Genomic DNA, 230,686 nt, shown 5'->3' with positions numbered 1-230,686 from the left:
TGTTCAACCAATTGATAGCGGCGCTTTGCTGTTTCGCTGTCGCGGCTAAGATTCGAAGCTAACTCAAGTCCAATAGCAGGTTCGGTTAGAACGGCTTTTTCTTGCCATTTAAGACGCTCTTTAGCTGGTGCTTTGCGTGCGAGCAATAGAGCGGCTAACGGATGACCTGCTTCATCCGCTTTTATCGCCCACTCTTTGCCTCTAGCCCGCTTATCTTTATCATATTCCTCAAAGTACAACCCTGCTAATTGGTACATTGCTTCGACATGCCCCTGACGTGCCGCACGCTTAAACCAAAGAACAGCAGAGTCGTTTGTTTTGCCGTTTTGATGCATCGCCATCTGAAATTGCGCTTCAGCGTCCCCTTGCCGCGCTGCCTGATAAATGGGCTTGAAATCAACAATAGGTTTTGCAGTTAAAGCTTCCGGTGTTGCTTTTGATTCAAGTGGCTCTGATGGAGGCATTTGTTGATAATGACTGACTAAAAAGCCCAGACAGAAAGCAATCAACACTCCCCCAACTAGCATACTGTACTTCATATTTTTCCTCGCAAGGCTTATATCGATTAGATCAAGTAAAAGTAGGCACCGTATTCTTCAATTCATAGTTCTAAGGGCTAAGATTGCCAAGAGCACCGTGCCTTCTGTTTCTGTTGTAATCAACTTCAATGTATTGGATTTGCATGATTTCACGGTTCATGACCAGCTCATATTGTATCGCTGCAACCTTTAATAAGTAGAAGAAGCTTTCGACACAGGCATTGTCCCAACAGTTCCCCTTTCGGCTCATGCTTTACGCCGCCGAAACAGGCCAAAAGTAACGAGGGCCAGGTCACGAATGCCAGTACGTTCATGGCTTTGTTATGTGATTTTATTCTTTGCATTCGATGTCATCCTCATCGAGGAAGTCAGCTTCATTTTGAATCACTCTTTCTGTGTATTCTTTGAAGCTCGGATAAACAACCTCTTCCTCTAGCCTATCTGGTATCGATGCCCAGGCAGCATCAATGATTCGATTTGTTCCGGTTTTCTCGTCTGGATTTACATCGAGTAGAATTACTCCACCGTCATGGTGTTCATATAGAACGACATAGTTAATAGGCAGTTGAGCGTGCTCTCTAGCCAACTTTGTATCTTCGATTGCTTCCTCGATATTACAAATACCCGTTCCGTGCCAGTAGCCGTAGGTCTTTAGTAGCCATCTAATATCTTTTGGCAGAGTTACAGCCAGCTCTATTTCTACTTGGTTTAAAGAAGCATCTGTTTCCAGGTGTCTTCCCCGAAACCATTTTTCGTTTTCCTTTACAAAATCTCGAAACTCGCTCATAGCTCACTTCACATAATGCCTGTATTTGCAGTTGGTATGGAGCGGAAAATCAGTCCGACAGCATGCGCTTGTTAGAGCTGCCAGCCCGCGCAAATACGCTGGACTAGCAAAGTCAGTCCGCCATTAAACTCTTGAATCACTTTTTATCTACCAAAACAAAAGTGCCGAATACATTTTTGACCTTGGTAGCCATTGGGTCAGTATCATCGCCCCACATGGGGAGACTCATAACCAATCGCCCATTCTTAGCATAATGAGCTAAGTTGGGGCTGGCTTTTATCATTTGTAGTTTCTCAGTTGCTGCAGCTTCTGTAGTACAAAATTCAACCACAACAGGCAGCGGATAGCCCGAAATTTCGTAGCCCGCAACCGAAAGTACTTCAGAATGGCGAAAGCCGTGCCGAATCGGATACGGCCGCACTTGGATTCCATTTCGATTGAAGTGCTCTGCGAGCGCAGTCGCATCGGAAGCTAGCGGGTCTATCGGCCGTAGAAATGATCTGTATATCCACTCACCTCCAAACGCCAGCAGTAAAGCTATAGCAATTAAAACAGTAAACCTCATACCCTTATCCTATTCCCAAATAATAGCGAGCTCTTAAACACCCAATTGACACTAGCTTCTGCGAATATCTGTACTTTGAATTGCTATGCCTAGACATGCACTGCCTCTCGAAGCAACTTTTCATTGGTACAATCTGGCCTGGTTTGATATTTTCCTGTGCCTGCTAATTCCTGTGCAACCGCTAACCTAACTTCATACATATTTCTTCGCCCATGAAGATAGGGGGTGGCTCAATTCTTTCCACTGTTGACCACATAGTGCAGTCATACTTATCAATTAATACTTTGTATAGGTCTTCGAACTGCTAAGGAATCAAACGCTGGGGATAACCCCAGCTAAATAGAAAACCACTTGCCAACCTTTACAGTAACTCTGATTCGTTTTCCAATAATAGCATGATGAAAAAACACTCTGTTAAGTGAAGTGTAGCAGTCACTTGTTAGGTATCGATTTTACAATATATGTTAAGAGCAATATGAGTGACGTAAAAAACAATAAATACCCTCCAATATGTATATCGACAGACACCGTACAGATATCGCCTCCAATAATTGCTAGTGGCTCGACGATAAAAGCTAAAGAGCAAGAACGCCCCCAATGCTAGCGATAAAACAAATCTTGCGAGCAGTGCCAAGTAACAAAGTGCAACCACTAATACAAAACAAAAAATGTAATAAATGTTTGTGCCCACCCCAAAAAAAGAGCTTCATAGCCTATCACTGGTTGGCTGCCATCACTGGTAGTAAATGCGATGCAACTAAGTGAAAGCGAATAGAACGACAATGCAACTAGCAATAATGTCCTCACTATCGTTGTGTTTAGTTTGTCGTCCATACCCTGAGATACCTAACGTCTGAATAACGGGCATTTACTCGGGCCCACTGATTGAAACACCTAAATCAAAGCGCTTCTATATAATTCTTGACGTGACTCACGCATTACTGCCCACGCGCGTCCTTGTTTGCTCCTGAGATTTACTTAGCCTGTTTGGTGGCTCCATTAGTTAATACCAAGCCAATGGTATTCATATGTAAATGGTAGTCATCAGGATGAATATCAAAACCAGAACCATTGTTCTTATTTAATGTCTGTAATCCTTGTACCCTCTCAACAACTTTATTGTCATCCAAGTGAGTCGAAGTGACTTGTACGCTAATGGCAGGCAGATAACCTTTACGTTCGTCAAATATGAAATTTGGAATTTGGTAGGAGGTGTCTTCAGTGTTGTCCCAATAAGCTTTGTGTCCATCGAACTTTGCACTGGTTTTAAAAACGTTGATAGTTAGAAGAGTGTCGGCATTAGTATGTTCGATTATCGAATCTTTGACTTTTAATTTGAACTCCCTGTACTGGCCATCGTCTCGCTCTCCGGTAATAGCGTCGTAAAACCCGCTGTAATTCGACTTCACGCCTTCAATTATCGACAATATCTCGCGATTCTTCACGGCAGTATAACCGTTAGCCTCCAGAACTTTGTAGACATGTGACTCTAGCTCTGAGCCAAAGTCTGCCATTAAGTTTAAATCTTTAGAAATTGTAAAGTTAAATACAGCGACCACCTTGGAATTCCCAAGTAACGGCTCATTAGTGTTAGTTGATTTAACTTCTGGTTCTGGAGTTAACCTACATGCTTGCATAAAAATAATACAGACCAAAACCAACAAGTATTTAAGACTATTTTTCATTGAGAATACCCTTAAATGCTTCATTGATAGAAAAACTCATAATGTTTTCATCTGTAAACAAGTCATTTATAGGAACGCTAACAAATTCATTTTCACCGTTTAGCTTTGAGGTCAGCTGAATACCACCTGCACCAGTATATAAGTGGGAAGCACTCATATCTTCAATAAAAACAATTAGTGAAAGTGCCGACGTTGTACCTGTAGTCGTCATCACAAGTGAACTAAGAAAATTTGTTACATCACTATTATTCAATTCATAGGGTTCAGTCTGACCGTCCCACTCAGCTCTGTAACCACCAAAATTAGCCTTCCTTTGCCTTATTTCATAGTACAATACACTTTCGATTCCGTGGTTAGATTTGAGTCTTGCTAATGTCTCTAACTCAATTTGAGTGCGCTTTGCTTGATCAACTTCTCCAGTAAATGTGTCAATGTAACCACCAAATTCATCAACCACTTCTTTTCTTGTAGTTAGATAAATATTTGAGTCATGTACTTTAATACCTTTTGAATTCAACAGCTTGGTGACGTTTTCTTTATAATATTCAGCAACTTCCGGTCTATTCACCAACTGATCAGGAATGACGATTTCCGTTAGTACTACGTTGCCGTATCTGTTCTGGTATTCAGCAGGGGTCACGCTTGCCTGATTGGTGCTTTTACAGGAAACCAAAGCAAATAGTGAGAGAATAAATATTAGCTTTTTCATATTCTAACCTGTTGTTATATCGCCCGTTTACGTCCATCTCTCAGCCATGCTTTTACTGATCACCTTTAATCAACATGTACCAAGGCTTGGACTATTTGTTAACAGTTTTAACATGGTTGTTATTGGACGCATATAGCCAAAACGTCGGATCAGAACAAGAACTCTATCGGCCCTTGTACGTTATTTGATATAGCTGACCGCAAAATCTACATTTGAGAACCTTAAGGCACTTTCCCTGGTTCTCTGTGCATCAGACTCGCCGGAACTTGTCGAAATGTGGGGATACTTGTCGCTTGAAGACGCTTTCCATAGGACAAGCAGTAACTAGTTAATTCTGCATTTGCTAAATATTCATGCCCGGACACATTTATGATGCCCGGTTGTAAATATTCAAAACTATGCTCGGCTTTAATCCTCAGATAAGGCGTGAATCTGTTGTTCAAATTCATCTGTGCCGCTGAACAGTGACTTGGTATAAAGCCAGTGTTTGTGATTTTCACCAAAATTCACCAGGCCTGTACGGTCTGACTTATCGGCAAAACTGATGGCATTCTGGTTAAAAGTCGCCAGGGGTTCCGACCAGTTAACAACGGGTTGGCTTTTGCGGTTGTCGTCCACAATACAGTAAACCCTTTGGTCAGTCGCGACCAAATAGCTTCGCTGTTTTGATGTTTTAAAGAAGTTCATCAACCTGGCGTTGGAGACCGGCTCTTGCTGGTAGTTTTTAGAGGTACGCACCGCGTCGGTAATCTGCTCAGAGGTCCTGAAACCCACATCAGCATCAAAGAATTTAGAATAGAACTTCATCATTTCTCTTCCTCCATGTTCTGCTCAGGTTCATCTTGGGTCTCTTCGAGGGCTTTCTCTCTCATGTATCTGGTGAATATCAGTGGCCACGCGAATCCGACGGTGACGGCTGCAGTAACACTGACTTCGAAGATTTTCGCCATCTGTCCAGCCCAGCCTATGATCAATGCGCCCAGTGACCAGGCCACAAGAAACACCAGGGTGGATTTGCCATGTTTCAGTTCGAGAAGTGATCTGCCACGCAGGAAATAAAAGGTAAGGTCAAGAATCACGGCTGCCGCTCCGACTATGGAGCAAGCTACAGCAAAAACCAGTACCGGGTTTTGATTGTTCTCTTTATCAACAATGGTCATCTCGAAGAAAATTAACTCTAATCCAGCAAGAAGGTTTTCCATAGTTTGCCTGTCCAGTTGGTTGGAGAGATTCGGGCTGTTACTGCCAGCCTCCCAAAACATTCGATGTAACGGGGTTAAGTTTTAATATGACGTGTTAAAGCTGACTGCAAAAGAGTCCGGGGGTATGTAAAACCCCCTTCCCCATGGGCTATTTATGTCACTCAGCTGAGTTAAAATCGGTATGCATTCATTCTTTCATCAAACTGCAGTCCCACAGTGTTTTCACCACGTTCACCATTCAGCACTGAGGTAAAGAAGTTCCTGACCACTGTATTGGTGTCCTCATAGAAGACACCATGAGTTCTGCCCACATTGGGGCCGTCAGTGAAGTCGAAATAACGAGCATTGGGTGAGTTGAGATTTCTGGCGGTACGGCCCAGTCTGTCTTTTTGGAAGTTGGCATCAGACCACTTGAGCACCCAGTCGTTTTCATTGATGGTGACGTAAACCCGCTTGCCCGCCTGGATTTGGTCAACCCACTGGGCATGATTTTCGTTGTCTACATCGGCCTGGCACAGCACGATATTATCAAAGACGCGGGTTTCATCTTCGTAGAGCGAGTTCTCAATATAATTTTTAAACAAGTAGTTACCCAGGCTGTAGGTGAGCATTGAGAACTTAACATTGCAGCGTCTGAGCTCATCTTTAATAAAGGGTGACTTGAGGTAGCTGCCCAGTTTCTCCAATGTCGCGTCCAGTGCGCCGACAGACACCATAGCGTTACGTTTTGCCTGACGGTACTCCTTGGTTTTAAAACCGCCCGGGTTTGAGGGCCAGGAGAATGCGATCACTTCGACGCCATGTTCCTGCTGCATCGCCAGTGCTTTTTCCAGATTCTTTTCAAAGCTCTGATTAAAACCATGAACGAAAAAGACGCAGTTTTTGTTCTCAGTTATCAGGGCGTCGCGAAATGCGTGGAACTCTCGTTTGGAAGGGATATTGTTGGCAGTAATTTTGGACGGCTCTTTTACCAGGGTGACTTGCCACTTGCCTGACACCTTATGTGCATGAGCCAATCTGACTTCATTCGGGCCTTTGCTGTTTACTTCATCTCCAAATGCTTCGTGGTCTCCAACACCGTTCACAAAGTTGGATCTGTTAATGTTTCGGTTCGTGACGATTAACATGAGATTCTCCCTGTACTGTTAGCACTCTGAATTGATTGCCATCAACTCAGATTCTTAATCCTTTACTGCTGTGCATCGTATTGTCTATCACACTTTGCCGCTGTATATAAAGCGACTTTCCATCACCATAAACCGGGCTAAAACTTTAGGGATTGTCGGCCTGCCTCAAACAGTTATTTTGATATGGTCCTTGCAAATCCAGTCATTGATTGGCTTTTGGTCTTCAGGCGCGCAAATCAAGAGGTATAAAAAGTGAGCTCTTTTACTTATTAAGGCGTAGAAGCAATAAACCGACTCACATTGAGGATTTTGGTATGCAGCAGCTTCACTTTGTACTGAAAGATCTTGAGCACGCCGAAGCAATTCAGCGTGATCTACTGGATAACGGTGTTGCCGAAAGGCAGCTTAAGTTCTTCTCAAGAGATAAGAACGCGTTGAGCCACCTTGAGGTCAATGCCGCAGATTTCTGGGATGAAAGGGATATGCCACACCTGATGATGCGTGGCGGCATGATCGCCCTGGGATTGTCAGTGCTGGCAATTCTGGCATTTAACCAGGTATTCCCGGGGATAAGTTTGATGCCCTTTATCCTGATGATGGTGTTTTTAACCATGTTTGGGATCTGGCTCGGGGGTCTGATTGGATTAAACAATGAAAATTATAAGCTGGCCGGCCATCACAAGGACCTGTTGGACGGCGAAGCAGTGTTGGTGATTAATGCCCGCCAGGAACAGCAAAAAGTTATCGAAAAAACCATGATGGTCTATAACTTAGATATAGACCACACGGATCGCACCGACTCCACCATCAATCCTTTGTCCGGCTGGAAACTGGTGCGTCACCCCGACGACTAGGAGGTTGTATGGCGCAAATCATCAAGCCTGATGAAAACAGCAAGGAAGAAGCAGTTCACCATGAGCCCTATGCGCGAACCATTCCCAGCAACAAGTTGGATGCATTCGCGCCACTGCACTGGTTAGCACTCGCCCTGAATGACTTTAGAAAGGCGCCTGTGTTGAGTCTGTCATATGGCGCCCTGTTCACCCTGATGGCATTTGGCATTTTCGGCGCAGTGTATCTGCATGGCAGCCATCTGGTGATATTGCCCACACTGGTGATATTCGTGCTGGCCGGGCCATTTCTGGCTACAGGCTTGTACGATATCAGTTGGGAGCTGGAAAAGGGACACTCACCCAGCCTTGGCCATGCCCTGCACGCTATGGGACGCAACAGTGTATCCAGTTGGGGCTTTGCGGTACTACTGGCGGTGATTATGATCTTCTGGACACGCGTTGCCGCCCTGCTCCATGCCCTGTACCCGGCGACTCAGGGCGCACATCTTGAGGAGTATCTGCCATTTCTGGCACTGGGCAGTCTGTTCGGTACTGTGTTTGCCATGGCAGTGTTTGGTATTTCTGCGTTCTCCCTGCCCTTGGTCATTGAGCGTAAGGTGGACATGATGACGGCGATCTTCTCTTCGGTGCATGCGGTGCACTCAAATCCTGTCCCCATGATCCTGTGGGCCGGCATTATTCTGATGGGTGTTCTGGTTGGCTTTGCCACTGCAGGTATCGGCCTGATGATCACCATGCCTGTTATCGCCTACGCGACCTGGCATGGATACATTGCCACCATACATACCAAGCATAAGCGACATTATGAGTAATCATCAGAGGCGAATTTCCTAATCAAACCAACGGTGCTATTCTTGGCACCGTTTTTTATTGCCCTTTGGATAACATGTCTAATTTCTCTGTCAGCAAAGACCCCAGATTCTGGCTGTTTACCGGCCTTGGAATCTTGTGCCTGTTCCATTTTATCTCTTCTCCTGTGGCACTTATTCTGGGTTTCACCCTGGCGTCTTTGGGGCTGATTCCGGCCAACATTGATTTGGGGAGCCTCACCAAAAAGCTGTTGTCCTGGTCGATTGTGGGCCTGGGGTTTGGTATTCATCTGGATCAGGCTATTGAGGTGAGCAAACAGAGTCTGCCCCTTGTGGTCGGGTCTATTGTGTTCACTTTGCTGCTGGCGGTCGTCCTGACCCGCATGATGAAGCTGGATCTGAAAACCGGTTATTTGATTGGCGCCGGAACTTCGATTTGTGGTGGCAGTGCCATCGCTGCGGTATCGCCGGCGATTAATGCCAAAAGCGACCAAATGGCGGTCGCTCTGGCATGTGTATTCGTGCTGAACTCTATCGCCCTGTTTATTTTCCCGGTACTTGGCCATTCACTGGACTTAAGTCAGCATGACTTTGGATTGTGGAGCGCCATCGCCATTCACGACACATCATCCGTGGTGGGAGCAGCGTCAAGTTATGGCGATGAGGCGCTGTTGGTGGCGACCACCACTAAATTGGCTCGCGCACTCTGGATTGTGCCTGTGGCGCTGATCTCCGCACTGGCGTTTGGTGGTAATAAGAAGTCCCTTTCCGTTCCGGCATTCATCATCTACTACTGTGTTGCCATAGGTATCGCTTACCTGCTTCCCCAGTTTGAGAACGTATATGAAGTGTTGTTTGCTGTATCGAAGCGGACTCTGGTGGTGTGCCTGTTTCTGATTGGTGCGGGGATTACCATTAAAAAGATGCGTGCGGCGGGTCATAAGCCTATGCTGCTGGCCATCACCCTCTGGCTGGCGATAGGTACGTCATCACTGGCTTATATCAAACTTCTGGGGTGACCTCAGACTCAGCTTTCTGACTGCAAGACCCGCTTGTCTCTTCAGCCCGGCCATCTGATTGCCTTGCTTTCCATACCAGTGAAAGCAAGGCGATAAAGGCGCAAAGCTCAATCAAGGCTCTTACTACACCTTCAGCCAACACTGAGCCCGCCAGTGCGATGATGGCAATAATCACTATTCCGACTTTAGTGCCTTTAGATAGGCCCATCTCTTGCTCCTGCAGCCCCTTTATTAGCAGGCATTATTGGCAAGTCCCTGAGTCAGGTAAAATATTGCTTTTATCTAAGTCATAACAGATTGGATTCAGTCCAGCAGCTGCATTGAGTCCAATACGCCCTGACCACTGTGAACTCCGCCTTCTCCCTCATGGGCTGGCTTACTGCGAATAAGGTAACCGGCGTAACCATCAAGATCGGTCGCAGGATTACCATTAAACATCACGCTGAACAGGCCGATTTCACTGACCAGTTCGTCCACCAGGTGAGCCTTTGAATCCCTTATCACCAGCGCCCTTCGTGTTTCCGGCGTCAGTTTTTGCATGACAGCCCAGGCCGCATGATCGGCTTGAGGCAAGGTGTGAAGCTTACCGATAATGTCACTGCCAAAAATACAGTGACCACCGCCCTCACCCTGATTTTTCAGCACCCAGTTATTGATGTCCTCATTCTCAATAAAGTGCTTGATGGATGCCGGTGAAACCTGTCGCATCTCTGCCAACACACTCTTTATCTGAGTTGCTTCCTCAACAGTGAGACCAAAGCTGGCGTACTCTTCCGGCGTCATATTGGTCAGGATCAGCTGCATCGCCTTACTGGTCGCCAGTTGTTGGCCTATGGTGGCATTGACAGCGACGGCGTGTTTCTCGATAAACAGACGGGTCTGACACAGGGTGTGACAGCAGATGGCGTCACGCCGGGACAGTGAAAAATAGTCTGAGTACTGATACCCGGCCCGCAGATAAACCAGATCAATCGCGCCTTCGCCCTCAAGCATTAATCTGTGGTTGTCGCCTGTGTAGAGCTGATCTGCCAACTGATCGAACGTCCGCCTGATGGTTCTTACACCAGCACTCTGGATTTCCTGAGCCAGCAAGTGCTGATCGTAGACATTGTCTTCATTATCCTGCACTACCATCAGAAAGGTCGGCTTACCTTCGCCGCCATGGATTCGATTAACCTCAATGGCAGCGTTGGCCATCGCCCTGGCCAGCAGATGCATCCCCCGGTTTTCAACCAGCTGATGTTTGTTCAGATCAGGAACCAGTCCGGGCCATTGTTGCTGAACAAAACGGTGGAGCTCTGCCACCCGTTGACCAAATGGCGCCATGCCAGCTGCAATGCCATTAAATTCAATCACCTTTGGACCGAAAACCTGATCCTGCATAAAGTCAGTACGCATCACCAATAAGGGTATGCGGCGAACCTCTCCTGGATTGGCGTGGAGCTGTTGATGCATTTCCAGCAAGCGTCCAAAAAATGGGTCTGCGCTTGCGGCCGGACCAAGGGAGTGCTGCAGGAAATGATGGTTTTCCGACACCCTGTCTATCACTCTTGAGATAAGGGGGATCACTCTGGTGAGTCGTTCCAGCTCCTCCTGACTAATGGGCAGAGGACTCAAACTGAAAGGCGCATGGCGGGCTGTACCGTCACTTTTTCTGAAAGCCTGGCCATGCATAATCGCCCATTCGGTGAGTTGCTGAACGGCATCCGTGTCCAGTGATGAAGGAAAAGGTGTGTGCATTATCGAATTCCGTAAATTATTGCAGTCAATCGTCTTGATCTAATGACGCGACACTATCCAAAAAGACGCACTTATTGTTATACATTGAGTTTTTTTGATGGAATTTCAAGCGTTATGCAGGATATTAACGCCGTGAACGTATTGTTTTACGCCGTTCCAAATAAAAAAAGGCCGCACTGGTGCGGCCTTTAGCATTGGTTAGAGACTATTCGTAATCTGAAGCGTAAGTCTCTTCATAGGTGTGAGAGTAAAGCTCAAACAGGTTGCCAAAAGGATCTTCCAGATACACCATCTTGGCAGGTTTAGAATCATCTTCCGGATGGTAACGCATGATATCCATCCGAACCTTGCCACCGAACTGCTCCACCTTTTCTATCACACTGTGGAAGTCGTCAGTTTGCAGGCAGAAGTGGAAAATGCCCAGACGGGTGAAGTCCACTACATGGCGCTGCTGACGCTCTTTCATTTCAAACAGTTCAACCCCTATGCCGTCTGAGGTGACCAGGTGAGCGATATTAAATCCTTTAAAGCCTTCGCCGAACACAGCGATACACATTCTGCCGATAGCGGTTTCCCTCTCTTCAATCACCTTGGTGTTGCCCATTACAACTTTCAGGCCAAGGGCATTGGTGTAAAACTCAACAGCCTTGTCCATATCGCCAACCATAATACCTACGTGATTCATTTTCATAGTATTTCTCCCGCATCATCAAATGCGAATCAGGTGTTAAGTTAAGATGGGAGAATTATAGAAACCGACATCAATCAATTGAAATTATCAATTCTTATTGATGACATAACATAGATTTATCGTAAGCGCTTGTACGATGTCTGCAGTGCGAGCATTCAGGATTGACCAAGGCAGGTGGAAGCCAGATAGGAAGAACTGAGCTGCATTACATCAGTAAAAACGCCGGAAAGTTGGGTACTGGCGTATCAAGGAATATGGCGAAGGCTTCTGGAATCAATCTGATGATATGAGTTGTAAGGCACAACCCCTTACTGAATCGGCAAACTCCAGATAGCAAAAAGGCCTGCTGTTTCCAGCAGGCCTTCTCTAAATATGGCGGAGAGATAGGGATTTGAACCCTAGAAGGGCTATTAACCCTTGCCGGTTTTCAAGACCGGTGCATTCGACCACTCTGCCATCTCTCCGAACGAGGCGAATATTAGCCTTCACCCACCTTGCTGTAAAGCACTATTTTAAAGCTTTTATTCAAGTGCTTAACTTATAGTCACTTCTGGGCGTTTTCGTCGCAGAACATCGCAGCCCGGGCATTGTCCGGCATCACCATGCGCTGTTTGGCTGATTGCAGCCGGTAACCGATAGCAACACCCACGGCGCAGGTCAGAATACCCCAGCCAATAGCCTTGTCACCGCTGGCGGCAAACATTGCTACCAGGCTTGATGCACCGAAGGACATACTGATCTGCAGGAAGTTCTGCACACCAGCTGCTTTTGCTGCATCGTTGGAAAACTGCTGCAGTGCATTGTTCACCACGATTGGATAAATCGCACCATTGGCCGCGGCAGATACTGAGAAGATCAGCAGCAGCGGGAAGATGGTAGCGACATCAATCAGCAGAGTCACTGTCACAATACCGGCAACACACAACGCAAACAGTACCAGCAGAGCTTGCAGTGCCTTCTCGTTACCCACTTTCTTAATCAGAATCTTGCCGGCATAACCGCCCACAATGAACATGATGGTCTGTGGAATAAAGCTCAGCCCAATCTCAGCCGCTGCGTAACCATTTTGCTCCATCACGATCGGCCAAACGGTCAGGTAAGAGAAGAACGCACCACTACAGGCACCAAAGATAATCACGTTACCCAGGAAACGGGTATTTTTGATGATATCCATAAAGCCTGCTTTTTTGGCAACTTCTGTGGTTTCACTCTTGGCCTTCGGCGCAGGCACCAGCACAGCTGTCAGCATGATAATCAGTATGCCCACACCAGTCAGTGCCAGGAAGATAGCTCTCCAGCCCAGATGTTCCTGAACAAACGCACCAATGATGGGAGCCAATGCAGGAGACAGTGCCACCAGAGGCATAATGTTGCTGAAGATACCCTGAGCTTCTTCTGAGTTGTACTGCTCTACTACCAAAGCCTGCCAAATCACCCCGGCGGCACAGGCACCCAGAGCCTGGAAGAATCGCGCAGTGTTCAGCATCATGATGCTGTCACTGTTGGCAATCACCAGAGTCGCGGCACAGAACAACGCCATACCCGCAAACAAAGCGTTGCGGTGACCGATACGGTTTACCAATGGGCCGTACACCAATTGACCACAGGCCAGACCGGCCAGGAAGGTGGTCAGAGACATGGCCACTTCAGATGGAGAGCTGCCAAAACTGCTTTCAATAGCTTTGAAAGCTGGTAGATACATATCTGTAGCAATAAAACCCAGCATGCTGAGTAGAGAAAGATAGAATAAAAACAGGAAGTACCTGCCAGTAGATGCGTTGTTCATAATCAAATCAGCATAATCTTAAAAAAGGCGTCGCATTCTACGATCTTGATTTATTGGGTTGAAGCAATTATTTTTGAACCATGCTTTCAAAATAAATCATAGCAATTAAAGAGGCCTCCTATGCTCTCGGAACAGGCGTTGGAACTGATAGATATCGTTGCCCGGGATGGCAGTTTTACCGCCGCCGCCCACAGACTGCATAAAGTCCCTTCAGCAGTCAGTTATGCCGTTAAACAAATAGAGGAAGAGCTGGGAGTTGCCCTGTTTCTGCGGCATCACCGCAGCGTGTCGTTGACGCCTGCCGGTGAGCATTTCGTTCGTCATGCCAGATCTATTCTGGGACACATGGATGGCCTGAAGCGCGATACTCAGAGAATTGCCAATGGCTGGCAACCCACTCTCTCTATCGCGCTGGACAATATTGTCAGAGCGGATCGCATCAGTGTATTGATTGCAGACTTCTACAGACAGTTTCAGGATGTAGAGCTGATTGTCCGTATTGAAGTGTTTAACGGCGTATGGGAAGCCCTGGCGACAGGACGCAGCGATATTGCCGTTGGCGCGACCACAGCTGTTCCCGTGGGTGGTTTCTATCAATATAAAGAGATGGGAGAGATTGAATGGTCATTTCTGGTGAGCAAGAATCACCCGCTGGCCGATATCGACCGACCTTTGACCGACGATGAACTCCGCCCTTTCCCCTCTATTTGTCTGGAAGACACCTCAAGGGAGATCCCAAAGCGCATGACCTGGTTGCTGGATAATCAGCGTCGTCTTGTTGTGCCTGACTGGATCCGCGCCATCAATTGTTTCCGCGAAGGACTGGGTATTGGTTATATGCCCAGACATCTGGCAGCACCTTTTATTCAAACTGGTATGCTAAAAGAGAAGCAGCTGGAAAACAGTTTACGCCCAAGCAGTTGCTGCCTGGCGTGGAATCCCGCAAAGATGTCACCCGCTCTAACCTGGGTGCTGGATTATCTGGGTGACAGCGACAAGCTGCATAAAGAGTGGCTTGCGTGACCATAACAGCTCATATTTGCGTATGATAATTTGTTAACAAACCGGCCTGTGTCACTTGTCATCGTTGACTTTTGTGCTCAGGCTTGGGTTAATATCCTTTATTCATGGAATACGCGACAACTTCAACACAAGGTGTTGAGTTAAACCGGATTTAACTATTGATGCATTGGAGTCATCTATGAAGCAAGAATCGACGTACAGCAGTCAGTTGTCGACCCTCGAGGTCAACAAGATGCTGAAAAACACCTATATGCTATTGGCAATGACACTGGCCTTTTCGGCTGTTTGTGCCGCCGTGGGCATGGCCTTTGGTATTGGCCGTTTCGCGTCGCTGGGGCTGTCTATCGGTAGCTTGGTTTTGTTATTTGTAACTCTGCGCAAAGCCGATACCTCTGCAGGTCTGTTCTGGGTATTTGCCTTTACCGGTATGCAGGGCGCATCTCTGGGTTATATTCTTAACCACTACGTGGGCATGGCCAACGGTCCTCAGTTGATTATGCAGGCACTGGGCCTGACTTCGGTGATCTTTGTCGCACTGTCTATGTATGCGCTGACCACCAAGAAAGACTTCTCCTTTATGGGGGGCTTCTTATTCGCCGGTCTGATCGTAGTGATGGTAGCTGGCCTTATTAACATCTTCGTTGGCAGCAGCGTTGTGTTTATGGCGCTGAATGCAGCAATTGCCCTGCTTATGACTGCACTGATCCTGTACGATACAAGCAGAATTGTTAATGGTGGTGAAACCAACTATATCCGCGCTACTGTGTCGTTATATCTGGACTTCATCAACCTGTTTATCGCCCTGCTGAACCTGCTGGGTATGAGCAACGACGACTAATCCAATTTGGATTTAATTAAGGTAAAATGGCCCTTTACGGGCCATTTTTTGTTATATGAGCAAATTTATTATTCAGGTAAATGGCAGCGTGTATGGCGACAACGCCGGTGTACATGCGCTTAAATTTACCCAATCGGCACTGGCCGCAGGCCATGAAGTGGTTCGGGTGTTCTTCTATCAGGAAGGCGTTAGCCACTCCAACACTTTGCTGAGCCCCGCAAGCGATGAGTTTAATCTGCATCAGGCCTGGTGCGACTTGGCTAACCAACACAGCATTGAACTGGTGAACTGTGTGTCAGCAGCGCTACGTCGCGGCATATTGTCTGAGCAAGACGCTAAAGAGCAACAAGCTGAACATTGGAATACGTCAGCCCCCTTTATCAATGGTGGTCTGGGTGAGTTGGTTACCGGCATTGAACAGGCTGACCGCCTGATCTGTTTTTAAGAGGCTCCTGTGAAGCATATTTGTATTGTTTTCCGTCGTCCTCCCCATGGTACTCCCCATGGCAGAGAGGCGCTGGATTTGGCTATGTTAAGCGCCAGCTTTGAACAGCAGGTCACTTTGATATTCACTGATGAAGGCGTATTGAATCTGGTCAGTGACCAGGCGCCCGAGCTGATTGGTGCCAGAAATTACATATCCACCTTTAAGGCACTGCCGTTTTACGATATTGAAGATGTACTGGTTTGTGGTGAATCCCTGAAAGAGTTTGGCCTGAAACGCTCAGTACTGAATATTGAAGCTGAAGTGGTGCTGGCCGATGATATTGCCCAGCGTTTGCTGGAAGCGGATGAGGTTTTGGTATTCTGATGATCTTACACCATATTCAAACGTCTCCCGGTAACGACAATGGCCTGCATACTGCCCTGAGATATGCAGGCAAAGCGGACAGCTTTTTGTTGTCCGGTAACGGGGTTAATGCCGTACTGAAACGTCAGTGGTCCATGGCCCTGTCACCTTTTAAAGTGTATTTGCTGAAAGATGACGTCGAAGCCCGCGGTTTGCAGATGCAAACAAGTGGATACCCATTGGTCAGCTATGACGAGTTTGTCGCACTGACACTCAGTCACAATAAAGTCATTACCTGGTAGGACGAATATAACGTGAACCACATCGAATTTAACGGTGCTCAGATTGGTACAGACGCTCAGGGTTACCTGCTTAACGTATCAGACTGGTCTCCTGAACTGGCACCGGTTATTGCCGCCGGTGAAGAGATTGAACTGACCGAAGCCCACTGGGAAGTAATTAACTTCGTACGCAACTTCTATCTTGAGTTCAACACCAGCCCGGCTATCCGGGTACTGGTTAAAGCCATAGGTCAGGCAATGGGGCCGGATAAAGGCAACTCCAAGTATCTTTATACTCTGTTCCCGGTTGGCCCGGCGAAACAGGCCACCAAAATTGCTGGTCTGCCGAAACCCGCCAAGTGTATCTGATGCCTTACCCATAAACTGAAAAAGCCCCGAACTCGGGGCTTTTTGCTATTTGAAGCTTGGGTTATGAGGCGTTTTCCAGCATTTCAGCTTCATGGTCGATGCCAAGAATCAGTTTATCCATCAAGGGGATCATGCGTTCAATTTCTGGCTTGGTGATAGTGTCATTGGCACCCAGCTCCAAGGCCTTGGCACGGTTTGAGTCACTCATCAGGGAGGAGAACATCACGATAGGAATAGACTTGTATGCCGAGGAATCACGCAGGCGCTTGACCAGGTGCATACCGTCCATTTGCGGCATCTCTACATCCGATACTATACCGTTGACATAGTCACCAATCTTGCCGCCATGCTCTTCAACTGCGCGCTCGAAGTCTACCAACTTGTTAAGCGCCTCTGCACCGTCTTTAGCGGTGATCACAGTGTAACCACCGGCAATCAAGGTGCTCTCAATCATCTTACGAATAAACGCAGAGTCATCGACCACAAGGACAGTATTGGCATCACGCTTCTTGACGATCTCTTCTGTCATTGGAACATGTTTGTCATGGGTAAGGTCATACTTATCCATGCTGAGTTCCGGGTTAATGTCAGAGATAATCTTTTCGAAGTCGAGGATCATAATGATATGACCTTCATTACGAACAACCGCTACTACACAGTCCTGGCTGCCCGCTTCAAGGAATTGGCTTGGTGATTCAACCTGCTCCCAGGAAACACGGTGAATACGCTGAACATGATCAACCAGGAAACCGTTAATCATCTTGTTGAAGTCGGTCACAATGACCACCTTCTCATCCAGGTCGTCTTTGGTGGGCACACTCAGCCAACTGCCCAGATCAACCATGGGGATCAATTTATCCCTGAGAGAAAATACCCCGACCAAATTGTCGTGAGCTTTAGGGTAATCCGAGGTCTCCGGAACCCGAATTACTTCTCTCACCTTGGCTACGTTGATGCCGTAGTAACAGACTTTTACCTGCCCGTTCGGTAACTTGCGGTGCAGGTGGAATTCGATGATTTCAAGTTCATTGGTTCCGCTCTCCAGCAGAATTCCATTGTCTTTAGATGGACTCATAATCAGCTCTCGAATGTATCAGTGAAAAGAGAAATCCCGTTAACGCTTTAACAAGTATAGAAAGAGATTTGAGAACTATCGGAAAAACTTATAAATAATCGAATTTTTTTATTTGCTATCAAACTCAAAGGCATAAAAAAGCCGGATTAGTATCCGGCTTATGCATTACATATTGGGATAATTGGGACCACCGCCCCCTTCGGGAACCACCCAGCGTATATTCTGGGAAGGGTCTTTAATATCGCAGGTTTTGCAGTGCAGGCAGTTTTGAGCATTGATTTGTAACTGTTTATCGCCCTGCTCATTGTCCACCACTTCATATACACCAGCGGGACAATAACGCTGCGCAGGCTCACCAAAGATGGGAAGATTGGTTCGCATGGGAATAGCGGCATCTTTTAGCTGCAGATGACAGGGCTGATCTTCCTCATGGTTGGTATTGGACAGGAAAACAGACGCGTTCCTGTCAAAACTCAGCACACCATCGGGCCTGGGGTATTGCCTCTCTTTGCACATGGATGCAGGTTTAAGCCTGTCATGGTCAGCCAGCTTGTCCCTGAGCACGACACCACTTTTACCCTTGAGCCAATTCTGCTCCACATAGTTAAAGCTACCGCCAAGCAATGGGCCAAGTTTATGCAGCGCGGGGGCAAAGTTACGGGTGCGCTTCAGCTCGTCATACAGCCAGCTTTGCTGAAACCTCACGCCAAAGTCAGTCAAGCTGTCAGTGCGGCCATCGTCAATCGCCTTAAATACGCTCTCCGCTGCCAGCATGCCTGACTTCATCGAGGTGTGAGTTCCTTTAATCTTGGCGACATTCAGGGTTCCGGCATCGCACCCAATCAAGAGTCCTCCCGGGAATCCCATGTCGGGTAGCGCATTAAAGCCACCTTTGGCTATGGCGCGGGCACCATAAGAGAGACGTTTACCACCTTGCAGATGAGACGCAATATCCGGGTGTGTTTTAAAACGCTGGAACTCTTCATAGGGGCTCAGATGTGGATTGGCATAGTTAAGATCCACAATCAAACCCACTACGACCTGATTGTTATCACCATGATAGAGAAAAAATCCGCCACCGGCTTCATTATCCAGCGGCCAGCCAAAGCCATGTACGACAAGCCCTGGTTGATGCTGCTCAGGCGGCACTTCCCACAGCTCTTTGAGACCCAATCCATAGTGTTGGGCATCAGCCTCCTTGCTGAGCTCAAATCGTTCGAGTAACTCTTTACCCAAATGACCCCGACAACCTTCACTAAATAGTGTGTATTTGGCATGAAGCTCCATGCCCGGCATATAACTGTCTTTAGGCTTGCCGGCTTTATCAAGCCCCATATCGCCGGTGGCTATGCCTTTAACCGCACCATCCTGGTGATAAAGCACTTCGCTGGCCGCAAACCCGGGAAATATCTCTACCCCCAAAGCTTCGGCCTGCTCACCGAGCCAGCGGCACAGCTGACCCAGACTGGCGATATAGTTACCCTGGTTGTGCATGGGCTTTGGAATGGCAAAATCAGGCAGTCGCATACTTTTTTGTTGATCCCGCAACATCAGCAGGCGGTCTTCACTGACACTGCAGTTCAGCGGTGCCCCCAGCTGCTGCCAGTCAGGGAACAGCTCATTCAGGCTTTTGGGCTCAATAATGGCGCCAGAAAGAATATGGGCGCCCACCTCCGAGCCCTTTTCCACCACACAGACGCTGAGTTCTTTACCCGCTTCCTGTGACAATTGCTTTAAGCGGCAAGCGGCAGACAACCCAGCCGGGCCTGCACCCACAATGACCACATCAAATTCCATTGATTCACGCATACCTGCTCCTACTTGCCCTTAAATGTCGGCGTACGCTTTTCGAAGAAGGCACTGACCCCTTCTTGAAAGTCTTCGCTGTTAAAGCAGAATTGCTGGAACTGGGCTTCCTGGCGGATCACATCATGCAGGCTGTCTCTTTGAGCCTGGTTCAGCAGCTGTTTTAGATACTTCTGGGATAGAGGTGCACCATCAGCCAGCTTACGGGCCCACTGCTGGGCATAGTCCATCAGGTTGTCGTCTTCCACCTTGCGGTTCGCCAGGCCAAAGTTGATGCAGGATTCGGCGGTCAGCATGTCCGCTTCAACGCAGATTTCGAATGCTTTCTTGTATCCGAGCTGATTTACCAGATGCCAACTGGCTCCGCCATCAGGAACCAGAGCAATGGCCGCAAATGCCTGAAACAGACACGCTGACTCTGCCATCACCATAAGGTCACAGGTTAATGCCAGGGCTCCACCGATACCCGCCGCGGCTCCGTTGACTGCAGCCAGGTAAATCTTATCTGAGTGGGTGATACGGGACAGAAAGGGTTTGTACTCGTTTAGGATCTGCGCCTCAATGCCATGGCGGGCACTGGTGAGTTCCTTAAGGTCAGCTCCTGCAGAGAAGCAGGAACCTGCACCGGACAGCACCACCACCCGGATATTGTCATCGGCGTCGACCAGATCGATCGCCTGATGAAGCTCTCTGCGCATCTGCTGGTTAAAAGCATTCAGGCTTTTGGGTCGATTCAGCTGGATATTGCAGACTTTGTCCTGCACCGAAAACGTGATGGTTTCAAATTCACCGGCAATCTCAGCCTGGGAAGGATTTCGCATCATATTCATAAAGCCTCCCTGCTACTGAGCCACTTCGAACAGACCGGCAGCGCCCATACCGCCACCAATACACATGGCAACTACCAGGTATTTAACGCCGCGACGTTTGGCCTCCATCAGACCGTGGGCCACCATACGAGTGCCTGACATACCAAAAGGATGGCCTATGGAGATAGCACCACCATTAACATTCAGCCTGTCGTTGGGGATTTCCAACTTGTCGCGGCAGTAAAGCACCTGGCTGGCGAACGCTTCGTTGATCTCCCACAGGCCAATATCATCAACCGTAAGATCAAACTGATTAAGCAGTTTTGGAATAGCAAATACAGGCCCAATTCCCATCTCTTCCGGGCCACATCCGGCGACCGCGATCCCTTTATAGATACCCAGAGGTGTCAACCCAAGACGCTCTGCCTCATCGTCACTCATCAACAAAGTCGCTGCCGCGCCATCTGAAAACTGGGATGCATTACCCGCAGTAACGTGTTTGCCTTCCTGAATATGGGTGCCGTCTTTCCAGACAGTTTTCAGAGCCTGCAAACTCTCCATTGTGGTGTCGGCGCGATTACACTCATCCTTATCTGCGGTAACCTGGATATGACCCGCAGGTTTACGGTCAGCATCAAAAGTCAGCTTATTGGCCGTCAGTGGAATAATTTCATCGTTAAACAGCCCAGCCTGCTGCGCCGCCGCTGTGCGTTGCTGGCTTTGCAGTGCATATTGATCCTGCGCTTCACGGGATATGTTATAGCGCTCTGCCACTATTTCAGCGGTTTCAATCATCTGAATATAGGCATCAGGTACAACCGCCTGAACCGCTTCAGAACGGGCGCGATAGGTATTCTTATGCTTGGTTTGAGTGAGGGAAAGAGACTCAACGCCACCGGCAATAGCAACTTTCATTTCACCGGCAATAATGTTTTTGGCGGCAATCCCTATGGTCATCAGACCTGATGCACACATGCGATCCACTGCCATGCCGGGCACTGAATTTGGCAGGCCACCTGTGTAGGCGCACAAACGGCCAATGTTATAGCCCTGGGTGCCCTGCTGTACCGCGGCGCCCATAATCACATCTTCCACACTGGCTGGATCTATACCGGCTCTTTCAACGACAGCCTTTACTACTGCGCCGCCAAGTACAGGCGCTTCGGTATCATTGAAGCTACCACGAAAAGATTTGGTCAGCGCGGTGCGCGCTGCAGAAACGATTACTGCCTGGGTCATGCTGCTCTCCCCATTAATGATGTCTGGTTGGAATTATTGTTTGAATGAGTAACGGCTAATGGTGTCTACAACACAGGCCGGGCGATCACTGCCCTCTATCTCAACTGTCACCCGGATAGTGGCCTGCACCGCTGCGCCCTTGGCTTCTACTGACACGATTTGCCCCCTGCCTCTAATGGCGCTGCCCACAGGCACTGCAGCAGGAAAACGTACCTTGTCACAGCCGTAGTTAACCCCCATGGCCAGATTGCTGACCTCGATCAGATCCGGCAGGAACAAATTGACCATAGACAGCGTCAGGTAACCGTGGGCGATACAAGCGCCGAACGGGCCCTCAGCAGCTCTGACAGGGTCCACATGAATCCATTGATGATCCCCGGTGGCTTCTGCAAACAGATCGATGCGCTCCTGGCTGATCTGCAGCCAGTCTGTTCTTCCCAGCTCCAAGCTCTCAGATGCCAGCAGTTGCTCTGCGCTTTCTATCTTGATATTGGCCATAGCAATCCCCTTGTTAAGCGCGTTGAGAGCTGACAGGTACCACTTCGCCTGTCATATAGGAGGCGTAATCGCTGGCAAGAAACATCATCACGTTGGCGACCTCCCACACTTCAGCGGCCCGGCCGAAGGCTTCTTTTGATGAGAGTTGCTTCAGCAGCTCTTCGGATGAGGCTTTTTTAAGAAATTCATGGAGGGCGATGGAAGGCGAAACTGCATTAATACGCACGCCATACTCGGCGGCTTCCAGTGCGCTGCATCGGGTCAGTGCCATTACACCTGCCTTGGCCGCAGCATAATGAGCTTGCTCTTTCTGGGCACGCCAGCCCAGTACGGAAGCGTTATTGACTATCACGCCCCTGCCGCGATTTTGCATATGAGGCAGCATGGCCCTGGTCATACGGAAAGTGCCGGTCAGTGTAATATCCAGCACCCGGCTCCACTCTGTATCTGTCATATCAACAACAGCTTTTTGACCACCCAGACCTGCGTTATTTATCAGTACATCGACGCCACCCAACGCTGATTCGGCGGCTGAAATCAGGCTTTGAACCTGCTCTTCGTTGCTGACGTCGCACAGCTGACCATATACCTGACTCAGCCCGGTTTCCGCTTTTAACTTTTCGATAGCTGCTTCAAGTCTGCCGGGATGAATGTCTGAAATCATCAGGGCACGACACCCCTCTTCTGCAGCGCGTTTGGCTGCAGAGAATCCAATACCGGCCCCGGCTGCTGCGGTGATCAGTACAGATTTGCCCTTCAGCAATCCATGGCCTTCCACATATTGAGGAACCTGCGTCATATCTACCCCTGTCTGTTCGTCACGTTTATCAGCAGCGGCCTGTGGCCGCTTTTGTCTGACTCTGTGGTTATTCAGTCACGAAGGGGAATTGGGCTCATCGTCAAAGCGGACGATGGAACAGAAGCCGGTGATGAAAATCAGGGAATAGAGTAAATGTTCAAAAAACAACCTAGTCAAAACAGACGATTCGGCTGATTAAGGAATCCCAAATTATCGTCCCTGAACAATAACTACACAATCTTCGCAGTGCTTAAGGAGTTAGATACCCAAGTGATTGGATATCGATAAGCTGAAGGCCAAAGGAGGAAAACATGAGGAACAGTCATCTGTTAACTCACCTGCTTGCGGGAGCGCTGGTTACTGCCAGCGGGAGCGCACTTGCTAAAGTTTCACAGGACGAAGCAGCAAAACTGGGGAATGAACTGACCTGTACCGGCGCGATTGCGTCAGCCAATGCCGATGGCAGCATCCCGGCATACTCAGGTAAATGGCTGGGTAAGCCAGATCATATTAAATACGATATGCATGTGGGTGCTCACCCAATCGATCCTTATCCGCAAGATAAGCCTAAATTCACCATCGACGGCAAAAACTACAAGCAATACGCCGATAAACTGACTCCGGGTCAGGTCGCCATGTTTGAGCGTTATCCGGAAACCTTCAAAATGCCCGTCTACGAAGGTCGCCGTGATTTCCGCTATCCGGATGTTATCTGCGACACCATGAAGAAAAACGCCGTCACTGCAGAGCTGATTGACGATGGTTTTGGCTTCACCGGCTACAAAGGTGCTGTGCCTTTCCCTATCCCGGACCTGACACAGCCAATGCAGATCCTCGCCAACCATAACTTCCCATACCGCGCCTTTACCTATGAAACTCTGCGTGACATTGCGGATGTGAGCTCAGATGGCGATATCTCATGGGGACGCGCCAATGGTAAGGGTCTTAACCTGCCAAATCACCCAGACTATGTGGGCCAACCTGTCGGCGGCATCATGGCCTACAGCTTTACCTCTACTCTGCTGCCAACCCGTAACAAGGGCAGCGCCACGGTATCGACTGAGCCGATGAACTTTGCTCAGGACAAGCGTCTGGCCTGGAACTATAACCCGGGTACACGCCGGGTACGTCAGTTACCTGAATATGGCTTCGATACCCCACTGGCCGGTACTTCAGGCAAGCTTACGCTTGACTCTGACCGTCTGATGAACGGTTCTCCAGAGCGTTATGAGTGGAAAGCATACGAGCGCAAGGAGATTTATATTCCTGCCAATGCCTACAAGGTCCACGGTAAAGACGTAACCTACGACGAGCTGCTGACCATCAACCATGCCAACCCCGAATTGATGCGCTATGAACTGCGTCGTGTTTGGGTGCTTGAAGGGACTTTGAAAGAAGAGTATCGCCACAAATATGGCCGTCGCACCATGTATCTGGATGAAGACAGCTGGCACGCTATCATCTCTGACTTCTACGACACCCGTGATCAGCTGGTACAGCACGCTTACATCAACTACTACTACGCCTTTGATGCAGACAGTTATGAGGCTGGCAGCAGCTTCTACCACGACCTGACCACAGGCAGCTATGTTGGTTATAACCTGTTCCAGGAGCGTGAAGTGGGCCCGGTTCTTAACAAGAATGACATGGAAACCCACCACTTTACCCCGGCGGCGTTGCGTCGTATGAGTCACTAAAGGAGCAGGCCTGTGAAAAAATTTAATAAGAACTTGCTCTCTGCCGCTTTGTTGTCTGCCATGGTCGCACCAAACGCCTTCGCCGGCGAAACTATAGCGCTTGGCGAAGATGTCACTCTGGATTGGAAAGGCACACTGACCTACTCAGCAGGTATGCGTCTTGAGGATCAGGACCCGGCCCTGAACAGTTCTGGCAACAGAAATTTTGATAATAACGATTTAATCGGTAACGGTCTGTATCTGCTGCTTGAAGGTCACCTGCGCTGGGAAAACTATGGTCTGGTATTCTCGGGCTCCACCTTCTATGACGATGTTTATCAGGATGACAAGTTCAGTGATGCGGCACAGAAGTACCATGGTGGTTACACCCGCCTGCTGGACCTTTATGCCTATACCAATTTTGCCTTTGGTGAAGCGGGTTATGCAGATTTCCGTGTGGGTCGTCATGTGGTCGCCTGGGGTGAAGGTCTGTTCTTCCCCAGTATCTCACTGGCTCAGGGCCCTTCGGACGGCATCAAGTCAGCAGTTCCCGGCACTGAAGTGAAAGATATTCTGCTGCCGGAAGACCAGGTCTCCATGCAGTTGGAAGTGACCCCGGATCTGTCATTCCTGGCCCACTGGCAGTTCAACTGGCAGGAAACCATAGTACCTGAGCCTGGCTCCTTCCTTAGCACCTCTGAAGCCGTGGGTAACGGCGCCTACTGTTTGGTGATTATGCCTGACGGTTCATGTGCCTATGGCCCGAGAGCAGCAGATGTGCTGCCGGATGAGTCGGGTCAATGGGGTGCGGGTGTACGCTACCGGGTTACAGATGTATCTGAGATAGGTTTCTACTATCTGAATTATGCAGACCGTATCCCTATGGTGGATATCGATGTCACCAAGAACTACATTCCGGCGATTGATTTTGCGCTGGGTGAATACAATGTGGTCTATTTCGACGATATCGACCTGTACGGTACCACCTTCTCCACCAACGTAGGTATGGCTTCAATTGCCTCTGAGATCACCTACAAGGATGGCGCTCCGGTACTGGTTAACAGTATGGTCGGTCCTTTGGCGACCCGGGGTGAAATACTTCAGAGTAACCTGAACGCCATTGTTAACTTTGGCCGCAGCTGGCTGGCTGACTCTGTGAACCTGACGGTGGAAGGCGCTTACACTGACATTATGGATGTAGAAGCCCGTTCCCCCACTGGTCTGCCTATGGTGCCGCCGAGCGATACCCTGTACTACACAGGTCATGGTTTTGCTGCGGCGGCGTCTTTGAATCTTTCCTATCCGGGTCTGACTCAGAACTGGGATCTGAGCGTGCCAATTGGCTATTCGCATCAGATTTCAGGCAGAACCATCACAGGTGGCAGTGGCGGTGAAGGTGACTATCGTGCCCGTATCGGCGCAACCTTTACCCATCACAGAACCGGTGTACAGCTGACACTGCAATACGTGGGTTACTTTGGTGATCCGGCTGAAGCCGCGGCTGAGAACGATCCGGTCAAGGAGCGCAGCCTGGCTGACCGCGACAACATCGCCTTTACCGCCAAGTGGGCATTCTAATTCGCTGAGCTCCTTACTTAATGGTAAAACGATAGACACTAAAGGCTCCCTCGGGAGCCTTTCTTTTTATGGAAGTAAATTAAGTCAGCGTTTTCGCCACCAGGTATTCAGCGGCAGTGGCGCTTGAATCTCCATACGTTGTCCTACCTCAGGACTGACCATGATCACGCCACGGTCATTACTAATGGATAACGCTTGCTCCAACGGCTCCTGCCAGTTATGCATGGCCAAATCAAAGGTACTGTTGTGAATAGGCAACATCACTTTACCTTTGAGATCCTGATGAGCCTGAACACTTTGTGCCGGGAACATATGGATATTGGACCAGAGTTCGTTGTATGCACCGGTTTCGATAAAGGTCAGGTCAAACGGCCCGTACCTGTCTCCAATGGTTTTAAAGCCGTCGAAGTAACCGGAATCACCGCTGAAAAACACTTTGGTGTGCTGACTGCGGATAACCCAGCTACCCCAAAGCGTGGTATTTCCGTCAAACAGACCACGACCGGAGAAGTGCTGAGTAGGCGTAAACACATATTCCACTCCGGCTACCGTTACCGAGTCCCACCAGGCAAATTCAGTGATCTTTTCGCTGGGTACGCCCCAATCGACCAGACGTTTACCAATTCTGAGCGGCACCAAAAAACGGGTGGTTTTAGCAGCCAGCTTCTTGACTGCGCGCTTATCAAGATGATCATAGTGATCATGGCTTATCACTACAGTATCAACCTGAGGCAACTCAGCAATACTGATAGGTGTGTTGTGAAAACGCTTTGGTCCGGCAAACTGCACAGGCGACGCCCTGTCAGAGAATACAGGATCGGTGAGAATCAACTCGCCATTTATCTTCAGCAGCAGGCTGGAATGGCCCAGGCGATACACTACATCCTGAGTTTCTTCTTCCAACGCCTGTTTGCTTATGCTGTGTACGGGCAACTCGAAGTCAGGTTTTGGACTGTCACGGTCAAGTCGCCAATAGGCTTTCAGTATCTCCACAATATTGGTGGACTGACGGAATTCTGGATCCTGGTTAACAAATTTCCCGCCCTGCTGGTCGTCCATCAGATGTTGTACACCCAGTATGCTGCTCATAATCAATACTCCTGCCAGAAGAATTTTTACTGTTTTACCCATGGGGTAACTCCTGTCGCTGAAAGTCAGTCGGCAAGTCGATGTTGATCTCCTGTACAGCATTTGGAATAAATCAGGAACCAACGCAAAGTAAACTAGTCGGTGTAGTTTACATCTAAAGAGTGAAAAGTAAACTACTTAGTGTAAAATGAATTGTTATACGACCTTGTTGAACCCTGGATATCTGAGCTAAGCCAATGACATCAGTACCGAAAAGCAGAAGTGAAATAAAACGACAAGCTATCCTTGAAGCAGCACGGGAAGCCTTCCATGAAGATGGTGTTCATCAGACCAGCATGGATAAACTGGCGGCCAGGGCCAAAGTATCCAAGCGTACTGTCTATAACCATTTTGCCTCCAAGGAGGCGCTGGTGATGGAGTTACTTTCCTGTTTGTGGAAGTCGGCAGTGTCAGAAGATGTACTGCTGCAATTGGCCCCCCTGCCCCAACAGGAACAACTGGCTAATTTGCTGTTTCAGGAGATCCGGGTATTTTCTGAGCCCCAATATCTGGATATGGCCAAAGTGGCATTTGGGCATTTTCTGTTCCGGCCTGAGGCATTGCAGGAACAACTGGCGACCATGAACAAAAAAGAGACGGCTCTTTATTTTTGGCTGGTCGAACAGGAAAACCAGGGCAAGCTAGCCATTAAGGACACAGAAAAAGCCCTTGGCCAACTACACAACCTGATCAAAGGCGGGGCTTTCTGGCCTCAGGTGATAGGCGCCTGTCAGCCACTGTCAGCAGAAGAGGGTTTCGAACTGGCAAGGGAAACAGCCGCCATGTTTATCAGTCACTATGGTAAGCAGTAGCCCTAGGGAGCCTTTAAAGTGACATGTCTATTACAGGCGTCGAATCCCCAGCAACTTACTGGCAGGATAACGGCCAACATTGACCTCGTCGCTTTGATTGCCCCCCAACATCAGTACATCATTGCCATCAAATCCCGCGAAAAAACCTACATGTCCCGGCGCCTTGATAACATCAGGCCCTGGCTGTGCGCCCTTCCCCCTTTTCAGGATAACGACATCAAAGCCCACTTCAGCTTCATCTGCCGGAATGGGAATGCCAACTTTGAGCCAGCTTCTGGCCCTCAGGCTTTTTGAACGGGGGAGTCTTAGCAGCCAGGCTATATAATTGGTAAAAGCACTGCACCAGGGGACTTCATCATTCTCTGGCCATGAGTTGTCCAACTTAAGCATCGCCATAATTTGCGGGTTGTCGTCAAAGCCCTCAATCTCTTTGATGCCGGTGAAACGGGTTGCCAGATCGAATGCGGTGAGTTGAATACTGTCCATCATCTCTCTCCTTAAAAAGTTGAGTGTAAAAACAGCTTCAATTACTCAAGCTAGAGCGGCGAGCTCACCTGTTCAATGCCTCTAAGGTGTATTTCTATGGCGACATATGACCATCTCACACTCATCTGTGCTTCAGGCATAAAAAAATCTCCCCGAGGGGAGATTTTTTAACTGAGCAGGGCCGCTAGCCGATATAGGGTGGACGCCTGTGCTGCCAGGGTGCCACCTGCTCCAGTTGAGCAGCCAATGCAAACAGCAGCGCTTCGTTACCGTATGACGCCCCAAACTGCACGCCAATTGGTAAGCCCTCAGCATTCCAATTCATTGGAACAGACATTGCGGGCAGGCCTGTCATATTGAACATGGCTGTGATTGGTGAGGCTTTGATCACATTGCCGACAAAGCTATCGTAGGATTGATACAGGCTGAGCTCCCCAATCTTTGGTGGTGGCGCAGCAGTTACCGGTGCCAGAATCAGATCAAATGTATCGTAGAATCGGTCAAAGCTTCGACCTGCCCTGTCATAGGCGTTGCGAGCAGCAAATACCTGCTGCGCAGTAAAGCCTTTGGCGTTCTCCATAAAACCCCAAACGATTGGAGAAAACTCATCTTCCCTCGCCTTACGCCCCAGTTTTACTTCTTGAGCCTGCACAGCCTGAAGCACACCGGATGAAGTGGTAACGCCCATGCCTTTGTACATATCTTCAATGGGAAGCTCAGGCGACGCCAGTTCAACACTGTGACCCAGACTTTCAAGTACCTTGATGGTATTGTCCACAGCCTTGATACAGTCACTGTGCACCGGCAGGCCGAACGGATGGTGTTTCATCACTGCGATGCGCAAACCCTTTGGCGGGGTTTGAATCGCCTTTAAAAATTCACCATTGACCTGTTGAACCCGGGTGCCATGCTCAGGTCCCTGGGTCAACTCCATCAACAGCGCTGAATCACGTACGCTGCGGCTGACTACATTGTGTACTGACAGTCCCATCCAGCCTTCAAGAATGTCAGGCCCCGTGGGAATGCGCCCACGACTTGGCTTCATGCCAAAGATGCCACAGTGGGATGCAGGAATACGGATAGACCCGCCACCATCACTGGCATGAGCTGCAGGTAGAATTCGCGCCGCAACGGCAGCGGCACTGCCGCCACTCGAGCCACCGGTAGAGCAACTTGTATCCCAGGGGTTCAGTGTGTCGCCGTGAAGTTTGGACTCTGTGGTCGCCGTCTGGCCAAACTCTGGGCTTGTCAGCTTGGCCATAATATTGAGCCCGGCAGCTTTATACCTTTGGGTCAGGGTCGAATCATACTCAGCCACATCATCCTTAAACAGGAGGCTGCCGTTGGTGGTGACAGTACCCTCAACCTTGATACCAAGATCTTTAAGGGCGAACGGAATGCCATGCAGAGGCGCCTTGTTAAAAGCGGCATCACGCTCCTGCTGCGCAGCATGACTTTGCTGTTTTGCCTGCTCACGGGCCGCTTCCAGGTGGCTGACAGCTAACAGATTCAGATCCTTATAGGCCTCAAATCGGGCAGCTGCAGCATCAAACAGTTCCAGTGGGGTCACATCGCCCTTGTGAACCAGCTGTGCCATTGCTGTCATATCCAGATTGTCATACTCAGGTATGGGCAGTTTGGTGTTGATACCTGCATTGGCACTGGCTGAAACGCCGGAAAGGGCCACACCTGACATAGCAGCAGCCCCTAGTGCGCCGCCAGCTTTTAACAGATCTCGACGGCGGTTATCTACGCTATTCGCCGACCTTGGGTGGTTACTTGTTTTGTTTGTTGTCATATCAGCTCCCCCAAACTTTTTGTGCCGGCTGGGCTTTGCCAATCAGAGAGTCCAGCACTTCGCCGATCTCATTAACTTGCCAGCGCTGGCCTTTGTCGGCGGTTTCGCCTGTGCGCCAACCATCACACAGAGACAAACGTCCTCCCTGACTTTCAATTACCTGGCCGGTTATATGGGAAGAGTCGGATGAGCCCAACCACACCACCAGAGGCGCAACATTGTCAGCAGACCAGAGGTCGAAGCTGCCATCTTCAGGTTTTTTCACCACATCCGGCATGGCGCCTTCTGTCATTGAAGTTCTTGCGGCAGGTGCAAGTGCGTTGGCGGTCACGCCATAACGTTTGAGCTCAGCAGCCTGCACCAGGGTCAGGGATGCTACGCCACCTTTGGCAGCAGAATAGTTTGATTGACCGATTGAGCCCTGCAAACCAGCTCCTGAACTTGTGTTGATAATACGGGCATCAACGGGATTGCCGGCCTTGGCCAGATCACGCCAGCGACGCCCCAGAATATTGGCCAGACAAAAATGACCTTTGAGGTGGACCTGCATCACCTTGTCCCAGTCCTCTTCGCTCAAGCTGATAAACATACGATCTGCAAGCACCCCGGCATTGTTCACCAGCACATGGACCTCATCAAAAGCTGCAAGCGCCTCGTCAACGATCCTTTGAGCTGTCTCAATGCGGGTAATATCATGGATAGAGGCGATCGCCTTGCCACCTGAGGTGACGATCTCATCGACAACGGCAGCGGCGGCATCGGCGCGGATATCATTAACCACCACATTTGCCCCTTCAGCGGCAAAGCCCAGCGCATAAGCCTTACCCAGGCCACCACCGGCCCCGGTAATGATGACGGTACGTCCCTTACAAATTCCCATCCTGTTCTCCTTAAGTTCAGCCTGATGGCCGACTTGTCCCTGTTCCGTTTATCCCACGGACTTGTTGTATTCCGAGCCCTTAACTGGCCACAGTGTTATTGCTTGGCGCCTGGGGTTTCAAACGCTCGATGATAGTCACATTGGCAACGCCACCGCCTTCACACATGGTTTGCAAACCAAAACGTCCGTCTCTGCGCTCAAGCTCGTGGAGCATACCGGTCATCAGTCTCGCACCAGTGGCACCAAGCGGGTGACCCAAGGCAATCGCCCCCCCATTAACGTTGACCTTCTCATGAGGGCAATCAAGCTCTTTCATCCATGCCATGGCGACAGATGCAAACGCTTCATTTACCTCAAACAAATCAATATCTTCTATTGATAAACCCGCTTTTTCAAGGGCGCGTTTTGTGGCGGGGATAGGTGCAGTAAGGTGCCATATGGGATCGTCACCCAATACACTGATATGGTGAATTCGCGCCCTTGGGGTCAGGCCATACTTTTTAAGGGCCGTTTCGGATACCACCAAAATCGCAGCTGATGCATCACAGGTCTGGCTGGATACAGCCGCTGTAATGCCAGGATATGCATCGCCAACCGGCTCCAGCTCAGCCATTTTGGCAAGTGAAGTATTTCGCGGCGTCTCATCCTGCTTAAGACCCTGGGTCTCAATAATCTCCTGATTGAACAGTCCGGACTCAATAGCATTAAGTGCCCTTTTATGACTCTCAAGTGCGAAAACTTCCATCTCACCACGGCTGATATTCCAATGGTCAGCAATGCGCTGGGCAGCATAGAACTGGTCAACAGGTGCATCGCCAAAACGCTTGTTCCATCCCTCACTCTGGGCGAACGGCGTAGTAAAACCCAAAGGCTGCCCTGCCAGCATGGCCGATGAGATCGGGATTTGGGTCATGGTCTGAACACCACCGACAGCAATTACATTCTGAGTACCACTCATTACGGCCTGCGCCGCAAAATGCAGGGCCTGCTGGGAAGAGCCACACTGCCTGTCTACCGTGGTGCCTGGTACTGAAAACGGCAACCCCGCCGCCAACCAACTGGTACGGGCAATATTGCCGGCCTGGGAACCAATGGTATCCACGCAGCCAAAGATCACATCATCGTACTGGTCGGCGGGGATCGGGTTACGCTCAACCAGAGCTTTTAGTACATGTGCCCCCAGATCAATGGCATGGATCTGGGACAGGCTGCCCTTGCGTCGTCCGGTGGGCGTTCGCAGCGCATCAACGATATATGCTTGGCTCATATCTGCCTCCCAAAGGTGGACTCTGGCCCGGCGGATTGATTGTCCGCGGCAACACGACTGAACAGATTGTCGTTGACCCGGGCCTGGTGAAAACTTCTGTCACCCCAACTTGGGATCAGGGCCCAGCTGCGCTTCATAAACATCTGCAGATCCACTTCCCAGGTGTAACCCATAGCACCATGTACCTGTATTCCATGACGGGCCGCCAAAGCGGCTGCATCAATACAGGCCAGCTTGGCCTGAGATACATACAGCTCTGCATCCGGAGTTTGGTTCTGCAAGGCCCATGCTGCCCGGTAGAGAACCGGACGGGCGAACTCTATTTTGGCTGCCACATCCGCAAGATGATGCTTAACTGCCTGAAAGCTGCCGATGGCACGACCGAACTGCTTGCGCTGGGCAACATAGTCAACGGACAGATCCAACATGCGCTGTGCCAATCCAAGCAATTGTCCCGCAACTGACAGTGCGCCTCGGTTGAGGGTTTCCGCCAGCAGTACTTCGGCATCATCGCCGCTGACGACCAGGCTATCATCCGTTGGCTGCCAGCTTATTCGGGCAAGGCGACGGGAGGAATCTATACTCGAGTGTGGAGTCACGTCGACCAAAGCACGCTCGATAGCATGTAACTCAATGTCACCATTTTGATTGGTGTGGTGGACCAACAGCAGGTCTGCAGACTGAGCATCGGCAACCAGACTGTTGCAGCCGTGGCCTACCGCAATACGCAGCTCACCGGCAGCAACCTGCTCCAGCCACGCATCTCGCTTTTCTCCGACAGGCAAGGCACTTAATAAACCGGTCGCCACATATGCGGTGTCAGCCATAGAATCGGGAATGCCGTAGTAACCTAACTCCTGCGTCATCAGAGACCAGGCGACATCACCAAGACCCAGACCGCCGGCCTCTTCAGGCACAGAAAGAGCTGTCAGTCCCTGCTCTGCGATCTTACTTCTCAGTTCAGGACTGCGGCCTGAATCGGTTTCCCAGATCTCCCTCAGGGTTTCAGGAGCGGCTTCTGTCATCAAAAAACGGCTTATCGCTTCGCGAAATGCCAATTCATCTTCTGTGAAAGTAAAGTCCATAATCACCTCACCCTTTTGGCAGGCCCAGCATACGCTCGGCTACAATATTGCGTTGAATTTCGTTGGCTCCGGCATAGATTGGTCCAGCCTGAGCAAACAGGAAGCCCTCAAGCCAGTTGGTTGACGCGCAGTCTGTCAGCTCACCCTGTGCCCCCAGAATATCCATAGCTATCTGGTGCATATTCAGATCCAGCTCAGACCAGAAAATCTTGTTGATACTGGATTCAGCACCAATCTTCTCTCCTCTGGATAGACGACCGACTGTGTAATAAGCGGACAAGGCATAAGCCTGAGCATCAGACCAGGCCTGGGCCACTTTGGTTGCTATGGCGGGATCAGCATCTGCTGCACGGCGATTGGCCAGATACAGCTGCACCAACTTGCGGGCCGTCTGCTGGAACCGGGCGGGAGAGCGGAGTAACAAGCCACGCTCAAACCCCGCAGTCGCCATAGCGACCTTCCACCCCTGTCCCTCATCCCCTATGCGGTTTTCAACAGGCACACGAACATTGTCGAAAAAGATTTCAGCAAAGGCCTGTTTGCCATTGAGTGCTTTAATGGGACGTATGGTGACTCCCGGTGCATCCAGCGGCACCATCAGATATGACAGGCCGTGGTGCCGGGAAGATTCTGCGTCTGTGCGGAACAGGCCGAAGCACCAGTCTGCGAAGATGGCTCTGGTCGACCAGGTTTTTTGGCCATTGATCACGTACTCATCACCATCACGAATCGCTTTTGAGCTGATCGCGGCCATATCTGAACCCGCATTGGGCTCAGACCAGGCCTGTGCCCACATATCATCGCTGGCAGCCATTCGTGGCAGGAACTTCTCTTTTTGTGCCTGGGTGCCAAACTCCATCAGGGTCGGGCCAAGCAACAGCTGTCCATTTTGATTGACCCGCATTGGCGCGCCGGCACCATAATATTCCTCTTCAAAGATCAGCCATTCGATAAGGTCGCAGCCGCGGCCTCCAAGTTCAGTGGGCCACATCACCATGGACAGACGCGCATCAAAGAGTTTGCGCTCCCACTCCCTGTGCTGTTCAAAGCCCGCTTTGGTGTCATAACTGGCGAGCGGCTCGGCGGGTAGATTCTCCTTCAGCCACTGGCGAACTTCGGCGCGAAACGCCTGCTGTTTTTCGGTATATGTCAGTTCCATATGCTCTTATGTCCTCCTGACCAAGCCTTAATCAAAACCTGGCGTCGCGTTTTTCCACGAAAGCCCGGCGGGTTTCTGCCGAGTCCGGTGACGTATAGGCTTGCAATGTAAAGCCCTGTTCCCAGCGGTATTTGTCCTCCAGGTTGCCATCTTCAATGCCGTTTAAGGCTTCTTTGGCGATACGGATCATGGCCGGACTTTTTGCTGCAATTTTTGACGCAATAGCCAGCGCGGTGTCTCTGAGCTCAGCTTTGGGTACAATGCGCTCAATAAAGCCATATCGTTCGGCATCCGGCGCAGAAATTGCGTCACCGGTGAAAAACAGGTAACGAACTTTTTGTACCGGGAACAGACGTTGTAAATGCGCCCCGCCCCCCATAGCACCTCTGTCCACCTCTGGCAGAGCAAAGCTGGCACATTCAGACGCCACCACGATATCAGCAGCACCTGTGATGCCTATGCCACCGCCCAACACATATCCATGTACCGCGACAACGACAGGTACAGGACTTCTGTGAACCGCTTTAAACGTTGCGTAATTACCGGCATTGACGGCAACGATTCGCTCCGGATGTTTGTCCAACTCCTTGATATCCACCCCGGCGCAGAAACCGCGACCTTCTGCCCGGAGAACTATCACCCGAACATTCTCGTCAGCCCCCAGCCTGTCGATTTCATCTGCAAGTGCGAACCACTCATAACTGTCGAGCGCATTCACCGGGGGCTTGGCAATCACAAGTTCGGCAATACCGTTATCCAGCGAGGTGCTGAATGCGCTGGCTCCTTTATTGGTCTGCGTCATATCAGCACGCCTCCTGTTGTTTTGTGTTTTCGTTATTATTGAGGCTGACTGCACGCTGAGTCTGTTTTGACGCCAGGTTGTTAAGGCAATCAGTGGCTTGGTCGGCGATTCCCTGGATCAATTCTGCGGCGGTTTTCAACTCTCCTATGGCCGCTGCGACCTGACCGCTGGGCAAAATACCCGCGTCAGGCTGACCTTCCACCATAGAGCGCTGCAGCAACACTGGTTGATTGGCCGACATCACTACCTGAGAAACCGCTGAGGGGTCTTCTTTGAACGCTTTGAAGAACACACTGAACATATGACCCAGGGTCATACCGGTTTCCTGTTTCCACTTCCAGGCACTGGCAAGCGCAATCCGCAAGCGCCCAAAGGGAGAGGCTTTTTCAAGACGTTGGATATAGGTGTTATCAATCATGCGATGGCGCATGCCATCTACCGCCAGGGTGACGCGAACTGACTGAGGGTCATTGACACTCACATAACGCGCAAGAGTATCTTCCGGAGTGGGGGAGTCTTTGGTCATCAAAAAAGCGGTGCCCATAGCAATGCCTGATGCTCCTGCGGCCAATGCAGACGCAAGACCTCGTCCGGTCGAAAAACCTCCGGCGGCGATGACAGGGACATCTACTGCGTCCAACACCTGAGGCAACAGAATTGATGACGGCACTGAACCAGTGTGACCACCACCCTCTGCCCCCTGAATGGTGATCATATCTGCACCCAGTTGAACCGCCTTTATCGCATGTTTAACCGCCCCCACAGTCGGAATACAAAGCACATTGGCGGCTTTAAGCCTGGCGATGGTTTCCTTATCCGGTCCCCGGCCATAGCTGACGGCTTTGAGCCGATATTTAATAGCCAGCTCCACGCACTTCATGGCGTTTTCCTGGAACATATGAAAGTTGAGTCCAAAGTTACTGCCGCCGGTGGCGTCTAGTACTTTTTGGATTTCGCCTTCCAGTTTGTCCGCATCGATAGTTGCGCCGGCAAGAAAGCCAAACCCCCCGCCCTGTGTGGTTGCTATCACCAGATTGGCATCAGACACCCAGCCCATGGCTGTCTGGATAATGGGATAGCGACAGCCCAGCCGCTCAGTCAGCGGGGTTTTCCAGGGGAATGTTGGCGCCACAATCTGTGTCATGATGCCTCCCGGGCACTGGCCCCATTCGACTTACCTTTCGGCTCGTGTCCGGCCACCTGCATTTTATTGGCATTGGCCATGGCTTTTGCATCAAAGCCACCCAGCTTGTCACCTGAAACAGACTCGTTGTGTACATGGGCAAAGTGGTGCAGACCAAATACCATGTCCATGGTGCTGCGTTTGCCCATCAGATCTTCAGCGTTATTGATTGCCTGCTTGGTCAGCTGCAGGCCCAGGCGAGGCATGGCCGCGATTTTAGCCGCCATGGTATGGGTAGTTTCCAGCAGCGCTTCCCGCGGGACCACCCTGTTTACCATGCCCATTTCATAGGCTCTGGCGGCAGGCATACGCTCACCAAGAAACAGAAACTCCTTTGCGATTCGGGGGTTGAGTTCATGAACGTGGGCGAAATACTCTACGCCAGGGATCCCCATACGAACCACGGGATCCTGAAAGAAGCTGTCGTCACTGCAGACAATCAAATCACATACCCAGGCCAGCATCAGACCACCCGCCACACAAGCTCCCTGCACCATGGCAATAGTGGGTTTTGGCATTTCCCGCCAGCGACGGCACATCCCCAGATAAACTTCCTGCTCCCGGGCATAAAGGAACTCGCCGCCGGGTTTGTTGGTATGGTCATACCAAAGACTGGTGCGCTCGAAACTCTTATCCACATCACGACCCGGGGTACCGATGTCATGGCCTGCGGAGAAGTGCTTACCTTCACCCGCCAGTATGATCACTTTAACCTCATCGTCATCACAGGCCAGGCGAAACGCCTTATCCAGTGCATAGGTCATCTGAGAGTTTTGGGCGTTGTTATATTCAGGCCTGGACATGCTAACTACAGCAACTCCTTCCCTGACTCTGTACTTCACCACCTCATCAATGACCAATTCGCTTGAGTGCTCAGCGCTTTGCTGCACAAATCCCTCACTCATACTGCCTCCTTTGCCTGCACCCTCGCATTGGCAGAGCGATCTCCCGGCGGATTGTCCTTAAGTTGTTTGGCGCGAATATTGTGGGGATCAAGTTGAGCGATAATCGCCAGCTGTTCTGCGGTTGGCGCAGGAGTAACTGCGACAGTATCGGGAATACTCAGCTCAAATCCGGTGTTTTCTTTTACCTGCTCCAGAGTAACCCCGGGGTGTAAGCTCAGAAGACGCAAACTGTGATTTGGCCCCTTCCAATCCATCACACACAGGTCTGTGATCACCAGACGAATGTCGATATCGTCCAGGCTGTATCCCTTAGGCAGACGTTCAGGGTTATAGCCAATGGAGGCCACCATGTCGCATTCACCCTCAACAAAGACACGCTTGTTATGGCTGGGAACAAAGAATGAGTTGCCATGACTGATCGAATTCCCCGGAAAGCCCCTGACCCCAAGCATCTGCACCTTGGGTTTGTGATAATCGCTGCCCAGGGCTGAGATATTGGCCTGTCCATATTTATCGATCTGGGTTGGACCTACCATGGCATGACGCTTGCCACTCCAAACGTTGTCGAATATGCGGGAAAACCCCATCCAGGTTTCGTTGGCCTGAACAAAATCATCCCCGCGGTTTCCTATTGGATTGGGCTCTGACAACAAATAGGCTTCTGAATCCGTCATCATAAGATCAGAGTTAAAGGTTTTCATCGCCAGGCTGGCTGCCAGTCTTGGGATAACACCTATTCCGGTTGCCAATACCTCGCCATCTTCACGAAAGGCTTCGGCAGCGGCACAGATCATCAGCTCTGCCAGGCTGTACTGAGTGACTGCTTGGGTCATGGTTGCTCCTTGAGATCAGTAAACCGGCAAAGCCAGCTGTTGAATGGCATCCAGTCCGCCGACTTTTTGCTGATATTCAGACTCTGAAGTTCCCTGAACATATTTGTCCAAGTAAGCGGCAAATCCGCCTTCACGGGCGAAGGAGTTGTACTCTTTGAAATGAGCGGTATCGAACCCATAAAGAGGTGCACAGGAAGTAGGATGGGCACCGCCGGGTACACAGGCCACGCCGGTTGTCAGGCTACGCTCCCAAAACACATTACGAGCCTCAGTGGCCGTCAGGGAGCTGTTGTCAGTCAGCTCATCGCAGGTTACATAGGTATGCTTTGCCGCGCGGGCAAACCAGTCATCCATATAATGGTCAGGGCCGCTAATCTGGCATACGCCGCGGCTATCAGCACGATCTACATGGATCAGGGCTGCGTCCAGTTTGAGTGCAGGCATAGCCACCCACTCTTTGTTGTCATAAGGACTGTCCACCAGCTTGAGTTCCTGATTGACTTTGACCACGTCTGTCCCAAGACCAATTTGGGTTGGAATAAAAGGACAACCCCAGGCTGCAGCCCTCAGGCCGAGTAGCATCATACCTTCATCAATTTCCATCACCTCCAGCTCACCGGATTGACGTGCCTGACGAAAGAAAGGCTCCAGGGGAATAAAATCGAGAGAAACAAATGCAAAGATCACCTTTTTGACCTTGCCTGCTGCGCACAGCATGCCCACATCTGCGCCGCCGTAAGCAACCACAGTGAGATCTTCCAGATCTGATTTAAGGATCTCCCGGATCAGGGCCATCGGTTTGCGACGAGGGCCCCAGCCGCCAATCCCTATGGTCATGCCGTTCTCGAGGCGACTCACCATCTCCCGGGTAATCATCAGCTTATTCATTACCCGCCTCCCCGCCTTCTGAAGGTTGACCGACAGAGAAGTCATGTCCCCAGATGCTGACTTTGGTGAATTCAAAAGCGCTGTGTTTGTCCCAGTCCATCTGCAGACCACCACAACCATATTCAAGGTCGAATCCAGAGGGAGTCTTCATGTAAAAGGAGGTCATTTTGTCATTCAGATGCTGACCCAGGGTGGCGGACAGAGGTACCTTGTGAGCGATACGACGGTCATGGGCACGACCTACTTCAGTCATATTCTCCACTTCCACCATCACGTGGACGCAGCCACTGGGAACCGGAAACTCACATATAGCTAAACTGTGATGACGGGGATTGGCACAATGCATAAAGTGAATGCGAACATTAGGTGCATCCGGTGCAGGCTTAAAGTTGTAGATATCTGACAGGCCAAATCCCATCACTTCGGTCAGAAACTCATAGGTTTCATCAAAGTTAGGCGCAGGCAATACCGTATGACCCAGGCCCATCTCATCTGTCAGAAATTTAGGCACGCCCTGAGGTGAAGTAAAAGGCTCACAATCAGACAGGAATCCCCAATAGATTTCATGACAATTGCCCGCGGGATCCCTGAATATCGCGAGTTGCTGCGCTCCTCGCTGAGCACACTGGTCCTGATCTGCAAGCTCATAGCTCACACCGTGCGCAGCAAGGGTTTTCAGTGCGTCATCGAAGGCAGCTTTAGACGCCAGCTCCCAGCCGGAAGACAGATAGCGCTTATCCGGGCCTTCAACCACCAGCATACGAAAAGGTCTGTCATCCATCTTGATGTACAGACCACCATTCGGTGCGTTCCGGGTCTCCATCCCCAGTACATCTTCTGCATAGGCTTTCCACTCTGAAAGCTTGTCGGTCTGAGCTACGTAATAGCCCAAAGCACGAATATCCATAATCCCGTCCTCCGGTTTTTCTGATTGAGTCGATTATGGAAATCGGGCGCAATTGGCTCATCGTCCGTTGAGACTAACGCTGGTGGCACTATGAAAAGACAGGGATTCAATCTGAAAAGGTCGGCGCTGAGACCGGCGAAAGGGATTGCGGGAAGGAGTGACAGGCCTCACGCCTGTGTAGCTTAAATAACGCGAATAAAACAGAGCCCGGCTGACTGCGGGCCCTGCTAATCATATTTGTTACTCACCTGGAATTATTGGGTCAACCGGCGGGTCAATCTCGCAAAACTGGCTGGGGTCACATATTCCGCCATCAAATGCCCGCCCACCGGACACCGATTCAATTAAGACGTCTTCAATCAAAGTCAATTTGTCTCTGCCCTCAGCGTCCTTGCTTTCCATGCCAGTGGTGTCATTTGCTTGAGCTGTTGGCTGATTGTGATTGCTGTTCATCTGGAGCTCCTTATTTTAAATTCAAGTCCTTCTGATTGCCGTTTACACCTGGCAAAGAATGGACAATATTCAATGGCGTTTTGCCATGCTGTTGGCATCCATTTTTACCAAATCGACTTGAGATAAAAGGAAGCTGTCGGGACGAAGTAAGGCAAAGCCCGGGGCGTTTAGCGGGATACTTTTCAAATACATTCCCGATTATTCAGTGAGTTACCGCCCCAAAAAAAGTTCATCCAAATAGGATAAACACAAGTCTCAAGCGCTTTGCGAGGTTAAAATTCACCCAGCTACAGCGCCAGTAAAACCCTTTTGGCAGCTTGTATTGTTTTTGTAAACATTTGCAACACATGCTGCTAGTCTAGAGCTCTGGAGTAAACTAATTGGATGGAGCCGATTTGTCAGTGACAGCAAAATCTACCTTTACTTTTTTCGTCGCCCTCTTACTCTTTTTTCCTGTCATAGTGACCGCACAGGAGAACTCCTGTCAGCCGGACAAAAATGCCGCGACAAATCAGGGGGAATTAATACTCTCCTGTGAACGTTTAGTCGAAGACTCCAAGATCGATGACACCGACTACGTCGCTAATGTGATGGCACTATCCAAGCTCTACCAGAGATCCGGTGATCTTAACTCAGCTGAAACCGTCTTGACTAAACTGCTTGAGGTAACCGGCGGTACCGGAAGTGAAAACGAGGTTAGAAACCTTCGCCAGATCGGGATTATCTATTTTAGGTGGCGTAATTATGAAGAAGCATTTAACCAATTCGAAACAGCAATAAAAATCTCGCTTAAACTGCAAAACGAAACTTTAATTGCACTGGGTTACAACGACCTTGCTAATATCTATAAAGTTTATGGGGATCTTGATACCAGTGTACAGCTACTGCTAAAGAGCTATGACATTCATGTATCCGAGGGCAACAAAACTGGACAGGCAAGCGTGCTTAACAATCTGGGCGCTGTTTACAGTGACAAAGGCGACTATGAAGAAGCGATTGTCTCCTATCGCAGAGCCTATTCACTGTTGAACAACATGGACCAACCTATCAGAGCAGCCTCCACCCTTTCCAGCCTTGGCGTCACCTTTGACCTGAATGGTGATAAACAAAAAGCGGTGGCGCTTTTGACTCAGGCGGCCAGCATTTTCGATGCGCAAAGAGCCTACCGTTATCTAGGTTATACCTATCTGCTTTTGGCTGAGATAGAGATAAAAGCAGAAGACCCCAAACAGGCTCAACACTGGGTAGATCAAGCCATACTCGCGACAAACCTGGTACACAGTTCTCAAAAAAGCCCTCAGCTTGGTTTTGTTCAGGGACTGATATGGGCCAAGCAGGGTAACTATTCAGCGGCTATATCTGCATTCGAGCAGGCCAGTTCAGAGATAGAGAGCAATAAAGAGTACAAATTGCAGCAACGGCTTTATACCGCTATGGCTGAGGTAAGTGAGAAAACCAATGACTATCAGGCATCCAGCCTTTATTGGAAAAAATATGCCGAAACTCTGAACTCTCAGCTGACGTTGAAAGACGCAATTGGCACCAGCAGACTGCAAACTGTAATCAGCTTCACCCCTCCGTCGAAATCTGAGCCGGACTATAGTCGTATCGCAATCTATGCCGGTGCCGGAGTGCTGTTATTGAGCCTGATGTTTTTCGCGACCAAGTTAATCAAACATCGCCGCCATCAAGCCATGTTGACCTCCCGGGCGCGACCAGATTCAAGTATTGATGCCAATCAACCAGCTCAAATTGAACACATTGGTTCTAATGGTATTGCCGAGAATAAAGCAGACAATGCCAGCAGCGACGTACAGGAGCAAAAGCAACCCAAGTCCACTGCCTCTTATGACAAGGAAGCTGTATTTAAAGCCACAGACGAACAGGCAAACGAGTATTCAGAAGATCAGGTATTGCAGGTAAGGACTCAATTGGTGGACCTGATGCATCAATCATTGCAAATGTGGGAGGAAACCACTCAGACAGGTAAGCTTGAACTGGCCCAGCAAAGTAAGATTTGGAGTGTAGGCATCGATGATGGCCGCCTTAGAGCCAGAGCCATGGAACGTTACTTCAGCCTGAATACCCTACCGCAAAAACCCAGATGGCGTTCAGTAGTCAGAACCTGTAATTTTGTGCTGCAAAAATGTCAGGGAAAAAGTCTCTTCAGAGAGGAGCTGGAAGCCAACCTCAAAGACTTTCAGGATAAAATGAAAAAGACCTCGCTGGTGAGTAGCAAGGTCTCTGTAGTGGACAGTGATATTTGTCGACATGATTAATTAAACTGCTCCACAGATACAACGCCCTGGCTCGCAAAGCATGGGGATGCAATCTTCATCATCAACGATGGCGTTTGCGCCTCCTGTCACTCTTTCGAGCAGGGTCTCGTCAATCAGCTCCTGTTTACTCAAGTGCTCTTTTTCTGACTTACTCATTTTCACGCTCCTATAGCTATAATAGCCTAGTCTTTATTTCATATCTATGCAGTCACACCATTGGCGGCCTGTTCGCCTGTTGGCGCCCGACGATTCTTGTAATCGTCCTTACTGATCTCCATACAACGCCCTTTACCAAAGCGGATAATCCGGTCAGCAGACATAATGGTTTGAGGTCTGTGTGCGATCATCACACGGGTAATGTTCAGGGATTTGATCGCCTGATTCACCTTCTGCTCAGTGGCTAAGTCCAGGTTGGAAGTCGCCTCATCCAGAAATAGGATGCTTGGCTTTTTATAAAGTGCCCGGGCGAGCAGCAGTCTCTGGATTTGACCACCTGACAGACTGGAGCCCATATCTCCGATCAGGGAACGGTATCCCATAGGCAGGTTAAGAATATCCTGGTGGACACCGGCAAGCTTCGCGCACTCTTCCGCCCAGAGTTCATCGGGTTGTTCACTGAAAAAGCTGATGTTTTCCAGGATGCTACCCGACAGCAGGTGGTCGTTTTGCATTACACTGGCTACCTGGCTGCGGTAATTGACCAGCCCCATTTTACGAACATCCAAGCCATCTACCATCACTTTGCCCGAGGAGGGACTTAACAGGCCCAGCATCACTTTCATCAGCGTACTTTTGCCACATCCCGACGGGCCCACAATGGCAACAGACTCACCTTGCTGTACAGAGAGGTTGACTGATCTGAGAATATCCGGTGATTCATCTGAATAGGCGAATCTGATATCGGCCAGTTCCAGAGAACCCGATATCTGGCGGGTTTCATCCCGTTCACCCAGATCCTGCTCAGTCTCGGTAAGGGTAATATCCCCCAGGCGCTCCAGATGCAAAGAGCACATACGGAACTCGATATACTTATCAATGAGGTTACCCGTCTTCTGTTCGAACTGAGTCTTATAGGAGATAAACGCCAGCAGCATACCCACAGTCATCAGGGTATCCATTACCATGGTGGCCCCAAGGTAAATAACCAGAATGTTCTCCAGCCCGAAGATCAACATATTGCTCCAACGGAACAGTACCCGCCAGCGCTCAACCTTAATCCCTGCGTTGGCGGTATCTACATTATGGTTATTGAACAAATTCAGGCGGTCGCTTTCACGGGTGAACAGCTTGATACTTTGGATGCCACGTACTGACTCCATAAAGTTGCTGTCTTTTCTGGCAGTGGTAATGATCTGCTCACGGCTGACATCTCTCAGCGTTTTAAATGAGATGGTTCTCAGGCCCAGATAAAGCACAGATGCCAACATGACCAGCAACATGAGCTCAACGCTGTAGAGATACATCATAACCAACAGGCCTATGATGATAAGACCGTCAACCAGGCCCTCAATCAAAGTCGTGGTCAGCAGGTTTTTCAGTGACTCCAGCGAACGGAACCGGGAAACCACATCGCCTATATGCCGCTTCTCAAAATAGTCCATGGGGAGCTTAAACAGATGACGCACCAGATTGGCATTCATCTGCAAGGAAAGTTGATTCCCAAGCAACATAATCAGCAGTGAACGTAAGGCGGTGGCCAGGGTTTGCATCAGCAGTATTGCGCCAAAACCCAGTGCCAATACCATCAAGAGATTTTCATCGTCATTGATCAGCACCTCGTCCACGGTCAGCTGCATAAACACAGGCATCGCCAGGATAAAGACCTGCAGCAGCATGGAGTAAGTGAAGATGGTCACCAGGGATTGTTTCCAGCCATCAAGATTTGACCACAGACTGCTGAAACTGGCTTTGGGTTCCTGCTTTTCCTGCTCAAACCTGGCTGTTGGCATCAGTTCCAATGCCACACCGGTAAACTTGCTGTTCACCTCTTCCATGGAGACCTTACGCTCTCCCAGTGCCGGATCATGAATGCAGATGCCATTTTTACCAACGGACTTGAGCACCACGAAGTGATCCATATTCCAATGCAGTATGCATGGTGTTTGCAGTTGCTCCAGGCCATCGAGTTCGCATTTAATGGCCCTGTGGGAAAAACCCAGCTTGTCAGCCAGCAGCGTCAGGCCCTTAAGGGTAGCGCCCGCCACTGACAGTTTATGTAACTGACGCAGCTGATACAGACCGACATTGTGGCCATGGTAAGCAGAAATCATCGCCATACAGGCAAGGCCACATTCAGCAGCCTCGGTTTGCTGGATGACAGGCAGTTTGCTGCCACCGGTAAAATTAATCCTGTCTATTAAGGCTTGCATATCAAGAGTCCCTTAAACTGTAGATGGGATCCAAAATCCATTGCATCAAGCTTCGCTTTTCAAGCTTGATACTGGCTTCCAACTCCATCCCGGCTTCCAATGGAATATCGTCACCTTTTGCATTGATGCTCTGTGATTCAATCGCCACAGTCACCTTATAAACCGCGCCCTCAAGCTTGATACTGGTTTCCAACTCTTCCGGCAGCGAGATCACTTTTGAAACATTAACCACCTGCCCTCCCTGAATCCCAAAATGCTGATAGGGAAAGGCGCTGTAACGCATGGCAACTGTCTGACCTGACTGAATAAAACCTATGGCGTCAGCAGGCACATAGAGCTCAGCCTGTAGTTGTGACCCCTGAGGGATAAGCGTGGCCAACACGTTGCCTTTGCGGATGAACTCACCTGTATGGGTATATTGGCCACCAATAACGCCTGATGAGGGGGCGTAAATCTGATAATCGATATTGGCGGAGATGTCGGCGATTCTCTGGCGATTCTCAATCAAGGCGCGCTCAAGCCGATTTTCCTTCTCACCAAATTCATCGGGTTTCAGCTGCAACTGAACCTGGAGCTCATCAAGGGACGCCACACTGCTGCTGCGTTTCATCCTTAACTCGCTTAAGCGGGTTTTCAAAGACAGATGCGCTTCCATCAGGTTATCAATTTGAACCTGATTGACATGGCCAGCCTTTAACAGCTTCTGGTTTCTCGCTATTCCCTGTTGAGACAGCTCCAGCCGTTCCCCATAAATGCCCAGCTGCTCATCGAGATGAGCGATTTCTTGCTGACGTGCCTTTACCTTGCCCTTAAGCAGCGCCATTTCATCATCAAAGGCATTCCGTGCCAATTCCAGATCACGTTCCATAGAGGTTTGTAATGACTTTTGTCGCTCCAGCAAACTGGCATCCAGGTCTTTATCGGTAGAACTGTGGCGGGTGGTAGATATCACATACAAAAGGTCGCCTTTATCAACCAACTGCCCCTGTTCAAAGACTTGCTGAGCTACCCGTCCCTCTTTAATGGCGGTCACTTTCACCAGACCTTTATCTACTGTAATAACCCCAAACACCCTCGCATGTCGGCCATACTCACCCGTAAATAACAACACCAGTGCAAACAGCACAATGCCAGCCAGAATCATGGCGTACCATCGATATTCTCTGGGCTGGCGTAACAGGACTTTACCCATGGTATTGGATGAGCTGGCTGCCATTGCCTCTTCTCTGAACAGAGAATTTTCCGGTCTTTTATCTGACATTCTTTACCTCCGCAGCCAGTCAGCTATCACGCAACTTTAGCAACAGCGGCTTCGAGCTGAGCCTGCTTGTCATCCACCCTTTGTTGTTCTGCTTCCAGCGCCATTTCAGCCAACGAGTGAGGCGTGTAAAGACCGGGATAGGTTTTGTACCAGCGGATAAAAGCGTCTCTTCCCAAATGGTCGTAGACGAATTCATATTGCCAGCGCTTTTTGTCCATCAGCGCTTCTCTTCGCTCCTTCAAAGAGAGCTCTTCCATGCTGGCCTTTTCCTCCGCGATTTTTGGTTTGGTATTGGGAGAGTGATGCATATAGGTACCGAAATAGCGTTCGCAAAACTGGGTATAGTCACGGGTGAAAAGCATAAAGTTGTGCCACATCTCATCGATTACCACTAAAGCGGTATCAATGACTAAAGGTTTATCAATACCTTCAGCGCGCACTTTGCAGGCCATCCAGAGCCAGAGTTTGACATCAGTAAATATCTGCTGGGCTTGCTCTTCTGTCACACCATAGATTTTAATGAATCTGTCGATCACATCCTGGTTCTGATACTTTAAGATCTCTTGTTTATCTGGGGCTTTCATATTGCTGACTCCTTGCGATTAGTGGTGAGAAGTGCGGGCCCCGAACCCGCTGGTTAGTTTGCTGACGTTGCCGGATATAGCGATTGGGGGATGAAACCTTGCCATACACCTTTTACGCCTTAGGTCCAGTGACTCCGGGGCTGCACTCTTTCATATCCGACCAATTAGTCGAAGAAACATGGCCAATCACAGATATCGATTGAGCAAAGGTCAATTTCACATAGTTCGCGGTCCATCGCTCCACCTGACACGCTGTCCAACAGGGTTTCTTCAATCAGTTCTACTTTGTCTTGAGTTTTCATAGTGAAATCCTTTATCTAATTAGGTTTAAATTATGTTTTCCGAACTCCGACTATTAGTCGAAGAAACAAGGCCAGTCACAGATATCGATTGAACAAAGGTCGATTTCACATAGCTCGCGATCCATTGCACCACCTGATACGCTGTCCAACAGGGTTTCTTCAATCAGTTCTACTTTGTCTTGAGTGTTCATAGTGAATTCCTCATATATCTAATCGTGTAAAGTAAAGTGTTAAGTTTTATCGTTTCAATTCAGCGTTGGGGTTTCCCCGTTCGGCTGAGTTCATTTAGCGAGATCTGACTGATGATTCACAGGAGGTTTCAGGGGTAAACGGCGGAACAAGGAGGGTTGATGAAGCGGGAAGCTTTCTAGGTATCACATTGTAATATAATGTTTATTTTTTAATTCATCCCCAAAGCGCCCCGCCAAAATCATTATAAATTTGGGGTTCTAATCTGAGATTTGACCTTAATTTAAAAACGGATTGGAGCGTTTTTCCCGCTTGAACAAGTTATCAAAGGTCAGAATTTGATGACCGCAGGGAGAATAAAGTTTAGATAAGCGAAATGGTGAGGGTAAATTCAGGGAAAAGTAGCTAAAAACAGGTATCAGGAGGATAGAAAAACATCTCTTCTGTTAACTCTTCTATCATTTTTTAAAGCCGGGAGACTAATGCCTTGGTTCTGGAAACAACGGCTCCTGATGCCTTCGGGAGCTCAGGACTGGAGCGCACAATAATTGGGTCCACCAGTGGTGTCGGGATTTAACAGCTGAAACTTAAAGCTTTCCGAGAGCTGATACTCACTGAGGGCTTTAGTGACACCTGGCTGTGTTAACGCATTGGCCACCAGCAACAACAAACTGTCCAGAGGAACGCCCTCCCGATACTGCTTCTGAAAGACTGTGCCAAGCTCGGCACCAGCCTGCCAATATTCAGCTCCCTGTTTGTCACTCCAGGCATAAGCAGGCCATGCCGCAATCTCTTCAAGATCTGCTCCATCAATCTCGTCGTCAAACAATAGTGAAATTTCTACAGTGCCATGCCAGGGAAATATCCCTATATCAACAACAGCCAAGGATCGTCCTGTAAAATCTTTCGATATATAGGTGAGGCGTTCAGCCAATACACTGGCAATAGCTTCTCTGGTCAAGGATGTCATAACACTTCCCTATTGATGATAACGACAAGAGTTATGGCCGTAACTTTATATTGAGTTGCCCTTCAGTAACAGAAATATGCTCTACACCATCGGCAAATGTCGTCCAGAATCCGCCGCTGCCAAACTCATTCACCAGATTCACCCTTTTGATATTGCCCAGCCAGGCGTTGGGAATGGGAACCCCCATAACACTGACACCAACCAAAGCAACAACAGGTCGTCGGTCGGCATCTAATCGGATATCCAGCCCTGCGCTGACCCTGACTATCTGTCCCGGCATAACAGGGAAATCCTCAGGCACAGGGATCAGGATTTTCGCGCTGGCCAGATCCTGAGAGAAATCTACGGCGACTCTTTGGGCAAAATCAGGGCTGCGAGCGATCATGGCATTCACCTCTTTCTCACTGAAACTGACCAATCTGTCGGCTGGTGATTCGCTGTATGGCTCAGGAGCAAGGTCACTTCCCCGTTGCGGGGCCGGGGAACGCTCTGCTTGAGTGCCATTTGTCTCATCATTTACAGCGTATTTTGTATTACCCCGCTGTACGGCATTTTGCGAATCATTTCGAGTTTCAGTTTCCCATCCCAATGCAGCCAGCTTATTATCCAGCGTTTTGGCTTCCTGCTGATTAAGTTCGACCGGTGTGAAAGGCGAAGGAAAGATATAAGTTTTGATGATATAGAAGCTGGTTGCAGTGGTGATCAATATTACCGCCAACACGATAAGCATCACCTGTACGCCGCTGAAGCCCTGTTGTTTGGTGTAATTTCCGCTAAGTTGCAACTTTTTCATCTGCTCTCCTTTGGATAAGACATTGAAACTCTCCCGATCACAGTGGTTTCAAATTACCGGGCAAGTTTGTCGGGCTCAAGATGAACATCGGCTTAACATCCAAAAGCGATCATAAAAAAGCCGGCATGCGATAGCAGCCGGCAAGGAAGGTTGGAGATTAAAGCAGCACCTGTATTCATCAGTCAGTTGCCTGCTGGCTGTTGCCTGCATAAGTAAGACAGACATAAAACAGAAGGCTTACTGAGTCGGAAGTAACGACCAGGTGCTATTTGGTATCCTGGGTGTCCAGCCCGGGATTTTTGTGAGGGAATCTACTCACGCTCAGGTTTTAAACGTTAATCAGGGCGTTAAATACCTGCTCCCTCATAAAGCTCAGCGGTAGAAGATCACCAGATCGTTAATGACCGAGGGGCGTTCCTGACCCACCACATGGATATTCACCTCCAGCGTAAGTTGCATCCCCTTGGGCGTCGCATCTACCGCTTTAACTTTCGCCCTGGCATGGATCTGACTGCCAGCCGGCACTGGTGCCGGAAAGCGCAAACGGTTCGAGCCGTAATTCACCATGGTTTTAAAACCTACAACCTCAAACGGCAGTGCGAATTGCATACGGGATTGCAATACCTGGACTAAAGAGCCATGAGCGATTGTAGTACCAAACGGACTTTCTTTAGCGGCTTTGTCAGGGTCCGTATGGATCCAATAGTTATCACCGGACAAGTCGGCAAAGGCATTGATCAAAGCCTGGTCAACTGTGATCGCTTCACTCCAGTCGGTGAACTCATTATTGGCGAGGGCCGACATCGCCGCCAGATTAGATATAGGTACCTGGATCTGACCTTTGGCATTGCGATTCAGGCTCTCAAATGGGTTGTTATAGGGGATCATATCCAGAGCTTTGTGCTCTGCCGTAAAACGAAGCAGAGTATTGCCCCTGGCATCCACTTTATGAAACACAGGTTTAAGCTTCATTCCCACCCGAATCTCACTTTCATCCAGCCCGGTCAGCGTGGTGTTTACTCTTACCCCCTCTTTCAGCTCCACTACCGCCAGTGCCTGAGGCATTTCATCCGCCAATTCCGGTAAGGTCGGGACTCTTGTCAGCGTATAAGTGTATAGGGTCGCTTCTCCGGATACCGGCTTCCAACTGAGCTTGTCGCTCATACAATGGGTACAGTGATTTCTGGGATAAAACACAAAGCCCCGGCAGTCTTCACACTGCTGAATAAGCAGCTCTCCTTCGTTCAGGGCCTGCCAAAAGGGTTGAGAAATCGACGTCGCCACTGGCATAGGTTTAACACTCATAAGTTAGCCTCCCTGCAAAATCAAAGCGCCCTGCTCACTCATCACGCCGCCTGTTCCACTGACAAAAATCTGGTCCGCTCTGGCAAGCTGACGCTCTCCGCCACGACCAGCGATTTGTTCGAAGGCCTCAATCACCTGAGACATGCCTCCTGCCGATGCGGACTGGCCAAAGCTCAATTGACCTCCATGGGTGTTGAGTGGGAAATCGCCTTTATAGGTCAGGTTGTGTTCTCGAATGAAGCGCATACCCTCCCCCTTTGGGCAGAATCCTGCATCCTCAAGGGATAAAAGCACAGTAATTGTGTAACAGTCATAAAGCTGGGCGGCATCCATATCTTCTGGCCTTACTCCAGCCATGGCAAACGCCTTTGACGCTGCTTGTGCCAGCGGAGTTACCGTCATCTCGTTGGCATAGGAGGGTGATTTGTAAGACAGACGCTCACCAAAGCCTGTGACAAACGCCGGTCGATTTTTGGCTTTTGCCGCCTTCTCTTTTGATGTGACAATCACAGCAGCGCCACCGGCGACAGGCATCACAATCTCCAGGATATGAAGAGGATCGGCCACCATTTTGGATGCCAGTACCTGTTCAACAGTCAATTCACTGCCACGGAATATGGCATCCTGATGTCCCTGAGCATTGAAGCGCTGGTCAACGGCAATTTTAGCCATCGCCTCTGGATCATATCCGTATTTGGCGGCATAGCGCTGAGCGATCATGGCATAACCCGTGTTCTGTCCGAGGTGGCCATAAGGTAGATCAAATTCGGCTTCCGGTGCACCAAAGGCAGTTGAGTGACCGCCATAACGCATAGCCTGGGCCATCCACATTGGGTCATCATTGGGCCCAAAAGGTGCCATGCGTGCGGGAATGACACAGAGCACGGCTTCGCACAGTCCCATTTCAACTGCTGCAGCCGCACGCCAGATCATCCCGACAGAGGTACAACCGCCCAGATCCACCACTTCGGCAAAATTGAGTTCTATCCCCAGATACTCCGCAGCCATAGCAGGTACAAAGATAGAAGCCTCGTGAAACTGGGGGCCATGGATAACCAGACCGTCCAGTTCTTTAATACTCATTCCCGCATCCCGCAGTGCCAATCTGGCCAAATCCGCGACCTGCTCCAGATGAAACATCTGAGGCGCGCTTTGGTATTTTTCAGGCTTGTACTGCGCCGCGCCAACAATGGCGGCATTCCCTGTCAATCCCATTGATTACTCCTTATTGCTTCCGTCAAACGGCGGGAAGCCGGTGTCACGCAGTACACTCTCAGACCAGAGCTGATAGGTACCTGCTTTGTCGTTTCGAATATATAAAGGCTCGTTAACGGCCCTGGGGTCATAACCCTGCTTTTGCAAATCAACTTTGCGCAGCTTGAAGGTGGAGGTCATATCGGCGGCTTCGCTGACGCGCACAAACTGAGGTGCGGCGTAACGGGGCAGACGCTGTTCGGTGAGTTCATACAGCGCCTGTGGGTCAAAACGCTCGCCCGCCTGCATTACGATGGCAGCCATACCGGCACGGCCCTCATGCTCTGGTACCTGCACGCCATATATGTTGATGGTTTCTGCGCCCTTGAAGTCATCCAGTGCAGCGGCAACTTCCTGGGTCGACACGTTCTCGCTTTTCCAACGGAAGGTATCCCCTATACGGTCCACAAAGTAAAAGTAGCCGTCATGGTCAAACTTCAGCAGGTCTCCCGAACGCCAGTACTCATCTCCTTCAACGAACACGTTGCGGAGTATTTTTTGCTCAGTAGCGTCCTTTGAGGTGTAACCTTCAAAACGGCCACCACCAAACTCAGGGTGATTGATGATCATTCCCAATCCCTCACCCACCTCACCTGGCTTACAGGCAATATAGTTACCCTGGTCGTCGAGAAGATGACTTTCGGTTTCCATGTCAAACCGTACCAGGCGAAAATTGGTCTTATTCCAGTCAGGTACCCGACCGCAGGAGCCGATATAGTTATCCAGGTTAATCAGGTTGGTGTTGGCCTCGGTAGACCCCCAGCCTTCATAAACCTCCATGTCACCAAATTTATCCAGCCAGCGACGCCATGATTCAGCTGTCAGGCCAGCGCCCAGCATGCAACGTAACTTATGGTCGCGGTTACCTTTGCTGTCATTGACCGCATCGTCATAATTGAGCAGGTAACGGCAGATCTCGCCTATGTACTGCACCACAGAAATATTGTGGGTCTGCACATCCTTCCAGAACTCACGCACACTGAACTTACGACGCACGGCGATGGCGCTGCCACCTGCCAGGGCCGTGGAGGTCACTGACGTTGCCGCCGCGCCATGGTACAAAGGCAGGCAGCAATAAAAGACATCTTCAGCACCGGCATTCACTGTCACCTGCATCACATCCCCTGATGTCAACCAGCGCAGATGGCTGTAGATAGCGGCCTTTGGCAGGCCAGTAGTGCCCGAGGTGAAGATCAACAGTGTTGGAGTTTCTGCGGTGATATCCCTGCGATGCTCACGAGGAAACTCTCGCTCATCCATATTCCTGAGGATGGCAGTGAAACGATCAGAGAAGCATGTGGTATCACAACATGCTGGCTTCTCTTTATCTTCCAGGATGTACAGTGGTACATCGGCAAGCTCGGGATGCTCACTTAAGGTCTGTACAAACAGCTCTGCACACTCTTCCCCCAGAATCACAGCTTTGGCTTCAGTGCTTTTAATGGCATGCACCAGAGGGACGCCATTAATTTGAGAGTTGATAAAAGCAACTACAACACCCAATTTGGTCAATCCAAACCAGGTGGCAAAAAATTCAGGACGGTTTTCCAGCGCTATAGCACATACGTCACCGGCTCTTAACCCCAACTCATAAGCCGCATGAGCAACCTTATCGGCCTGGGTGTTCACCTCGGCATAGGAAAAGCTCTGCCCTTGATAGATGATAAATGGTTTGTCGCCGTGTACTGCTGCTTGCTCCTCCAGCCTGTCGGCCAGTGTGTATTGAGCGTAAGGTTTAATTCTGGCTGCAGCGCTGGCGCGCAAATCCATTTTTGCCTGGGTGACTTCAGGCGCAACCAGTTGCGATGTCTGTATGTTTATCGTCACGGGAACTCCTTTCTCTGTGGGGATTCTCTGTGAGTGTTTTGGTAGTACTGCCAAGCTGCATCAGCTTATCTGACCCGGATTTTCGGCGGTGGAGTGTCACCGCGCATTCGATTTAAAAATTGCTCCAGCGGTGCGGGTTCAGCGACCTGAGGCAGCAGATCTTTGTCCTGTTGCGGATTGGCCCAGAAACTTTTCCAGGAGGGAAACAGGTCGTGGAAAGTTCCGCTGTAGGGTTCACGACCAGGCCAGCGCATCTTCATATCACCAACGGGAACCCGGTTCAGATCTGTGGCATACCAATAGCAGGGCAAGCGACGACGGAACACCCAGCGGCCATCGACTCGCTCATAGTCATCCCAGTAAAGCATCTGCATGATCACCCACTCAGGGCCTGTCTCATGTTCATTTTTTGAATAGACCACCCCCACCGCATGGTCAGCATCAATAAACTCAATAATGTGCTGGCCAATATGGTGGGATGTGCCGGTAAACTGGTGCCTTAAGGTGTCATCAACCCAGGATTTAAGATGAGCACGACCCGTCTTCTCCCGGCCAACCCGGATATCCGGTGCAAACAGGCCCACATGAGCATCCAGATCCCGCATATCCAGTGACAAAGCGTATTTACCTGCGAGCTGACGTATCTCTTCGATAGATTCCAGCCGGTCGATACGCGCTTCCATCGTCTCAGTGCTCATGCTCATTGCTCCGGCCTGATTACAGAAAAGCCATGCCGCCATTAACGGCGATGTTCTGACCGGTAATAAAACCAGCGTCTTCGGATGCCAGGAAAGAAGCCGCCGCCGCAACATCAGCGGGTTCGCCCATGCGACCAAGGGGGATGGCACTTATCATGGCCTGGGTCCATTCATCCGGGATCCCGGCCATCATGGGGGTATTGGTTGGTCCTGGCACCAGGGTATTAACGCGGATAGCCGAAGGTGCCAGCTCTCTGGCGATACTGCGAGTCAGCCCCATAACACCGGCTTTGGATGCCACATAGTGGCTTGGACCTTCACCCGACGCCACTGCGGTACTGGAGACATTGATGATGTTACCGCCCCCCTGCTCCTGCATGATGCGGGCAGCTTCACGGCAACAAAGGAAAGTACCGGTAAGATTAACGCCAATCACACGGGCCCAGTTTTCGTCCGGTGTATTGATAAACTCATCTACCGAGCCCACTCCTGCGTTATTGATAACCACATCCAGGCCACCAAATTCGGCCACGGCTTTAGCCATGGCGTCGAGAACCGAGGCAGAGTCAGACACGTCACATGCAACACCAATCACCTCACCGTCACAACTCATGGCAGTCTCTTCTGCGGCCTGCTGATTGATATCAACCGCAACGACCCGGGCGCCTTCACTGGCAAAGCGTTGCACCATGGCTTGTCCCATGCCCTGACCGGCGCCGGTGATCAGTACCACCTTATCTTTATGCTTCATGTCCATCTCCTTTGAGGTTGTCATGGCCTCTTATCCAGGTTGTGAACAGCGTGCCCACAAGTGCAACAACCAACATCGTCCAACGGGACTAACGCCAATAGATGGGGGAGATGACTGAAATGAGCGGCAACAACACTTTGGTCTGAATGGACGATGAATCAGCAGGTGTGAGCAATGAGTATCTGAAGCCATAACTCATTCAAGGGCAAGGCATGCAAGCAAAGGATGACTGCACCGATTGCCTGATCCCAAAAGGAGACTCTATGGCTCAATCTGATCTTCCTCTGCCCAAGCAGAAATTTGTCACTCTGGACAATGGCATCACTCTTCATTATCTGGATGAAGGGCCGCTGGACAGAAAACATCCTCCCGTGATCTGGCTCCACGGCAGTGGCCCTGGGGCATCGGGATTCAGTAATTTCAAAGGTAACTATCCCGCATTCGCGCAAGCAGGCTTTAGGAATCTGGTTTTGGATCTACCCGGCTTTGGCCGCTCCGACAAGCCTGATGATGTGCAGTACAACCTGGAGTTTTTTATTACTTGCCTCAATGGCTTTATCGACAAGCTCAAACTCGAACCCGGCATTTTATTGGGTAACTCCCTGGGAGGCGCCATCGCACTGGGGCAGGCCCTGGCTCATCCGGATACAGTCGCCAAGCTGATTTTGATGGCTCCCGGCGGTGTGGAAGAGCGAGAAACCTATTTTGAGATGGAAGGCATACGCCGCATGGTCGAAGTGTATGGCAAAGGCCCCATGGGCGTACACGAAATGCGCGAAGTGATGAGCCTGCAACTCTATGACTCCTCCCAACTGACCGAGGATATTCTCAGGGAACGCGCTGCCGTCGCAGTGACTCAGCCAGCCAATCTGTTCTCCACCATGATGGTACCCAATATGACAGAGCGACTTAAGGAGATTCAGGTCCCCATCTTTGGCTTTTGGGGCACCAATGATCTGTTTAACCCTCCCGCTGGCATGTTCAAAATTCTTGATAACGCCCCGAGTGCACGATTCATCATGCTGAATCAGTGTGGTCACTGGGTTCAGGTGGAGCATCAGGCGCTGTTTAACCGCAGCTGCCTGGACTTTCTTACCCATGATGACCAGTTGGAGGCGGTATGAATCAAATACATGACCCAGCCTATAAGCACCTACTGTCGCCGGGCAAAATAGGCTCCCTAGAGCTTAAAAATCGCATTGTTATGGCGCCGATGGGGGATAATTTTGCCGAAGCAGATGGCCATTGCAGCGAACGTATTCAGGCCTTCTACGAAGCCAGAGCCAAAGGCGGCGCTGGGCTGATTACCATGGGGGTTGGAGCTATCGCCTACCCCATGGGCACAGCAGAGCCCTATCAGGTTGGGATTTCAGACGATAAGTTCATCCCCGGACTTAAACATCTGACCGACAGGGTTCACCGCCACGGTGCCAGGATCGCCATTCAACTGCAACATGCAGGGAAAACCGCAGCAAGAGATATGGCCGAAGGTCGGGAGCTTTGGGTGCCTTCCATTCCTCCCCAAAGTCAAAGCGATATGTTTAACTCGCTTACCCGCGCCGAACTGGGTGCCTTTATCCGTCCAAAAGGTGGGCAGGTAAAAATCAGGGTAATGGACAAGGCTGATATTCAACAGATGATCATCTGGTTTGCTGAAGCGGCCGAACGAGCGAAAAAAGCGGGCTTCGACGGTGTAGAGCTGCATGCCGCCCACAGCTACATCATCGCCGGCTTCCTGTCCCCCTATTACAACATGCGTGATGATGAATATGGTGGCAGCTACGAAAACCGCAGTCGTCTGCTGCGTGAAGTGATTGCCGCCGTCAGGGATAAAGTCGGGCGAGACTATCCTGTCTGGCTCAGGCTCGACGCCTATGAGCTGCGTGTGGAGACAGGCATTACTCTGGATGAGTGTATTAAGACCGCCAAACTGGCACAGGAGTGTGGCCTGGATGCCGTCAGTGTCTCAGCCTACGCCAACCCGGACTCAGGTGCGGCATTTACTCAGGCGCCCCTGGTTAACAGGCCGGCAGGCTTTCTGGACTGGGCAACAGAGGTTGCCAAAAACATCAGTATCCCTGTAACCGCCGTTGGCCGTATTGAGCCTGAGGTTGCCGACAAGGCAATCGCAGAAGGCAACATCAGCTTTTTAGCCATGGGCCGCAAGCTGCTTGCAGATCCTGACTTGCCAAACAAGCTTTCTGAAAACCGCGCCGATGATATCCGTCCCTGCATCTACTGCTATGTTTGTGTAAGCCAGATCTTCATCAACGAAAGGGTTAAATGCGCAGTAAACCCCATGACAGGCAATGAGTCAGAGTACCCTGTTGAATTGACTAATGCTCCTAAACACCTGCTGATCATAGGCGGTGGCCCGGGCGGTATGGAAGCCGCTGCGATTGCCGCCCGTCGCGGCCATAAGGTGACTTTGGTAGAAAAAAGCGCGCGTCTGGGTGGCACCCTGTTTTTCGCCTCTATGGCCTACCCGGAGAATGGCAAGCTTCTTGAGCAACAGATCAAGCAATTGGATCATCCCAATATTCAGGTCAGGCTTAATACCCAGGCCGACAAAGCCCTTATCGAGGAGCTGAATCCCGATGAAGTGATAGTGGCCACAGGGGCAAGCCGAGGTAAGCCTGATATCCCGGGGGCCGATGGCAAACATGTGTGGTCAGGTGACGAGCTGCGAAAGATAATGACAGGTGAAGGTAAGGAGATCGCCAGGCAAAAGCTCTCCATGGTGCAGCGCGCCATGCTGTCATCAGGTCAGATAACCGGGGTCACAGGTTCTATAGAGGCCACCCGTAAGCTATCCAATATCTGGATGCCATTGGGCAATAAGGTCACCATTATTGGCGGTGGACTGGTTGGACTTGAGTTGGCCGAATTTCTGGCGCAGCGGGGTCGTAGTGTTACCGTATTGGAACCAGATCATGATTTGGGAGCAGAGCTGAGCATAGTCAGACGTTGGCGTGTGTTACACGAACTCAATAAGCTTGAGGTGACGCTGGTGAAAAAGGCACAGATAGAGGCAATTGATGCTGACCATGTGCATTACCAGGTTAAAACCAAAAGCGAACACCCGGATTTGGGGCTGGAGGCTAACCTTATCAGTCACGCACTGCCCACAGACAGCGTGGTACTGGCGTCCGGCGCTGCGCCGGATACCCGATTGGCGGATACCTTAAGCGCTGCCGGGGTGACTGTACACCTGGTGGGTGACTGCCAGCAACTGGGGTATATCGAAGGCGCCATTCATTCCGCCGCCCGTATCGCACGAAAGATCTGACTCCAGACTTTTATTTACAGCAAAGCACCTGTAGGGGTGCTTTTTTATTTTGGTTGTGGGTTTAAGCCGTTTGCTTCTGTCGGTATCTTCATAGAAACCATCAAAAAAGGATCCTCAGATGTCTGCATTAAGTCAATTACTGTTGCCCCTGATAGTTTTGGTTCTCTGGTCCAGTGTGATCTGGTGTTGGATGTATGCCACCCGAATCCCTGCAATCAGAGCCAATAAAATCCGTCTGGACCCGGATGCACCGGCCGGAGAGCAGATGGCAAAACTGCCAGCAAAAGTTCGCTGGAAAGCTGACAACTACAACCATCTGATGGAGCAACCTACAGTATTTTTCGCAATAGTGCTGACGCTTGGGCTGCTCGGTGCCACCGGCGAACACAATATCTGGCTGGCCTGGGCGTATGTAGTACTGCGTATTATCCATAGCCTGGTGCAGACCATTGGCAACAACATAATGCTGAGGTTCATGATTTTCGTTCTGTCCAACGTGCCTCTTGTCTGGCTCACCATCAATGCGCTGCTGGCGCTATAAACAGGAAATGATAGGTAAAATCCGGCCCCAAACCCGGCACAGTTTTATCTGATGAACTACACTTTTTGTCAGGATAAGGTATTGAATCAAAGGATTGTTCATGTTTACCCAGCAACTTCGGTTAATTGATTCTCAATGGAACAATGAGGTCGACGCACAGATCGCCAATTGCTCTCAGGTATTGATGATCGTCATGGGGGATCTCTGCGCCAATGAGGATGCATTGAGAAAACTCAGAGAACAGGTTCCCCATGCGCAAATGGTAGGAGCCACCACCTCGGGTGAATTTTTGAATGATGGTCTTGAAGATAACGGACTGTCAGCAACCCTGATAGGCTTTCGCTGCACTCAAATTAGAGCCACAGCCCAACTGATTCAGACCCCTCAGGAATCTTACGATACAGGTGCAAGCATAGCTTCAGAGTTAAACGCAGATGACCTTCAACTGATACTGGTACTCAGTGATGGGCTGGAAGTGTTTGGCAGTGATCTGACCAGGGGCCTGACGGAAAACTGCCATGACAGCGTCGCCATCACCGGAGGTCTTGCTGGTGACGACTCCAAGTTTGAGAAAACCTATACCTTGCTGAATGACTCTGTTGTCAGCAAACAGATAGTGGCAGTTGGCCTTTATGGTCAAAATCTCAGCGTCAGCCACGGCTCAAGAGGCGGCTGGACCCCATTTGGACCCGAACGTCTGGTCACCTCCTCTCAAGGGCATGAACTACTTGAGCTTGACCATCAACCCGCGCTGGATGTTTATAAAAGCTATCTTGGTGACCTGGTTGATCAATTGCCGGGAATTGGGCTCAGATACCCCCTTGAAATCCTCCAACCCGGCTCTGATACCAAACTGGTTCGAACCATGTTGGCCATTGATGAGTCGCGTCAAAGTATCACCTTTGCCGGTGGTATTCCCAAGGGCTCTACCGCTCGCCTGATGAGGGCCAATGTTGATGCCATCATAGATGGTGCCGCCGGAGCGATTCAGATTTGTACAGAGCAGTTGCCAGAGCCACAACTTGCACTGCTGGTTTCCTGTGTCGGAAGGAAACAGATCCTCAAACAAATGGCAGATGAAGAACTTGAGGTCGTTAGAGATGCCCTGCCCTCGACCACCATGATATGTGGCTTTTACTCCTATGGAGAGATTTGTCCTATGGATAATTGCCACAGGGCTGAATTGCACAATCAGACCATGACCATCACCTGTATCTCGGAACTAGGATGCACAGACTGCTAAAACGCCAGTTAAAGAAGGTTTACGGCGACACACTACCAACCAGCCCTGAGTTTGACCGTTTGATGAGCCTGGTTGATCAGGGGTATCAGGATTTCGACCATGATATCTCGCTGTTGGGCCGCTCCCTGGATGTCAGCTCAGATGAACTCAACCGGATTAACGCCAACCTGAACAGCCTGCTTAATGCCCTGCCGGATACCTGTATCTGGCTTGATGCTGATAACAGGGTACGTGAAATACGGGGGGCCGATGGACTGGATGAGGTTCTGTTTCATGGAGAACCGGGTCAGCCGCTGTGTGAAGTGTTTTCCATTAAGCGCTGTGAAGAGTTTATGCAGCATCTTCAAGGTGTAAGAGCCGGCACAAAACCAGACAGTTACGACTTTGAGGTCAATGTAGGTGGCGATGCTATCTATGTGGAAGCCAGGTTTACCCAACTTGGTAAGTCACTGATGTTGATCATATTCAGGGACGTCACCATACGGACCCTGGTTGAAAACCTCAGAACCCAGGCTCTTGAAGAATCCCGCTTGCATCAACGGCAACTGCAGGATCTCATTAACTCTGCTCCTATCGGCATAGTGATCACCAATCTGGATAATGACATCCTGATGCTGAATCAGTACGCCGTGACCAAGTTCAATATCAGCGCCAATGAGGTCACCAATACCCGGTTTGAGCATATGCTTCCCGATACCAAACGTGAGGCTTATCAGGCGTTTCTCAAAGACTTCCTTGCCCGTAAGCAGGAAGGCATATCTGATGCTCGCATCGATATTGTCATCACGCCGGAAAATGCAGACCACTTCGTGGCAGAGCTCAGACTCAGCACCCTGAGTCTGGATGGCGAGACCATCATTACACAGACCTTTCTCGATATCTCAGAGAGAAAGGAGTTTGAGCGAAAACTCAAACAGCTGGCGCAGACAGATCCGTTAACCGGATGTCATAATCGACGTCACTACAGTGAAATGGCAGAGAAGCAGCTCATTCTTTGCCGCAGCCAGAAACAAGCATTTAGCCTGATGCTGATGGACTTGGATAAGTTCAAAAATATCAATGACACCTATGGCCATGGCGCAGGTGACGAAGTACTCAAGGTGTTTGCCAGTGTGACCCGGGGACTGATCCGCGAGGGAGATATATTGGGGAGATATGGAGGGGAAGAGTTTATTCTGGCTTTGCCCAATACCCCCAAAGCGGTGGCTCAAAAAATTGCTCAGCGCATCTGTGACCAGATTTCACTGCAGCAAATTGAAGACAGCGGCAACACTATCACAGTCACCGCCAGCATAGGCCTGGTCAGCTCGCCAAAAAGCAATATGGACCTGGAGTCGATGACCAAGATTGCGGATGACCTCCTGTACGAAGCCAAAGCCAATGGCCGTAATCGGGTAGAAAGTTAAAGACTCTCGCCTGCCGCAGTTTGCCAGGCCGTGTTAAAACTGCTGATCAGTTCATTTCTGGGGGTCAGATCGCTGGTGGGTCTACGGTTGCGCCCCAGCAGTGACGACTCGACAAACAACTCGAACCAGGCATTCAAGGCACTGGCATTGCTCTGCTCTCCCATGGCTGCCAACACCATAACAGCCACTTCAGCAGTACCAAACTGAAACTCCCTCTGTCCCTTCCTCAATGCATAACGCGCCATTTCACCGGCATCGAAAGACAGTAATGGGAATCTGTGTAGATAGGGACTCTTACGGAACATTTTTACCGCTTCACGCCAGCTGCCATCCAGCATAATAAACATCGGACGCTTACCCTCTGCCAGCGCCTCGGGAGGAACCTGATTCACCACTGGCTGACCTTTAAAGGCGTACTCACCGGGAAACACCACATAGGGTTGATAACCGGGATCTTCAAGCAGCGCCAGCAGCTGCGGGTTAACCTCTGTGCGCGCCCAAAGAAATGCGTGAGTATCCGGCACCATATCGGCAATCAGTCGCCCGGAATTAGTCGGCTTGAGCACTTCATCATCGTACATCACCAACACGAACGCAGCCTTGGTAGTTAAAGGACGACAGTGAGCACAGGTGCAGTAGGATTGTGCCAAAAGACAGCGACTGCACCTGACCAGGTTTTTCCCTCTGGCCGTAAAGGGTTTGGTCGACATGGATTTTCTCAGTGCATACAACTTGTGCACCGCATGTTCGGGTCGAAGATGGCTTGTCATTGCTGCGTGCCGAATACCTTATTTGATCTAATCAGCCAGCGCTGAACAGGCTGTACTGAGTTTGGGGCCGCAAGTTTACTGCTTTGCCACCACCGACTCAATGTAAAAGCTTTTATATCAGTCAGGCGGCGCAATCCAGCTCAAATTTCACTCAAGCATTTGAATATTCATATTTACTGATTTTACCCACAGCCCTTGAGTTAGTTTTTCTAATCCATTCAATTATAAAAAATCCATCACCCAAATAAGGGTTAACTATTGAAACTTTGCGATTAAAGACTAAAATTCGCGCCATTCAGAGAGAGCTCATCACACGACCTCCCTCCCCAGTGCAATACCTTGGGTCATCCAACGCCTCAGTCCTGAGGTGTGCCTGCCTGTATGCACTTTAGTAATTTCCCGGTATTCCCTTTTTTTGGAGTTATCATGCCTGCTACGCTGCGGCCTTCTTCTTCGTCTGCATCGCCACAGGGCGCGCCTGTTTCCAGTGTACTTGTACAACTGGTGTTTATGGTTGCCTGTGGTCAAATGGCCCAGACTATTTTCGTTCCCGCACTGCCGATGATCGGCCAGGGGCTGCACGCCTCTGCCGGTGAATTGCAGGCCATTATGGCCGCATATCTGCTGGCCTATGGTCTGCTGCAATTTGTTTACGGCCCGGTTTCAGACCGTATCGGTCGTCGTATCCCTTTGCTGGTCGGTATTGGGCTGTCTATTGTGGGCGCCCTGCTGGCTGCCCACGTGAGCACCATAGATGCACTGATCGCTGCCAGTTGTTTACAGGGCGCAGGTACTGCAGCGGCCGGCGCCTTGAGCCGCACTATTCCCAGAGATCACTTTACCGGCCGTAAATTGATGAAGTTCAACAGCTATGTATCTATGGCTGTTGTGTTTCTGCCTTTGGTCGCCCCATTTATTGGCTCAGTGACCGCAGAGTATTTTGGCTGGCGAGCTGTGTATTACACTCAGGCAGGCTTTACCCTTGGGGTACTGCTGATGTTGATGCTGACCTTTAAAGAGTCATTGCCTGCAGAACGTCGGGAAAAGCGCTCTGTTTTTGATGCCTATGCCGTGGTATTAAGCCACAGAGGATTTCGTGGTTACACCCTGGGGCTCATCGCGACCTTTGCCGGTATTGCGGCTTTTGAAGCGATTGCAGGTGTCCTTTACGGCCAATATCTGAAACTGTCTCCCTTCTGGGTCAGTGTTTGGTTTGTGGCCCCTATCCCCGGCTACTTGGTCGGCGCCTTGATCGCCGGTCGCAGCAGCCGCATCAAGCGATTGCTTAATCGTGGTATCGCATTGCTGGGCGCAGGCGCCACAGTAATGTTAATCCCTGGCTTATTTGGTGAAGTAGTGGGTTGGACACTGCTGCTTGGCTCTGTACTCTTCTTCTGTGGTGCCGGTATGATGTTCCCTACCCTGACCTCAGCAGCACTTGAGCCCTTTCCGGGTCAGGCAGGCATAGCAGGCGCCCTGCTTGGTGGCCTGCAGAACTTTGGCGCGGGTCTGGCCGCAATGATGATGGCCATGGTGCCGATTTACGGCCAGCTTTCCATAGGCCTCTTGTGCGCCGTGATGGTGCTGTTGGTGGTACTGGCACTGAATTACGCTAAGATGCCGGAAGATCACGCAGGTCAGGATATGACTGCCCAGGTTTAACCCTAGAAGAAACAACCAGATATAAAAAAGCCGACCTTAGGGTCGGCTTTTTTCGTTCAGCAGCGGTTTGTCAGAGAATACGTCTTAACAAAATATCCGCTTTGATACGGTTGATTCTGGACAGCAGCTTCTTCACAGGGGCCGGATAGTGCTGAATCGTTTCTATCTGACTGTAGTGATAAAGTCTGGTGGTATGCTCCAGAATAAAGGCCTGTTCGTCGGCAAACTGCTCTGCCCAATGGCCCAGCTCATCGGTGATCAACAAGCCGTTTTCCAGATCCAGCGCCCAGGCTCTTGGGTTCAGGTTGGAGCCGGTGATCAGATGACGCTTGCCATCTGAGCTGATCCCTTTCAGGTGGTAGCTGTTATCGTCATGCTTCCACACATGAATATTCAGCAATCCTTTATCGATTGCCCACTGCTGACGCTTGGCAAACTTACGCAGTGATTGCTCATACAGATAAGGAACGGCACCAATTGGCGAGAAGTCTTTTTCCGGTGGAATAAAGAAGTCATTGGCAGTTTTATCGCCCACGACCACATCAATTCGTTTGCCCTGTCTCAGATGACGATTCAATGATCGCACCAGCGACAGGGGTGGATTGAAATAGGGAGTACATATAAACAGCGACTCTCTGGATTCATCCACCATGGCCAATACAGCCCGGTTCAGCTGATTACGCTTACGGCCGAGCCCGATAAAGGGTGTTACCCGCAAGCCTGACTTTGATTTTTTGAACTCATATTTGGCTTTGGCCAAACGCTTCTTAAAAGTTCTTACCTCAACCTTATCCGGCAGTACTTCGGTTTCCGGTGGCTGACACAGGGAAGAAACGGCTTCATCGTTAACCAGTACTTTTTCCACCATGGCACGCATTGACTGCGCGAGCTCAGGAGACTCAATTAAGTGGTAACGGTCAAATCGGTATCTTTCCTGCTGATGCAGGTAGATGTTATTCAGGCTCGCACCGCTGTAAATCACAGCGTCATCGATAATAAAACCTTTGAGGTGCAGTACACCCATCACTTCCCGGGATTTAACCGGCACACCGAGGATTTCGATGGGATGAGTCGCTTGTTGCATCTCGGAGCGATACAGGAGGTAATTTCCACTGTCGCCTTTATGGCCAATCAGACCGCGTCTGGCACGATGAAAATCCACCAGGACTTTGATATCCAGCTCGGGATTATTGGCCTTGGCCTGCATCAGGGCATTGAGGATCTCCCGACCTGCTTCATCATCTTCCAAATAAAGAGCAGTCAGGGTAATCGAATGCCTGGCATTGGCGATCCGTTCAAGTAGTTCCGCCTTGAAATGGCGTGGGGTCAGCAACCAACTAATAGCGTCAGGTTGCAGTGCAATTCCACCCAGCTTGTTCAGCAAGGTATCCTCCTTAGGCAATTCACCGGCTAACCCGGTAAATTGGTAACTCTGTCAATTGTCGCTTGAATTTGGCGTTACACCAATGGCGACATCCGCCAAATGCCGTTTGAATGGGCATTCATTAAGGCGGTTAAACACGTATAAGAGGGTAGAAATTACCGACTTAGCCCCCCGTGGGCAAGTAATTTCTGCCCTGAGGCACCTGTGACTTCAATAAGTTGGACGATTTTTCGGCATAAAATGGGTGTTCTGCTCAACTTATTGTCAGGGGCGGCATTGCTCGCACATGGCTTTGGTCATTTGAGATATACTGGCCAGTCCTGTTAATGGAGCCTGAAATGAAACTCAAGATTTTGCTTATACTCCTGCTGACCTTAGCTGCAGCGGGTGCACTGTTCCACTTTAAGACCCACCTTGGCCTGTTTGTACTGCCACTCTTTATGGGGTTGGTAGTATTTGTCACGCTCTGGCTATACAAGTTGCTGAGTCAGGACGAGAACCCGGAGCTGTGATGATGGTATTGAAGCAAAGGATTGCCGCCCTGGCCCTGGGTATCAGTCTGGGTATGACTTATGCACATGGGGGCCAGATATCTACCGATGACTCGCTGCAACATTGGGTCGAGGGCAAATTGCCGCAAAATACCAATGTCAGCTTCATTCTGCAGAAGACGAACGACTCCGCTCCTCTGGTGAGTATCAACCCGGCGCACAGGATGTTACCTGCCAGTGTGCTTAAGCTCATGACAGCCGCGGCAGCTACCTCGCTTCTCGGCCCGGAATACAGATACACAACTCGCTTGCTTACTGATGATAAGGTCATAGATGGGACGCTTAGCGGTAACCTCTACCTTGAGTTCAGTGGCGATCCCAGCCTGAGTTCTGCGAATTTGGCCTCCCTGATGAGTAAGCTTGAGGCAAAGGGGATTAAGCAGATCCAGGGCGATCTGGTGCTGGTGGGCAATCTTAATCAAAAAACAAAGGCTACCGGCTGGGTTTGGGACGATTTGGGGATCTGTTATGCCGCCCCGGTTTCAAGCTTCATTATCGATAAAAATTGCGTCAAAGGTGTAATGCAACCTGTATCCGGCAGCAACAAGGCCAGGGTTAGCCTCAGACAAGATGCGCCATTCAGCCTCGTTGCCGACACCTTCTATGATGAAGACCAACCTCAGGAGTTCTGTAGCCTTTCTCTGAATAGTAAAGGAAGCAATCAGGTATCAATCGAGGGTTGCTTCCCCAAACGAAAAGCGATCAATCTTGCGTTTGCCGTGGCTGACTCCAGGCAATTTGCTGCAGATTGGGCCACAAGGATATTGAATCGCCAACAGATACCTGTACTGGGTACCCTACGTTTTGCCTCGTCCCTGCCCTCGACATCCATGACTCTTGCCACTCTGGAGTCTCCGGCTTTGTCAGAGTTGACCGGCGAACTGCTGCTGGAATCAGACAATCTGATTACAGACAGTCTGCTGCTGGCCATGGGACGCAAAGTATATGGCCAGAATGCAGATTTTCCCCAGGGCGTTGCCGCTCTCAAACAAACACTGCTGACAATGGGAGTGGATCTGCAGGGCTCGCGATTGGTGGATGGCTCAGGCCTTTCCCGCTATAACCTCGTCAGTGCAGCTCAGCTGCATAAGCTGCTGAATCATATTTACCAAACCCCATCATTAAAGCCCCTGTTGGATACCCTGCCCATCGCAGGGGCAACCGGCACGCTTCAATATAAATTCCCCTATAACCAGACGCCCCTTAAACTCAAAGTCCTGGGTAAAACCGGCTCAATGGGCGGAGTTGACAACCTGGTAGGCATCATCAAGCTCGAGGGGCAGGAATACCTGTTTGTTGCTTTGGAGAATGGTCTGGTATCTACTCCGCAGACCCCCAATCCAGTTCCCTGGCATGGTCGGCTGTTAAAAGAGCTGCTGCCTTTGTTGGAGCAAACTTCGTCGCAGACGGCAAAACAGTGAGATACTGGTCAATAAAAAAGCGCACCTCAGGTTGCGCTTTTCAGTTCCAGCCAGGGATTTGAACCGGATAATTAAAACAGATCTGCCGGCATATCCATTACCGGAGCATCGCCGGAAAGGATTTGGGCCAGCAGAGCGTCAGCTTTCGGAAGCATGCGCTGAATGTAGAAGCTACACAGATAAGATTTTGCACTGGCGAACTCTTCATCCATCTCTGCCGCTTTATGGGCTATCGCCAGCCAATAGTAACCGTACAGTGTATAGCCAAAGGCATCCAGAAACTCTACTGCACAGGCGTTAAGCAGAGCGGGTTTGCTGAGCTTATCTGCGTTAATCATCTCAGCACATTCAAGCAGACGTTCAAATCTCAATGTCACTTCGGCAACCGCCTTGTCATCGGCAAAGTTCGCCATCTCGCTCTTGAGTTCATCAATAAACTGCTTAAGCGTGACCAGGTTGTCGCCAACCACTTTACGTGCCAGGAAGTCGATAGCCTGGATCCCGTTTGTGCCTTCATAGATCTGAGCGATCCGGGTATCACGCACCAACTGTTCGACTCCGGTTTCCCGTATATAGCCGTGACCTCCAAACACCTGCTGCGCCAATATCGCCGCATCCAGACCTCTATCGGTTAAAAATGCTTTGGCCACCGGAGTCAACAGACCCACATAACGAGCCGCCTTACTCTGGGTATCCGGGTCCTCGGCATATTTAGCCAGATCCAACTGCATTCCCGTATGTACTGCCAGAGCACGACCCGCTTCAGTCAAGGATTTGATGTTGAGCAGCATACGTCTGACATCGCCGTGAACTATGATTGGGTCGCTGCCGCCTTCTGTCCTGGCGCCTGAAGCAGCCTGGCCCTGCAGACGCTCTTTGGCGTACTGAACTGCCATTTGAGACGCCGCCTGTGAGGTACCCAATCCCTGAATACCAATGGCAAGTCGCTCATAGTTCATCATAGTAAACATGCACACCAGCCCGCGATTCGGCTTGCCAATCAGGTAACCTTTGGCATTGTCGAAATTCATCACACAGGTTGCAGAGGCTTTCAAGCCCATCTTATGCTCGATGGAACCTGCGGTAACGCCGTTGGGCTCGCCCAACACACCATCTTCACTGACCTGCATCTTGGGAACCAGGAACAGAGAAATTCCATTACTTCCGGGCAATTTCGCCAGAACCAGATGGATGATGTTTTCGGCGAGGTCGTGATCGCCACCGGTAATAAAGATTTTACTGCCACTGATTAGATAGCTGCCATCGTCGCAGGGCTCAGCACGGGTTCTGATATTACGCAGATCTGAGCCAGCCTGAGGCTCGGTCATATCCATGGCCCCAGCCCACTGGCCGGAGTATAGTTGTGGCAGGAATTGTGCCTTAAGCTCTTCGCTCGCATGAGCATTGATACAGAGCGCTGCACCGGCGGTCAGCGAGTTATACAGGGTAAAGGCATTGTTGGCACCATATCCCATCTCATCGACCAGCACTCCCAACATCTTTGGCATTCCCATGCCTCCGAAGTCTGGCTCACCACACAAGCCGACCCAACCACCTTCGGCAAACTGTTGATATACCTCTTTGTACCCAGCAGGAGTAGTGACCTTGCCATCAGTGAATTTAACGCCCTCTTCATCGCCGCTGCGATTAATTGGGTGAACCAATTCCTGGTTAATTCTGGCAGCTTCTTCCAGAATCGCGGCGGCCGTATCAGTGTCGATATGCTCACTCAACGCGGGAAGTTGGGACCAGACGGCGCTGGCACCAAACACATTTTCGAGTACAAACTGCATATCTTTCAGGGGCGCTTCATATGGGTACATGACGGCTTCTCAAACAATTATTTAAAACAGGTGTTTAATTAAAACTCAAACTCGCAACAATTTAAAGTAATTATGTCGCCTGTTAAGCATAACTCAGTCTGACCAGAGTGAATTTGACGGGACGCACGTATCCCTCTTATGCATGTAACCATTTTAGATTACATTTGCACAAGTAACCTTATTAAGTTACTTTTATCAATGTTCACAGTATCAATTACCCAGCTTCCAAATCATGGAGTGGACTTACACTATGAAACAGATAGCCGTCATCACTGGTGATCTTGTTGGTTCCAGACGTCTGCGAGACGATGTATTTAAGCGTGTATTAACCGAGCTGGATGCCCTGCTCACTGCTTTCTGCACTGATGCAAAGGACCAATGGCAGATATTTCGTGGAGACAGCTTTCAGCTGACACTGACAGATGCACGCCGCGCTCCGCTGATCGCATTGCAAATCCGCTGGTCGCTGAAAGCCCTATCAACCACAGACTCCAAGGTGGATGCCAGATTGGCAATAGGATTGGCTGGCATAGATGAGGCATCAAATATTTTGAACACAGAAGCCCACATCCTCTCGGGAACCGCACTTGATGAGCTAAAAAACACCAGGTTAAAGTGGGTTTCAAGCAATGAATCTTTTTGTTCCAAAATAGACTTGCTTACCCAATTTGCTGATACCAGAATCACACAGCTCACTCCCAGGCAAGCATTGGCATTACTTGAGTTCAGTCGCCTGGAACAGGCCTCTCACCAGCAACTGGCTGAAATACTTAACACCTCAAGGGTAAATGCTACCCGACTACTTAACTCGGCTGACTACAACTTACTGTTGGATTATGGCAAGTTAGTCTCTCAATGGATTGGAGACACTTACCGTAATGACACCTGAACAACAGGGACTCCTTCTCGGCGGATTACTGCTGGGGCATATTCTCGGGGACTTTTATCTACAGGCTCACAGCTGGGTTGCAGACAGGGATAGACGCCATGCTAAATCCCCCCTTCTCTATATTCATGCCCTGCTCCATGGCATTCTCACCCTTATCGTATGTCTGTTGTTTCCGCTTGGCTGGGCCTTGCCTCTGGTTTTTGCGGCTGCAGTCACCCTAAGCCACTTCTGTTTCGATCTGGCCAAATCATATCTGCCAAAAAAGCAGATCTGGTTTGTCATTGATCAGCTCCTGCATCTGGCAGTTATCTATATCCTTTGGTCAGAGCTGAGCACCATAGAAGAAGATTGGCTCTCATCTGTGCTGAATATGAAGGTGCTGATTGTGGTGTTGGCTTACCTGCTGGTCCTCAATCCTGTCTCTATTATCACTGCCCAAGCGCTTAAGCAGTGGGACCTGGATGTAGGACAAACCGACAAAAGCCTCGCCAGCGCAGGAAAGGCAATAGGTATGCTGGAGCGATTTTTAATCTTAACCTTTGTGCTCCTGGGCCAATATGCAGGCATAGGGTTTCTGATGGCTGCCAAATCCATCTTCCGATTCGGTGATCTGAGAGAAAGCCGGGACCATAAGATGACCGAGTATGTAATGATGGGCACCCTGCTGAGCTTTACATTGGCTTTATTGATCGGACTGGGAACCAGCCAGCTATTGAAGCTGGTATAAACGGACACAAAAAAACCGCCTGTCAGGCGGTTTTTTTATCAGCAGCGATGATCACCACATCAGATCATCAGGGATAACGTAATCTGCATATGGATCGTCCTCTTCCACCTCGGGGGTATTGTCCTGCGCTGACCACAGATAACCACACCACTGAGGTACCAGCAGATTTACCCGCTCCGCCAGTTTATGAGGAACCAGGAAACTCGCATCTTCCAGTCGGACAATACCCAGTTGTCCTTTCAACAGCTGCTGTTGCAGCTTGTCATTGACATAAACCGAGTAAATCTTGTTTTCCAGGGTGAAGTTAAACTTGGTCTCAGCATCTTTGGGCAGAGCTATAGCCAGTTTCTTCACCTCATGCACCAGAGCACGTACCTGTCCACGTTCCTGCGCCTGGGCAAAGCGTTCTTCGTTCAGGGCTTTGTCCTTCTCTGCCTGTGCCTTACGCTGAGCAGCCACCTGCTCCTTCAGCGCTGCACTGCCATCATCGACGTTGGCTTTACGATTACGACGCTTTTGAGTTTTTACATCACGTACTTTCTGTTTACTGGCGAGGCCCGCCTTGAGCAATTGCTCCTGCAATGCATTTGCCATAAGTTTTTCCTGCTTTTAACTAGTCAGAGTTGCTTTACCAACAACCCGTTACTCTATTTTGTATCCCGGGCTTCCTGTCTGGCCACCATTTGACCAAGCTCTGCCATTGCCATACTGGCACCACCAAGAGACCAGCCACCATCGACCGGCAAGACAACCCCTGTAATATACGAAGCGGCGTCTGATGCTAAAAACAGCGCTGTGTCAGCGATATCCTGAGTCGTACCATTACGTTTCAGTGGCACACTTTGAGCCACCCTTTGTTGAAGTTGCTCCCCGGGCGCTAGCCGGTTGAAACCCTCTGTATCTGCAATAGGACCGGGGACCAAAGAGTTAACCCGAATCCCTTCGCAGCCCCACTCTATTGCCAGAGTGCGGGTCAGCATATCGACACCCGCTTTGGCGGCGCATACATGGGCCTGCATCGGCATGGCGATATAGGCCTGAGGCGCAGAGATCTGAATGATATTGCTACCGGGCCTTTGCATCAAGGGATAGGCTTGTTTCAGTACTTGAAAACTGCCCTGCAGGTCAATGTCGATAACAGATTTAAAGCCATTCTCAGATAGCCTGGCAGCTGACGCCGGAAAATTACCCGCGGCACCACTGACCAGTACATCCAGCTGGCCATAGATGGCAGCGATATCCGCAAAGCCTTTGGCCAGAGCCTCTCTGTCTCTTACATCAAAACAGACTCCAAGGTGATCCTTCTGTGAAATCTGTTTAAGTTCACTGACTGCGGCATCAACTTTATCCTGACTGCGGCTGGCAACGGCAACCCTTGCCCCCGCCCTGGCGAAAGCCTTGGCTATTCCCAGGTTAATACCACTGGTGCCACCGACAACGAACACCCTTTTATCCTGAAAATCAAATCTACACGTCCCTGTCATGATTTATCTCCTTCAGTTACACGATTGTTCTGTGAATTGCCTGCAGTGCAGCCAGCGGATCTGCAGCCTTGGTGATCGGACGGCCAATGACCAGATAATCTGAGCCGGCTTCCAATGCCATTTTTGGTGTCATTACTCTGTGCTGGTCGCCTGCATCACTGCCTTCTGGGCGGATACCCGGTGTACACAGCTTGAAGTTATCGCCAAAAGTAGATTTAAGCATCTGAGCTTCACGGGCAGAACATACTACGCCGTTCAGACCAGCTTGATGAGTCAATGCCGCCAGACGTTTTACATGTTCTTCTGCCGGTACATCGATCCCAATCAACTTAAGGTCTTCATCACTCATTGAGGTCAATACGGTTACGGCAATCAACAATGGCGCGTTATCACCATAAGGTAACAATGCCTTCTTTGCCGCTTCCATCATGGCGAGGCCGCCGGACGCATGAACATTGGTCATCCATACACCCAACTCAGCAGCGGCAGTCACCGCCTTTGCCACAGTATTTGGAATATCGTGAAATTTAAGATCCAGGAACAGGTCGAAGCCACGGCTGTGAATGTCTTTAACCAACTGGGGGCCAAACAGGGTAAACATCTCTTTACCCACTTTCAGGCGGCACATATCAGGGTCAAGTTTGTCCACCAGATTGAGGGCTGCGTGTTTATTATCAAAATCCAGTGCAACAACGATAGGCTTATTCGTCATTTTGTCTCCAACAAGGTCAAGAGGTTATTCCCCATCCAGACCACGGATCCGGGTAATGCTGCCCCAGTGTTTACATGATGGGCAGTGCCAGTAGAGAGCATGAGATGGGAAGCCACACTCCTTACAACGGTATCCGGGACGGTATTTAATTTGTTGTTCAACCAGCTGCTCCAGCATGGTTAAACTTTGTTTTGCCTGGCCATCCTCAGCCTGTTTTACCTGCATCTGCATCAAGCGCTGGAATCCTTTCATCGTAGGATGACGATACAGAGCGTCCAATATCAGGGTCTCAGCTTGCTTAAGCTCTCCCTGTTTCTCCATCTGTTCTGCCAACGCATTAATGACTGATGCGCCAGCGCCCTCGGCCATGGCCTGTACCAGAAAGTCCTGGTAACCGGTAAGCTCGCCGCTTTGCTGAAAGCACTCGCGTGCAATATGCAATGCATCGGGTAACAGCTGGATATCGCCATGAAGCAGGTTCTGTAACTGCTTCTGGCATTGCTTACAATCGCCCTTGTCCAGATAGATTTGCGCCAGAGTTAACATAGCTCTGCCACAGGAAGCATCCAGCTTGAGGGCTGACTGTAAGAGTTTAATTTTTTCCTGTTCGTCTGTAGCGGCATCCGCCAACTGGCAGTAAAAGTGGGCGCTGATAGGACTTAAGGCTTGTTGACGTTTGCGACTCAGGCGACGGGTGATATCGAGGGCTTTCTGCCACTCTTTGGTCACCTGATAGATATCAATCAGCAGTGTCTCGGCTTCTTCACTGTGGTCTGCCTGACTCACCAGATTAAGGAAGATCTCTTCGGCTCTGTCGTAGAAACCGGCGGCCATATAATCTTTACCCAGCTCCATCATCGCCAGGTCTCTTTGTTCGTCAGGCAGGCTTGGGCGGGCTATCAGGTTCTGGTGGATACGTATGGCTCTGTCCACTTCCCCCCGTCGGCGGAACAGTGAACCCAAAGACAGATGGGTATCTATGGTTTCATCGTCGACATCAAGCAAGGTGATAAACAGGTCGACCGCTTTATCAGATTCATTGGAGAGCAGAAAATTAAGCCCGGTGAAATAATCACGACTCAATTTCTTACTTTGATTGGATTGGGATTGCCTGATGCTACGACGGCCCATATACCAACCATATCCGGCGGCTATAGGCAACAACAGGAAGAGCAACTCAAGCATATCAGGCTTCGTTTTCCTTGACTGGCACGTGCAGCAACTGATTTTCCAGCTCAGCCAGTTGCTTATTCTTGCGGCGCAGCGCCAATCGCATACGTGTGATGTGGTAGAAGGCCATTAACCAGCTGATGATAAAACCGGACAAAAATACTGTGGCCAGTACAACGGGGAGACGATACTCACCCTGAGCAACGAAATAGGAGATGGTGACCACTTGATCATTGCGTGCACCGAACATCAGGGCCAGAAAAAACAGCAGTGCTACCACTACAGTGATGATAAAAGACTTCACGGTGTGCTCCATACACGTGGCTTCAATGACCTGATTATCTAAGAATTTATGGAGACTGACCAGCTTTCACTGGCTACAGGCACAAAAAAGCCCCCTGATGGGGGCTTTTTTAATCTCGCTATCAGTGATTCTCAGAATCTACCCGTTCGCGAAGCTCTTTGCCTGGCTTGAAGTGCGGGACATACTTACCGTCGAGTTCAACTGACGTACCGGTCTTTGGATTGCGTCCAACGCGCGGTGCGCGATAGTGAAGAGAGAAACTACCAAAACCACGGATTTCGATACGATCTCCGGTTTCGAGAGTTGTCGCCATTTGCTCCAACATCTCTTTAATGGCACTTTCTACTTCCTTCGCCGACAGTTGTGACTGCCTGGAGGCGAGTTTTTCGATCAGTTCGGATTTAGTCATCCTTCCTACCCCTGTGTTCAAGCCATAAACAGTCACCTAGCAGGGACATGTTGCCATGCCCCTGAACCGCAAGGCGATTACTTGCGAGCTGCTTTGAAAGCTTCAGCCATAGCATTACTAATAACAGCGTCTTCTTGTTTGTTCAAGTTAGCCATTACTTCTTTTTCTTCAGCTTCGTCTTTCGCTTTGATAGACAGGCTGATGGTGCGGTTCTTACGATCCACGCCCATGAACTTGGCTTCAACGCTTTCACCTACAGACAGAACGGTAGATGCGTCTTCGATACGCTCACGGCTGATGTCAGCTACACGGATGTAACCTTCAACAGTGTCAGCCAGCTCGATGGTTGCACCTTTAGCGTCAACAGCAACTACAGTACCGTTAACGATAGCACCTTTCTTCTTGTCTGCCAGGTAAGCACTGAATGGATCGTCTTCAGTCTGCTTAACGCCCAGGCTGATACGCTCACGCTCAGGATCAACAGACAGAACAACTGCGCTGATTTCGTCGCCTTTCTTGTACTCAGAAACCGCTTCTTCACCGGTACCGTTCCAAGAGATGTCAGACAGGTGAACCAGACCGTCGATGCCGCCGTCCAGACCGATGAAGATACCGAAGTCAGTGATAGACTTGATCTTACCGGATACTTTGTCGCCCTTAGCGAAACGGTTAGCGAAGTCTTCCCATGGGTTGGTCTTGCACTGCTTCAGACCCAGAGAAATACGACGACGCTCTTCATCGATGTCCAGAACCAGAACTTCTACTTCGTCACCCAGGTTAACAACCTTGGATGGGTGGATGTTCTTGTTGGTCCAATCCATTTCAGAAACGTGTACCAGACCTTCAACGCCTTCTTCGATTTCAACGAAGCAACCGTAGTCAGTCAGGTTGGTTACGCGACCGGTCAGACGAGTGTTTTCTGGGTAGCGCTTGCTGATTTCCAGCCATGGGTCTTCACCCAGCTGCTTCAGACCCAGAGAAACGCGAGTGCGCTCACGGTCGTACTTCAGTACTTTAACAGTGATTTCGTCACCAACGTTCACGATCTCAGATGGGTGCTTAACACGCTTCCAGGCCATGTCGGTGATGTGCAGCAGGCCGTCAACACCGCCCAGATCTACGAATGCACCGTAGTCGGTCAGGTTCTTAACGATACCCTTAACTTCTTGACCTTCCTGCAGGTTTTCCAGCAGAGCATCACGCTCAGCGCTGCTCTCGGATTCAATAACTGCACGACGAGAAACAACAACGTTGTTGCGCTTCTGATCCAGCTTGATAACCTTGAATTCCAGTTCTTTGTTTTCCAGGTGGGCAGTGTCACGGATAGGACGTACGTCAACCAGAGAACCAGGCAGGAACGCGCGGATACCGTTCAGTTCAACAGTGAAGCCACCTTTAACTTTACCGTTGATAACACCGATAACAGTTTCAGCGTCTTCGTAAGCTTTTTCCAGAACGATCCAAGCTTCGTGGCGCTTAGCTTTTTCGCGAGACAGTTGAGTCTCACCGAAGCCGTCTTCAACAGAGTCCAGAGCTACGTCAACCTGGTCGCCAACAGCGATTTCCAGCTCGCCCTGAGCGTTCTTGAACTGGTCAGCTGGGATTGGGCTCTCAGACTTCAGACCAGCGTCTACCAGAACTACGCCGTTTTCGATAGCAACTACAGTACCACGTACGATAGAGCCTGGGCGGAATTCCAGTTGTTGAAGGGATTGTTCAAACAGATCAGCAAAAGATTCAGTCATGTTAATTAACTTATTTAATAAACCACGCCTCAGTCCTGAACGTGGAGTCAGAAAAATAATTCACATCTTCCATGATATGAAGGCCTATCGCACCCGCCTTAGAGGCCGGTGTCAGATAACTTTTCAACTAAGTGCTTGAGTACGATATCAAGCACTGCTTCTATGCCTATGCCGGTAGTGTCAATGACTTTGGCATCTTCAGCGGGAACCAGAGGCGCTACTGCGCGATTCATATCTCGGTCGTCCCGCTCTTTAATCTCGGCTAAAAGGCGATCGATATTAACATCGAAGCCCTTGTCCTGCAACTGATTATAGCGTCTTTGCGCCCTTTCTTCGGCGCTTGCAGTCAAAAACAGTTTGACCGGTGCATCAGGAAAAACCACTGTGCCCATATCGCGACCATCGGCCACCAAACCGGGGGCAGATTTAAATGCGCGCTGACGACGCAAAAGAGCTTCCCTTACTCTTGGAAATGCGGCGATTTTTGACGCTGCGTTGGAGCAATCCTGCGTTCGGATTGCCGACGATACATCTTCACCCTCAAGTACCACCTTGACACCCTCGACACCTGCAACTGTCATAAATTGCACATCGAGGTGAGCAGCCAACAGGGTGATAGCCTCTTCATTGTCCAGTTCTACATTGTGATGGATTGCCGCCAGGGCAAGCACACGGTAAATGGCACCGCTATCCAGCAATTGCCAGCCTAAACGCTGTGCCAAAAGCTGACTGATGGTGCCTTTTCCTGCACCGCTAGGGCCATCGATAGTGACTACTGGAGCCAATTCAGACATAGATTCCTCCGCAAATTAAACCCCTCTTCCGTGATAACACCGAAATGAGCGCGCGGCATTATATACCACTGAAGCTGAAAAATCCGTTGGTTTTTCAGCTTCAGTGTATACAAATAAAGTTTACCTGCTTATGAATAAGTCGTTTTACTTATCGCAAAGTGATTCAAATTGCTTGAAATATCCTGGGAAGGTCTTGGAGGTACAGTCTGGATCGTTAATGGTTATGCCACAATCGGCAAACGCCATCAGGGAAAAGCACATGGCCATACGATGATCGTTGTAGGTATCGATATCTGCACTGATCAACTGAGTGCTTGGCGTGACCTTGATATAGTCGTGGCCCTCTTCCACTTGCGCGCCGACTTTACCAAGCTCCGTGGCCATAGCCTTGAGGCGATCGGTTTCCTTGATGCGCCAGTTATAGATATTGGTCATCCGGGTTGGGCCCTGGGCAAACAGTGCAGCTACGGCTATCGTCATGGCGGCGTCCGGAATATGGTTCATATCCATGTCGATACCCTTAAGTGCGCTCTTGCGGGCAATGATGTAATCATCTCCCCACTCAATATCTGCCCCCATGGCTGCCAGCGCATCGGCAAACTTAACGTCACCCTGTATAGACAACTTACCTACCCCTGTGACTTTGACTTCACCGGCGATGGCACCTGCCGCGAGAAAGTATGATGCTGAAGAAGCATCACCTTCCACCAACACGGTTCCAGGTGAAACGTACTCCTGACCGGCCTTTACCACAAAGCGCTTATAGTCCAGGTTTTCGACCTCAACGCCAAACTGCGCCATCAATGCAAGGGTGATATCGATATAAGGTTTGGAAACCAGTTCGCCCTTAATATGTATGGTCACCTCACCCTGTGCCAGTGGGGTTACCATCAAGAGTGCGGTCAGGTATTGGCTGGACAAATCGCCGGCTATCTCCACATCACCACCTTTCAGGCCAGTGGCATTAATTCTGACCGGAGGAAAGCCGGAATTTTTAAGGTAGTCGACATCAGCGCCCAACTGAGCCAGCGCGTCAACCAGATCGCCAATCGGACGTTCTTCCATGCGTGGTTCTCCGGTCAGCACGAATTCGCCCTGCCCCAGAGTTAACGCCGCACACAGCGGACGCATGGCGGTACCCGCGTTGCCCAGGTACAGTTCCAGGACAGATTCACTGCTGATGGCACCGCCGTTACCTGTCACAGTGCAACGAGTCTTGTCTTCTGACAACGAGTACTCTACCCCCAGTTGCCCCAGCGCCTTAAGCATATGCCGGATATCATCGGCATCCAGCAAGTTGGTCAGAGTGGTGGTCCCTTTCGCCAGCGTTGCCAGCAGCAGGGCGCGGTTGGATATGCTCTTTGAACCCGGAATATTTACCGTGCCTTGAATGTGTTTAACGGCATCAAGTCTTAACTGCTTCATAGGGTATCTGGCCATCCTTTGTTTTTTGTTCCGACACTGAATTTTTACCGGCGTAACGCCAACGTGACAAATCGCCGGGATAAATTGGAATCTGTTTGCACTTTACGTTACTTATCGCTGGGTTTGACACAAGTGTTTTTTGTCTTTTTCCGGGCTTTTATATTGATTTTTATTCAAGAGCCGGAAAAAACACCATATGCCACTTGTTCCCTTGCCCCTGTCAGGCCAAGATGGCAACTAAAGCAGACACCTGCTAAACACCACTTAAGACCAGTTTCAGCTTTATATCCTGAGGCCATAATGGTTAAGCTAACAGACAGATAAATCTTCTCTGATCGCGACAGCCTGCATCAGGACAAAAGGAATTTTCATAAATTACAACAAGAGGCCAAAGACGCCATGTTTGAAACTCTCAAAGGTTTGCCCGCCGATCCTATCCTGGGACTCCTGACCCAATACCGCGAAGACCAAAATCCCAATAAGGTCGATCTGGGGGTGGGTGTTTATAAAGACGAGGTTGGGCATACTCCAATCCTCAATTGCGTAAAACGTGCTGAGGCACTCAGGCTGGAGTCTGAGGACACCAAGGTATATATAGGTCCTACTGGCAGCGCGCAGTTCAACACCCTGATGAGTGAACTGGCTTTTGGCAAAGACCACCCTGCACTGCTGGCAGGCCGTATTCGTACCGTATCCACTCCAGGAGGAACCGGTGCACTGCGCGTGGCGGCTGACTTTATTCAACGTTGCAAACCAGGAGCGACCATTTGGGTCAGTGACCCGACCTGGGCAAATCATACTGGTCTTTTTGAAACCGCTGGTCTCACAGTTAAGACCTATCCCTATTATGACTATGACAGCAAGTCTATTAAATTTGATGAAATGCTGGCCTGTCTGAAGCAAGTGGATGAACAGGATGTGGTGCTGCTGCACGCCTGCTGTCACAACCCAAGTGGAGCAGATCTGAACCAGAGTCAGTGGGATCAGGTTATTGATGTGATTGCCAGCCGCGGCTGTATGCCTCTGATTGATATGGCATACCAGGGCTTTGGCGACGGTGTTGACCAGGACGCCTACGGCGTTCGGGCGATGGCGGCAAAAGTGGACAATATGCTGTTGTGTGCCTCCTGTTCAAAGAACTTTGGTCTGTACCGTGAGCGTATTGGCTCCTGCTCCCTGATTGCAAGAGATGCCGCTCAGGCAGACATCTCTTTGTCAGTGATGCTCTATGCCATTCGCTGTATTTACTCTATGCCTCCAGCCCATGGCGCTGCCGTTGTTGAAACCATTCTGGGCAGTGACGAATTAAAAGCCCAATGGCTTGAAGAGCTGAAAGTGATGCGTGACCGGATTAATGGCAACCGTGCCGTGTTGGTGGAAAAACTTCACGCTCTGGGTGTTAACCGTAACTTTGGCTTTATTGCCGACGAGAAAGGTATGTTCAGTTTCCTGGGGATATCTGCTGAGCAGGTCAGCCGCCTGAAACAGGATTACTCCATCTACATGGTGGACTCCAGCCGTATCAGTATCGCGGGTATCAGTTCAACCAATGTCGACTACTTGGCCAAATCGATTGCCGAAGTGCTGTAGTTGTTTCAGTGACTCTGTGGTGTTAGCCGTACTTTAACCAGCGCAACAGACATTAAAAAAGCGAATGCTCAGGCATTCGCTTTTTATTTTCGGCTCCAACCATATGCGGTCAGGCTACTCAACGCAGTATCAGTTACCGTGGCGGCTCGCAAAATCTTCCATAAAGCTTACCAGGGCTTCAACACCTTCCATCGGCATGGCGTTGTAGATACTGGCGCGCATTCCACCGACAATTCTGTGACCTTTCAATGCTACAAGCCCGATGGCTTCTGCTTCCTTAAGAAAAGCCTCATTCAGCGACTCATCAGCTAATTGGAAGGTCACATTCATGCGGGAACGGTTGGCTGCAGCTACTTTATTACCATAGAAGCCGAGACTGTCGATGCACTGGTACAAGCGTGCTGCTTTGGCGGTATTGACCTGCTCCATGGCATCCACACCACCAGTTTGCTCAAGCCACTTGAACACCTCTCCTGCCAGATACCAGGCATAGGTAGGCGGCGTGTTGTACATGGAGTCATTATCCCGGGCCAGGCGGTAATCCATAATTGATGACTGACTCAGGGTCGGCAGATTAAGCAGGTCATCACGAACAATCACAATCGCAAGTCCACTGGGGCCGATATTCTTTTGGGCACCGGCATAGATAAGACCATAGCGGCTGACATCTATCTTACGGGATAGAATGTTGGAGGACATATCCGCGACCACAGGCCAGGGGCAATCTATGTCTTCAAAAATTTCGATACCATCTACAGTTTCATTGGGGCAATAGTGCAGATAGCGATATTCATCGCCCTGGCCTTCAAAGCTTGGCAATACAACAGACTTAACACCATTGTCGTCACTGACCACATCAACAACGTCAATAGCATCAGCACCTGCAAGCTTAACAGCTTCCTCTGCAGCAGCCTTGGACCACTGGCCACTCACCAAATATTTGGCGCGGCCATTATTGCCCATAAAATTATTCACAACAGCAGAGAACTGTCCCCGTCCGCCACCGTGCATAAACAGCACCCGATAGTTGTCCGGAACATCCATCAGTTTACGCAATGACGCTTCTGCTTCACTGGACAAGGCCATAAACTCTTTGCTGCGATGGCTGATTTCCATCACAGAAACCCCCATCCCCTGCCAATCAACAAACTCCTGGCTGGCTTTCGCCATCACAGCCTTGGGTAGCATCGCCGGGCCGGCACAAAAGTTATATACAGCGCTCAATTCCTTGTCTCCACTTGCTCGCTTGATAACAGCGAAATAAAAACGGGCATCAAGTGATGCCCGTTTATCAATTACAATATTATTCGGCGTCGTTCTCGACCGCGGCGTTGTCTTCAGGGGCCTGAGCAGCCTCTGCACCTTCAATCGGCTCTTCGCCTTCAGGAAGATCAACAACCTCGATTTCATCGATACGCTGCAGACCAACCACATCCTCGTCATCAGCGACGCGAATGATACGTACACCCTGAGTGTTACGGCCAATGATAGACACACCTTCAGCCGGGGTACGCACCAGGGTACCCTTGTTACTGATCAGCATAATCTCATCATTCTCGCCAACCTGAACTGCGCCAACAACCGCACCGTTACGCTCGCTCACCTTAATGGACACTACGCCCTTGGTCGCACGGCTCTTGGCTGGGTACTCGGCCAGTTCGGTACGCTTACCGAAACCGTTCTCGGTTACAGTCAGAATTGGAGAGTCATCAGTTGGAACAATCAGTGAAACCACTTCCTGACCATCTTCCAGCCTGATACCACGAACACCGGTAGCGGTACGGCCCATGGCACGAACCTGATCTTCATGGAAGCGAACCACTTTACCTTCGTCAGAGAACAGCATGATTTCGCTGTCGCCGTTGGTAATATCAACGCCGATCAGCTGGTCACCGTCTTTCAGATTAACGGCGATAATACCGTTGGCACGTGGACGGCTGTACTCAATCAAAGAGGTCTTCTTCACGGTACCGTGAGAAGTGGCCATCACAATAAATTTGTCAGCTTCGTACTCACGAACCGGCAAAATAGCGGTAATACGCTCACCTTCCTGCAGTGGCAGCAGGTTAACGATAGGCTTACCGCGGCTCTGACGGCTGGCCAGCGGCAGCTGGTAAACCTTGAGCCAGTACATCTTACCGAAGTCTGAGAAGCACAGAATAGTATCGTGGGTATTGGCTACCAGCAGTTTTTCGACGAAATCTTCGTCTTTAACCTTGGTTGCAGCCTTACCCTTACCACCACGGCGCTGAGCCTGATAATCAGTCAGCGGCTGGTACTTGGCATAACCCAAGTGAGACAGGGTTACCACAACATCTTCTTCGTTGATCAGATCTTCGAGGCTGATATCGATTTCGTTGGCGTTGATTTCAGTGCGGCGTTTGTCACCAAACTGCTCAAGAACTTCTTCCAGCTCTTCCTTAATCACTTCCATCAGACGTTCTGGGCTGCGCAGGATAAACAGCAGACCTGCGATGATCTCCAGCAACTCTTCGTATTCAGACAGAATCTTTTCGTGTTCCAGGCCGGTCAGCTTGTGCAGACGCAGGTCCAGAATTGCCTGAGCCTGTTGCTCAGTCAGATAGTACAGGCCGTCACGGATACCAAACTCAGGCTCCAGCCACTCTGGACGGGCGGCGTCATCACCAGCCTTCTCCAGCATGCCTTGAACATTACCCAGCGCCCAGCCGTTCTCCACCAGCTTAACTTTCGCTTCAGCAGGACTTGGGGAGGCTTTGATCAGTGCGATAATTGGGTCAATGTTGGCCAGCGCGACTGCCAGTGCTTCCAGAATATGGGCACGGTCACGGGCTTTACGCAGCTCGAATACGGTCCGACGGGTAACCACTTCACGGCGGTGCAGAATAAAGGCTTCCAACATCTCTTTGAGGTTGAAAAGCTTTGGCTGACCATTGGCCAGTGCCACCATGTTTATACCAAAAGAGGTTTGCATCTGAGTCTGGGAGTACAGATTGTTCAGTACTACCTCACCCACTTCGCCACGTTTGATTTCGATAACGATACGCATACCGTCTTTATCGGACTCATCACGCAGGCCACTGATGCCTTCAATCTTCTTGTCTTTAACCAGCTCAGCGATTTTCTCAATCAGACGCGCCTTGTTCACCTGATATGGAATCTCGGTAACAATGATGCGCTCGCGGCCATTGTCTTCGGTTTCCACCTCAGCGCGGGCCCGCATAATCGCTTTACCACGGCCTGTGTGATAGGCATCGATAATGCCCTTGCGGCCATTGATAAATGCTGCAGTTGGGAAGTCAGGCCCCGGAATGTAATCCATCAGCTGTTCGATAGACAGCCCTGGGTCTTCAATCAGTGCCAGACAGCCCTGAACCACTTCGTTCAGGTTATGAGGCGGAATATTGGTAGCCATACCTACCGCGATACCTGAGGCACCGTTTACCAGCAGGTTTGGAATTCTGGTGGGCAGTACAGCGGGGATCTGCTCAGTACCATCATAGTTAGGCACATAGTCTACGGTTTCTTTTTCCAGATCAGCCAGCAACTGGTGTGCAAGCTTCTCCATACGGATTTCCGTATAACGCATTGCCGCTGCAGCGTCACCGTCGATGGAACCAAAGTTACCCTGGCCATCCACCAGCGTATAACGCAGCGAGAAAGGCTGAGCCATACGTACTATGGTGTCGTAAACCGCGCTGTCACCGTGAGGGTGATATTTACCGATTACGTCGCCCACAACACGTGCAGACTTTTTATATGGCTTGTTCCAATCGTTCTTAAGTTCATTCATTGCGAACAAAACGCGGCGATGAACCGGTTTCAAACCGTCCCGCACGTCCGGCAATGCTCGTCCAACAATTACGCTCATGGCGTAATCCAGGTACGAATTCTTTAGTTCGTCTTCAATATTAATTGGCGAAATAGATGAAGCCAGATCAGTCATAAACTGCTCGATCCCCTGAAAATTTAGCTGACGCGCCGTAACCGGTGCCCTTGTTCAGCCAACAAACGTGATTTGGCATTCTAACACAGTTATTTAATGTCGCCAGATCCAAGTCGGAATGAAATAGCCCCCTTAGGTTACAGGGGTCAAAAAGCGGTCAGTTTAATGCCAATTTCGAGCATTAAACCTTAATTTGTGCCTTATTTATGTAAAACCAGCTTTATTAGGTTACAAAACAGTTCAGTTATCAGTCATCAAGGACAAAGATTGACCTGGATTAATAAACCTTTCACCCGACATGCTGTTTTATTTTGTAAGCCTGATTCATAATGACGCCGTTTTGCAATAAAAGCACACTCAGGGTAAACCATGGAACAGAATTACAACGTAGATCCAAAAGAAATCGCCAAGTTTGAAAGTATGGCCGCCAGTTGGTGGGACCCAAAGGGCGAATTCAAACCTTTGCATGAACTTAATCCTCTGCGTCTTAACTATATAGATGAGAAGTCAGGCGGTCTGTTTGGTAAGCAGGTACTGGATGTGGGTTGTGGCGGCGGTATTCTGTCTGAAAGCATGGCGCGTATCGGTGCCAATGTGACCGGTCTGGATATGGGCGAGGAACCGCTGGAGGTAGCACGCCTGCATGCCCTCGAAGCCGGCGTTAACATCAACTACATCAAAAATACTGCCGAGTCTCATCGAGATGAGCACAAACAACAATATGATGTGGTGACCTGTATGGAGATGCTGGAGCACGTACCAGATCCTCAGTCTGTTATCCAGGCTTGCTGCGATATGGTTAAGCCAGGCGGCTGGGTATTCTTTTCTACCATCAACCGCAACCTGCGCTCCTATGTCGAAACCATTCTGGGTGCCGAATACCTGCTGAAAATGTTGCCCATTGGTACCCATGACCACGCCAAGTTTATTCGTCCTTCGGAGCTGATGGCTTTGGTGGACAACACCGACCTCCTGTGTCGCGATGCCCACGGTATTACCTACAACCCAATCACAGGCCTGTTCCGCTACACCAAAAGTGTGGAAGTGAACTATATGATTGCCACCCAGAAGGTTGACTGATGTCAGCCCAGTTAATCGGTATCAAGGCTGTGCTGTTCGATCTGGATGGCACCCTGGTGGATACAGCGCCAGATTTGGTGGCTGCACTGAATCTGGCCCTCAAAGAGCATGGCCTTGAAGAGCAAAGCCTGGAGAGCATGCGTGAACAAGCATCTCACGGCAGTTTGGCTTTGGTTAAAGCTGCCCAGCCAAAGCTGGATGAAGACACCCAGTCACTGCTGCAACAGCGCCTGCTGCATTGGTACAGCGAGGTCAATGGCAAACAGGCGTCATTGTTTGATGGCATCGGCCAACTGCTGGATGAATTGATCCTTAGAGATATAAAGGTGGGAGTCATTACCAATAAGCCCGCCCGCTATACCCGGCCCCTGCTCGATGCTCTGGGGCTAACAAATAAGCTCAGCTGCATTATCAGCGGCGATACCTGTACTCGCAGCAAGCCAGATGTGGCTCCTATGTATCTTGGGGCCATGCAATCCGGTATTGCAGTGGATGCGATCGCTTATCTTGGTGATGCCGAGCGGGATCTGCTGGCGGCTAAAGCGGCCGGCATGCAGGGAGTCACAGCTCTGTGGGGATATATTTCTGCAACAGATGATCCCGGGATCTGGCCCGCAGTTTTACAATTAGTGTCGCCTTTATCACTTTTGGATCACCTTAAATAAGCAGAACGAATATCTGGATCGCTTGATAAAGTCGCAATCAGAATTTTCGTTTTAAGGGGCACGAATTTCATCCACTGGCCTGCAGTGCGCGTAGCTTTATACCTCCGGGGTTAGCCCCTGCTCACCCCCGGAAATTATCCTCATCTTATCCACAAGATGTCATATAATTTGCAACTTGCAAATCCCCCAAAACCTCACTATCTTGTAGTTAAGTTTGAATTTGACACCATATATAGTGTGTCGCATGAAATCCGAACACTAATAACACGGTTCACAAAAACCGGATAAGCAGTGCGCTGACAGTAGTTATCGCCCGCCTTGGCCAGTCTGGCCTGTTTGCGTTCAGGGTATTCAGTAGTAGCGACACACCAGGTGTTTTTTGTCTTTTACATTCAGGGCTCATTTTTAATGAATAGCAATATGACAGTCACCAAGCGTAGTGGAGAGCGTGAAGCTATCGATCTCGATAAGATCCACCGCGTTATTACCTGGGCAGCTAAAGGATTAGACAAGGTATCTGTTTCCGAAGTAGAACTGCGTTCTCACTTACAGTTCTATGACGGTATCCCCACCGAAGCTATCCATGAGACCATTATTAAAGCTGCAGCGGACCTGATCTCTCCGGAGTCTCCGGATTATCAGTTCCTGGCGGCACGTCTGGCCATTTTCCATCTGCGTAAAAAGGCCTACGGTCGATTTGAGCCACCCGCTCTGCACGACCATGTCACCCGTCTGGTAGAACTGGGTAAATACGACACCCATATTCTGGAAGATTACAGCAAAGAAGAGCTGGATATTCTGGACTCCTATGTTGACCACTGGCGTGATATGAACTTCTCTTATGCTGCAGTAAAGCAGCTGGAAGGTAAGTATCTGGTTCAGAACCGTGTCACCGGCGAAGTGTATGAGAGTGCGCAGTTCCTCTACATTCTGGTTGCTGCCTGTCTGTTCGCCCGTTACCCACGGGAAACCCGTCTGCAGTACATCAAAGACTTTTACGATGCGGTATCTACTTTCAAGATCTCGCTGCCTACACCCATTATGTCTGGTGTGCGCACCCCTACCCGTCAGTTCAGTTCCTGCGTACTGATCGAGTGTGGTGACAGCCTGGATTCAATCAATGCGACTGCGTCTTCTATTGTGAAGTACGTCAGCCAGCGTGCCGGTATCGGCGTGAACGCCGGTCGTATTCGTGCTCTGGGTAGCCCAATCCGTGGTGGTGAAGCCTTCCATACTGGTTGTGTGCCTTTCTACAAGTATTTCCAGACTGCGGTTAAGTCCTGCTCTCAGGGTGGCGTACGTGGCGGAGCTGCAACGCTGTTCTATCCTATGTGGCACCTGGAAGTAGAATCTCTGCTGGTTCTGAAAAACAACCGTGGTGTAGAAGACAACCGTATCCGTCACCTGGACTACGGCGTACAGCTGAACAAGCTGATGTACACCCGCCTGATCAAGGGTGGCAACATCACTCTGTTCAGCCCATCGGATGTACCAGGTCTGTACGATGCCTTCTTCGAAGATCAGGATGAGTTCGAGCGTCTGTATCTGCAATATGAGCAGGACGACAGCATACGTAAGAAGAGTCTGAGAGCGTCTGAGCTGTTTGGTCTGATGATGCAGGAACGTGCCTCTACCGGCCGTATCTATGTACAGAACGTGGATCACTGCAACACCCACAGTCCATTCGACTCCAAGGTTGCACCAATTCGCCAGTCCAACCTGTGTCTGGAAATTGCACTGCCAACCAAGCCGATGAACAACATCGACGACGAAACCGGTGAGATCGCCCTGTGTACTCTGTCGGCCTTGAACCTGGGTGCCATTCAGAACCTGGATGAGCTCGAGCACCTGTCAGATCTGGCAGTACGCGCACTGGACAACCTGCTGGACTATCAGGACTATCCAATCAAGGCCGCTGAAATTGCGTCCATGAACCGTCGTACTCTGGGTATTGGTGTGATTAACTTCGCCAACTATCTCGCTAAAAACGGCGTTAAGTATTCAGACGGCAGTGCCAACGGTCTGACTCACAAGACCTTTGAAGCGATTCAGTTCTATCTGCTGAAAGCCTCCATGAATCTGGCCAAAGAGCAAGGCGCCTGCCCTGCCTTTAATGAAACCACTTATGCTCAGGGTATCCTGCCTATCGATACCTACAAGCGTGAACTGGACAAGATTTGTGAAGAGCCGCTGCACCTGGATTGGGAAGGTCTGCGTAAAGATATCGTTGAGCATGGCCTGCGTAACTCTACTCTGTCTGCCTTGATGCCATCTGAGACCTCTTCTCAGATCTCCAACGCTACCAATGGTATTGAGCCTCCACGTGGCCTGATCAGTGTTAAGGCAAGTAAAGATGGTCAGTTGAAGCAGGTAGTACCTGACTTTGATGAGCTGAAGGACAAGTACGAGCTGTTGTGGCAAATGCCGGGCAACGATGGTTACCTGCAGCTGGTTGGTATCATGCAGAAGTTTATCGATCAGGCAATTTCGGCCAACACCAACTATGATCCAAGTCGCTTCAGCGGCCATAAAGTACCAATGCAGCAGCTGCTTAAAGATCTGCTGACAGCATACAAACTGGGCGTTAAGACCCTCTACTATCACAACACACGTGACGGTGCGTCAGACAAGTTTGATAATCTGACCGCATTAGAGAAAGAGGATGACGATTGTGCAGGCGGCGCTTGTAAGATCTAATCCAACACCCAGTTAGTTTATCGGGGCCTCAGGGCCCCTTTCTCAGGAAGACACCATGGCTTATTCAACTTTTTGTCAAACTCCCAACGATGCCACCAAAGAGCCTATGTTCTTTGGCCAGCCGGTTAACGTGGCTCGCTACGACCAACAAAAGTATGAAGTCTTTGAAAAGCTGATCGAGAAGCAGCTGTCCTTCTTCTGGCGCCCGGAAGAAGTGGACGTCAGCCGCGACAAAATTGACTACGGTAAACTGCCGGAGCACGAACAGCACATATTTATCTCCAACCTCAAGTATCAGACACTGCTGGACTCTATTCAGGGTCGCAGCCCCAACGTGGCCTTCCTGCCACTGGTCTCTTTGCCTGAGTTGGAAACCTGGATCGAAACCTGGTCTTTCTCTGAGACCATTCATTCACGCTCATACACTCACATTATCCGTAATATCGTTAACGACCCAAGCAAGGTGTTTGACGATATCGTGGTGAACGAGCAGATCCTCAAGCGTGCCGAAGATATCTCCGCCTACTATGACAAATTGATCCGTATGACTCAGGCTTATGAGTTGATGGGTGAAGGCGTACATCAGGTCGGTGGTGAAGAGATGGAAATCTCCCAGCGTGCACTGAAAAAACAGTTGTATCTGTGCATGATGTCGGTAAACGCACTGGAAGCCATCCGCTTCTACGTGAGCTTTGCCTGCTCATTTGCTTTCGCCGAGCGCAAACTGATGGAAGGCAACGCCAAAATCATCCGTTTGATCGCCCGTGACGAAGCACTGCACCTGAACGGTACCCAGCACATTCTGGCCCTGATGCAATCAGGTAAAGATGATCCTGAAATGGCTGAGATTGCCATCGAGTGTTATTCAGAATGTTATGACCTGTTTGTGCGCGCTGCCGAGCAGGAAAAAGAGTGGGCCAAGTATCTGTTCAAAGATGGCTCCATGATTGGTCTGAACGAAAACATCCTGTGTCAGTACGTTGAATACATCACCAATGAACGTATGAAGGCAGTTAACCTGCCACTGCCATATGCAGAGGTGAGCAACCCACTGCCATGGATGAAGAACTGGCTGGAAAGTGACTCTGTTCAGGTCGCCCCGCAGGAAGTAGAAGTCTCTTCCTACCTGGTGGGACAGATTGACTCTTCCATCGACGAAAATGAGTTCCTTGACTTTGATCTTTAAGAAAGACCCTATCGTCAGCCTTCAAGGTCAACCTGTGCTGCTGTTCAATCAGCAGCACGAGACTTTGCTGGAAGCACTCGAGTTTAAGAAGATAAAGCTCTTCTCAGAGTGCCGCAGTGGTTATTGCGGCGCCTGTAAGACCCGTGTGCTTTCCGGCAAGGTCAGCTATCTCACTCCACCTCTGGCATCTCTGGAAGCCGACGAATGTCTGCCCTGTTGTTGTGTGCCGGAAACCAATCTTAATCTGGACCTGTCTCCCGACGGCGTGCAGGTTGTTACCCGTCCCGCACACCTGTTACAAAAAACTTTGCTACTGGATTAAGCCAATCAATTGCCAACGGTCGTTAAAGAAAGGAATAAGGCTTTGGCAGATCCCCTTCGCCCGCAGTTACTAAGCGTTAAATCCCCTTCTCAGCCAACTTGGAGTGCCATTCATTCACCATCATTAGCGCTGCCGAGCCATACCAGGGCTTTAACTCCATCACCAAACTCCCGGATTGAATGGCAGGATCGCTTTGAGTGAGCTTTCGGGCGGTTTCAACATCACTGACGTTAAAGATATAAATCCCTCTGAGCTCTCCCTTATCCAGAAATGGTCCGGCCAACACCAGCAAACCCTCATCAGCCAGGCGTTTGATATTATCAAGATGCGCCCTTTGCAATGCTGCTTTCTCTGCATCTGAGCCGCTGCGATTAGGACCAGCTTTTAAAAATGCCACCACGTAAGGCTTCATTCCGTAGGCATCCGCCCCTGTCTGTCTGGCCAGTTCGGGATCAAATTCAGCAGAGAAAGTTGGCAGTGATATAGCGGCCGATATCAGGGCAATAATGAACACCGCAAAGAAGGAAGGTAGGGATTTCATATAAGCTCCTGCAGATATCCACCTGCAGGAGCAGATGATGATTAAATTGAGGCCGCCAGTTCAGCGCCCTGACGAATGGCTCGCTTGGCATCCAACTCTGCAGCGACATCAACGCCACCAATTAAATGTACAGGAACGCCAGTGGCCTGCAAGGCGGACTCCAGTTCGCGGTTCGACTCCTGACCGGCACACAGCACCACAGTATCGACATCAAGGACTTCTGGCTTGTCATCGACAGTAATATGCAACCCCTGCTCGTCATACTTATCGTAAGACACACCGGTTTTGGTAATAACGCCGTGCTGCTTAATCACACTGCGATGCACCCAACCACTGGTTTTACCGAGGCCTTTACCAATTTTGGAGGTTTTGCGTTGCAGCAGATAAACCTGCCGTGACTGGTGAGCTGTCGCAGCCTCACTGTCCTTAACCACAGCCAGGCCGCCCCGGTTTTGATAGGCTGTGTCCACGCCCCATTGTTTAAACCAGGCCGAGGGATTCAGGGTGCTGGACTCTGATTCACACAGGAAGTGCGCCATATCAAAGCCAATACCACCAGCACCTATCAGTGCCACTTTCTGGCCGACTTCCACTTCTCCGCGCAGTACCTGCTGATAGGTCACCACATTGGATGAGTCAAAGCCGGGAACCTTAACCATGCGGGGCACGACTCCCGTGGCCATAATAATCTCATCAAACTTCTCGTCATCGAGCAGCTCAGGAGTGAACCTGGTGTTAAGCCTTAACTCTATGCCCAAATTGGCGAACTGACGGTCGAAGTAGCGAATAGTTTCGTCAAACTCCTCTTTACCCGGAATTTTACGGGCCAGATTAAACTGTCCACCAACTTCGCCCCGGGCCTCGAACACCACCACGTTATGGCCACGCTGGGCGGCATAAACGGCAAAGGCCATACCTGCTGGCCCTGCCCCGACGACAGCCAGACGTTTGGCCTGGGTCGTGGGGGTGAAGTTAAGCTCTGTTTCGTAACAGGCTCTTGGGTTAACCAAACAGGTCGCCCGCTTGAGAGAGAAAGTATGGTCCAGACAGGCCTGATTACAGCCAATACAGGTATTGATAAGCTCGCTCTGACCCGCGGCAGCCTTATTAACCAAGTCCGCATCTGCAAGGAATGGACGCGCCATAGACACCATATCCGCCTGACCTGACGAAATAATGTTCTCAGCGACTTCCGGAGTATTAATACGGTTGGTGGCAACCAGAGGGACATTGACTTCGCTTTTCAGCTTTTCAGTCACCCAGGCAAAAGCGCCGCGGGGAACTGAGGTTACAATAGTCGGAATACGGGCCTCATGCCAGCCGATACCTGTATTGATAATGGTGACACCGGCCTGCTCGAGCCACCTGGCCAGCTGCACTACCTCATCCCAGGTTGAGCCCTTATCCACCAGATCCAGCATGGACAACCGGAAAATAATGATAAAATCATTGCCGACTTTGGCGCGAATGCCTTTGACAATCTCCAGTGCTAAGCGACACCGGTTTTCAAAACTGCCGCCCCATTCATCAGTACGCTTATTGGTGCGGGAGCAGATAAACTGGTTAATCAGATAACCTTCAGAGCCCATCACCTCTACACCGTCATACCCGGCTTGTTTCGCCAGGCGAGCAGAGCGAATGTATGCCGCAATAGTGCGTTTTACCTGCCAGGATGCCATAGCCCATGGCTTAAAAGGCGTGATTGGCGCCTTAATGGCGCTGGGAGCCTGAGAGAAAGGATGGTAGCCATAGCGACCTGCGTGCAGTATCTGCATACAAATTTTACCATCGGCTTCATGCACTGCATCGGTCACGATTTTGTGTTTACTCACCTGCCAGGGAAAGCTCAGTTGGGAAGCATGAGGAGCCAGTCGACCTCGGAAGTTTGGAGATATGCCCCCGGTAACAATCAGGCCTACGCCACCTTCGGCTCTTTCACGATAAAAAGCGGCCAGTTTTTCAAACCCGCCCTTTTCTTCTTCCAGTCCGGTATGCATGGATCCCATCAATACCCGGTTCTTGAGTTGGGTGTAGCCTAAATCCAGAGGCGCCAACATATGAGGATAAGGAGAAGCCTCGGTTCCGGGTGTTATTTTTATCTGTTCGGCCGACATTCAAACATCCTTTTAAAACATGTGATTTAAACCAGCATAACCTGCCCCTCAAATGAGCTCAATATCTCACTGCAGACCAGTTGTTAAATTACTTTACAAATCGGGGGCGCAAGGAGTGCCGTTCTGAGTTAGCATATCCCTGATAGTAATGAAAAGGAGCGACCCTGGATGTCGACAAAACCTTCTGTAATCAGACGTATATTTGTAGGGCTTTGGCGTATGGTCAATGGCCTGCGCAAGTTGATATTGAATATTTTGGTATTTGGCCTGTTAGCCGCTTTTATTGTGACTTTATCCAGCGATGACAGCATCAAGGTGAAGCCTGATACCGCATTGGTGCTTGAGCTATCTGGCTCGATCGTGGATCAAAAACGTTATATCGACCCGGTCGAAGCGTTTTTCAGCCAGGGGAAAAACAACCCGGATGAACATGAAATCCTGCTCAGCGATGTGCTGGATACCATTCACAACGCCACAGAAGACAGACGAATAGAAGCTATCGTGCTCATTCTTCCGGACCTTCGTAGAGCCGGTATGAGTAAACTGCAGGTCATAGGTGACGCCCTCAATGAGTTCAGGGCTGCCGGTAAAAAGGTGCTCGCCTATGGTGACTATTATGATCAGCAGCAGTACTTCCTCGCCAGTTTCGCCGACCGGGTATACCTGAACCCTCAGGGCGGTGTGATGATCGACGGTCTGGCAAGCTATCGCATGTACTTTAAAAGTGCACTGGAGAAGCTTGATGTTCAAACCCATGTATTTCGCGTAGGCACCTATAAGTCCGCTGTTGAACCTTTCCTGCGTGACGATATGTCTCCGGCCGCGAAAGAGGCAAATACGGCCTTGCTCGGCGGACTTTGGCAATCCTATGAAGATACCATCCTGGCCAATCGCAAGATAAAAGCCGACACACTGTCACTTAATGCCGATGAATATCTGGCATATCTGGATAAAGCCAAGGGCCAGCCCGCTATGGTCGCCCTGCAGCTGGGATGGGTCGATGCTCTGGGAACTCTGGACAGTTTCAGAGCTGAGATGAAAACTCTGGTAGCTGCCGATGATGAACACCATACCTTCCGTCAGGTACATTTTGAGGATTACCTGAGCCTGATTAACCAACCCAGCCTGACCATGGCTGACGAGAATATCGCGCTTGTGGTTGCCAAAGGTAAGATCCTGAACGGTTATCAACAGCCGGGAGAAATTGGCGGCGAAAGCACCTCTGCCCTGTTGCGTAAAGCAAGATACGATGACGATATCAAAGCGGTTGTTCTCAGAGTGGATAGCCCAGGCGGCAGCGCCTTTGCGTCAGAGCAGATCCGTCAGGAAGTACTGGCATTGCAACAGGCCAACAAACCGGTAGTTGTCAGCATGGGAAGTTATGCTGCTTCCGGTGGTTACTGGATTTCCGCCGATGCCGACTATATCTTTGCCACGCCAACTACGATCACTGGTTCCATCGGTATTTTCGGGATGATCACCACCTTTGAGAAAACCCTGGCAAACCTTGGGATCCATACCGATGGTGTTGCGACCTCTGACTGGGCGGGACTCACTGTGACCCGCTCCCTGTCACCTCAGGTTCAGGCTGTTATTCAGCGTGGTATAGAAAGAGGTTACAGCGAATTTATTAATATCGTCGCACAGGGCCGAAATATGAGTACCACTGACGTGGACAAGATCGCTCAGGGTCGGGTTTGGACCGGTGTTAAAGCATTGGAACTTGGACTGGTAGATGAACTCGGCGACCTGCAGGCTGCGGTTGCCAAAGCAGCTGAATTCGCAGGTCTGGAACATTACGACACCAAGCTGATTGAGCAGGAGCTGTCCGCCGAACAAGCACTTATTCAGGATCTTTTTGGTGCAGCATCCGCTTACCTGCCACAAATGCAGGCAGATAAAGGCATGCTGGCACAGATGCTGTCAAAGGCTGAACAGGAGCTTCAGATTCTCGACAGCTTTAATGACCCCAATGGCATTTACCTGTACTGCGATATCTGTAATTACTAGGTAGCTATTTGATTAAAGCCCGGCTTAGCCGGGCTTTTTTATAACAGCAGCAACAGGTAAAAAACATTCATTATCTGGATCACCCTATTCCACTCCCGTTGTCGCAAATATTTCAGTAAATATATCTTTCCGCTATACTTGCGCCACCGCGACTTTCCCTACAAAGCAAATGACCAAAGCTACTATCTACATCGCCTATACCGGCGGCACCATAGGTATGAAGAAAACCGATGTGGGCTTCGTGCCGGCGGCGGGGTTTCTGACTGAGTGTGTTCAGTCCATGCCGGAGTTTTACCACGATGAGATGCCGGACTTCGTCATTCACGAATACAGTCCCCTTATCGATTCCTCCAATATGAAGCCCACCGACTGGCAACAGATCGCAAATGACATCAAAGCAAATTACGATAAATACGATGGCTTTGTGATCCTCCACGGTACTGACACCATGGCTTACACCGCCTCAGCGCTCTCATTTATGCTGCAGGGACTGTCTAAACCCGTTATCGTTACCGGCTCTCAAATCCCCCTGAGCCAATTACGCTCCGACGGTCAAACCAACCTGCTGAATTCGCTCTACCTGGCTGCTCATTACCCCATCGCCGAAGTTTGCCTCTACTTTAATAACAAGCTGTTTCGCGGTAACCGTTCCACCAAGGCTCACGCCGACGGTTTCGATGCCTTTGCCTCCCCTAACTTTCCCATGCTGGCTGAAGCCGGGATTAAGATCAGTCTTAAAAAAGGCGCAGTGACCCAACCTTCAAACAAACCACTTGAAGTAGCCTGTGTTCGCCCACAGCCAATCGGTGTAGTCACTCTTTATCCGGGGATCTCCACAGAGATTTTCGAGAACCTGCTTCAGCAGCCGGTAAAAGCACTCATTATTCTGACTTTTGGCGTGGGAAATGCCCCAGAAGATCCAGAACTGCTGAATACCCTGAAAGAGGCTGATGAACGAGGTATTGTGCTGGTAAACCTGACCCAGTGTTTCCAGGGACGGGTCAATATGTCCGGTTATGCAACAGGTACAGGCCTTAAGCGTAACGGCGTGATCAGCGGTGCCGATATGACCATTGAGGCCGCTCTGGCCAAATTACATTTCCTGCTGGGTAAAGATCTTCCTTCAGAAGAGATCAAACGCCTGATGCAACTCAATCTGGCCGGAGAGTTGACTGAATAAACTCTGTTGGCCCGAAAAACATAAAGGCTCCTGATTGGCAGGAGCCTTTTGTGTTTCTACACTTAGTCAAAGGAGTGTTTTCAATATAAGGTCAGCCTATGGCAAAAACAGCGATTATCACCCTATCAATTGCAGTCCCCTGCTTCGCCCTGATATTGGTTGAGCTGGTGTCACTGTTTCAGTGGCAAGGAAATATTTCCCTGTTCGCCATCGAAGCGACCCGAACCGTGAGCCTGACCATACTTTTTATCGTCGCTATCGACCTGCTGCTAATGGCCTTTAACAAAAAGCGCCGGGATATCAGTCAGCAGTAACCTGAGCCGCCATCATTGCCTCGAAGCCTTCATGATACGGCGGCAACATACCCCATTCGCCTCTGGGATCGTAATCGGGAGCCTGCAATATCGTCTTCATATGGCTGAACTCCAGGAAGCCCTCTTTACCGTGATAATGGCCTATACCTGAGGCGCCTGTGCCACCAAATGGCGCATCATGCATCGCCGCATGAGCCAACGCATCATTAACAGTCACGCCACCGCTACGGGTATGTGTCAGCACCAGCTCTTTCTCTTGCTGATCGGTACCAAACCAATAAAGCGCCAGAGGGTTTTCCCGGCTATTGATATCCGCCAACACTTCAGATGTCTTATCGTACCCCTTGATAATGAGCACCGGACCAAATATCTCTTGCTGCATTACCGTGCAATCGGCGTCGGGCTCTACAATCAAGGTCAATGGCAGGCGGCGATCATCACCTTCTACGCCTTCATGGCTCACCTTTATCCCTGCCCCCTTTGCTCTGGCATCTTCAATATAAGATTGAATACGATCAAAATGAGTCTGATTAATCACAGGAGTCAGATCAGCATTGCCGGTAATAGTGGGATACAGAGTCTTAAACTGACTCAATAAGGTTTCAGTGGCGACATCCAGGCTCTCAGCGGGCACATAAAGTACGTCGGGACTGACACAGATCTGCCCACCATTGGTGCCCTTGGCAATGGCAATACGTCTGCAATATTCAACCAAATCACCGCTGCGACTGATGATTGCCGGTGACTTACCACCCAGCTCCAGCGTCACTGGAGTCAAATTGGCCGCTGCAGCAGTCATCACCTTCTTACCCACTGCAGTCGATCCGGTAAACACCAGATGGTCAAAGCCAGCGCTTGCAAAGGCGGCTCCCACTTCGGCATCACCATTAATCACAGCAACCAGTTCAGGGTCGACAAATTTAGCAAATAGTTCAGCCAACACCCGGGCTGTTGCTGGCGTCACTTCTGAAGGCTTTAACACAGCCCTGTTCCCCGCCCCCAATACACAGGCAAGTGGACTGAGCAGTGTGTAGACAGGAGCATTCCAGGTTCCCATTATGCCGATAACGCCTTTAGGCTGATATTGCACCTTTGCAGTGGCACCAAGCTGATCATAGGGGGAAAATACTGGACGACTCTCGGCTTCCATCCAGGTACCCAGATTATCCCGGGTATGCTTCAGGGAAGCCAGCGCCCCCAAAATATCATTCATCAAAGAGAAGCCCCTGTGGCGGCCGCCAAAATCTGCTTCCATGGCATCTGCCAGAGAGACATGTCCCGCCACCAGCAGATCTATCACCTGTTGAATTCTGGCTTTACGCTCAGCAAACTCCACCACAGGCTTAGCCAGCTGTGCCTGTTGTTGACGAGTGACTGTTTCAGCTATCACCGCCAGCGCACCGGCAGGTGCTGAAGAGGAGTGAGATTGGGCCGCTGACATAATACTGCATCCTTAGTTGTTATCTTTATTCCAGTTTTCTGTATACGCCCTTCTGCAATCAATCGCATGGTCCATATGGACCAACAAACGTCACAACTCTTACTGATTCGCCAAAACCTGTTCTGCGTAAATAGCTGACAGTGTTCCAAGCCAGCCGGCGTTAGTCCGTATCGACGATGGAGAAGATTATAGGGCTGCGGATACTGGCAGCATTATCACGTCCGCCTCTGGATGACGGCTGAACCATGAGGAGTCTGCTATGTCGGCGACCAAACCTGATCCAAAAGCCCTGAGAAATGCGTTGGGCACCTTCACAACCGGGGTAACCATTATCACTACCCGGGCACCTGATGGCACACCTGTCGGCCTGACCGCCAATAGTTTTAACTCTGTGTCCCTCGAGCCACCTCTGGTGCTGTGGAGCCTTGCCAAAACGGCCATGAGTTTGCCGGTGTTTACTGAGGCAGAACACTGGAATGTCCACGTACTTTCTATGGACCAACAGGATCTGTCCAACCGTTTTGCCTCTAAAGGGGAAGACAAATTTAAAGACCTTGCGCTTGATCAGGGCGTAACCAATGCACCGTTAATCGGACAGTGCAGTGCCCGCTTCCAATGTAAAACCGCCTTTGTTCATGACGGCGGCGACCACATTATCTTTATTGGTGAAGTCCTCGATTTCGATCACTCTGCATTGCCACCTCTGGTGTTCCAAAGCGGTCAATATGCATTGACTGCCCGCAAGCCCTGGGAGGGCGTGCAGCTCAGTCAGAGAGAAGAGCCACTGGACTGTAACTACAACGAAGATCTGCTCGGATACCTGCTGGGCAGAGCGCATTTTCAAATGATGCAGGGAATGCAAAAGGAGCTGGCAAGATTTGACTTAAGTCCGGCACATTTCTTCGCTGTTTCCGTACTGGCAATTCAAGGTGGCATTGACCTGACCGGTCTTAACGCCCACATCGAATACACGGGTCAAAGTCTGGATGAAAACCAGATGGCCCAGCTGGTCCATTCCGGGTTGGTCACTTGTATTGGCGAGAAATATGCCCTGACAGATAAAGGCCATCAGGCTTCACTTGGGCAAATCGCCCAGGCCAAAGCCATAGAAGACGACCTGGTGGATGAAATCGGCCGCGGTGATGTCACTGCGCTCAAGCTGCTGCTGAAACGTCTTATCAGACAAACGGATCCTGGCTTGCCAGATCTCTGGTCTGATGCTGTCAGAGGAGCAAAGCATGATTGACAACAAGCACAGGCAATGGGGTGAGCGACTTTTTCATGCGTTGACACACAGGCAAACCCTGCCACCACTGATTGCAGAAGATAAGTCTCTGACCATAGACGATGCCTACCAAATTTCACTGTCGACCCTGGCCTTACGGCAGTCTAATGGTGAACAGGTGATCGGTAAAAAGATAGGAGTGACCAGTAAGGCTGTGCAGCAAATGCTCAATGTTCATCAGCCGGACTTTGGTTTTCTGACAGATAGTATGCATTACCCACAAGGGTCGACTATCAGCCTCAGGCAAGCAGGTCTGATCCAGCCCAGAGCCGAGGGGGAAATCGCCTTTCGCCTTAAGCAAGATCTGGTTGGCCCGGGGATTACTGCCGAGCAGGTACTGGACGCCACTGAGTGGGTCTCGCCCTGCTTTGAAATTGTCGATTCCCGCATTCAGGACTGGCGCATCTCCATTGTGGATACTGTGGCTGATAATGCTTCCTGTGGCGTGTTTGTCATTGGCGAGCAAAGAATCGACCCACGCTCCCTGGATTTGGCTGCAGTCCAAATGAAGCTCTACCACAACAATCAGCCAGCGGGCGAAGGTGTTGGCAGCGCAGTTCAGGGACACCCTGCTCAGGCAGTCACCTGGCTTGCCAATACGCTTGGTCAGTACGGTATCCCCTTTAAAAAAGGCGAAATTATACTTTCCGGTGCCCTGGCTCCATTAATCGATGCCAAAGCCGGCGACCACTTCTTTATGACGATTGAAGGCCTGGGCGATTGCAGCGTGAGTTTCTGCGAATGACCCGCTTCACCAAGATGGAAAGGAAGCATAATGAACAAAATTAAGTGTGCATTGATAGGCTCGGGAAATATCGGCACCGACCTGATGTATAAGCTGCAGCGCAGCGACATACTGGAGCCGGTATGGATGGTGGGAATAGATCCTGACTCCGAAGGTCTGGCCCGCGCCCGGGAAGCCGGTCTTAAAACCACAGCCGAAGGCGTTGATGGGCTGCTGCCCCATATCAAAGCGGATGATATTCGTATCGCGTTCGATGCCACCTCGGCCTATGTGCATGCAGACAACTCCCGCAAAGTTAATGAGCTTGGCGTGTTGATGATTGACCTGACACCGGCGGCAATTGGTCCCTATTGTGTCCCACCTGTCAATTTGGATGGACTAAAGCCAGGCACCATGAACGTGAATATGGTGACCTGTGGCGGCCAGGCCACCATACCTATGGTTGCCGCGGTATCCAGAGTACAGGCTGTGGAATATGCTGAGATTGTCGCTACTGTGTCGTCCAAATCTGTAGGCCCGGGGACACGCCAGAATATCGATGAATTTACCCGAACCACTGCAGGTGCTGTAGAGCAAGTGGGCGGTGCAGACAAGGGCAAGGCCATTATCGTGATTAACCCTGCCGAGCCACCACTGCTGATGCGTGACACCATTCACTGCTTGACCAAAGACACCGCTGATCAGCAAGCCATTACCGAGTCGATTCACGCCATGATCGCCGAAGTGCAGCGTTATGTACCCGGCTACAAGCTGAAGAATGGTCCGGTATTCGACGGCAGAAAGGTATCGGTGTTTCTGGAGGTCGAAGGTTTGGGTGACTACCTGCCCACCTATGCGGGCAATCTGGACATTATGACGGCATCAGCCGCACGCACCGCCGAAATGCTGGCGGATACCATGTTGGCATCATCTACTCAGGGATAAGGAAAAGACTCATGGATTTGAAAGGAAGAAAAGTCAAACTGCATGACATGTCCCTGCGTGACGGCATGCATGCAAAACGGCATCAGATCAGCCTTAAAGAGATGGTCGACATCGCGACGGGTCTGGACAAAGCCGGTGTCCCCTTAATTGAAGTGACCCATGGCGACGGTCTGGGTGGTGCATCACTGAATTATGGCTTCCCCGCCCATAGCGACGAAGAGTATCTGAGTGCGGTCATTCCACAGATGACCCAGGCGAAAATTTCTGCGCTGTTGTTGCCGGGAATAGGCACAGTGGACCATCTGCGTATGGCACATGATCTGGGCGTAAATACAATTCGCGTTGCTACCCACTGCACCGAAGCTGATGTTTCAGGCCAACATATTGGCCTTGCCCGAGAGCTGGGCATGGACACTGTGGGGTTTCTGATGATGGCCCATATGATCACGCCAGAAAAACTGCTGCAACAGGCTAAGTTGATGGAATCCTACGGTGCTAATTGCATCTACTGCACAGATTCTGCTGGCTATATGTTGCCTCAGGACGTCACTGACCGTATCTCGCTGCTTCGACAGCACCTCAAACCGGACACAGAGATAGGTTTCCATGGTCACCATAATCTTGGTATGAGTATCCCCAACTCTCTGGCCGCCATGGCAGCAGGTGCCGACCGTATCGACGGGTCTGTCGCAGGATTGGGCGCAGGCGCGGGTAATACGCCGCTGGAAGTGTTTGTGGCTGTGCTTGAGCGTATGCAGGTTAACCATGGCATAGATCTTTACGGCATTATGGATGTGGCCGAAGATCTGGTTGTGCCCATGATGGAGCAGCCTATCCGTATCGACCGTGATGCTCTGACTCTGGGATATGCCGGCGTCTATTCCTCATTCTTACTGTTTGCCCAACGCGCAGAGAAGAAATACGGGGTACCGGCAAGGGATATCCTGCTTGAACTCGGTCGTCGGGGGACTGTGGGAGGTCAGGAAGACATGATTGACGATACGGCAATGACTATGGCCCGGGAACGTCAACAAGTCAGTCAGAGCTGACCCGGTGAATAACATCAGGGCTTTTGTGAAGCAGCATGGACTGCTGCTTCTGCTGACCGCCGTTTATATCCAGATGTTTACCGGCAGGCAGATCCTGGCGGTAATGCTCGAACCGATAAAGCAGGAGTTCAACGCATCAGATGCGCAAATGGGAGTCGTTACCGGCCTGGCCTTTGCGCTGGTGTTCGCCCTGCTGTGTCTCCCCGCAGGAAGAGAGGCAGATAGAGTCAACCGCACTCACCTGCTGGCATTCTGTGCCTTTGTTTGGACTGTTACCACCTGGTTAGGAGCAACAGTCGAGGCGCTCTGGGTGCTTATTGGGCTGCGAATGTTGGTTGCCGTGGCAGAGGTTCCGGTTGCATCCGCATCCATTTCTCTGATCTCAGATGTATATCCAATAAATCGACGTGCATTTGCCATCAGTATTTTCTCATCAGCAGCGACATTTTCAGCCATCCTCGCCCTCAGCCTTGGTGCTTATATAGTGAACCTGATAGGTTGGCGCGACAGTTTTGCACTGGTGGCATTGCCTGTCTTGCCCCTGGCATTGTCGCTCTGGTTGATAAGGGAGCCTGAACGTCACCAGTCAACTCATTCACCAAATACTCATCATCGCGGTGAAAGTTTGCTTAAAGGTATTTGGCCCGCAGTGATTACACTCTGGCAGGATAAACGGATACGCCTGCTTATTCTCGCTGCGGCCCTGGGTACCCTGGGTTCTAACGCCTACGCTATGTGGAACGCCTCTTTTCTGGTACGCAGTCACAGTATGAGCCTGCAAAATGCAGGACTCCTTGCTGGCACCATTGCCGGAGGCGCATCTGCTGTCGGCATGCTGCTGAGTGGCTATCTCGCAGACAAACAACATGGCCAAAAGAGCCCTTTGGATTTGGCCATCAAAGGTCACCTGCTCGGCCTGTTGGCGCTATTGATTTACTTACTGTTCCCCAGCGAATACTACCTGCAACTGGGTGATGTTCGACTTCCCCTTGCCATGTTGCCATGTGCCCTGGCGGGTTTCTTCTCAGTATTCTGGGTCGGTCCCAGTATGGCGGTACTGACTGAATGGGTTGCGCCATCAATCCGGGGAATTGCAGTGTCGCTACAAACCCTTTTGGTTACTCTGCTGGGGTTTGGAGTCGGTCCGGTCGTTGCAGGCGCAATCAGCGATATACTGACGCCCTGGTTTGGCAGTGACTCACTGCGTATAGCGATATTAATCAGCAACATCAGTGTACTGGCTTCTGTTATCCTGCTGGTGCGTCTTAAGCGTCATTCCGTGACATCAGATAAACACTCATCACAGCAGGAGGCAAACGAGCATCAGGGGGTTACCGCAACTGACACCACTGAATATCAAGGCTCGACCAGTTCCCGTTGAATGCTATCGCAGTAAGGCCACAGAGGCTCAGTTTCCAGAAGGTTTAGGATAAGGTTAGGGTTAAGCCGGACAAACGTTCAGATTAAAAAGCAAGGAAAGCTAGTCTCGCCGGACGAGGACAAACATTGCCCACCGGTGTCGAATAACAAAAACAAGGACAAACAGGAGTCACAAATGTCAGTTATTGCAGTTACCGGCAGCGCTTCCGGGATTGGTGCAGCAGTATGTGAGTTTTTGGCCAACCAGGGCCATACCATTATCGGCATTGACCGCCAAACCGATGAAAAATTCACTCAGGTCAGTGCTGACCTGTCCTCACCTCAGGGGCGTGTGGCCGCCATCGAACATGTTAAAGCGCTGGCGAAAGGACAGTTGTCCGGTTTGGTATGCTGCGCAGGTGTTGGCGTAACAGCGCCTGACGCCGCGCTTATTACATCGGTCAATTTCTTTGGTGTCACCGAACTGGTAGAGGGGTTGAAGTCAGATCTCTATCAAAATGATAATCCTGCAGTGGTTGTCATAGGTTCGGTTGCAGCAACAGCGCAATTGGCAGGTCCACACGCTATGGTTGATACCATGCTGGGTGGTGATGAAACTCAAACCCGCCAGTTAGCTCAGAGTGCCAATGCGCCTCAAATCAGCTACGCAGCCTCCAAGTACGCTGTCACCTGCTGGGCCCGCCAGCAAGCGGCAGCAGAAGGCAATAAAGGACTGCGCATCAACGTTGTGGCTCCGGGTGCCGTGGAGACTCCACTGCATCAGGCCTCAAAAGAAGACCCGCGATTTGGCGAGGCTGTAAAGAAATTTGTTGCGCCTGTGGGCCGTGCAGGTCAACCCGCTGAAATTGCCGCTACAGTAGGTTTTTTAATATCTGAGCAGGCTTCCTTTGTGACAGGCAGTGTGCTGTTCGTCGATGGCGGCATGGATGCCATGGTCAGAGCCAAATACTTCTGAACTGCCGGCAAGGAGTTTAAGAGACAATCCAAACGGCAAGCTTATTGAATGTTGATCAGCGTTCTGGTCACTGACAGCCAAATACAAAAAGCCCCGCGATGCGGGGCTTTTTCATTAAGCGAGTTGAGTTATCGGTTATTTGCCGACATTTTCCATAATCAGCACTATGGCTTCCCCAAAGGTCGCAAACATGATGCCGACAAAGACGGCAATCACTGCAACATAGGACAGCCAGCGCAAGTATAAAATACTGCTATCCATATCGAACTGACCAAATCCCTAAATAACGCTGTTACTGCTTAGTTTTTGTTTTTAAAGCTGGCTGGAAACCGGCTATTAACCCAGCTTTTCCAGACCGCCCATATATGGACGCAGCGCTTCTGGTACTGTAATGGTACCGTCTGCGTTCTGATAGTTTTCCAGAATCGCCACCAGAGTACGTCCGACTGCCAGACCAGAACCGTTCAGAGTGTGCAACAAGACTGGCTTGTTATCACCACCACGGTAACGGGCTTGCATACGACGCGCCTGGAAGTCCTGCATATTGCTGCAAGAGGAGATTTCACGGTAAGTGTTCTGCGCTGGCAGCCATACTTCCAGATCATAGGTTTTAGCGGAACCAAATCCCATGTCGCCAGTACACAATACCATTGTGCGATACGGTAAGCCCAGCTTTTGCAAGATTTTTTCAGCGTGGCCTGTCAGCTCCTCCAAGGCATTCATGGAGTCTTCCGGCTTCACAATCTGCACCATTTCCACCTTGTCGAACTGATGCTGGCGGATAAGACCACGGGTGTCTTTACCGTAAGAACCAGCCTCAGAGCGGAAGCAAGGCGTGTGAGCAGTCAGCTTGATTGGCAGCTCAGCTTCATCAACGATAGTGTCACGAACCAGGTTGGTCAGTGGCACTTCCGCAGTTGGGATCAAGCTCAGGCCCTGGCCTTCTTCAGTCGCTGGCTTGGTGTGGAACAGATCTTCACCAAACTTTGGCAGCTGACCTGTACCCAGCAAGCTGTCAGCATTAACCAGATAAGGAACGTAGGCTTCGGTATAACCGTGCTCAAGGGTGTGAGTATCCAGCATGAAAGCCGCCAGAGCACGATGCATACGGGCAATCTGCCCCTTCATCACGATAAAGCGTGAGCCGGTGATTTTAACCGCACTCTTGAAGTCAAGGCCCTGCAGACCTTCGCCCAGATCAACGTGATCTTTTACTTCGAAGTCAAAGCTGCGAGGCTCCCCCCAGCTGCGAACAACAACGTTTTCGTTTTCATCGGCACCAACAGGTACTGACTCGTCCGGCAGGTTAGGAGTTGTCATTGCGATACCGGAAATTTCACTCAGCAGATCCGCCAACTCTTGCTTTTGGGCATCCAACTGAGAACCCAGATCACCTACCTGAGCCATGATTGGAGCAACATCTTCACCACGGGCCTTGGCCTGACCGATGGACTTGGAGATAGAGTTACGCTTGGCCTGCAGTTCTTCGGTTTCAACTTGCAGGGACTTACGCTTCTCTTCCAGTTTCTGGATACGGTCAACGTCAAGGATGAAGCCGCGGGTCGCCAGGCGTTCCGCTGTCACTTCCAGTTCAGTGCGCAAAAATTTTGGATCTAACATGTCTTATTTTCTTAATAGTTAAACGCGAGAAAAGACCAGTTGCTGGCCCATATATACTACAGCTAGGCAGATAGTCAGGTTCAGCACCACATTAAGGCCGGCTTTCAGCCATTCGCCGTCCTGCATTAATAACAGGGTTTCATTGGAAAAGGTGGAAAACGTTGTCAATGCGCCCAGCAAACCAACACCTATCATGGCCTTGAGTTCCGGACTGACATGACTCACCTGCCCCAATGCATAAATGACTCCCATAACAAAGGAGCCCAATACGTTAACCAGCAGTGTACCAAAAGGAAATCCGGTGCCAAATACCTGGATCATAAATATTGATATCAAATAACGGCATACGGCTCCGATGGCTCCGCCCATGGCGACAAACAAAATGTTAGTCATCATAACGCTTGTTCTCACTGATAGAATCGAGCTGTACCAGCTGAGCCAACTTATCTTTAATCCGTTTTTCAAATCCCCGCTCGGTGGGGAAGTAGAAACGACTGTCCTTCAGTGGCTCAGGGAAATAGTTTTCGCCCATAGCATAGGCATTTGGCTCGTCGTGAGCATAGCGATATCCGTCGCCGAATCCTATGTCCTTCATCAGTCCAGTGGGTGCGTTGCGCAGATGCATAGGCACCCCCTGATTTCCTGTCTCCCGTGCGAGTGCTCTCGCTGCTTTAAAGGCAGTGTATACGGCATTACTTTTGGGAGCGCTTGCCAGGTAAATCACCGCCTGTGCAATGGCCCGTTCACCCTCTGCTGGCCCTACCCGATGGAAACACTCCCAGGCATTGATCGCGACTGTCATAGCCTGAGGATCGGCGTTACCTATATCTTCCGAGGCGATGGCCAACAAGCGACGGGCAACATATAAAGGATCGCCACCACCTTCGAGAATACGGCAATACCAATACAAAGCGGCATCAGGCGCAGAACCTCGGATGGATTTATGTACTGCAGAGATCAGGTCGTAATAGAGATCGCCATTCTTGTCGTAGCCAGCAAGCTGGACCCCGGCTACCTGAGTCAGCATATCCAGAGTGAAGGTGCCACCATCGGCGACCATATCACTCATCAGCTCAAGCAGATTGAGGGACTTACGCCCATCACCATCACAGGTCTGGGCCAGCTGCTCCAGCACCTCGTCAGGCATGTTCAACTGACGTTTGCCCAAGCCACGCTCGTCATCATTGAGCGCCTGAGTCACCATCAGCTTAATCTCATCAGGAGTCAGCTTCTTGATCAGGTAGACCCGGGCACGGGATAGCAAAGCATTATTGATTTCGAACGATGGGTTTTCTGTGGTGGCTCCAATAAAGATAACTGTGCCATCTTCAATAAAAGGCAGAAACGCATCCTGCTGACTCTTATTAAATCTATGGACCTCATCCACAAACAACAGCGTACGCTGACCACGGGCCTGGGCGACAGCTTTGGCCTGTTCAATCGCTGCACGTATCTCCTTTACCCCTGAAGTCACGGCCGAGATACGTTCAACATGGGCATTGGCGTAGTGGGCTACCAATTCGGCCAGGGTGGTTTTACCCGTACCAGGTGGCCCCCAGAACAACATAGAGTGCGCTCGTCCTGCCTCAAGCGCCTTACGCAGCGGCTGGCCGTCACCCAACAGATGCGCCTGACCTATGTATTCTGACATTTCTCTGGGACGCATACGCGCCGCCAACGGCCGGAAATCAGGCGCAAAATCAAAACTCATACTGGTCACACATTATTCTCCGGTACGCTGGTCGTCGATATCGACGTTCTCCGGTACCGTAAACTTGAACAAGGTGTCATCCCTGGCGTCCAGCGCTCTTTGTCCCCTGAGCTTAAACAGGCTGTTATTGCCCTGACTGTCCAGAATACTGAATTGAGACAGGGTGTCACCCTTGAAACAAACATCTACGCCAACCACCTGACTGTCCAGGCTCTTGGGCTTGATTTGATAGCAGTCACCGGCTTTGGTCACCCCATAGTCCTGCCAGACCTTATCATCTTGCTGAACCAGCAGCGCAATAGGCGACGCGGCAATCACTTCGTCTATGCCCAGTACTGTCACCTCTTCCGCGAAGGGGTTATAAATCCATACATCCTTGCCATCAGCCACTATCATGGACTCGTCAGGCGAAGTTAAGTGCCAGTACAAACGATTGGGCGAGGCCAATGCAATGACGCCCTGCCCCTGCTGTATCTGTTTGTCATTTACGTCTGTGACGGTTTGCTGGAAATCCGCACTCATGCCATCGAGTTGACCCAGCTTTTGCTTCAATGAAGCGGCATCATCCGCCAAGGCACCGGCACTGAATGCCAAGGCCATAGCTACCAAGGAAAAACTGACGCGCTTTTTCATATCCTGTTTCACCTGCAATGTTATTTTGGTGGAGGTGGAGCCAGTACTTCACGGTTGCCGTTATGGCCCTGACTACTGACAACACCCTGCATTTCCATCTGCTCAATAATCCGGGCAGCCCGGTTATAACCAATCTTAAATTTACGCTGCACGCTGGAAATTGATCCACGGCGGGTTTCTGTTACAAAGGCAACCGCTTCATCGTACAGAGCGTCCAATTCTTCATCGCCTTCGGCAGCTTCACCCGGCAGCAATACCTGCTCGCCCTCACTGGCACCCTGCAAAATCTCATCAATATACTGAGGTTTGCCACGTGCGTGCCAGTCGGCCACAACCGCGTGCACTTCATGGTCATCCACAAAGGCACCATGAACCCGCACAGGAACGCTGGTACCCGGAGGCAGATACAGCATGTCACCCATACCCAACAGGGTTTCAGCACCTTGCTGATCCAAAATGGTTCTGGAGTCAATTTTCGACGATACCTGGAACGCCATACGGGTGGGAATGTTGGCCTTAATAAGACCGGTGATCACATCCACCGAAGGGCGCTGGGTCGCCAGCACAAGGTGTATCCCCGCGGCACGGGCCTTTTGAGCAATACGGGCGATAAGCTCTTCAACCTTCTTGCCCACGATCATCATCATGTCAGCAAACTCGTCCACCACCACAACGATAGATGGCAGTTTTTCCAGCTCAGGCGCTTGGGGCTCCATGGAGTCAGAAGATTTCCAAAGTGGGTCCATAATGGGCTCCCCTTTGGCTTTAGCATCGGCAATCTTGGCGTTATAGCCTTTCAGATTACGGACACCTACCGCAGACATCAGCTTGTAGCGACGCTCCATCTCACCAACACACCAGCGCAGTGCATTGGCCGCTTCTTTCATATCGGTCACAACTTCACACAGCAGATGTGGGATGCCTTCATATACAGACAGTTCCAACATCTTGGGGTCGATCATGATAAAGCGAACGTCATCAGGCGTGGACTTATACAGCAAACTGGTGATCATCACGTTCACACCAACAGACTTACCAGAGCCTGTGGTACCCGCTACCAGCAAGTGGGGCATTTTACCCAGATCTACGACAACCGGCTCACCGGCGATATCAGCCCCGAGCACCATAGTCAGGTTTGACTCGCTGCTGGTGAACTTTTCACAGTCCAGTACATCGCGCATAAACACGGTTTCGCGGAATTTATTGGGGATTTCCAGGCCCACATAGGCCTTGCCCGGGATCACCTCTACTACGCGAACACTCTCAGCCAACAAAGAACGGGCCAAATCGCGGGACAGGTTGGTAATCTTGGATGCTTTCACACCAGGCGCCAGTTCAAGCTCAAAACGGGTGACTACGGGGCCTGGGAATACCCCCACAACATTGGCGACAACATTAAAGTCCGCCAATTTGGCTTCTACCAGTCGTGCCACCTGATCCAGCTCTTCCTGGCTGATAGGATTATGTTTGCGGTTTGGCACATCCAACAGACTGATATCCGGCAGTGGCGTGGTTGGCTTTGGTGGAACAATTTCCTGTCCCGGAATGGTAATGATGCCATCAACCACTTTTGCTTTGCTGGCATCGAGGCGTGCTTTGGCGTTCACGCCACCCACAGAATTTTTGCTGTCGAAGTCGATCACTTCTGCAGACTTGGGCTCGTCCCATGGTGGAGTTTCGCTTTCTTCGTCCACAACAGCAGCAAGTTTAGGCTCGACACGGGCGTTAACAACTTCAGCTTCAGCTTCCGCTTGGACCTCCACCAGTTCAGGCTCTTCGCGTTTTTTCTTCAGCATGCCGGAGAATCTTGATACCAGACCACTGGCCTGAGAGTCGGCCTCAAGCGCATCGTGCTCGGGCTCCTCATCAAGTTCATCTTCATGAGGCTGGTCTACCCCGCCCCTTCTCTCGCGGAACTTATCCACCAGAGACATGAAGCCCCGGGTATCTTCTGTTTCTGAGGCATCCTGCTTGAGACGCTCGGGTAGATGGTACAACCAAAGCACTGACTTAATACACACCATGCCAGTAACTTCCACCAACACCAACATGGACACACCGGTAAACAGGGTAAAGCCAGCACAGACAAAGGACAACAACAGCAAAGTCGTCCCCAGTGTATTGAAATAGGGCAACATGGCGTCAGCAATAACATCACCGGCTACGCCACCGGCAGAGAACTCATAAATATCGTTGGCATTCATACTGGCCAGCGTGGCCAGGCTCAATACCATCAAAATAAAGCCGACCAGCCTTAAACCGACAGAAAAGTAATCTATTTCCAGCAGCTTATGGGTTCGTTTGAAAAGCAACCAGCCGGTAAAGGCCACCACGAATGGGATTAAATAGGCGGTATACCCAAAGAAATAAAACAGCACGTCGGCGAGCCACGCCCCGACAGCACCGGTAAGGTTATGGATTTCACCTTGATAACTGGTTTGGCTCCAGCCCGGATCGGCCGGATGAAAGCTGCTTAACGCCAGCAAAATAAAAGTCGCCAGCATACAGGTGATTAATAAGCCGCCTTCCTGCAGCCGTTGTAATCCGGTAAGCGTATTAACGCGAGTTCCCTGAGACAAGCCAAGCATTCCGTAAAAATCGATACAATTGGCTTTAAGATATCAGAAACTCCATGAATATGCAGCGAATCCCCCTTTGATGGGCGATTTCTAATGCAGAAGATGAAATGCTGTAAAGAAATTGATGCAGGGTAAAAACTGTCTGTAAAACAAAAGGGCCCGCAGGCCCTTTATCGTTTCGAAATTATGCTTCTTTCGCAGCAAGAGGCTGAATCGCCACTCGACTGGTTTGCTTAACTTCTTCCATCACTACGTATGTGCGGGTATCAGAAACCGCTGGCAATTTCAGCAGGGTCTCACCCAACAAACGGCGATAGGCAGACATATCAGATACGCGTGTTTTCAACAGGTAGTCAAAATCGCCGGATACCAGGTGGCATTCCTGAATGTCGTCCAGCAGTTGCACAGCGCGATTGAATTTGTCAAACACCTCAGGGGTGTCACGGTTCAGGGTAATCTCAACAAAGACCAGCAGAGAAGCACCGAGGAAGTGCGGGTTAACCAGGGCTGTGTAGCCGTTGATATAACCTTGTTTCTCTAAACGCTTCACTCTTTCCAAACATGGAGTTGGACTCAGACCAACCCGCTTTGACAGTTCTACGTTGGAGATACGACCATCAATTTGTAGTTCGTTAAGAATGTTGCGATCTATCCGATCTAAGTCTTTTACAGGACTCTTTTTATTATATGGCATAGTATTAACCTTGTTTTAGGGTTAAAACGATATTTTATATTGTGTATGTCGAATGTTCAGCAGCATTAACTGCTAACTCGATACTATACTAGAAACCCCTGAAAGAATCACCTTCAGGAAGCATAAAATAACAAATATACCTATGAAAAATGGGTTTTTTATCAGAAGAGGCTCAAAGATGATTATTGGTGTACCCAAGGAAATTAAGAACCACGAATACCGTGTAGGCATGGTGCCAGCCAGTGTTCGCGAGCTCACCTTAAAGGGGCATAATGTCTTGGTAGAGACCCAGGCAGGGATGGGAATCGGATTTACAGATCAGGATTACATCGATGCCGGTGCCGAGATACTTCAAACCGCCAAAGCAGTGTTCGATGCTGCTGATATGATCGTTAAAGTGAAAGAGCCCCAGGCAGTTGAGCGCGCCATGCTCAAACAAGACCAAATTCTCTTTACTTACCTCCACCTTGCTCCAGACCTCCCACAAACAGAAGAACTGATTGCCTCCGGCGCGGTATGTATCGCCTATGAAACAGTAACCGATGACCGTGGTGGCCTGCCATTGCTGGCACCTATGTCTGAAGTTGCCGGCCGTATGTCTATTCAGGCCGGTGCCATGGCACTGGAAAAATCCAAAGGCGGCAGTGGCATGTTGCTTGGTGGCGTACCCGGTGTTGAGCCTGCCAAAGTTGTGATTATCGGCGGCGGCATGGTCGGTACCAATGCAGCACAAATGGCTGTAGGTATGGGCGCAGATGTGGTTGTGCTGGACCGCAGCGTTGACGCCCTGCGTCGTTTGAATGTCCAGTTTGGCTCCAGCGTAAAGGCTATCTACTCTACGGCTGATGCCATTGAGCGTCACGTACTGGAAGCAGATCTGGTTGTTGGTGGTGTACTGATCCCTGGCGCTGCAGCGCCCAAGCTGGTGACCGCCGATATGATCTCCCGCATGAAGCCAGGCAGTGCCATCGTAGATGTTGCGATTGATCAGGGTGGTTGTATTGAAACCTCCAAGGCAACGACTCACCAAGAGCCGACTTATATCGTCGATGATGTTGTCCACTATTGTGTAGCCAATATGCCAGGCGCGGTAGCCCGCACCTCTACCTTTGCTTTGAACAACGTGACCCTGCCCTACATCATCAGACTGGCGGAGAAAGGCTATAAGCAGGCCCTGCTTGCTGACAAGCACCTGTTGAATGGCCTGAACGTGATGCATGGAAAGATTACCTGCAAAGAGGTCGCTGAGGCACATAACATGGCCTTTGTAGATCCAACTAACCTGCTGTAAAGTTTGGTTTAAGAATCAAGGGAGCTGCGGCTCCCTTTTTCGATTGAAGCAATCGGGGAGTTAGCTTTACCCCGGGTGCTAAATTCCCTACAATCGGCGCAATTTATTTAAGGCACGGAGATAACAATGAGCCAAGCCAGACATTGCAAACTTTTGATTTTGGGTTCAGGTCCTGCGGGATACACAGCGGCGGTTTATGCTGCGCGTGCCAACCTCAACCCAGTGATGATCACAGGTATGCAGCAAGGTGGTCAGTTGACCACGACTACCGAAGTAGAAAACTGGCCAGGTGATCCGGATGATCTGACAGGTCCGGGTCTGATGGAGCGTATGCAAAAGCATGCCGAGAAATTCAATACAGAGATCCTGTTTGACCATATCCACAAAGTCGATTTCAGCACTCGCCCACTGCGTCTGTTTGGCGACAATGGCGAATATACTTGTGATTCTCTGATCATCGCTACCGGCGCATCAGCCAAGTATCTGGGCCTGCCTTCTGAAGAAGAGTTTAAAGGCCGTGGTGTATCCGCCTGTGCAACCTGTGATGGTTTCTTCTACCGCAACCAGAAAGTTGCCGTTATCGGTGGTGGTAACACTGCTGTTGAAGAAGCCCTGTACCTGAGCAATATCGCTTCAGAAGTTCACGTAATCCACCGTCGCGACAGCTTCCGCTCAGAGAAAATTCTGGCGGACCGTCTGCTGGATAAAGCGGAAAATGGTAATGTGGTACTGCACCTGGACCGCACTCTGGAACAAGTGGTTGGCGATCAGATGGGTGTAACTGGTGTAAAAATCCGCTCTACCAAAGATGACAGCATTGAAGATCTGGAAGTCGCGGGTGTGTTTGTAGCCATCGGCCACAGCCCTAATACCGGTATCTTCGAAGGTCAGCTGAAAATGAACAACGGCTACCTGAAAGTGCAAAGTGGTCTGGAAGGTAACGCCACACAAACCAGCATCGAAGGTATCTTCGCTGCCGGTGATGTAATGGACCACATCTATCGCCAGGCAATTACGTCTGCCGGTACAGGTTGTATGGCAGCTTTGGATGCTGAACGCTTCCTGGATGCTCAGTAACCTGCAAAAGAGACAACAAAAGGCAGCCTCCGGGCTGCTTTTTTTATCTGTTAAATTTGCCAAATCTCCGCTCGTCCCCTCCCCTCTATCAATCCGAGAGCATGCCTCCAGGCAAGGATAATGAGCCAAGGCAAAGAGCAAGCTCAGATAATATCTCAACTCAATTACAGCAAGCGAAGCGCTTATCAGTCAGACAATACATGAACAGCCATTGGCCCAAATTGTCTCACCACAGCCCGGGCGGTATGGGCAAGACCAAGGTAGCAATTAAGACCTGCCACAAGCTGACACTCTAAGGAAAACAGCCTGGGATTTGAGGAAAGTTGATCTATAGGGAGTAGGAGGTTGAGCCTGATGATGGGGATTACAGCTTAAGGGATATCGCGGGGGCGTTTTACACAACTTACGCCAGAACGAAAAAAGGGACCAGATGGTCCCTTTTTAACAGAATCAAAGACTAATTACTTAGCCAGAGCTTCTTTTGCCTTTTCAACCAGAGTAGCGAAAACTACTTTGTCGAATACAGCGATGTCAGCCAAAATCTTACGATCGATTTCGATTGACGCCTTCTTCAGACCGTTGATGAAACGGCTGTAAGACAGACCATTCTGACGAGAAGCCGCGTTGATACGAGCAATCCACAGTTGACGGAATTGACGTTTCTTCTGGCGACGGTCACGGTAAGCATATTGACCAGCTTTAGTTACTGCCTGAACAGCAACACGGAAAGTACGGCTACGAGCGCCATAATAACCTTTAGCAAGTTTCAGAACTTTCTTGTGACGAGCACGAGCGGTTACACCACGCTTAACTCTTGGCATCTTTCTATCTCCTCAAATTAAGCGTATGGCAGTTGACGTGCGATTGCTGGCACATCAGCTTTAGCTACTTGACATTTAGCACGCAGGTGACGCTTACGCTTGGTGCTCTTCTTGGTCAGGATGTGACGCAGGTTGGCTTGCTTGCGCTTGAAACCATTAGCGGTTTTCTTAAAACGCTTAGCAACACCCTTGTCGGTCTTCATTTTAGGCATATCTAAAACTCCGCATTGGGATGATTAATAAAACGTAAGGCGAAAAGGGGGTTGACCTCAGTCAACCCCCTTTTACTTTGAAGGTTGCCCTACTATTTCTTTTTAGGCGCGAGAACCATTACAGCCTGGCGACCTTCCATTTTCGGGAAGGATTCCACAACTGCCAGCTCTTCCAGGTCAGCCTTGATACGGTTCAGAAGATCCATACCCAGGTTCTGGTGAGCCATTTCCCGGCCGCGGAAACGCAACGTAATTTTCGCTTTGTCTCCGTCTTCCAGAAAACGTATCAGGTTGCGTAGTTTTACCTGATAGTCGTTTTCGTCAGTTCCAGGACGGAATTTAACTTCCTTAACCTGAATCTGCTTTTGCTTTTTCTTCTGCTCTTTAGCTGCTTTAGCTTTGTCGAACAGATACTTTCCGTAGTCCATAATGCGACAGACTGGCGGTTCTGCATTCGGGCTGATTTCTACCAGATCCAGACCGGCTTCATCAGCCGTGTTCTGAGCTTCACGAATGCTTACGATACCGATTTGCTCGCCATCGACGCCGTTTAAACGAACCTCTGGTACACCAGTGATTTCATCGTTGATACGGTTTGGGGCAGCCTGACGCCCTGCTTTTTTGATCTTTATGACCTATTCCTCCAACAGATTGAGACTACGGAGCGAAATTTGTTTCTTGACCATGTCGGCAAATGCTTCGATCTTGAATTTACCCAGGTCAACACCATCACGGGTTCGCACCGCTACTTCCTGATTTTCCATTTCCTGATCGCCTACAACAAGCAGGAATGGTACACGCTTCAAAGTGTGCTCGCGTATTTTAAAGCCAATTTTCTCGTTCCTCAAGTCCGAAGATGCACGAATGCCTTGTTCTTTGAAGGATTTGACGACTTCTTCAACATAATCCGCCTGTTTGTCAGTGATATTCATGACAACAGCCTGCATTGGCGCCAACCAAACAGGGAATTTACCTGCATATTCTTCAATAAGAATACCGAGGAAGCGCTCCAGGGAGCCCAAAATTGCACGGTGAATCATCACAGGGGTTTGACGGCTGTTATCTTCAGCCACATAAGTCGCACCCAAACGACCCGGCAGTGCATAATCGAGCTGCACGGTACCACATTGCCACGCACGGTCAAGACAATCATGCAAAGTAAATTCGATTTTCGGACCGTAGAAGGCACCTTCACCCGGCAGAACCTCAAATTCGATACCGTTGCTGCGCAGTGCTTCTTTCAAAGCTTCTTCAGCACGATCCCACATCGCATCGTCACCGATACGCTTTTCTGGGCGGGTAGACAGCTTAACCACGATATTTTCAAAACCGAAAGTCGCGTAAGTGTCATATACCATCTTGATACAGCTGCTTACCTCAGCCTGAACCTGCTCTTCAGTACAGAAGATATGAGCATCATCCTGAGTAAAGCCACGCACACGCATCAAACCGTGCAGGGAGCCGGAAGGCTCATTACGATGACAGCAACCGAACTCAGCCATACGCAATGGCAGGTCACGGTAAGACTTCAGGCCCTGGTTAAAGATCTGGACGTGACCTGGACAGTTCATTGGCTTAATAGCATATTCACGGTTTTCGCTGCTGGTAGTGAACATGGCCTCAGAGTACTTGTCCCAGTGACCACTGCGTTCCCACAGCACGCGGTCCATCATCAGTGGACCTTTTACTTCCTGGTAATCGTAGTTACCCAGCTTTTGACGAACAAAACGCTCAAGCTCCAGGAACAGGCTCCAACCATTGTTGTGCCAGAACACCATACCAGGTGCTTCTTCCTGCATATGGTACAGGTCCAGCTGCTTACCAATCTTACGATGGTCACGCTTGGCAGCTTCTTCGAGACGAACGATGTGTGCTTTCAGGGCTTTCTTGTCACCCCAGGCAGTACCATAGATACGCTGCAGCATCTTGTTGTCTGAGTTACCGCGCCAGTAGGCACCGGCAACATTCATCAGTTTAAAGTGTTCGCAGAAACGCATGTTTGGAACGTGCGGGCCACGACACATATCAGTGTACTCTTCGTGATGATACAGAGCCGGAGTTTCATCGCGGCCAATGTTCTCATCCAGAATTTCCATCTTGTAGGTTTCACCGCGTGCTTCAAATGCATCGCGTGCTTCCTGCCAGCTCACCACGCGCTTCACCACGTTGTAGTGAGTCTTGGCCAGCTCCTGCATGCGCTTTTCCAGCTTGTCCAGATCTTCCTGGGTCAGCTTTTGCTCCAGGTCAACGTCGTAATAGAAGCCGTTGTCGATCACAGGACCAATAGCCATTTTGGTTTCTGGCCACAGTTGCTTGATGGCATGACCCAGCAGGTGGGCGCATGAGTGACGCAGGATCTCAAGACCCTCAGCATCCTTGGCGGTGATGATAGACAGTTCGCTGTCCTGTTCGATCAGGTCACAGGCGTCTTTCAGCTCACCGTTTACACGGCCGGCGATACAGGCTTTTGCCAGACCTGGGCCGATATCAGCTGCAACATCAAGAGTGGAAACTGGACGGTCAAATTCGCGTTTGCTGCCGTCAGGAAGAGTAATTACAGGCATGTAAAATCCTTATTCCAGTGGTGACCCATACGCAGGGCCACTTGGTGATAAAAATAAAAGAAGAAAGTTGCATCCCGGCGACAGAACAGTACGGAGTTCTACATTTCCGGATGCAGGGATGGGAGTGTACGTGAAACCCAGTAACGGAGCAACCTGCTGCCCTCTCCTTTGCCCCTGTAAATGCTAAGGTTTGAGTTTAAGATTCAGGCCCGCACGTTTGCAGGTAATCTCTTGAGTTTCAGGCAGCGATCCGCCACATTGTGTGCACAACAGCAAGCTATGCTTAGCTCCAACTGAAACATCAATATATAAAGGAATCGACATGAAAGAACCCTGGGTGCTGATCACAGGTGGAGCCAAGCGTGTGGGGGCTGAAATCGCCAGGCAATTTCATCAGGCAGGGTTTAATGTGGCTATCCACTATTTACACTCAAAGGGTGAGGCTCAGGTTTTGGTTGATAGTTTCAACCTGATAAGGTGTGGCTCCGCACAAGGGTTTCAGGCGGACCTCAGCTATGAACAGGACGTTCTGAAGTTAGCCGAAGAGGTAAAAACGACGCTGCCGTCGCTGACAGTGCTGGTCAATAATGCCTCGGTTTTCAAGCCGATGCCCTTAGCTTCCGTCACCATGAGCGATGCCCAGGCCATGTTACAGACCAACCTGCTGGCGCCCTACTTTTTATCCCGGGAACTGGGCAAGATGCTGGCGCAAAGCCAGGGCAGCGTTCTAAACCTTGTTGATATTCACGGCCAACGGCCCTTAAAGGATTATGGACTCTACTCTATTGCTAAGGCAGGATTGGAGATGGCAACCCGTTCACTGGCACTGGAGATGGCGCCTGATGTCAGGGTGAATGGAATTGCTCCGGGTGCGATCATCTGGCCTCACGGCAGCAGCGACCAGAAGCAGCAAGCAGTCACCGCCCATATTCCTCTCGGCCGCTGTGGCCAGAGCGGGGACATTGCTCAATTGGCTGTGTTTTTGGCACAGGCTCCCTATATATCAGGCCAGGTCATCGCGGTAGATGGTGGCCGCAGTGCCACAGGCTATTTGGGAGCCGAGTAATGAAGCTCAAATCCAACACTATTCATTGCCCACACTGCGGGCATCATCAGCATATAGATATAGATGGCAGCAATGGTGATCAGGAGTACTTTGAAGATTGCCGCGTATGTTGCAACCCCATACATTTGAGGTTGCATGTCGATGAGCTCCACAAAAAAATTGAAGTTCATGTAGACGCGGATGACGAACAGTATTATTGACCCGAAAATCTGGCGGCCAGGACTCTTTCAACAGTATCAACAATAGCCTGAGTTTGACTGTCTATTTCTATATTAATACGGCTGCCAACCGTGGCGGCTTTCAGGTTAGTCAGCTTCAATGTCTCTGGAATTAAATGTAACCAAAAGCTGGTTTCATCAACCTTTCCCACAGTCAGACTGCAACCATTAATGCCTACAAAACCTTTATAGAGAATGTATCGCATCCAGCTTGGTTCAACCTTGACTCTGACATCGTAATGTTCATCGGTATCACTGACCTCAACCACTTCAGCAGTGGTGTGAATATGGCCGGATAAAATGTGCCCACCAATTTCGCTGCCGAAGGTCAAAGAACGCTCGATATTGACCCAGCTTCCAGTTTGTAAATCTGACAGGTTAGTCAACTTAAGGGTCTCTTCCATTACGTCAAAAAACACCCTATCATTCGCGATCTGTGTGACTGTCAGACACACACCATTATTTGCGACACTTGCGCCCGTCGTCAGGCCTTCGCATAACGCGGCAGGAATGGCCACTTCCAGGGTGTGGAATCCATCATTTTTTTGAATCGCAGTCACTTCACAGGTGGCTTGTACAATACCAGTAAACATTTTCCACTCGCTTTTTTATAGGTTTTTCCATGAATCATACGGGCTTTCAGGCCAAACGATTGATCCAACTGGCGTTGCCAGTGCTTATTGCCCAGGTCACCCAGACCATGATGGGCTTTATCGACACTGTGATGGCTGGCCGGGTCAGCGCTGTTGATATGGCCGCCGTTGCTGTTGGTACCAGCCTTTGGTTGCCGGCAATCCTGTTTGTCCAGGGGCTGTTGATGGCCTTTACGCCAATGTTTGCTCACCATCACGGCGCCAATAATCCGAAAGCTATCGCCCCTTTGGCCCAACAGGCGGCTTATATTGCCATAATCGGCAGTATCGGTGTGATTCTGTTTTTAAGCAGTGCGAACTTCATCCTGCAATTTATGGAACTTGAACCAAAATTGCATCAGCTCACTCTGGGCTATATCAATGGCATCATGTGGGGCGCCCCGGCATTTGTGTTGTATCAGGTACTGCGCGGCTGTGCTGAAGGCATCTCCTATACCCTGCCCACCATGATCATTGGATTCGTTGGCCTGGCGGTAAACATTCCCGCCAACTATATCCTTATCTATGGCCATTTTGGTATGCCAGCCATGGGCGGAGCCGGTTGTGGGGTTGCAACGGCGCTGGTGTTCTGGGCCATGTTCCTTTCTATGGCCGTTTATATCCGCTTCCATAAGAAGTTCAGCGAGATTGCTTTGTTCGAGCAGTTTTTTAAGCCCCATGCAAAAACCATGTGGGATATGGCAAAGCTCGGTCTTCCAGTTGCCATGTCACTCTTCTTTGAAGTGAGTCTGTTTGCGGTGATTGCACTCTTGTTGGCACCATTAGGCTCAATTGTGGTGGCGGGTCACCAGATTGCACTGAACTTCTCATCCATCGTATTTATGTTGCCACTTTCCATCGGTATCGCAGTGTCGATTCGCGTGGGCTACTACCTGGGTCGGGATCAATGGGAAATTGCCGCCAAAGTCACCAAAGTGGGACTGGGCCTCTCTTTCTCTCTGGCTATGGTGACGGCAGTGCTTACCATATTGCTGCGTCATGATATTGCCATGCTGTATAACGGCAACCCGGAAGTCGTGACACTGGCGGGGTCGCTTATGCTGCTTGCCGCACTTTATCAACTGTCAGACTCCATTCAGGTAGTCGCAGCCGGAGCCCTGCGTGGATATAAAGACACCCGCAGTGCCTTCTTTATTACCTTGATCTCCTATTGGCCAATCGGTCTTGGACTGGGTTACATATTGGCGTACACCAACTGGATTGTTGAACCAATGGGCGCGGCGGGTTTCTGGATTGGGTTTATCTCTGGCCTGACATCAGCGGCGATTATGTTTGCTTTCCGACTGAGATATATTCAGAAAAACCAGATTGTTCTGGATGTTATCCAGGACACAGTGCCTCATTAATCATCAAGTTGCCGAATGCATGGGCAAGTTGCTCAGCATTCGGTCAGTCGATGGCGAATTTCATTTTTTTGCTTGCACAATCAAGCGCAACCCACTTAATATAGCGTCCGTCGTCAGGGCAGCGTCACAAAACGTAACACTGACAACGATAATTCGGACGCGGGATGGAGCAGCATGGTAGCTCGTCGGGCTCATAACCCGAAGGTCGTCGGTTCAAATCCGGCTCCCGCAACCAAATTCTAGTTGATGAGAAACAGGTCTTCGGGCTCAACTCTTATTAACCGCAGGCGAAGGTCTAATACCCTACTCCCGCAAAATATACACCCGTAGCTCAGCTGGTTAGAGCACTACCTTGACATGGTAGGGGTCGGTGGTTCGAGTCCACTCGGGTGTACCACTCTCTTTTGAAGAGCTTCCTTATGATGAAGTAAAACTGATAATACAATTCGGACGCGGGGTGGAGCAGCATGGTAGCTCGTCGGGCTCATAACCCGAAGGTCGTCGGTTCAAATCCGGCTCCCGCAACCAAATTTTAGTTGATGAGAAACAGGTCTTCGGGCTCAACTCTTATTAACCGCAGGCGAAGGTCTAATACCCTACTCCCGCAAAATATACACCCGTAGCTCAGCTGGTTAGAGCACTACCTTGACATGGTAGGGGTCGGTGGTTCGAGTCCACTCGGGTGTACCACTCTCTTTTGAAGAGCTTCCTTATGATGAAGTAAAACTGATAATACAATCCGGACGCGGGATGGAGCAGCATGGTAGCTCGTCGGGCTCATAACCCGAAGGTCGTCGGTTCAAATCCGGCTCCCGCAACCAATACACCCGTAGCTCAGCTGGTTAGAGCACTACCTTGACATGGTAGGGGTCGGTGGTTCGAGTCCACTCGGGTGTACCACTCTCTTTTTAAGAGCTTCCTTATGATGAAGTAAAACTGATAATACAATTCGGACGCGGGGTGGAGCAGCATGGTAGCTCGTCGGGCTCATAACCCGAAGGTCGTCGGTTCAAATCCGGCCCCCGCAACCAACCTCTTGTTCGAGGAACATTAGCCTGCTTATGCAGGTTTTTTTGTACCTATCTGACAGCGACTTTTATCTCGCTGACTATTCCTAGTCATAACCCTCAGGCCGTCGGCAAGTGTTGCCCAGTTAAATCCGGCCCCCGCAACCAATCTCTTTTAGAGAAACAACAGCCTGCATTTGCAGGTTTTTTGTACCTATCTGACAGCAGCTTTTATCTCGCTGACTATTCCTTGTCATAACCCTCAGATCTTCTACAAGTGTTGCCAAGTTAAATCCCACCTCGTCAGCCAGATCATTTTTGCGCGATAACATAAACAGTGCTGTAAGTTTCTCCATCGCCTATAAGCGTGGCTGTAAAATACCGTCTTGCGGATTCGATGTACTCTTCTATAGACAAACCCATAAAAAAACTCCCCGGAGGGAGTTTTCGTTATCACTTGGCTATATAGGTGACTATGTTAACTGGAGGATGAAACGCCCTGCTCCTCTTGCTCGATAGTCTGCGCTTCTTTGGCCTTTTGTTTTGCCAGGCTGCGTTGTAACAATTGGCTGTAAATCGGTTTCCCCCCCATAGCCTGCGCTGCCATAGTTGCCCCCAATGTTGTGATCAACAAAGGCAAAATCAGGTCATAGTTGTGGGTCAGTTCAATCACCAGCAAGATACCAGTAATAGGTGCTCTCACAGTTGCGGCGAACAGCGCCCCCATACCCGCCACGGCAAATGTACCGGCTGTAATATCCATGCCCGGAAAGAGTTCACCACACAACACTCCAAAAAAGGTGCCAAACAGTGTGCCCAGTGCCAGCATGGGCGCAAATACACCACCCGGTGCACCTGAGCCGAAACATGCCAGTGTGGTCACAAGTCGGATCATGAAGAGTCCAAATAACGCAGTAAGGGCAAAGTCGCCATGGGCCGCGTCAGGGATCAAAGCGACACCTTCACCTGTCAGCTTTGGCAAAAACAACAGCATGGCACCAAACACAGCGCCTAAGACCGCACCAACGGCAATAAATCGTGACGTCTTATGACCGTGAAGTCGGTCAAAGCCATCCATTGTCATTACCACCAGCCTGTTAAACAGCACACCAATGGCCCCAAACAACAGGCCGAGTACCAGAAACAATCCCAAAGAAGACAATGGTACGGGAGGGTATGAAGGCAGCGGGATCATCGCCCCCTGCCCCTGTAAACTGCGGTAAGTGATAGTGGCAACAATGGCTGCAATAATCACAGCTTTAATCGACACAAGGTTATATCTGAACTGAGGTCTCATCTCCTCAACCACAAACATGATGCCTGCCAAAGGGGCGTTGAATGCTGCAGCAAGTCCGGCAGCCGCACCAGATGCGACCAAAGTATGCCGTCCTTCATCATCTTTCAGCCTGAAAATATCGGTCAGCATACGGCCCACACTTGAACCCATCTGCACCGAAGGTCCTTCCCGTCCCAATACCAGACCAGCCCCTATGGTTCCCACCCCACCAAAAAATTTAACCGGTATGACCCGCCACCAACGCACCGGCCTGACACCATCGAGTGCACCTTCAATTTCAGGAATACCTGAGCCTGCAGCCTCAGGCGCAAATCTATTAACCAGTAAAAATCCAAAGGCCGACAGTAATGAGCTGGACAGCACCACCAGGGAGATCATTTCCCAACCGGGTTCCCGCCCGGACATCCACCCTTCCCTGGTATCCATTACGGCATCAATCGCGATATCAAAACCAGTACAAAGCAGCCCTGCCAACAAACCGACAAAGGGGGATAAACACAATACGGTTAACGGGCTTTTATGGCTGGCAAGAAATCGCCGGACCAGCTTGGTAGGTTGTTCTTTTGTCTTTTGGGGTATGGATTCAGTTGTCATAGTGGAAGCGGCCAAAATAAAGGGGAAATTGCCCGGAAACCGGTCTGATAACAGGCAAGATCGCCTTGATTGATACAAACTGCAATAACTGTATCACAGGGCAGGATTGTGACGGTCCAACAATCCCAAACATTAACAATAATTTGCATCAGGCTATGGGAAAGGTTTTGGCCATCAAGTAAACTGAAACCTCTTATCCCGGGACGGAAAAGTCAATGAGTCAGCGAACCTTAGCGCCCCTTTTTAATCCTGCGTCTGTTGCCATTATTGGTGCTTCCAGTAACCCAAGACGTGCCGGTTACGTGGTTATTCGTAATTTGATTGCCAATGGATTTTCAGGACCAATTATGCCGGTTACACCTAAGTATCAGGCTGTTATGGGTATTCTGGCGTACCCGGCAATCGAGTCTCTCCCGATCAAACCCGATATCGCTGTTATTTGTACACGGGCTTCAAGGGTTCCGGGCATTGTAGAAACACTGGCTCAGTTTGGCTGCAAAGCGGCTATCGTCATGGCCTCAGGTATGGCTGAAGCCAAAACTGAGGACGGTACCAGTGCGCTGAATGCAGCGTTTGAGCATGCCAATCGTTATGGCATGCGGCTGTTGGGCCCAAATAGCCTGGGCATGATGGTTCCCCCTATTGGCCTTAATGCCAGCCTGGCCCATACCAATGCCCTGAGTGGCAAGATAGCCTTTGTTTCGCAGTCTGCAGCCCTGTGTACCACGGTATTGGACTGGGCAAACAACAAAGGAATTGGGTTTTCGGCGTTTGTTTCGTTGGGCGATGCCGCCGACATAGACTTTGATGAACTCATTGACTATCTGGGCAGAGATATTCATACCCGGGCAATTTTGCTCTATATCGACTCCATTAAAGACAGCCGCCGATTTTTATCAGCTGCCAGAGCAGCATCACGCCATAAACCTATCATAGTGGTTAAATCGGGTCGGAGTCAGGAGGGACGCCATGCGGCAGAACGGCACACGGGCGGCGTTATTGGCAGCGACAGTGTCTATGAAGCAGCATTTAGACGGGCGGGTATGCTGAGGGTTCAGGATCTGACCGAGCTCTTTGCAGCAGTGGAAACCCTGGCTCACTCAACTCCAATAAAGGGCGAGCGACTGGCCGTGCTGAGTAACGGTGGCGGCCCGGCGGTTCTTGCCGTTGATGAAGTCATTACCCGCGGCGGCAAAATAGGCCCGCTATCTGAAGAAACCCGCGCCAAGCTGGATCAGGTACTGCCTTCAATCTGGTCGGGACAGAACCCCGTGGATATTATTGGGGATGCCGACGCCGACCGATATGGAAAAGCACTTGATATCCTGCTTGATGCCAATGAACTGGATGCAGTCCTGGTATTGCACTCTCCTTCTGCACTGGGTGACAGTGATCGAATCGCGGATAGCGTTATCGCCGTTGCAGAAAAGCACAAACAGGGAAGAATGCTGAATATTCTTACCACCTGGAGTGGTGAAGATGCAGCGTACAGCGCACGCAAACGTTTTAATGCCGCTGGCATCCCCACATACAGAACCCCAGAGGGAGCTGCCGGGGCCTTTATGCATATGGTTGAGTTCAGCCGCAACCAAAAACTGCTTCAAGAGGTGCCAGAGTCTGTATCAGACACACTTTACCCCAGCACCGACAATGTCCACGCTCAGCTTAACAGGGCGATCGAGGATGGCCGGCTCCAACTGGAAACCCATGAAGCCGCTGCACTGCTTTCCACGTATGGGATCAACACCATAGGGACTGAATTTGCTGCGACTCCTGAGCAAGCAGTACAAGCCGCAAACAACCTGGGCTATCCGGTTGCCCTTAAAATCCAATCACCGGACCTGATCCATAAGTCAGATGTACATGGCGTAAGCCTGAATCTGACATCGGATGATGATGTCATACAGGCCGCGGGCGCTATGATGCGAAGAGTTCAGCTTCAGGTTCCCGGCGCAAGAGTTGAAGGTATGCTGGTACAGAAAATGGCCCTGACTGCCGGGGCACAGGAGCTAAGGGTCGCAGTAATACACGACCCGGTATTTGGCCCCGCTATCTGTCTGGGTGAAGGTGGGTCTGAATGGGATCCTACCAGAGATGCCGCGGTTGCCCTGCCGCCGCTGAATATGGCATTGGCTCGATATATGGTAATTCAGGCCCTGAAAACTCAAAAGCTCAGAGACAGGCGCTTGCCTCTGGGGCTCAACATGCAAGCCATTTGTCTGTTGTTAACCCGTCTGTCCCATCTGATCATTGACTGCCCGCAGATCGCCACCCTAGATCTTAACCCGGTATTGGCGGCCGGAGAGTCAATCACAGTGCTGGATATCAATCTCAGACTGCACTCACAGCCGGTAGATAATGCTCAGCGCCTAGCCATTATGCCCTACCCAAAAGAACTCGAAGAGCGCGCCAGTCTCAAGGATGGACAAAGCGTTACCTTGCGACCCATTCTGCCCGAAGATGAACCCAGTCATCATGAGTTTGACTCCTCGCTGACAGCAGAAGACAGATACAAGCGATATTTTGGTGTCAGGGCGCCCATGACCCATGATGAAATGGCAGTATTAACCCAGATTGACTACGCCAGGGAAATGGCATTTATCGCCACCAGTAAACAACCTGATGGAACAGAGAAAACCCTGGGAGCGGTTCGAGCTACGATAGACCCTGATAATACAGATGCTGAATTCGCTATGGCCGTGCGCTCTGATCATCAGGGGCTGGGAATTGGACGTTTGCTGCTTGAAAAATTGATACGCTACTACCGCCAAAATGGCACAGAAGCAATTAGTGGTTACACCATGTTTGAAAACCGTAATATGGCGAGCCTGGCTAAATCACTGGGGTTTAAGGTGACCTTTGATATGGAAGAGCAACTTATCTATATGCATATGCCACTCACCGAAAACTAAACATAAAAAAACCGACATCAACTGTCGGTTTTTTTATGTTTATGCCGGTTCAGCCCGTCGGTTATCTTTCGGTTTAACGGCAGCGGCTTGTTTCTCTATCCCTTTAACACAGTTACGACCCGATGATTTCGCCTGGTACAGGGCCTCATCAGCCCTCGCCATACAGTCATCGATTGAGTCATCAGTGCAAAAACTGCTCACACCAACAGAGACGCTGATACGGCCCAGTGATTGACGGTTCTCAGCACCAATACTGAGTTTTTTCTCATTGATGATCGCCCTGACCCCTTCAGCCACTGTCATAGCGATATTGAAATCAGTGTCAGGCAGAATAATCACAAACTCTTCGCCACCGTAACGGGCAACAAAGTCTGAGCTTCTCACCCCTTTTTTCAATAGTCTGCCCACATAGGCAATCACTTTATCTCCTGTTTGATGGCCATAGGTATCGTTTACTTTTTTAAAGAAATCTATGTCCACCACCATCATTGAAAATGATTTATCACCTTGGTTGGCACCGTTGAACACTTGTTGCATCTGGTGATCAAATGCTCTGCGGTTGAATAGCGTCGTCAGTGGATCTGTCATTACTTCATTCTGTAAAGACTCCATCTCATTACGCAGCTCATTCACCTCTTTATCCATCTGCGAAAGACTGGCAGCCATTCCCTTATTTTTTTGCATAACCTGAGTAAGTTCAGACCCCAAACCTTCAATCAATTCGGCCAGAGTGGCTTCGGTAGGATTATCCTGAAGTTGGTCGCTATAGCTACTCAGCACATCAGAAAAATCCGCTGTGCCCTGGCTTATCTGTCGTATCTTATTAATTAACCCAGAGATCAAAGATTGTGTTTCGGACTGAACCGAACACAGCTTTTCTGCATCTCCGGGCTCACCCAAAAACTCTTTAAACAATCTGTCATTGGTGGAAGAGGTAAAACTGGTTCCGGCATTCAGCAGCTTGTCGATCTCCAGCTTGAGTAAAGGATTTGTTCCCAAACAATACTCATACCAGACGGCATAATTCACCGGTGTAACGGCAATATCCAGTGCAGTCATTTTAGGAACGGCCTGACGCAGGATCTTAATAGAGAGTTCCCTGTCATCCCCTGAAGTACGTGACTCTATTTTCATTGCTATAATAACCCCGTCATTTGGCTTTTATTATTGACTCAGTTTGGGTGGAAAACCATCGCCACAAATACTCACCCAAACCTGGTTACAACCTTGTAACAAAGTGTACCGCAAGACCCCTTATCCTGTCTCGCCTGATTGCATGACATTTATTGATCTTTAAATCTGACATCTCAGGAAATTATTTCGTGGCATTTATATAAAGCTTCGCTTCAACCAAACACCAGCCCATCTCTCAGTATGCAGTGTTTCTCAGCTGAATTTTGTGATTAAACGACAATCCTGATTGCCCAAAGGTAAGGATTTGACTAATCTTCGACTTTTCCCCTTTAGATTCATTTCTATGTCACTTCGCATTGCTGTCATCGGCAGACATGGTCAACTGGCCTGTTCCCTTCGAAAAACACAACCGAGCCACATCAGTTGTATATATGTAGGGCGTGACGAGATAGATCTCTTTAATCTTGCTGAGTTGGAAAAAACACTTGCTGATATAGATATCGTTATTAATACCGCTGCCTATACCTCCGTCGACCAGGCAGAAACTGACAAAGATGGCGCTGAAACCCTGAACCATATTGCGGCAGAACATCTGGCACAAACAGCAACTAAAATCGGATATAGGCTAATACACTTGTCAACCGACTATGTGTTCAGCGGGATCCCGGGTAAGCCCTGGACGACCATGGACAAGCCTGAACCTTTATCCGTTTATGGAAAGAGCAAATACGCCGGTGAGCAGGCAGTCATTCGGTCAGGAGTACAAGCCGCTATAATCCGAACCAGCTGGTTATATTCTGATACAGGCAATAATTTTGTTAACACCATGCTGAGGCTGCTAAATAACAAACACTCACTTTCCGTAGTCAATGATCAGCTTGGCTCCCCTACCAGCGCAACCAATCTATCTGCCTTTATCTGGGCAATGTGCCAAATTGAGTATTGGCCTCAAATAATCCATTTCCGTGATCAGGGGGTCACCACCTGGTTTGAGTTCGCACAGGAAATTCAGCGTCAGGCGAGTGAAATTGGCATTCTCGATAGTCACTGTAATCTCATGCCCATCTCTACTGATGAGTATGGTGGCCCTGCGCCCCGACCATTAAATAGCGTACTGGATATGAGTGACACCCCAGATCTAGTGGAGCAACATAGCTGGCAGTTCGCTTTATCTGAAGTGCTCCATAGAATAAAACACCGGGGTGAAGGCTGAACGACTAACCTTCAGCATCCGCTAAAAAGTCAAACCAAACATACTTTTGTTCGCCCTGATGAACAAACCCAACTGTAGCCCGCCACACCATATAACCAGATGAACATGAACCAAAGATCATCTGTCCACTGAAACTTCCATCATCGGCGGGCTCGATATTTACCGGTATCACTCCCATAAACATATCCCTGCCTTCAAGTTTCATGGTGACATCCGACACAGGTACATTAGTGGTAATTTTTACATCAATTGGTCGCTCACTTGGTGCAAAATCAGGCATTAAGATTAGATTAATGTTTATTTCACCGCTTTCAGCGTTACAATAGCCCGCACCAAAGTCACACAAAGTTTTATCAACCTCACCACCCGGTGAAACCTGCACTTTGGCTTGTTCACAACCCAAGATCGAACCGGTTAATAAAACCATCAAAAACAGTAAAGTAAACGTGTTATTGCGCACAATTTACGCCTCCGTTAGCCAAGTGTCACCATTCTGTTCTTAAATTTGATCCAGATCAAACACATCAGCTTGTCTCTTATATCTTTTTTGACGTAGCTCAAGTATCATTGCGGTGCTTGGTGACTAATCTCAAATTACTGATCAAGCGTATTGACAATGACATGGTTTTCCGCACAGGAAAGCTATAATTGTCAAGATTTCAGGTGAGGCTCAGCCTTAAACATTAAAAAAAGTAAAAGTAATAAGCAGTGGAAGCAATATGATGAACCATTCCCAGCCAGTCGGCGCTGATTACAATTACACCGTTGTTCGGCAATTCGCCCTGACAACTGTCCTGTGGGGCATTGTTGGTATGGCAGTCGGTGTATTGATTGCGGCTCAGTTAATCTGGCCACAGCTGAACTTTGATACCCCTTGGTTGACCTATAGCCGCTTGCGGCCTCTGCACACCAATGCGGTAATCTTTGCATTCGGCACTTCAGCGCTTTTCGCAACCTCCTACTATGTAGTTCAACGTACCTGTCAAACCCGACTGTTTGCGCCCAAATTGGCCGCATTCACTTTCTGGGGTTGGCAAGCCATTATTCTGTCAGCCGCCATCACCCTGCCTCTGGGTATTACCAGTGGTAAGGAATACGCTGAGCTGGAATGGCCGATCGATATCGCTATCACCGTGGTATGGGTGTCCTACGCCATTGTGTTCTTCGGTACCATAGTTAAACGTAAAACCTCCCACATCTATGTGGCCAACTGGTTCTTTGGTGCCTTCATTATTACCGTTGCAGTCCTGCACATAGTTAACTCCATGGCAATGCCAGTGAATATGTTCAAGTCATACTCACTGTATGCAGGTGCTGTCGATGCCATGGTGCAATGGTGGTATGGTCACAATGCCGTAGGCTTCCTGCTGACAGCTGGCTTCCTGGGTATGATGTATTACTTCGTTCCCAAGCAGGCTGGTCGTCCGGTTTACTCTTACCGTCTGTCAATCGTGCACTTCTGGGCACTGATCGCCCTGTATATCTGGGCAGGTCCTCACCACTTGCACTACACCGCGCTGCCTGACTGGACTCAGTCTCTGGGTATGGTGATGTCGCTGATCCTGTTTGCTCCATCCTGGGGCGGCATGATTAACGGTATTATGACACTGTCAGGTGCATGGCATAAGCTGCGTACTGACCCTGTACTGCGCTTCCTGGTTGTATCTCTGTCCTTCTACGGTATGTCTACCTTCGAAGGTCCTATGATGGCGATCAAGACAGTTAACGCTCTGTCTCACTACACCGACTGGACCGTAGGTCACGTGCACTCTGGTGCTCTGGGTTGGGTAGCCATGGTTTCTATCGGTTCTCTGTACCACCTGATCCCAGTACTGTTCGGTCATGGTCGTATGTACTCTACCTCTCTGGTTAACGTCCACTTCTGGTTGGCAACCGTAGGTACTGTGCTGTACATCGTGTCCATGTGGATCTCTGGTGTTATGCAGGGTCTGATGTGGCGTGCAGTTAACTCTGACGGCACCCTGACCTACAGCTTCGTAGAAAGCCTGGAAGCCTCTTATCCGTTCTACTTCGTTCGCTTCCTGGGCGGCTGTTTCTTCGTAGCCGGTATGCTGGTTATGGCTTACAACGTATTCCGTACTGTGAAGGCACCTAAAGATTCACTGCCTTCACTGACTGAAGCCAAAGCTGCATAAGGAGTGATACCGATGAAATTTAATCATGAGATTGTCGAGAAAAACATCGGTCTGCTGGGCATCTTCATCGTACTGGTAATCAGTATCGGTGGCCTGGTGCAGATCACTCCTCTGCTGTTCCAAAAGGAAACCACAGAGCCTGTTGAGGGTCTGCGTCCGTATACAGCGTTGGAACTGGAAGGTCGTGACATCTACATCCGTGAAGGTTGCTACAACTGTCACAGCCAGATGATTCGTCCACTGCGTGCTGAAACTGAGCGCTATGGTCACTACTCTGTCGCCGGTGAGTCGGTGTGGGATCACCCATTCCAGTGGGGCTCCAAGCGTACAGGTCCTGATCTGGCCCGTGTAGGCGGCCGTTACAGCGACCAGTGGCACGAAGTTCACCTGATTGACCCACGTGCAGTGGTACCTCAATCCAACATGCCTGGTTATCCATGGCTGGCTGAAAATGTTCTGACCGGTGACGAAACCGCTGCCAAGATGGAGATTTTCAAGGGATTCGGTGTGCCATACACAGATGAAGATATCGCAGGTGCCAAGCAAGCCGTTGAAGGTAAAACTGAAATGGAAGCTATCATCGCGTATCTGCAGTCACTGGGACACGCACTCAAGTAAGGAGGCAACTATATGGATTACGGCACATTACATGGAATTATCACCGTCATTGTAATGCTGACCTTCGTCGGTATATTTGCTTGGGCGTACAGCAGCCGCCGTAAAAAGCAATTTGACGAGGCTGCTAACCTGGTTTTCGCCGATGACGATAACCAGGTACTGAAGGACTCAGGAGAACAAAAGCAATGAGTAGCTTCTGGAGTATTTGGATCACAGTACTTACCCTGCTGGTGATCGTTGGATGTGTTTTCCTGCTGGTCGTGTGTAACCGCAACGACACCGGCATCAAGGAAGGCGAATCCATGGGGCACAGCTTCGATGGTATCGAAGAGATGAACAATCCCCTGCCGAAGTGGTGGAACTATATGTTCTACGTCACTATCGTGTTTGGCATTATCTACCTGCTCCTGTATCCGGGACTGGGTAACTTTAAAGGCCTGCTGGGCTGGACAAGTGCCAACCAAAGCGTGACCACCATCGCCGAGTCAAAGGCAGCTTTCGAGAAATCAGAAGCGGCTTACGCCAGTGAACAAGGCGACGGCAGCTTCGTACAGTATGACCGCGAGGTTATTCAGGCCAATGAACGTTTCGATCCTATCTTCGATGCCTTCGCCGAAACTCCGCTGGAAGAGTTGGTGAAAAACGAAGATGCATTGAAAGTCGGTGGTCGTCTGTACCTGCAAAACTGTGCTCAATGCCATGGCTCTGATGCCCGTGGCGGCAAAGGCTTCCCTAACCTGACCGACAACGCCTGGTTGTGGGGCGGCGAGCTGGCCGAGATTAAAACCTCTATCATGAATGGCCGTAACGGCATGATGATGCCGAAAGGGGGTCTGCCAATCGAAGATGGCGAAATCAACGGTCTGGCTGAGTATGTGGTTAGTCTGTCCGGTCGTGACCACGATGCGGCTCTGGCAGCCAAAGGTCAGGCGTCCTTTATGAAAGGATGTTTCGCCTGTCACGGTATGGACGGCAGCGGTAACAAGATGCTGGGTGCGCCTAACCTGAAAGATAACGCCTGGCTATACGGCGGCAGCCGCATGGCAATTGCTGAAAGTATCCAACTGGGTCGTAGCGGCGTAATGCCAGCCTGGAAAGATATTCTGGGTGAAAAGAAGGTTCACGTTATCTCTGCTTATGTTTACAGCTTGTCTCAGAAAGACGAAAGCAAGTAAATCATTAGCTTGAATCAAGGCCCCGCAGTCAAACGGGGCCTTTTTTTTAAGTGCCAAGCGGCACACATAACGGTAAAATACGTTCCATAAGAACGACTAAAAATGGAAGTCAAGATGTCCGATATACAACCCTGGTACAAGCAGTTCTGGCCCTGGTTTCTTATTATCCTTCCCCTGTGCGCCGTGGTCGCCAGTATCAACATGCTGATGATCGCGCTCGACACTAAAGACTCGGTGGTCGCCGAGGACTATTACAAAAAGGGCAAAGCCATCAATATGGACCTACGCAAGAACAAATATGCCAAACAGCTGGGCATGCAGTTCTCTGTTGAAGTTGACGGCAATACCCTGCTGATTACTCAACATGGTGGCCCTGAGTACCGTACAGGCCTGAATGTTGAGCTTTACCACCCTACTCTTGCAGAACGTGACTACAAAGTGATGGCGACCGCAGATCCATCCGGCGTGTATCGGGTATCTCCCCCAGAAGAGTTAAACGGCCACTGGGAAGTGCGTTTGGAGAGTTTCGACAGTAAGTGGCGCCTGCACAAAAGGCTGGAACTCAAGAATAACTCTCAACACTGGCTGAACTGATCCCCATGAGCGCGACCCTTTGTTTTCACTGCAATGAGCCAGTGCTTTGCGGTGATGAATTCGTTACCACTATCAATGGCAAGCCGGAGGTGATGTGTTGCCCTGGCTGTCAGGCTGTCTCCCAGGCCATTATCGACGCAGGCCTGACCAACTATTACAAATACCGCACCGAGCCTGGAAAACGCCAGAATGCGCTGGTGCCGGAAGAGTTAAGTGCATTCAGCGCCTACGATCTCGACGAAGTTCAGTCTGATTTCGTTCATCAGGAGGGGGATGTCAGTGAAGTGTCGCTGACACTGGATGGTATCTCCTGCGCAGCCTGTGCCTGGTTAATCGAGCATAAACTGCAACACCTGAAAGGGATTCGCCGCGTATCTGTGAATACCACAACCCACAGAACCCTTATCCATTATGTAAAGGCTGAGCTCAAGCTCAGCGATATTCTGCAGGCCATCGCCAGAATCGGCTATCAGGCAGCCCCTTATCAGGTTGATGAGGAAGAGGTGCGATCCAAGCGCGAGGGCCGCAGATTTCTAATCCGCCTTGGCCTGGCGGGATTTGCCACTATGCAGGTAATGATGTTTGCTCTGGCCCTGTATTCCGGCTATTTCACCGATCTGGAACAGGAGTTCCGTGACTATTTCCGCTGGGTGAGTCTGATTTTTGCGGCGCCTGTTGTATTTTACTCTGCAGCTCCTTTCTACTTCAGCGCCATCCGCTCCATGTTAATGGGGCGGGTCAATATGGATGTAGCCGTATCCATCGCCATTTGTGGCGCCTATATCGCCAGCTGTATCGCCACAATTGACGGATCCGGTGAGGTCTATTTTGAATCCGTCACCATGTTCACCTTCTTCCTGCTGCTGGGACGTTACTTTGAGCAAAATGCACTTCAAAAAGCGTCCGTCAGCGCCAGTAACCTGCACAAATTGGTGCCATTGACCGCAAGGCGTGTCCTGAATGGAGAGATTGAAGAGATCCCCGCCAAGCAGCTTAAACTGGGTGACATTATTCAGGTTCGTCCCGGGGAGACCCTGGCCGCTGATGGCGTTGTTGTTGCGGGCCACTCCAGCGCCAATGAATCTATGTTGACCGGCGAGCAAGCCCCAATAGAGAAGATGGAAGCAAGCCAGGTGTTTGCCGGCACCATCAATGTGGATCAACCCCTTGAGGTGGAAGTTACCGCTCTGGGTCAGGATCAACTGGTATCTAAAATCATCCGGCTGCAGGAATCCGCTTCCCATGCCAAACCTAAAATTGCAGAAACTGCGACGCGACTGTCGGGCATTTTCTCCAGTGTCATTCTGGCCATCGCTGCCCTCACCTATCTGGTCTGGTATTTCTACCGGCCTGAAGATGCTTTCTGGGTCACCCTGTCAGTATTGGTTGCAACCTGCCCCTGTGCGCTGGCATTGGCCACTCCTACAGCCGTGACCTGTGCAACCGCTCAGCTCACCAAACTCGGCATCATAGTGCGTAAATCCAGCGTGTTTGAGGTGCTGCCTCTGGTCGACCATGTGGTGTTCGATAAGACCGGCACCCTGACGCTGGGTGAGCTGAGAATAAAAGCGGTCAATACAGTCGATGAGAGCAAACAATCTGAGCTGCTCAATATTATCGCTCATCTGGAGCAAGGCTCTATTCATCCCATTGCCAAAGCATTCTCTCCCTACCAGGCGCATTCGTTGGGTATGTTTCAGATAAAACACCATGTTGCTCAGGGCGTCTCTGGTTGGGTTGGAGACCAGGAATACCGGGTTGGCCACTTCGATTTTGCCTGCCATCAGGCCCAGATCCCGGCCTGGCATATCGCCGACCCCGACTGCCAGGAAGTGTGGCTGTCGGTCGACAAACAGCCGCTGGTCTGTGTGATGTTGGAAGATGCTATTCGTGAGGACAGTAAACAAACTATTGCTGCACTCAAATCCCGGGATATCAAGGTCAGTATTGCCAGTGGTGACAGATCGGCTCAGGTGCAAAAACTAGCAGCCCTCCTTGAGGTGGAACACGTCCATGCGGCCATGCAACCAAAAGATAAACTGGATTATGTTCAGTCTTTGCAGCAAAACAGTAAGGTGGTGATGTTTGGAGATGGCATCAATGACGCTCCTGTGCTGGCGGGCGCTGATCTCTCTGTCGCTATGGGCAGTGGTACCGCTATCGCCAAAAACAGTGCAGACACGATATTGCTTGGCGACCACCTTTATCGCTTTGTACAGGCGCTGAATATTGCCAAAAGCACTCATAAAATCATCTACCAAAACCTCTATTGGGCGTTGGGATATAACCTGCTTATCCTGCCTCTGGCGGTTACGGGCCACGTATATCCCTATATCGCCGCTTTGGGTATGTCAGCCAGCTCGCTGATAGTAGTTTCCAACAGCCTTCGTCTTCTGAGGATGCGTCCATGAGCATTATTTATATCCTGATCCCTATTGCCATGCTGTTTGTGTGTATCGCTTTTGCGATCTTCTTTTGGGCTGTAAAAAACGACCAGTTTGAAGATTTGGAACGTCACAGCACCTCGATTCTGTTCGATGAGGATGAGCCGCCAAAACCGTCCACGACTGATGAGGGCAGCGCGCAGTTCAAAGAGAATACTCAAAGTCCAGACAGGGATAAGCACTGACATGGATTATTCTCTGGGCGCGGCCTTTATCGTGGGACTGATGGGAGCCGGTCACTGCTTTGGCATGTGTGGTGGCCTGGTGGGCGCCCTGTCCAGTCAGATCCCCCTGGACCCAAAGCGCAATCAGTTGGCACAGATCCTCAGTTATCAGTTCAGCTATAATGGAGGTCGCATCGTCAGCTATGTGCTCGCTGGCGTTCTTTGTGGTGCCCTGGCGGGCGGCATCGGCATCTTGTTTGCCGTCGACAACTATCTGATAGTCCTGCGCCTGTTTGCAGGGATTATGATGATACTGACCGGCCTCTACATCGCCAGACTCTGGTTCGGACTGCTTAAAATCGAGGCTGTTGGCAAACGGGTGTGGAAACATATCCAGCCCCTGGCGCAGAAGTTTGTCCCGGTGAAGTCACCATTGCAGGCTGTTTTAGCGGGTATGTTGTGGGGTTGGCTGCCCTGCGGCTTGGTCTATAGTATGCTGACATGGGCAGTAGCCAGTGCCGACCCACTTCAGGGCGGCCTGATTATGGCGGCGTTTGGCCTTGGCACCCTGCCCGCACTTATTGGTGCTGGTGTTGCCACCAAGAATTTGGCACTATGGCTTCAACACAAAGCTGTTAGAATAATCAGTGGATTAGCGTTAATTGGCATGGGAATTCAAACCATTGCCGTGGGACTGGGACAGCTTGGCTAGCTCAGTATGGTCAATATGGTTTACCATATGCCGGTTAAACAAGTTTGGGTATTAGTATGACAGTAGAACAAAGCAAACATCGCCGTCCCGCAATCGGTGGATGTGCCATTCATTGCCATGATTGCAGTATGGGTGCTTTGTGTATCCCCTTCACGCTGAACAACCAGGAGTTGGATCAGCTGGATGAGATTATCGAGCGGAAAAAACCTATTCAGAAAGGGGAGCAGATTTTTAAATCCGGCGACCCACTCAAATCTCTGTTTGCCATCCGCAGTGGCACAGTCAAGAGCTACACCATTACCGAGCAGGGTGATGAGCAGATTACCGGTTTCCATCTGGCTGGTGATGTGATCGGATTCGACGGTATTCATGGTCAGGAGCATCAGAGCTTTGCTCAGGCGCTGGAAACCGCCATGGTATGTGAAATCCCATTTAACACCCTGGATGAACTGGCTGGCAGCATGCCTAAACTGCGTCAGCAAATCATGCGCTTGATGAGTACAGAGATTGTCAGTGATCAGGAGATGATCCTGCTGCTTTCCAAAAAGAATGCTGAAGAACGCCTGGCTGCCTTCATCAGCAATCTGGCCAATCGCTACTCCAACCGCGGCTTCTCTGCCCGTGAATTCCGCCTCACCATGACACGTGGTGACATAGGCAACTATCTTGGTCTGACCGTTGAAACCATCAGCCGTCTGCTTGGACGCTTCCAAAAAGCCGGCATGATTGAGGTCAAGGGTAAGTACATCACCATAGTAGACTTTGAACAGCTGAATCAGCTGGCGGGGAATAATCGTATCGCCCGCTAATCAAATTGGTTCTGGTTTTGATTCAGCGCAAAGCCAGAACCTCAAACCCGTCTCATGATAGAGCTAACATGTTGAGATAAGGAATGCATTATGAGGGAATATCAGAAGCTCCTTGTGGTCATAGATCCGACCACTGACGACCAGGCCGCATTAGCCAGAGCCGTTGAACTGGCGGAGCACAGTCAGGCCGCCATCACAGTTTTCCTCTCCATCTTTGATCTCTCCTATGAGATGACATCCATCCTCTCCAGTCAGGAGCGGGAAGCTATGCGTCAGGGAGTAATAGATCAACGTACTGCCTGGTTGCAGGATATTATCGCGCCCTATCAAAGTCGTGGTCTCGCGATTGAAACCAAAGTCATCTGGCACAACCGTCCGTTTGAGAGCATCATTCAGTATGCCATTGAGGGCGATTACCACCTGATTGTAAAAGCGACCCACGAACACGACAAACTTAAGGCCGTTATCTTTACACCAACCGATTGGCACCTGCTGCGTAAAGCGCCCATGCCTGTCCTGATGGTGAAAGAGCATGACTGGTCCAAAAACGGTAAAATTCTTTGTGCCGTCAATGTGGCTACCGAAGATGCTGACCATGATTCTCTTAACGAAAAAATCATTAAGCATGGATTGGATCTGGCCAAAAAATTCAGCGCCGAATTACATCTGGTGAACGGCTATCCGGGCACACCGGTTAACCTGGCCATCGAACTGCCCGACTTTGACGCCAACAATTTCACCGCGTCTGTCAAAATGCAACATGAGCAGCGGGTAGATTACCTGGCTGAATCTTTCGGTATCGACCCGGCCAACTGCCACGTTAAAGAGGGACTGCCCGAAGACGTCATCCCAGAACTGGCAGCCGAGTTGGATGCTGAGCTGGTTATTCTGGGCACCATAGGTCGTACCGCACTCTCAGCCGCCCTGATAGGCAATACCGCAGAACATGTCATTGATAGCTTGAACTGCGACCTGTTAGCCATAAAGCCAGCGGGATACAAGTCACCACTGGAAACAGAATAAGCTGACATAGGGGCATCACTCTTTACCCCGCCCCCTTAAGCTGGAATAATACGCGCCCTGTCACTTAGGAGTCACCGGGCGCTTTTTTTATGTCTGTAGAAATGCCACAAGAATCAATTCAAGAGCTGTCGGAAGACGGCTTGACCAAGAAACAAATTACCCGCATGAACAAGCTTCAGAAGCGCCTGCGTCGTGAAGTAGGCAGTGCCATTGCCGACTACAACATGATTGAAGAAGGCGATCGGGTAATGTGCTGCCTGTCCGGCGGTAAAGACAGCTATGCCATGCTGGATATCCTGTTGAATCTGCAGCAGCGCGCGCCTATCAAATTTGAATTGGTGGCTGTCAACCTGGACCAGAAGCAGCCTGGCTTCCCTGAAGACATTCTGCCGGCTTATCTGGACTCTCTGGGTGTGGCTTACCATATCCTGGAAAAAGACACCTACTCCATCGTTAAAGACAAGATCCCGGAAGGCAAAACCACCTGTTCTCTGTGCTCTCGTCTGCGTCGTGGCACCTTGTATGGTTTCGCCCAAAAGATTGGCGCCACCAAGATCGCGCTGGGTCACCACAGAGACGACATCATTGAGACCCTGTTCCTGAACATGTTCTTCGGTGGCAAGATGAAGGCGATGCCCCCAAAACTGCTGTCTGATGATGGTGCGAACCTGGTTATCCGTCCGCTGGCCTACAGCCGTGAGAAAGATATCGCTGAATATGCTGAGCTCAAGCAGTTCCCTATCATCCCGTGTAATCTGTGTGGCTCTCAGGAAAACCTGAAGCGCAAAGCGGTAAAAGATATGCTGGTGAGCTGGGACAAGCAGTTCCCCGGCCGTATTGAAACCATTTTTACCGCCATGCAAAACACAGCGCCATCTCAGGGTGTCGACCGCGAACAGTTTGATTTCGTTAGCCTGAAGCGCGACCCGAATGCCAAGCCATCCGGTGAAGTCGCTGAAGCAGATCTGCCTGCCTTTGACTTTATGGATGCTGCCAATTCAGGCCATATTGACCTGGATGCTGCTACCCGTATCGACGTAGTGAATACCTATACGCCATAAGCTTACGCTTAACAGATATAAAAAAAGCCCGCATCAAGCGGGCTTTTTAATGTCATGGATTCCAACGCTATTCAACCCAGGGGCTGATCACTTGCGGTACTGCAGAGAATGTCAGGCTCTTCGACTGTTCAATCTGCTCGGCGGATAACGACCAGTTACCACTGACGGTAAACTCCTCATAGCCCTTGTCCTGTTCAAGCACTACCCGGGTATCCGCAGGCAAGGTGAACCTCAGCCCCTGAATCGCATCGTGGAAGTATTTCATCGGGAAGCCCTTCATCGCCCCCTGCATCTCATCCATCTCGCTGTATATCTGCTTCAGCGTTGCCTGATCATATTCTGCCTTTGGCGACTTTGCCCGGATCTGCACCGCCAGGCCACAATTGGCTGACTCACCATCCACCTGCAAATTCACCAGGGCCCGCTGCTGCTTCAGCTCAACATCATAAGGCAGATACAAGCGCTGCGCCTTGGTAAAAGATAAAGGGACAGTCCTTCTCTCGGTACTGATATTGGCCTTTTCAATTTTACATCCCTGGGTCTGGGGCACAGAGAATGTCAGTTCAATGAGCTGATAGTTTTCCTTGTGCATCACCTTCATGCGGGAATAAAAATCCTCATAGCGCAGCGATACTTCACCGGCAATCAGATTGGATGAAACAAATACAGAACCCAGCAACGCGAGGCTGGAGAGGCGAGTGAACCGCATAAAACACTTCCCGGATAATTATTATTAGTTATTGGCAATAAGAAATGACTTGTTGTGCTGCAACATCTGCAATAGCTCTTCAATATAGGCTTCTTTACGCTCGGAATAACTCATCAGGCCCCAAACAAGTTCTTCTGCCTGAGGCTCCTTGCCCTGAGCACGAACATCGGCACGGATAGCACGAAACATATCGTAGGCGCCGTTGGAGTTCAGATTACGCAGATAAGCAGCAACAGAGTCTTCAACGGTATCGAATTTAGCCACTTCGTGACTAAGACCTTCAGTACGTGAAAGAGGCACCAAACCGCAACCCTTACGGAAGCACCATTGGCCAAAGAAGTTCAGTCCCTCACGGGCGAAGCGGGAGCTCCCCCAGCCTGTCTCGTTGGCTGCCTGAATCAGTACCATATTTTCAGGTACAGTATCGACTCGTCTCAGCAGTTCAGTAATGGCATCACCATCGATCACCCTGGGGTTAAACTGATACTTCTGCGCAATCTCACCGATACGATAACGCTCGGCATCTGACAGAGTATGATCCAGACTGAAGTGGGCATTGACGGTTTGCAGGAAATCTCTTTCCTTTGCAATCAGTGCATTCTGAGCGCGGATCATGGGACGCAGGAAATCGAAAAAAGCCTGCTTCTTTTCACGCACATCCGCAATAGCAGAAAAGTCCGGTAATTTTGGAGCCTCAGGTGGTAATGGGTTTTTCAACAGCTGAGCGCTGTTAACTGAAATCTCTTTGCCCACGGGTAACAATGCAACACGTAACCCATAAATGGAGACAATCACCAAGGCAAAAGCCAGCACCAATTTTCCAATTCGACCTGTTTTCAATCAACTACCTATTTAAAATCACAGTATTACCGCAAAGGTAACATAAAAACGAATCGCGCATTATAAGTTATCAAACCCCTTTCACAAATTTTCTCCCTCAAACTCCGCCAAAATCATGTAAACTTACCGGGATTTATTCGGGGAATAGTTAAACCCTTCAAATAAGCATCAGGATGACAAATGCTTTCACAAAATATGGAACAACAACTTGCCGGTAAGTCACGGGTAGTGGCAATCGGCGGAGGCCACGGATTGGGCCGGGTGCTTTCAAGCCTTTCATTTCTGGGCGAAGGTCTTACCGGAATTGTGGCAACCACAGATAATGGTGGCTCAACCGGACGTCTTCGTGAGACAGAAGACTGCATCGCCTGGGGAGATTTGCGTAACTGCCTGTCTCAGGTCGCCACCAGACCCTCTATCGGTTCCCTGCTGTTTGAATACAGATTCAGCGGAGATACTCCTATCGGTGGCCATAACCTGGGGAATCTGATGTTATTGGCACTGGATCAGTTGTGCGTACGGCCACTTGAAGCCGTTAACCTGATCCGCAATATGCTGAATATCAAGCCCAGAATCATTCCCATGTCTGAGCAACCAACCCACCTGCTGGCCCTGTCCAAGGAAGGCGAGCAAATCGTTGGTGAGCTCAATGTAGATGCCATGGAAACCCCGCCCCAGTCATTGCAACTTTCACCTCAGGTGAATGCGACCTGTGAAGCTTGCGAAGCGATACGTAATGCGGAAGTGATTTTGCTGGGCCCGGGCAGCTTCTATACCAGCCTGATGCCTGTATTGCTGACCGATGGCGTACGCAGTGCGCTGGAGCAAAGTCAGGCCAAAGTGGTGTTTATCGACAATATTGATGCAGAGCAGTCTCCCGCATCTCAACTTAGCCTGCAGCAACGCCTGGACTTTTGCCAGAGTGCTCTGGGGCTTAGCCTGGTGGACCATGTAGTGTGTCATGGAGATGAATCACGTGACGATGGCATATTCCATTATAGGCCGATGAACTCCAGTTATCAGCCTGGACGTCACGACACCAAGGCGCTGGCCAGTGCACTGGAAGATATTCTCTCAAACGCTCGATAAACAAAATGCCCAGCATAGAGTCTGGGCATTTTGCTATTTGATACAGTACCTGCTTAGTGCTTAGGTGTACCGCCAGCGGCGCAACACAGCTATTTTGACAATAATAAGTCTCCTGCTATCGGCACATAGCAGGATGATGCATTAATCAAGGACGCCGCGGTTAAGCCATCAACACCATAAACTTCGACTTGAGTGCCAAAGTCGCCCACCAGTTTTTTGGCCAGCAAGTCGAAGTCTCCGTCGCCACTGGCCAGCACCAACACATCAGACTCTCTGCCGAGCTCCATGGCATCTATGGTAATTCCCACATCCCAATCACACTTGGACGAACCATCAACCCTTTGAATATAGGGTTTTAACTTCACCTCAAACCCTATTGCGCGCAATATATTCTGAAATTGCTGCTGCTTGGGATCGCCACGGTCGCTGGCATAGGCGATCGCTTTTACCACTTCCCTGTCTGTGGTCGTGCTTCGCCAAAACTCGTTGTAGTCAAAGGAGCGCCCAAACGCTTGCCGGGTGGTGTAATAGATATTCTGTACATCGACAAGAATGGTAACTTTTTGCATGAACGCCCTTATCGTGATTTCGCTAACAAACTTGGCGGGAATATTCGAAAACAGACTCAGTTTCATAGAGTGCTGATTGGCATACATCATACTGGATTGCTGACACCACTGCTTTGAAGATTGAGTGTAAGCGTAAGTAAAACACTCAGAGAATCACGCACGTTGCCACAAGAGTAGTGAGCAGAACAAATAAACAATACGAATATGGGGACCAACTACAAGCCTTTCCGCCCCCCTTTATATTCTTCAACTTCCAGAGCGACAATGCCTATCATCATAGCGCCACTCAACGGGATTCAGAGCACACCTCATAGTCAGTTTCAACACATCGGCGAACGAGCTCCTCAACCTGTTCTAACTCAGATTCAGTCAGAGCATTAAACCGTAAATGTGCATTTACCCGGCCGTAAGCATACATATCACCAGCTGGCCTGTTGGATTCTGAGATTATGCGCCACATGTTCGCTGTCAACCAGTTTCGCTCTACGACCTCTCCCTCCAAATACATTAGTGCGAGATTCCATTGGGCTGGACTTAACCCCTGATGAGCCGCTTGTTGGAACCAATCGAATGCTTTTGCTGGGTTCCCCAAATACAGTTTTTGACCCATTGTGTTCTGGGCCCACGCATAGCCTTGGTTAGCAGACTTTTCATACCAAAAATAAGCTTGGTCATGCTTCCATGAATCGCGCATGTTATCGTCATAATAATGTTTCATATAAAGGTTTCCGTAGTAATATTGATACTCGGCGTCCCCTTGCTCCGCCAACAATATAATCCGCTCCTTTTTCGCTCCAACGTGTCCCAATTTAGTCGCCTTGGTGAAGTGGTATTCGGCTTTTTCGAGATCCGCCTCAATGACTTTACCAAATCTATATATCAGGCCAATTCGATAATCAGCTTCCGCAAAACCCTGCTCAGCTGAACGAGCGTAATAGCTTAACGCTTCTTGTATCTTTCCTTCTCTCTCAAGCTCTGTTGCTACCATATATTCCGCATATGGCTGCCCCTGCTGGGCAGCTTTATTCATCAACTCCATTGCCAAACTATGGTTTGGTCGCGTTAACTTACCTTCAAGATATACAACCCCGAGCCAATACTGGGCATCCGGATTACCCTGCTCAGCAGCTTCTTTATAGTAATCAAAACTCTCCTCTCCGTTTTTTGCCAGTTTAGGGTTTGCATCGAGTAACTTTGCCAACTGATAGTTAGCGTTACTGCCCCCATTTTTCGCCGCTCGACGAAACCAAGCCGCTGCGGTTCTCTGGTCCGGGCTAATTTCTAATCCATCAATGCGTAAACCGTCCAGGTATATTTGTCCCATCTTTGTTTGTGCTTCCCAACTCCCGTTGTCACAGGCCTTCTTTAACCAGTTAAAACTATTTATTCCATGCTCTGGAACTTGGGAGGATTGGTACTTGCGGTCGTAATACTGTGAAACCTGAAACTCTGCGTGAGCATTACCGCTGTCTGCAGATTTCTGGAACCACAGCTGAGCCTCCTCGGGGTCACTCGTTACCCCCTGTCCTCTCAATAACAATAGGCCCAGCTGATATTGCGCTTCACTGTCACCCTGTTCAGCCAACAACCTGGTCGTCGAGTAATCCGGAATTGCTGTGCTGGAATCAGAATCTTCCCAGACGAACCAAACTACTGCCACACTAAGAATGAGGAAAAAAAGGAACTCGACACCTGTGTATTTCATTTGAAAAATAACCCCTATACTTCGTAGTCATTTAAGTGCCGATATACGCCAGTTCGATATGCACTCGCATAACAGTCTCTTGTCGACGGATTCACCATCCCGGACAAGGATTAATCAATGGGATAGGTTCGGGGCTCATCACTGAATAAGCAACACTACTTTTATACAGAAATAGATGGTCGTTTATGAACTTTAGAATAATTTTTCAACCTGTAGCACCCACAAAGGCCTGGAAAAGTAAGTATTCTGTTGGAATTTCGGTTACCAACCCACCTCGCCAATAGCACCCTGGCAAAGGGTTCACGTCAGCCGGTTCTCTTAACCCTATTGCGGTAACCGACCTGCACTGTGAATACCAAGTACGAACACAATCAAAACCTGCAGCTATTGGCAGTACTTAGTACTGGTTTCCAGTGCAACACCAAAGCCCCTTCCGATGCTCTGCGATATACAGTGGTGGCAAGACACAGTAGATTAAAGTGAAAAGTCCAACGCTCACTAGAGTCACTCCAGAACAGGTCATTTCCTGGTTCATCAACTGAAGGCGCGACCTCAAGCCCAGTTAAGCTCGAAAACAGTAAGCATGGGTAACCATATGATTGTTTCGCATCATGATTTACACATCAATGGCTATCAACTAGAATGCGCCGCACCGACAGTTCGGTAAGTTTCTTTTCCTGTTTTTTGCCCAATGAGCTAACTGACAACGATGAAACGTCTGGAAAATCACTTCGAAAAATTGCTGTTCAATTCTCGCTGGCTGCTGGCGCCGTTTTTCTTCGGCCTGGTGATCGCCATTGGCGTACTGTTTCTTAAGTTTGGTAAAGAGCTACTCAACCTCTTTGCCATAGTATTTATTGGCGGCGAAGGCCACCCCATCCTCAGCATACTTACCCTGGTGGACACTGCGCTGTTGGCCAGCTTATTGCTCATCATTGCCTTTAGCGGTTATGAGAACTTCGTGTCCAAGTTTGGCCCGACAGATCATGAAGACAGACCCGCATGGATGGGTAGTGTTGGTTTTGCCGATCTGAAACTCAAACTTATCGGTGCCATCGTCGCCATTTCCAGCGTCGAGCTGTTAAAAACCTTTTTGGATACCGACAACTTTTCAAGCGACGTGCTGGCCTGGAAGGTAGGCATCCACCTGACCTTCGTCACCTCCGGCGTACTGTTTGCCCTGACCGACTTCATCGCCAGCAAATCCAAAGGCGCTAAGAAGTAACAGTGCCAGCCTTAATGCTTTAACGCTGAGTAGCATTTAAGCTTATTCGGACAAGCTCTGCTTGGCAGAACATCGAAGCCTTCCAGGCTTCACCCAGGTCAGGGGTATTGCTTGTCCAATACCCCTAACAACCCCAAGGACACCCCAACCGAAGTTGTCACCCATCGTGAGTAGCTTGCAATGGACGCAAGAAGTGTCGATTCACCGTCCATGGCTCAGCGACACTTACGCTGTCATCCATGACAGCGTCCGCTATTTCAACCTAATCCCTCCGGCAACTTCAGACGGGGACTCAGTGCAATCTTCAACTTTCGTGTATCCAGCTAAGGGGCAAAATCGTGCTAGCCACATTAAGGTGTCCCAGTAAGACTCTGGGCTCCCTGCTTATTGCGCCGCGCTAACTTAGCACAATGCGGATTAACTTATGGATGGAAGTTCTAACTGCGTACCCAAATTTTTTGACTATTAGAGTGGTTGCCGAGAAAGCCTTGCTAGCACTTCACAAGGGGAGAAATCACCTATTCCGTTGTGGGCTGAGGGCTACTTATTTCTATCTAGCCGGGAAGGTCGAATTGAATAAGAAACGAATATTTCCTGCCCCAAGTGAACAGCTTTTAGCCAGCCCTTAAGGCCAGAATTTCGTCTATATCTAAGGATTCTCTATATAGACTCAGAGACTTTTCTTGGTTCGCAATTGCAAGAACAGACATTCTGTCAGCGAGCTCGTTTCCTTCAATGCCAACGTGGCCGTTGACGTGGAAAATTGAAATATGATCCTTTAGCTCTTTATAGAGAAAGTAAATTTCCTTGATCAACTCAAGATTCTTAATCTCACCTCCGGACTTTATCCAGCCTCGCTTGTACCATCCATCCGCCCACTTGGTTATGCAGTCGATGGAGTATTTTGAGTCACTAAAAATTGCTACAGGTGAGTGGTAGGTCAGCTTTTCTTTTGCTAACAAAATAGCTTGATGTAACCCATTTAGTTCGGCGGTATTGTTTGTTCCTTGTGGGTGGTAAATGCCATACCACAACTCTTTCAAAACGTTGTCTTCATAAACCACCAATCCGGAACCCGCCTCCCCAGGGTTCGGCTCACAAGCACCGTCAGTGAAAATTTTCACCGTAAAAGGCAAGACGGTGATTTCCTCCTGGGAAAGTGACTTGGATTCCTTTTCAGGCTTGGTGGTTGTCGCAGCCGCTTTTGGCTTTTGAACTATTGTCTTTCGTGGATTCTGGCTGAATGCTGATTCAGCCTCAACCAATGTTGGAAATGACTTAAATCTTGCACCCGGGAACTTATCAACCTGCTTCTTGCATTCTGTCCAGGTATTGAAGATGCCTTTTTCCCTACCTTGCCAGACGACATAGTACTTCTTTGTCACAGATACAGCCCTAAAGAGTAGTAATTACAGTTAAGCCCCAATACAGCGGCTTTTGACAGTTGTGTATCGATGTTCAGCCATTCCTTTTTTGACCAGGAATTTTTGAGGTTTAGAGAGAATTGCATTCTTGGACACCAGGTTGTAGTTGTCTCTATAAAATGCTGAAGACATACTCGAGATTTCACTACAAATGCTGGTCATGGTTCTGAAAGAAGACACGACAAATCGTCTGCCATCAAACTCGGCAGAAAAGTAGCGGTCTTCCTTCAACCCATTACTTAACAGCAGGTCAAAAACAACTTTCCCTTCATATTCAAGCGTTTGCAATTCATTCTCAAGCTCGGATATGTAGTCGTCCGGGCGGCAGAAGTCTGTAGACATACTGACGTATGTATACTTATAGCCGTTTAGCTTTAGAAGTTTGAAGTGCTTTTCCATAATCTTATGCCACTATTTTGGCGCAACTCTCCTCGATAAGGCTCAATGATCTGTCGATAATCTGTTGCGCTTCTTCTTGGGTCAATACCCTTGTTGTTGCTATTGTCGCGTCTACATGAAATAAGCCATGGCGTTCTTGACACCAATAAGAGTAGCATAATTCAACGGCTTGAATCACTAATGGGCAGCCAATTAACGTCCTTTTGCTGTCAATTATGCGATAATTTCCACCCGTTCCGTCAATGATGTCACCAAAAGTTTTCCCTACTGTAACCCCTTTGGCTGCAAGCAGCTGTTTCATATAGCCCTCCAGCCCACGGAGTACTGGCATGGCGAAAGAAGTGTAATCTTCAAGGTCGATTGCCAGCTTGTTTAGCGCAAGTGCAGGGCTAATAATTGACCGGATTTTTTCCTCTAGGTATCCGTAAGCATGTGGAAGTCGACTTTCCAGCTCGCCTTTGACAACTCTCGGTTCAATCTTTACTTCGACCTGTTTAAGTTGAGATTTGACGAATTCTTCATATGGCAGCAATTCGCTCAGAATTTCAATCAAATCTTCGTATAGTGATAGTGGCTTGCCCTGTATCTGAAGGTTTGATCTACGTGTGAAGTATTTTAGAACAAGCTGATTCCCACAGCGACCTGTAAGTTTAAACTGCTCTCCCCCCGGAATTTGTTTTTGCTCCATCAACTGAGCATCGCATTCTTCCTGCAAGTATTCCATGGTTGCTTGGAAATCTTCTTCAGTAATCGGTATGAATAGCTCAACGCTTTTTTTGTCATTGTATAAACAGTTAGCAATGATCAGGTCGGCTAGTTTAGCTCCCAAGTCTTTATTGTTGTTATCAGGTGAAATGGTGGTTGTACCATCGATATTGAAATAGAAGATCATTCTTGCAGATTGCCCGTCTTCCATTGTTATGACGTAATGGTATGCATTGCGTCCTTTCAGTTCGGGTTCGTTAACTACGTGGCAGTGCTCGGCGAAGGTGTCAAATATGAGACTCCTGTTAATATTTTTTTTGCTGTATGACATGCTGTTTTACCAATATCCTTGTTGATGCATTACCCTTAACATTTCGAGTTAAAGCTAATATTCTATCGCAATGTGGCATTCGAATTAGCACCAGTTTAGGGTGTGCCGGAATTCCATACTGCATAGTGAAACTAACTCGAACTCATCGCAGCGCGATCTTACCACTACACGAATAAAATCATCAAGTTAGGTGACGTTAATGATTAGGTAAAAGTTTATTATCGGGCCTTGGTCTTTGGCTGTGAAAATATATGCTGATACGGCCAGACTAATGGGGATTGTAGGTTCGATCGCTCTAGAAAGCATTTTGCTAACTCATAAAGGGACATAAATGACTCGGAGGGATACATCACTCTCAGCGTGGCGGCCAGAGGCCTTCGGGGAGCGTTAGCGGAATGAAATTCTTCATTCCGCTAACGCTCCCCCATCCGAAGTTGCCGGAGGGAAATGGCTGCAACAGCAAGCTCTGTCATGGCCATTCACGGACATCCTGCCCTCCACGGCATTCATATATCCTATATATCAGATGACAGAGCAGCCATCGCTGATACATGGGCGAGTGTTGCGTAGCGACTGGCTTACGAGCGTGAGGCAAGGAACGCCGAGCTGGGAAGGAAGTACAGGGAAGTGCTTCGTGGAATCGATTGCGGTTGCGTAATTGAAGTCATTTTACGATGGATCACAGCTTCGGTTGGGGCGGCAAGGGAGATGCAAAGGGCGAATGCTTGCCTACGGCAAGCGAGTTTATGAGCGCGAACCAATGATGGTGAGCTTGCCGTTAAACATGGATGTTGTTAGAAGCTGTTGATCCCCTCTTGCCCCGTGTGGGTGGAACCCACGACGTTCTATCGCCTGCAAGGCAATTAGCTTGCCATGCCGCAGGCAACTTTGGGGCAATTCCGAGCTGAAGGGATACACCCCTTCCCCATCGGAAACGCCGATAGGTGTTGGATAAAATGATGTGAGCGAGACAGGGACGTCGAGCTAGCTTCAGTCGAATCATGGACGAGCGTCTGAAGCGGTAGTCAATTTAATCCATAAGCCGGAGGGGCTTTCGTTTCCGTCTGGGGCTGCAGGGGGTTTGCAAAGGGGGCGAAGCCGCCTAGTCCCCTTTGCCCGGGTGTGGGCTGGAAGCCCGCGACGTTTAGGCAAGCGCAGCTTGCCTAATCTAACCGCAAACCACTGAACGCAATCAGCAACAACTTAGTCCCCAGAAAAACAAAAAGCTATGCAGAGTCACCTCTACATAGCTTTGCTAATCTGAAGCCTCAGATTACAAAACAGCTGCAATCGCCTTACAGATTACCGGCATATTGGATTTAGTCATGCCAGCGACGCTGATACGACCTGAGCCCACGATATATACACCGAACTCATCCTTCAGACGGGCAACCTGATCTTTATTCAGACCAGAGAAGCTGAACATGCCGTTCTGAGTAGATATAAAGCTGAAGTCCTGAGTCACACCGGCAGCAGCCAGGCTATCAACAAACAAAGTACGCATTTCAGCAATACGCTCACGCATTTCTGTCAGCTCAGCTTCCCACTCAGCGCGCAGAGTTTCATCACCCAGAATGGTGCTTACAATCAGGGCACCGTGAGCTGGCGGGTTGGAGTAACTGGCACGAATAGTACGCTTAACCTGGCTGAACGCCTTGTCCTTGGTCTCAGTGTCAGCAGCAACCACAGTCACTGCGCCGATACGCTCATTGTAGAGACCAAAGTTCTTGGAGAAGGAGCTGGCAACCAGCATCTCTGGTACCATCGCAGCGACAATACGCAGGCCCTGTGCATCTTCTTCAATACCGGCGCCAAAGCCCTGGTACGCGAAATCGAACAATGGCACCAGACCTTTGTCACGGCACAGTTCGCCGATTTGCTGCCACTGCTCGGTTGTTGGGTCGATACCGGTTGGGTTATGGCAGCAACCGTGCAGCAGTACCAAATCACCCTGCTCAGCGGTGGCCAGATCAGCCATCATGGCGTCAAAGTCCATACCATGATCTTCAGCGCGATAGTAAGTGTACTCTTTAACCTGCAGGCCAGCAGTTTCAAATACGTTCTGATGGTTTGCCCAGGTTGGGTTACTCACCCAGATAGTGCGTGACTGGGTATTGCTCATCACAAATTCACTGGCAATACGCAGTGCGCCTGTGCCACCTGGCGCCTGAGATGCCTGCGCACGGTTTTGAGCAATCAGCTCACTGCCTTTGCCAAACAGCAGCTCAAGTACGGCCTGGTTGTATGCCTGAACACCGTCAATTCCCAGATAGTTTTTGGTTTTTTCCTGCTCCAGCAAACGAGCTTCAGCCTGCTTTACGCTGCGCAGCACCGGCGTTTCACCGGCCTCGTCCTTGTAGATACCCACGCCAAGGTTAACTTTGCCGCTGCGGGCATCGGCTTCAAATGCTTCGGTAAGACCAAGGATAGGGTCGGCGGGCGCCTGAGTGACCTGAGAAAAAATCATGTGACGGGTTCCTGAATTTATTAACTATTTCGTAGGGAGACTGGATATTAGCATAGTGCCAATTTTGGAGAACGGCTTAAAGGTGGATCACTTCAAAAAATGGTAAATACCTGTAGAAAATACAAAATTTACTGAATTTTTTGCTGATCCACCAATATCAGCCGGTAATGATTTATTCCGGCTTATCCAAACCGAAATGCAGATAGGCTCTGTGGGTTGCCATACGTCCCCGCGGGGTACGTTGAATAAAGCCCTGCTGAATCAAAAAGGGTTCGAGCACGTCTTCGATGGTATCCCGCTCTTCGCCAATAGCAGCAGCCAGGTTATCCAGGCCGACCGGTCCGCCCATAAACTTATCTATGATTGCCAGCAGCAGTTTGCGGTCCATAAAGTCGAAGCCTTCACCGTCGACATCCAACATGTCCAACGCCTGCTCGGCAACATCTGCGGTGATAACACCGTCGTGTTTCACCTCAGCATAGTCTCGCACCCGACGCAGCAGGCGATTGGCAATACGGGGCGTACCACGGGAACGACGGGCAATTTCTCTGGCACCGTCGTAATCCATGCTGATCTCCATCACCTTGGCAGAGCGGGCCACAATGGTTGATAGATCCTGCACATTATAGAACTCCAGGCGCAACGGAATACCGAATCGGGCACGCAATGGCGATGTGAGTGAACCCGCCTTGGTGGTCGCGCCAATCAGGGTGAACGGTGGTAAGTCCAGCTTGATTGAACGGGCAGCAGGCCCCTCACCTATCATAATATCCAGCTGATAATCCTCCATGGCTGGATACAGGATCTCTTCCACCACGGGGCTCAGACGATGGATCTCATCAATAAAGAGAACATCACCCTCTTCCAGGTTGGTCAGCAATGCCGCGAGATCACCGGCTTTTTCAAGCACTGGACCAGAGGTGGATTTGATATTCACATCCATCTCGTTCGCCACAATCATAGCCAGCGTCGTTTTACCCAGGCCGGGAGGGCCATAGATAAGCATATGGTCAAGGGCTTCACCCCGGCGTCTGGCAGCCTCGATAAACACTTTTAACTGAGCTCTGGCATCATCCTGACCAGTATACTCATCAAGCATTTTGGGCCGCATGGCGCGGTCAACAACCTCATCTTGCCCCATCATCTGGGGTTGGATCAGCCTGTCAGCTTCAATCATTTCGATTCCTTACAGCATGGACTTGAGAGCCGCTTTAATCAGGGTCTCTGAATCCATTCCTTCTGTCATTACCGCGCTTACCGCACGACTGGCCTGAGCCGGTTTATAGCCGAGCGCCAACAGGGCAGCAATGGCATCTTCTTCGGCAGTGTTAGGCACGGGCTCAGGGGTAAAGTTACTCTGAAGTTTAAACTCATTGCCACCGGCGGTAGATGCGTCCAGCAGACTTTTAAGCTTATCGCGCATCTCTACCAGTAAACGTTCAGCAGTCTTCTTACCCACACCCGGCAGTTTTACCAAAGTGGCGATATCGTCACGCTCAACACAGCCCACAAACTCGGCTGACGTCATACCCGATAAAATAGTCAGTGCCAATTTAGGCCCAACACCATTGGCTTTAATCAACAAACGAAACAGTGCGCGTTCCTGTTTGCTGATAAAACCATACAACAATTGAGCGTCTTCACGCACCACAAAATGGGTATAGATCAATGCTTGCTGGTCAAGTTCAGGCAGTTCATAAAAGCTGGTCAGCGGCATCTGTACTTCATAGCCTACGCCGTTCACATCCAATACGATATCCGGTGCCTGCTTTTCAACCAGAGTCCCTTGCAGTCTTCCTATCATTGTTATTCCTGTTATTCAGTTTTTGCGTTCGCCCAAACCGGACTACTTATAACGACCATGGCTGCGGCGCGTAGCTCTGCCCGCCAGGGCCACCAGGCTTTGACTGGTATGGTAGTGACAAACCGCCACACTCAAGGCATCAGCCGCATCCGCCTGGGGTGTTGCCGGCAGCTTCAGTAGTTGGGTAATCATGTGCTGCATCTGGGCTTTTTCTGCCCTGCCCGTACCAACCACCGCGCTTTTAATTTGTGTCGCACTGTACTCAGACACAGGCAAATCTGCCACAGTGGCCGCAACAATAGCCGCCCCTCTGGCCTGACCCAGCTTAAGGGCCGAGTCGGCGTTCTTGGCCATAAACACTTTTTCAATGGCGAATTGATCCGGCTGATACTGGCGGATAATTTCGGAAATGCCATCATAGATTTGCTTGAGTCTGACGGGAAGTTCATCGGAAGAGGTGCGAATACAGCCACTTCCCAGATAGAGTTGGTGTCTGCCCTGACACTGGATCACACCATAGCCTGTGATCCTTGAGCCAGGGTCAACACCCAGAATAATTGTCATAGAGTATCAATTATCCTTATTCCAGCGATTCCATGATTTCATCAGAGATATCTGCATTGTGGTATACCTCCTGAACATCATCGTGATCTTCCAAAGTATCAATCAAGCGCAGAAACTTGGGAGCGGTATCCGCATCCAGTTCTGACTTATTGTCTGGCACCATGGTCACTTCAGCGTTAACCGAAGTAAAACCTGCGGCATCCAGCGCATCTTTAACGCTGCCAAACTCTTCAGGTGTGGTGTATACGTCAATGGCACCATCTTCATGGGTGATCACATCTTCAGCTCCGGCTTCCAATGCCGCGTCCATAATGGATTCTTCATCCACACTGTCGTCAAAGGAGATCACGCCGCGTTTGGCAAACATATAACCTACACAGCCATCAATACCCAGACTGCCGCCCGATTTGGAGAAGGCGTTACGCACACCGCTCACAGTGCGGTTACGGTTGTCAGTCATACACTCAACCATGACTGCAGTACCGCCCGGGCCATAGCCTTCATAAATGATGGTTTCCAGTACCTGACCATCCATTTCGCCGGCACCGCGCTTAATGGCACGTTCAACCGTGTCACGGGTCATGTTGTTGGAAAGCGCTTTATCGATAGCCGCACGCAAACGTGGGTTGGAATCCGCATCTGAGCCACCTTCACGGGCAGCCACTGTCAGCTCACGAATAAATTTGGTGAACAGCTTGCCACGTTTGGCATCCTGGGCAGCTTTACGGTGTCTGATGTTGGCCCATTTACTGTGACCTGCCATATCTCATTCTCCGTTGCCTTGGGCAACAATTGCGTTGCCCTGAAAAACAGACCGAGGCCTGAGCCTCGGTACTTAAATCATTGCTACAGCGATATTATTCTTCGCTTTCAGCCTTCTTGGCAACTACTGCGATGCCAAGCTCTTCCAGCTGAGCCGGATTCGCATGTCCCGGCGCGTTGGTCAGCGGACAGGCCGCAGTGGTGGTTTTCGGGAAGGCCATCACGTCACGAATAGACTGAGCACCAGTCATCAACATGATCAGACGGTCCAGGCCGAAGGCCAGACCTGCGTGCGGTGGAGTACCATAGCGCAGTGCTTCCAGCAGGAAGCCGAATTTCTCTTTGGCTTCTTCATCGTCGATACCAAGAATGCGGAATACCGCGCTCTGCATTTCGCTGTTGTGAATACGAACAGAACCACCGCCCAGTTCGCAACCGTTCAGAACCATATCATAGGCATCAGACACAGCGTCGGCCGGGTTGGCTTCCAGCTCAGCAGCAGTAACGCTGCTTGGCGCAGTAAATGGATGGTGAACCGCGTACAGACGGCCATCAGCCTTCTCGAACATTGGGAAGTCAACCACCCACAGAGGAGCCCATTCGCCTTTCAACAGGTCAAAATCTTCACCCAGCTTCAGACGCAGCGCGCCCATAGCTTCAGCCACGATGTTGGCTTTGTCAGCACCGAACATCAGGATGTCGCCAGTCTGGGCACCGGTACGCTCGATAATGTTGGTCACCATCTCTTCAGACAGGAACTTCAGTACTGGAGACTGGATGCCTTCCATACCGGCAGCCAGATCGTTAATCTTCATCCAGGCCAGACCTTTGGCGCCGTAGATGCCAACGAACTTGGTGTAGTCGTCAATCTGCTTACGGCTCAGAGTCGCACCACCCGGTACACGGATAGCGGCAACACGACCTTCCGGATCTTCAGATGGGCCCTTGAATACCGCGAATTCGATACCGGCCAGCAAGTCAGCAACGTCACACAGTTCCAGTGGGTTACGCAGATCAGGCTTATCAGAGCCGAAACGACGCATAGCTTCGTGCCAGGTCATACGTGGGAAGTTACCCAGATCTACGTTCAGCAGTTCCAGGAACAGGCTGCGTACCATCTCTTCGGTCTTGGCCATCACCTGCTCAGAAGACATGAAAGAGGTTTCGATATCGATCTGAGTGAATTCTGGCTGACGGTCAGCACGCAGGTCTTCGTCACGGAAGCACTTAACGATTTGATAGTAGCGGTCGAAACCAGACATCATCAGCAGCTGCTTAAACAGCTGTGGAGACTGAGGCAGTGCAAAGAACTGACCTTTGTAAGTACGGCTTGGTACCAGGTAGTCACGGGCACCTTCCGGGGTGGCCTTGGTCAGGATTGGGGTTTCGATATCCAGGAAGCCATTACCATCCAGGAAGCGACGTACAGCGCTGGTCACCTTGGAGCGAAAAATCAAACGCTGGGCCATTTCCGGACGACGCAGATCCAGATAGCGATACTTCAGACGCTGCTCTTCGCTGTTGTTCTGATGGTTATCCATGCTCAGTGGCAGTGGCGCAGACTCATTGATGATGGTCAGTTCTTTACCCAGAATTTCGATTTCGCCGGTACGCATATTGGCGTTAACCTGGCTGTCAGGGCGGGCGCGCACTACACCTTTAACCTGAACGCAGAACTCACTGCGCAGGCTGCTGGCAACGTCAAACACTTCCTGCAGGTCTGGGTCATAAACTACCTGGATCAGACCTTCACGGTCACGCAGATCCAAAAATACCACGCCACCTAAATCACGGCTGCGGTTCACCCAACCAACCAGGGTAACTTCTTGTCCAACGTGAGACTTGTTTACGTCTCCACAATAATGAGTGCGCATCTCGCTTTTCCTTTAATCCCGAATTCGGTACTGGAGAATAAAAATCAATGGGGCATTATAGAGAAAGAATGCCGATTGCCAAAGCAGATCACTGCCAGTCGGCGAAGTATCAGCCAGAAATTAATCAATAACAGATAAGGGTTAGCCCAGGTCACATATTTTCCACTGCGCTGGGCTGTCAGGCCACACGTATCCCAGCCCCGGACTCAAGTGCCTGTTCAGTCAATTTTGCAGCCTGCGCCATCAAGGCTATTGGGTCCACCCCATCCTTTGGATACAGCGCGATACCTATACCGACCTTAAGCAGGCTGGACTCGATTTCCGGGTCGCCCTCTGTAAGCAAGCTCTGAATATTTCTGGCAAGTTGTCCCAGGTGCTCCTCGTTACTGACAAAAGGCAATATAGCGACCAGTTCCTGATGGCTGAACCGGGCAAGAGTATCCGAGCGACGAATCCCCGCAGCCAACCTGGCCACCATTCGGCTCAGGGCGGCCTCAGCAGCATCTTTACCCGATGTGGCCGCTATCGCGTCCATGCCTTCAATGGAAATAAAAAACAGAGCAAATCTGGCCTGTTGTCTATGGTGCAACAGCACAGCCTGATTCAACCTGTCATCCAGCAGATGGCGGCCTATCAAACCGGTTTGTGGGTCGGTTTGCAGAAAATCTATCGAACGATTTCGGGCAAACAGGCGGTACCCCAATACACTCACCAGGCAAATAACAACAATCCCAACTGCCATTGGCCAGGGCAATGCAAAGCTTGGAGACAGTGACATCTCCTGACGCCTCAGGTCCGCTGGCACCCAATGCTCATAAATCGCACGCATTTCGTGCTCTTCAATATGTTGCAGCGCACGATTAATCAGTGGTACCAGGCCGCTGTATTGATTGTTTACCCCTATATGACTGCGCTCGGCGGCAACATCGGTCAGCATGGACAGGCGCAGGTCATATTCCCGCTGCTGCACTTCCCAGGCAAGGGCTGCCAATTTGCCAATCAAAAGATCTGCTTCCCCTGCCACCAGCCGACTGAGTCCCTCGTTCACATCCGACACCATGATGAGCTCGATTTTTGGTCGCATCAGCATCAAATCTGCCGCCATGCTATACCCTTCGACCACCATGACTTTCTTACCGGTTAATTGACCCAGTGAAAATATGCGGCTGTCATCGGTGCTGGCAACAGCCCAGGGTGAAGGCCAGTAGCTGTCGGTAAAACTGATATCCTGCAACCTGTCTGCACTGGGCTGCAGCGAACCTATCATCTGCACCTCTCCGATGCGAAGAGCCTGCTGCAGCTGTTGAAAGCTGTCATAGGCCCGGGGGCGCAAAGGAATGCCAAGACGGGTACCAATAAGTTGAAGAACCTCCGCATTAATTCCGCTCATTCTGGTGTCACGGGTAAACTCAAAGGGCGCCCAATCATTTAAATAGCCGACGTTAAGCTCCCCCAACTGATCGAGATAACCACGCTCAGCCGCGGATAATGGCACCTGACTCGCTTGCTGGGCGTAATACCTGTCTCTGGGCCCATAAATCCATTTGGCTTCAACCTCAGCGAGGACATCTCCGGGAATCGCAGCAAAGCCATCTGCAATGATCTTTTTCAATGCAGGTCTGGAAGGCAGAATCAAAGCTTCAATTCGGGTTGAGTATTCGAAACCATCGAGTACCCGGTATTGATCCCAGGTACCATTGGACACCAGTAAATTCTCAGCCCAGCGCCCGGCTGCAACCATAGCGGTTATCTGCCCTGCCTCAAGAGCAGACAGCATCTCGGCTGAAGATTCATATTCAGTGACTTCCGCATTGGGCAAATCGCTTTTAAGCTTTGCAATATAGGGGGCGGTTTTAAATACCCCCAACGTCTCTCCTGCCCCATCAAGGTTAAACTCGCGATCTACAAGGGTAAATATCCGACTGGTAACGCCATAAATCTGCCAGGCGTTTTCCAATAAAGATTGCTTGCTGGAGTCCCCCTGGGGATAGCCGATTTGAACGTCAGCCAATCCTAAAAATACATCTTTGACTGATTGCTGCATGTCAGAGGCCAGGAACGAGACAGGAATACCAGTCTGCGCTGACCATGCTTGCCAGATATCCACATATAAACCGTGCAACTGGCCATCACTGCCAATATCTGCGTAGGGAGAAATGCCGGTTTGTGCCGCGATAATCAGCTTGCTTTCACCTGCCTCAGGCCCGTAAAAACTGCGTTTAAGCTCTTCAATATATTCGTTATTAAGCTGACCTATCATGGCTGACAATTGATCAGGAGAAATCGCCCCTTTCGGGTTCACGCCTACATTCAACGCCAACCGTCCAACCGCTTCGGCCTGCCACCCATCTGCCGACAGCCCTATAGCCCGCCAATAACTGTCGCCACCGGGAAGATCAACAAACACCATCAGGTTTCCCCGGACAGCATCCTTGAGCATGTCGTCACGGCTGGGATATTCAACCAAATTGCCAAGCAGTTCATGGGGTACCAATGCCAAAGCCGGTGAGCCCTTTAGCACACCGACCCGGTAGGGAGTGACAGACTCGTTCTTTAACGATTGACGACGATAGAGGTAGACCTGAAGGTCCAGAGGTAAGGTGAGCTTTGTATAATCAGAGGGAATAGACAGGGGCGGTAAAATAAGATCCGGCGGAGTTTGACGGCCCAAAGCCCCTTGCTCAGTCCCTTGTTCACTGTGAACTGAAACCGCTTGCCAGTCGGGTGACAGTGCTTTATTGGCCAACAAACGCCGCCATATTGTCACAGACATTCCAGAGGGTACTCCCTCGGGATCACGATAACTTAAAGGATAATCATTAACTGAATAAGCCACGACTATCGGCTTGATTTGGGCAGAATTTTGAGTCGCTGCGGTGGCCAACGCCGCAGAAAAAAGCCAGGTGCAAAGCCATATGCAGCCCAACACGGTTTTTCGACGATAAAACTGTGTTTTCAAAGAGTATCCCTACCGAATCGAAAAGCGACTTATGTATCAATAATGTAACAGGATTGCTATTAGACAGAAAAATCAGGGCAATTACCAGAGCTGGACTTGCTGCTGGCTTTAGCAATTGGCTAAAATGCTACATTGCATTCCATTGATTAACTTCAGATGAACTCTTCCCAAGACACCATCTACGCGCAACCCGCCGACCAAATCGCAGACTTTCAATTCGACAGCCGTGTCGCTGGCGTGTTCGGTGACATGATCCGCCGTTCGGTACCCGGCTATGCCCAGATAATCGGGACTATAGGCGATTTTGCCCACAGATCCGTTAAGCCCGGAACCCGGGTGTACGACCTTGGCTGCTCATTGGGTGCTGCAACTCTGAGTGTCAGACGCCAGATAGAAGGTCGTGATTGCGAGATCGTCGCGGTTGATTACAGTGAATCCATGGTTAAACGCTGCCAGGAGAACCTGTCAGCCTATGTCAGTGATACCAAAGTCGACCTGATACAGGGGGATATCCGCGATATTAAGATTGAGAATGCTTCCATGGTGATCCTCAACTTTACTCTGCAATTCCTGCCTCCTGAAGACAGAATCCTGCTGCTGCAGCGCATTTTCAACGGCCTGAATAAAGGTGGCATTCTGGTATTGTCCGAAAAGCTCAGGTTTGAAGATCAGACAATTCAAGAGCTGCTGGATGCCCAACATCTCGACTTTAAAAGAGCCAATGGATACAGCGAACTGGAAATAAGCCAGAAACGCAGCGCGCTCGAGAACGTCATGAAGCCGGACTCTATGAAGACCCACGAAACCCGACTCACTGATATCGGGTTCAGCCATTTCAGCACCTGGTTCCAGTGTTTTAATTTTGCCTCTATGGTGGCCATTAAGTGATAAGTTTCAGCTCCTTTTATAAACAGATTGCCGACTCCAACCTGCAGCACTGGCTGGAGACCATGCCATCAATTCTTGGTGACTGGCAGCGTGAAAACAAACACGGCAACCTGCCAAAGTGGGAAAAAGTTCTTAATAAACTTAACTTTCCCAAGCCAGATCATATCGACTTTAAAAACAGTGTGACTGTTGGAACAGGTGATCAGCTAAACCCAGGAGAGCAGGAAAAACTAAAAAACCTGCTGGGTATTCTCAAACCATGGCGCAAAGGTCCATTTCATATCCACGGTATCCATATTGATACAGAGTGGCGCAGCGACTGGAAATGGGATCGGGTGTTGCCTCATATCTCTCCGCTCAAACATCGCACCGTCCTGGATGTAGGCTGTGGCAGCGGCTACCATATGTGGCGCATGCTGGGAGAAGGCGCAGAGCGTGTGGTGGGTATTGACCCTTCGGCACTGTTTCTGTGTCAGTTTGAAGCCGTTAAACGCCTGATAGGTGAAGACCTGCCGGTGCACCTGTTACCTTTGGGCATTGAGCAACTGCCACCACTGGACGCCTTCGATACCGTATTCTCTATGGGCGTGCTGTATCACAGACGCTCCCCTATCGACCATCTGCTGCAACTGAAAGATCAGCTCAAAAACAATGGTGAACTTGTGCTTGAGACGCTGGTCGTAGATGGTGACGAAAATACCTGTCTGGTTCCGGCTGACAGATACGGCAAAATGAATAACGTTTGGTATTTGCCCTCTGTACCTGCGCTAATCCGCTGGCTGGAGAAATGTGATTTCGTGGATGTAAGGTGCGTCAATGTGGACGTGACCTCGCTGGCAGAGCAGCGTACCACTGAATGGATGCCCAATGAGTCCCTGGTTGACTATCTTGACCCTCAGGATATCACCCGCACTGTGGAAGGGTATCAGGCGCCTAAACGCGCCACTATCATTGCACGTAAGAAACCGACCAATGAATGAGCGGGAGACGCTCTTAAACAATAACATGGTAAAGACTATGCTGAAGCCAAGATACACCGCAGTTCTCGCTGCAATCCTACTGTCAGGATGTGCGGCCACCCAGAATTCGGCGCATACCCCAGCCCCTGTAGATGCTGAAACGCTGGAAACTTCTCTGGCCGCCAATAATCAGGTAATCCTGGATCAGGTTACCAAAGCCAACCAAACCAATTCGGCGGCTTTGGCGGATATTCAATCCCAGCTCAGCAATATTCAAAAGCATATTTCCGTGCCGGCAAAGGAAGCTGAACCCAGAATCATTGAGATCCCGGCCAAGTGTCCTGAAACTCTGGGTGATAAGTTTCTGCTTGGAGAAGTGGAATACGTATTTGTTGAAGAGTTCAAGACCAGCTTTAACACCCGCATAGATACTGGAGCAGAGTCCTCCTCTATCGACGCCAGAAATATCATTCTGTTCGAACGTGATGGTAACCAGTGGGTACGTTTCGATATCTTCACCAAAGGCGAAAAGGCTCCGGCTCAGACCTTTGAATCCCGTGTTGAAAGGTTTGTACGCATCAAGCAGGATGCGGAAAACGGAGACGACCGTCGTCCGGTTATCCGTGCCCATCTGAAAATCGGTAAATATGCTGCTGAAACTGACCTTAACCTGACCGATCGCAGCCATCTGGAATATCCCCTGCTGCTGGGTCGTAAGTTTATGAAGGATATCGCTGTAGTTGATGTTAGTCAGAGCTATATCCATGGCAAATCCCAACCAGCCCCGGCTAACAAGGAGCAATAATGCAATCCCGTAAACCCTTTTATCTGCTGGTTGCACTCCTGTTTATTCTCGGTATCGGCGCCAGTGTCTATCGGGGTATAGAGCACAATGTGCCCTTCCTGCCGGGCAAACAGGTACAAAGCTGGGCCGTTGATGCCAAAGTCAGCTTTATCGGTACCGGAGAGCCAGCGGAAGTATCCCTGTCTCTGCCCAATGACCCGGCATTCGATATTCTGACCGAAAACGCCAGCTCCTCCGGCTATGGCCTGAGTGTGACTGATGTAGCCGGTAACCGCCGCGCTATCTGGTCCACCCGCGCAGCCAATGGTCAACAGGATATCTATTACAAACTGACTCTGGTGCCTTCTGGCAAAAATGAACTGCCTGCCACTGAACTCCCTCCTGCTCCAGAGACAACCATCTGGCCAGCGACAGAGAAGACCGCAGCAGAGCAGGTGATTAACGATGCCTGGTCGCGCAGCGCCAATAACCTCAGCTTTGCCCGTCAGTTGATGCAGACTCTGGGCGCGGATGACCGCAGCCAGAACGTTGAACTGCTGTTGACAGGTAACAGTGCCACCAAGTTGTTTGTCAACATGCTGCACGACAAGGGCATTCCCGCCCACGAAGTGAATGGCCTGTATCTGGAAGATCAGCGTCGCCGTCAATCTCTGGTGCCTTTGGCAGAAGTGTATAACGATGGCCAGTGGCACCTGTTTGACGTGGTAAATGGTAAAGAGGGACGTCCTGACAGCGTATTGCTGTGGGAGCGTGACGGTCATTCAGTGCTGGATGTTGTCGGCGGCGTTAATTCTCAGGTGTCTTTCTCAATGTTGAAAGACACCCGCAGCGCACTGGCGACCTCTATCGATCTGATGAAAAACCAGGACGCCTGGGACTTTTCCCTGTATCAATTGCCACTGGAAGAGCAAAGCCTGTTCAAGGGCATCCTGCTTATCCCGGTCGGCGTGTTGATGGTAGTGTTCCTGCGGGTCATTATCGGTATCAAAACCTCAGGTACCTTTATGCCTGTTTTGATCGCCCTGGCCTTTATTCAAACGACCCTGCTCACAGGTTTGGTTGGTTTCCTGCTGATTGTCGCCTTTGGCCTGATGATCCGCTCCTACCTGTCACGGCTTAACCTGCTGCTTATCTCGCGAATATCGGCGGTCATTATTGTAGTGATAGGCATAATCGGTCTGTTTACCATTCTGTCGTACAAGTTTGGCTTAAGCGAAGGCCTGACCATTACCTTCTTCCCTATGATCATTCTGGCCTGGACCATCGAGCGTATGTCCATCCTGTGGGAAGAGGAAGGTGCCAAAGAGGTTGTGGTTCAGGGTGGCGGTAGCCTGCTGGTAGCAACCCTTGCCTATTTGGCCATGAGCGCAACCTGGGTTCAGCACTGGGTATTTAACTTCCTGGGTATTCACCTGGTGATCCTGGCCATGGTATTGCTCATGGGCCAATACACAGGATACAAGTTGCTGGAACTGAAGCGCTTCAAGCCGCTGGCGGAGGATTAATATGCTGTTTGCCTCTCCAAGGAAACTGCGTCAGGCCGGTGTGTTGTCGATGAATAAGCGCAATATTGACTATATTGCGCGCTACAACCCCCGCAAATACTACAAGCGGGTGGATGACAAGTTGACCACCAAACAACTGGCGCTGGCCAACAATATTGCAGTGCCGGATCTGATTGGTGTTATTCGTGAGCAGCATGAAGTCGCTGAGCTGCCTGAAATGATCAAAGGCCGCAGTGGCTTTGTTATCAAGCCTTCAAAGGGCTCAGGCGGTAAAGGGATTCTGGTCATTACCCATGTCGAGAATGGTCGCTTCTTTAAGCCAAGTGGCAATGAAGTCACACCAAGTGAGATTGACCGCCATGTCTCCAACACATTAAGTGGCCTCTTCTCGCTCGGTGGCAAGCCCGATGTCGCCATTATTGAGGGTCTGATTGAGTTTGACCCGGTATTTGATGGCTACAGTTATGAAGGTGTTCCTGATATTCGCCTGATAGTGTTCAAGGGCTTTCCTGTAATGGGAATGCTGCGTCTGTCCACTGCGGCGTCTGATGGTAAAGCCAACCTACACCAGGGTGCCGTCGGTGTCGGCATTGATTTGGCAACAGGTAAAGGGCTGCGCGCTGTTCAGTTCAATCAACCTATCGAGTTTCATCCGGATACAGGTTTAAAGCTGACAGATATTCAGGTACCTCACTGGGATACCCTGCTGCACACAGCCTCCAGCGCCTATGAAATGTGTGAACTGGGCTATCTGGGTACCGATATGGTGTTGGACCAAAGCCGGGGGCCTCTGATGTTGGAACTCAATGCCCGTCCAGGACTGGCAATTCAGATAGCCAATGGAATGGGGATTTTGCCACGCCTGCAACACGTGGAAAGCCTCAGAGGAAAACCTATGTCAGTGGAAGAGCGGGTCGCCTATGCGAAAACCCATTTTAGCAGCGCTACTGACACTTAATATCACGGCGGCCCAGGCCGCCGTTGTTTCTCCGGTTTTTCAGCTGGTGCAGGATTGCCGCGCGCTTTCGCCCTTTCCACTCAGTTCCCTTGTGGAACTCCGCCCTGAAGTCGCGGCCTCCGAATTAGAGTCTCACCTGCTACAGCTGTTTAATTTCAATGATAAAATCAGCTACTTCCGAAGCGGTGCCAGTGCAGAAGAGCGTAACCAGTTGCTTATGTGTCAGCTCCATCTGGCCGACGAATTTGATGCGCTACTGGCCGACCCGGCCGCTGAAGCCCTGATTAATACCTTAAGCCATTCGTCTCGGCCCGAACTCAATCAACTGGCTGATGTCCTCGGTGAGCTGAGGCAATCCCGGCTGCCACCCGAAGTAAAATCCCGGCTCTATACAGCGCAGGCTGCTTATCGGCATGGTCTGAGTCAACAATCAATGCAACTGGAATTCCCCGGCGCCCAATGTCGCCTGAATACTTCCACGACAGATCAGCCCATCGATATCAGTATCGCCCGATATTTGATGTCTCAACCCAGTTCAGACTGTCGTGCCAAAGTGTGGCAGGCCTATCAGAGAAGAGCAGCCCAGCGCAACCAGGAACCGCTGACGATCATCTCCGGGATTAACCAGCAGTTGGCGCACAATGCCAATAGAGCTGATTACGCGCAACTGACATTGGATTCTCACTACCTCAACACCCCTGAGCTGGTGATGCAGTTCCTCGAAAGCCAAACCCACAATATGGGGGTCGCGCCCTGGGATATTGGCCGGAAGCTTAAGCAACTGCCCAAAGCCAGTTTCAATACGCTTACACCTTACGGCATCCTTTCTTTACTGACCCCAGCCCTTACTGAGCTTGGCTTAACGCTTGAACAACCTGCACCCACCATATACAGGCTCTGGAATGATGGGCGTTTGCTGGGTGAAATTCATCTGGCGAGCGAGTCACGCTCCGCAGACTATGCCCTGGTCAAGCCGGTTATCGGCCGCCAGTTCGGTACCGTATTACTGTTAATGCCAGAAAAAATCATCAATGCCAGACAGTTAGAACAGGCATTAGCAGCACTGGCAGAATCCATAGTAACGCTGGGGAGTGGCCAGCAATACTATCTGCTCAACCATGAAAATCAGTCCCTTGCAATTGCCCAAAGCTGGCTGTCCCAGTGGTTGAACATGAAACTGGCAAAACAGCTTCCTCAACCCAAGGATCACCGCTGGCAACTGATGCAAGCCTATTCAGCCCAGCTACAGGTCTTTCGTGGAAAACTGGCATTGGCTCAGGCTAAAGCCGGTGGGATTAACACTGAAGAGGCTGCTGATTGGTTCTCCCGAAGCTTTGGATATCAATGGCCAAACGCACAGGACGCACTTTACGGATTTTCCGCGCTGGCAGATTCAGGCCCAGAGTACTATCTGCCGCTGTGGAATCAGGCTCTGGGAAGACTGATACTGGCTCAAACTCAGTGCTGTATATCTCCGAAAGATGTTTATAATGCGCTGATTATTAATCCGAATTTACAGCCGCTGAAGACGCGGCTTGAAGAGTTACTGAATATCAGTGCAGAACCTGCCGATATTATCAGGAGATTACCCCATGAAAATCAGGCTTAAGGCATGCGCCTTGGCGTTAGCCCTTCTCTCCCCAATCGCTATGGCTCAGCCCGCCACATCGCAGCAGCAGGATGTGGCAAATCGGATCCAACAAAATCTCGAAGACCACCTTTATCAACTGCCGCCAAGGGTCCAGGGACACTATGGTATTCGTATGTATCGCATGACAGGTGATGATAAGTATGCCAACAGCGCTTTGGTGGACCTTTACGCAGTGACAAATTCTCAGGCCTGGTATGCCTGCCAGTTAGATGATAAAGAGTTTGTAAAACAGGCATCACTGACAGCAATCAGTAAACTGGGTAAAGGGCCTCGCGCCAAGGCCAGAAAAAAAGCGCTTAAGCCTTTCCCGGAATTTATCTTCTATACAGATGTGCTTCTGCGATTTGCCAGCCGTATTGATGAGTTTGGGCTGACCGGACCCTGTCATAACAAGATGATAGCCATGCTTAAATCAAAGGATTTGAAAACAGGCCTGACAGATCCCGCCATGATTGAGTCCTGGGCGGCGCAGCTTATCAATTATGTTTACTGGGCGAAGCAGCTGGGTGTTGGTGACTATCGACAGGAATATAAAGAGGCATTTCTGACGACCTATCCCCACAGTGAGGACGATAAGCTGAGTAAAGCCCAGTTCCGTAACAAGTTGTACGGGATGACTCACTTTGTATTCGCCGCCAGTGAGTACTATCAGCATCAGGTGAGCGCAACAGAGTTTACCTGGATTTTGGATTATTTCGACGCCAATATCGAGCGGATCCTGACGGACGCCACTCCCGATATCATCGCCGAAGTCGGGATAAGTTTTCTGCTGGCGGGTAAAGAGGATCACAAGGTTGTTGCCAAAACCCGTGACGCCATGGTGAAAGCGTTTAACGCCAAAGAAAATATTATTCCATCCCCCAGGGGCAATCCGGATCTGGCACTGGGTGAGCACAGAAATGTACTGGCCATGATGCTGATCAATTGGCCCGAAACACTTCATAAAGGGCCTTATCTGGCGGAGCTGAAAGCCACCAAAAAGTATCTGCCCAAAGGGGTAAAACCCAAGGCTGACGGGGAAGCTGAAAAGAAATAGCTTCCAGCCGGTGCCAGAGTGACTGTCTGGTACCGGCTCTCTTACCTAAAGCTGGCTTTTATCATCACAGCCAGGATACCTATTCAGGTGTCAGGATACCTTAGTCTCTCGCTGGCTTATTCCACATCATAGTACAACCCAGGTCCCATCATCCTTGATGCCACAGAGCCATCGCCCCTGAAGGTAGTAATTGAAAATCTCCCGCCAGGGGCCCTCTGTGTCCAACACAGTTTCGATGGCAGATTTGCGGCCTGCATATAGTGCTGCGCCTTTAAAAGCCTCAACATAGTTATGTGGGCCAGATTGTAATTTGGGATGGGAATGATCAATTTGCCGCAACGACACCAATAAGTCCTTGTATCGCTGGCGCACCCACTCAGACTGAGAAAGCGTCAGTTGAACCCTGCCAAGACCTCCGCCCAAAGGATCGTCTTCATCTCTGGAGGATGGTAACCATCGCCATGCATATTCACTTCGCAGTACGACGTCTATGTGGTCTGCATCCGCCAGCCAATTGATGGCAGCAAATTCGTCAGCTTTCACTCACCTCTCCTCAAGTTCAAAACCCTTAATCTGCCTCCCGGCAACCGCTGAATCAATAGCACAAAGGATGTAACGCCTGCCAACACACTCCGGGTGCTCAGCTGATTCAGTTGGACATCTGTAGGTTTAAGACGTGCATCATGTATAAGGATGTGATTGAAGAGGGTTCGAGGCTAAACCAAGAGTGAAGCCCAACTAAAATGGTCGCTAACGGCAAGTGCCAGACTGGAAACTCATGCGACGCGCTGGGACTTTGGCGCGATACCATAGCGTTTCTCTATGGCCATTTTAACCTGCTGCAGCTCACTGGCATTCAGTGGCTGCTTGTCACCTTCTTTGCTGATGCTGGAGCTTTCAGGGCCATTAACCCTGATTCGCCTGGGCTGTGCATCATCAAGCTGAAGTGTTGCCCTTGGCGGCGCGATAACCGTGCCCTGAGCAAAATCGGTTCCAGTCGAGTCAGGTGATAATCTCTGATTGGTTCCGACCTCATTGGTTCTCTGGCTGTCAGGCTGTGCAATAACAAACGCATTGTCAGCTGCTTCTTCCTGCCTGACATTGCCCTGCTCATCTATCGATTGTCCAATAGATGGCTGTCTGGGCTCCAAAACAGGGGTTTCATCAATGGCAGCATCGGCTCCGAGCAACGTCTGCTGTGACGCCTGAAGCTGCTCCTGTCGCTCCACCGCCAACTCCTGTTTGGCAACATTGAGCTTTTCCATCGCTTCCGCAGCCACCCGGATATCTGCCATAGAGGGATTAACCGGCGCCATTGCCGCAGCATACACCTTCTGCATTTTAACTACAGTGGCCTGGGGATCACCGGGGACCGGTGAGATATCAATTTGTACTTCACCGGAAATGGCATATCGCTTGCCATCACTGCCACGCTCAAATTGATAACTTGGACTGCTTGCATAATGCCCACCAACGGCTGCATGAGCCCGCTCGTGGGACTTAACCTCTCGATCCCGCGCCCTTAACTGCTCAAGCTCTTGCTGCTCCACTGCCTCCTGGCGCGAGTTTCCACGAGGCTCTTTCTCTACGGCAGGGCTCTGCTCTTCACTGGTATCGTTGGGGCGGCCCTGAGCCTGGGTTTCATCACCATTTTGGGTCTGTTCACCCACAGCTGGAATTGCCTCCTGCTCAGCCGAATCCTGATTATTTGCCCCTTGAGTCCCTGTACCTTCTCTAATGTCACTGCCTCCGCTCCCCTGCGGTGCCACATTCAAGCCAGAGGCATAGCCCGGATTGGCCTCTGTAAGGGAGCCAGAAGCCCCGGACAGCGCAGAAGCCTGACCAGGCTCACCCAGCCGTGTTCCTGGCTGTCCCCCCGAGGAGTCAATGACACTTTCAATATTAAAGGTCACGCTTTGCTGAGCATAATCACTGTCGGGCAAAGACAGGCTTTGTGCTGATGCTGAGGCATCCATATGGCTGGACACTCTGACCGCTGTCGCCACAGAGCTCACATCTGGTGCCGGGTTATCAGAGCGAAGGCGTCCACTGGTCAATCCGGTGACTGTCATCGCACCTCTTCCCAATCTGTAGCTCAAGGCTGGATTTGAAGATCTGGCGGACAACTCGGTACTGGAGTGGGAAGAACTGGCAGCTTGCGTTGATTGACTGCTGGATGAATTGGAAGGTCGTGTTTCAGTTTGCTGAACGAGCGCAGTACGTGATGGCACTTCGCTACTGGGTTTGGCCTGAGTTGAAACAGATGCGCCACGCCCGGCAACACTCGGTTTGCCTGGGGGTATGGCGACTACATCAGGCAAGGGTTAAACCTTGATATCAATGACTGTGCCCAGAGTTTCGTCAGCGGCTTCTACCACCTCGGCTGAAGCCTGGGCTTGATTTTCTGACTCTTTGGCAGCGACCAGTGCAGACGTTTTATCAGACTCAGACTGCAGCGCCTGCTGCTCTTTGCCCTCTTCTACCGCCTGGTTTGTTTGGGTCGGTTTTGCCACTTCAGTGGTGGCTTGACTGATGCCCTGCTGCGCACTCTGGAGTCCGGCTAACCCGGAAGACATAGCTGAGTTGACTTGCATAACACTCTCCTGTTGATGCTGCATTAGCTTAATTATCGAACAACTTAGCCGCTTGGTACAGGCAGAATAACTCTTTTTACATACCGAATAGTTATCAAAAACAAGCTAATCAACCAATCCGTCATGAGAATGAGCTTATTGTTTGCTGTGGGGCTGGGGAAGCGACTTGTTCATCCTGGATAAGTGGTCCGCTATCCCTTTATCTATACTCTGCTGAACCTGATCTTCCCCGCAAAAAAAGGGATAACCCAGATTCTCCTTATGGGAGTTTATCGGATCACCCAACTTAACCACCCGGTAGCAGGTATCCCCTATACGAACAATACGATTGGGATCAAATTGATGGTCAAGGGTCTGCTCTTTGGTAATGTCATAGTCAGAGCCCCCTTCCAAGATGGTCATTTCACCATCCATTTCACTCAGACTTCGACGAGCTGTATAGGCGCTGGCACTTGCTTTTGCCATGGAAGATAACGCTTGCTCCCGCTGCCTTTGTAAATAAGAGCGGCCGATAAACCGGGTATCTGTGACAGGGTCACCTGATTGGTTCTTGACCTCAGATTCCTTCGCAAAGTTTGCTTTGAAAGGTACGCTGTCTTCTGGCTCCGGGCGCAACGCCTCAGTTGCAGGCGATTTATCAGCACTTGGTTCATCTCTGCTTATAGTGTAATCCGCATTGCTTGACTCAGCGTTCTTTACCACTTTTGCTGGCTTTTTTGCTGGAGGCTTGGGAAAAACTGCAGGTTTGGGCGTGGTCAACACAGGCGGCTCACTCGCTTCAACTACCGGGCGTTTAGCTGGCACAGAAACAATATAGGCTTTAAGTGCCACAAATTTATTCTGCCTGGGTTTGGGGTAAGCAGATTGGAAAAACCAGGGCATAGACAGCAGATATAACAGGCCAAGATGTAAGGCAATCACTGCCGTACCTATGCCAAAGCTTGTCCGCAACGGCCACTGTGCAACGAGTGACTGTTCAGCTGTTACAAGCCCGGAAAAGGATAGCATCTGGCCGCCTTTTACATCAGATTGCTGATGTATCTGAGCCAGGGTGGCTGCCAACGGCTCATTCAACCCGAGGTCCCAATGCGCCTGGACTGTATCTGCTAATTCTCCTGCCCGCGTTGCTTTCACCTTTGTGTCCCTTCATAGTGTTGCAAGCAGATTGGATATCGCTCAGGCAACAAAGTTCCCCTGCGCCGCTGAGGATACAAGACAAAGCCGTGCTACTTTCTAAAATGCGGATAGCCAACTCATTAAATTAGTGTACACATGTACGCCAAACCATTGAGACGTACACCGGGCACTGATACACTGCCGGTATCAGCAGTAAGAAGGGATACACAATGTCAGCCAACACCATGAATCAACCGCAGGAAGTATTGATGCTATCCGCATATTCAAAAAAGGAAGAGTTGGCGAATGCCATCAGTCATGGACTGGGAGTATTGCTGGGTATCCTGGGTATGATTGCCTCGGTGATAAAGGGCGCCCAGACACTGAATAGCTTACAACTGTTCGGCGTAGTGATTTATAACGCCAGTATCATTACCCTGTTTCTCTGTTCAACCCTTTACCACAGCATCCCATCAGCCAAATGGCGCCCCAGACTGAAACTGGCTGACCATTGCGCTATTTACCTGTTGATTGCAGGTACCTACACACCATTAATGCTGATCAGTTTGCACACAATACAGGCTGATATCGTACTGGCCGCCATCTGGTCGCTGGCAATTGCCGGGGTGGTATTTAAAGTCCGTTTTATTCACAGATTCAAAGCCCTCAGTGTGGGAATTTATCTTCTCATGGGCTGGTTGTGTGTGACTGTCATGTCACAGTTGACTGCCGGGCTATCGGAAGTTGGGTTCGACCTGCTGTTGGCCGGTGGGCTGTTTTACAGTGTTGGCGTCATCTTCTACGTAGTGAAAGCTATTCCATTCAATCATGCCATCTGGCATCTATTCGTACTGATGGGGGCTTTTAGCCACTGGCTGTGTGTTTATCTGGCCGTGATCCCGGCCAGATAGATCAGGACTGACTGTCAGGCCACTGGATAATGCGATGACATATCTGTTTCAACAAATGGTCATCGTGGGAAATCACCAGCAATCCCAGGTTTCGTTCTGCTGCCAGTAGCAACAGGGATTGCCAAATCTTTTGTTGAGTCAGCATATCCAACTGGGCAGTGATCTCATCACACAGCAGATATTCAGTGTCCGGCGACAATGCCCTGAGCAAATTTATCCGTTGTAGCTGACCACCCGATAAGGTGTTGGGTCTGCGATTTAACCAGTTTTTTTCAATTTCCAGCTTCGACAGCAGCCGGTTGTAATCCCGTCCCTGCCAAGCTTCATCCAGGCTTTGTGCCAGCGTCAACCTGGGGTTGAACGCCTGTTCAGGCCGCTGGACGACCCATTGCACAGGATTGGCCCCCCCTCTGGCATATCCGGGAGTAGTGAGCGTTCCGCCATGGCGATTCAAGCTCCCCGAGAGTACTGCTGCCAGCGTTGATTTACCGGCGCCACTGGGTCCCTGCAAACCACATACTTCACCGCGTTTAAGTTCAATATTGGGCAGGGTCACCTGTTTGGCACGAAACTTAACCAGCCCATTATGCAACGCGAGCATTTTGCCTCTCCCAGTTCTCCGGTAATGCCTGCCAAAGAGCACGGCTCTGAGGGCTGCCAAGGCCCTGTTTGAGATGGTCTGGCGTTAGACTCTCTATGAGTTTGCCGTCATCCATTACCAATAACCGGTCGGCGACTTCACTCAGCTCTCTAAGGTTGTGGCTGATCACCAACACACCAGCCCCCTTATCTGCCATCTGTCTGAGCTCACTGTATAGATTGGCTGAAGCAACACTATCCAGTCCGCAACAGGGCTCATCCGCCAACAGAAATGCCCGTCCCTGAACTTTCGCCTGGGCCAGCAAGACACGCTTGGCCATACCGCCTGAAAGCTCATGGGGCATACAATGGCCAAAGCTGTCGACCACTTCCCGGCACTGCCCAAGATGTTGATCATCTTTTTGTCGGCGGCGCAACAGTTGCAACACGCTGCGCAGGGGATCGAGCACAGAGCCTGACTGGGCAGCCAAGGCCACTTCATCTTTGGGGATCACCACCCGGCCACAAAGGGAAAAGCCTTCAGGCACTGTTCCCATCAAAGCGTTGGCCAGAACACTCTTGCCGCTGCCACTGGCACCAATCAAGCCCACCAACTCACCCCGGGCAATGGAAAAACTCATGGGATGGATCAGGACTTCACCAGAATGATGAATAACGCCCAGAGACTCAGCATTGGCGGTATACGCTTCGCTTTCGATAGCACGCAGCATATCAATGTCCCCCTTTTCGAACGTGATCGCTGGCCTGCCCGGCCAACCAGGACAGTAACAAAATCAGCATAATCAGACACAAGCCAGGAAACACGCCAAGCCACCACTGCCCGGCCAATAAGTAGTTGCTGGATTGGGACAACAGACCACCAATAGAGGGAGACTGGGGATCCAGACCAAATCCCAGAAAGGTCAGCCCCGCCATATGTACCAGGGCATGGGGAAGCAACAACAGGGTCCCCACCAGCCATTGAGGTAAAATGAACGGCAGTAAATGACGGGTTAGCAGTCTGTACCCAGGCTGGCCGAACTGACGGGCCAATTGATAAAACGGCATGCGTGTCACCGCCAGCATTTCAAACCTGAGAATACGGGTCAGCCTCGGCCAGTGACTCAGGGCGACGGCCAATATCAAGCCGCTCTCTTCGCCCCCCAGCGCCAGTGACAGTAAAATCAGCAGTAACAAGTGTGGGATGGACATAAACACATCCACCAAAGTGTCTACCAGCCAACGACAAGCCGGGTGTAACATAGCCAGGAATGCCAATACCAATGACACCAGGCCACTGAGCAACACAGCCGTGCCTCCTATCCAGAAACTGCTCCATAACGCCTTCATGGTGCGGGTCAGCATATCCCTTCCCAGCCAATCGGTACCGAAGGGATGAGTCAGGGATGGCGGTAGGTTTTTCGCCAGAATATTGATATCCAGACCGCTGGCTGGCCAACACCAGGCCATCAGCAATACGGCGGCCAGGGTGCCCAAAGCCATGATTTCCGGCTTGGCTCGTCGCTGTTGTTTATCAGGGTTAAAAATCAGGGATTGCATCAGCCCTCCTCCCCGGCCAGTAAGCGCTCAGCAATCAGGTTCGCCGCGGCATTGCCGGTAAAGACCAGCAGAGCAGAAATCAGGGTGCCGGCCATTAACAGAGCGGTATCCTGAGCCATCGCCGCCGTCACCAACGCCTGACCAATACCCGGGAATGAAAACAGGGTCTCGGCGAGTACAGAGCCACCGAACAGTTCCGCGAACGAAGCAAGCTGCAGTACCACAGCTGGCACAAGTGAATTAGGTATCACATGAAAACTCACCACTCTGGCCTGGTTGTCACCGTGCATTCTGGCGTAAGCCACATAGTCACTGGCCAGTACATCCAACACCTTTTCACGTGTGTGCAAAATCACCGGCGACATATGCACTAGAGTTAACGTCAACACGGGTAATATCAGGTGAGCAAGCTGCCCGGAAAGAGGCTGCTCGGAGAAACTCATCCCAGGAGGGGCTGCACAACAAACCGGCAGCCAATGCAACCCCACGGCAAACAGACTGATAAACAACATACCCAGCCAAAAAGGCGGAATTGCACTCAAAGCCCATGCCGCGCGGCGAATACAAACATCAAAAACACTGCCCTGTTTAAGGGCGGCCACCAGTCCAAGCAGATAACCCAACACCAGAGAACCCAGCCAGGCCAGCGACATCAGCAGCACAGACAAAGGCAAACGCTCAGCAATTACCTGACTGACGTCCTGATGAAACAGGGCCGAGTAACCCAGGTATCCCTGACTGGCCGCCGCCAACCAATCACACAGGCGTTCACCCGCAGATAGATTCAGGCCAAGCTGCTGCATCAATACTGTCTGCTGCTCTGCCGATACCCCAAAGCGATTCCCTCCCAGGTAAACGTTGAGAGGATCCAGAGGAGAAGCGGCTAATAATCCCCAGATAAGCAAGAGGACCAGCATGAGTTGCAAGCTCAGCCTTAAAGCCGCCAGCCCTACTTCCACAAGCTTTTTCGTCATTGGCAGGTCCAGTGCCACTGAGTGACATTATTTAAGATGGGCCAACCATGTCCGTGGGGCTCAATACCCGGCTCGCCCAGATTCAGACAGGCACGTACTGCGTATAGGTGGGTAAGATTCACCAGCCAGGTCCAGGGTTGATCTTTGGCGATTTCAGTCTGTGCCTGTTGCCACAGCGGCAAAGAGCTCTCCCAGGAAGAAGACTGCCTGGCATTATCAAGCAGTTCATCCACTCTGACGTTGTGATAGAAGCCTGAGTTGTAATACTCCACCCCGCCATAACGACTGTGGTGAGTAAAGTAGACCTCACTGGCACTGTGGCTGCCAAACCCCATCAACACGGGTTGCTGGTGCATTACCCTGGCTATCTCTTCCCAACTACCGGCTTTCGGCGTCAGGATAATGCCCAAAGGTTTGACCATCTGTGCCAACGCCAAAGACAACTGTTCGCGGGTAGAATCTCCGGCCGCATAGTTAAGTGTCATCCGCGCTGCCACAGGCTTACCGTCAATTATTTTTGTCCTGACTCCATCCTTAAGCTCCCAGCTCGCCTTATCCAACAAGCTGTTGGCTTGCGCCATATCCTGGGCATGACTTTGATTAACTTCCCGGTGGGTCGTCCCCCAGGGCAAGTCATCTGCGATAGACCAGGCTGGACGGGCAAAGCCATCCAGCAGGCCATGAACCAACATGGTGCGGTCTGCTGCCAGACTCACAGCGTCACGGATTGCCTTATCACTGCTGACCCAGTTGCCCCGGTTTGGATGTTCAGGGCTTGGTTTATCCATGGGCCAGACCACCCCCCGATTATCGACACTTGGCACTTGCCAGAGACGGAAACCGCCCGGAATATGAAATGCGTATCTCGGCACTACAGCCGCCATATCCAATTGCCCTGCCTGCAATTGGGTAAAACGGCTGTCATCGTTGCCAAACAACAACACCAGGCGATCAAACTCGGGTCTCTGTCCGGCATACAGTGGATTACGTTCCACAACAAGTTGTTGTCCTCTGTCCCAGCGGACCAGTTTATAGGGACCTGAACCTATTGGATTGGCGCCATAACCTTTAGCGTATCTATCGGATGGGACTATGCCCAGCGTGGTCAGAGGTTCAATAAAAGTCACGTCCGGGCGTTTCAGGTGAAATATCAGATGCAGAGGGTCTATCACTTCAACCCATTCAAGCATGGTCAAATCCTGGGCAGAGGGGGAGCGAGCCGCATGTTCAAAGGTGAACTTGATATCCTCAGCGTTAAGGATGGACCCATCGGAAAACTTAAGGCCAGGTTTCAAATGGATATGCCACTGCAACCCATCAGCACCAGTCTGCCAGCTTTGGGCCAATCCAGGTGTCAGTGCCAGTTTGTTGTCTCTTTCGATAAGGCGGGATTGAAATAAAGGGTTGTTGTACTTACCCCAACCCAGCAGAGGGTCAAAACCTGATTCAGGCTCGGCCCCAAGCGCCAGAGTCAGGGTTTCCGGCGTACTGCCGGCATAGGAGTGAGAACAGGCCAGCACAGACGCCAGCAAAACAGGTCGCAGCCACTTCATCGTCACTTGCACCCAGGTATTACAAATTTTCGATGCGTAATACTGCCGTAACTTTCGCCACAACTCACTGTTTTAAGTATTAATAAACAATAATTCGCGACTTTGATCACATATTCACACACTAAAAGCAGGGTCTAATAACAGCATTGTATTCACATTCGTTTCAGCTGTATCAGTGACACACGATGAATGACACCATACGTTTTACCGTTTCGTTGCCAAAAAGTTTGCTGAATGAGATCGACAGAGATCTCTCCTGCCGCGGCTATCACAATCGCTCTGAATACATTCGTGATCTGGTTCGCGAACGTTCCATTGGGAATCAATGGGCGGATGAAGACAGAGAGGTCACCGGCGTGGTGACTCTGGTGTATGACCATCATCAACGCGGTTTGGCACAAAAGCTGATTGAAATTCAGCATGACGCACTAATCCATGTGCTCTGCTCAACCCATGTTCATATCGACCATTTCCATTGTCTGGAAACCATCATTTTAAAAGGACGCCCTCCTGAATTACGCCGCCTGGTCAACACTCTGACAGCTCTGAAAGGCGTCAAACTGGCCAGGCTCAGTGAAACAGGAACTGTGTAAGGAACAAAAATCAAACAGCAGGTTATTCCAATCAGCTTCAACTTGTCAGCAACGAACTCGGGGTGATGCCGGGGTGTAAGCAGAAAAACACTCAAGCCAAACACTTTCGCAGCAAGGGTAACACTTTGTTTCGCTCGCGTGATCTTTATCACCCTATTTTTGGTGTGGCTATTTTAGACTCAATTGGCCTACATGGAATGCTGTTTACGGTTGTATTTCTAATAGAAAAACAAAAGGTTAAACCATGGATACACATGCTGCTCTGTATGAGCAGGGAAAGAAGCGACTCGAGGAACTACGTAGTCTGCCTCCGCGACATTCGCACTCCCTGCAGCAAACACTGGAAGAACACGGCATCACCCGCCGGGATTTTATGAAATGGAGTGCGGCCACGGCCGCTATGTTGGCGCTGCCACTGCCCTTCAGCAATCTGGTTGCCGAAGCAGCAGAACTGGCCGACAGAGTGCCTCTGATTTGGCTTAACCTGGCCGAATGTACCGGCTGCAGTGAATCTCTGCTGCGCGCCTCCACCCCGGACGTCTCCACCCTTATCTTCAACTACATCTCGCTCGAATATCAGGAAGTTCTGATGGCCGCTGCCGGTATGCAAGCGGAAGAAAATCTGGAACACGCCATGGAGACCTATCAGGGTCGTTATCTGCTCGCCGTGGAGGGTGCCGTCCCCACCGCCAACAATGGCGCCTTCCTGACCATTGGCCCTCATGCCACCACAGGTGTGGATCTGATTAAGAAAGCCGCCGATGGTGCAGCAGCGATTATCGCCGTGGGCACCTGCTCCTCCTTTGGTGGCGTGCAGGCTGCAGCCCCCAATCCAACCGGAGCCAAGGGCATCCATGAAGTGCTGGATAAGCCGGTAATTAACCTGGGTGGTTGTCCACCAAGTGAAGTGAACATTACTGGCACCCTGATGTACTACATCATGTTTGGCAAACTGCCGGCCCTGGACATGTTTAACCGTCCCAAATGGGCCTACGGCGCCCGCGTACACGATAACTGTGAGCGTCGTGGTCATTTTGATGCCGGAGAGTTTGTCGAAGTGTTTGGCGATCACGGTGCCAAAGAGGGTTACTGCCTGTATAAGGTAGGTTGTCGCGGCCCTTACACCTACAACAACTGTCCTACCGAAAGATTTAATGCCCACACCAGCTGGCCAGTGCTGGCCGGTCACGGTTGCATTGGCTGCTCGGAACCCAACTTCTGGGACGAAATGGCCGATTTTGAAAGACCTCTGGGTCGTAAACTTATCCATGGTCTTGATGCCACCGCAGACACAGTAGGCAGTGTCATTCTGGGCGTTACCGCAGTGGGTATTGGTGCCCATGCCATTGGCAGTCTGTTCGCCGGCACCTATGAGGGAAATAAACATGAGTAATCGCGTCGTTATCGATCCTATCACCCGTATCGAGGGTCACCTGCGTATTGAGGTGGAACTGGATGAGCAAAATGTGGTGAGAAAAGCCTGGGCCTCCTCAACCCTGTTCCGCGGACTGGAAGTGATCCTCAAGGGCCGTACGCCTTATGATGTAGGCCTACTGGTACAACGTATTTGTGGTGTTTGTACTTTTTCCCACTATCTGTGTGGCACCATGGCGGTAGAGAATGCCATCGGCGCTCAGGTACCGCTGAACGCCAAGCTGCTGCGCTCTTTGATGATGGACTCACTGCACCTGCACGACCATATGGTGCACTTCTACCTGCTGGCAGGCATGGACTGGATTGATGTGGTCTCAGCCCTGAGTGCCGACCCGGCCAAAGCCGCTCAGGTCGCCATGAAATATTCCGATGTGCCTCTGGGCGCAGGTGAAGGTGAGCTGCGCGCCGTGCAGGAAAAGGTCAAAGGTTTTGTCGAGTCCGGAAAACTGGGTCCCTTTGCCAACGCATACTGGGGCAACAAGACCTATAAGTTCACTCCAGAGCAGAATCTGATTGGCCTGGCGCATTACCTCAAAGCACTGGAAATGCAGCGTATGGCTGCCGAAATGATGGCCATCTGGGGTGGTAAGAACCCTCACCCACAATCCATTGTGGTCGGAGGCATTACCTCAGTTCGCGACATGCTGAGCCCTGCCCGTCTGCAGGAGTGGGCCCAGAAGTGGTCTACCATGAAAGACTTTGTGGAACGTTGTTACTACGCCGATATTCTGATGGCTGCCGACGCCTATCAGGGCGAAGAAACCGTACTGGGTGGCGTTAACGTTCACAACTTTATGGCCACCAATGAACTCCTGATCGGTGAAGACAATTACTTGCTCAAGCAGGGGGTTATCCGCAATGGCGATCTGTCCAAAGTGGAAGATGTGGACCCTATGATGATTGAGGAAGATGTGACCCATTCCTGGTACAGCGCCAAAGCGCCCCAGCACCCATGGAACGGAACCACGATTCCTGAGCACACCCCGTTTGTTGAGCGCGACACCATTTATGGCAAGTTGCCCACTGTGGATGAGGCAGGTAAATACTCCTGGGTGAAATCTCCACGCTATAACGGTGAGCCTATGGAAGTGGGTCCGCTGTCCGCCATTTTGGTGAACTACGCCCGTGGTACCCCGGAAGTGGTCGAAGTGGTTGATGAGTTCCTGGCCAAATCGGGGCTGCCAAAAGAAGCCCTGTTTACCACGCTCGGTCGTACCGCTGCCCGCATGCTGCACTGTATCGTTACCATGCGTCACGGTAATCGAACCTTCGATGCCCTGGTGACCAATATCAACTCAGATGACAGTACCTATATCCAGCCAACCATAGACGCTGACAAAGAGTACAAAGGCTTTGCCATGGTTGAGGCACCACGTGGGCTGCTGAGCCACTGGATCCGCATCAAAAACTCTCTGGTAGAAAACTATCAGGCGGTGGTGCCCACTACCTGGAATGCCGGACCTATCGATGGCAACGGTAAGATTGGTCCCTACGAGGCCTCTTTACTGGGTCTGAAACTGTCAGATCCGAAAAAGCCGCTGGAAGTGGTACGTGTTATCCACTCATTTGACCCCTGCATGGCCTGCTCGGTTCACGTGATGGATTACAAAGGGCAATCCATCAGTCAGTTCCGGATTGATCCCAACAGCCTGTAATCAGGAGGTTCCCATGAGTAATCAACAAGCTCTGTATGTGCGGAAGCATATTTTCTCCGGTGCCATACGTGTCTTTCACTGGCTCAGGGCACTGTCCATGGTGGTACTGGTGATCACCGGGGCTTATATCTGCTGGCCATTTCTGACCATGCCACAAAGCAGTGATGTGCTGGTGCAGGGTTGGGTGAGACTGGCACACCTGATAGCAGGGTTCATTCTGGTCGCCGTGACTCTGGTACGCGCTTATCTGTTCTTCTTTGGTAAGAGTGATATTGAACGTCGCTCTTTCAAAGACGTGATCAGCGTTAAAGCCTGGGTTGCCCAGTTGAAGTCTTACTTCTGGATAGGACAGCACAAACATGCCGGGGTATACGGTCCACTGCAGTTTGTCTCCTATTTCGGGATCAGTGTGGCTGCTGCCTTTATGTGTATTACCGGTCTGGTGCTGTACGCCAATGTGTACCATCAGGGCCTTGGCGGCCTGTTGTGGGAGCCTGCCACCTGGATCACAGCCCAAATGGGCGGTCTGGCAGTGGTAAGACTCTGGCATCACTATGTGACCTGGGCGTTTGTTATCTTCCTGCTGATCCATATCTATATGGCAGTGTGGATGGGTATCCGCTTCAAGCACAACTCAGTGGACGCCATAGTGTCCGGTTATGACTATCACCCCAAAGATGGTCATTAAGACCTGAGGACGCTGGAAAATACCCTATGAAAATACTGCTCTTGGGTATTGGCAATGTACTGTACGCCGACGAAGGAGTCGGCGTACATTTTGTCAATTACATCTCTGAAAAATTCCACTTCACCCATAGTGAACATGAATTGGACATGCTGGATGGCGGCACCCTGGCTCAGGGGCTGACGCCAATTCTTGCCCGTTACGACTATCTGGTTGTGGTCGATACGGTTAATGCCAATGGTGTCGAGCCGGGTGAAGTTTACTTTTTTGATTTTGACCAGGCTCCCCCTGAAATTGACTGGCAAGGCAGCGCCCACGAAGTGGAGATGCTGCAAACCCTGTGCATGATGGAAATGATGGGCGACCGCCCCAAGACCTTTGTACTGGGAGTCACCCCCACAGTCCTTGAGCCTATGCACCTGGGTCTGACCAACAGGATACATGCAGCCGTGCCACTGATGGAAAAAGTGCTGCTGAGTCATCTGCATCAGCTCGGTTTTGAATCCACTCAAATCAAAGAGGTGGAGATCAACAGCCTGATCCCCGATGCCTATAAACGCCATTTGGAGCAGCCCCTGCATCTGTAATACAAGCTGCGTTAATCGCGCAGCCAGGAGCCATACCTTTTGACTCAACACAGTGGAAACCTTAAGTGCAATTAGTCAGATTTGAATTTCAAACCAGCCGTGATATCCCCTTCTATGCACACCTGTGTAATCTTTTACTCGGTCAGGAGCCGGGGATCACTATCGCCCGCAGCAGCAAAGGATATTTAATTGAGGCACAGGGCGATCAGGCCAATCTGGAGACGTTGGCGGATAAAATCGCCAATATGTTCCCCCTGTCCGTCTGGCTGACCGATTCGAGCATTACATTGGCCAACGAACGTCTTGGCTACGACAAACCACTTAAGGTTGACGGCGAGTTGCCTGATTATTGCAGCCACTGCTATCCGCGCATCGGCGATAATCAGTCTTCGGAGTTTGGCCAGATACTGACGCCCTGCCCTGTCTGCGGTGGTGAGCAGCACTGGCAAAGCCTGAATTCAGGCATTGATCTTGCCAGCCTCAAGCAGCAATCCAGAGCCCTGCTGGCCGGTGACTCCCTGACCTTAAGTGATGGCAGTGTCCTTAGTCTGACAGCCGGCCCTGAGTTAACAGCACTCGCCGGGCGTGCCAATAGCCTGCTGGTATGTAACCCCAATATGCTGGGCAGGGTGTTTACTCTCAGCACTGAGCAAACCCTGGCGCTCTGTGCCATCGAAAAACCGCTTATTCGCGCCAGAGCCCGCAATGATATCAATGAGCCCAATGCCCCGTGGCCACTACCTATGTACCAATTGTGCTTCCCCTGGAACCGTGAGCTTATCTGTATCGCCGAAATTTTAAGGCAGCAGAATGTAACGGCTGTACATATCACACCCGGCAGCCCAAGAATACAACTTGCCAGAGTGCCAGGCCACAACAGCACTGGCTGGAGTGAAATTAACACCACAGCCTCCTTATGCCCCCCAAAAAAACCTGAGTTTATTGGTGCGCCTGAGCCGCTTTACGACAGTGCTGAAATGCTATGCATTGAAGCCCATTGGCACAAAGGTAAACGCCATTTGGGAAACATAAGTTTTACAGCCAAACAGCATGAACACCTGTCAGCCATTGCCACATCAAGTGAAGCTGAGCAGCTGGCACAATGTGCCCTTAATGCCGCTATGTTGGAAGCCGATAGCCTGAATCTTAAGATCATACTCCCCCTTCAGGCCAAACAGCCCCATATCGCCGCCCTGCACTTCTCATCTATATGTGAAGGCAAGATGTTGCACACAGACAAAGAGGGACAAATCCACACTTTCCTGTCACTGCCGACTTTGCCTGCCAGGGGCGCCGATATTATCGCTCAGCTAAACAAAGGCGAGCAGGTACAGGTGACCGCCAAGTTTACTGAAACCTGGCCAGAGGTGATGGCTCGCCTCCAGGCTCTGGACACTTCGGCGTACGCCGGAACACTCACAGGCTTGTTTGCCATTTGTGCTTTACTGCTTGAACTGGATCTGCTCGGAGATAAGGCTCGCACTCAAGATCATCAAATACTGGCTCAGGCGCTGGAAGCTGCAGCCCTGAGCATGCCCGGCCGCCGGGCACCAAGAATTGACTATCCACTGATTAAGCAAGGCGAAGGCCTGACACTGGATTGGAAGCGGACTCTGGGCTCATTGATGGCATTTCGTCTGGCAGAGCCGGACGACGCCGGCAAGATCGCTTTCGGCGTGTTTGATTCACTGGCGGACTACCTGGCCAATTGGGTAGAGCACCTGGATAACAAACAGGGGATTGCGGCCGTGGCCCTGTGCGGTGATGAAATGGCCAACGAGTGTCTTAATCAGCGACTTGCCATTCGCATAGGCAAAAACTTCCCTCTGCTGGTTAATCGCAAACTGGCAATAGCCGGCAATAACTATGCAGCTGGCGCTTTGTATCTCAAACGCCGTCGCTTCGGATTGCGAGCCTGATATGACCTCAATGCCCCATGAAGCCATGGATCAGATAAGCAAGCCAGTACTAAGACGCCGATTTCGTATTAAAGGTATAGTCCAGGGCGTGGGGTTCCGCCCCTGGATCTACCGGCTGGCCACCGAGCAGGCATTAACCGGCACTGTGCTCAACAACAGTGCCGGTGTCTGTATTGAGATTCAGGGCAACACCGCTTCCGTTGGGGAGTTTACCCGGCAACTGGGCGTCAACCGACCGCCGCTGGCACGGATAGACAGCCTGATGGCAGAAGATATCCCGTCGGTGGAAGGTGAAACAGCCTTTGACATTATTGAAAGCGAGCAGCAACAGGAGATCAGCGTCTCTGTATCGCCGGATAAAGCCTGCTGCGATGACTGCCTTGCCGATGTTCGCAATCCCGACAGCCGCTACTTTGAATATCCCTTTACCAACTGCACCAATTGTGGCCCCAGATACACCATTATCCAGGCCCTGCCCTACGACAGACCCAATACCGCCATGGCCGGTTTTACCATGTGCCCTGAATGTGCCGCTGAGTATAAAAACCCGCTGAATCGCCGATATCATGCCCAGCCGGTCAGCTGTCCCCATTGCGGCCCACAACTGAGCCTGCTCACCCCCGAGGGTGAGGTTATCGCCCGCAAAGCAGACGCCCTGACACAGGCCTGTGATGCTCTTGTGCAAGGTAAAATTGTCGCCGTCAAAGGTCTTGGTGGTTTTCATCTGATGGTGGACGCCACCAACCAGGTGGCTGTTGAGCGTCTGCGTCAGCGTAAACGCCGTCAGGGTAAACCGCTGGCAGTGATGGTGGCTGATATGGCTCAGGCCAAAGCCCTGGTCACTGGCTGCGAGCAGGAGTGGCAACTGCTTGAGTCGGCCGAGCGGCCCATAGTTCTGCTAGATAAGTTGCTGTTGGATAAGCTTGAACACTCACCATTGGACTCAAACCCGGGTTCAGAAACAAACAGTCACCTCAGCCTTGCCAAAGCCATTGCTCCCGGACTGGGGCGACTGGGGCTGTTCATGCCCTATACCCCATTACATCATCTGATGTTTACTCAGGTTTCCCGCCCTTTGGTGGCCACCAGCGCCAATATCTCCGGCGAACCTATCCTGACAGACTCAACCCAGGTACTGACACATCTGGGACAGGTGGTAGATCTGGTACTCGACCATAATCGCCCTATTCTCAATGGTTGTGATGACAGCCTGGTGCATCTGGTTGACGGCAAGCTGCAAGTGATACGTTTAGCCAGAGGCTATGCACCGCTGAGCCTGCCTCTTGATGAACAAAGCGGCCCTCAAATCCGGGGTAAAGATCTGCTTGCCGTCGGGCCACAGCAGAAAAACACCCTGGCACTGGCCGTGGGCAATCAAATGATATTAAGCCCGCATATCGGCGACCTTTTTACACTGGAATCTGAAGCCTATTTTGAGCGCACCCTGGCGACCTTCCAGCGTCTTTATCAAACCCAGCCAGATCAGCTATATCGGGACTGTCATCCTGACTATGCATCCAGTCGCTGGGCAGAAGCCAGGTCACGTCAAGTACCGGCTCAGGTAACGACAGTACACAAGATTCAGCATCACTACGCCCATGTACTGGCTGTGATGGCCGCCAATGGCATCACCCATAAGTTACTTGGCTTCAGTTTTGATGGCACAGGGCTTGGCGAGGATAACACTCTGTGGGGCGGTGAACTGCTGCTATGCGATATCCATGGCTATCAACGCATCGGCCACTTTGCTCCTTTTGCTCTGATAGGCATGGAGCAAGCCGTCAAACAGCCATGGCGGCTACTGCTGGCACTCCTGTTTGAACACCACAGCCCTGAGCAAATCCTTAAGATGGAGCTGGCAGTGCTGGCCGATAAGCCTCAGCAGCTTATCCGTAACCTGCACACGCTTTGGAGCAAACATCAGCGGACTATCCAAAGCTCAAGTGCCGGGCGCTTGTTCGATGCGCTGGCGGCGCTGCTGGGACTGGTAGATGACACAGGCTTTGAAGGCGAAGCCGGCATGAAGCTGGAAGCGCTGGCAACCGGGCTTTATCGCTCAGGTGTCCCTTTGGCCACCGACTGCCATTTCATTATCCCGATAGTCGATGCCGCACCCGGTAAGCCTCAATTGTGGGACAGCTATGGACTGTTTGAACAATTGCTTATGGCTACGCAGGCCCAGGAGCTGACAGCGACACGACGCCAACATATCGCGCTTGGATTCCACCAGGCACTGGCAGATCTGGTGGTAGCCTGCGCCAGACACTATCCGGAACTCAAGATCGCTCTGTGCGGTGGCGTTTTCCAAAACCGCCTGCTCTATAGCCTGTGTCAGCAGGGCCTGAGTACAGAAACACAGACACAAACAAACGAGCACAGATTACTCAGCCCGGGTCAGGTTCCCGTTAACGACGGTGGCATAGCACTGGGCCAACTTTGGTACGGCACTCATCACCAAAGTAAACAATAACAACAGATTACATGGTACCCCTCAGGGGTGACTGATATGCCCCACAGGGTTAACTAATATGCCTTCAGGGGTGAGATAGAGGAAGAATTATGTGTAAAGACTGCGGTTGCTCCCTGCCACGGGGAGATCACTCTCACCATCATCACGAGCACGGCCATTCTCATCATGGGCATTCGCACCATGGGCACCAGGACGCCAATGTGATGAGTAACCCTCAGCTGAATGACAGCAAAACCCTGTCCGTAATCCATAAAATTCTGGATAAGAATGATATGGAAGCGGCCCACAACCGCGAGCATTTCAATGCCCATAAGGTGACCGCCTTTAACCTGATGAGCAGTCCGGGCAGCGGTAAGACCACGCTGCTGGAGCACCTGATTGAGTATACAGAGCTTAAATATGCCGTAGTGGAAGGCGATCTTGAAACCAGTCGCGATGCTGACCGCCTGAAAGCCAGGGGAATTGATGCGTTCCAAATCCAAACCGGTAGTGCCTGCCACCTTGATGCCTTTATGGTGCATAGCGCTCTGCATCACATCCAACTGGATGAACTGGATATCTGTTTTGTGGAAAACGTCGGCAATCTGGTTTGTCCAGCCAGTTACGACGTGGGCACCCACAAAAATATCGTGCTGGTTTCAGTACCCGAAGGCGATGACAAAATTGAAAAGTACCCTGTCATGTTCCGCCGCGCCGATCTTGTGTTGATCACCAAGTGTGATCTGCTGCCCCACTTCGACTTCAGTGTGGATGAAGCGCGGGCACAGGTGAAAAAGCTCAACCCACAAGCTCAGGTATTGGAAGTCTCCATCAAGGATGGTGACTCCATGAAGGCCGTAGCCAAATGGCTTACCGATAACCGGAGTGCTAACTGATGTGTTTATCCATTCCTTCTCAGGTGGTCGAGATCCATGCCGATGAGCATGCGGTAACGGTCGATACCATGGGCGTACGCCGCAAAGTCAGCAGTCATCTTATGGGTGAGCCTTTGTCGGTTGGCGACTATGTGCTGATCCATATCGGGTTTGTGATGAACAAAATTGATGAAGACGCGGCGATGGAGAGCCTTGCTCTGTATAAAGAAATTGTCGATAAGCTTGAAGGAGAGCCGATTTGACTCAGCTTGACCTCAAATCCCTTTATGACGGCTTTCGTAATCCAGACACCGTCAGACAACTGGCAGCGGATATCCGTTTAGAGGCTACCGCACTGGCTGAGCCGCTCTGCATTATGGAGGTGTGTGGCGGCCATACCCACACCATAATGAAATACGGTTTGCCTCAGCTGCTGCCGGACAATATTGAGTTTATTCATGGCCCCGGCTGTCCGGTTTGCATCATGCCCAAGGAACGAATCGATCATGCTGCTGCACTGGCCGCTCAGGATGATGTCATTCTGGTGACTCTGGGGGATATGATACGTGTGCCCGGCTCCAAAGGCAGTCTGGCTCAGCACAGGGCTGCAGGCCGTGATATCCGGCCACTGTATGACCCTTTGGATGCCCTTTCCATTGCCAAAGATAACCCGGATAAACAGGTGATCTTTTTTGCCATCGGCTTTGAAACCTCCACCCCAATGACAGCCGTGCTGCTTGAGCAAGCCGAAGCTTTGGGGATTAACAACCTGCTGTTTCATATCAATCATGTACTGGTGCCACCGGCAATCGATGCAGTGATGGCTGACGACAGAGTCAGGGTCAATGCCTTTATTGGTCCAAGTCATGTCAGTGTGATCACCGGCAGCGAAATCTACCGCAGTGCCGTCAACCAATACGCCACTCCCTTGGTGGTGGCCGGGTTTGAACCCGTGGACGTGATGGAGTCCATTCTTAAGATAGTGCGGCAAAAGGTACAGGGAAAAGCCGAACTGGAGATCCAGTACAAACGGGCTGTGACACCTGAAGGCAACCTGACCGCCCAGGCCATGGTGGATGATTGCTTTGAGGTTCGTGAAGATTTTCGTTGGCGGGGTCTGGGCCCGATACGCCAATCAGCCCTTAAGTTAAAGCCGGAATTTGCCCACAGGGATGCAGAGCTGATTTATCGCGATATGCTGCCCACCCGGGAGATTAACGATCACAAAGCCTGCCAGTGCGGCGATATCCTGCGGGGGCTGGCCAGGCCAAAAGACTGCAAGGTGTTTGGTCGTGGCTGCAGTCCACAAACTCCCCTTGGCAGCTGTATGGTGAGTTCCGAAGGCGCCTGTAACGCCTGGTACAGATACGCCAGAGATCTGCCCTCCTCCAGCCACAATACAGCAACAGCCACAAACCGTAAGGACTGACCATGGAATCAACTAACCCTATGGAAACCCCATTGGAACAGGCTGTACAGCTCAGTCACGGTGGTGGCGGCCAGGAAATGAACAAGCTTATCAAGTCACTGTTCTTCAAAGCCTTTGATAATCCACTGCTGTGCCGGGAGGAGGACGCGGCGGCGCTTATGCTACAGGGTAACTGCGCCTTCACCACAGACGCCTTTACGGTATCGCCGCTGTTTTTTGCCGGGGGCAATATTGGCAAGCTCGCAATTGCAGGCACGGTCAACGATCTCGCCATGATGGCGGCCAAACCCGAATACCTGTCTGCCAGTTTTATTATCGAAGAGGGCTTCCCCTTAAGCCATCTGAAACAAGTGGTTGAATCCATGGCCAAAGAGCTGGCCATAAGCGACGCCGCCATAGTGTGTGGAGATACCAAGGTAGTGCCCAGAGGCTGCGCCGATGGTTTGTTTATCACTACAACCGGTGTTGGCCATATTCAACGCTCGGGTATCTCTGCTCATGGGCTGCAACCGGGTGATGCCATCATTGTTTCCCGGGATATCGGCCGACACGGCAGTGCAATTCTGATGGCCCGGGAAGGCCTGACGTTGGATTCGGATCTGACCTCAGACTGTGCCACGCTCTGGCCTGCCGTTTCTGCCCTTCTGGATGCGAGTTTGGATATTCATGCCATGCGTGATGCCACCCGTGGCGGTTTGTCCGCTGTACTCAATGAGTGGGCCCTGGCATCGGATGTCAGTATCTGTGTAGAGGAAGAATCAATCCCGGTTGCCGATCCTGTTCGCGGCCTGTGTGAGCTCTATGGTTTTGAGCCCTATGATTTAGCCAATGAAGGCAGCTTTATTCTGGCTTTGCCAGAAGCCCAGGCTAAGCAGGCGCTGGAGATCCTCAATCAATTTGAGTTTTGCTCTTGTGCTGCCCATATAGGTCAGGTAGACAAGCAGGTCGATAACGCCGCAGAAACCAATGCCAAAGGGGGTAAAGTGATCCTGCGCTCCGCCTGGGGTTCCAGTCGCTATCTTGAGCTGCCCCAGGGCGAACTGCTGCCGAGGATCTGCTGATGCATGAATACTCTATCGTTTCAGCACTGATTGAACAGTGTCAGCAGCATGCGGCTGACAATCAGGCCAAAGGCATCGCTCGGGTCGTGGTCAAAGTGGGGGTATTCAGTGGCGTTGAGCCAGCACTGCTGCAAACGGCGTTTGATACCTTCAAGCTTGAGGGGATCTGCCGGGATGCAGAACTGGAGCTGAAGATACAAAACTTAGTGCTGAAATGCCGGGAGTGCGGCGCCGACTCAGAGCCTGATAGCCGCTCAGTGGTTTGCCCGGCTTGCGGCAGCTTTTATACTCAGGTGATGGATGGCGAAGATCTCTATTTAATGCAGCTGGAGCTGATCACCTGACGCCCTTGTATGTGGGCAGAGAACCGCCAACGCCGATGCACGCTATAAAAAGTCCCGCCCCGGCGGGATTTTCAGTTTACTTATGCTCTGCCAGCCATTTCAGGCTGAACTCGTGAAATGCCCGTCCCAATGCCGAGTCGGTGCGGCCTGAATGTTTGATGCGACTGAAGGGACGACTCAAGGCTAAATCCGCAACATGCACCTGCGCCAGTTCGCCACGTTCCAACTCCTGCTGCAGTGTCAGTGACGACAGCACACCAAGCAAACATCCCTGTCTGGCCGCCTGTTTAACGGCTTCCGGTCGGCCGAAACTAAATGGGATATCCGGGTGCAACCCTTTGGTCATCACCGCGCTGAGAAACACCTCACGGGTACCTGAACCTGACTCCCTCAGCACCCAGCGTTCCTTTGCCAGTTCCTGCAAACTGACATTGGCGCCAGCCAAAGGGTGACAGGGGGCACAGAAAATGGTCAACCTGTCACTGTGCCAATCTTCAACGGTCAGGCGGCGATCCAGGCAAATACCTTCGATATAGGCCATCTCACTGCAGCCATCGGCAACGGCGTCGATCGCCTCATGGGTGTTGCAGATAGTCATATCCACCTCCACCTTTGGCCACAGCTCACTGAAGGCCACCACACAGGACGCCAACAGATAATTCCCTATGGTAGAGCTGGCACTGATACTGAGTTTGCCCATCAGCTGATCGCCATGACCACTGAAGGCGTGTTCTATCTGATTAACCCTGTCCAGTACCTCTGCCGCCATGGGCAATAACAGGGCACCCTGGGCATTGAGGTGCAAACGATTGCCCCTGCGCTCAAACAGCCGGGTATCCAATTGTTTTTCCAGTTCCGCAAGGGCCATGGAGGTGGCTGGCGCCGACTGGCACACCAATTCAGCCGCTTTGGCTACCTGACCACTACGGGCAATGGCATCAAACACCATTAATTGTTTAAGAGTAATTCGCACTGTCAGGACTCTCGGTTGTTAACCGCCGAGTGGGAACGCCCCACCCGGCCGGCACTGGGTACCGTCTGCCAGTTTGGTTTACGGGCTTTGCGCTTCTCCCGGATAGGCGTCAGCGGACTGTCCAGCTTACGGGCAATCAAGAGATACACGCTGCCACTGCCCGGCAACCAGGACTCTAGACTCTGCTGCCAGAATACTCCTTTGTCGAAGTGGCCAAACAGAGGGTGATACAACAGGCGTTCATCACAGATCACCTGATAGCCCAGCAGTGCCAGCCAATCTTTAATACGGGACGGCAGGTAAAAGTGTCCTCGCCAGGGAAATTGCTGCTGATATCTGGGCAACAACTTACCCAGCATGGCAGGACTCAAGGGGTTAAAGCCGGAGATAATCAGCGTGCCGCCGGAGATAAGCACCCGGTCGATTTCTCTGAGCAGCTGATAGGGGTTTCGCTCAAATTCCAGCAGGAAGTTGGCCAGCACCACATCGACACTGGCGTGACGCAAAGGCAACTGACTCACCTCGCCGACCACAGAGGCGCCCTCTTCGTCATACAAGCTGACCTGATGAGAGATACTGCAATGACTGGCATCCATGGCGCTGCTGAGCGGTCCCAGCTTTAACAGGTGATAACCAAACAGTCTGGGCCACCAGGGAGCAAGCGCCTGCTGCACGCAGGACTGCAGCTGTTCACCATTGGGAAAGTCCTGCCAACCGGCGGGGCCTAAAGCTGGATGTCGATAGGGAGTATGTGGCAAAAGTAACTCCGTAAACGGGGTTCAGGCTCTTATAAAAAAGCCGTATATATGGTTTATACCTATAAAACGAAAAGCGTATACAGGCAAGCCCTGAGAGCGGTAAACTGCCGCCAATGCTCATGTTTTTTAAGGATGACTGAGATGTCGCTCAATGTTACAGCTATTCCTGCCTTCGATGACAACTATATCTGGTGTTTGACTCAATCCGGCTCACCCCTGGCCTGGGTCGTGGACCCCGGACAGGCAAAGCCGGTAACTGCCTATCTGGAGCAGGAGCAACTGACCCTGGCGGGCATACTGATCACCCATCATCACTGGGATCATACCGGTGGGATTAATGACCTTAGCGCACGTTATCCCGATATCGAGGTTTATGGTCCAGCCAATCCGGAGATCAATGGCCTGACGCAAGAGCTGAAAGATGGACAAATGGTCAACCTTAAAGGACTGGATATTCAGGCCAGAGTGCTTACTGTGCCGGGCCACACTCTGGACCATATCGCCTATGTGTGTGATGACAGACTCTTTTGCGGCGACACCCTGTTTTCCGGCGGCTGTGGCCGTATGTTTGAAGGAGAGCCCGCGCAATTCCATCACTCACTTTCGCGCCTGGCGGCACTTCCGGCCAATACACGGGTGTACTGTGCCCACGAATATACACTCAGTAACCTGAAATTTGCCCTGATGGCAGACCCGGACAATACCGAACTAAAAGCGTATCAACAGGAGTGTGAGGCCCTTCGTGCCAAAGGGATACCTACTCTACCCTCTTCCATCGGCAAAGAGTTGGCTGTTAATCCATTTTTGCGGGTTGATCAGAGACAGGTTTGCAAACAGATAAACCAGCACTGGCAGCAAAATCCAGCAGATAATGTGGAAGCGTTCGCGCTGCTGAGGCGCTGGAAAGACATTGCCTGAGTTATGAGGTAAAATATCCGACTTTGTGTGAGTAATGCTTTGCAGGGCTCGCTGCCCGATTGGAGTTTTCCAGTCCAAAAACAAACAGATACTCTAATACTAATAAAGGATAGCTCCAGTACATGCGTCTTTCATCCCTATTTGTAGCGGGGGGTATTGCCCTGCTGACTGGCTGTCAGAGCTTAGACACTGAGCAGGTACAACAACCTGCTCCCGCTCCTGTGGTTAACCCCCCTGTTATCCCGGAAAATCCCCTGCCGGCTCCTATTATCATTACCGATGTATGGGAGCGTATTCGTCTGAATATGCAGATGTCGATTCCCGACGAGAAACTGGTCAATCAATACCGCGACTGGTACATACGTCACCCCAACCATCTGGCACGGGTTTCAGAGCGTGCCGAGCCTTTCATGTATCTGATCGTCGAAGAGCTGGAAAAGCGCAATATGCCGATTGAATTGGCCCTGCTGCCTATCGTCGAAAGTGCTTTTGACCCATTCGCCTACTCCCATGGCGCCGCCTCTGGTTTGTGGCAGTTCACCTCCCCTATGGCCAAACATTTTGGTCTGAAGATGAACTGGTGGTATGACGGTCGTCGTGACGTCCCTGCTGCCACCCACGCTGCACTGGATATGATGCAATATCTGCATGGCAAGACCCATGGAAACTGGTTGTATGCCATTGCCGCATATAACACAGGTGAAGGCCGGGTACTCAATGCGGTTAAACGCAACAAACGTAAAGGCCGCAGTACTGATTTCTTTGCGCTGGATCTACCCAGGGAAACCGAACGCTATGTGCCTCAATTGCTGGCACTGGCAGATGTAATAAAAAATGCTGACAAGTACGGCATCAAATTGGCACCTATTGCCAATAAACCCGCCATTGAAGTGATTGATGTGGGTAGCCAGATTGACCTCTCATTTGCTGCCGATCTCGCGGATATGCCACTTTCTTCACTGCATAAGCTGAACCCGGGTTATAACCGCTGGTCCACTGCTCCAGATGGCCCACATAAGCTGGTGGTCCCGGTGGACAAAGCCGATGGCTTTAAGCTGGCGCTGGCCGATACAGATTCTTCACAGCGTTTGCATTGGCTGAGATATGAAATCAAGTCCGGCGACAGCCTGGGCCTGATCGCCAACAAGTATCACACCACCATAGATGTGATTCGCTCAGTTAACGGTATCAAGGGCAACACTATTGTTGCGGGCAAACATCTGCTGATCCCGGTTGCGGCCAAAGACCCTGAGCTGTACTCCTTGTCTTCAGATCAACGTCTGGCCCGTAAGCAGGGTGTCAAACGTGCCGATTACAAGGTGGATTATCAGGTGAAGAGCGGTGATTCTCTGTGGAAAATCGCCCGAGCCAACAAGGTTAAGGTCTCTCAGTTGGCGGCCTGGAACAGCATGGCTCCCAAAGATCCTTTGCGTGTTGGACAGAAGCTGGTGATCTGGACCAATAAGGTCAGCGAGAATCAGACTCAGTCCTCCGTGATGCGGACCATCAACTATAAGGTTCGCTCAGGAGATTCTCTGGCCCGCATCGCCAACAAGTTCAATGTGACCATCAAAGATCTGCTGCGCTGGAACAGTCTTGACAGCAAAAAATACCTGCAGCCTGGACAGATGCTGAAGCTGTATGTGGATGTCACCAAGATGAGCGTATAGCCCATTTTCAATATGGCATAAAAAAGCCCCCGACTACCGGGGGCTTTTTGTTGTAACCAATTAGTTAGCCTGCATAGAAATGGTATTCAGCAATGGCGTTGGGGATTCAGTACTTCGTCCCATAAATCTCGCCTGCCACTCAAAACCCGGCTTGACCTGTGCCATCACAATGTCAGGCACCTCAAAACTCACAGTCATGGTTTTACCTGCGGCCAAAGAAGTGTCCCGGATGGCCTGGGTAAACATCATATCGTTGGACCAGGCCCATACTCTTTTACCCTTGGTATCCAACAACCAAAGATCAGCAGACATCCCGGAATTGAATTGTATGGGCACACCATAGCTCTGGGGATTGAAAACCCGCAGTTGCATCACCTGATTTCCGCGGGCGGAAGGCTTGTCAGCCAGCGCCAGCTCTCCCTGCAACAAGGTCTCTTTCTCCATAGACTTGTCCCCCGGATGCCTTCCATAATCCTGCTGAGATACAGGTTTGATTTCTGCACCGCCGGCAACCACTTTAATTTGAGGTTTTTCAGCGGGAGAGGCCTCAGGCTGTGCATGGCAGCCTGAAACCAAACCTATCAATACAGTTAATGCCAAACCGGCTCTCATTTAAAAACCTCCCAGTTTTTCCAGCAGTTTGTTCTTAAGCTTATCTTCCTGCTTTTTAATTTCATCTTTCACCTTGTTGTTCAACAGGGCTTCAGTGTCCAAAGCAAACTTGGGCTCTGCAAAAGTACCGGTAATTGCCAAGGGAATATCCACTCCCTTGAGCCCATCACCACCACCCTGGCCTTCCAACGAGGCCACCAGCTTGGTAGATAACTGATAATCAATGGTTTGGCTCAGTATATTGGCGTCGCCTTTACCCGTTAAACGGATCAGTGGCGACTGCATATCCAGATCAGGGTTATTCACTACCCCCTTGGCCATAGTGAAATTACCGGTCAGGCTGGTAAAGTCAGTCTTCTGCTCTTCGTTGTCCCCTGCACTCAGGTCACCTTTGAGTTTGGCCTCAGCACTGCGGATCATCTGCGGAATGTTGACACCATAGAGTGAGCCATCATTAATGGCGAAGTTACCCCTGGCCTGCAGGTTCTTTTTGAGGTTGTCCGGGATAAGGCTATGGCCGGAGCCCGTCACTGAGAAATTGGCGTCACCTGACAGGAAATCAACTTCGGCGGCATCGGTCAACAAAGGACGGATCTGCACACCTGATAAGGTTTGCTCAAAACGATAACTGGCGACCGGTTTGCGGCCATCCAGGCTGGCTGTCACATTCAACTCACCGTCATACATCTTGCCTGCCAGATTTTTCACATCCAGCACGCCATTTTTCAGCGCAACGGCCAGTTTCCAATCTGTGGTCTTAAGCTTGTCCATGTTGATGGACTTCACCTTGATATCTGCAGTCATGTCCACAGATTTAAGGGCAGAAAGGTCGGGTTCAACAGCTGCAGCGGCTGGCTTGTCAGCTGAGCTATCATCCCCCTTGGCGTCGCCTTCAGAGGCCGGGATCCAATCGTTAAGATTAATGTCACCCAAAGACAGCACCAGATCCACAGAAGGCACCTTACGGCCATAGGCGGCGCTGAGGCTACCTTCGCCTTCAATATTGCCCACCTTGAGGCTGGCCAGTGTCACTTTGGCCTGCTGACCTTTAAGGTCAACCTCGATATCGGAATTGAGGTTGGCATCCAGTTCGCCATTCGGGATCGCTTTACCTTCCACCTGGGTTTCAACACTCAGGCCTTTGAGGCTCAGCGCGCCAAAATCCTTACTCACCATCAGACTGCCTTTACCCGAGGTCTGCAGGTTAAGTTCCGGCATTTTGGCACTGGCTTTAAATGCCAATTCAGCCGCCTTACCCAAAGAAAACTGACCAAGGGTAAAAGTGTCCAAACTGAACTGCTGAGTGGTATCTGTCTGTTGGTTGATGATATTGACAGTGGCGTTACTTATCTCTACGCCACCTACAGACAAGGCAGCCAGCCCTTCACCGCCTGATGTTGTTCCGGCGTCTGTTGGCTCAGTGGACTTGGGTTCACCTTCTGACTGACCCAGACCGTCGAAGCTGGTTTTACCATTTTTATCTGTCACCAGATTTACCGTCAGGCCATCCAGCTTCAGCGCTTCAATCTCTACTTCCTTACTCAGTAATGGCATCAGCGCTACCTCAGCCACAATGCCATCAACTGACATCATATGCTCAGGCTTCATTCCCTGAGGGTTGGAAAAGCTGATACCGCCGAGTTGGATACCCAGAGTTGGGAAAAAGGTCCAGCTTAGGTCATCCTTAATTTCCAGCGTCCTTCCCGTCTGCGTCTTCACCTGCTCAATAATTTCCGGCTTGAAGTCGTTGGGGTTAAAAAGAAGAGTCAAATACAGCACCAGCGCCAATATCAAACCGACGAACGCCAGCACCAGCCACTTGAGCACTTTCATAACGGATCCTTATGTTGGTATGGAAATAAATCTGATTACCGAGTCTATATCACGTCCAGCCTGAACCAGAGATGACAGCCTCCCTCTGGTTTTCAGCGTAAATCGAAGCAAACTCAGCTCAATTCGCTGAGATCCAGCTCACAATTGGATACCAGTATGCCATTACTGTCAGCATAGAGGTACATTCCGGGAGAAACTGTAACGCCTCCGATATCTATCGGCACATTAATTTCCCCCAATCCTTTTCTGTCTGTTTTAAAAGGCACTGTGCCCAAGGCATGCACGCCGAGGTCCAGGGTCGCCAGCGTGCCCGCATCTCTGATTGCACCGAAAATCACCACTCCCGCCCAGCTGTATTTGACTGCTGACTCTCCAATTAAATCGCCCAGTAGCGCACGCCGACAAGCCCCGCCGCCATCGACCACCAGCACTTTGCCATCGCCAGGGCCTGCCAGTAACTCCTTCACTCTGGAGTTATCCTCAAAACACTTTACGGTAACCACTTCCCCATGAAATATCTTACGGCCGCCATATTGATTAAAGTTAACAGGCAGCAAAATACAATCGTCCGGCCAGCGGTCACAAATATCAGGTGTTAAATCCAGCATCCTATCCTCCTTGTGTTATTTTTAGCCTATCCTCTGGGCGGTCAACGAACAAGCGGGCATTTGTGCGAAATATCCCACAAAACCGGTTGTTTAGTTTCCGTAACCGATTATAATTTACGCCAGCTATGCCCTGTATAACAGCGTGATAATAATGCTGGCAGCGATTAGTCGCACCATGTCTGTAAAGTGAAGACCCCATGACAAAAGAACTTGATTTGCAATGCGCCCTGGCTGCGCTGGATCAGTACGGATACGAAAAAAAACACTCATCGGATTTAGAGCAAGCCAGAAATAAAACTCAAATGGCCAAATATATCGACTCACTGGATTTCAGTCTTCGTAGATTGGAAATACTTCAGGAAGTCGTTAACGAAGCTGTTCAAGCCAAAAAAGAGATGTTGGCGCAAAGAGAAAATATTCAAACTTATAAGACCAAGATCATCAATCTCTCCCGCGAGTGGAATATGTCTTATCAGGACGTTATCGACTTAATGGCCCGGGTTGAAAATCAAAAGTAATTATTTGATGCAACAAAAAGCCCTCGACTTCGGGGGCTTTTTTATTTTCCGGCGACACAGTGACGCTAAGCCTTGGCTTCAGTGGTATCTGGCATCTCGGAGTTCGAACTAAGCTGACCCTTCCCTGCACGCTTGCGGGCACGCCCGGGTTTAAATCTTCTCGTCAGCAGTAACAGGCTTAGTGCCGACGCATACAGTGCTGGCTCAATCCAACCTGATTTTACCGACCAATAGAAATGTAATGGAATCAGCAAGGCACATAGATAAATCAGGTTATGCAACTTCTGCCAATTTCTTCCCATTTTTCTTCTGAGATAATTAATTGAGGTGACCGCCAGCGCTAATAAAATAGTAAAGCCGATCGCACCAACGACAATATATGGACGTTCGATAATCTCTTTTGCCAGCAATCCAAAGTCAAACAACAAATCAAAAGAAAGATAAGCCAGGATATGTAAACTCGCATAGAAGAAACAGTAAAGTCCCAGCAGTCTTCTTGTTTGAAGTAAAAAGCCCATCTTCCCGTATTTGGCCAAAGGCGAGACAACCAGGGTTATTACCAACAGATTTAACGCGCCCATGCCGGTGAAATGGATAATCCGCTCAACGGGTTCAGCACCCATTTGTCCGGAAAGGACTGCCAGAATCAACCACACCAAGGCGCCCAACGCACCTATGTGCATCAGCAGCTTAATGGTAAACAGGCCTCTTTTCCCCACTCGCATCAATAGTACTTCCTCAAATCCACTCCCTGATAAAGCCCGGCGACCTGTTCTCCATAGCCGTTAAACATCTCGGTCGGTATTCGGGTTGCTGAAAACAGTCCCCCCGGGCCTATGCGCCGCTCGCTCGCCTGAGACCATCTGGGGTGATCTACCTCGGGGTTAACATTGGCCAGAAATCCATATTCATGGGGAGCTAGTTGATTCCAGCTGGTAGGGGGCTGCCTTTGAGTCACTTTAATGGTGACGATGGACTTAATGCTTTTGAAGCCGTACTTCCAGGGTACCACCAGCCTGATAGGCGCACCATTCTGTGGTGGCAGTGTCTTACCGTATAGCCCTACCGCCAGAAAGCTCAGCTCATTCATTGCTTCACCCAGAGTCAGGCCTTCGACATAGGGATAGTGGATACCACCGCCCATTAAACGGTTACGCTGCCCTGGCATCTGACTTCGGTCAAACAGGGTTTCAAATGCCACATATTTGGCCTCAGGTTTGATACCTGCCTTGTTAAGAATCGTTGCGAGGGGAAACCCCACCCAGGGGATCACCATAGACCAGGCCTCGACGCAGCGAAGTCTGTAAATCCGTTCTTCCAGCGCAAATTTATACAGGTCGTCATAGCCAAGAGTTAAAGGGGTATCCACCTCACCTTCAACCCTGAGCACCCAGGGGTCAACCTTAAAGCCCTGTGCATTGGCTGCGGGATCAGCTTTGTCCGTGCCAAACTCATAAAAGTTGTTATGACCTGCCACCTTATCAAAAGGCGTCAGCTCCTGACCGCCTGCGGAGAATGCTGCAGGCTGGGTATAGGTCAGCGGACTGGTGGCAAACACCTCTTTATTGTCTTCACCAAACAGATCAAATAAGCCCGCCTGCACATGACCAGGCAAACTGGCTCCAATGGCGCCCAGCCCCATGGCTTTGATAATCTGGCGACGACTTTTGAAGACTTCCTGAGGTGTCACCTCACTTTCTTTCATCTGCCAGGACGCCTGTTTCAGTATCCCGCGTGTAAATTTTGTGCTCATAGCCACTTCCAGAGTCCACTTTAGTCACTAGGGTCTGTTAACCTTCCAAGATGGTTTTTGCAGCCCTTTGTCGTTGTTTTATACAAAGCAACGCGATTGATGTGTAGTTGCTCTACATAAATGAGCGTTAATGCAGTAGAAAGCGACGACAAACGCTGCCCGAAGGGCTCGGTTATACGCGCTTTACTCTTTGTTGCAAGGTATTTGCTTAGGCCCCTAGGCGGCACACCTTGCGTCGCGATTAAAGCGCGTCTATCTCGAGCAAAATTCAACCATGAAAGGTCAACAGCCCCTAATAAGACAGTATAAATCCAATAATTCTTTCTTCAGTTTGGCAAAATTCTGGCAAAACAATGGTTATCTGAGGATAACTTGGTCAAATAGCCCCACAATACTTGAAGCTACCCCGTCCGCCATGCCAATCTTGGCGCATCCATACTAAATTCAAACAGTTTCGAGCTTCAGGGATGCCAATCGATTTCACTCAATTCTCCATTGCCAATATCATTATCCTGCTGGCCGTGGGTATCCTTTTTCTGATGTTGGGCGCTTTGCTCAATCAAAAGTTCACCCGTGCACGCTGGCAACAATTTCGTGAACAGATGGAGACCAGTCACCTGACTGAAATCAATAAGCTCCAGCAGGAACTGGAACATACGCAGCTGCAGCAGGATCAGCTCACAGATGAGTTGCACTTTTGTCGCCAAAAGCTTGAAAAACAATCAATAGAGCTGGGCAAAGCCAGCGTAAAAGCAGATCGCACAGACAGTCTGGAGACCCTCCTGGAAGCCAAAACCAACGCCTTCAATGAAGCCAGGCTGGCACTGTCCAATGAACAGGCCAATGCCAAACAACTGGAAGTAAAATTTGAAGCCAGAGAACAGGCACTAGAGGACAAGATAGCCCTGCTTGAATCTGCCGAAGTCAGGCTCAAAACCCAATTCGAACACCTGGCTCAGAAGATCTTCGAAGAGCGCAGTGAAAACTTCCGCCAGCAGAATGTTCATCAACTGGATGGCGTACTTGGCCCGCTCAAGCAGCAGCTTGAGGGTTTCCGTCAGCAAATAAATGAATCCAATAATCAGGCCCAAACGGAGCGCAGCTCACTGAAGTTTCAGCTGGAACAACTGCAAACCATGAATCGTCAGATGAGTGAGGATGCCATTAACCTGACCAAAGCACTCAAAGGTGACAACAAACAGTTGGGCAACTGGGGCGAAGTGATTCTTGAGCGGGTGCTGCAGGAAAGCGGCCTGCGAGAAGGTCATGAATACCACACACAAATGGACCTGAAAAATGATCAGGGTAAACGCTACAAACCGGATGTGATTGTCCATCTTCCCGAAGGTAAGGATGTGGTGATCGACGCAAAAATGTCCTTGCTGGCCTATGAGCGTTACTACAACAGTCAGGATGAAGTGGAAAAATCCCAGGCTCTGCGCGATCATGTAATTTCAGTGCGCAGTCATATTCGTGGGCTGGGACAGAAAGATTACCAACAGTTGCACGGTCTGAAGAGTCTGGACTATGTGCTTATGTTTATCCCTATCGAACCAGCTTTTTTGTTGGCGATAGAGGAAGACCCCCAACTGGTTAACTACGCGCTGGAACAAAATATCATGTTGGTGAGTCCAACCAATCTGTTGGTGGCTTTGCGAACCATACACAATATATGGCGCTATGAGCATCAAAGTCAGAATGCTCAGGTGATCGCCAAACAGGCTGGCCGCATATACGACAAGCTGTGTGGTTATGTAGAAGAGATGGATAAACTGGGCCGCAGCCTGGATACCGCTCAACGCAGCTATCAAAGCGCCCTTGGCAAACTGTCGAGCGGTAAAGGCAACCTGATACGACAGGCGCAACAGATGAAGCAACTTGGCGCCATTACCAGTAAACAACTGGATAAAAACCTGCTGGAGACAGCCCTCAAAGATGATGAGCAGGCCCCGGAGAACTCAGACGGGGAATAAAAGGATATAAATCATGCTGAAGCAGTTACTTGGCATATTGGGATTGGTCTCTTTCAGTATGGGATTGACCACCACTTCTGCTGCCGCAGGGCTGACGGCGCAGCAACAGGCTTATCTTGACGCAAGAGAAGCTCAGGAACAGGGAAACTCAGCCAGATACCAAACCCTTAGAAAACAACTGGGCGATTACCCTCTGACTGTCTATCTGGATTATCACGATAAACAGGATGATATTTTGCGTCAGTCAGGCCCAAAGGCGGCTATCTCTCTGGCAGCTTTCGCGCAAACACCTCTGTACAACACGTTGAAACACAGATACCTGCAACGGGCCGGTAAACAAAAACGCTGGAAAGACTTTCTGGCGATTAGCCCCAAACTCCCCAGAGATACCGAACTCCAGTGCTATTACTACCGCGCAAAACTGCAAAACGGTGATCCCAGTTTAGCCTGGGTCGGTGCCAAGAACCTTTGGCTCCATGGCTACTCCCAACCTGACGCCTGTGATGTGCTGTTCAGCGAATGGACCAAGGCGGGTAAGCGCTCTCAGGATTTGGTCTGGCAACGTATGATGCTGGCATTTGATTCAGGCCAATACAGTCTGATGAGCTGGTTATCCCGCAAGGTTACCGGCCATAAACAAGATGCAGAAGCCCTGGTTCAGGTATACAGGGACCCAAGACGCCTGCGTCATATCAACCGTTATATGGGCTCAGGCGAGTATAAGGAAGATATCGTCGCCGCCGGTCTCAAACGTTTGGCCAGAAAGGATCTGGAACAGGCGGTAAGACTCTATTTGAAATATCAGAAAGCGGATCGCTTTACCGAACATGAGTCCCGTAAGCTCAACCGCTATCTGGTGAGGCGCGCGCTTATCAGGCAGGAAGAATCACTGTCAGATCATGTTGATACCATGCTGCCACTGCTGGGCTCTGACGACCTGACAGAAATGCGCCTGCGCTGGGCAATACGCAACGGTGACAATCAGGTTATCGAAAAGACTTTGCCCCTGCTCAGTGACACTGCCGCCGCCAGCGCCCGTTGGCAATTCTGGCAGGCAAGAATGATGACAGATCCCGCCAGGCGTTCCGACAGCCTGGCTAAACTGGCAACTCAAAGAAACTTCTATGGCTTTATGGCCGCCAACAGTCAGGGACTGCCGATAAACCTCAACCAGATCACACCTGCAGAAGATCAGGCTGCTCAGCAAAAACTGGAAAAAGACGCCGCCTGGCTCAGAGTTGTTGAACTGCAGGCGTTGGATAAACACTATGATGCCCGAGTTGAATGGCGCCAGTTGCTGGCCCGGGTCAACCAAGAGGCCAGAACTCAGTACACCCTGATGGCCGGCAACAATAACTGGCCGGCTATGGGGGTTCAGGGCACAATTCAGGGCAAACTGTGGAACCATGTATCACAAAGATTCCCTCTCGCCCACGAAGGGGAATTTAATGCGGCAGCAAAACGACACAAGGTCAATGGTGATGAACTCAGAGCCATCGCCCGGCGGGAAAGTGCTTTTTACCCAAGAGCCAGGTCCGGTGTTGGTGCCAGAGGCCTGATGCAACTCATGCCTGCTACTGCCAAAGAAACAGCGAGGAAGCACAAGCTTAAATACCGTCGTCAGAGTGATCTCTATGATGTGGGCCTGAATGTAAAACTGGGCAGCGCCTATTACGCAGGTCTGCTGCAGCAGTTCGACCAGAACCGCATTCTGGCAACCGCGGCTTATAATGCCGGTCCCCACAGGGTCACCGCCTGGTTAAAACGGACTGACGGCAAGCTGGATGCGGTCTCCTTTATTGAGTCCATCCCCTTCAGGGAAACCCGTGAGTATGTGCAGGCAGTGTTCAGCTATCGCCTGATATATGAGGAACTGGCAGGTAAAGCCACCACACCTCTGTTATCCGATGCAGAACAATCCGCCAGTTATTGATACAGGTAGAACAGGCCTCACTCACGAGGCTTGTTGTGTTGTTTAATCAAAAAGGGCCAACTAAAAACGTCACAAATTTTGAAAAAACACCGCTACTGAGTCAGAATCTCTAGCAGTAACCTCGTAAAAAATAACAAATACCGGGGCAAGATGCCTCCTTTGGGAAGAATACTGAAAAGTCTCAGGAGGAGACATGTCCGAACAGATCAAACAACTCATCACTCAGCTGGACCAGGTACTGCTCGGAAAAACCGAGCATATCAAGCTTGCTGTGGCCTGCATTCTGGCCAGAGGCCATCTGCTCATCGAAGATCTCCCAGGTATGGGCAAAACCAGTCTCTCTCAAGCAATGGCCCAAAGTCTGGGTTTCAGTTACCAACGTATTCAGTTCACCAGTGACCTCCTGCCTGCCGATATTCTCGGCGTCACCATATTCGACAAACATGAAAGTCAGTTTGTGTTTCACCCGGGGCCCATCTTCAAACAGATGGTACTGGCCGATGAGATTAACCGTGCCAGCCCCAAAACCCAAAGCGCGCTGCTGGAAGCGATGGCGGAGCATCAAATCACGGTTGACGGCACCACACACAGGTTGCCAACGCCGTTTTTCGTGATTGCCACCCAGAACCCCACGGAGCAATCCGGTACTTTTCCCCTGCCTGAGTCTCAGCTTGACCGATTCCTGATGCGCCTCTCCATTGGCTACCCCTCCCTGGACGCCGAACTGGCCATGCTCAAGGGAGAGGGACTGAGCAGCTATAACGACACCCTGCCCCAATGTATGTCACCGGCAGACCTGCTTAAGCTGCAGGAGCAGACGGACAATATCTCTGTCTCCGATGCGCTGCTCAGGTACTTACTGTCTCTGGTGGAAGCATCAAGGCAGCAAAACGAAGGTTATGGCCTCTCTCCCCGGGCCAGCAAGGCACTGCTGCAGGCCGCTAAAGCCTGGGCACTTATTCAAGGGCGAAACTATCTGATCCCGGAAGATGTGCAGGCGGTGTTTACCCCGGTCGCCCAACACAGAATGCGTTCAAGCAGTCAGGCCCAGGGGGAAACCATATGCAACCGTATACTGTCTGAGGTTAACCCGATCCAATGACAGTGAGTACCCGAACGGCCCACTCGGGATTCTGGCAGCGTTGGCTGGCCAGGCGCCTGCCTGCTGCCCGGGAACACACGCTGACCCACAAAGGCATCTTTATTTTGCCTACCGGGTTCGGCGTGTTTTGGTTGCTCTTGGTGCTGCTGCTGTTTTTATTCGGTACCAATTATCAAAATAATCTGGTCATAGGCCTGGCCATGTTGATGGCCAGTATCTTTAACACCTGTCTTATCTTTGGCTATCGTAATCTGGCAGGACTGACAATTAAGGGACACTGGCCAGCTCAGGTTTATGCAGGGGAAACCCTGGCGATGCCCATTCAACTCGAGTCGTCACATGCCTGCTGGCAGGTAGGACTCAACTACCCCAAAAACCGGATTGCTGAGATCACCCGGATTACAGATTCTGCCGTGGAGGTGCTGGTCCCTGTGCGCCATACCCAAAGAGGCCGGATGAACCTGGGCAGAGTGAGAATCTCCTCCTGTTACCCCATGGGGCTGTGCCGTGCATGGTCACATCTGGATATGGCTATGTCGCCACTGGTATTCGCCAAGCCTGAAAAACCTGATGATAAGCGCAGCTACATGGACTTTCATGGCAATGATGACGTCAACGGCGGTAATCAGCTTAATGGTGTCGATGAATTCAGCGGCCTGAGAGATTACATCCGCGGTGAGTCTTTGAAGCAGGTAGCCTGGAAACAATTGGCTCAAGGACGGGGCATGTTGACCAAACAGTTTGAGCAGCCTCAGGGCGAGGCGATTTGGCTGGTGCTGCCAGGAGCTGATACTGACCTGGAGAAGCGTCTCAGTGCACTCAGTTATCTGGTGGAGTATTTCAGTCGTGACCAACACCTGTTTGGGTTGGAGCTGAACGGCGAACAAGTAGCGCCCGGTGCAGGTGAATCCCATAGACTTGCCTGTCAGGAGGCTATCGCCCTGTATGGAGAACACGCCTGATGCTTTCCTTTTCTCTGCCCTGGAAAAATAAAGACAGGATCCCGGTAGATAAATCTCCCCAGGCGCTTATCCCCCGTATTACGTCATTTTGGCTGCTCATCATCAATGTCGCGGTCTTGACCCCCCTTTACGACGAGTTAACCCCCTGGACCCTGGCTATCTGTGCCATCTGCTTTGTGTGGCGAATCGGTATTTTCCTTGGCAAAGTCGCCAAACCACCCAGATTGTTGGTAAGCATTCTGGCCATGGCCTCTGCTGCTACCCTGCTGCTCATCACAGGCCAACTCGGCACCCTGAGCGCCCTGATCAACCTGTTGATTCTGGGTTACGCCCTGAAGTACATCGAAATGCGGCAACGCAGGGACGTAAAAACCATCATATTGGTTGGTTATTTTTTGGTGGCACTGGCCTTTGTCGATAACCAGTCCATTCTCAATACCCTGCACCTTGCGGTTGTCACCATAATCAACACTGGCGGGCTGGTCAGCCTGTATCAGGGTAAAACCCGCCCTCTTGACCCTTTGTTGGGCTCAGCCAGTATCACGCTGCTCAGCTTACCTTTGGCTGGTTTGTTGTTTCTGGTGCTTCCCAGGTTTTCTCCTCTGTGGATGGTGCCGGATACCGACTCTGCAACTACGGGCCTTTCTGACAGTGTTCGCCCCGGGGATATCAGCAACCTGACCCGCAGTGCCGAGCTGGCATTCAGAGTGACCTTTCAGGGACCTGTGCCCAGTAATGACCGCCTCTATTGGCGCGCTCTGGTGATGGACACTTATGATGGTAAAGAGTGGCGTCAGAACCCCAGGGTTAAGGCATTGCAGAACAATGCGCCCAATATCCCCAACCAAAGACCCAGACCCATGGGCGGCTCATACGGCTATCAGGTCATTGCTGAACCCAGCGGAACCCATTGGCTGTTCAGTCTGGATCTGGGTTACAGCGAAAGCCGTGGCGTGGTGAATATAAGCAACTCCCGGCTGTTTGCGCTGCGCCGTATTGAGCAGCAATTTGGCTATGATGTCACCTCCTACCCCAATGCCATTCGGGACCCCATGTTGTCCGCGTTGGAAAGACATACCAATTTGACTCTGCCGCCGGACATTAACCCCAGAGCCAGAGCCTACGGTCAGCAGCTCAGGGAGGCTTTTCCCGACCCTGCGCAGCGCATGCAAGCTATGATGGAAAGGTTTGCTCAGGAACCTTTCTACTACACCCTTAAGCCACCACGCATCGGCAGCAACCAGGTAGATGACTTTCTGTTTGATAACCGCAGTGGATTTTGCGTCCATTACGCCTCTGCCATGGTGGTGGTGGCGCGGGCATCCGGTCTACCCGCCCGCATGGTTAATGGTTATCAGGGGGGCGAATATAACGCCGCAGCAGGTTACATGAGTATTTACCAGTATATGGCTCATGCCTGGGTCGAGGTGTGGATCCCTTCAGAGGGGTGGGTCACTTTCGACCCCACCGCCATGGTCGCCCCTGAGCGCGTGCTGGATGGATTTGACGCAGTATTTAAGCCAGAGGACAGTTACCTGCTGGATAACCCCCTGTCCAGCCTGAGGCTGAAAAACTGGCCACTGTTGAACGAACTTCGAATGCAACTGGCCAGTCTGGATTATTACTGGAGCGTGTGGGTACTGGGATTCAACGCCAACAAGCAGAGACAACTGTTCAGAGAGCTATTGGGACAGGCATCTACAGAGCGAATTGGCTTGTTTATGTTGGGCGGTATTATTTGCGTGCTTATGCTGATTGCCTGGTATACCGGCTTACTCAGTTTGCCCAAAAGACGGGATAAACTGCAGCGTAAATACCACAAGCTGCTGCATGCCCTGAAGCGTCTGGGTGTAAACCTGAATATCTCGGATGGACCTCGCACAGTGGCGCACAAAGTCAGTCGGTTCAATCCCAACTGGCAAGAGTCGATTACCTCTCTTGCCAATGAGTTCGAACAGCTTGAGTTTAATCCCGCCCTGACCGACAGACAGAGGAAGGAGATGAGAAAACACTGTCTGCAACAGATAGAGAGACTGCTGATCCTGGTGACACTGCAGCGCACTACTCCGACACTAATGGGAGAACTGCCGCTTAAACAGGGCAAATAAAAGTCAAAGGCACCACTTGCGTTCCGCCGTTATTGAACGTAACAAATCAAACACATAGAATGGCTTTCTGGCCCTTTACTCACGCCTTTCATGCTGCATCATATCCAGTCCAACCAAATGGAACTGCTGTCAGAAAAACTGGCACAATTGCTGACTATTCCCAGTGGTGCCTCCCTGCTCACTCAGGACCAAATTCTGGTACAAAGCCCGGGGATGTCTACCTGGCTTCGACTGGAGATCGCCAAACATAATGGCATTGCAGCCGCGCAGGAGTTTCCCCTGCCCTCCAGTTTTATCTGGAAGCTCTGTTATTGGCTCCTTGAAGGCGTCCCCGAAGAAAACCCCTTTACCAAGGCGGCCATGACCTGGAAGCTGATGGCGATTTTGCCCGGCCTGACCGACAGAGAGAACTTCGCGCCTCTGCGCCACTATTTAGCTGCCGCTGAAGAAAAAAAGCCAAAGGGAGAAGCGGCAGAGCAGCAAGCTGATGAGCTTAAGTTGTTCCAACTGGCGGCCAGAATCGCCGATATTTTCGACCAATACCTGGTCTATCGACCCGATTGGATCCTGGGGTGGGAAGCCAATGAACAGCCGATAGAGCTGAGCCCCGAACAAAGCTGGCAGCCGGAGCTGTGGCGTGAACTGGTCAACTATAACAATCAGGCGTTGGGGCAGAGTCATTACCACAGGGCCAATCTGCACCAGGCATTGATCGATGCCCTGGAGGACCCCGATCATAGCCTGAAGGGACTACCGCCAAGGCTTTTTGTGTTCGGTATCAGCTCCATGGCGCCACAAACCCTGGATGTACTGCATGCACTGGCCGGGCGAATGGACGTCTTTATGCTGAGTCTCAGTCCCTGCCGTCACTACTGGGGCGATATTGTCGATCCCAAAGCCAGAGCCAGAATGTCACTGGTCTACAACGAGAAAAAACAGCTGCCTGAGCTGTGGGAGTCCAGCCTTGAGGTGGGCAACCCACTGCTGGCCAATAATGGCAAGATGGGCCGCGAAATGCTGGACCTGGTGCTTGAGCTGGAGCCTGACAATCTTGAGCTCCATGAATTTTATCAGGAGCCGGACTACAGTTCCCTGCTCAAAGGGGTGCAGTCGGACATACTGGAGATGGAAACCCTTGGGGAAACTCTGGGACCGGATGCCTCCTCTTATCTGAATCTGCATAAACGCCGCATATTGAGCCCGGATGATAACTCCATTGCCCTGCGCAGCTGTCACAGCCCACTTCGGGAAGTGGAAACCCTGCACGACCACCTGCTGCACATGCTTAAGCTCAATCCTGATCTGCACCCTCGTGACATAGTGGTGATGCTGCCGGATGTTGCAGCCTATGCCCCTTATATCGATGCCGTGTTTTCCGCCAAACATGGGGATCACTATATCCCCTACGCCATTGCCGACCGCGGTGCCGCTCAGGAGTCGCCGTTAATCTCCAGCTTCCTTAATCTGCTGGGCCTGGACAAGAGTCGCTTTGGCCTGTCTGAGGTGTTGTCTGTGCTGGAAGTTCCGGCAGTAATGGCCAGATTCAATATTGCCGATGATGAGCTTGAGCAGCTTAAGCTGTGGCTCAATAATGCCGGTGTACGCTGGGGCCGTAATCAGCAAGCCAGTGAGCAGCAGGGACTTCCCGCCTTCGATAAACACTCATGGGCCTTTGGTATTCGCCGCATGATCCTCGGCTATGCACTGGGGGATGAAGAGGCCCTGTATCATGGCGATCTGCCTCTGCCCGGCATTGAAGGTCAGGCGGCTCAGTCACTGGGTAAGCTGCTTAACTTTATCGAAGCGCTGGACAGCGCCCGTGAGGCGCTGTGCCAGGATGCAGATGCACTGTCACGCACCACGCAATTGGTCGAGCTGCTGGATACCTTTTACCTTGCCCAGCCTCAGGAGGACAAGGTCCGGGATGATCTGAATGAAATCCGTGCTGCCATAGATAAATTCGGCAATGAAGTTGCCCAGTCCGGCTTTAATGCGCCCGTGTCACTGCGCGTCATTAATCAGTGGTTTAATTCGGCCCTCACGGAAAGTCGTGTGGGTCAGCGATATCTGGCCGGCAGCGTCAACTTCTGTACCCTGATGCCAATGCGCTCCATCCCCTTTCAGCTGGTCTGCCTGCTTGGGATGAACGATGGTGTCTATCCCAGAGTCCAATATCCGGTTGGCTTTGACCTGATGGCCCACCATGGTGCCCGTAAAGGCGACCGCTCCCGTCGAATGGACGACAGATACCTGTTCCTGGAAGCCCTGTTGTCAGCACGAAGCCAGCTGTATATCAGCTACATAGGCCACAGTGAGCGGGATAACAGCGAGCGTATCCCTTCTATGTTGGTCTCTGAGTTAGTCGAATATTGCCAGCTCTGTTACCGCACCGACGCTTTCCAGCCTGACAATAAGGTCGATGAAAGTTCCGGACCTGGCGAATTGGCCAAAGCGGGAAATGACGCCGCAGATGCCCTGCTTGAGCAACTGCTGGTACATCTGCCTTTGCAACCCTTTGATGGGCGCCTTTACAGCGATAAAGGCGATAACCTGCCCCGCAGCTTTGCGCCGCAGTGGTGCCCAGTGGTCACCACAGCAGAGCCAGGTCATACCGTCTTTGTCTGCCAGCCGTTAAGCAACGCAGAAGGCGTAGGCCTCGACGAGCTGCCAGCCAGTGAACTTGAGCTGCAGGCGCTTATCCGCTTCTATCGCAGCCCGGCACAGTATTTCTGCCAGCGGACGTTGAAAGTGGATCTCAGCCTTGAGCTGGAAGCTTCTGAAGATGATGAGCCGTTTGAGCTCAATAACCTTGAGCGCTATCAGCTCCAGCTGTGGATGATTGAGGATGCACTCAAGTCAGATACAGGTGAAATCAGCGACATCCTTATCGACAGGGTTCGGGCCGATGGTCATCTGCCTATGGCACCTTTTGATAGCCTGCTGCTGTCTCAGTACCGCAGAGATATCGCCTCAGTAGTGGGCCGCACCCGCTATATGCGAGGTTATGAGCATGAAAAGCCCGTGCCTGAGCCCTCGCCCCTGGATATCGATATCCAGTTGCAACACACTGGTCAAAACGGAGAGCAAACCCTGAGCCTGATTGGCCGCATCGATGAAGTTTATCCCAAAGGGCTGATTAATTTCCGTCCGGGAACGGCCAAACCCAAAGATCTATTGAGAGTGTTCTTAAGACACCTGTGCCTCAATGCTATGGGCCACAATAAAGCGTCATATCTGCTGGATATGGGGCATTTCCATGCATTCGCCGCCATTGATGCTGACAAGGCCAAAGGCCTGCTGCAGCAATTGTGCGATCTGTTTTTCAAAGGACAGGCCAAACCCCTGCCCTTTATGGCCAAAACCTCATGGGCCTTGATTGAGGAGCTGTATCAGCAGGAAGAGCAAGATCTGCCAGGGGCAATTCTGTCGCTGGAGAATGTCTGGGTTGATGACAATGGCTTCGGCGATGGCGCGGATCCCTACAACGCCAGGCTGTTCCAGTTCCCGCAAGACTTTACCGGCAGCACTCAAACCGACTTTGCACCACTGGCGATGACGATTCTTAAGCCCCTTATCAGCCTGCACCACACCGACAAGCTCTCAGAGCTGGCCAATTTTGTTGAAGGAGGTCAGTGATGACAGCTACCAGCGTTCAGTCTTTAAACCCACTGACTCTTCCCCTGTGCGACAGACGCTTGATTGAAGCCAGTGCGGGAACAGGTAAAACCTACACGATTTCTGGTCTCTATTTGCGTTTGTTGCTGGGTCATGGCGGCATTAATCCCCTGACCTGTGAGCAGATCCTGGTGGTAACCTTTACCAATGCCGCCACTGAGGAACTCAGAGACAGAATTCGTCGCCGAATTAAGCTTTGCTATCAAAGGTTCCTTGGCCTGCCGGTGGATGATCCCTTTATCAATCAGCTGTTTGATGACTGCGATCCTGAGCAGCGACATATCGCCCTCAGACGTCTGGATCTGGCACTCAAGTCGCTGGATGAAGCGGCTATCTTCACCATTCACGGTTTTTGCCAACGTATTCTGGCGGATATGGCCTTTGAATCGGCACTCCTGTTTGAGTCAGAATTCACTCTGGATGACAGCCAGTATCTGGCCCAAAGTGTCAGGGATTTCTGGCGTTACACCTGTTACCAGTTGCCGGAGGCGCTCGCTGCAGCAATCGCCGCTAAATTCAGTACTCCCGACGATCTTGGCAGACAGCTGCGACCTTTGCTGGGTGCCAGTCAGGCAAAAGCCAGCAAGCAGCCTCAGAACTTCAGTAAATTGCAGGAGCAACTGACTACTCAAATCAGTCGCCTGAAACTGGCCTGGCCCAGAGAGCGGGAGCAGGTTGAGAAACTGCTGCACAGCCTGCCACTGAACGGCACCAGCTATGGCAAGCAAGCCGATGGCTACCCCAAGCTTGCCAGAATGCTGGATGAGATGGACAACTGGGTAAAGTTTTACTCAGGCCTGCCTGATCCCAAACTAATGACCAGTCTGTCACTATCCGGACTTAAGCTGAAAAAAGGCGGCGTGATACCAACCGCCGAAGAGGCCCCGGTACTGGCACAAATTGAGTCCCTGGCAGAAGCCATTAACAATATGCTGCCGGCATTCCTTTATGAAGCCCGCGCTTTGGTGGACTCCCGCTTTCATGAGCTAAAAGCCGAACGCAACCTGATGAGCCCGGACGATCTGCTGCTCACCCTCGCGCGGGCGATAGGCTTTAGCTCGGGCGTCGATGCGGATGCCATGGAGCAAGTGGCCGCTCAGCTCAAAGTCAGTATCGCCAAACGTTTCCCTGTGGCGCTGATTGACGAATTTCAGGATACGGACCCTCTGCAATACGCCATCTTTTCTGGCATCTATCCTGCCTGTGAGCCAGCTGCAGATACGGATACAGATACCAACACACCTAAACCAGGCACAGACATTCAGGTTCAGGGGCAAGCTCAGGGGCAGGGTCAATCCAACACCCTGCTGATGATTGGCGATCCCAAGCAGGCGATTTATGCCTTCCGGGGCGCGGATATCTTCACCTATATCGGTGCCAGAAAAGAAACAGATCATCACTATAACCTGGGTACCAACTACCGCTCAGCCCACGCCATGGTCGATGCAGTTAACTCAGTATTCAGCCTGAGTGACGATCCCTTTATCAGCGAGGCTATCCCTTTTGAATCTGTGGCCGCTGCCGACCAAGGCAACAAGCTGCTGCGTGAGCCAAATTCTGATGGCCGGGCACTGAAAATCCGAATGCTGGCCGAGCACAGTGAAAAAGGCCTGAATAAAACCAACGCCAGAAAGTGGCTGGCAGCCGATGCCGCCGAAGAGATCTCAAGGCTGCTGAACGCCGCTCAGGAAGGTCAATGCCTGGTTGCCAACAATGACAAGCCGGAAAAAGACCGACCGCTGAAAGCCAAAGATATCGCCGTACTGGTTCGTGACAGAAACGAAGCAGCAGTGATGCAAAACGCCCTGCAGACACGCCATATTGGCGCAGTATTCCTCAGCCGCGACAGTGTGCTTCATACCGATGAAGCCAGAGAGATGCTGCTGATTTTGCGCGCTCTGGCAACGCCCAGGGATGAAAGAGCGATTCGCTCTGCCCTGGCCTGTCGCCTGCTTGGTTTCGATGGCCGCCGTATCCACGAGTTTAATCAGTCTGAAACGCTGAGAAGTGAAGTGCTAGACCAGTTTATGCAGCTGCATGAGCACTGGGCCCGGCGAGGTATTATGCCGGCACTGCTGATGTTGGCGGATAAATATCAGCTGCTTGAGCGACTTGCCACACAAGCGAATGCCGAACGTCGCCTGACCGATTTCAGACATCTGGCCGAACTGCTGCAACAGCAATCCGCCGAACTGGATGGACAGAGTGCTCTGGTCAATTGGTTCGAACAGGCGATGGCGCAATCGGCCAATGGCGAAGAGCAGCAACTGCGTTTGGCCAGCGAGCAGAATCTGGTGCAAATTGTCACCATTCACAAGAGTAAGGGGCTGGAATACCCGGTCTGCTTTATTCCCTTCGTCAGTCTTGCCCGGGACAACAGCCGTCGCCCTTCTCCCATGCTTTACCACAAAGGCGAAGAACTGATCTGGGATCTGGATGCCACATACGAAGCCTGGGAAGCGGCTAAACAGGAAACCCTGGCGGAAGATCTGCGCCTGCTGTATGTAGCACTGACCCGGCCCGTGTATCGCTGTTATCTTTCTGTCGCCAACCACTGCCGTATGAACAAATCAGGCATAAACAGCTTCCTGAAGGACACGGCCATTGGCTATCTGCTGGGCATTACCGACAAGTCCTGTGATGCTCAGGCGATGGAGCAGGCGGTGCTTCGACTCACAGGATCTGATAGCGTTCATGGCATCAGCAGTGAATGGATAGCCGATGAGATAAGCCAAACCTCTCTGACCCAGACAGACACTGACTCAGAGCAGCAATTTGCCCCTCTGACTCCAGCATCAAGGCTGGGGACTCCCTGGCGTGTAGGCAGCTACTCTGGCCTGGTAAGGCACCTGCCCCACGAACACACTGCGCCAGGCGCAGGTGACGAAGACCTCAGCGATGAAGTGGTGGTGGAAGAGGAGCAGGCCGAGCCCGAGGCCAGCCGCTTTACCTTTGAACGTGGCGCCAATGCCGGTTCCTTTATGCATCTGGTATTGGAAGAGATTGACTTCACCAACGCCGAAGCCGATTTGCCACTGCAGCTGCCAACCTGTATGGCCAAATATGGCATAGATGAAGTCTGGCAGCCCGTGCTTAACGACTGGTATCTGGATCTGTTGCACTCGCCGCTGCAGTTAACAGCAGAGCAAAGCCTTACCCTGTCTCAACTATCCAGTGAACAGAAACTGGTGGAGATGGAGTTTTACCTGCCACTGGGCACTCAGGACAAAGATTCAGAGATACAGGACATCGCCCTGTCACGACTGCTTTCCCGCTTCGGTTATGGCGGCGAGCTTAAGTTCGATGCGTTTTGCGGCATGCTCAAAGGCTTTATCGATTTAACCTTTGAGCATCAGGGACGCTTCTATATTGCCGACTATAAATCCAATCATCTGGGTGATGACTTTGATGCCTATTCACAGGTGAATATGAGTCGTGCCATTAGCAGCCACAGATACGATTTGCAGTACATTCTTTATACCCTGGCGCTGCACAGGTACCTGGAATTGAAATTGCCCGATTACAGCTATCAAAAGCATATTGGTGGCTGTTTCTACCTGTTTCTTCGCGGTATGTCCGCCGCTCATCCTGGTGCAGGCGTGTATTTCGATAAGCCGGATGAAGCTCTGATCCTGGCACTGGATAAATTGCTGAAGGGCGAGACCCAGACTCAGCAGGATGATCAATTGGAGTTTGACCTATGATGACCTCCGGCATGCCGATGGCGGCACTTTTAAAACAGCTGGAGGAAACCCGCCTGTTGACCCCGCTCGACCGCCACTTTGCCCTGCAAATGGCGGCGATACATAAAGAAGACTCGGAGCTTTTTGTCCTTATCTGCGCCCTGCTGAGCAAGCAATTGTCCGCCCAGCACGCCTGTTTGCCGCTGGACACTATCCATCTGAGCAATCCATTTCTGGAAAGGCAGGCCAGCGTCTCTGTCCAGCTGGATGTTAATGGCCTGACCCAGGCAGTTGCTGACTTTGCCGCTGTAGGCGCGCCGGGAGACAACTGTCCGCTTATCCTTGACGGCCAACGCCTCTATCTCAAGCGCTATCATGACTTTGAGCAGCGGGTATCCCGGCGTCTGCTGGATATGGCACAAACCAGCTTTAGCACCGATGATTCTGTGATTAGCGCCCTGTCGCTGCTGTTTCCCAGGCTCTCAACCGCTAACGACAGTGATGACATTGACTGGCAGAAGGTGGCTACCGCCACAGCCTTCAGTCAGAAACTGTCAATTATTACCGGCGGACCGGGCACAGGAAAAACCACCACAGTGACTAAACTCCTTATGCTACTTTGCCTCAGTGGCCAGATGGTGATTCGGCTGGTTGCCCCGACAGGTAAAGCTGCGGCTCGTTTGACTGAGTCAATCAAGGCGTCAAAACAAAAACTCAAGGCAGAGCTGGCCGGAGTCGCGGATGAGCTGGATCTGACTGCCATTGACCGCATTCCTGAAGAGGCGGCTACACTGCACCGGCTGCTTGGGGTGATCCCGGGCTCCCATCAGTTCCGTCACCATAAAGACAACCCACTGCATCTGGATCTGCTTATCGTGGATGAGGCCTCTATGGTCGACCTGCCTATGATGGACAGATTACTCGATGCCCTGCCAGAGCATGCCAGATTAATTCTGCTGGGGGATCAGGATCAGCTGGCATCGGTGGAAGCCGGTGCTGTACTGGCCGATATCTGCGCCGGGCTGCGTACCTTAGATGGTGGCTGGCAGATGCGTTACACAGCGCCTTTTGCCAACGACTTAAGCCTGCTGACCGGCTATGACATGACCCCTTTTGGCACAGCGCACCCGGGTATTGGCAATAACCTGTGTATGCTGCGTAAAAGTCACAGATTCCAGGGTGATGCCGGTATTGGCGTGCTGGCCAAAGCGGTAAACCAGTGCGATAAACAAGGCATAATGAAAGCCTGGCAGGCGGGATACAGCGAACTTCACTGGATTGAACACGGCACGCAGAAACAGGGGCTGACTCAGCTGCTGAAGCTGGCCTGTGAGCAGTATCGGGACTATCTGGAAGTGATGCACAGACCCGACTTCGACCCCATGTCCATTATCGACAGATACAACAGCTACCGAATTTTGTGTGCCACCCGCGCCGGTGAATATGGTGTGGAAGGGATCAATGCACATGTCAGCGCCGCCCTCAAACAGGCGGGATTAATCAATCCGTCTCAGGAGTTCTTCCCCGGCAGGCCCGTGATTATTCAAAGTAACGACTACAACCTGGGGCTGTTTAACGGGGATATTGGCATTATTCTGCCCTGCCATGAAAGCAAGCGCTTAATGGCTCACTTTATTCAGGCCGATGGCAGTGTCCTCAAAGTATTGCCCGCTCGCCTGCCGGGTCATGAAACCTGTTTTGCCATGACGGTACACAAGTCTCAGGGCAGTGAGTTTGCCTCTGTGTCTTTGGTGTTGCCGCCAAGCCCCAGCCCGGCACAAAGGCAACTTTTGACCAAAGAACTTGTCTACACAGCCATTACCCGGGCCAAACAATACTTCACCTGTCTGGGCAGCCAACGGGTATTTGAAGATGCCAGTATGCAAAGAACGACCAGGGCGTCAGGTCTGGCTCAGCGTTTATGGCAGGCATAAGCGGATATCGGCAGAGACAGACACAAAAAGATCAATAAACAAAGTCGCATGGCGACAATATCAACAGGCATGACTTGCCCGCGTCCCGTAAGCCCCATAAACTGGCGGCAATTGAAGGGTACGGGCACGCTGGAGAACGAATGACCCAATACAATTTGCTTTTGCTGTGCGGTGGCGGTGGTAGTGAACACGCCATCTCTTTGATGTCAGCAGGCTATGTGAAAACCAACCTGGAATCCCTGAGCAACTTTGATGTGCTGTGGCTGGAACTGCTGGAAGATGGCCGTTATCGCTTGGAAGATGGCAGCTTTGCCCGCCTGACTGCCGACAAACAAGTGGTATTCGACGATGCCGGTAAAGCTTCCTGGCCGGTGGACTATATGGTGCCCTGTATTCACGGTTACCCCGGCGAAACAGGCGATATTCAGTCCTGGTTCGATATGATTAAACTGCCCTACTTTGGTTGCGGCGGTGAGGCCAGCGTCAACTGTTTTAACAAGGTGACGGCCAAGATGTGGTTCTCGGCGCTGGGCATTCCCAACACCCCATACCTGTTTCTGGATGAGCCAGGCGAACTGGCCGAGGCGCAGACCAAGGTCGCCCTCGAAGAGTGGGGTTCAGTGTTTATCAAGGCAGCCTCTCAGGGCTCTTCAGTAGGCTGCTACAAGGTAGACAAGGCAGAAGATATTGCCGGTGTACTGACAGAAGCCTTCAGCTTCAGCCCTTATGTCATAGTGGAAAAAACCATTGTGGCCAGAGAGCTGGAAGTCGCAGCTTATGAGTACGAAGGTGAAGTGATTGCCACCCTGCCCGGTGAGATCGTCTGCGCCAGCAATACCTTCTACAGCTTTGAAGAGAAATACGACAGCAAGAGCCAGGCGGTGACTCATGTGCAGGCGCCGGATCTGGCTCCTGAAGTTGCAGAGCAGATCCGCAGCTACGCCATCAAAGCCTTCAAAGGAATGAAACTGCGCCATCTGTCCCGTATCGATTTCTTCCTGACTCAGGATAATGAGATCCTGCTCAACGAAATCAACACCTTCCCGGGTATGACGCCAATCTCCATGTTCCCCAAAATGCTGCAGGGACACGGTCATGATTTTGCGCGTTTTTTGGAGCAGAATATTCTGGCTCAGTTGCAGGCTAAATAAGCTTTTCAAGCGAGCCTGAGATAGTAAAAATCCAGCCTCATGACGTCTCAGGGGCTGGATTTTTTATTGCCGGGATATTATCAGTTCAGCCTGAACTCCTTCAGCATGGCGCTTTGCTGCTCCGCCAGCTCAGACAGGAAGTTGGAAGCCTGACTGGACTCCTCAATACCACACACATTTTGATTAATCGCCTCGCGGATGCCATTCAGGGACTGACTGATCTCTTCTGATGCCCTGGACTGCTGCTCAGCGGCCACAGACATTTCGGTGGCACTTTGGTTGATATCAGTCACAGAGCCCTGAATGTTGACCAGCTTTTCCACTGCCTGGCGTGAGGTATCCCTCACCTCATCCACCTGATGCAAGCAGCCAACTACTTTGTGCTGTGCATCATCAGATTGCAGCTGCAATTCAGTGATAATTTGCTTGATATGCTCAGTAGAAGATTGAGTTTTGGCAGCCAGCGCCCTGACCTCATCGGCAACCACAGCAAAACCACGCCCCATGTTTCCTGCCCTTGCTGCCTCGATGGCTGCATTCAGCGCCAGCAGATTGGTTTGGTCCGAGATATTGCTGATAACCGTCACCACTTCCGCAATGCTGTGGCAACGCTCTTTAAGCAACTCAACTACCGCAGCGGTATCGTTCAACTGGGCGGTGAGGCTGTCAGCCCTTTGGTTATTATGCTCAACGATAGCGCGCCCCTCACCACAGGCATCCAGAGCGGCATTAGCCCGCGACTCAGTGCTTCTGGCAGACTGAGCCACCACCTCAGAAGAGATGGACATCTGGGTCACCGCAGTCGCAATCTGCTCCACCTGGCAATTTTGCTCTTCTGCATTGGCGCTGCTTTGTACCATCACAGTCGCAAGTTCAGTGGCCGATGAAGAGACCTCTGTGCTTTGGTCCAGTATCTTCTGCATTACCGCTTTCATTGCTGCCATGCTGGTATCGGCATTGGCAGCAAGCCTCGCCAGTGCATTGCGTCCCTCAATCCCCGTTCCCTGACTCAAATCGCGATTAGCCATGGCTTCCAGCGTCTGTCCCAGTACGGCAAAGATATGTACAAAATGGCGGGCGATATAGATACAGAAGAGAATGGCCAGCAGCGCTGCGAATAACCAGGCGCCGAACTGGATCTTAATCACCTGGGAGATACTTTCCCCGGTCGCTCCGTTGTAACCTGCTCGAACATCTGCATGACGTTCAATAACAGAGACCAGATGCCCTCTTATTGTGCTCGCCAATTCCTGCCTTTCATTCGCTAACCGCGTAAGCTCGCGGTGGAAGTGAAGAAACTCAGCATTGGTTTGTCCATATTCCAGATAAACCTTGTCGTGGAAGCTCTTTACTGCGGGAACCCTGATATACCTTTGCAGGATCTCACCGGCATTGCGATATCGACGCTCAAGTTCAGCATAAGTTGATGCATCACGCATAAAGTAGATCTGGGTCAGGTTGGAGTAGTACCAGTCAAATTGGGAGGTGAGCTCAGCAGCTTCCCTGCGCCAGAGATTAAGGTCTAAGTCAGTGTTAACAGCAGCATAAGCGGCTACTTCAGACTCCATCTGCATCAATGGATACCAAAGCGAGGGGGTTTCATTACTCCAGCGATGACCGAATTTCTCGATATAGCTGACTGTGGCAGACATGGTCTCCACATAGTCATGTATCAACTCAATCACCTTTCTGAGCTCACCCCGGCTGGCTTCCGTCATATTGGGGTTATCAATCAGATTCTCTGTCGCCTGCTGCTCAAGCTTATCTGCAAGTTTATTCAACCGGGACAGCATGACTGGCATATCCTTCACCTGGGCCCTGAGAATATCCCGGGTCAGCATACGGATAGCTCCCCAGTCATGATCCAGTTCAGAGGCAAACTCGGAGCGGGCAGCCGTGTTGTCTACCAGTCCATTGTTTTGTTCTACCTTGTTCAGCTCCATGGTGATCACGCCAGCCACACAGGCAAACAGCATCAGGGTTATCAATACGGGTAACAACAGGAGTTTATTGAGGGATAGATTGGTCAACCAACCTGGTATTTTCAGCGTCGAATTCATAACAGTCACCAGCGGGGTGAAAAGTGGAGAGAAAAACGTGAAGCACTCTTGTGTGCTCCATCAACCAAGCCATAGGCGACCCGTAAACAGAACCACTAAAAAGCAGGATACAAAGCTGTGATCTTCCACGCTGATTTAATGGGGTTTTTGCTTTTTCTAGAACTGATGGGAATAAATTCCCCCCCTCTAAAAACCACTGGTTCTTGCAGGCTGCCAGATGTACGAGGATATTAAAAAGCCCCCGGAACAAACTTGGTTCAGGTATGGCAAACGGCGCTGTAATAGATACTGTGTATGCGGGCGGCGCATACCGTGTGGAAAAACGCAGTGGTAAAGACAGGCGTGTTAAAACCTGCAACTGGCAGGGGTATGAGCGCAGAGCTCCCTGTTGTCGGCGCAGTCAATCCTTCGCCACCAAGCATATCGATGAGACAGTTTAATACTCAGCGTACAGGCAACAAAAAACCACCCGAAGGTGGTTAGTGATGCAGTTACCCATAGGATCACTTGGATGGCAACTGACCAGGCTTTCTCAGCAGCTTAATCCAGAACGTAAGCTCCAGTACCACTCCCAAAGCAACCAGCCCCCACATTCCATAAACTGAGCCGGACATATAGAAAAGTAATGCGCCAATCAGCAAGATGGTCAGCATCAGATAATGTGCGAACAATTCCATGTTCTCCTCCGTCCTTTCCAAGGTTAAAGACAGAGTATCAGGCGTGTCCGATTATGCCAACTTATGCCTCAGGCTCGACTAATCCCAGTCTGAACATGACTTCACTGATAATACCCAGCGAAATCAGGGACCAGCAGCCCAGAATATAGCCATTTAACAGGGTGGACACTGCACCAAGCAGCATGGCAGACATTATCAAATAACGGATAGCGGTTTTCATGGAAAATCTCTCCCTGATCTTCCCCCTTGTGACAACAGGCCACACAGGAGTAACAAAGCATCCTTTCTTTGTGGTATTTCACTGGCTTACCCTCAATTTCCAGCCAGTTCTACTGCATACCGGTCAAATCAAAGCTAGACCGCAAAATATCAGGCGTCAAATTTCGATAGAAAAAAATTTGTCTTTCTGGATCATAAAGTTAGGCATTTCCCTTACTTTTTGTCTGGAATAAACACCCAGAAACACAGTATCCATATGTTTTATATGAAATTATTTAGGTTAAGCCTATCGTCAGGAGAAAATTACAAGCCATAAAAAAGCCCGCGTTATCGCGGGCTTTCATCATCAGTTCAATGGCTTAAGTGCCTGCTGACTGTAATACAGAGAAACGTCTTTGATATCCGCATCAGTCAAGCCCATTGCCTGGGCCTGCATAATAGGGTTTACCCGTTTTCCTGTCTTGAACTCCACCAACTGCTTCACCAGATAAGCGCCTTTTTGGCCATCCAGTGATGGATAGAGTTTCATTACCTTCAACATGCCTTCACCATGACAGGCTACGCAGCGGCTTTGGGCTATGGTTTGGCCCTTGGCGATGTCCGCCTTATGCTCCATGACGGCGGCAGGGATTTCAGCATTGAGTTTATTCAATGCCTTGTTGAAATCATCGTGTTCCATCGCAGTGGCCAGGTTACTGGTCGCCAATGCTGCCAGTGCAGCCACAGACAGTTTCAATTTCATCATATCAATCCGTCCTTAGCTCTGCGGCAGAGGTGGCTGCTGATCAGCAGGCAGTGGCATACGGCGGAACTTACTCATATCCACCTCTTTCTCACCATAATAGGTTGAAAGGTAATCCAGTACCGGGTCCCAGGTATCAGACAGATCCCACAGGCCCTGAGTGTCTACCATCCACTGGATAGTTTCACGCCATACCTTACGGTTGCCAGGGTTTTGTGGAATGATGCTGCTGGTGTGACAGGCATTACACTGGTAGTTCACCTGCTCCCAACCCGGCGCCATAATCAAACCTGATTTGGGGTCGACCGGATACTCTTTGGCGGCAGCCATGCCTGACAGCGTCAGTGCAAGGCCGGCAAATATCCATTTTGCAGCCTTGTCCATCACACTACCCTCACGGCAATGCGGTGACAGCCATTGAACAGATAACCTTTAGGGTTCCACTGAGGCTGAACCACAGGCTGAGTCACACCCTGATCATCGGTGGCACGGGCCCAGATTTCATAGTAACCGGCCATTGGCAGATCCAGGTCAATCTCCCACTGCTGCCATGCGGTTTTGTTTACCGGCTTGGTCAGCTTGGCTTTGCGCCAGGTGGCACCATAGTCATAGCTCACTTCCATCTCGGTCACATCACGCATACCAGCCCAGGCATGACCACGGACAGTCAGGGTCTTGCCCTCTTTCAGCTCGGTACCGGTTTCCGGATAGGTGATCAGCGACTTAACGATCATCTCTTCGATAATCTTAAAGTCTTCGTTTGGCACTTTCTCGCCCGGAGCAACCGGGTATTCAGGCACGCGGTAAGCTGGAGATTCCATCTTCTTACCATCGTGGACCTTGTTACGGATGCTGATACCTGTGGCAGACTTGTGGGATACAGAACCCGGACGACCACCAAACACGATACGCAGCGGATAACCGTGCATATATGGAATGTCTTCGCCATTCATCGCCCAGGCGATCAGCGCATCATCATTCAGTGCTGCGTCGATAGGCACGCCACGGGAGATCGCCTCACCTTTACCACTCAGGTGCAGGTCGGCGCCATGGTGACCTGTATACACAGCATCATCTTTAACACCACAGTCTTTCAGCACGTCACGTACCAGTACACCAGTCCATTCAGCACAGAATACGGCAGCATTGGTCCACTGGTTACCTTTGGCGTTAGGGAAGAATTCGCTGCGGCTGTTACCACCACACTCAATGGTCAGCTTGAGAGTATGGGTCTTGAACTTTTTCTTCAGATCATCAATCGAGTAAGTCTTTGGCGTCTTACAGGACTCACCATCTACGGTGAAAGTCCACTTCTTGGGATCGATATTTTCAAAGTCAGGTAGCTGACCGTTCCAGCGGATAAAAGCCACATCAGCTGGCGTAGTCACCGGATCCAGCATGTGCTCTGGAGGCTGAGCATTCACCGGATTGGTGTTCAGAATATTAAAGTAGCTGGGCAGATCAGCTGCACTTTTCCAGGTCAGTGCAGAGACATCCAATGGTGCAACACCTTCAGGACGGTTGGCGGCATATACCCAGTTAATTGGCATCATGGATGCTACTGACGTGGCAACAGCACCCTTCAAAAATACACGTCTATCGATTGCCATATTATTTTCCCTTCCCCTCGCTGAAATACTTGGCCATTTGCTGCATATCTTTTTCTGATAATAATGCGGCCACTTTACTCATAGTTTTATCTGGTCTTTGGCCAGACTTAAATGCTGCCAACTGCGTGCTCAAATAATCTGCATTTTGATATTTCAGACTAGGAATTGAGCTAAACTGACTTTCACCTGTTTCCCCATGACATGCTTTACACATATTCAGCAAGTTCTGGTAATCAGCTTGCTGAGCAAAGGCTGGCACTGAGGCACAGATGAGCATTGCGGACAGCACTAACGTCCTGTGTCTTATGCTTGTTTTCATATTTAGTGACGACCTTACAACAGGTTGAATTGGTTTGGTGCCTATTCCCTGTAACACATGGTAAACAGTGCAGTCAGGTGGCGCTGTTCCAGGATTGTGTTACGGGTAACGACATTGATAGCGAACTGAATCAATACGGTATGAAGCACACAAAAATAAGAAACAGAATGTATCCATCTCTGTTGTCTTAAGTAAAAAGTATATTACCCACCTCATTATTAGACTGGAAGCACAAAATCACCCCAAACCAAGAATAAATCACGATAACAAAGGTTAAAATCGCTAAAAAAATCTAAAAAAAAGCAGATACACAATAATCAATTTAAAATAACCACAGACACAAAACAGATGTATCATTTGTTATCAAATTCAAGTGTAACAAACCATTACCTGATTTATATTCATTAAATTAATAACCCCGCCCAAAATATCCATATTGAGCCGATATTATCCTGACGATTTATCGCTCAGCCGATCCCTCCCGATTTAACACTCTGTGAAGGGAAGCACTGACAGATTTCGCTTACACGTCAGCTCACAACAAACTTACTGAAGCCAATCCATATTTGTATTACCTTATATAGTCGTTTAGCCAACGGCGCATGCGCAGCGCCGGCGGAGAACAACGTTATTTGCAGCATATCTGCTCTGGTCTAAGCCATCAGGTAATAAATAGCGATGCAGTGTGATGTACACCACCATGACGTGAGGAAAGGTAATGATGAACAAAACACTTCTTGCTAGCGCGGTTGCACTTCTATTCGCCGCACCGACAGTTTCAGCAATCGACCTCTATAAAGACAGTAAGACTGACGTAAACCTTGGCGGCTATATAGGTGTCAGAGCGGTCAACACCGACAGTGAAACCCAGTTGGTCAATGGCAGTTCCAGAATTAATTTCAACTTCAGCCGCCAGCTTACCCACGGATGGCACGCATACAGTACTCTGGAATGGGGTTTTGAACCCTTTGGCGATACTGAGCTTGTCTATAACAGAGACAGCCAGTTTTCAGCCAATAATGACAATGTATTCTACAGTCGACTGGCTTACATAGGTCTGGAACACGACAGATATGGCAGTCTCTCATTTGGTAAACAGTGGGCTGCCTGGTACAACGTTGTGGGTGGTACAGATAACGCCTATGTATGGGGAGGCGCTGCAGGTGGTGCATACAGTTTGGATGGCAGCGGCGGGATTGATGGTACGGGTCGTGCTGATAAAGCGATCCAATACTCCAACTCCTTTGGCCGATTCAGCTTTACCCTGCAAACCCAGCTTCAACAAAACACCATAGATGTGTCTGCATTCGACAGTGATAATGTTAACAGCACGCTGGAGTATGATGACACCTACGGTGCATCCATCACCTATGCGATTACAGATGATTTAAGTATTTCTGCCGGTGCCAACAGAGGTTCGTTCACCGGATTCAACGCGGCAGCAAACCAGCGTATTGATACCGATGATGAGATCTATGGCGCCAGTGTTACCTGGGGCAATGTGTCCGATGTAGGCTGGTATGTATCAGCCAATTACAACAAAAATAAGTTCCATGATTCAGACATTAATGGTCATCTGATGCCCAGCGCTTACGGTATCGAAACCATGATCTCCTACATGTTTGACTCAGGGCTGCAAACCTATGCACTGTTCAATGGCCTGATCTCCGATGAAGATTATACCTATCCGGAAGATGATGGCTCCCGTTCACCTCTGGTCACTGAATCCAAACAGCAGGAGTTTATTCTGGGTGCGGCCTTTATCTGGGATCCCACTATCCTCGCTTACATTGAGGCCCAGATAGACGACAGCAAGTACAAGGTGGAAGGTATGCCGGAAACCACAGGAGAAGATGCAGTGGCAGTGGGTATTCGTTACACCTTCTAAGCAGAAACAAATACTCAGAAAGCAAAAAGTCCGGCGGGTGCCGGACTTTTTAATTTCAGCTGTTACTGCCCTTTCTGGCATTCGCCCAGGGATCCAGCCCTGATGATGAGTCAGGATTTGCCCGACTGCGCCTGTCAGTTTTTACTACCCCGGCGTTATCTGGTTTGCGGTCCTGTCTGTCCCTGGCATGGTCTTTATTTTTTCGGTCAAAGCTGCGGCGTTTCAGCTCACCATCACCTGGGGTTGCCCCTGCACCGGTATCGCGGCGAGCGGCCTTACGTGGGGTTCGGCCCGGCTTGGCTCTCTTCTGAGCTTTATCATCATCAGACTTTGCAGCGACATGTTTGGGCTGATAATTCAGAACGGATACAGGAACCGGCTTTTTCGGCTCAAATCCTTCAATCACCCGGCGCTCAATCAAATGCCCCAGACGACTTTCAATCATGCACAAATTTTTAAAGTCATCTTTGGACAGTAAAGACACAGCCTCACCGCTGAATCCGGCACGGCCGGTTCGACCAATACGGTGAATATATTCATCCGGCGGAAATGGCAAGTCATAGTTCACCACCCGCTCCAGCTGATCGATATCAATCCCCCGGGCCGCGACTCCGGTAGCAACCAGATACTTTAGCTTGCCCGCCTTAAAGTCCGCCAGGATCTGTTCACGAATAGCCTGACTGCGACCACTGTGGAATGCTTCCGCATGAATTCCGCGCTTTTCCATCTGAGTCACCAGCTTGGCGGCACCATGCTTGGTTTCGATAAAAATCAGCAACTGCTGCCAATTCTGCTCTTGTATAAGGTGGCTGAGCAAGGCGGATTTGGTGTCTTTATCGACTGTCACCAGCCATTGACTGATGGCTTCTTTACTTGGCTTGGCAATCGCAATTTCAACCGGATTGGGCACAGTAGTTTTCGCCAGTGCGCGCACTCTTGGAGACAGAGTCGCTGAAAACAGCAGGTTTTGTCTCTCCTCCGGCATACGCTCTACCAGCTCAGTGATCACCTCGATAAAGCCCATATCCAGCATGCGGTCCGCTTCATCCAGTACCAGCACTTCTATCTCATCGAAATGTACGGCTCGCTGATAGTACATATCCTTTAATCGGCCCGGGGTTGCCACCAGAATATCGACACCCTCTATCAACGCCTGTTTCTGAGGTTGGATATCAGTCCCGCCATACATGGCCAGTACCTTCAGGCCAATATCTTTGCAGTAGGAGTTGATATAGTCAGCCACCTGCAGCACCAGCTCGCGGGTGGGTGCCATAATCACGGCGCGGATACGCTTTTTACGCTGGGTTTGCCCCTGGCTTAATTGCTCCAGCACTGGCAGCGCAAATGCCGCGGTTTTACCTGTGCCGGTTTGGGCTGCAGCCAATAAATTTCGGCCACTGAGTATCACTGGAATAGCTTTTTGCTGGATCTCTGTGGGCTGCTTGTATCCAAGCGCATCAATGGCGGAAACGATGGAGGGGGAAAGACCCAGAGATGAGAATGACATAGTAAATCCAATACTCGGTTACCCAGCCGGACTACGCCGCGGGACAGTGGATAAATGGGCGCGCATTCTACAATTAAACCGGCCCTGCTGACCAGAGAATAACACCGCCCGTCTGCGGCTAATACCATCCGAATCAGATAATTCCTTCATCGACCATAGCCCAGAGGTACAGAGCCAGATACGCCTGAAACGGACTGGCTCGCTCGGGGTCTATCTCAATACCTTCGCCCGCCAGAGTGTTCAGTACTCTAGGGTCTGTTGACCTTTGAAGATGGTTTTTGCAGCTTTTTGTCGTTGTTTTATACAAAGCAACGCGATTGAGGTGTAGTTGTTCTACATAAGTGAGCGTTAATGCAGTAGAAAGCGACGACAAACGCTGCCCGAAGGGCTCGGCTATACGCGCTTTACTCTTTGTTGCAAGGTATTTGCTTAGACCACTAGGCGGCACACCTTGCGTCGCGATTAAAGCGCGTCTATCTCGAGCAAAATTCAACCATGAAAGGTTAACAGACCCTAATAACGGTGCCATCTTTATGGGGAAACACATGGGTATGGCCCAGATGAAAAATAGCGATAACAGACACGGTCCACTCCCCTACCCCCCAGCAACTGAGCGCCTGAATTCTGAAGTCTCCATAAGGCAAACATCTCCACGCTTCGAAATAGTCCGCGTTTTCAAGATACTTATCGCGCAGACCAATAACTGTCCTGGCTTTACTCCGGGACAATCCAGCCTGAATTAAACTCTCATGGCAGAGATTCTCCGGGCCACCAATCAGCTCCATATGTCGGGCAACCCTTCCATAAATTGTTGCGGCAGCCTGCTGCGACAACATCTGGCCCACAACGGCGCGAATCAGCACAGTGATTAGGGCTTCCTGACTGGGTGAGATAATTGGAATTAATGGACAACGGCTGAGCCTTTCCGCCAGTGCAGGGAAACGGTGACAAAGCTCATTACGAATAGACTCAGGTGTTTCAGGCGGCATCATGGGCGTGACCAATTGGCAAACTTCTGCTCACACTATAATGTGGACAAAGTTCAATCAACAGGAGACAGGTATGTCGTTTCTGAAACGGAGTTTAGCGCCGTGGGCCCTGGCACCATTGTTACCGCTGATTTTATGGCAGGGAAAACAGGTACGCCGCAATACGGTGCGATTACCTGAAGCCATGGGGGAACCGCACTTCCCTGCCACCGATGACAATGCGCTGTCCTTGCTGCATCTGGGTGAAAGCACTGTCACAGGTGTGGGTGTCAGGCATATCCGGGATGGACTGACCGCCAATATTATCAACTCGCTCCAACGGGATGGAGTCGCTGCCTGCGCCTGGGCTCAAGGGCATAATGGTGCAACCGTCGCCGAGATCAACGCGCTGGCTCCCACTATCATCCATCCTGATATCCTGCTGGTGACTCTGGGAGTAAATGACACAGTGAGAATGACATCAAATAAAGACTGGCGGCAGCAACTTAAGCTCTGTGTTGCCAGATTCGCAGGTCCTGATACCCATGTTTGCTTTACTCAGGTACCTGATATGGCCGCATTTCCAGCTTTACCCACTCCTTTAAATCAGTTTCTGGGACTGAGGGCAAGCAAACTGCACCGGACGCTCAAAAGTTTATGTTTGCAAAAAAAGTGGCACTTATTGGAGGTTGACCTGCCTGTTGCTGAACACTGGATGGCAAAAGATGGCTATCACCCCAATGCAGAGGGCTACAGAGTTTGGGGAGAATCTATCGCCCGGCAGCTGAAACAGCTTCCGTAAACGTCAAAATTTCACCATAGAATAGAGAATTACGTTTACGTAACCCATTATTTCAATTCATTCTTTTGGATGATTTTGTTAATTTTTTTTGATCTTGATCACCCTTGTCAGAAAATCATCACAATAATCCATTCAACTGAGCAAGTACGTTTGAAACCATGGACTAGAGTTAATGGCTGGCGTGCGTTCATGCTCTGCCACGGTTTTAAATCTCGGTAAAGATGACTGTTATTCGGTGTGGTACCCGGTGCGAGGGTTCCGAATGCAGCAGCAGACATCTCATTGTTTTGCTTGTTGTCAACGAATGGAGTCACCCATGCAAAAGCTCGCGCTTGTTACCGGTGCCAAAGGCGGTATCGGATCTGCAATTTCAGAAAAGCTGGTTCGGGATGGATTTAAAGTCATCGCGACCTACTTCACTGGAAATCATGAATGTGCCAGAAAGTGGTTTGATGAAAAGGGATTTACCTCAGATCAGGTCACACTGTTCGAACTGGATGTCACCAATTCGATAGAGTGTGCAGAACGTCTTGCGTTGCTGCTGGAAACCCACGGCACAGTCGATGTACTGGTAAATAACGCCGGTATCACCCGGGATACCAGCTTCAAGAAGATGAACGCCACCCAGTGGAATGATGTCATCAACACCAACCTCAACTCTCTGTTTAACGTCACCCAACCCCTTTTCGCTGCGATGTGCGAAAAAGGCGGTGGCCGCATCATTAATATCTCCTCGGTTAATGGCCTTAAAGGTCAGTTCGGTCAGGCTAACTATGCAGCCGCCAAGGCCGGGATGATAGGTTTCAGCAAATCCCTCGCCTTCGAAGGTGCCCGCAGTGGCGTCACTGTCAATGTTGTCGCCCCTGGCTACACCGGCACCCCTATGGTTCAGGCCATGCGTCAGGATGTGCTTGATGCGATTGTCGACACTGTCCCCATGAAGCGTTTGGCTACCCCTGAAGAGATCGCCAAAGCTGTGGCTTACCTCGCCAGTGACGATGCTGCCTATATCACAGGGGAAACTCTGTCGGTAAACGGCGGCCTTTACATGCAGTAATCGAGTGGAGAATTCGAGCAAATGGAAAGAGTTTATATTGCCGCGGCCAGGCGCACCCCTATCGGTAGTTTTGGCGGTTCTCTCAAGTCTGTCTCTGTAGGGCAACTGGGGGCCAGGGTTATCAAAGCGGTTCTCGCTGATACCGGCATAGCGCCCGAAGCCGTTGACGAAGTGATCCTGGGAAATGTGGTCGGCACCGGGCAGGGCATGGGCCCCGGACGTCAGGCTGCGCTGTTTGCCGGGCTCCCCAATACGACTCCAGCCTACAGCCTGAATATGGTGTGCGGCAGTGGTATGAAAACCGTAATGGACGCCGTTGCCCATATTCGTGCCGGCGAAGCCGACATTGTGGTTGCTGCCGGTGCAGAGAACATGTCTCAAATTCCCTTTATGGCCCCTGCAAGTCTGCGCCAGGGCCAAAAAATGGGTGATATCTCACTGAAAGATCTGTTGGTCAGTGATGGCCTCACCGATGTGTTCAATCAATACCACATGGGTGTCACCGCTGAGAATATTGCCAATGAGCTGGATATCAGTCGTGAACGTCAGGATGCCTTTGCCCTCACCAGTCAACAACGAGCCGTTGCGGCTCTCGAAGCCAACCGATTTGCCGACGAAACCACCCCGGTTGAAGTCACCGAGCGTCGTAAAACCCGCTTGTTCGAGAAGGATGAATATCCCAAAGCCGATGCCAGCGCAGAAGCATTGGCGGGCCTGCGCCCGGCTTTTGCCAAAGAGGGCAGTGTCACCGCAGGCAATGCCTCTGGTTTGAATGACGGCGCATCAGCAATCCTGGTGGTGTCAGGTAAAGCCCTGCAGCAGCACAAGCTGACGCCACTGGCGGAAATTGTGGTCACAGCTCAGACCGGGATTGAGCCACGCATCATGGGGCTGGGCCCGGTTGCAGCCGTGACCCGGGTACTGGAGAAAGCGGGATTGACTCTGGCAGATATCGACCTGCTGGAACTTAATGAAGCTTTCGCAGCCCAGGCCCTTGGCGTTGCACAGCAGCTGGCCGAGCAACATGGAGATGATCTCACAGCTCTGCTGGAAAGAACCAATGTCAATGGCGGAGCCATTGCTCTGGGTCACCCTTTGGGTGCATCAGGCAACCG

212 protein-coding genes, 8 tRNA genes and 1 pseudogene (2 of these 221 cut by a window edge) are annotated in these 230,686 nt (G+C 50.6%); 103 read left to right on the top strand and 118 right to left on the bottom strand.

Annotated elements, in window-relative coordinates:
- The 9 genes and pseudogenes from ACFOE0_RS15725 to ACFOE0_RS15685 all read right to left on the bottom strand — a co-directional run.
- A protein-coding gene (locus ACFOE0_RS15725) for a tetratricopeptide repeat protein (RefSeq protein WP_248936134.1) crosses the window boundary here: on the bottom strand, positions 1 to 539 show its 5' portion. It extends 349 nt beyond the left edge of the window; the window shows 539 of its 888 coding nt (coding positions 1-539); its start codon is at positions 537 to 539; its stop codon lies beyond the left edge, outside the window.
- 70 nt (positions 540 to 609) lie between these two features.
- Positions 610 to 792: pseudogene (locus tag ACFOE0_RS15720) on the bottom strand (integrase core domain-containing protein); the annotation flags it as partial.
- 78 nt (positions 793 to 870) lie between these two features.
- Positions 871 to 1,326: an SMI1/KNR4 family protein gene (locus tag ACFOE0_RS15715; RefSeq protein ID WP_248936133.1), complete on the bottom strand. Its 456-nt coding sequence runs from the start codon at positions 1,324 to 1,326 to the stop codon at positions 871 to 873.
- Positions 1,327 to 1,462: 136 nt separating this feature from the next.
- Positions 1,463 to 1,891, bottom strand: coding sequence for a hypothetical protein (locus ACFOE0_RS15710; RefSeq protein ID WP_248936132.1), 429 nt, complete (start codon positions 1,889 to 1,891; stop codon positions 1,463 to 1,465).
- A 974-nt stretch (positions 1,892 to 2,865) separates the two neighbouring features.
- Positions 2,866 to 3,576 carry a hypothetical protein gene (locus ACFOE0_RS15705; protein WP_248936131.1) on the bottom strand — a complete coding sequence of 237 codons (711 nt, stop codon included), beginning with the start codon at positions 3,574 to 3,576 and terminating at the stop codon, positions 2,866 to 2,868.
- Positions 3,566 to 4,285, bottom strand: coding sequence for a hypothetical protein (locus ACFOE0_RS15700; RefSeq protein WP_248936130.1), 720 nt, complete (start codon positions 4,283 to 4,285; stop codon positions 3,566 to 3,568). The genes ACFOE0_RS15705 and ACFOE0_RS15700 overlap by 11 nt, the downstream gene beginning before the upstream one ends.
- 408 nt (positions 4,286 to 4,693) lie before the next feature.
- Positions 4,694 to 5,095, bottom strand: a complete 402-nt coding sequence (locus ACFOE0_RS15695) for a hypothetical protein (RefSeq protein WP_248936129.1) — start codon at positions 5,093 to 5,095, stop codon at positions 4,694 to 4,696.
- On the bottom strand, positions 5,092 to 5,487 hold the full coding sequence (locus ACFOE0_RS15690) for a hypothetical protein (RefSeq protein WP_248936128.1): 396 nt from the start codon (positions 5,485 to 5,487) through the stop codon (positions 5,092 to 5,094). The genes ACFOE0_RS15695 and ACFOE0_RS15690 overlap by 4 nt, the downstream gene beginning before the upstream one ends.
- A gap of 170 nt (positions 5,488 to 5,657) precedes the next feature.
- Positions 5,658 to 6,614: an alpha/beta hydrolase gene (locus tag ACFOE0_RS15685; RefSeq protein ID WP_248936127.1), complete on the bottom strand. Its 957-nt coding sequence runs from the start codon at positions 6,612 to 6,614 to the stop codon at positions 5,658 to 5,660.
- A 314-nt stretch (positions 6,615 to 6,928) separates the two neighbouring features.
- Here ACFOE0_RS15685 and ACFOE0_RS15680 point away from each other — a divergent pair, with 314 nt between their 5' ends.
- The 3 genes from ACFOE0_RS15680 (at position 6,929) to ACFOE0_RS15670 (ending at position 9,296) form a co-directional block, all read left to right on the top strand.
- Positions 6,929 to 7,468 carry a hypothetical protein gene (locus tag ACFOE0_RS15680; RefSeq protein ID WP_248936126.1) on the top strand — a complete coding sequence of 180 codons (540 nt, stop codon included), beginning with the start codon at positions 6,929 to 6,931 and terminating at the stop codon, positions 7,466 to 7,468.
- Between the two features lie 8 nt (positions 7,469 to 7,476).
- Positions 7,477 to 8,280, top strand: a complete 804-nt coding sequence (locus ACFOE0_RS15675; RefSeq protein WP_248936125.1) for a DUF2189 domain-containing protein — start codon at positions 7,477 to 7,479, stop codon at positions 8,278 to 8,280.
- A gap of 65 nt (positions 8,281 to 8,345) precedes the next feature.
- Complete coding sequence (locus ACFOE0_RS15670) at positions 8,346 to 9,296, top strand: YeiH family protein (protein ID WP_380712313.1); 951 nt, start codon at positions 8,346 to 8,348, stop codon at positions 9,294 to 9,296.
- Here ACFOE0_RS15670 and ACFOE0_RS15665 read toward each other — a convergent pair.
- The 5 genes from ACFOE0_RS15665 to punC form a co-directional block, all read right to left on the bottom strand.
- On the bottom strand, positions 9,280 to 9,504 hold the full coding sequence (locus ACFOE0_RS15665) for a hypothetical protein (protein ID WP_248936123.1): 225 nt from the start codon (positions 9,502 to 9,504) through the stop codon (positions 9,280 to 9,282). The two genes, ACFOE0_RS15670 and ACFOE0_RS15665, sit on opposite strands and share 17 nt — an antisense overlap.
- Before the next feature lie 95 nt (positions 9,505 to 9,599).
- Complete coding sequence (locus ACFOE0_RS15660; protein WP_248936121.1) at positions 9,600 to 11,036, bottom strand: glutathione synthetase; 1,437 nt, start codon at positions 11,034 to 11,036, stop codon at positions 9,600 to 9,602.
- 205 nt (positions 11,037 to 11,241) lie between these two features.
- Entirely contained in the window at positions 11,242 to 11,727 is a 486-nt protein-coding gene (locus tag ACFOE0_RS15655; protein WP_248936115.1) for a VOC family protein, read from the bottom strand.
- Between the two features lie 373 nt (positions 11,728 to 12,100).
- Positions 12,101 to 12,191, bottom strand: a tRNA-Ser gene (locus ACFOE0_RS15650).
- Between the two features lie 80 nt (positions 12,192 to 12,271).
- Positions 12,272 to 13,513, bottom strand: a complete 1,242-nt coding sequence (gene punC, locus ACFOE0_RS15645; protein ID WP_248936113.1) for a purine nucleoside transporter PunC — start codon at positions 13,511 to 13,513, stop codon at positions 12,272 to 12,274.
- A gap of 120 nt (positions 13,514 to 13,633) precedes the next feature.
- Between punC and punR the strand changes: the two genes are divergently transcribed.
- The 6 genes from punR (at position 13,634) to ACFOE0_RS15615 (ending at position 16,814) form a co-directional block, all read left to right on the top strand.
- Positions 13,634 to 14,536: a DNA-binding transcriptional activator PunR gene (gene punR, locus ACFOE0_RS15640; protein WP_248936112.1), complete on the top strand. Its 903-nt coding sequence runs from the start codon at positions 13,634 to 13,636 to the stop codon at positions 14,534 to 14,536.
- 178 nt (positions 14,537 to 14,714) lie between these two features.
- Positions 14,715 to 15,374 carry a Bax inhibitor-1/YccA family protein gene (locus ACFOE0_RS15635; RefSeq protein WP_248936111.1) on the top strand — a complete coding sequence of 220 codons (660 nt, stop codon included), beginning with the start codon at positions 14,715 to 14,717 and terminating at the stop codon, positions 15,372 to 15,374.
- Between the two features lie 55 nt (positions 15,375 to 15,429).
- Positions 15,430 to 15,819, top strand: coding sequence for a sulfurtransferase complex subunit TusD (gene tusD, locus ACFOE0_RS15630; RefSeq protein ID WP_248936110.1), 390 nt, complete (start codon positions 15,430 to 15,432; stop codon positions 15,817 to 15,819).
- A 9-nt stretch (positions 15,820 to 15,828) separates the two neighbouring features.
- Complete coding sequence (tusC, locus tag ACFOE0_RS15625) at positions 15,829 to 16,185, top strand: sulfurtransferase complex subunit TusC (RefSeq protein WP_248936109.1); 357 nt, start codon at positions 15,829 to 15,831, stop codon at positions 16,183 to 16,185.
- Entirely contained in the window at positions 16,185 to 16,466 is a 282-nt protein-coding gene (tusB, locus tag ACFOE0_RS15620) for a sulfurtransferase complex subunit TusB (protein WP_248936108.1), read from the top strand. Before tusC ends, tusB begins: the two co-directional genes overlap by 1 nt.
- 12 nt (positions 16,467 to 16,478) lie before the next feature.
- Complete coding sequence (locus ACFOE0_RS15615) at positions 16,479 to 16,814, top strand: TusE/DsrC/DsvC family sulfur relay protein (RefSeq protein ID WP_248936107.1); 336 nt, start codon at positions 16,479 to 16,481, stop codon at positions 16,812 to 16,814.
- 61 nt (positions 16,815 to 16,875) lie between these two features.
- Here ACFOE0_RS15615 and ACFOE0_RS15610 read toward each other — a convergent pair whose 3' ends face one another.
- The 6 genes from ACFOE0_RS15610 to ACFOE0_RS15585 all read right to left on the bottom strand — a co-directional run bounded on the left by ACFOE0_RS15610 (position 16,876) and on the right by ACFOE0_RS15585 (position 23,040).
- Positions 16,876 to 17,889: a chemotaxis protein gene (locus tag ACFOE0_RS15610; RefSeq protein WP_115136761.1), complete on the bottom strand. Its 1,014-nt coding sequence runs from the start codon at positions 17,887 to 17,889 to the stop codon at positions 16,876 to 16,878.
- A 165-nt stretch (positions 17,890 to 18,054) separates the two neighbouring features.
- Positions 18,055 to 19,686, bottom strand: a complete 1,632-nt coding sequence (locus ACFOE0_RS15605) for an electron transfer flavoprotein-ubiquinone oxidoreductase (RefSeq protein WP_248936371.1) — start codon at positions 19,684 to 19,686, stop codon at positions 18,055 to 18,057.
- A gap of 20 nt (positions 19,687 to 19,706) precedes the next feature.
- Positions 19,707 to 20,525 (bottom strand): enoyl-CoA hydratase/isomerase family protein, encoded by an 819-nt coding sequence (locus tag ACFOE0_RS15600; RefSeq protein ID WP_248936106.1) that lies wholly within the window; start codon positions 20,523 to 20,525, stop codon positions 19,707 to 19,709.
- A 12-nt stretch (positions 20,526 to 20,537) separates the two neighbouring features.
- Positions 20,538 to 21,743 carry an acetyl-CoA C-acyltransferase gene (locus ACFOE0_RS15595; RefSeq protein WP_248936105.1) on the bottom strand — a complete coding sequence of 402 codons (1,206 nt, stop codon included), beginning with the start codon at positions 21,741 to 21,743 and terminating at the stop codon, positions 20,538 to 20,540.
- A 33-nt stretch (positions 21,744 to 21,776) separates the two neighbouring features.
- Positions 21,777 to 22,241, bottom strand: coding sequence for a MaoC family dehydratase (locus tag ACFOE0_RS15590; protein WP_248936103.1), 465 nt, complete (start codon positions 22,239 to 22,241; stop codon positions 21,777 to 21,779).
- Positions 22,242 to 22,254: 13 nt separating this feature from the next.
- Complete coding sequence (locus ACFOE0_RS15585; protein WP_248936102.1) at positions 22,255 to 23,040, bottom strand: SDR family oxidoreductase; 786 nt, start codon at positions 23,038 to 23,040, stop codon at positions 22,255 to 22,257.
- 311 nt (positions 23,041 to 23,351) lie between these two features.
- Here ACFOE0_RS15585 and ACFOE0_RS15580 point away from each other — a divergent pair, with 311 nt between their 5' ends.
- Both ACFOE0_RS15580 and ACFOE0_RS15575 read left to right on the top strand, forming a co-directional pair.
- Positions 23,352 to 24,737: a DUF1329 domain-containing protein gene (locus ACFOE0_RS15580; RefSeq protein ID WP_248936100.1), complete on the top strand. Its 1,386-nt coding sequence runs from the start codon at positions 23,352 to 23,354 to the stop codon at positions 24,735 to 24,737.
- 12 nt (positions 24,738 to 24,749) lie between these two features.
- Entirely contained in the window at positions 24,750 to 26,294 is a 1,545-nt protein-coding gene (locus ACFOE0_RS15575; protein WP_248936098.1) for a DUF1302 domain-containing protein, read from the top strand.
- Positions 26,295 to 26,378: 84 nt separating this feature from the next.
- Here ACFOE0_RS15575 and ACFOE0_RS15570 read toward each other — a convergent pair whose 3' ends face one another.
- The gene (locus ACFOE0_RS15570) at positions 26,379 to 27,425 is read right to left on the bottom strand and encodes an MBL fold metallo-hydrolase (RefSeq protein WP_248936097.1); all 1,047 of its coding nucleotides are present in this window, start codon (positions 27,423 to 27,425) and stop codon (positions 26,379 to 26,381) included.
- A gap of 194 nt (positions 27,426 to 27,619) precedes the next feature.
- Between ACFOE0_RS15570 and ACFOE0_RS15565 the strand changes: the two genes are divergently transcribed.
- The gene (locus ACFOE0_RS15565) at positions 27,620 to 28,234 is read left to right on the top strand and encodes a TetR/AcrR family transcriptional regulator (protein WP_248936095.1); all 615 of its coding nucleotides are present in this window, start codon (positions 27,620 to 27,622) and stop codon (positions 28,232 to 28,234) included.
- 30 nt (positions 28,235 to 28,264) lie between these two features.
- Here ACFOE0_RS15565 and ACFOE0_RS15560 read toward each other — a convergent pair whose 3' ends face one another.
- The 13 genes from ACFOE0_RS15560 to ACFOE0_RS15500 form a co-directional block, all read right to left on the bottom strand.
- Positions 28,265 to 28,723: a TIGR02594 family protein gene (locus tag ACFOE0_RS15560; RefSeq protein WP_248936094.1), complete on the bottom strand. Its 459-nt coding sequence runs from the start codon at positions 28,721 to 28,723 to the stop codon at positions 28,265 to 28,267.
- A gap of 181 nt (positions 28,724 to 28,904) precedes the next feature.
- Positions 28,905 to 30,518, bottom strand: coding sequence for an amidase (locus tag ACFOE0_RS15555; RefSeq protein ID WP_248936092.1), 1,614 nt, complete (start codon positions 30,516 to 30,518; stop codon positions 28,905 to 28,907).
- A 1-nt stretch (position 30,519) separates the two neighbouring features.
- The gene (locus ACFOE0_RS15550) at positions 30,520 to 31,398 is read right to left on the bottom strand and encodes an SDR family oxidoreductase (RefSeq protein WP_248936090.1); all 879 of its coding nucleotides are present in this window, start codon (positions 31,396 to 31,398) and stop codon (positions 30,520 to 30,522) included.
- Positions 31,399 to 31,477: 79 nt separating this feature from the next.
- Positions 31,478 to 32,665, bottom strand: coding sequence for an acetyl-CoA C-acetyltransferase (locus tag ACFOE0_RS15545; RefSeq protein ID WP_248936088.1), 1,188 nt, complete (start codon positions 32,663 to 32,665; stop codon positions 31,478 to 31,480).
- On the bottom strand, positions 32,662 to 33,750 hold the full coding sequence (locus ACFOE0_RS15540; protein WP_248936087.1) for an acyl-CoA dehydrogenase family protein: 1,089 nt from the start codon (positions 33,748 to 33,750) through the stop codon (positions 32,662 to 32,664). The genes ACFOE0_RS15545 and ACFOE0_RS15540 overlap by 4 nt, the downstream gene beginning before the upstream one ends.
- A 7-nt stretch (positions 33,751 to 33,757) precedes the next feature.
- The gene (locus ACFOE0_RS15535) at positions 33,758 to 34,909 is read right to left on the bottom strand and encodes an acyl-CoA dehydrogenase family protein (RefSeq protein WP_248936086.1); all 1,152 of its coding nucleotides are present in this window, start codon (positions 34,907 to 34,909) and stop codon (positions 33,758 to 33,760) included.
- Between the two features lie 31 nt (positions 34,910 to 34,940).
- Positions 34,941 to 35,711 carry an enoyl-CoA hydratase family protein gene (locus tag ACFOE0_RS15530; RefSeq protein WP_248936085.1) on the bottom strand — a complete coding sequence of 257 codons (771 nt, stop codon included), beginning with the start codon at positions 35,709 to 35,711 and terminating at the stop codon, positions 34,941 to 34,943.
- Between the two features lies 1 nt (position 35,712).
- Positions 35,713 to 36,855: an NAD(P)H-dependent flavin oxidoreductase gene (locus ACFOE0_RS15525; RefSeq protein WP_248936083.1), complete on the bottom strand. Its 1,143-nt coding sequence runs from the start codon at positions 36,853 to 36,855 to the stop codon at positions 35,713 to 35,715.
- On the bottom strand, positions 36,852 to 37,799 hold the full coding sequence (locus ACFOE0_RS15520; RefSeq protein ID WP_248936081.1) for an enoyl-CoA hydratase: 948 nt from the start codon (positions 37,797 to 37,799) through the stop codon (positions 36,852 to 36,854). Before ACFOE0_RS15520 ends, ACFOE0_RS15525 begins: the two co-directional genes overlap by 4 nt.
- Positions 37,796 to 38,632 (bottom strand): CoA-transferase subunit beta, encoded by an 837-nt coding sequence (locus ACFOE0_RS15515; protein WP_248936080.1) that lies wholly within the window; start codon positions 38,630 to 38,632, stop codon positions 37,796 to 37,798. Before ACFOE0_RS15515 ends, ACFOE0_RS15520 begins: the two co-directional genes overlap by 4 nt.
- Positions 38,633 to 38,647: 15 nt before the next feature.
- Positions 38,648 to 39,520 (bottom strand): CoA transferase subunit A, encoded by an 873-nt coding sequence (locus tag ACFOE0_RS15510; protein WP_248936079.1) that lies wholly within the window; start codon positions 39,518 to 39,520, stop codon positions 38,648 to 38,650.
- On the bottom strand, positions 39,513 to 40,427 hold the full coding sequence (locus ACFOE0_RS15505; RefSeq protein ID WP_248936077.1) for a VOC family protein: 915 nt from the start codon (positions 40,425 to 40,427) through the stop codon (positions 39,513 to 39,515). The genes ACFOE0_RS15510 and ACFOE0_RS15505 overlap by 8 nt, the downstream gene beginning before the upstream one ends.
- Positions 40,428 to 40,667: 240 nt before the next feature.
- On the bottom strand, positions 40,668 to 40,880 hold the full coding sequence (locus ACFOE0_RS15500) for a hypothetical protein (RefSeq protein ID WP_248936076.1): 213 nt from the start codon (positions 40,878 to 40,880) through the stop codon (positions 40,668 to 40,670).
- Between the two features lie 401 nt (positions 40,881 to 41,281).
- On the opposite strand from ACFOE0_RS15500, the gene ACFOE0_RS15495 reads away from it, so the two are divergent.
- The gene (locus ACFOE0_RS15495; protein WP_248936075.1) at positions 41,282 to 43,159 is read left to right on the top strand and encodes a tetratricopeptide repeat protein; all 1,878 of its coding nucleotides are present in this window, start codon (positions 41,282 to 41,284) and stop codon (positions 43,157 to 43,159) included.
- Here the strand turns inward: ACFOE0_RS15495 and ACFOE0_RS15490 are convergent, their stop codons facing one another.
- The 13 genes from ACFOE0_RS15490 to ACFOE0_RS15430 form a co-directional block, all read right to left on the bottom strand.
- The gene (locus tag ACFOE0_RS15490; protein WP_248936074.1) at positions 43,160 to 43,315 is read right to left on the bottom strand and encodes a hypothetical protein; all 156 of its coding nucleotides are present in this window, start codon (positions 43,313 to 43,315) and stop codon (positions 43,160 to 43,162) included.
- A gap of 44 nt (positions 43,316 to 43,359) precedes the next feature.
- On the bottom strand, positions 43,360 to 45,528 hold the full coding sequence (locus ACFOE0_RS15485; protein WP_248936072.1) for a peptidase domain-containing ABC transporter: 2,169 nt from the start codon (positions 45,526 to 45,528) through the stop codon (positions 43,360 to 43,362).
- Position 45,529: 1 nt separating this feature from the next.
- On the bottom strand, positions 45,530 to 46,789 hold the full coding sequence (locus ACFOE0_RS15480) for an HlyD family secretion protein (protein ID WP_248936071.1): 1,260 nt from the start codon (positions 46,787 to 46,789) through the stop codon (positions 45,530 to 45,532).
- 26 nt (positions 46,790 to 46,815) lie between these two features.
- On the bottom strand, positions 46,816 to 47,373 hold the full coding sequence (locus ACFOE0_RS15475) for a hypothetical protein (protein ID WP_248936070.1): 558 nt from the start codon (positions 47,371 to 47,373) through the stop codon (positions 46,816 to 46,818).
- Between the two features lie 164 nt (positions 47,374 to 47,537).
- Positions 47,538 to 47,675 carry a hypothetical protein gene (locus ACFOE0_RS15470; RefSeq protein WP_248936068.1) on the bottom strand — a complete coding sequence of 46 codons (138 nt, stop codon included), beginning with the start codon at positions 47,673 to 47,675 and terminating at the stop codon, positions 47,538 to 47,540.
- A gap of 53 nt (positions 47,676 to 47,728) precedes the next feature.
- Positions 47,729 to 47,866 (bottom strand): hypothetical protein, encoded by a 138-nt coding sequence (locus ACFOE0_RS15465; RefSeq protein ID WP_248936067.1) that lies wholly within the window; start codon positions 47,864 to 47,866, stop codon positions 47,729 to 47,731.
- Positions 47,867 to 48,390: 524 nt separating this feature from the next.
- A complete protein-coding gene (locus tag ACFOE0_RS15460) occupies positions 48,391 to 48,834 on the bottom strand; it encodes a hypothetical protein (RefSeq protein WP_248936065.1) in 444 nt (147 codons plus the stop codon).
- A 31-nt stretch (positions 48,835 to 48,865) separates the two neighbouring features.
- Positions 48,866 to 49,627, bottom strand: a complete 762-nt coding sequence (locus tag ACFOE0_RS15455) for an arginine N-succinyltransferase (RefSeq protein ID WP_248936062.1) — start codon at positions 49,625 to 49,627, stop codon at positions 48,866 to 48,868.
- 372 nt (positions 49,628 to 49,999) lie between these two features.
- Positions 50,000 to 50,932 carry a bifunctional OB-fold nucleic acid binding domain-containing protein/MaoC family dehydratase gene (locus ACFOE0_RS15450; protein ID WP_248936061.1) on the bottom strand — a complete coding sequence of 311 codons (933 nt, stop codon included), beginning with the start codon at positions 50,930 to 50,932 and terminating at the stop codon, positions 50,000 to 50,002.
- Between the two features lie 3 nt (positions 50,933 to 50,935).
- Complete coding sequence (locus ACFOE0_RS15445; RefSeq protein WP_248936060.1) at positions 50,936 to 52,147, bottom strand: thiolase family protein; 1,212 nt, start codon at positions 52,145 to 52,147, stop codon at positions 50,936 to 50,938.
- 3 nt (positions 52,148 to 52,150) lie between these two features.
- Positions 52,151 to 54,013, bottom strand: coding sequence for a long-chain-acyl-CoA synthetase (locus ACFOE0_RS15440; RefSeq protein WP_248936058.1), 1,863 nt, complete (start codon positions 54,011 to 54,013; stop codon positions 52,151 to 52,153).
- 65 nt (positions 54,014 to 54,078) lie between these two features.
- Complete coding sequence (locus ACFOE0_RS15435) at positions 54,079 to 54,711, bottom strand: nuclear transport factor 2 family protein (protein WP_248936056.1); 633 nt, start codon at positions 54,709 to 54,711, stop codon at positions 54,079 to 54,081.
- A 19-nt stretch (positions 54,712 to 54,730) separates the two neighbouring features.
- Complete coding sequence (locus ACFOE0_RS15430; protein ID WP_248936053.1) at positions 54,731 to 55,462, bottom strand: SDR family NAD(P)-dependent oxidoreductase; 732 nt, start codon at positions 55,460 to 55,462, stop codon at positions 54,731 to 54,733.
- 263 nt (positions 55,463 to 55,725) lie between these two features.
- Between ACFOE0_RS15430 and ACFOE0_RS15425 the strand changes: the two genes are divergently transcribed.
- The 5 genes from ACFOE0_RS15425 to ACFOE0_RS15405 all read left to right on the top strand — a co-directional run bounded on the left by ACFOE0_RS15425 (position 55,726) and on the right by ACFOE0_RS15405 (position 61,941).
- Positions 55,726 to 56,586, top strand: coding sequence for an alpha/beta fold hydrolase (locus tag ACFOE0_RS15425; protein WP_248936051.1), 861 nt, complete (start codon positions 55,726 to 55,728; stop codon positions 56,584 to 56,586).
- Entirely contained in the window at positions 56,583 to 58,751 is a 2,169-nt protein-coding gene (locus ACFOE0_RS15420; protein ID WP_248936049.1) for an FAD-dependent oxidoreductase, read from the top strand. The genes ACFOE0_RS15425 and ACFOE0_RS15420 overlap by 4 nt, the downstream gene beginning before the upstream one ends.
- A gap of 118 nt (positions 58,752 to 58,869) precedes the next feature.
- Positions 58,870 to 59,292, top strand: a complete 423-nt coding sequence (locus ACFOE0_RS15415) for an MAPEG family protein (RefSeq protein WP_248936041.1) — start codon at positions 58,870 to 58,872, stop codon at positions 59,290 to 59,292.
- Positions 59,293 to 59,392: 100 nt separating this feature from the next.
- Positions 59,393 to 60,535: an FIST signal transduction protein gene (locus ACFOE0_RS15410; protein ID WP_248936040.1), complete on the top strand. Its 1,143-nt coding sequence runs from the start codon at positions 59,393 to 59,395 to the stop codon at positions 60,533 to 60,535.
- A complete protein-coding gene (locus ACFOE0_RS15405; RefSeq protein ID WP_248936039.1) occupies positions 60,520 to 61,941 on the top strand; it encodes a sensor domain-containing diguanylate cyclase in 1,422 nt (473 codons plus the stop codon). The genes ACFOE0_RS15410 and ACFOE0_RS15405 overlap by 16 nt, the downstream gene beginning before the upstream one ends.
- Here the strand turns inward: ACFOE0_RS15405 and ACFOE0_RS15400 are convergent.
- A complete protein-coding gene (locus ACFOE0_RS15400; protein WP_380712293.1) occupies positions 61,938 to 62,651 on the bottom strand; it encodes a tRNA-uridine aminocarboxypropyltransferase in 714 nt (237 codons plus the stop codon). The genes ACFOE0_RS15405 and ACFOE0_RS15400 overlap by 4 nt on opposite strands.
- 486 nt (positions 62,652 to 63,137) lie before the next feature.
- Between ACFOE0_RS15400 and emrD the strand changes: the two genes are divergently transcribed.
- Positions 63,138 to 64,373 (top strand): multidrug efflux MFS transporter EmrD, encoded by a 1,236-nt coding sequence (gene emrD / locus ACFOE0_RS15395; protein WP_248936037.1) that lies wholly within the window; start codon positions 63,138 to 63,140, stop codon positions 64,371 to 64,373.
- A 70-nt stretch (positions 64,374 to 64,443) separates the two neighbouring features.
- On the opposite strand, the gene pssA is transcribed toward emrD, so the two are convergent.
- Entirely contained in the window at positions 64,444 to 65,757 is a 1,314-nt protein-coding gene (gene pssA / locus ACFOE0_RS15390; protein ID WP_248936036.1) for a CDP-diacylglycerol--serine O-phosphatidyltransferase, read from the bottom strand.
- A gap of 338 nt (positions 65,758 to 66,095) precedes the next feature.
- Between pssA and ACFOE0_RS15385 the strand changes: the two genes are divergently transcribed.
- Both ACFOE0_RS15385 and dacB read left to right on the top strand, forming a co-directional pair.
- On the top strand, positions 66,096 to 66,269 hold the full coding sequence (locus ACFOE0_RS15385; RefSeq protein ID WP_248936034.1) for a hypothetical protein: 174 nt from the start codon (positions 66,096 to 66,098) through the stop codon (positions 66,267 to 66,269).
- Positions 66,269 to 67,729 (top strand): D-alanyl-D-alanine carboxypeptidase/D-alanyl-D-alanine endopeptidase, encoded by a 1,461-nt coding sequence (gene dacB / locus ACFOE0_RS15380; protein ID WP_248936033.1) that lies wholly within the window; start codon positions 66,269 to 66,271, stop codon positions 67,727 to 67,729. The genes ACFOE0_RS15385 and dacB overlap by 1 nt, the downstream gene beginning before the upstream one ends.
- 71 nt (positions 67,730 to 67,800) lie before the next feature.
- Here dacB and ACFOE0_RS15375 read toward each other — a convergent pair whose 3' ends face one another.
- Positions 67,801 to 69,552 carry an acyl-CoA dehydrogenase family protein gene (locus ACFOE0_RS15375; protein ID WP_248936031.1) on the bottom strand — a complete coding sequence of 584 codons (1,752 nt, stop codon included), beginning with the start codon at positions 69,550 to 69,552 and terminating at the stop codon, positions 67,801 to 67,803.
- 250 nt (positions 69,553 to 69,802) lie between these two features.
- On the opposite strand from ACFOE0_RS15375, the gene ACFOE0_RS15370 reads away from it, so the two are divergent.
- On the top strand, positions 69,803 to 70,441 hold the full coding sequence (locus ACFOE0_RS15370; protein ID WP_248936030.1) for a hypothetical protein: 639 nt from the start codon (positions 69,803 to 69,805) through the stop codon (positions 70,439 to 70,441).
- The gene (locus ACFOE0_RS15365) at positions 70,431 to 71,168 is read left to right on the top strand and encodes a DUF3307 domain-containing protein (RefSeq protein ID WP_248936029.1); all 738 of its coding nucleotides are present in this window, start codon (positions 70,431 to 70,433) and stop codon (positions 71,166 to 71,168) included. Before ACFOE0_RS15370 ends, ACFOE0_RS15365 begins: the two co-directional genes overlap by 11 nt.
- Positions 71,169 to 71,219: 51 nt before the next feature.
- Here the strand turns inward: ACFOE0_RS15365 and ACFOE0_RS15360 are convergent, their stop codons facing one another.
- The 9 genes from ACFOE0_RS15360 to aroA form a co-directional block, all read right to left on the bottom strand.
- Positions 71,220 to 71,762 carry a DUF2058 domain-containing protein gene (locus ACFOE0_RS15360; protein ID WP_248936027.1) on the bottom strand — a complete coding sequence of 181 codons (543 nt, stop codon included), beginning with the start codon at positions 71,760 to 71,762 and terminating at the stop codon, positions 71,220 to 71,222.
- A 53-nt stretch (positions 71,763 to 71,815) separates the two neighbouring features.
- Complete coding sequence (locus ACFOE0_RS15355) at positions 71,816 to 72,652, bottom strand: SDR family oxidoreductase (RefSeq protein ID WP_248936026.1); 837 nt, start codon at positions 72,650 to 72,652, stop codon at positions 71,816 to 71,818.
- Positions 72,653 to 72,668: 16 nt separating this feature from the next.
- Positions 72,669 to 73,364, bottom strand: a complete 696-nt coding sequence (gene pyrF, locus ACFOE0_RS15350) for an orotidine-5'-phosphate decarboxylase (RefSeq protein WP_248936025.1) — start codon at positions 73,362 to 73,364, stop codon at positions 72,669 to 72,671.
- A gap of 24 nt (positions 73,365 to 73,388) precedes the next feature.
- The gene (gene lapB / locus ACFOE0_RS15345) at positions 73,389 to 74,549 is read right to left on the bottom strand and encodes a lipopolysaccharide assembly protein LapB (RefSeq protein WP_248936024.1); all 1,161 of its coding nucleotides are present in this window, start codon (positions 74,547 to 74,549) and stop codon (positions 73,389 to 73,391) included.
- A 1-nt stretch (position 74,550) separates the two neighbouring features.
- The gene (locus ACFOE0_RS15340) at positions 74,551 to 74,838 is read right to left on the bottom strand and encodes a lipopolysaccharide assembly protein LapA domain-containing protein (protein WP_115136964.1); all 288 of its coding nucleotides are present in this window, start codon (positions 74,836 to 74,838) and stop codon (positions 74,551 to 74,553) included.
- A gap of 121 nt (positions 74,839 to 74,959) precedes the next feature.
- Complete coding sequence (gene ihfB / locus ACFOE0_RS15335) at positions 74,960 to 75,247, bottom strand: integration host factor subunit beta (RefSeq protein ID WP_248936022.1); 288 nt, start codon at positions 75,245 to 75,247, stop codon at positions 74,960 to 74,962.
- A 77-nt stretch (positions 75,248 to 75,324) separates the two neighbouring features.
- Entirely contained in the window at positions 75,325 to 76,992 is a 1,668-nt protein-coding gene (gene rpsA / locus ACFOE0_RS15330; RefSeq protein ID WP_248936021.1) for a 30S ribosomal protein S1, read from the bottom strand.
- A 98-nt stretch (positions 76,993 to 77,090) separates the two neighbouring features.
- On the bottom strand, positions 77,091 to 77,786 hold the full coding sequence (gene cmk / locus ACFOE0_RS15325; protein ID WP_115136709.1) for a (d)CMP kinase: 696 nt from the start codon (positions 77,784 to 77,786) through the stop codon (positions 77,091 to 77,093).
- Between the two features lie 144 nt (positions 77,787 to 77,930).
- The gene (aroA, locus tag ACFOE0_RS15320; RefSeq protein WP_248936018.1) at positions 77,931 to 79,211 is read right to left on the bottom strand and encodes a 3-phosphoshikimate 1-carboxyvinyltransferase; all 1,281 of its coding nucleotides are present in this window, start codon (positions 79,209 to 79,211) and stop codon (positions 77,931 to 77,933) included.
- A gap of 399 nt (positions 79,212 to 79,610) precedes the next feature.
- Between aroA and ACFOE0_RS15315 the strand changes: the two genes are divergently transcribed.
- A complete protein-coding gene (locus tag ACFOE0_RS15315) occupies positions 79,611 to 80,801 on the top strand; it encodes an amino acid aminotransferase (RefSeq protein ID WP_248936017.1) in 1,191 nt (396 codons plus the stop codon).
- Positions 80,802 to 80,930: 129 nt separating this feature from the next.
- Here ACFOE0_RS15315 and serC read toward each other — a convergent pair whose 3' ends face one another.
- Together serC and gyrA are read right to left on the bottom strand one after the other, a co-directional pair.
- A complete protein-coding gene (gene serC / locus ACFOE0_RS15310) occupies positions 80,931 to 82,025 on the bottom strand; it encodes a 3-phosphoserine/phosphohydroxythreonine transaminase (RefSeq protein ID WP_248936016.1) in 1,095 nt (364 codons plus the stop codon).
- Between the two features lie 79 nt (positions 82,026 to 82,104).
- Positions 82,105 to 84,726 (bottom strand): DNA topoisomerase (ATP-hydrolyzing) subunit A, encoded by a 2,622-nt coding sequence (gyrA, locus tag ACFOE0_RS15305; RefSeq protein WP_248936014.1) that lies wholly within the window; start codon positions 84,724 to 84,726, stop codon positions 82,105 to 82,107.
- Between the two features lie 369 nt (positions 84,727 to 85,095).
- On the opposite strand from gyrA, the gene ubiG reads away from it, so the two are divergent.
- The 5 genes from ubiG to yfaE all read left to right on the top strand — a co-directional run bounded on the left by ubiG (position 85,096) and on the right by yfaE (position 90,676).
- On the top strand, positions 85,096 to 85,806 hold the full coding sequence (ubiG, locus tag ACFOE0_RS15300; protein WP_248936013.1) for a bifunctional 2-polyprenyl-6-hydroxyphenol methylase/3-demethylubiquinol 3-O-methyltransferase UbiG: 711 nt from the start codon (positions 85,096 to 85,098) through the stop codon (positions 85,804 to 85,806).
- On the top strand, positions 85,806 to 86,471 hold the full coding sequence (locus tag ACFOE0_RS15295; RefSeq protein WP_248936012.1) for an HAD family hydrolase: 666 nt from the start codon (positions 85,806 to 85,808) through the stop codon (positions 86,469 to 86,471). The genes ubiG and ACFOE0_RS15295 overlap by 1 nt, the downstream gene beginning before the upstream one ends.
- 408 nt (positions 86,472 to 86,879) lie before the next feature.
- Positions 86,880 to 89,168, top strand: a complete 2,289-nt coding sequence (gene nrdA / locus ACFOE0_RS15290; protein ID WP_248936008.1) for a class 1a ribonucleoside-diphosphate reductase subunit alpha — start codon at positions 86,880 to 86,882, stop codon at positions 89,166 to 89,168.
- Between the two features lie 55 nt (positions 89,169 to 89,223).
- A complete protein-coding gene (nrdB, locus tag ACFOE0_RS15285; RefSeq protein ID WP_248936007.1) occupies positions 89,224 to 90,354 on the top strand; it encodes a class Ia ribonucleoside-diphosphate reductase subunit beta in 1,131 nt (376 codons plus the stop codon).
- Entirely contained in the window at positions 90,329 to 90,676 is a 348-nt protein-coding gene (gene yfaE / locus ACFOE0_RS15280; RefSeq protein WP_248936006.1) for a class I ribonucleotide reductase maintenance protein YfaE, read from the top strand. Before nrdB ends, yfaE begins: the two co-directional genes overlap by 26 nt.
- 76 nt (positions 90,677 to 90,752) lie before the next feature.
- On the opposite strand, the gene ACFOE0_RS15275 is transcribed toward yfaE, so the two are convergent.
- Complete coding sequence (locus tag ACFOE0_RS15275) at positions 90,753 to 91,217, bottom strand: YciI family protein (protein ID WP_248936004.1); 465 nt, start codon at positions 91,215 to 91,217, stop codon at positions 90,753 to 90,755.
- A 41-nt stretch (positions 91,218 to 91,258) separates the two neighbouring features.
- Complete coding sequence (locus ACFOE0_RS15270; protein WP_248936003.1) at positions 91,259 to 93,331, bottom strand: NADPH-dependent 2,4-dienoyl-CoA reductase; 2,073 nt, start codon at positions 93,329 to 93,331, stop codon at positions 91,259 to 91,261.
- A gap of 168 nt (positions 93,332 to 93,499) precedes the next feature.
- Here ACFOE0_RS15270 and sppA point away from each other — a divergent pair, with 168 nt between their 5' ends.
- The 3 genes from sppA (at position 93,500) to ACFOE0_RS15255 (ending at position 96,835) form a co-directional block, all read left to right on the top strand.
- Positions 93,500 to 95,341, top strand: a complete 1,842-nt coding sequence (gene sppA / locus ACFOE0_RS15265; RefSeq protein ID WP_248936001.1) for a signal peptide peptidase SppA — start codon at positions 93,500 to 93,502, stop codon at positions 95,339 to 95,341.
- Positions 95,342 to 95,510: 169 nt separating this feature from the next.
- Positions 95,511 to 96,521 (top strand): asparaginase, encoded by a 1,011-nt coding sequence (gene ansA / locus ACFOE0_RS15260; RefSeq protein WP_248936000.1) that lies wholly within the window; start codon positions 95,511 to 95,513, stop codon positions 96,519 to 96,521.
- 98 nt (positions 96,522 to 96,619) lie between these two features.
- Positions 96,620 to 96,835 carry a hypothetical protein gene (locus ACFOE0_RS15255; protein WP_248935998.1) on the top strand — a complete coding sequence of 72 codons (216 nt, stop codon included), beginning with the start codon at positions 96,620 to 96,622 and terminating at the stop codon, positions 96,833 to 96,835.
- Here the strand turns inward: ACFOE0_RS15255 and ACFOE0_RS15250 are convergent.
- Positions 96,822 to 98,276, bottom strand: a complete 1,455-nt coding sequence (locus tag ACFOE0_RS15250; RefSeq protein WP_248935997.1) for a coniferyl aldehyde dehydrogenase — start codon at positions 98,274 to 98,276, stop codon at positions 96,822 to 96,824. The genes ACFOE0_RS15255 and ACFOE0_RS15250 overlap by 14 nt on opposite strands.
- Before the next feature lie 259 nt (positions 98,277 to 98,535).
- Here ACFOE0_RS15250 and ACFOE0_RS15245 point away from each other — a divergent pair, with 259 nt between their 5' ends.
- The 6 genes from ACFOE0_RS15245 (at position 98,536) to ACFOE0_RS15220 (ending at position 104,614) form a co-directional block, all read left to right on the top strand.
- Positions 98,536 to 99,522 carry a flavin reductase family protein gene (locus ACFOE0_RS15245; protein ID WP_248935995.1) on the top strand — a complete coding sequence of 329 codons (987 nt, stop codon included), beginning with the start codon at positions 98,536 to 98,538 and terminating at the stop codon, positions 99,520 to 99,522.
- Positions 99,515 to 100,306 (top strand): fumarylacetoacetate hydrolase family protein, encoded by a 792-nt coding sequence (locus ACFOE0_RS15240; protein ID WP_248935993.1) that lies wholly within the window; start codon positions 99,515 to 99,517, stop codon positions 100,304 to 100,306. Before ACFOE0_RS15245 ends, ACFOE0_RS15240 begins: the two co-directional genes overlap by 8 nt.
- Before the next feature lie 27 nt (positions 100,307 to 100,333).
- Positions 100,334 to 101,230, top strand: coding sequence for an acetaldehyde dehydrogenase (acetylating) (locus tag ACFOE0_RS15235; protein WP_248936370.1), 897 nt, complete (start codon positions 100,334 to 100,336; stop codon positions 101,228 to 101,230).
- Positions 101,231 to 101,241: 11 nt separating this feature from the next.
- On the top strand, positions 101,242 to 102,279 hold the full coding sequence (dmpG, locus tag ACFOE0_RS15230; RefSeq protein ID WP_248935992.1) for a 4-hydroxy-2-oxovalerate aldolase: 1,038 nt from the start codon (positions 101,242 to 101,244) through the stop codon (positions 102,277 to 102,279).
- 4 nt (positions 102,280 to 102,283) lie between these two features.
- Positions 102,284 to 103,660 carry an MFS transporter gene (locus ACFOE0_RS15225; protein ID WP_248935991.1) on the top strand — a complete coding sequence of 459 codons (1,377 nt, stop codon included), beginning with the start codon at positions 102,284 to 102,286 and terminating at the stop codon, positions 103,658 to 103,660.
- Between the two features lie 174 nt (positions 103,661 to 103,834).
- Complete coding sequence (locus tag ACFOE0_RS15220; RefSeq protein WP_248935990.1) at positions 103,835 to 104,614, top strand: SDR family oxidoreductase; 780 nt, start codon at positions 103,835 to 103,837, stop codon at positions 104,612 to 104,614.
- 135 nt (positions 104,615 to 104,749) lie between these two features.
- Here the strand turns inward: ACFOE0_RS15220 and ACFOE0_RS15215 are convergent, their stop codons facing one another.
- From ACFOE0_RS15215 to lrp, 7 genes are all read right to left on the bottom strand, one after another.
- The gene (locus ACFOE0_RS15215) at positions 104,750 to 104,875 is read right to left on the bottom strand and encodes a hypothetical protein (RefSeq protein ID WP_283106449.1); all 126 of its coding nucleotides are present in this window, start codon (positions 104,873 to 104,875) and stop codon (positions 104,750 to 104,752) included.
- A 75-nt stretch (positions 104,876 to 104,950) separates the two neighbouring features.
- On the bottom strand, positions 104,951 to 106,234 hold the full coding sequence (gene serS / locus ACFOE0_RS15210) for a serine--tRNA ligase (protein ID WP_248935989.1): 1,284 nt from the start codon (positions 106,232 to 106,234) through the stop codon (positions 104,951 to 104,953).
- 18 nt (positions 106,235 to 106,252) lie between these two features.
- Positions 106,253 to 106,627 carry a fluoride efflux transporter CrcB gene (gene crcB, locus ACFOE0_RS15205; RefSeq protein ID WP_115138824.1) on the bottom strand — a complete coding sequence of 125 codons (375 nt, stop codon included), beginning with the start codon at positions 106,625 to 106,627 and terminating at the stop codon, positions 106,253 to 106,255.
- A complete protein-coding gene (locus ACFOE0_RS15200) occupies positions 106,620 to 107,954 on the bottom strand; it encodes an AAA family ATPase (protein ID WP_115138823.1) in 1,335 nt (444 codons plus the stop codon). The genes crcB and ACFOE0_RS15200 overlap by 8 nt, the downstream gene beginning before the upstream one ends.
- A gap of 3 nt (positions 107,955 to 107,957) precedes the next feature.
- Positions 107,958 to 108,578 carry an outer membrane lipoprotein chaperone LolA gene (lolA, locus tag ACFOE0_RS15195; RefSeq protein WP_248935987.1) on the bottom strand — a complete coding sequence of 207 codons (621 nt, stop codon included), beginning with the start codon at positions 108,576 to 108,578 and terminating at the stop codon, positions 107,958 to 107,960.
- A 20-nt stretch (positions 108,579 to 108,598) separates the two neighbouring features.
- Positions 108,599 to 111,157, bottom strand: a complete 2,559-nt coding sequence (locus ACFOE0_RS15190; protein ID WP_248935986.1) for a DNA translocase FtsK — start codon at positions 111,155 to 111,157, stop codon at positions 108,599 to 108,601.
- A 184-nt stretch (positions 111,158 to 111,341) separates the two neighbouring features.
- Positions 111,342 to 111,851, bottom strand: a complete 510-nt coding sequence (gene lrp / locus ACFOE0_RS15185; protein WP_115138820.1) for a leucine-responsive transcriptional regulator Lrp — start codon at positions 111,849 to 111,851, stop codon at positions 111,342 to 111,344.
- 178 nt (positions 111,852 to 112,029) lie between these two features.
- Here lrp and ald point away from each other — a divergent pair, with 178 nt between their 5' ends.
- The gene (gene ald, locus ACFOE0_RS15180) at positions 112,030 to 113,142 is read left to right on the top strand and encodes an alanine dehydrogenase (RefSeq protein WP_248935985.1); all 1,113 of its coding nucleotides are present in this window, start codon (positions 112,030 to 112,032) and stop codon (positions 113,140 to 113,142) included.
- A 126-nt stretch (positions 113,143 to 113,268) separates the two neighbouring features.
- A complete protein-coding gene (trxB, locus tag ACFOE0_RS15175) occupies positions 113,269 to 114,219 on the top strand; it encodes a thioredoxin-disulfide reductase (RefSeq protein ID WP_248935983.1) in 951 nt (316 codons plus the stop codon).
- Positions 114,220 to 114,680: 461 nt separating this feature from the next.
- Here trxB and rplT read toward each other — a convergent pair whose 3' ends face one another.
- From rplT to thrS, 4 genes are all read right to left on the bottom strand, one after another.
- The gene (gene rplT / locus ACFOE0_RS15170; RefSeq protein ID WP_115138818.1) at positions 114,681 to 115,040 is read right to left on the bottom strand and encodes a 50S ribosomal protein L20; all 360 of its coding nucleotides are present in this window, start codon (positions 115,038 to 115,040) and stop codon (positions 114,681 to 114,683) included.
- A gap of 17 nt (positions 115,041 to 115,057) precedes the next feature.
- Positions 115,058 to 115,252: a 50S ribosomal protein L35 gene (gene rpmI / locus ACFOE0_RS15165; RefSeq protein ID WP_115138817.1), complete on the bottom strand. Its 195-nt coding sequence runs from the start codon at positions 115,250 to 115,252 to the stop codon at positions 115,058 to 115,060.
- 92 nt (positions 115,253 to 115,344) lie between these two features.
- Positions 115,345 to 115,884, bottom strand: a complete 540-nt coding sequence (infC, locus tag ACFOE0_RS15160; RefSeq protein ID WP_115138816.1) for a translation initiation factor IF-3 — start codon at positions 115,882 to 115,884, stop codon at positions 115,345 to 115,347.
- 3 nt (positions 115,885 to 115,887) lie between these two features.
- On the bottom strand, positions 115,888 to 117,816 hold the full coding sequence (thrS, locus tag ACFOE0_RS15155; protein ID WP_115138815.1) for a threonine--tRNA ligase: 1,929 nt from the start codon (positions 117,814 to 117,816) through the stop codon (positions 115,888 to 115,890).
- A gap of 322 nt (positions 117,817 to 118,138) precedes the next feature.
- On the opposite strand from thrS, the gene ACFOE0_RS15150 reads away from it, so the two are divergent.
- On the top strand, positions 118,139 to 118,882 hold the full coding sequence (locus ACFOE0_RS15150; protein WP_248935982.1) for an SDR family oxidoreductase: 744 nt from the start codon (positions 118,139 to 118,141) through the stop codon (positions 118,880 to 118,882).
- A complete protein-coding gene (locus ACFOE0_RS15145) occupies positions 118,882 to 119,082 on the top strand; it encodes a CPXCG motif-containing cysteine-rich protein (RefSeq protein ID WP_115138813.1) in 201 nt (66 codons plus the stop codon). The genes ACFOE0_RS15150 and ACFOE0_RS15145 overlap by 1 nt, the downstream gene beginning before the upstream one ends.
- Here ACFOE0_RS15145 and ACFOE0_RS15140 read toward each other — a convergent pair.
- The gene (locus ACFOE0_RS15140) at positions 119,076 to 119,693 is read right to left on the bottom strand and encodes a riboflavin synthase subunit alpha (protein ID WP_248935981.1); all 618 of its coding nucleotides are present in this window, start codon (positions 119,691 to 119,693) and stop codon (positions 119,076 to 119,078) included. The genes ACFOE0_RS15145 and ACFOE0_RS15140 overlap by 7 nt on opposite strands.
- Before the next feature lie 29 nt (positions 119,694 to 119,722).
- On the opposite strand from ACFOE0_RS15140, the gene ACFOE0_RS15135 reads away from it, so the two are divergent.
- The 8 genes from ACFOE0_RS15135 to ACFOE0_RS15100 all read left to right on the top strand — a co-directional run bounded on the left by ACFOE0_RS15135 (position 119,723) and on the right by ACFOE0_RS15100 (position 122,130).
- Entirely contained in the window at positions 119,723 to 121,099 is a 1,377-nt protein-coding gene (locus ACFOE0_RS15135; protein ID WP_248935979.1) for an MATE family efflux transporter, read from the top strand.
- Between the two features lie 158 nt (positions 121,100 to 121,257).
- Positions 121,258 to 121,334 (top strand) — tRNA-Met (locus ACFOE0_RS15130).
- Between the two features lie 85 nt (positions 121,335 to 121,419).
- Positions 121,420 to 121,496 (top strand) — tRNA-Val (locus ACFOE0_RS15125).
- A gap of 54 nt (positions 121,497 to 121,550) precedes the next feature.
- Positions 121,551 to 121,627: transfer RNA gene (locus ACFOE0_RS15120), tRNA-Met, on the top strand.
- An 85-nt stretch (positions 121,628 to 121,712) separates the two neighbouring features.
- Positions 121,713 to 121,789 (top strand) — tRNA-Val (locus tag ACFOE0_RS15115).
- Between the two features lie 54 nt (positions 121,790 to 121,843).
- Positions 121,844 to 121,920 (top strand) — tRNA-Met (locus ACFOE0_RS15110).
- Between the two features lie 2 nt (positions 121,921 to 121,922).
- Positions 121,923 to 121,999 (top strand) — tRNA-Val (locus ACFOE0_RS15105).
- Between the two features lie 54 nt (positions 122,000 to 122,053).
- A tRNA-Met gene (locus ACFOE0_RS15100) sits at positions 122,054 to 122,130 on the top strand.
- Between the two features lie 454 nt (positions 122,131 to 122,584).
- Here ACFOE0_RS15100 and clcA read toward each other — a convergent pair.
- Positions 122,585 to 123,997, bottom strand: coding sequence for a H(+)/Cl(-) exchange transporter ClcA (gene clcA, locus ACFOE0_RS15095; RefSeq protein ID WP_248937249.1), 1,413 nt, complete (start codon positions 123,995 to 123,997; stop codon positions 122,585 to 122,587).
- Positions 123,998 to 124,212: 215 nt separating this feature from the next.
- On the opposite strand from clcA, the gene ACFOE0_RS15090 reads away from it, so the two are divergent.
- Positions 124,213 to 126,909 (top strand): bifunctional acetate--CoA ligase family protein/GNAT family N-acetyltransferase, encoded by a 2,697-nt coding sequence (locus ACFOE0_RS15090; protein ID WP_248937248.1) that lies wholly within the window; start codon positions 124,213 to 124,215, stop codon positions 126,907 to 126,909.
- A gap of 39 nt (positions 126,910 to 126,948) precedes the next feature.
- On the opposite strand, the gene ACFOE0_RS15085 is transcribed toward ACFOE0_RS15090, so the two are convergent.
- The gene (locus tag ACFOE0_RS15085; RefSeq protein ID WP_248937247.1) at positions 126,949 to 128,043 is read right to left on the bottom strand and encodes a GGDEF domain-containing protein; all 1,095 of its coding nucleotides are present in this window, start codon (positions 128,041 to 128,043) and stop codon (positions 126,949 to 126,951) included.
- A 343-nt stretch (positions 128,044 to 128,386) separates the two neighbouring features.
- Between ACFOE0_RS15085 and rfbD the strand changes: the two genes are divergently transcribed.
- Positions 128,387 to 129,256, top strand: a complete 870-nt coding sequence (rfbD, locus tag ACFOE0_RS15080) for a dTDP-4-dehydrorhamnose reductase (RefSeq protein ID WP_248937246.1) — start codon at positions 128,387 to 128,389, stop codon at positions 129,254 to 129,256.
- Between the two features lie 4 nt (positions 129,257 to 129,260).
- On the opposite strand, the gene ACFOE0_RS15075 is transcribed toward rfbD, so the two are convergent.
- Positions 129,261 to 129,716 carry a hypothetical protein gene (locus ACFOE0_RS15075; RefSeq protein ID WP_248937245.1) on the bottom strand — a complete coding sequence of 152 codons (456 nt, stop codon included), beginning with the start codon at positions 129,714 to 129,716 and terminating at the stop codon, positions 129,261 to 129,263.
- Between the two features lie 259 nt (positions 129,717 to 129,975).
- Here ACFOE0_RS15075 and ccoN point away from each other — a divergent pair, with 259 nt between their 5' ends.
- From ccoN to ttcA, 11 genes are all read left to right on the top strand, one after another.
- A complete protein-coding gene (gene ccoN / locus ACFOE0_RS15070; RefSeq protein ID WP_248937244.1) occupies positions 129,976 to 131,412 on the top strand; it encodes a cytochrome-c oxidase, cbb3-type subunit I in 1,437 nt (478 codons plus the stop codon).
- A 12-nt stretch (positions 131,413 to 131,424) separates the two neighbouring features.
- Positions 131,425 to 132,030, top strand: a complete 606-nt coding sequence (gene ccoO / locus ACFOE0_RS15065) for a cytochrome-c oxidase, cbb3-type subunit II (RefSeq protein WP_248937243.1) — start codon at positions 131,425 to 131,427, stop codon at positions 132,028 to 132,030.
- 12 nt (positions 132,031 to 132,042) lie between these two features.
- A complete protein-coding gene (locus ACFOE0_RS15060) occupies positions 132,043 to 132,219 on the top strand; it encodes a cbb3-type cytochrome oxidase subunit 3 (protein WP_248937242.1) in 177 nt (58 codons plus the stop codon).
- Positions 132,216 to 133,205 carry a cytochrome-c oxidase, cbb3-type subunit III gene (gene ccoP / locus ACFOE0_RS15055; protein ID WP_248937241.1) on the top strand — a complete coding sequence of 330 codons (990 nt, stop codon included), beginning with the start codon at positions 132,216 to 132,218 and terminating at the stop codon, positions 133,203 to 133,205. Before ACFOE0_RS15060 ends, ccoP begins: the two co-directional genes overlap by 4 nt.
- Positions 133,206 to 133,319: 114 nt before the next feature.
- Positions 133,320 to 133,799 (top strand): FixH family protein, encoded by a 480-nt coding sequence (locus ACFOE0_RS15050; RefSeq protein WP_248937240.1) that lies wholly within the window; start codon positions 133,320 to 133,322, stop codon positions 133,797 to 133,799.
- A gap of 5 nt (positions 133,800 to 133,804) precedes the next feature.
- Positions 133,805 to 136,210, top strand: coding sequence for a heavy metal translocating P-type ATPase (locus ACFOE0_RS15045; protein WP_248937239.1), 2,406 nt, complete (start codon positions 133,805 to 133,807; stop codon positions 136,208 to 136,210).
- A complete protein-coding gene (gene ccoS / locus ACFOE0_RS15040) occupies positions 136,207 to 136,428 on the top strand; it encodes a cbb3-type cytochrome oxidase assembly protein CcoS (protein WP_248937238.1) in 222 nt (73 codons plus the stop codon). The genes ACFOE0_RS15045 and ccoS overlap by 4 nt, the downstream gene beginning before the upstream one ends.
- A gap of 1 nt (position 136,429) precedes the next feature.
- Entirely contained in the window at positions 136,430 to 137,119 is a 690-nt protein-coding gene (locus ACFOE0_RS15035) for a sulfite exporter TauE/SafE family protein (protein ID WP_248937237.1), read from the top strand.
- Positions 137,120 to 137,175: 56 nt separating this feature from the next.
- Complete coding sequence (gene etrA / locus ACFOE0_RS15030; protein ID WP_115138797.1) at positions 137,176 to 137,928, top strand: electron transport transcriptional regulator EtrA; 753 nt, start codon at positions 137,176 to 137,178, stop codon at positions 137,926 to 137,928.
- Positions 137,929 to 138,018: 90 nt separating this feature from the next.
- A complete protein-coding gene (gene uspE / locus ACFOE0_RS15025) occupies positions 138,019 to 138,951 on the top strand; it encodes a universal stress protein UspE (RefSeq protein WP_248937236.1) in 933 nt (310 codons plus the stop codon).
- Positions 138,952 to 139,052: 101 nt separating this feature from the next.
- Positions 139,053 to 140,012, top strand: coding sequence for a tRNA 2-thiocytidine(32) synthetase TtcA (ttcA, locus tag ACFOE0_RS15020; RefSeq protein ID WP_248937260.1), 960 nt, complete (start codon positions 139,053 to 139,055; stop codon positions 140,010 to 140,012).
- Between the two features lie 67 nt (positions 140,013 to 140,079).
- Here ttcA and ACFOE0_RS15015 read toward each other — a convergent pair whose 3' ends face one another.
- Complete coding sequence (locus tag ACFOE0_RS15015) at positions 140,080 to 140,721, bottom strand: DUF2987 domain-containing protein (protein WP_248937235.1); 642 nt, start codon at positions 140,719 to 140,721, stop codon at positions 140,080 to 140,082.
- 24 nt (positions 140,722 to 140,745) lie between these two features.
- The gene (locus tag ACFOE0_RS15010; RefSeq protein ID WP_248937234.1) at positions 140,746 to 141,561 is read right to left on the bottom strand and encodes a glucosaminidase domain-containing protein; all 816 of its coding nucleotides are present in this window, start codon (positions 141,559 to 141,561) and stop codon (positions 140,746 to 140,748) included.
- A gap of 180 nt (positions 141,562 to 141,741) precedes the next feature.
- Between ACFOE0_RS15010 and yvcK the strand changes: the two genes are divergently transcribed.
- Positions 141,742 to 142,650 (top strand): uridine diphosphate-N-acetylglucosamine-binding protein YvcK, encoded by a 909-nt coding sequence (yvcK, locus tag ACFOE0_RS15005; RefSeq protein WP_248937233.1) that lies wholly within the window; start codon positions 141,742 to 141,744, stop codon positions 142,648 to 142,650.
- A gap of 89 nt (positions 142,651 to 142,739) precedes the next feature.
- On the opposite strand, the gene ACFOE0_RS15000 is transcribed toward yvcK, so the two are convergent.
- Together ACFOE0_RS15000 and ACFOE0_RS14995 are read right to left on the bottom strand one after the other, a co-directional pair.
- Complete coding sequence (locus tag ACFOE0_RS15000; protein WP_248937232.1) at positions 142,740 to 143,219, bottom strand: LabA-like NYN domain-containing protein; 480 nt, start codon at positions 143,217 to 143,219, stop codon at positions 142,740 to 142,742.
- A 286-nt stretch (positions 143,220 to 143,505) separates the two neighbouring features.
- Positions 143,506 to 144,924, bottom strand: a complete 1,419-nt coding sequence (locus ACFOE0_RS14995) for a tetratricopeptide repeat protein (protein ID WP_248937231.1) — start codon at positions 144,922 to 144,924, stop codon at positions 143,506 to 143,508.
- A 709-nt stretch (positions 144,925 to 145,633) separates the two neighbouring features.
- Here ACFOE0_RS14995 and ACFOE0_RS14990 point away from each other — a divergent pair.
- Positions 145,634 to 146,149, top strand: coding sequence for a TIGR00645 family protein (locus ACFOE0_RS14990; RefSeq protein WP_248937230.1), 516 nt, complete (start codon positions 145,634 to 145,636; stop codon positions 146,147 to 146,149).
- Positions 146,150 to 146,763: 614 nt separating this feature from the next.
- On the opposite strand, the gene ACFOE0_RS14985 is transcribed toward ACFOE0_RS14990, so the two are convergent.
- The 10 genes from ACFOE0_RS14985 to ACFOE0_RS14940 form a co-directional block, all read right to left on the bottom strand.
- On the bottom strand, positions 146,764 to 147,534 hold the full coding sequence (locus ACFOE0_RS14985) for a ribonuclease H1 domain-containing protein (protein ID WP_248937229.1): 771 nt from the start codon (positions 147,532 to 147,534) through the stop codon (positions 146,764 to 146,766).
- Positions 147,535 to 147,564: 30 nt separating this feature from the next.
- Entirely contained in the window at positions 147,565 to 147,972 is a 408-nt protein-coding gene (locus tag ACFOE0_RS14980; protein WP_248937228.1) for a type II toxin-antitoxin system RnlB family antitoxin, read from the bottom strand.
- A 4-nt stretch (positions 147,973 to 147,976) separates the two neighbouring features.
- The gene (locus ACFOE0_RS14975) at positions 147,977 to 149,008 is read right to left on the bottom strand and encodes a type II toxin-antitoxin system RnlA family toxin (RefSeq protein ID WP_248937227.1); all 1,032 of its coding nucleotides are present in this window, start codon (positions 149,006 to 149,008) and stop codon (positions 147,977 to 147,979) included.
- Between the two features lie 1,273 nt (positions 149,009 to 150,281).
- Positions 150,282 to 151,475, bottom strand: coding sequence for an amino acid aminotransferase (locus tag ACFOE0_RS14970; RefSeq protein WP_248937226.1), 1,194 nt, complete (start codon positions 151,473 to 151,475; stop codon positions 150,282 to 150,284).
- Positions 151,476 to 151,647: 172 nt separating this feature from the next.
- Positions 151,648 to 152,652 carry a Holliday junction branch migration DNA helicase RuvB gene (gene ruvB / locus ACFOE0_RS14965; protein ID WP_248937225.1) on the bottom strand — a complete coding sequence of 335 codons (1,005 nt, stop codon included), beginning with the start codon at positions 152,650 to 152,652 and terminating at the stop codon, positions 151,648 to 151,650.
- A 9-nt stretch (positions 152,653 to 152,661) separates the two neighbouring features.
- A complete protein-coding gene (ruvA, locus tag ACFOE0_RS14960; protein ID WP_115138784.1) occupies positions 152,662 to 153,279 on the bottom strand; it encodes a Holliday junction branch migration protein RuvA in 618 nt (205 codons plus the stop codon).
- Positions 153,280 to 153,321: 42 nt separating this feature from the next.
- Positions 153,322 to 153,843, bottom strand: a complete 522-nt coding sequence (ruvC, locus tag ACFOE0_RS14955; protein ID WP_115138783.1) for a crossover junction endodeoxyribonuclease RuvC — start codon at positions 153,841 to 153,843, stop codon at positions 153,322 to 153,324.
- Between the two features lie 16 nt (positions 153,844 to 153,859).
- On the bottom strand, positions 153,860 to 154,606 hold the full coding sequence (locus ACFOE0_RS14950) for a YebC/PmpR family DNA-binding transcriptional regulator (protein WP_248937224.1): 747 nt from the start codon (positions 154,604 to 154,606) through the stop codon (positions 153,860 to 153,862).
- Positions 154,607 to 154,700: 94 nt separating this feature from the next.
- Positions 154,701 to 156,479 (bottom strand): aspartate--tRNA ligase, encoded by a 1,779-nt coding sequence (gene aspS, locus ACFOE0_RS14945; protein ID WP_248937223.1) that lies wholly within the window; start codon positions 156,477 to 156,479, stop codon positions 154,701 to 154,703.
- Positions 156,480 to 156,657: 178 nt separating this feature from the next.
- Entirely contained in the window at positions 156,658 to 159,252 is a 2,595-nt protein-coding gene (locus ACFOE0_RS14940; protein WP_248937222.1) for a transporter substrate-binding domain-containing diguanylate cyclase, read from the bottom strand.
- A gap of 342 nt (positions 159,253 to 159,594) precedes the next feature.
- On the opposite strand from ACFOE0_RS14940, the gene cmoA reads away from it, so the two are divergent.
- The 7 genes from cmoA to ACFOE0_RS14905 are packed head-to-tail and all read left to right on the top strand — an operon-like array spanning position 159,595 to position 167,240.
- Positions 159,595 to 160,326 carry a carboxy-S-adenosyl-L-methionine synthase CmoA gene (cmoA, locus tag ACFOE0_RS14935; RefSeq protein ID WP_248937221.1) on the top strand — a complete coding sequence of 244 codons (732 nt, stop codon included), beginning with the start codon at positions 159,595 to 159,597 and terminating at the stop codon, positions 160,324 to 160,326.
- On the top strand, positions 160,323 to 161,306 hold the full coding sequence (cmoB, locus tag ACFOE0_RS14930) for a tRNA 5-methoxyuridine(34)/uridine 5-oxyacetic acid(34) synthase CmoB (protein ID WP_248937220.1): 984 nt from the start codon (positions 160,323 to 160,325) through the stop codon (positions 161,304 to 161,306). The genes cmoA and cmoB overlap by 4 nt, the downstream gene beginning before the upstream one ends.
- A gap of 37 nt (positions 161,307 to 161,343) precedes the next feature.
- Positions 161,344 to 162,090, top strand: a complete 747-nt coding sequence (locus tag ACFOE0_RS14925; protein ID WP_248937219.1) for an ATP-dependent zinc protease family protein — start codon at positions 161,344 to 161,346, stop codon at positions 162,088 to 162,090.
- The gene (locus ACFOE0_RS14920; protein WP_248937218.1) at positions 162,090 to 163,595 is read left to right on the top strand and encodes an inactive transglutaminase family protein; all 1,506 of its coding nucleotides are present in this window, start codon (positions 162,090 to 162,092) and stop codon (positions 163,593 to 163,595) included. Before ACFOE0_RS14925 ends, ACFOE0_RS14920 begins: the two co-directional genes overlap by 1 nt.
- Position 163,596: 1 nt before the next feature.
- Positions 163,597 to 164,553: an alpha-L-glutamate ligase-like protein gene (locus ACFOE0_RS14915; RefSeq protein WP_248937217.1), complete on the top strand. Its 957-nt coding sequence runs from the start codon at positions 163,597 to 163,599 to the stop codon at positions 164,551 to 164,553.
- Positions 164,516 to 166,162 (top strand): M3 family metallopeptidase, encoded by a 1,647-nt coding sequence (locus ACFOE0_RS14910; RefSeq protein ID WP_248937216.1) that lies wholly within the window; start codon positions 164,516 to 164,518, stop codon positions 166,160 to 166,162. Before ACFOE0_RS14915 ends, ACFOE0_RS14910 begins: the two co-directional genes overlap by 38 nt.
- Positions 166,163 to 166,202: 40 nt before the next feature.
- On the top strand, positions 166,203 to 167,240 hold the full coding sequence (locus tag ACFOE0_RS14905; protein WP_248937259.1) for a DUF3541 domain-containing protein: 1,038 nt from the start codon (positions 166,203 to 166,205) through the stop codon (positions 167,238 to 167,240).
- 126 nt (positions 167,241 to 167,366) lie between these two features.
- Here ACFOE0_RS14905 and ACFOE0_RS14900 read toward each other — a convergent pair whose 3' ends face one another.
- Together ACFOE0_RS14900 and ACFOE0_RS14895 are read right to left on the bottom strand one after the other, a co-directional pair.
- Positions 167,367 to 167,783 carry a hypothetical protein gene (locus ACFOE0_RS14900; RefSeq protein WP_248937215.1) on the bottom strand — a complete coding sequence of 139 codons (417 nt, stop codon included), beginning with the start codon at positions 167,781 to 167,783 and terminating at the stop codon, positions 167,367 to 167,369.
- A 233-nt stretch (positions 167,784 to 168,016) separates the two neighbouring features.
- On the bottom strand, positions 168,017 to 169,471 hold the full coding sequence (locus ACFOE0_RS14895) for a putative metalloprotease CJM1_0395 family protein (protein WP_346347870.1): 1,455 nt from the start codon (positions 169,469 to 169,471) through the stop codon (positions 168,017 to 168,019).
- Between ACFOE0_RS14895 and ACFOE0_RS14890 the strand changes: the two genes are divergently transcribed.
- On the top strand, positions 169,417 to 169,575 hold the full coding sequence (locus ACFOE0_RS14890; protein ID WP_248937213.1) for a hypothetical protein: 159 nt from the start codon (positions 169,417 to 169,419) through the stop codon (positions 169,573 to 169,575). The genes ACFOE0_RS14895 and ACFOE0_RS14890 overlap by 55 nt on opposite strands.
- Here the strand turns inward: ACFOE0_RS14890 and ACFOE0_RS14885 are convergent.
- Both ACFOE0_RS14885 and ACFOE0_RS14880 read right to left on the bottom strand, forming a co-directional pair.
- The gene (locus ACFOE0_RS14885; protein WP_248937212.1) at positions 169,565 to 169,834 is read right to left on the bottom strand and encodes a chemotaxis protein; all 270 of its coding nucleotides are present in this window, start codon (positions 169,832 to 169,834) and stop codon (positions 169,565 to 169,567) included. The genes ACFOE0_RS14890 and ACFOE0_RS14885 overlap by 11 nt on opposite strands.
- A gap of 135 nt (positions 169,835 to 169,969) precedes the next feature.
- Entirely contained in the window at positions 169,970 to 170,755 is a 786-nt protein-coding gene (locus tag ACFOE0_RS14880) for a hypothetical protein (RefSeq protein WP_248937211.1), read from the bottom strand.
- A gap of 425 nt (positions 170,756 to 171,180) precedes the next feature.
- Between ACFOE0_RS14880 and trhA the strand changes: the two genes are divergently transcribed.
- Positions 171,181 to 171,861, top strand: coding sequence for a PAQR family membrane homeostasis protein TrhA (trhA, locus tag ACFOE0_RS14875; RefSeq protein WP_248937210.1), 681 nt, complete (start codon positions 171,181 to 171,183; stop codon positions 171,859 to 171,861).
- A gap of 1 nt (position 171,862) precedes the next feature.
- Here the strand turns inward: trhA and ACFOE0_RS14870 are convergent, their stop codons facing one another.
- Genes ACFOE0_RS14870 through ACFOE0_RS14850 form a run of 5 tightly spaced genes read right to left on the bottom strand, consistent with a single transcriptional unit; the run spans position 171,863 to position 176,527 of the window.
- Positions 171,863 to 172,462: an ATP-binding cassette domain-containing protein gene (locus ACFOE0_RS14870; RefSeq protein ID WP_248937209.1), complete on the bottom strand. Its 600-nt coding sequence runs from the start codon at positions 172,460 to 172,462 to the stop codon at positions 171,863 to 171,865.
- Entirely contained in the window at positions 172,446 to 173,171 is a 726-nt protein-coding gene (locus ACFOE0_RS14865) for an ATP-binding cassette domain-containing protein (RefSeq protein WP_248937208.1), read from the bottom strand. Before ACFOE0_RS14865 ends, ACFOE0_RS14870 begins: the two co-directional genes overlap by 17 nt.
- Position 173,172: 1 nt before the next feature.
- Complete coding sequence (locus ACFOE0_RS14860; RefSeq protein ID WP_248937207.1) at positions 173,173 to 174,000, bottom strand: ABC transporter permease; 828 nt, start codon at positions 173,998 to 174,000, stop codon at positions 173,173 to 173,175.
- Positions 174,000 to 174,974 (bottom strand): ABC transporter permease, encoded by a 975-nt coding sequence (locus ACFOE0_RS14855; protein ID WP_248937206.1) that lies wholly within the window; start codon positions 174,972 to 174,974, stop codon positions 174,000 to 174,002. The genes ACFOE0_RS14860 and ACFOE0_RS14855 overlap by 1 nt, the downstream gene beginning before the upstream one ends.
- On the bottom strand, positions 174,971 to 176,527 hold the full coding sequence (locus ACFOE0_RS14850; protein WP_248937205.1) for an ABC transporter substrate-binding protein: 1,557 nt from the start codon (positions 176,525 to 176,527) through the stop codon (positions 174,971 to 174,973). The genes ACFOE0_RS14855 and ACFOE0_RS14850 overlap by 4 nt, the downstream gene beginning before the upstream one ends.
- A gap of 185 nt (positions 176,528 to 176,712) precedes the next feature.
- On the opposite strand from ACFOE0_RS14850, the gene nikR reads away from it, so the two are divergent.
- The 12 genes from nikR to hypA all read left to right on the top strand — a co-directional run bounded on the left by nikR (position 176,713) and on the right by hypA (position 189,558).
- Positions 176,713 to 177,120: a nickel-responsive transcriptional regulator NikR gene (nikR, locus tag ACFOE0_RS14845; protein WP_248937204.1), complete on the top strand. Its 408-nt coding sequence runs from the start codon at positions 176,713 to 176,715 to the stop codon at positions 177,118 to 177,120.
- Between the two features lie 244 nt (positions 177,121 to 177,364).
- A complete protein-coding gene (locus ACFOE0_RS14840) occupies positions 177,365 to 178,513 on the top strand; it encodes a hydrogenase small subunit (protein WP_248937203.1) in 1,149 nt (382 codons plus the stop codon).
- Positions 178,506 to 180,209 carry a nickel-dependent hydrogenase large subunit gene (locus tag ACFOE0_RS14835; protein WP_248937202.1) on the top strand — a complete coding sequence of 568 codons (1,704 nt, stop codon included), beginning with the start codon at positions 178,506 to 178,508 and terminating at the stop codon, positions 180,207 to 180,209. The genes ACFOE0_RS14840 and ACFOE0_RS14835 overlap by 8 nt, the downstream gene beginning before the upstream one ends.
- A 13-nt stretch (positions 180,210 to 180,222) precedes the next feature.
- Positions 180,223 to 180,897 carry a Ni/Fe-hydrogenase, b-type cytochrome subunit gene (gene cybH / locus ACFOE0_RS14830; RefSeq protein ID WP_248937201.1) on the top strand — a complete coding sequence of 225 codons (675 nt, stop codon included), beginning with the start codon at positions 180,223 to 180,225 and terminating at the stop codon, positions 180,895 to 180,897.
- A gap of 26 nt (positions 180,898 to 180,923) precedes the next feature.
- The gene (locus ACFOE0_RS14825; RefSeq protein WP_248937200.1) at positions 180,924 to 181,481 is read left to right on the top strand and encodes a HyaD/HybD family hydrogenase maturation endopeptidase; all 558 of its coding nucleotides are present in this window, start codon (positions 180,924 to 180,926) and stop codon (positions 181,479 to 181,481) included.
- A 65-nt stretch (positions 181,482 to 181,546) separates the two neighbouring features.
- The gene (locus ACFOE0_RS14820; RefSeq protein WP_248937199.1) at positions 181,547 to 183,400 is read left to right on the top strand and encodes a Kae1-like domain-containing protein; all 1,854 of its coding nucleotides are present in this window, start codon (positions 181,547 to 181,549) and stop codon (positions 183,398 to 183,400) included.
- On the top strand, positions 183,348 to 185,870 hold the full coding sequence (gene hypF, locus ACFOE0_RS14815) for a carbamoyltransferase HypF (protein WP_248937198.1): 2,523 nt from the start codon (positions 183,348 to 183,350) through the stop codon (positions 185,868 to 185,870). The genes ACFOE0_RS14820 and hypF overlap by 53 nt, the downstream gene beginning before the upstream one ends.
- 89 nt (positions 185,871 to 185,959) lie before the next feature.
- Positions 185,960 to 186,745 carry a hydrogenase nickel incorporation protein HypB gene (gene hypB, locus ACFOE0_RS14810; protein ID WP_248937197.1) on the top strand — a complete coding sequence of 262 codons (786 nt, stop codon included), beginning with the start codon at positions 185,960 to 185,962 and terminating at the stop codon, positions 186,743 to 186,745.
- Entirely contained in the window at positions 186,745 to 186,987 is a 243-nt protein-coding gene (locus ACFOE0_RS14805) for a HypC/HybG/HupF family hydrogenase formation chaperone (RefSeq protein WP_248937196.1), read from the top strand. Before hypB ends, ACFOE0_RS14805 begins: the two co-directional genes overlap by 1 nt.
- Positions 186,984 to 188,153 carry a hydrogenase formation protein HypD gene (gene hypD, locus ACFOE0_RS14800; RefSeq protein WP_248937195.1) on the top strand — a complete coding sequence of 390 codons (1,170 nt, stop codon included), beginning with the start codon at positions 186,984 to 186,986 and terminating at the stop codon, positions 188,151 to 188,153. Before ACFOE0_RS14805 ends, hypD begins: the two co-directional genes overlap by 4 nt.
- A 2-nt stretch (positions 188,154 to 188,155) precedes the next feature.
- Positions 188,156 to 189,214 (top strand): hydrogenase expression/formation protein HypE, encoded by a 1,059-nt coding sequence (gene hypE / locus ACFOE0_RS14795; RefSeq protein WP_248937194.1) that lies wholly within the window; start codon positions 188,156 to 188,158, stop codon positions 189,212 to 189,214.
- A complete protein-coding gene (gene hypA, locus ACFOE0_RS14790) occupies positions 189,214 to 189,558 on the top strand; it encodes a hydrogenase/urease nickel incorporation protein HypA (protein WP_248937193.1) in 345 nt (114 codons plus the stop codon). The genes hypE and hypA overlap by 1 nt, the downstream gene beginning before the upstream one ends.
- 76 nt (positions 189,559 to 189,634) lie before the next feature.
- Here the strand turns inward: hypA and ACFOE0_RS14785 are convergent, their stop codons facing one another.
- Together ACFOE0_RS14785 and ACFOE0_RS14780 are read right to left on the bottom strand one after the other, a co-directional pair.
- Complete coding sequence (locus tag ACFOE0_RS14785; protein WP_248937192.1) at positions 189,635 to 190,531, bottom strand: LysR substrate-binding domain-containing protein; 897 nt, start codon at positions 190,529 to 190,531, stop codon at positions 189,635 to 189,637.
- A 2-nt stretch (positions 190,532 to 190,533) separates the two neighbouring features.
- Entirely contained in the window at positions 190,534 to 191,289 is a 756-nt protein-coding gene (locus tag ACFOE0_RS14780; protein WP_248937191.1) for a class I SAM-dependent methyltransferase, read from the bottom strand.
- A gap of 141 nt (positions 191,290 to 191,430) precedes the next feature.
- Between ACFOE0_RS14780 and gloB the strand changes: the two genes are divergently transcribed.
- Positions 191,431 to 192,207, top strand: coding sequence for a hydroxyacylglutathione hydrolase (gene gloB / locus ACFOE0_RS14775; protein WP_248937190.1), 777 nt, complete (start codon positions 191,431 to 191,433; stop codon positions 192,205 to 192,207).
- A 122-nt stretch (positions 192,208 to 192,329) separates the two neighbouring features.
- Positions 192,330 to 193,877 (top strand): lytic transglycosylase, encoded by a 1,548-nt coding sequence (locus ACFOE0_RS14770; protein ID WP_248937189.1) that lies wholly within the window; start codon positions 192,330 to 192,332, stop codon positions 193,875 to 193,877.
- A gap of 60 nt (positions 193,878 to 193,937) precedes the next feature.
- Here ACFOE0_RS14770 and ACFOE0_RS14765 read toward each other — a convergent pair whose 3' ends face one another.
- From ACFOE0_RS14765 to ACFOE0_RS14755, 3 genes are all read right to left on the bottom strand, one after another.
- Entirely contained in the window at positions 193,938 to 194,489 is a 552-nt protein-coding gene (locus ACFOE0_RS14765; protein ID WP_248937188.1) for a BsuPI-related putative proteinase inhibitor, read from the bottom strand.
- Entirely contained in the window at positions 194,490 to 196,322 is a 1,833-nt protein-coding gene (locus ACFOE0_RS14760) for an AsmA family protein (RefSeq protein ID WP_248937187.1), read from the bottom strand.
- Between the two features lie 113 nt (positions 196,323 to 196,435).
- Positions 196,436 to 196,930, bottom strand: a complete 495-nt coding sequence (locus ACFOE0_RS14755; RefSeq protein ID WP_248937186.1) for a putative 4-hydroxy-4-methyl-2-oxoglutarate aldolase — start codon at positions 196,928 to 196,930, stop codon at positions 196,436 to 196,438.
- A 197-nt stretch (positions 196,931 to 197,127) separates the two neighbouring features.
- Between ACFOE0_RS14755 and ACFOE0_RS14750 the strand changes: the two genes are divergently transcribed.
- Positions 197,128 to 197,448, top strand: coding sequence for a hypothetical protein (locus ACFOE0_RS14750; protein WP_248937185.1), 321 nt, complete (start codon positions 197,128 to 197,130; stop codon positions 197,446 to 197,448).
- A gap of 65 nt (positions 197,449 to 197,513) precedes the next feature.
- Here the strand turns inward: ACFOE0_RS14750 and msrQ are convergent, their stop codons facing one another.
- Positions 197,514 to 198,173: a protein-methionine-sulfoxide reductase heme-binding subunit MsrQ gene (msrQ, locus tag ACFOE0_RS14745; protein ID WP_248937184.1), complete on the bottom strand. Its 660-nt coding sequence runs from the start codon at positions 198,171 to 198,173 to the stop codon at positions 197,514 to 197,516.
- The gene (msrP, locus tag ACFOE0_RS14740) at positions 198,173 to 199,207 is read right to left on the bottom strand and encodes a protein-methionine-sulfoxide reductase catalytic subunit MsrP (protein WP_248937183.1); all 1,035 of its coding nucleotides are present in this window, start codon (positions 199,205 to 199,207) and stop codon (positions 198,173 to 198,175) included. The genes msrQ and msrP overlap by 1 nt, the downstream gene beginning before the upstream one ends.
- Positions 199,208 to 199,674: 467 nt before the next feature.
- Here msrP and rmuC point away from each other — a divergent pair, with 467 nt between their 5' ends.
- From rmuC to ACFOE0_RS14695, 9 genes are all read left to right on the top strand, one after another.
- A complete protein-coding gene (gene rmuC / locus ACFOE0_RS14735; RefSeq protein WP_248937258.1) occupies positions 199,675 to 201,174 on the top strand; it encodes a DNA recombination protein RmuC in 1,500 nt (499 codons plus the stop codon).
- Positions 201,175 to 201,187: 13 nt separating this feature from the next.
- Positions 201,188 to 203,107 carry a transglycosylase SLT domain-containing protein gene (locus ACFOE0_RS14730; protein ID WP_248937182.1) on the top strand — a complete coding sequence of 640 codons (1,920 nt, stop codon included), beginning with the start codon at positions 201,188 to 201,190 and terminating at the stop codon, positions 203,105 to 203,107.
- A gap of 193 nt (positions 203,108 to 203,300) precedes the next feature.
- Positions 203,301 to 204,209 (top strand): AAA family ATPase, encoded by a 909-nt coding sequence (locus ACFOE0_RS14725; protein ID WP_115137800.1) that lies wholly within the window; start codon positions 203,301 to 203,303, stop codon positions 204,207 to 204,209.
- Positions 204,206 to 205,171, top strand: a complete 966-nt coding sequence (locus ACFOE0_RS14720) for a DUF58 domain-containing protein (protein ID WP_248937181.1) — start codon at positions 204,206 to 204,208, stop codon at positions 205,169 to 205,171. The genes ACFOE0_RS14725 and ACFOE0_RS14720 overlap by 4 nt, the downstream gene beginning before the upstream one ends.
- The gene (locus ACFOE0_RS14715; RefSeq protein ID WP_248937180.1) at positions 205,171 to 207,279 is read left to right on the top strand and encodes a transglutaminase family protein; all 2,109 of its coding nucleotides are present in this window, start codon (positions 205,171 to 205,173) and stop codon (positions 207,277 to 207,279) included. Before ACFOE0_RS14720 ends, ACFOE0_RS14715 begins: the two co-directional genes overlap by 1 nt.
- A 90-nt stretch (positions 207,280 to 207,369) precedes the next feature.
- A complete protein-coding gene (gene recC, locus ACFOE0_RS14710) occupies positions 207,370 to 210,915 on the top strand; it encodes an exodeoxyribonuclease V subunit gamma (RefSeq protein ID WP_248937179.1) in 3,546 nt (1,181 codons plus the stop codon).
- On the top strand, positions 210,915 to 214,658 hold the full coding sequence (recB, locus tag ACFOE0_RS14705; protein WP_248937178.1) for an exodeoxyribonuclease V subunit beta: 3,744 nt from the start codon (positions 210,915 to 210,917) through the stop codon (positions 214,656 to 214,658). Before recC ends, recB begins: the two co-directional genes overlap by 1 nt.
- Positions 214,655 to 216,571, top strand: a complete 1,917-nt coding sequence (gene recD, locus ACFOE0_RS14700; protein ID WP_248937177.1) for an exodeoxyribonuclease V subunit alpha — start codon at positions 214,655 to 214,657, stop codon at positions 216,569 to 216,571. The genes recB and recD overlap by 4 nt, the downstream gene beginning before the upstream one ends.
- Before the next feature lie 140 nt (positions 216,572 to 216,711).
- Complete coding sequence (locus ACFOE0_RS14695; RefSeq protein WP_248937176.1) at positions 216,712 to 217,722, top strand: D-alanine--D-alanine ligase; 1,011 nt, start codon at positions 216,712 to 216,714, stop codon at positions 217,720 to 217,722.
- An 80-nt stretch (positions 217,723 to 217,802) separates the two neighbouring features.
- On the opposite strand, the gene ACFOE0_RS14690 is transcribed toward ACFOE0_RS14695, so the two are convergent.
- Positions 217,803 to 219,782: a methyl-accepting chemotaxis protein gene (locus ACFOE0_RS14690; RefSeq protein ID WP_248937175.1), complete on the bottom strand. Its 1,980-nt coding sequence runs from the start codon at positions 219,780 to 219,782 to the stop codon at positions 217,803 to 217,805.
- Between the two features lie 263 nt (positions 219,783 to 220,045).
- On the opposite strand from ACFOE0_RS14690, the gene ACFOE0_RS14685 reads away from it, so the two are divergent.
- Positions 220,046 to 220,222: a hypothetical protein gene (locus ACFOE0_RS14685; protein WP_248937174.1), complete on the top strand. Its 177-nt coding sequence runs from the start codon at positions 220,046 to 220,048 to the stop codon at positions 220,220 to 220,222.
- Between the two features lie 63 nt (positions 220,223 to 220,285).
- On the opposite strand, the gene ACFOE0_RS14680 is transcribed toward ACFOE0_RS14685, so the two are convergent.
- From ACFOE0_RS14680 to ACFOE0_RS14655, 6 genes are all read right to left on the bottom strand, one after another.
- On the bottom strand, positions 220,286 to 220,459 hold the full coding sequence (locus ACFOE0_RS14680; protein ID WP_248937173.1) for a hypothetical protein: 174 nt from the start codon (positions 220,457 to 220,459) through the stop codon (positions 220,286 to 220,288).
- 61 nt (positions 220,460 to 220,520) lie between these two features.
- Positions 220,521 to 220,679, bottom strand: coding sequence for a hypothetical protein (locus ACFOE0_RS14675; RefSeq protein WP_248937172.1), 159 nt, complete (start codon positions 220,677 to 220,679; stop codon positions 220,521 to 220,523).
- Between the two features lie 345 nt (positions 220,680 to 221,024).
- A complete protein-coding gene (locus tag ACFOE0_RS14670; RefSeq protein WP_248937171.1) occupies positions 221,025 to 221,423 on the bottom strand; it encodes a c-type cytochrome in 399 nt (132 codons plus the stop codon).
- A 12-nt stretch (positions 221,424 to 221,435) separates the two neighbouring features.
- Positions 221,436 to 221,804, bottom strand: coding sequence for a cytochrome C (locus tag ACFOE0_RS14665; RefSeq protein ID WP_115137790.1), 369 nt, complete (start codon positions 221,802 to 221,804; stop codon positions 221,436 to 221,438).
- Complete coding sequence (locus tag ACFOE0_RS14660) at positions 221,804 to 223,030, bottom strand: sulfite oxidase (RefSeq protein ID WP_248937170.1); 1,227 nt, start codon at positions 223,028 to 223,030, stop codon at positions 221,804 to 221,806. The genes ACFOE0_RS14665 and ACFOE0_RS14660 overlap by 1 nt, the downstream gene beginning before the upstream one ends.
- 1 nt (position 223,031) lies before the next feature.
- Positions 223,032 to 223,307, bottom strand: a complete 276-nt coding sequence (locus tag ACFOE0_RS14655) for a c-type cytochrome (protein ID WP_248937257.1) — start codon at positions 223,305 to 223,307, stop codon at positions 223,032 to 223,034.
- Positions 223,308 to 224,067: 760 nt separating this feature from the next.
- On the opposite strand from ACFOE0_RS14655, the gene ACFOE0_RS14650 reads away from it, so the two are divergent.
- A complete protein-coding gene (locus ACFOE0_RS14650) occupies positions 224,068 to 225,237 on the top strand; it encodes a porin (RefSeq protein WP_248937169.1) in 1,170 nt (389 codons plus the stop codon).
- A 55-nt stretch (positions 225,238 to 225,292) separates the two neighbouring features.
- On the opposite strand, the gene ACFOE0_RS14645 is transcribed toward ACFOE0_RS14650, so the two are convergent.
- Positions 225,293 to 226,744, bottom strand: a complete 1,452-nt coding sequence (locus tag ACFOE0_RS14645) for a DEAD/DEAH box helicase (protein ID WP_248937168.1) — start codon at positions 226,742 to 226,744, stop codon at positions 225,293 to 225,295.
- A gap of 503 nt (positions 226,745 to 227,247) precedes the next feature.
- A complete protein-coding gene (locus ACFOE0_RS14640; protein ID WP_248937167.1) occupies positions 227,248 to 227,736 on the bottom strand; it encodes a hypothetical protein in 489 nt (162 codons plus the stop codon).
- 70 nt (positions 227,737 to 227,806) lie between these two features.
- Here ACFOE0_RS14640 and ACFOE0_RS14635 point away from each other — a divergent pair, with 70 nt between their 5' ends.
- The 3 genes from ACFOE0_RS14635 to ACFOE0_RS14625 all read left to right on the top strand — a co-directional run.
- Positions 227,807 to 228,514: an SGNH/GDSL hydrolase family protein gene (locus ACFOE0_RS14635; protein WP_248937166.1), complete on the top strand. Its 708-nt coding sequence runs from the start codon at positions 227,807 to 227,809 to the stop codon at positions 228,512 to 228,514.
- A gap of 316 nt (positions 228,515 to 228,830) precedes the next feature.
- The gene (locus ACFOE0_RS14630) at positions 228,831 to 229,571 is read left to right on the top strand and encodes an SDR family oxidoreductase (protein ID WP_248937165.1); all 741 of its coding nucleotides are present in this window, start codon (positions 228,831 to 228,833) and stop codon (positions 229,569 to 229,571) included.
- Positions 229,572 to 229,592: 21 nt separating this feature from the next.
- Positions 229,593 to 230,686: the 5' portion of an acetyl-CoA C-acetyltransferase gene (locus tag ACFOE0_RS14625; protein ID WP_248937164.1), read on the top strand. It continues 112 nt past the right edge of the window; only the first 1,094 of its 1,206 coding nucleotides appear in the window; its start codon is at positions 229,593 to 229,595; its stop codon lies beyond the right edge, outside the window.

Source organism: Shewanella submarina (assembly GCF_042646185.1).
Classification (GTDB): domain Bacteria; phylum Pseudomonadota; class Gammaproteobacteria; order Enterobacterales; family Shewanellaceae; genus Shewanella; species Shewanella corallii.
This window is presented reverse-complemented; position numbering and strand designations above follow the sequence as displayed.

Bases quoted from the DNA above. Each gene is read 5' to 3' on its own strand.
- ruvB (WP_248937225.1), bottom strand. From the start codon at position 152,652: ATGATTGAAGCTGACAGGCTGATCCAACCCCAGATGATGGGGCAAGAT.
- ACFOE0_RS14640 (WP_248937167.1), bottom strand. From the start codon at position 227,736: ATGATGCCGCCTGAAACACCTGAGTCTATTCGTAATGAGCTTTGTCAC.
- ACFOE0_RS15400 (WP_380712293.1), bottom strand. From the start codon at position 62,651: ATGTCGACCAAACCCTTTACGGCCAGAGGGAAAAACCTGGTCAGGTGC.
- ACFOE0_RS15515 (WP_248936080.1), bottom strand. From the start codon at position 38,632: ATGACCCAAGCAGTCACTCAGTACAGCCTGGCAGAGCTGATGATCTGT.
- ald (WP_248935985.1), top strand. From the start codon at position 112,030: ATGATTATTGGTGTACCCAAGGAAATTAAGAACCACGAATACCGTGTA.
- ACFOE0_RS15405 (WP_248936039.1), top strand. From the start codon at position 60,520: ATGCACAGACTGCTAAAACGCCAGTTAAAGAAGGTTTACGGCGACACA.
- ACFOE0_RS14865 (WP_248937208.1), bottom strand. From the start codon at position 173,171: ATGCTGCGTGCTATCGAAAGCGAAGCGTATACCGCCAATGCTGAGTCT.
- ACFOE0_RS15475 (WP_248936070.1), bottom strand. From the start codon at position 47,373: ATGAAAGCCCCAGATAAACAAGAGATCTTAAAGTATCAGAACCAGGAT.
- ACFOE0_RS14690 (WP_248937175.1), bottom strand. From the start codon at position 219,782: ATGAATTCGACGCTGAAAATACCAGGTTGGTTGACCAATCTATCCCTC.
- recB (WP_248937178.1), top strand. From the start codon at position 210,915: ATGACAGCTACCAGCGTTCAGTCTTTAAACCCACTGACTCTTCCCCTG.
- ACFOE0_RS15460 (WP_248936065.1), bottom strand. From the start codon at position 48,834: ATGACATCCTTGACCAGAGAAGCTATTGCCAGTGTATTGGCTGAACGC.
- ACFOE0_RS15605 (WP_248936371.1), bottom strand. From the start codon at position 19,686: ATGGAATTTGATGTGGTCATTGTGGGTGCAGGCCCGGCTGGGTTGTCT.
- trxB (WP_248935983.1), top strand. From the start codon at position 113,269: ATGAGCCAAGCCAGACATTGCAAACTTTTGATTTTGGGTTCAGGTCCT.
- ACFOE0_RS14660 (WP_248937170.1), bottom strand. From the start codon at position 223,030: ATGGCAATCGATAGACGTGTATTTTTGAAGGGTGCTGTTGCCACGTCA.
- ACFOE0_RS15315 (WP_248936017.1), top strand. From the start codon at position 79,611: ATGTTTGAAACTCTCAAAGGTTTGCCCGCCGATCCTATCCTGGGACTC.
- ACFOE0_RS14990 (WP_248937230.1), top strand. From the start codon at position 145,634: ATGAAACGTCTGGAAAATCACTTCGAAAAATTGCTGTTCAATTCTCGC.
- ACFOE0_RS14890 (WP_248937213.1), top strand. From the start codon at position 169,417: ATGAATTGGAAGGTCGTGTTTCAGTTTGCTGAACGAGCGCAGTACGTG.
- ACFOE0_RS15465 (WP_248936067.1), bottom strand. From the start codon at position 47,866: ATGAACACTCAAGACAAAGTAGAACTGATTGAAGAAACCCTGTTGGAC.
- ACFOE0_RS14760 (WP_248937187.1), bottom strand. From the start codon at position 196,322: ATGAAAGTGCTCAAGTGGCTGGTGCTGGCGTTCGTCGGTTTGATATTG.
- ttcA (WP_248937260.1), top strand. From the start codon at position 139,053: ATGCCACAAGAATCAATTCAAGAGCTGTCGGAAGACGGCTTGACCAAG.
- ACFOE0_RS15525 (WP_248936083.1), bottom strand. From the start codon at position 36,855: ATGACACAGATTGTGGCGCCAACATTCCCCTGGAAAACCCCGCTGACT.
- aspS (WP_248937223.1), bottom strand. From the start codon at position 156,479: ATGCGCACTCATTATTGTGGAGACGTAAACAAGTCTCACGTTGGACAA.
- ACFOE0_RS15445 (WP_248936060.1), bottom strand. From the start codon at position 52,147: ATGGGATTGACAGGGAATGCCGCCATTGTTGGCGCGGCGCAGTACAAG.
- nrdB (WP_248936007.1), top strand. From the start codon at position 89,224: ATGGCTTATTCAACTTTTTGTCAAACTCCCAACGATGCCACCAAAGAG.
- ACFOE0_RS15270 (WP_248936003.1), bottom strand. From the start codon at position 93,331: ATGTCGGCCGAACAGATAAAAATAACACCCGGAACCGAGGCTTCTCCT.
- dacB (WP_248936033.1), top strand. From the start codon at position 66,269: ATGATGGTATTGAAGCAAAGGATTGCCGCCCTGGCCCTGGGTATCAGT.
- cybH (WP_248937201.1), top strand. From the start codon at position 180,223: ATGAGTAATCAACAAGCTCTGTATGTGCGGAAGCATATTTTCTCCGGT.
- ACFOE0_RS15505 (WP_248936077.1), bottom strand. From the start codon at position 40,427: ATGGATATTCGTGCTTTGGGCTATTACGTAGCTCAGACCGACAAGCTT.
- ACFOE0_RS15565 (WP_248936095.1), top strand. From the start codon at position 27,620: ATGACATCAGTACCGAAAAGCAGAAGTGAAATAAAACGACAAGCTATC.
- yvcK (WP_248937233.1), top strand. From the start codon at position 141,742: ATGCTTTCACAAAATATGGAACAACAACTTGCCGGTAAGTCACGGGTA.
- ACFOE0_RS14680 (WP_248937173.1), bottom strand. From the start codon at position 220,459: ATGGAATTGTTCGCACATTATCTGATGCTGACCATCTTGCTGATTGGC.
- rpmI (WP_115138817.1), bottom strand. From the start codon at position 115,252: ATGCCTAAAATGAAGACCGACAAGGGTGTTGCTAAGCGTTTTAAGAAA.
- ACFOE0_RS15610 (WP_115136761.1), bottom strand. From the start codon at position 17,889: ATGAGTCCATCTAAAGACAATGGAATTCTGCTGGAGAGCGGAACCAAT.
- gyrA (WP_248936014.1), bottom strand. From the start codon at position 84,726: ATGACTGATCTGGCTTCATCTATTTCGCCAATTAATATTGAAGACGAA.
- ACFOE0_RS14720 (WP_248937181.1), top strand. From the start codon at position 204,206: ATGACAGTGAGTACCCGAACGGCCCACTCGGGATTCTGGCAGCGTTGG.
- ACFOE0_RS15140 (WP_248935981.1), bottom strand. From the start codon at position 119,693: ATGTTTACTGGTATTGTACAAGCCACCTGTGAAGTGACTGCGATTCAA.
- yfaE (WP_248936006.1), top strand. From the start codon at position 90,329: ATGAGTTCCTTGACTTTGATCTTTAAGAAAGACCCTATCGTCAGCCTT.
- ACFOE0_RS14910 (WP_248937216.1), top strand. From the start codon at position 164,516: ATGCGAAAACCCATTTTAGCAGCGCTACTGACACTTAATATCACGGCG.
- ACFOE0_RS14925 (WP_248937219.1), top strand. From the start codon at position 161,344: ATGCTGAAGCCAAGATACACCGCAGTTCTCGCTGCAATCCTACTGTCA.
- ACFOE0_RS15485 (WP_248936072.1), bottom strand. From the start codon at position 45,528: ATGCAAGCCTTAATAGACAGGATTAATTTTACCGGTGGCAGCAAACTG.
- ACFOE0_RS15510 (WP_248936079.1), bottom strand. From the start codon at position 39,520: ATGAATAAGCTGATGATTACCCGGGAGATGGTGAGTCGCCTCGAGAAC.
- ACFOE0_RS14920 (WP_248937218.1), top strand. From the start codon at position 162,090: ATGCAATCCCGTAAACCCTTTTATCTGCTGGTTGCACTCCTGTTTATT.
- ACFOE0_RS14805 (WP_248937196.1), top strand. From the start codon at position 186,745: ATGTGTTTATCCATTCCTTCTCAGGTGGTCGAGATCCATGCCGATGAG.
- emrD (WP_248936037.1), top strand. From the start codon at position 63,138: ATGCCTGCTACGCTGCGGCCTTCTTCTTCGTCTGCATCGCCACAGGGC.
- uspE (WP_248937236.1), top strand. From the start codon at position 138,019: ATGAGGGAATATCAGAAGCTCCTTGTGGTCATAGATCCGACCACTGAC.
- ACFOE0_RS14670 (WP_248937171.1), bottom strand. From the start codon at position 221,423: ATGATGAAATTGAAACTGTCTGTGGCTGCACTGGCAGCATTGGCGACC.
- ACFOE0_RS14695 (WP_248937176.1), top strand. From the start codon at position 216,712: ATGACCCAATACAATTTGCTTTTGCTGTGCGGTGGCGGTGGTAGTGAA.
- ACFOE0_RS14940 (WP_248937222.1), bottom strand. From the start codon at position 159,252: ATGTCTGTGACAATATGGCGGCGTTTGTTGGCCAATAAAGCACTGTCA.
- ACFOE0_RS15135 (WP_248935979.1), top strand. From the start codon at position 119,723: ATGAATCATACGGGCTTTCAGGCCAAACGATTGATCCAACTGGCGTTG.
- ACFOE0_RS15450 (WP_248936061.1), bottom strand. From the start codon at position 50,932: ATGAGTGTTAAACCTATGCCAGTGGCGACGTCGATTTCTCAACCCTTT.
- ACFOE0_RS15655 (WP_248936115.1), bottom strand. From the start codon at position 11,727: ATGAAAATGAATCACGTAGGTATTATGGTTGGCGATATGGACAAGGCT.
- ACFOE0_RS14915 (WP_248937217.1), top strand. From the start codon at position 163,597: ATGCTGTTTGCCTCTCCAAGGAAACTGCGTCAGGCCGGTGTGTTGTCG.
- recD (WP_248937177.1), top strand. From the start codon at position 214,655: ATGATGACCTCCGGCATGCCGATGGCGGCACTTTTAAAACAGCTGGAG.
- hypE (WP_248937194.1), top strand. From the start codon at position 188,156: ATGGAATCAACTAACCCTATGGAAACCCCATTGGAACAGGCTGTACAG.
- ACFOE0_RS15215 (WP_283106449.1), bottom strand. From the start codon at position 104,875: ATGGATAGCAGTATTTTATACTTGCGCTGGCTGTCCTATGTTGCAGTG.
- ACFOE0_RS14635 (WP_248937166.1), top strand. From the start codon at position 227,807: ATGTCGTTTCTGAAACGGAGTTTAGCGCCGTGGGCCCTGGCACCATTG.
- trhA (WP_248937210.1), top strand. From the start codon at position 171,181: ATGTCAGCCAACACCATGAATCAACCGCAGGAAGTATTGATGCTATCC.
- lrp (WP_115138820.1), bottom strand. From the start codon at position 111,851: ATGCCATATAATAAAAAGAGTCCTGTAAAAGACTTAGATCGGATAGAT.
- punR (WP_248936112.1), top strand. From the start codon at position 13,634: ATGCTCTCGGAACAGGCGTTGGAACTGATAGATATCGTTGCCCGGGAT.
- ACFOE0_RS14995 (WP_248937231.1), bottom strand. From the start codon at position 144,924: ATGAAATACACAGGTGTCGAGTTCCTTTTTTTCCTCATTCTTAGTGTG.
- recC (WP_248937179.1), top strand. From the start codon at position 207,370: ATGCTGCATCATATCCAGTCCAACCAAATGGAACTGCTGTCAGAAAAA.
- lolA (WP_248935987.1), bottom strand. From the start codon at position 108,578: ATGAAAAAGCGCGTCAGTTTTTCCTTGGTAGCTATGGCCTTGGCATTC.
- ACFOE0_RS15355 (WP_248936026.1), bottom strand. From the start codon at position 72,652: ATGACAGGGACGTGTAGATTTGATTTTCAGGATAAAAGGGTGTTCGTT.
- ACFOE0_RS15365 (WP_248936029.1), top strand. From the start codon at position 70,431: ATGACACCTGAACAACAGGGACTCCTTCTCGGCGGATTACTGCTGGGG.
- hypA (WP_248937193.1), top strand. From the start codon at position 189,214: ATGCATGAATACTCTATCGTTTCAGCACTGATTGAACAGTGTCAGCAG.
- ACFOE0_RS15500 (WP_248936076.1), bottom strand. From the start codon at position 40,880: ATGAACAGCAATCACAATCAGCCAACAGCTCAAGCAAATGACACCACT.
- ACFOE0_RS15540 (WP_248936087.1), bottom strand. From the start codon at position 33,750: ATGGACTTTACTTTCACAGAAGATGAATTGGCATTTCGCGAAGCGATA.
- ACFOE0_RS15570 (WP_248936097.1), bottom strand. From the start codon at position 27,425: ATGGGTAAAACAGTAAAAATTCTTCTGGCAGGAGTATTGATTATGAGC.
- ACFOE0_RS15585 (WP_248936102.1), bottom strand. From the start codon at position 23,040: ATGACGCAGGTTCCTCAATATGTGGAAGGCCATGGATTGCTGAAGGGC.
- ACFOE0_RS15675 (WP_248936125.1), top strand. From the start codon at position 7,477: ATGGCGCAAATCATCAAGCCTGATGAAAACAGCAAGGAAGAAGCAGTT.
- ACFOE0_RS15255 (WP_248935998.1), top strand. From the start codon at position 96,620: ATGGCAAAAACAGCGATTATCACCCTATCAATTGCAGTCCCCTGCTTC.
- aroA (WP_248936018.1), bottom strand. From the start codon at position 79,211: ATGAAGCAGTTAAGACTTGATGCCGTTAAACACATTCAAGGCACGGTA.
- crcB (WP_115138824.1), bottom strand. From the start codon at position 106,627: ATGACTAACATTTTGTTTGTCGCCATGGGCGGAGCCATCGGAGCCGTA.
- dmpG (WP_248935992.1), top strand. From the start codon at position 101,242: ATGGATTTGAAAGGAAGAAAAGTCAAACTGCATGACATGTCCCTGCGT.
- rpsA (WP_248936021.1), bottom strand. From the start codon at position 76,992: ATGACTGAATCTTTTGCTGATCTGTTTGAACAATCCCTTCAACAACTG.
- ACFOE0_RS15015 (WP_248937235.1), bottom strand. From the start codon at position 140,721: ATGCGGTTCACTCGCCTCTCCAGCCTCGCGTTGCTGGGTTCTGTATTT.
- ACFOE0_RS14715 (WP_248937180.1), top strand. From the start codon at position 205,171: ATGCTTTCCTTTTCTCTGCCCTGGAAAAATAAAGACAGGATCCCGGTA.
- rplT (WP_115138818.1), bottom strand. From the start codon at position 115,040: ATGCCAAGAGTTAAGCGTGGTGTAACCGCTCGTGCTCGTCACAAGAAA.
- ACFOE0_RS15045 (WP_248937239.1), top strand. From the start codon at position 133,805: ATGAGCGCGACCCTTTGTTTTCACTGCAATGAGCCAGTGCTTTGCGGT.
- ACFOE0_RS14950 (WP_248937224.1), bottom strand. From the start codon at position 154,606: ATGGCAGGTCACAGTAAATGGGCCAACATCAGACACCGTAAAGCTGCC.
- ACFOE0_RS14630 (WP_248937165.1), top strand. From the start codon at position 228,831: ATGCAAAAGCTCGCGCTTGTTACCGGTGCCAAAGGCGGTATCGGATCT.
- ACFOE0_RS15375 (WP_248936031.1), bottom strand. From the start codon at position 69,552: ATGTACCCATATGAAGCGCCCCTGAAAGATATGCAGTTTGTACTCGAA.
- punC (WP_248936113.1), bottom strand. From the start codon at position 13,513: ATGAACAACGCATCTACTGGCAGGTACTTCCTGTTTTTATTCTATCTT.
- ccoS (WP_248937238.1), top strand. From the start codon at position 136,207: ATGAGCATTATTTATATCCTGATCCCTATTGCCATGCTGTTTGTGTGT.
- ansA (WP_248936000.1), top strand. From the start codon at position 95,511: ATGACCAAAGCTACTATCTACATCGCCTATACCGGCGGCACCATAGGT.
- ACFOE0_RS14980 (WP_248937228.1), bottom strand. From the start codon at position 147,972: ATGGAAAAGCACTTCAAACTTCTAAAGCTAAACGGCTATAAGTATACA.
- ACFOE0_RS14825 (WP_248937200.1), top strand. From the start codon at position 180,924: ATGAAAATACTGCTCTTGGGTATTGGCAATGTACTGTACGCCGACGAA.
- ACFOE0_RS15035 (WP_248937237.1), top strand. From the start codon at position 136,430: ATGGATTATTCTCTGGGCGCGGCCTTTATCGTGGGACTGATGGGAGCC.
- clcA (WP_248937249.1), bottom strand. From the start codon at position 123,997: ATGACAACTGAATCCATACCCCAAAAGACAAAAGAACAACCTACCAAG.
- ACFOE0_RS15250 (WP_248935997.1), bottom strand. From the start codon at position 98,276: ATGTCAGCGGCCCAATCTCACTCCTCTTCAGCACCTGCCGGTGCGCTG.
- ACFOE0_RS15710 (WP_248936132.1), bottom strand. From the start codon at position 1,891: ATGAGGTTTACTGTTTTAATTGCTATAGCTTTACTGCTGGCGTTTGGA.
- ACFOE0_RS14725 (WP_115137800.1), top strand. From the start codon at position 203,301: ATGTCCGAACAGATCAAACAACTCATCACTCAGCTGGACCAGGTACTG.
- ccoP (WP_248937241.1), top strand. From the start codon at position 132,216: ATGAGTAGCTTCTGGAGTATTTGGATCACAGTACTTACCCTGCTGGTG.
- ACFOE0_RS15150 (WP_248935982.1), top strand. From the start codon at position 118,139: ATGAAAGAACCCTGGGTGCTGATCACAGGTGGAGCCAAGCGTGTGGGG.
- ACFOE0_RS15430 (WP_248936053.1), bottom strand. From the start codon at position 55,462: ATGAAGCATAAAGATAAGGTGGTACTGATCACCGGCGCCGGTCAGGGC.
- ACFOE0_RS15635 (WP_248936111.1), top strand. From the start codon at position 14,715: ATGAAGCAAGAATCGACGTACAGCAGTCAGTTGTCGACCCTCGAGGTC.
- pyrF (WP_248936025.1), bottom strand. From the start codon at position 73,364: ATGACGAATAAGCCTATCGTTGTTGCACTGGATTTTGATAATAAACAC.
- ACFOE0_RS15660 (WP_248936121.1), bottom strand. From the start codon at position 11,036: ATGCACACACCTTTTCCTTCATCACTGGACACGGATGCCGTTCAGCAA.
- ACFOE0_RS14855 (WP_248937206.1), bottom strand. From the start codon at position 174,974: ATGACGAAAAAGCTTGTGGAAGTAGGGCTGGCGGCTTTAAGGCTGAGC.
- serS (WP_248935989.1), bottom strand. From the start codon at position 106,234: ATGTTAGATCCAAAATTTTTGCGCACTGAACTGGAAGTGACAGCGGAA.
- ACFOE0_RS14645 (WP_248937168.1), bottom strand. From the start codon at position 226,744: ATGTCATTCTCATCTCTGGGTCTTTCCCCCTCCATCGTTTCCGCCATT.
- ACFOE0_RS15665 (WP_248936123.1), bottom strand. From the start codon at position 9,504: ATGGGCCTATCTAAAGGCACTAAAGTCGGAATAGTGATTATTGCCATC.
- nrdA (WP_248936008.1), top strand. From the start codon at position 86,880: ATGAATAGCAATATGACAGTCACCAAGCGTAGTGGAGAGCGTGAAGCT.
- ACFOE0_RS15275 (WP_248936004.1), bottom strand. From the start codon at position 91,217: ATGAAATCCCTACCTTCCTTCTTTGCGGTGTTCATTATTGCCCTGATA.
- ACFOE0_RS15415 (WP_248936041.1), top strand. From the start codon at position 58,870: ATGTCTGCATTAAGTCAATTACTGTTGCCCCTGATAGTTTTGGTTCTC.
- ACFOE0_RS15370 (WP_248936030.1), top strand. From the start codon at position 69,803: ATGAAACAGATAGCCGTCATCACTGGTGATCTTGTTGGTTCCAGACGT.
- lapB (WP_248936024.1), bottom strand. From the start codon at position 74,549: ATGCTTGAGTTGCTCTTCCTGTTGTTGCCTATAGCCGCCGGATATGGT.
- etrA (WP_115138797.1), top strand. From the start codon at position 137,176: ATGACAGTAGAACAAAGCAAACATCGCCGTCCCGCAATCGGTGGATGT.
- ACFOE0_RS15600 (WP_248936106.1), bottom strand. From the start codon at position 20,525: ATGAATATGATGCGAAATCCTTCCCAGGCTGAGATTGCCGGTGAATTT.
- tusD (WP_248936110.1), top strand. From the start codon at position 15,430: ATGAGCAAATTTATTATTCAGGTAAATGGCAGCGTGTATGGCGACAAC.
- ACFOE0_RS14685 (WP_248937174.1), top strand. From the start codon at position 220,046: ATGGCAAACGGCGCTGTAATAGATACTGTGTATGCGGGCGGCGCATAC.
- ACFOE0_RS14840 (WP_248937203.1), top strand. From the start codon at position 177,365: ATGGATACACATGCTGCTCTGTATGAGCAGGGAAAGAAGCGACTCGAG.
- ACFOE0_RS15480 (WP_248936071.1), bottom strand. From the start codon at position 46,789: ATGTCAGATAAAAGACCGGAAAATTCTCTGTTCAGAGAAGAGGCAATG.
- ruvC (WP_115138783.1), bottom strand. From the start codon at position 153,843: ATGACAATTATTCTGGGTGTTGACCCTGGCTCAAGGATCACAGGCTAT.
- ACFOE0_RS15520 (WP_248936081.1), bottom strand. From the start codon at position 37,799: ATGAGTGAGGGATTTGTGCAGCAAAGCGCTGAGCACTCAAGCGAATTG.
- ACFOE0_RS15700 (WP_248936130.1), bottom strand. From the start codon at position 4,285: ATGAAAAAGCTAATATTTATTCTCTCACTATTTGCTTTGGTTTCCTGT.
- nikR (WP_248937204.1), top strand. From the start codon at position 176,713: ATGAATGACACCATACGTTTTACCGTTTCGTTGCCAAAAAGTTTGCTG.
- ACFOE0_RS15580 (WP_248936100.1), top strand. From the start codon at position 23,352: ATGAGGAACAGTCATCTGTTAACTCACCTGCTTGCGGGAGCGCTGGTT.
- ACFOE0_RS15085 (WP_248937247.1), bottom strand. From the start codon at position 128,043: ATGAAAATAGAGTCACGTACTTCAGGGGATGACAGGGAACTCTCTATT.
- ACFOE0_RS15715 (WP_248936133.1), bottom strand. From the start codon at position 1,326: ATGAGCGAGTTTCGAGATTTTGTAAAGGAAAACGAAAAATGGTTTCGG.
- ACFOE0_RS15245 (WP_248935995.1), top strand. From the start codon at position 98,536: ATGTCGGCGACCAAACCTGATCCAAAAGCCCTGAGAAATGCGTTGGGC.
- ACFOE0_RS14860 (WP_248937207.1), bottom strand. From the start codon at position 174,000: ATGCAATCCCTGATTTTTAACCCTGATAAACAACAGCGACGAGCCAAG.
- ACFOE0_RS15220 (WP_248935990.1), top strand. From the start codon at position 103,835: ATGTCAGTTATTGCAGTTACCGGCAGCGCTTCCGGGATTGGTGCAGCA.
- ACFOE0_RS15595 (WP_248936105.1), bottom strand. From the start codon at position 21,743: ATGACCCAGGCAGTAATCGTTTCTGCAGCGCGCACCGCGCTGACCAAA.
- ACFOE0_RS15420 (WP_248936049.1), top strand. From the start codon at position 56,583: ATGAATCAAATACATGACCCAGCCTATAAGCACCTACTGTCGCCGGGC.
- ACFOE0_RS15060 (WP_248937242.1), top strand. From the start codon at position 132,043: ATGGATTACGGCACATTACATGGAATTATCACCGTCATTGTAATGCTG.
- ACFOE0_RS14770 (WP_248937189.1), top strand. From the start codon at position 192,330: ATGCGTCTTTCATCCCTATTTGTAGCGGGGGGTATTGCCCTGCTGACT.
- ihfB (WP_248936022.1), bottom strand. From the start codon at position 75,247: ATGACTAAATCCGAACTGATCGAAAAACTCGCCTCCAGGCAGTCACAA.
- ACFOE0_RS14850 (WP_248937205.1), bottom strand. From the start codon at position 176,527: ATGAAGTGGCTGCGACCTGTTTTGCTGGCGTCTGTGCTGGCCTGTTCT.
- ACFOE0_RS14665 (WP_115137790.1), bottom strand. From the start codon at position 221,804: ATGGACAAGGCTGCAAAATGGATATTTGCCGGCCTTGCACTGACGCTG.
- ACFOE0_RS15550 (WP_248936090.1), bottom strand. From the start codon at position 31,398: ATGGGAATTTGTAAGGGACGTACCGTCATCATTACCGGGGCCGGTGGT.
- ccoO (WP_248937243.1), top strand. From the start codon at position 131,425: ATGAAATTTAATCATGAGATTGTCGAGAAAAACATCGGTCTGCTGGGC.
- ACFOE0_RS15680 (WP_248936126.1), top strand. From the start codon at position 6,929: ATGCAGCAGCTTCACTTTGTACTGAAAGATCTTGAGCACGCCGAAGCA.
- ACFOE0_RS15295 (WP_248936012.1), top strand. From the start codon at position 85,806: ATGTCAGCCCAGTTAATCGGTATCAAGGCTGTGCTGTTCGATCTGGAT.
- hypF (WP_248937198.1), top strand. From the start codon at position 183,348: ATGCAGCTGGCGCTTTGTATCTCAAACGCCGTCGCTTCGGATTGCGAG.
- ACFOE0_RS15530 (WP_248936085.1), bottom strand. From the start codon at position 35,711: ATGACGCAGACCAATAAAGGAGCCAGCGCATTCAGCACCTCGCTGGAT.
- ACFOE0_RS15685 (WP_248936127.1), bottom strand. From the start codon at position 6,614: ATGTTAATCGTCACGAACCGAAACATTAACAGATCCAACTTTGTGAAC.
- thrS (WP_115138815.1), bottom strand. From the start codon at position 117,816: ATGCCTGTAATTACTCTTCCTGACGGCAGCAAACGCGAATTTGACCGT.
- ACFOE0_RS14885 (WP_248937212.1), bottom strand. From the start codon at position 169,834: ATGCAAGTCAACTCAGCTATGTCTTCCGGGTTAGCCGGACTCCAGAGT.
- sppA (WP_248936001.1), top strand. From the start codon at position 93,500: ATGTCGACAAAACCTTCTGTAATCAGACGTATATTTGTAGGGCTTTGG.
- ACFOE0_RS14970 (WP_248937226.1), bottom strand. From the start codon at position 151,475: ATGATTTTTTCTCAGGTCACTCAGGCGCCCGCCGACCCTATCCTTGGT.
- ACFOE0_RS14675 (WP_248937172.1), bottom strand. From the start codon at position 220,679: ATGAAAACCGCTATCCGTTATTTGATAATGTCTGCCATGCTGCTTGGT.
- ACFOE0_RS15560 (WP_248936094.1), bottom strand. From the start codon at position 28,723: ATGATGGACAGTATTCAACTCACCGCATTCGATCTGGCAACCCGTTTC.
- ACFOE0_RS14655 (WP_248937257.1), bottom strand. From the start codon at position 223,307: ATGCTCATCTGTGCCTCAGTGCCAGCCTTTGCTCAGCAAGCTGATTAC.
- ACFOE0_RS15590 (WP_248936103.1), bottom strand. From the start codon at position 22,241: ATGGCCAATATCAAGATAGAAAGCGCAGAGCAACTGCTGGCATCTGAG.
- ACFOE0_RS15240 (WP_248935993.1), top strand. From the start codon at position 99,515: ATGATTGACAACAAGCACAGGCAATGGGGTGAGCGACTTTTTCATGCG.
- ACFOE0_RS15435 (WP_248936056.1), bottom strand. From the start codon at position 54,711: ATGAGCACTGAGACGATGGAAGCGCGTATCGACCGGCTGGAATCTATC.
- rfbD (WP_248937246.1), top strand. From the start codon at position 128,387: ATGTCACTTCGCATTGCTGTCATCGGCAGACATGGTCAACTGGCCTGT.
- cmoA (WP_248937221.1), top strand. From the start codon at position 159,595: ATGAACTCTTCCCAAGACACCATCTACGCGCAACCCGCCGACCAAATC.
- hypB (WP_248937197.1), top strand. From the start codon at position 185,960: ATGTGTAAAGACTGCGGTTGCTCCCTGCCACGGGGAGATCACTCTCAC.
- ACFOE0_RS15050 (WP_248937240.1), top strand. From the start codon at position 133,320: ATGTCCGATATACAACCCTGGTACAAGCAGTTCTGGCCCTGGTTTCTT.
- tusB (WP_248936108.1), top strand. From the start codon at position 16,185: ATGATCTTACACCATATTCAAACGTCTCCCGGTAACGACAATGGCCTG.
- ACFOE0_RS15000 (WP_248937232.1), bottom strand. From the start codon at position 143,219: ATGCAAAAAGTTACCATTCTTGTCGATGTACAGAATATCTATTACACC.
- ACFOE0_RS15410 (WP_248936040.1), top strand. From the start codon at position 59,393: ATGTTTACCCAGCAACTTCGGTTAATTGATTCTCAATGGAACAATGAG.
- ACFOE0_RS15690 (WP_248936128.1), bottom strand. From the start codon at position 5,487: ATGGAAAACCTTCTTGCTGGATTAGAGTTAATTTTCTTCGAGATGACC.
- ACFOE0_RS14765 (WP_248937188.1), bottom strand. From the start codon at position 194,489: ATGAGAGCCGGTTTGGCATTAACTGTATTGATAGGTTTGGTTTCAGGC.
- ACFOE0_RS14750 (WP_248937185.1), top strand. From the start codon at position 197,128: ATGACAAAAGAACTTGATTTGCAATGCGCCCTGGCTGCGCTGGATCAG.
- ACFOE0_RS15535 (WP_248936086.1), bottom strand. From the start codon at position 34,909: ATGGAACTGACATATACCGAAAAACAGCAGGCGTTTCGCGCCGAAGTT.
- ACFOE0_RS15425 (WP_248936051.1), top strand. From the start codon at position 55,726: ATGGCTCAATCTGATCTTCCTCTGCCCAAGCAGAAATTTGTCACTCTG.
- ACFOE0_RS15360 (WP_248936027.1), bottom strand. From the start codon at position 71,762: ATGGCAAATGCATTGCAGGAGCAATTGCTCAAGGCGGGCCTCGCCAGT.
- ACFOE0_RS14650 (WP_248937169.1), top strand. From the start codon at position 224,068: ATGATGAACAAAACACTTCTTGCTAGCGCGGTTGCACTTCTATTCGCC.
- ACFOE0_RS15090 (WP_248937248.1), top strand. From the start codon at position 124,213: ATGAGTCAGCGAACCTTAGCGCCCCTTTTTAATCCTGCGTCTGTTGCC.
- msrQ (WP_248937184.1), bottom strand. From the start codon at position 198,173: ATGCGAGTGGGGAAAAGAGGCCTGTTTACCATTAAGCTGCTGATGCAC.
- ccoN (WP_248937244.1), top strand. From the start codon at position 129,976: ATGATGAACCATTCCCAGCCAGTCGGCGCTGATTACAATTACACCGTT.
- ACFOE0_RS15470 (WP_248936068.1), bottom strand. From the start codon at position 47,675: ATGAAAACTCAAGACAAAGTAGAACTGATTGAAGAAACCCTGTTGGAC.
- ACFOE0_RS15490 (WP_248936074.1), bottom strand. From the start codon at position 43,315: ATGAGTAAGTCAGAAAAAGAGCACTTGAGTAAACAGGAGCTGATTGAC.
- ACFOE0_RS14905 (WP_248937259.1), top strand. From the start codon at position 166,203: ATGGCTCAGCCCGCCACATCGCAGCAGCAGGATGTGGCAAATCGGATC.
- ACFOE0_RS14975 (WP_248937227.1), bottom strand. From the start codon at position 149,008: ATGTCATACAGCAAAAAAAATATTAACAGGAGTCTCATATTTGACACC.
- gloB (WP_248937190.1), top strand. From the start codon at position 191,431: ATGTCGCTCAATGTTACAGCTATTCCTGCCTTCGATGACAACTATATC.
- ruvA (WP_115138784.1), bottom strand. From the start codon at position 153,279: ATGATAGGAAGACTGCAAGGGACTCTGGTTGAAAAGCAGGCACCGGAT.
- ACFOE0_RS15145 (WP_115138813.1), top strand. From the start codon at position 118,882: ATGAAGCTCAAATCCAACACTATTCATTGCCCACACTGCGGGCATCAT.
- ubiG (WP_248936013.1), top strand. From the start codon at position 85,096: ATGGAACAGAATTACAACGTAGATCCAAAAGAAATCGCCAAGTTTGAA.
- ACFOE0_RS14730 (WP_248937182.1), top strand. From the start codon at position 201,188: ATGCTGAAGCAGTTACTTGGCATATTGGGATTGGTCTCTTTCAGTATG.
- ACFOE0_RS15455 (WP_248936062.1), bottom strand. From the start codon at position 49,627: ATGAAAAAGTTGCAACTTAGCGGAAATTACACCAAACAACAGGGCTTC.
- ACFOE0_RS14755 (WP_248937186.1), bottom strand. From the start codon at position 196,930: ATGCTGGATTTAACACCTGATATTTGTGACCGCTGGCCGGACGATTGT.
- ACFOE0_RS15695 (WP_248936129.1), bottom strand. From the start codon at position 5,095: ATGATGAAGTTCTATTCTAAATTCTTTGATGCTGATGTGGGTTTCAGG.
- ACFOE0_RS15385 (WP_248936034.1), top strand. From the start codon at position 66,096: ATGAAACTCAAGATTTTGCTTATACTCCTGCTGACCTTAGCTGCAGCG.
- ACFOE0_RS14870 (WP_248937209.1), bottom strand. From the start codon at position 172,462: ATGCTCGCGTTGCATAATGGGCTGGTTAAGTTTCGTGCCAAACAGGTG.
- ACFOE0_RS15545 (WP_248936088.1), bottom strand. From the start codon at position 32,665: ATGAGCCAAGCATATATCGTTGATGCGCTGCGAACGCCCACCGGACGA.
- cmk (WP_115136709.1), bottom strand. From the start codon at position 77,786: ATGTCTGAATTGGCTCCAGTAGTCACTATCGATGGCCCTAGCGGTGCA.
- ACFOE0_RS14835 (WP_248937202.1), top strand. From the start codon at position 178,506: ATGAGTAATCGCGTCGTTATCGATCCTATCACCCGTATCGAGGGTCAC.
- ACFOE0_RS15555 (WP_248936092.1), bottom strand. From the start codon at position 30,518: ATGACAACAAACAAAACAAGTAACCACCCAAGGTCGGCGAATAGCGTA.
- ACFOE0_RS15705 (WP_248936131.1), bottom strand. From the start codon at position 3,576: ATGAAAAATAGTCTTAAATACTTGTTGGTTTTGGTCTGTATTATTTTT.